Source organism: Clostridium sp. OM05-6BH (genome assembly GCF_003481635.1).
GTDB lineage: Bacteria > Bacillota > Clostridia > Lachnospirales > Lachnospiraceae > Butyribacter.
Genome location: NZ_QULH01000001.1, coordinates 57,672 through 288,357, shown reverse-complemented (window position 1 = coordinate 288,357; position 230,686 = coordinate 57,672). Strand labels below are relative to the sequence as shown.

General features: G+C 41.0%; 216 protein-coding genes, 1 tRNA gene, 4 pseudogenes and 2 riboswitches (2 of these 223 only partly in view). Of the genes and pseudogenes, 197 read left to right on the top strand and 24 right to left on the bottom strand.

Annotation, left to right across the window (positions count from 1 at the left end):
• The 3 genes in view from DXB73_RS01370 to DXB73_RS01360 are tightly spaced (at most 43 nt apart) and all read left to right on the top strand, a layout consistent with a single transcriptional unit that may run on beyond the window.
• A protein-coding gene (locus tag DXB73_RS01370; RefSeq protein WP_118689889.1) for a DNA methylase crosses the window boundary here: on the top strand, nt 1-1,038 show its 3' portion. It extends 480 nt beyond the left edge of the window; only the last 1,038 of its 1,518 coding nucleotides appear in the window; its start codon lies beyond the left edge, outside the window; its stop codon occupies nt 1,036-1,038.
• Entirely contained in the window at nt 1,031-1,507 is a 477-nt protein-coding gene (locus DXB73_RS01365) for a hypothetical protein (RefSeq protein ID WP_243103966.1), read from the top strand. The genes DXB73_RS01370 and DXB73_RS01365 overlap by 8 nt, the downstream gene beginning before the upstream one ends.
• Nucleotides 1,508-1,550: 43 nt before the next feature.
• Nucleotides 1,551-3,254 carry a S8 family peptidase gene (locus DXB73_RS01360; protein ID WP_118689888.1) on the top strand — a complete coding sequence of 568 codons (1,704 nt, stop codon included), beginning with the start codon at nt 1,551-1,553 and terminating at the stop codon, nt 3,252-3,254.
• A 16-nt stretch (nt 3,255-3,270) separates the two neighbouring features.
• Here the strand turns inward: DXB73_RS01360 and DXB73_RS01355 are convergent, their stop codons facing one another.
• Nucleotides 3,271-3,468, bottom strand: a complete 198-nt coding sequence (locus tag DXB73_RS01355) for a ferredoxin-thioredoxin reductase catalytic domain-containing protein (RefSeq protein ID WP_118690040.1) — start codon at nt 3,466-3,468, stop codon at nt 3,271-3,273.
• Between the two features lie 759 nt (nt 3,469-4,227).
• On the opposite strand from DXB73_RS01355, the gene DXB73_RS01345 reads away from it, so the two are divergent.
• The 13 genes from DXB73_RS01345 (at nt 4,228) to DXB73_RS01285 (ending at nt 17,883) form a co-directional block, all read left to right on the top strand.
• On the top strand, nt 4,228-4,431 hold the full coding sequence (locus DXB73_RS01345; protein WP_022024083.1) for a DUF1858 domain-containing protein: 204 nt from the start codon (nt 4,228-4,230) through the stop codon (nt 4,429-4,431).
• A gap of 18 nt (nt 4,432-4,449) precedes the next feature.
• Entirely contained in the window at nt 4,450-4,908 is a 459-nt protein-coding gene (locus DXB73_RS01340; protein WP_118507672.1) for a subtilin biosynthesis sensor protein SpaK, read from the top strand.
• A gap of 36 nt (nt 4,909-4,944) precedes the next feature.
• Nucleotides 4,945-6,324 carry an MATE family efflux transporter gene (locus tag DXB73_RS01335; protein WP_118689886.1) on the top strand — a complete coding sequence of 460 codons (1,380 nt, stop codon included), beginning with the start codon at nt 4,945-4,947 and terminating at the stop codon, nt 6,322-6,324.
• 126 nt (nt 6,325-6,450) lie between these two features.
• Nucleotides 6,451-7,449, top strand: coding sequence for a nucleoside recognition domain-containing protein (locus DXB73_RS01330; RefSeq protein WP_118689885.1), 999 nt, complete (start codon nt 6,451-6,453; stop codon nt 7,447-7,449).
• A gap of 534 nt (nt 7,450-7,983) precedes the next feature.
• Nucleotides 7,984-9,363: an aminopeptidase gene (locus tag DXB73_RS01325; RefSeq protein ID WP_118689884.1), complete on the top strand. Its 1,380-nt coding sequence runs from the start codon at nt 7,984-7,986 to the stop codon at nt 9,361-9,363.
• 93 nt (nt 9,364-9,456) lie between these two features.
• Nucleotides 9,457-10,467, top strand: coding sequence for an ABC transporter substrate-binding protein (locus DXB73_RS01320; RefSeq protein ID WP_118689883.1), 1,011 nt, complete (start codon nt 9,457-9,459; stop codon nt 10,465-10,467).
• Nucleotides 10,468-10,590: 123 nt separating this feature from the next.
• Nucleotides 10,591-11,763, top strand: coding sequence for a hypothetical protein (locus DXB73_RS01315; protein WP_118689882.1), 1,173 nt, complete (start codon nt 10,591-10,593; stop codon nt 11,761-11,763).
• A gap of 36 nt (nt 11,764-11,799) precedes the next feature.
• On the top strand, nt 11,800-13,092 hold the full coding sequence (gene pheA / locus DXB73_RS01310; protein WP_243103965.1) for a prephenate dehydratase: 1,293 nt from the start codon (nt 11,800-11,802) through the stop codon (nt 13,090-13,092).
• A 189-nt stretch (nt 13,093-13,281) separates the two neighbouring features.
• The gene (locus DXB73_RS14755) at nt 13,282-15,102 is read left to right on the top strand and encodes a class I SAM-dependent RNA methyltransferase (protein ID WP_243103964.1); all 1,821 of its coding nucleotides are present in this window, start codon (nt 13,282-13,284) and stop codon (nt 15,100-15,102) included.
• Between the two features lie 31 nt (nt 15,103-15,133).
• Nucleotides 15,134-15,505 (top strand): TnpV protein, encoded by a 372-nt coding sequence (locus tag DXB73_RS01300; protein ID WP_117688326.1) that lies wholly within the window; start codon nt 15,134-15,136, stop codon nt 15,503-15,505.
• A gap of 322 nt (nt 15,506-15,827) precedes the next feature.
• Nucleotides 15,828-16,589 (top strand): helix-turn-helix transcriptional regulator, encoded by a 762-nt coding sequence (locus DXB73_RS01295; RefSeq protein WP_024853912.1) that lies wholly within the window; start codon nt 15,828-15,830, stop codon nt 16,587-16,589.
• 435 nt (nt 16,590-17,024) lie between these two features.
• The gene (locus tag DXB73_RS01290; RefSeq protein WP_005335528.1) at nt 17,025-17,441 is read left to right on the top strand and encodes a YjdF family protein; all 417 of its coding nucleotides are present in this window, start codon (nt 17,025-17,027) and stop codon (nt 17,439-17,441) included.
• Between the two features lie 61 nt (nt 17,442-17,502).
• Complete coding sequence (locus tag DXB73_RS01285; RefSeq protein WP_117688327.1) at nt 17,503-17,883, top strand: DUF4825 domain-containing protein; 381 nt, start codon at nt 17,503-17,505, stop codon at nt 17,881-17,883.
• A gap of 141 nt (nt 17,884-18,024) precedes the next feature.
• Here DXB73_RS01285 and mobQ read toward each other — a convergent pair whose 3' ends face one another.
• The 6 genes from mobQ to DXB73_RS01255 form a co-directional block, all read right to left on the bottom strand.
• Nucleotides 18,025-19,734, bottom strand: a complete 1,710-nt coding sequence (mobQ, locus tag DXB73_RS01280) for a MobQ family relaxase (protein WP_118689881.1) — start codon at nt 19,732-19,734, stop codon at nt 18,025-18,027.
• 136 nt (nt 19,735-19,870) lie between these two features.
• Entirely contained in the window at nt 19,871-20,092 is a 222-nt protein-coding gene (locus tag DXB73_RS01275) for a DUF3847 domain-containing protein (RefSeq protein ID WP_005348485.1), read from the bottom strand.
• Between the two features lie 170 nt (nt 20,093-20,262).
• Complete coding sequence (locus DXB73_RS01270; protein WP_055214936.1) at nt 20,263-21,120, bottom strand: ATP-binding protein; 858 nt, start codon at nt 21,118-21,120, stop codon at nt 20,263-20,265.
• Nucleotides 21,117-21,833, bottom strand: coding sequence for a replication initiator protein A (locus DXB73_RS01265; RefSeq protein WP_005348487.1), 717 nt, complete (start codon nt 21,831-21,833; stop codon nt 21,117-21,119). The genes DXB73_RS01270 and DXB73_RS01265 overlap by 4 nt, the downstream gene beginning before the upstream one ends.
• Before the next feature lie 24 nt (nt 21,834-21,857).
• Nucleotides 21,858-22,241 carry a hypothetical protein gene (locus DXB73_RS01260; protein ID WP_005348488.1) on the bottom strand — a complete coding sequence of 128 codons (384 nt, stop codon included), beginning with the start codon at nt 22,239-22,241 and terminating at the stop codon, nt 21,858-21,860.
• 3 nt (nt 22,242-22,244) lie between these two features.
• Nucleotides 22,245-23,162 (bottom strand): ParM/StbA family protein, encoded by a 918-nt coding sequence (locus tag DXB73_RS01255; protein WP_117688329.1) that lies wholly within the window; start codon nt 23,160-23,162, stop codon nt 22,245-22,247.
• Between the two features lie 220 nt (nt 23,163-23,382).
• Between DXB73_RS01255 and DXB73_RS01250 the strand changes: the two genes are divergently transcribed.
• The 5 genes from DXB73_RS01250 (at nt 23,383) to DXB73_RS01230 (ending at nt 27,939) form a co-directional block, all read left to right on the top strand.
• Nucleotides 23,383-24,057, top strand: coding sequence for a response regulator transcription factor (locus DXB73_RS01250; RefSeq protein ID WP_014080778.1), 675 nt, complete (start codon nt 23,383-23,385; stop codon nt 24,055-24,057).
• Nucleotides 24,045-25,223, top strand: coding sequence for a HAMP domain-containing sensor histidine kinase (locus DXB73_RS01245; protein ID WP_117688331.1), 1,179 nt, complete (start codon nt 24,045-24,047; stop codon nt 25,221-25,223). The genes DXB73_RS01250 and DXB73_RS01245 overlap by 13 nt, the downstream gene beginning before the upstream one ends.
• 116 nt (nt 25,224-25,339) lie before the next feature.
• Complete coding sequence (locus DXB73_RS01240) at nt 25,340-26,410, top strand: ABC transporter permease subunit (protein WP_117688332.1); 1,071 nt, start codon at nt 25,340-25,342, stop codon at nt 26,408-26,410.
• Nucleotides 26,411-26,577: 167 nt separating this feature from the next.
• On the top strand, nt 26,578-27,063 hold the full coding sequence (locus DXB73_RS01235) for a transporter (RefSeq protein WP_118507673.1): 486 nt from the start codon (nt 26,578-26,580) through the stop codon (nt 27,061-27,063).
• 3 nt (nt 27,064-27,066) lie between these two features.
• Complete coding sequence (locus tag DXB73_RS01230; protein ID WP_118689880.1) at nt 27,067-27,939, top strand: ATP-binding cassette domain-containing protein; 873 nt, start codon at nt 27,067-27,069, stop codon at nt 27,937-27,939.
• 37 nt (nt 27,940-27,976) lie between these two features.
• Here the strand turns inward: DXB73_RS01230 and DXB73_RS01225 are convergent, their stop codons facing one another.
• Nucleotides 27,977-30,223: a tetratricopeptide repeat protein gene (locus DXB73_RS01225; protein WP_118689879.1), complete on the bottom strand. Its 2,247-nt coding sequence runs from the start codon at nt 30,221-30,223 to the stop codon at nt 27,977-27,979.
• Nucleotides 30,224-30,473: 250 nt separating this feature from the next.
• Here DXB73_RS01225 and DXB73_RS15035 point away from each other — a divergent pair, with 250 nt between their 5' ends.
• From DXB73_RS15035 to DXB73_RS15115, 14 genes and pseudogenes are all read left to right on the top strand, one after another.
• Nucleotides 30,474-30,599 carry a hypothetical protein gene (locus tag DXB73_RS15035; RefSeq protein ID WP_015540934.1) on the top strand — a complete coding sequence of 42 codons (126 nt, stop codon included), beginning with the start codon at nt 30,474-30,476 and terminating at the stop codon, nt 30,597-30,599.
• Nucleotides 30,600-30,760: 161 nt separating this feature from the next.
• The gene (locus DXB73_RS01220) at nt 30,761-31,702 is read left to right on the top strand and encodes an Abi family protein (RefSeq protein ID WP_015540935.1); all 942 of its coding nucleotides are present in this window, start codon (nt 30,761-30,763) and stop codon (nt 31,700-31,702) included.
• A gap of 173 nt (nt 31,703-31,875) precedes the next feature.
• A pseudogene (locus tag DXB73_RS01215) lies at nt 31,876-33,543 on the top strand (recombinase family protein); the annotation flags it as partial.
• Nucleotides 33,544-33,898: 355 nt separating this feature from the next.
• Nucleotides 33,899-34,792, top strand: coding sequence for an NUDIX domain-containing protein (locus tag DXB73_RS01210; RefSeq protein ID WP_118689877.1), 894 nt, complete (start codon nt 33,899-33,901; stop codon nt 34,790-34,792).
• Nucleotides 34,793-34,829: 37 nt separating this feature from the next.
• Complete coding sequence (locus DXB73_RS01205) at nt 34,830-35,528, top strand: class I SAM-dependent methyltransferase (protein ID WP_118689876.1); 699 nt, start codon at nt 34,830-34,832, stop codon at nt 35,526-35,528.
• A gap of 445 nt (nt 35,529-35,973) precedes the next feature.
• Nucleotides 35,974-36,330, top strand: coding sequence for a hypothetical protein (locus DXB73_RS01200; protein ID WP_118689875.1), 357 nt, complete (start codon nt 35,974-35,976; stop codon nt 36,328-36,330).
• 775 nt (nt 36,331-37,105) lie between these two features.
• Nucleotides 37,106-37,342, top strand: a complete 237-nt coding sequence (locus tag DXB73_RS01190) for a hypothetical protein (RefSeq protein WP_118689874.1) — start codon at nt 37,106-37,108, stop codon at nt 37,340-37,342.
• A gap of 73 nt (nt 37,343-37,415) precedes the next feature.
• Entirely contained in the window at nt 37,416-37,781 is a 366-nt protein-coding gene (locus DXB73_RS01185) for a helix-turn-helix domain-containing protein (protein ID WP_118689873.1), read from the top strand.
• Nucleotides 37,782-37,923: 142 nt separating this feature from the next.
• Nucleotides 37,924-38,937, top strand: a complete 1,014-nt coding sequence (locus DXB73_RS01180) for an ORF6N domain-containing protein (protein ID WP_118689872.1) — start codon at nt 37,924-37,926, stop codon at nt 38,935-38,937.
• A 48-nt stretch (nt 38,938-38,985) separates the two neighbouring features.
• The gene (locus tag DXB73_RS01175) at nt 38,986-40,668 is read left to right on the top strand and encodes a recombinase family protein (RefSeq protein ID WP_118689871.1); all 1,683 of its coding nucleotides are present in this window, start codon (nt 38,986-38,988) and stop codon (nt 40,666-40,668) included.
• 174 nt (nt 40,669-40,842) lie between these two features.
• Nucleotides 40,843-44,073, top strand: coding sequence for a hypothetical protein (locus DXB73_RS01170; RefSeq protein ID WP_147354448.1), 3,231 nt, complete (start codon nt 40,843-40,845; stop codon nt 44,071-44,073).
• Nucleotides 44,070-48,755 (top strand): DEAD/DEAH box helicase, encoded by a 4,686-nt coding sequence (locus DXB73_RS01165; protein ID WP_118689869.1) that lies wholly within the window; start codon nt 44,070-44,072, stop codon nt 48,753-48,755. The genes DXB73_RS01170 and DXB73_RS01165 overlap by 4 nt, the downstream gene beginning before the upstream one ends.
• Before the next feature lie 49 nt (nt 48,756-48,804).
• Nucleotides 48,805-48,954 (top strand): transposase, encoded by a 150-nt coding sequence (locus DXB73_RS15120; protein ID WP_347559503.1) that lies wholly within the window; start codon nt 48,805-48,807, stop codon nt 48,952-48,954.
• A 124-nt stretch (nt 48,955-49,078) separates the two neighbouring features.
• Nucleotides 49,079-49,390 (top strand): IS110 family transposase, encoded by a 312-nt coding sequence (locus DXB73_RS15115; protein ID WP_347559502.1) that lies wholly within the window; start codon nt 49,079-49,081, stop codon nt 49,388-49,390.
• Nucleotides 49,391-49,475: 85 nt separating this feature from the next.
• Here DXB73_RS15115 and DXB73_RS01155 read toward each other — a convergent pair whose 3' ends face one another.
• Genes DXB73_RS01155 through DXB73_RS01130 form a run of 6 tightly spaced genes read right to left on the bottom strand, consistent with a single transcriptional unit; the run spans nt 49,476 to nt 54,399 of the window.
• The gene (locus DXB73_RS01155; RefSeq protein WP_118689868.1) at nt 49,476-49,799 is read right to left on the bottom strand and encodes an NUDIX domain-containing protein; all 324 of its coding nucleotides are present in this window, start codon (nt 49,797-49,799) and stop codon (nt 49,476-49,478) included.
• A 9-nt stretch (nt 49,800-49,808) separates the two neighbouring features.
• On the bottom strand, nt 49,809-50,012 hold the full coding sequence (locus DXB73_RS01150; RefSeq protein WP_118689867.1) for a helix-turn-helix domain-containing protein: 204 nt from the start codon (nt 50,010-50,012) through the stop codon (nt 49,809-49,811).
• Between the two features lie 14 nt (nt 50,013-50,026).
• On the bottom strand, nt 50,027-51,841 hold the full coding sequence (locus tag DXB73_RS01145) for an AAA family ATPase (protein WP_118689866.1): 1,815 nt from the start codon (nt 51,839-51,841) through the stop codon (nt 50,027-50,029).
• Nucleotides 51,838-52,290 (bottom strand): ABC-three component system middle component 2, encoded by a 453-nt coding sequence (locus DXB73_RS01140; protein WP_118689865.1) that lies wholly within the window; start codon nt 52,288-52,290, stop codon nt 51,838-51,840. The genes DXB73_RS01145 and DXB73_RS01140 overlap by 4 nt, the downstream gene beginning before the upstream one ends.
• Nucleotides 52,283-52,984 (bottom strand): ABC-three component system protein, encoded by a 702-nt coding sequence (locus DXB73_RS01135; protein ID WP_118689864.1) that lies wholly within the window; start codon nt 52,982-52,984, stop codon nt 52,283-52,285. The genes DXB73_RS01140 and DXB73_RS01135 overlap by 8 nt, the downstream gene beginning before the upstream one ends.
• Nucleotides 52,985-52,995: 11 nt before the next feature.
• The gene (locus DXB73_RS01130) at nt 52,996-54,399 is read right to left on the bottom strand and encodes a hypothetical protein (RefSeq protein WP_118689863.1); all 1,404 of its coding nucleotides are present in this window, start codon (nt 54,397-54,399) and stop codon (nt 52,996-52,998) included.
• 277 nt (nt 54,400-54,676) lie between these two features.
• Here DXB73_RS01130 and DXB73_RS14430 point away from each other — a divergent pair, with 277 nt between their 5' ends.
• The 38 genes and pseudogenes from DXB73_RS14430 to DXB73_RS00935 all read left to right on the top strand — a co-directional run bounded on the left by DXB73_RS14430 (nt 54,677) and on the right by DXB73_RS00935 (nt 87,211).
• Nucleotides 54,677-54,817, top strand: coding sequence for a hypothetical protein (locus DXB73_RS14430; protein ID WP_182448164.1), 141 nt, complete (start codon nt 54,677-54,679; stop codon nt 54,815-54,817).
• Between the two features lie 284 nt (nt 54,818-55,101).
• The gene (locus DXB73_RS01125; RefSeq protein ID WP_118689862.1) at nt 55,102-55,617 is read left to right on the top strand and encodes a hypothetical protein; all 516 of its coding nucleotides are present in this window, start codon (nt 55,102-55,104) and stop codon (nt 55,615-55,617) included.
• 68 nt (nt 55,618-55,685) lie between these two features.
• Nucleotides 55,686-56,453 carry a phage antirepressor KilAC domain-containing protein gene (locus DXB73_RS01120; protein ID WP_118689861.1) on the top strand — a complete coding sequence of 256 codons (768 nt, stop codon included), beginning with the start codon at nt 55,686-55,688 and terminating at the stop codon, nt 56,451-56,453.
• Nucleotides 56,454-56,457: 4 nt separating this feature from the next.
• Nucleotides 56,458-56,899: pseudogene (locus DXB73_RS01115) on the top strand (DUF4406 domain-containing protein).
• Complete coding sequence (locus tag DXB73_RS14360) at nt 56,892-57,071, top strand: hypothetical protein (protein WP_147354447.1); 180 nt, start codon at nt 56,892-56,894, stop codon at nt 57,069-57,071. Before DXB73_RS01115 ends, DXB73_RS14360 begins: the two are co-directional and overlap by 8 nt.
• Complete coding sequence (locus DXB73_RS01110) at nt 57,065-57,871, top strand: recombinase family protein (RefSeq protein WP_147354446.1); 807 nt, start codon at nt 57,065-57,067, stop codon at nt 57,869-57,871. The genes DXB73_RS14360 and DXB73_RS01110 overlap by 7 nt, the downstream gene beginning before the upstream one ends.
• 313 nt (nt 57,872-58,184) lie before the next feature.
• A complete protein-coding gene (locus tag DXB73_RS01105; protein ID WP_118689859.1) occupies nt 58,185-58,409 on the top strand; it encodes a helix-turn-helix transcriptional regulator in 225 nt (74 codons plus the stop codon).
• 80 nt (nt 58,410-58,489) lie between these two features.
• Nucleotides 58,490-60,136, top strand: coding sequence for a DUF262 domain-containing protein (locus tag DXB73_RS01100; protein WP_279221287.1), 1,647 nt, complete (start codon nt 58,490-58,492; stop codon nt 60,134-60,136).
• Between the two features lie 14 nt (nt 60,137-60,150).
• Nucleotides 60,151-61,371 carry a hypothetical protein gene (locus DXB73_RS01095; protein WP_118689858.1) on the top strand — a complete coding sequence of 407 codons (1,221 nt, stop codon included), beginning with the start codon at nt 60,151-60,153 and terminating at the stop codon, nt 61,369-61,371.
• A complete protein-coding gene (locus DXB73_RS01090) occupies nt 61,362-62,729 on the top strand; it encodes a hypothetical protein (RefSeq protein WP_243103963.1) in 1,368 nt (455 codons plus the stop codon). Before DXB73_RS01095 ends, DXB73_RS01090 begins: the two co-directional genes overlap by 10 nt.
• 385 nt (nt 62,730-63,114) lie before the next feature.
• On the top strand, nt 63,115-63,510 hold the full coding sequence (locus tag DXB73_RS01080) for an arsenate reductase ArsC (RefSeq protein ID WP_118689856.1): 396 nt from the start codon (nt 63,115-63,117) through the stop codon (nt 63,508-63,510).
• Between the two features lie 142 nt (nt 63,511-63,652).
• Nucleotides 63,653-63,877 carry a helix-turn-helix transcriptional regulator gene (locus DXB73_RS01070; protein WP_118689855.1) on the top strand — a complete coding sequence of 75 codons (225 nt, stop codon included), beginning with the start codon at nt 63,653-63,655 and terminating at the stop codon, nt 63,875-63,877.
• 12 nt (nt 63,878-63,889) lie between these two features.
• On the top strand, nt 63,890-64,594 hold the full coding sequence (locus tag DXB73_RS01065) for a hypothetical protein (protein WP_118689854.1): 705 nt from the start codon (nt 63,890-63,892) through the stop codon (nt 64,592-64,594).
• A gap of 18 nt (nt 64,595-64,612) precedes the next feature.
• Nucleotides 64,613-64,879: a hypothetical protein gene (locus DXB73_RS15110; protein ID WP_347559501.1), complete on the top strand. Its 267-nt coding sequence runs from the start codon at nt 64,613-64,615 to the stop codon at nt 64,877-64,879.
• A gap of 183 nt (nt 64,880-65,062) precedes the next feature.
• Nucleotides 65,063-65,251, top strand: coding sequence for an RNA methyltransferase (locus DXB73_RS15105; protein WP_347559500.1), 189 nt, complete (start codon nt 65,063-65,065; stop codon nt 65,249-65,251).
• 15 nt (nt 65,252-65,266) lie between these two features.
• Nucleotides 65,267-65,887 (top strand): hypothetical protein, encoded by a 621-nt coding sequence (locus DXB73_RS01055; protein WP_118689853.1) that lies wholly within the window; start codon nt 65,267-65,269, stop codon nt 65,885-65,887.
• A 272-nt stretch (nt 65,888-66,159) separates the two neighbouring features.
• Nucleotides 66,160-66,312, top strand: coding sequence for a helix-turn-helix domain-containing protein (locus DXB73_RS01045; protein ID WP_243103962.1), 153 nt, complete (start codon nt 66,160-66,162; stop codon nt 66,310-66,312).
• Nucleotides 66,313-66,381: 69 nt separating this feature from the next.
• A complete protein-coding gene (locus DXB73_RS01040) occupies nt 66,382-66,708 on the top strand; it encodes a hypothetical protein (RefSeq protein WP_118689852.1) in 327 nt (108 codons plus the stop codon).
• 87 nt (nt 66,709-66,795) lie between these two features.
• Nucleotides 66,796-67,125 carry a multidrug transporter gene (locus DXB73_RS01035; protein WP_118689851.1) on the top strand — a complete coding sequence of 110 codons (330 nt, stop codon included), beginning with the start codon at nt 66,796-66,798 and terminating at the stop codon, nt 67,123-67,125.
• Between the two features lie 49 nt (nt 67,126-67,174).
• Nucleotides 67,175-67,537 (top strand): VOC family protein, encoded by a 363-nt coding sequence (locus DXB73_RS01030; protein WP_118689850.1) that lies wholly within the window; start codon nt 67,175-67,177, stop codon nt 67,535-67,537.
• 166 nt (nt 67,538-67,703) lie between these two features.
• Nucleotides 67,704-68,753, top strand: coding sequence for a virulence RhuM family protein (locus DXB73_RS01025; RefSeq protein WP_118689849.1), 1,050 nt, complete (start codon nt 67,704-67,706; stop codon nt 68,751-68,753).
• Nucleotides 68,754-68,867: 114 nt separating this feature from the next.
• Entirely contained in the window at nt 68,868-69,683 is an 816-nt protein-coding gene (locus DXB73_RS01020; RefSeq protein WP_118689848.1) for a hypothetical protein, read from the top strand.
• Between the two features lie 213 nt (nt 69,684-69,896).
• Nucleotides 69,897-70,844 carry a hypothetical protein gene (locus DXB73_RS01015; RefSeq protein WP_147354445.1) on the top strand — a complete coding sequence of 316 codons (948 nt, stop codon included), beginning with the start codon at nt 69,897-69,899 and terminating at the stop codon, nt 70,842-70,844.
• Nucleotides 70,845-71,333: 489 nt separating this feature from the next.
• Nucleotides 71,334-72,134 carry a hypothetical protein gene (locus tag DXB73_RS01010; RefSeq protein ID WP_118689846.1) on the top strand — a complete coding sequence of 267 codons (801 nt, stop codon included), beginning with the start codon at nt 71,334-71,336 and terminating at the stop codon, nt 72,132-72,134.
• 314 nt (nt 72,135-72,448) lie between these two features.
• Nucleotides 72,449-72,796, top strand: a complete 348-nt coding sequence (locus DXB73_RS01005) for a type II toxin-antitoxin system RelE/ParE family toxin (protein ID WP_118689845.1) — start codon at nt 72,449-72,451, stop codon at nt 72,794-72,796.
• Nucleotides 72,789-73,895 carry a HigA family addiction module antitoxin gene (locus tag DXB73_RS01000; protein ID WP_118689844.1) on the top strand — a complete coding sequence of 369 codons (1,107 nt, stop codon included), beginning with the start codon at nt 72,789-72,791 and terminating at the stop codon, nt 73,893-73,895. The genes DXB73_RS01005 and DXB73_RS01000 overlap by 8 nt, the downstream gene beginning before the upstream one ends.
• 228 nt (nt 73,896-74,123) lie before the next feature.
• Entirely contained in the window at nt 74,124-75,137 is a 1,014-nt protein-coding gene (locus tag DXB73_RS00995; RefSeq protein ID WP_118689843.1) for a virulence RhuM family protein, read from the top strand.
• Nucleotides 75,138-75,238: 101 nt separating this feature from the next.
• Nucleotides 75,239-75,829, top strand: coding sequence for an RQC-minor-1 family DNA-binding protein (locus DXB73_RS00990; protein ID WP_118689842.1), 591 nt, complete (start codon nt 75,239-75,241; stop codon nt 75,827-75,829).
• Between the two features lie 35 nt (nt 75,830-75,864).
• Complete coding sequence (locus tag DXB73_RS00985; RefSeq protein ID WP_118689841.1) at nt 75,865-77,154, top strand: hypothetical protein; 1,290 nt, start codon at nt 75,865-75,867, stop codon at nt 77,152-77,154.
• A gap of 125 nt (nt 77,155-77,279) precedes the next feature.
• Nucleotides 77,280-77,389: riboswitch (TPP riboswitch) on the top strand.
• A gap of 125 nt (nt 77,390-77,514) precedes the next feature.
• Nucleotides 77,515-77,709, top strand: a complete 195-nt coding sequence (gene thiS, locus DXB73_RS00980) for a sulfur carrier protein ThiS (RefSeq protein ID WP_022024584.1) — start codon at nt 77,515-77,517, stop codon at nt 77,707-77,709.
• Between the two features lie 4 nt (nt 77,710-77,713).
• A complete protein-coding gene (gene thiF / locus DXB73_RS00975; RefSeq protein ID WP_243103961.1) occupies nt 77,714-78,370 on the top strand; it encodes a thiamine biosynthesis protein ThiF in 657 nt (218 codons plus the stop codon).
• Between the two features lie 163 nt (nt 78,371-78,533).
• Nucleotides 78,534-79,304 (top strand): thiazole synthase, encoded by a 771-nt coding sequence (locus DXB73_RS00970; RefSeq protein ID WP_118507501.1) that lies wholly within the window; start codon nt 78,534-78,536, stop codon nt 79,302-79,304.
• A gap of 126 nt (nt 79,305-79,430) precedes the next feature.
• On the top strand, nt 79,431-80,687 hold the full coding sequence (gene thiH / locus DXB73_RS00965; RefSeq protein ID WP_118689840.1) for a 2-iminoacetate synthase ThiH: 1,257 nt from the start codon (nt 79,431-79,433) through the stop codon (nt 80,685-80,687).
• 67 nt (nt 80,688-80,754) lie between these two features.
• Nucleotides 80,755-81,453, top strand: a complete 699-nt coding sequence (thiE, locus tag DXB73_RS00960) for a thiamine phosphate synthase (RefSeq protein ID WP_118689839.1) — start codon at nt 80,755-80,757, stop codon at nt 81,451-81,453.
• Between the two features lie 107 nt (nt 81,454-81,560).
• Nucleotides 81,561-81,998: an Hsp20/alpha crystallin family protein gene (locus tag DXB73_RS00955; RefSeq protein WP_022024589.1), complete on the top strand. Its 438-nt coding sequence runs from the start codon at nt 81,561-81,563 to the stop codon at nt 81,996-81,998.
• Nucleotides 81,999-82,821: 823 nt separating this feature from the next.
• A complete protein-coding gene (locus DXB73_RS00945; RefSeq protein ID WP_118689837.1) occupies nt 82,822-85,416 on the top strand; it encodes a hypothetical protein in 2,595 nt (864 codons plus the stop codon).
• Between the two features lie 149 nt (nt 85,417-85,565).
• Nucleotides 85,566-86,297, top strand: coding sequence for a protein kinase (locus tag DXB73_RS00940; RefSeq protein WP_147354444.1), 732 nt, complete (start codon nt 85,566-85,568; stop codon nt 86,295-86,297).
• A 41-nt stretch (nt 86,298-86,338) separates the two neighbouring features.
• A complete protein-coding gene (locus DXB73_RS00935) occupies nt 86,339-87,211 on the top strand; it encodes a hypothetical protein (protein ID WP_147354443.1) in 873 nt (290 codons plus the stop codon).
• Between the two features lie 79 nt (nt 87,212-87,290).
• Here DXB73_RS00935 and DXB73_RS00930 read toward each other — a convergent pair whose 3' ends face one another.
• A complete protein-coding gene (locus DXB73_RS00930; protein ID WP_118689834.1) occupies nt 87,291-88,715 on the bottom strand; it encodes an alanine/glycine:cation symporter family protein in 1,425 nt (474 codons plus the stop codon).
• Between the two features lie 13 nt (nt 88,716-88,728).
• Nucleotides 88,729-88,825: riboswitch (glycine riboswitch) on the bottom strand.
• A gap of 273 nt (nt 88,826-89,098) precedes the next feature.
• Between DXB73_RS00930 and DXB73_RS00925 the strand changes: the two genes are divergently transcribed.
• From DXB73_RS00925 to DXB73_RS00900, 6 genes are all read left to right on the top strand, one after another.
• The gene (locus DXB73_RS00925) at nt 89,099-89,332 is read left to right on the top strand and encodes a transcriptional repressor (RefSeq protein ID WP_022024653.1); all 234 of its coding nucleotides are present in this window, start codon (nt 89,099-89,101) and stop codon (nt 89,330-89,332) included.
• 429 nt (nt 89,333-89,761) lie between these two features.
• On the top strand, nt 89,762-90,397 hold the full coding sequence (locus DXB73_RS00920) for a DUF3793 family protein (RefSeq protein WP_118507491.1): 636 nt from the start codon (nt 89,762-89,764) through the stop codon (nt 90,395-90,397).
• A 147-nt stretch (nt 90,398-90,544) separates the two neighbouring features.
• Entirely contained in the window at nt 90,545-90,976 is a 432-nt protein-coding gene (locus DXB73_RS00915; RefSeq protein WP_118689833.1) for a flavodoxin, read from the top strand.
• Nucleotides 90,977-91,212: 236 nt separating this feature from the next.
• The gene (locus DXB73_RS00910; RefSeq protein ID WP_118507493.1) at nt 91,213-91,509 is read left to right on the top strand and encodes a DUF6110 family protein; all 297 of its coding nucleotides are present in this window, start codon (nt 91,213-91,215) and stop codon (nt 91,507-91,509) included.
• Between the two features lie 138 nt (nt 91,510-91,647).
• Nucleotides 91,648-93,726: a heavy metal translocating P-type ATPase gene (locus tag DXB73_RS00905; RefSeq protein ID WP_118689832.1), complete on the top strand. Its 2,079-nt coding sequence runs from the start codon at nt 91,648-91,650 to the stop codon at nt 93,724-93,726.
• Between the two features lie 45 nt (nt 93,727-93,771).
• Nucleotides 93,772-95,145: a CPBP family intramembrane glutamic endopeptidase gene (locus tag DXB73_RS00900; RefSeq protein ID WP_118689831.1), complete on the top strand. Its 1,374-nt coding sequence runs from the start codon at nt 93,772-93,774 to the stop codon at nt 95,143-95,145.
• Between the two features lie 131 nt (nt 95,146-95,276).
• On the opposite strand, the gene DXB73_RS00895 is transcribed toward DXB73_RS00900, so the two are convergent.
• Nucleotides 95,277-99,512 carry a 2-hydroxyacyl-CoA dehydratase gene (locus DXB73_RS00895; RefSeq protein WP_243103960.1) on the bottom strand — a complete coding sequence of 1,412 codons (4,236 nt, stop codon included), beginning with the start codon at nt 99,510-99,512 and terminating at the stop codon, nt 95,277-95,279.
• 291 nt (nt 99,513-99,803) lie between these two features.
• Between DXB73_RS00895 and DXB73_RS00890 the strand changes: the two genes are divergently transcribed.
• From DXB73_RS00890 to DXB73_RS00755, 27 genes are all read left to right on the top strand, one after another.
• Complete coding sequence (locus DXB73_RS00890) at nt 99,804-100,256, top strand: LysM domain-containing protein (protein ID WP_243103959.1); 453 nt, start codon at nt 99,804-99,806, stop codon at nt 100,254-100,256.
• 240 nt (nt 100,257-100,496) lie between these two features.
• Entirely contained in the window at nt 100,497-101,444 is a 948-nt protein-coding gene (locus DXB73_RS00885; protein ID WP_118689829.1) for a hypothetical protein, read from the top strand.
• Between the two features lie 21 nt (nt 101,445-101,465).
• Nucleotides 101,466-104,702 carry a phospholipid carrier-dependent glycosyltransferase gene (locus tag DXB73_RS00880; protein ID WP_118689828.1) on the top strand — a complete coding sequence of 1,079 codons (3,237 nt, stop codon included), beginning with the start codon at nt 101,466-101,468 and terminating at the stop codon, nt 104,700-104,702.
• 92 nt (nt 104,703-104,794) lie between these two features.
• Nucleotides 104,795-106,228 carry a hypothetical protein gene (locus tag DXB73_RS00875; protein WP_118689827.1) on the top strand — a complete coding sequence of 478 codons (1,434 nt, stop codon included), beginning with the start codon at nt 104,795-104,797 and terminating at the stop codon, nt 106,226-106,228.
• 142 nt (nt 106,229-106,370) lie between these two features.
• The gene (locus tag DXB73_RS00870; RefSeq protein ID WP_022024431.1) at nt 106,371-106,691 is read left to right on the top strand and encodes a hypothetical protein; all 321 of its coding nucleotides are present in this window, start codon (nt 106,371-106,373) and stop codon (nt 106,689-106,691) included.
• Between the two features lie 11 nt (nt 106,692-106,702).
• Nucleotides 106,703-107,731, top strand: coding sequence for a DUF2953 domain-containing protein (locus DXB73_RS00865; protein WP_118689825.1), 1,029 nt, complete (start codon nt 106,703-106,705; stop codon nt 107,729-107,731).
• Nucleotides 107,732-108,100 (top strand): GerW family sporulation protein, encoded by a 369-nt coding sequence (locus DXB73_RS00860; RefSeq protein WP_118507498.1) that lies wholly within the window; start codon nt 107,732-107,734, stop codon nt 108,098-108,100.
• 118 nt (nt 108,101-108,218) lie between these two features.
• Nucleotides 108,219-108,404 (top strand): 50S ribosomal protein L28, encoded by a 186-nt coding sequence (gene rpmB / locus DXB73_RS00855; RefSeq protein WP_118507499.1) that lies wholly within the window; start codon nt 108,219-108,221, stop codon nt 108,402-108,404.
• Nucleotides 108,405-109,021: 617 nt separating this feature from the next.
• Nucleotides 109,022-109,384 carry an Asp23/Gls24 family envelope stress response protein gene (locus DXB73_RS00845; protein ID WP_022024434.1) on the top strand — a complete coding sequence of 121 codons (363 nt, stop codon included), beginning with the start codon at nt 109,022-109,024 and terminating at the stop codon, nt 109,382-109,384.
• A gap of 35 nt (nt 109,385-109,419) precedes the next feature.
• A complete protein-coding gene (locus DXB73_RS00840; protein WP_118689823.1) occupies nt 109,420-111,087 on the top strand; it encodes a DAK2 domain-containing protein in 1,668 nt (555 codons plus the stop codon).
• Between the two features lie 157 nt (nt 111,088-111,244).
• Nucleotides 111,245-113,284: an ATP-dependent DNA helicase RecG gene (gene recG / locus DXB73_RS00835; RefSeq protein WP_118689822.1), complete on the top strand. Its 2,040-nt coding sequence runs from the start codon at nt 111,245-111,247 to the stop codon at nt 113,282-113,284.
• 73 nt (nt 113,285-113,357) lie between these two features.
• Entirely contained in the window at nt 113,358-114,947 is a 1,590-nt protein-coding gene (locus DXB73_RS00830) for an AAA family ATPase (protein ID WP_118689821.1), read from the top strand.
• Nucleotides 114,948-115,055: 108 nt separating this feature from the next.
• The gene (gene rsmD / locus DXB73_RS00825; protein ID WP_118689820.1) at nt 115,056-115,625 is read left to right on the top strand and encodes a 16S rRNA (guanine(966)-N(2))-methyltransferase RsmD; all 570 of its coding nucleotides are present in this window, start codon (nt 115,056-115,058) and stop codon (nt 115,623-115,625) included.
• A gap of 29 nt (nt 115,626-115,654) precedes the next feature.
• Nucleotides 115,655-116,140, top strand: coding sequence for a pantetheine-phosphate adenylyltransferase (gene coaD, locus DXB73_RS00820; protein WP_118690036.1), 486 nt, complete (start codon nt 115,655-115,657; stop codon nt 116,138-116,140).
• Between the two features lie 33 nt (nt 116,141-116,173).
• Complete coding sequence (locus tag DXB73_RS00815; protein ID WP_022024533.1) at nt 116,174-116,779, top strand: hypothetical protein; 606 nt, start codon at nt 116,174-116,176, stop codon at nt 116,777-116,779.
• Nucleotides 116,772-117,494, top strand: coding sequence for a cell division protein ZapA (gene zapA / locus DXB73_RS00810; RefSeq protein ID WP_182448162.1), 723 nt, complete (start codon nt 116,772-116,774; stop codon nt 117,492-117,494). The genes DXB73_RS00815 and zapA overlap by 8 nt, the downstream gene beginning before the upstream one ends.
• Before the next feature lie 75 nt (nt 117,495-117,569).
• Entirely contained in the window at nt 117,570-119,990 is a 2,421-nt protein-coding gene (locus DXB73_RS00805) for a U32 family peptidase (RefSeq protein ID WP_182448161.1), read from the top strand.
• Between the two features lie 26 nt (nt 119,991-120,016).
• A complete protein-coding gene (locus DXB73_RS00800; protein WP_243103958.1) occupies nt 120,017-121,531 on the top strand; it encodes an FtsW/RodA/SpoVE family cell cycle protein in 1,515 nt (504 codons plus the stop codon).
• Nucleotides 121,443-122,969 carry a penicillin-binding transpeptidase domain-containing protein gene (locus tag DXB73_RS00795; protein ID WP_118689817.1) on the top strand — a complete coding sequence of 509 codons (1,527 nt, stop codon included), beginning with the start codon at nt 121,443-121,445 and terminating at the stop codon, nt 122,967-122,969. The genes DXB73_RS00800 and DXB73_RS00795 overlap by 89 nt, the downstream gene beginning before the upstream one ends.
• 76 nt (nt 122,970-123,045) lie before the next feature.
• Entirely contained in the window at nt 123,046-123,498 is a 453-nt protein-coding gene (locus DXB73_RS00790; protein WP_118689816.1) for an NUDIX domain-containing protein, read from the top strand.
• Nucleotides 123,499-123,665: 167 nt separating this feature from the next.
• The gene (locus DXB73_RS00785) at nt 123,666-124,028 is read left to right on the top strand and encodes a response regulator (protein ID WP_022024552.1); all 363 of its coding nucleotides are present in this window, start codon (nt 123,666-123,668) and stop codon (nt 124,026-124,028) included.
• 112 nt (nt 124,029-124,140) lie between these two features.
• Complete coding sequence (locus DXB73_RS00780; protein ID WP_022024551.1) at nt 124,141-124,662, top strand: peptidylprolyl isomerase; 522 nt, start codon at nt 124,141-124,143, stop codon at nt 124,660-124,662.
• 394 nt (nt 124,663-125,056) lie between these two features.
• Nucleotides 125,057-126,118, top strand: a complete 1,062-nt coding sequence (locus DXB73_RS00775; RefSeq protein ID WP_118689815.1) for an ABC transporter ATP-binding protein — start codon at nt 125,057-125,059, stop codon at nt 126,116-126,118.
• Complete coding sequence (locus tag DXB73_RS00770; protein WP_022024549.1) at nt 126,119-126,985, top strand: ABC transporter permease; 867 nt, start codon at nt 126,119-126,121, stop codon at nt 126,983-126,985. It begins immediately after the preceding gene.
• 17 nt (nt 126,986-127,002) lie between these two features.
• Nucleotides 127,003-128,511 (top strand): GldG family protein, encoded by a 1,509-nt coding sequence (locus DXB73_RS00765; protein WP_182448160.1) that lies wholly within the window; start codon nt 127,003-127,005, stop codon nt 128,509-128,511.
• A gap of 32 nt (nt 128,512-128,543) precedes the next feature.
• Nucleotides 128,544-130,031: a DUF4340 domain-containing protein gene (locus DXB73_RS00760; RefSeq protein ID WP_147354442.1), complete on the top strand. Its 1,488-nt coding sequence runs from the start codon at nt 128,544-128,546 to the stop codon at nt 130,029-130,031.
• Between the two features lie 50 nt (nt 130,032-130,081).
• Complete coding sequence (locus DXB73_RS00755) at nt 130,082-131,569, top strand: SpoIID/LytB domain-containing protein (RefSeq protein ID WP_182448159.1); 1,488 nt, start codon at nt 130,082-130,084, stop codon at nt 131,567-131,569.
• Here DXB73_RS00755 and DXB73_RS00750 read toward each other — a convergent pair.
• The gene (locus DXB73_RS00750; RefSeq protein ID WP_118689811.1) at nt 131,536-132,378 is read right to left on the bottom strand and encodes a YihY/virulence factor BrkB family protein; all 843 of its coding nucleotides are present in this window, start codon (nt 132,376-132,378) and stop codon (nt 131,536-131,538) included. The two genes, DXB73_RS00755 and DXB73_RS00750, sit on opposite strands and share 34 nt — an antisense overlap.
• Nucleotides 132,379-132,593: 215 nt before the next feature.
• Between DXB73_RS00750 and DXB73_RS00745 the strand changes: the two genes are divergently transcribed.
• The 31 genes from DXB73_RS00745 to recN all read left to right on the top strand — a co-directional run bounded on the left by DXB73_RS00745 (nt 132,594) and on the right by recN (nt 164,079).
• The gene (locus DXB73_RS00745) at nt 132,594-133,100 is read left to right on the top strand and encodes a flavin reductase family protein (protein WP_022024544.1); all 507 of its coding nucleotides are present in this window, start codon (nt 132,594-132,596) and stop codon (nt 133,098-133,100) included.
• Between the two features lie 267 nt (nt 133,101-133,367).
• Nucleotides 133,368-133,967: a hypothetical protein gene (locus tag DXB73_RS00740; protein WP_118689810.1), complete on the top strand. Its 600-nt coding sequence runs from the start codon at nt 133,368-133,370 to the stop codon at nt 133,965-133,967.
• A 131-nt stretch (nt 133,968-134,098) separates the two neighbouring features.
• Nucleotides 134,099-135,028, top strand: coding sequence for an RNA polymerase sigma factor region1.1 domain-containing protein (locus tag DXB73_RS00735; RefSeq protein WP_182448158.1), 930 nt, complete (start codon nt 134,099-134,101; stop codon nt 135,026-135,028).
• Nucleotides 135,025-136,056, top strand: coding sequence for an A/G-specific adenine glycosylase (mutY, locus tag DXB73_RS00730; protein WP_243103957.1), 1,032 nt, complete (start codon nt 135,025-135,027; stop codon nt 136,054-136,056). The genes DXB73_RS00735 and mutY overlap by 4 nt, the downstream gene beginning before the upstream one ends.
• Nucleotides 136,057-136,370: 314 nt before the next feature.
• The gene (gene nrdD / locus DXB73_RS00725; RefSeq protein WP_118689808.1) at nt 136,371-138,497 is read left to right on the top strand and encodes an anaerobic ribonucleoside-triphosphate reductase; all 2,127 of its coding nucleotides are present in this window, start codon (nt 136,371-136,373) and stop codon (nt 138,495-138,497) included.
• 112 nt (nt 138,498-138,609) lie between these two features.
• Nucleotides 138,610-139,134, top strand: coding sequence for an anaerobic ribonucleoside-triphosphate reductase activating protein (gene nrdG, locus DXB73_RS00720; protein ID WP_118689807.1), 525 nt, complete (start codon nt 138,610-138,612; stop codon nt 139,132-139,134).
• Between the two features lie 287 nt (nt 139,135-139,421).
• The gene (gene gap, locus DXB73_RS00715) at nt 139,422-140,438 is read left to right on the top strand and encodes a type I glyceraldehyde-3-phosphate dehydrogenase (RefSeq protein ID WP_118689806.1); all 1,017 of its coding nucleotides are present in this window, start codon (nt 139,422-139,424) and stop codon (nt 140,436-140,438) included.
• 235 nt (nt 140,439-140,673) lie between these two features.
• Entirely contained in the window at nt 140,674-141,876 is a 1,203-nt protein-coding gene (locus tag DXB73_RS00710; RefSeq protein WP_118689805.1) for a phosphoglycerate kinase, read from the top strand.
• Between the two features lie 86 nt (nt 141,877-141,962).
• Nucleotides 141,963-142,634: an Ig-like domain-containing protein gene (locus DXB73_RS00705; protein ID WP_118689804.1), complete on the top strand. Its 672-nt coding sequence runs from the start codon at nt 141,963-141,965 to the stop codon at nt 142,632-142,634.
• Between the two features lie 69 nt (nt 142,635-142,703).
• Nucleotides 142,704-143,450, top strand: a complete 747-nt coding sequence (gene tpiA, locus DXB73_RS00700; protein WP_118507919.1) for a triose-phosphate isomerase — start codon at nt 142,704-142,706, stop codon at nt 143,448-143,450.
• An 859-nt stretch (nt 143,451-144,309) separates the two neighbouring features.
• A complete protein-coding gene (spoIIIAA, locus tag DXB73_RS00695; RefSeq protein WP_347559505.1) occupies nt 144,310-145,269 on the top strand; it encodes a stage III sporulation protein AA in 960 nt (319 codons plus the stop codon).
• Between the two features lie 24 nt (nt 145,270-145,293).
• On the top strand, nt 145,294-145,818 hold the full coding sequence (locus DXB73_RS00690) for a stage III sporulation protein AB (RefSeq protein WP_118689803.1): 525 nt from the start codon (nt 145,294-145,296) through the stop codon (nt 145,816-145,818).
• Between the two features lie 24 nt (nt 145,819-145,842).
• Nucleotides 145,843-146,037, top strand: coding sequence for a stage III sporulation protein AC (gene spoIIIAC / locus DXB73_RS00685; protein WP_022024382.1), 195 nt, complete (start codon nt 145,843-145,845; stop codon nt 146,035-146,037).
• Nucleotides 146,038-146,086: 49 nt separating this feature from the next.
• Nucleotides 146,087-146,230: a hypothetical protein gene (locus DXB73_RS14425; protein WP_182448157.1), complete on the top strand. Its 144-nt coding sequence runs from the start codon at nt 146,087-146,089 to the stop codon at nt 146,228-146,230.
• A gap of 7 nt (nt 146,231-146,237) precedes the next feature.
• Nucleotides 146,238-146,618: a SpoIIIAC/SpoIIIAD family protein gene (locus DXB73_RS00680; RefSeq protein ID WP_022024381.1), complete on the top strand. Its 381-nt coding sequence runs from the start codon at nt 146,238-146,240 to the stop codon at nt 146,616-146,618.
• Nucleotides 146,619-146,630: 12 nt separating this feature from the next.
• Nucleotides 146,631-147,686 carry a stage III sporulation protein AE gene (locus tag DXB73_RS00675; RefSeq protein WP_118689802.1) on the top strand — a complete coding sequence of 352 codons (1,056 nt, stop codon included), beginning with the start codon at nt 146,631-146,633 and terminating at the stop codon, nt 147,684-147,686.
• 100 nt (nt 147,687-147,786) lie between these two features.
• Nucleotides 147,787-148,287, top strand: coding sequence for a stage III sporulation protein AF (locus tag DXB73_RS00670; RefSeq protein WP_118689801.1), 501 nt, complete (start codon nt 147,787-147,789; stop codon nt 148,285-148,287).
• Nucleotides 148,278-148,883, top strand: a complete 606-nt coding sequence (locus tag DXB73_RS00665; protein ID WP_022024379.1) for a stage III sporulation protein AG — start codon at nt 148,278-148,280, stop codon at nt 148,881-148,883. Before DXB73_RS00670 ends, DXB73_RS00665 begins: the two co-directional genes overlap by 10 nt.
• Before the next feature lie 61 nt (nt 148,884-148,944).
• On the top strand, nt 148,945-149,673 hold the full coding sequence (locus DXB73_RS00660) for a SpoIIIAH-like family protein (protein WP_118689800.1): 729 nt from the start codon (nt 148,945-148,947) through the stop codon (nt 149,671-149,673).
• Nucleotides 149,674-149,796: 123 nt separating this feature from the next.
• Nucleotides 149,797-150,156: an Asp23/Gls24 family envelope stress response protein gene (locus DXB73_RS00655; protein WP_022024377.1), complete on the top strand. Its 360-nt coding sequence runs from the start codon at nt 149,797-149,799 to the stop codon at nt 150,154-150,156.
• Between the two features lie 17 nt (nt 150,157-150,173).
• A complete protein-coding gene (gene nusB / locus DXB73_RS00650; RefSeq protein ID WP_022024376.1) occupies nt 150,174-150,614 on the top strand; it encodes a transcription antitermination factor NusB in 441 nt (146 codons plus the stop codon).
• Nucleotides 150,598-151,821, top strand: a complete 1,224-nt coding sequence (xseA, locus tag DXB73_RS00645) for an exodeoxyribonuclease VII large subunit (protein WP_118689799.1) — start codon at nt 150,598-150,600, stop codon at nt 151,819-151,821. Before nusB ends, xseA begins: the two co-directional genes overlap by 17 nt.
• A gap of 15 nt (nt 151,822-151,836) precedes the next feature.
• A complete protein-coding gene (gene xseB, locus DXB73_RS00640; protein WP_022024374.1) occupies nt 151,837-152,037 on the top strand; it encodes an exodeoxyribonuclease VII small subunit in 201 nt (66 codons plus the stop codon).
• A gap of 5 nt (nt 152,038-152,042) precedes the next feature.
• Nucleotides 152,043-152,942 carry a polyprenyl synthetase family protein gene (locus DXB73_RS00635; RefSeq protein WP_118690032.1) on the top strand — a complete coding sequence of 300 codons (900 nt, stop codon included), beginning with the start codon at nt 152,043-152,045 and terminating at the stop codon, nt 152,940-152,942.
• An 88-nt stretch (nt 152,943-153,030) separates the two neighbouring features.
• On the top strand, nt 153,031-154,905 hold the full coding sequence (gene dxs / locus DXB73_RS00630) for a 1-deoxy-D-xylulose-5-phosphate synthase (RefSeq protein ID WP_118689798.1): 1,875 nt from the start codon (nt 153,031-153,033) through the stop codon (nt 154,903-154,905).
• A complete protein-coding gene (locus DXB73_RS00625) occupies nt 154,902-155,783 on the top strand; it encodes a TlyA family RNA methyltransferase (RefSeq protein WP_243034666.1) in 882 nt (293 codons plus the stop codon). Before dxs ends, DXB73_RS00625 begins: the two co-directional genes overlap by 4 nt.
• Nucleotides 155,755-156,621 (top strand): NAD(+)/NADH kinase, encoded by an 867-nt coding sequence (locus DXB73_RS00620; protein ID WP_022025173.1) that lies wholly within the window; start codon nt 155,755-155,757, stop codon nt 156,619-156,621. Before DXB73_RS00625 ends, DXB73_RS00620 begins: the two co-directional genes overlap by 29 nt.
• Before the next feature lie 36 nt (nt 156,622-156,657).
• Nucleotides 156,658-157,119: an arginine repressor gene (locus DXB73_RS00615; protein ID WP_118689797.1), complete on the top strand. Its 462-nt coding sequence runs from the start codon at nt 156,658-156,660 to the stop codon at nt 157,117-157,119.
• Nucleotides 157,120-157,244: 125 nt separating this feature from the next.
• Nucleotides 157,245-157,973, top strand: a complete 729-nt coding sequence (locus tag DXB73_RS00610; protein ID WP_022025175.1) for a YebC/PmpR family DNA-binding transcriptional regulator — start codon at nt 157,245-157,247, stop codon at nt 157,971-157,973.
• Between the two features lie 72 nt (nt 157,974-158,045).
• Nucleotides 158,046-162,287 (top strand): Ig-like domain-containing protein, encoded by a 4,242-nt coding sequence (locus tag DXB73_RS00605; protein ID WP_182448156.1) that lies wholly within the window; start codon nt 158,046-158,048, stop codon nt 162,285-162,287.
• Nucleotides 162,288-162,381: 94 nt separating this feature from the next.
• Entirely contained in the window at nt 162,382-164,079 is a 1,698-nt protein-coding gene (gene recN / locus DXB73_RS00600) for a DNA repair protein RecN (protein ID WP_118689795.1), read from the top strand.
• Here recN and spoIVB read toward each other — a convergent pair.
• Nucleotides 164,069-165,352 (bottom strand): SpoIVB peptidase, encoded by a 1,284-nt coding sequence (gene spoIVB, locus DXB73_RS00595; protein WP_118689794.1) that lies wholly within the window; start codon nt 165,350-165,352, stop codon nt 164,069-164,071. The two genes, recN and spoIVB, sit on opposite strands and share 11 nt — an antisense overlap.
• 236 nt (nt 165,353-165,588) lie before the next feature.
• Here spoIVB and spo0A point away from each other — a divergent pair, with 236 nt between their 5' ends.
• The 6 genes from spo0A to DXB73_RS00565 all read left to right on the top strand — a co-directional run bounded on the left by spo0A (nt 165,589) and on the right by DXB73_RS00565 (nt 171,548).
• On the top strand, nt 165,589-166,380 hold the full coding sequence (spo0A, locus tag DXB73_RS00590; RefSeq protein ID WP_118689793.1) for a sporulation transcription factor Spo0A: 792 nt from the start codon (nt 165,589-165,591) through the stop codon (nt 166,378-166,380).
• A 161-nt stretch (nt 166,381-166,541) separates the two neighbouring features.
• A complete protein-coding gene (gene glgA, locus DXB73_RS00585; protein ID WP_118689792.1) occupies nt 166,542-167,978 on the top strand; it encodes a glycogen synthase GlgA in 1,437 nt (478 codons plus the stop codon).
• 128 nt (nt 167,979-168,106) lie between these two features.
• Complete coding sequence (locus DXB73_RS00580) at nt 168,107-168,823, top strand: pseudouridine synthase (RefSeq protein WP_182448155.1); 717 nt, start codon at nt 168,107-168,109, stop codon at nt 168,821-168,823.
• A 375-nt stretch (nt 168,824-169,198) separates the two neighbouring features.
• A tRNA-Thr gene (locus tag DXB73_RS00575) sits at nt 169,199-169,271 on the top strand.
• A gap of 739 nt (nt 169,272-170,010) precedes the next feature.
• Complete coding sequence (locus DXB73_RS00570; RefSeq protein ID WP_118689791.1) at nt 170,011-170,784, top strand: SDR family NAD(P)-dependent oxidoreductase; 774 nt, start codon at nt 170,011-170,013, stop codon at nt 170,782-170,784.
• A gap of 47 nt (nt 170,785-170,831) precedes the next feature.
• Entirely contained in the window at nt 170,832-171,548 is a 717-nt protein-coding gene (locus tag DXB73_RS00565) for a zinc dependent phospholipase C family protein (protein ID WP_118689790.1), read from the top strand.
• A 125-nt stretch (nt 171,549-171,673) separates the two neighbouring features.
• Here DXB73_RS00565 and gdhA read toward each other — a convergent pair whose 3' ends face one another.
• A complete protein-coding gene (gene gdhA / locus DXB73_RS00560) occupies nt 171,674-173,026 on the bottom strand; it encodes an NADP-specific glutamate dehydrogenase (RefSeq protein WP_118689789.1) in 1,353 nt (450 codons plus the stop codon).
• Nucleotides 173,027-173,771: 745 nt separating this feature from the next.
• Between gdhA and DXB73_RS00555 the strand changes: the two genes are divergently transcribed.
• The 7 genes from DXB73_RS00555 to DXB73_RS00525 all read left to right on the top strand — a co-directional run bounded on the left by DXB73_RS00555 (nt 173,772) and on the right by DXB73_RS00525 (nt 182,011).
• Complete coding sequence (locus DXB73_RS00555) at nt 173,772-175,589, top strand: HAD hydrolase-like protein (RefSeq protein ID WP_118689788.1); 1,818 nt, start codon at nt 173,772-173,774, stop codon at nt 175,587-175,589.
• 17 nt (nt 175,590-175,606) lie between these two features.
• Nucleotides 175,607-176,227: a hypothetical protein gene (locus DXB73_RS00550; protein WP_147352613.1), complete on the top strand. Its 621-nt coding sequence runs from the start codon at nt 175,607-175,609 to the stop codon at nt 176,225-176,227.
• A gap of 109 nt (nt 176,228-176,336) precedes the next feature.
• Nucleotides 176,337-177,008, top strand: coding sequence for a response regulator transcription factor (locus tag DXB73_RS00545; protein ID WP_022024593.1), 672 nt, complete (start codon nt 176,337-176,339; stop codon nt 177,006-177,008).
• Nucleotides 177,005-178,588, top strand: coding sequence for a HAMP domain-containing sensor histidine kinase (locus DXB73_RS00540; RefSeq protein WP_118689786.1), 1,584 nt, complete (start codon nt 177,005-177,007; stop codon nt 178,586-178,588). Before DXB73_RS00545 ends, DXB73_RS00540 begins: the two co-directional genes overlap by 4 nt.
• An 85-nt stretch (nt 178,589-178,673) precedes the next feature.
• A complete protein-coding gene (locus DXB73_RS00535) occupies nt 178,674-179,381 on the top strand; it encodes a hypothetical protein (RefSeq protein WP_118689785.1) in 708 nt (235 codons plus the stop codon).
• 11 nt (nt 179,382-179,392) lie between these two features.
• Entirely contained in the window at nt 179,393-180,307 is a 915-nt protein-coding gene (locus DXB73_RS00530; RefSeq protein ID WP_022024596.1) for a chemotaxis protein, read from the top strand.
• A gap of 21 nt (nt 180,308-180,328) precedes the next feature.
• On the top strand, nt 180,329-182,011 hold the full coding sequence (locus tag DXB73_RS00525; protein ID WP_118689784.1) for a hypothetical protein: 1,683 nt from the start codon (nt 180,329-180,331) through the stop codon (nt 182,009-182,011).
• Between the two features lie 110 nt (nt 182,012-182,121).
• Here DXB73_RS00525 and DXB73_RS00520 read toward each other — a convergent pair whose 3' ends face one another.
• On the bottom strand, nt 182,122-183,609 hold the full coding sequence (locus DXB73_RS00520) for a DUF1846 domain-containing protein (protein ID WP_118689783.1): 1,488 nt from the start codon (nt 183,607-183,609) through the stop codon (nt 182,122-182,124).
• 259 nt (nt 183,610-183,868) lie between these two features.
• On the opposite strand from DXB73_RS00520, the gene DXB73_RS00515 reads away from it, so the two are divergent.
• The 19 genes from DXB73_RS00515 (at nt 183,869) to DXB73_RS00420 (ending at nt 202,777) form a co-directional block, all read left to right on the top strand.
• Nucleotides 183,869-185,020 (top strand): hypothetical protein, encoded by a 1,152-nt coding sequence (locus tag DXB73_RS00515; RefSeq protein WP_118689782.1) that lies wholly within the window; start codon nt 183,869-183,871, stop codon nt 185,018-185,020.
• A gap of 425 nt (nt 185,021-185,445) precedes the next feature.
• Nucleotides 185,446-188,490: an SrtB-anchored collagen-binding adhesin gene (locus tag DXB73_RS00510; protein ID WP_009273766.1), complete on the top strand. Its 3,045-nt coding sequence runs from the start codon at nt 185,446-185,448 to the stop codon at nt 188,488-188,490.
• Nucleotides 188,491-188,724: 234 nt separating this feature from the next.
• Complete coding sequence (locus DXB73_RS00500) at nt 188,725-189,051, top strand: YdcP family protein (RefSeq protein WP_004843348.1); 327 nt, start codon at nt 188,725-188,727, stop codon at nt 189,049-189,051.
• A 15-nt stretch (nt 189,052-189,066) separates the two neighbouring features.
• A complete protein-coding gene (locus DXB73_RS00495; protein WP_004843349.1) occupies nt 189,067-189,450 on the top strand; it encodes a YdcP family protein in 384 nt (127 codons plus the stop codon).
• Between the two features lie 86 nt (nt 189,451-189,536).
• Nucleotides 189,537-190,022 (top strand): DUF6560 family protein, encoded by a 486-nt coding sequence (locus DXB73_RS00490; protein ID WP_118689781.1) that lies wholly within the window; start codon nt 189,537-189,539, stop codon nt 190,020-190,022.
• 91 nt (nt 190,023-190,113) lie between these two features.
• Complete coding sequence (locus tag DXB73_RS00485; protein ID WP_004843351.1) at nt 190,114-191,505, top strand: FtsK/SpoIIIE domain-containing protein; 1,392 nt, start codon at nt 190,114-190,116, stop codon at nt 191,503-191,505.
• A gap of 94 nt (nt 191,506-191,599) precedes the next feature.
• Nucleotides 191,600-191,989 (top strand): hypothetical protein, encoded by a 390-nt coding sequence (locus DXB73_RS00480; protein WP_004843352.1) that lies wholly within the window; start codon nt 191,600-191,602, stop codon nt 191,987-191,989.
• A gap of 149 nt (nt 191,990-192,138) precedes the next feature.
• On the top strand, nt 192,139-193,335 hold the full coding sequence (gene mobT / locus DXB73_RS00475; protein ID WP_025489600.1) for a MobT family relaxase: 1,197 nt from the start codon (nt 192,139-192,141) through the stop codon (nt 193,333-193,335).
• Between the two features lie 12 nt (nt 193,336-193,347).
• Complete coding sequence (locus tag DXB73_RS14355) at nt 193,348-193,482, top strand: DUF3789 domain-containing protein (RefSeq protein WP_005340705.1); 135 nt, start codon at nt 193,348-193,350, stop codon at nt 193,480-193,482.
• Nucleotides 193,483-193,704 (top strand): hypothetical protein, encoded by a 222-nt coding sequence (locus DXB73_RS00465; protein WP_002323342.1) that lies wholly within the window; start codon nt 193,483-193,485, stop codon nt 193,702-193,704.
• Nucleotides 193,705-193,774: 70 nt separating this feature from the next.
• The gene (locus tag DXB73_RS00460) at nt 193,775-194,401 is read left to right on the top strand and encodes an alpha/beta hydrolase (protein ID WP_022620533.1); all 627 of its coding nucleotides are present in this window, start codon (nt 193,775-193,777) and stop codon (nt 194,399-194,401) included.
• 88 nt (nt 194,402-194,489) lie between these two features.
• A complete protein-coding gene (locus DXB73_RS00455) occupies nt 194,490-194,786 on the top strand; it encodes a conjugal transfer protein (protein ID WP_074038079.1) in 297 nt (98 codons plus the stop codon).
• Nucleotides 194,705-195,208 (top strand): antirestriction protein ArdA, encoded by a 504-nt coding sequence (locus DXB73_RS00450; protein ID WP_025489601.1) that lies wholly within the window; start codon nt 194,705-194,707, stop codon nt 195,206-195,208. The genes DXB73_RS00455 and DXB73_RS00450 overlap by 82 nt, the downstream gene beginning before the upstream one ends.
• A gap of 17 nt (nt 195,209-195,225) precedes the next feature.
• The gene (locus DXB73_RS00445; RefSeq protein ID WP_002323345.1) at nt 195,226-195,729 is read left to right on the top strand and encodes an antirestriction protein ArdA; all 504 of its coding nucleotides are present in this window, start codon (nt 195,226-195,228) and stop codon (nt 195,727-195,729) included.
• Between the two features lie 108 nt (nt 195,730-195,837).
• A complete protein-coding gene (locus tag DXB73_RS00440; protein WP_003061368.1) occupies nt 195,838-196,236 on the top strand; it encodes a conjugal transfer protein in 399 nt (132 codons plus the stop codon).
• Nucleotides 196,214-198,664, top strand: coding sequence for an ATP-binding protein (locus tag DXB73_RS00435; protein WP_025489602.1), 2,451 nt, complete (start codon nt 196,214-196,216; stop codon nt 198,662-198,664). The genes DXB73_RS00440 and DXB73_RS00435 overlap by 23 nt, the downstream gene beginning before the upstream one ends.
• Nucleotides 198,664-200,853: an MFS transporter gene (locus DXB73_RS00430; protein WP_025489603.1), complete on the top strand. Its 2,190-nt coding sequence runs from the start codon at nt 198,664-198,666 to the stop codon at nt 200,851-200,853. The genes DXB73_RS00435 and DXB73_RS00430 overlap by 1 nt, the downstream gene beginning before the upstream one ends.
• Entirely contained in the window at nt 200,850-201,857 is a 1,008-nt protein-coding gene (locus DXB73_RS00425; protein WP_025489604.1) for a bifunctional lysozyme/C40 family peptidase, read from the top strand. Before DXB73_RS00430 ends, DXB73_RS00425 begins: the two co-directional genes overlap by 4 nt.
• A gap of 17 nt (nt 201,858-201,874) precedes the next feature.
• Nucleotides 201,875-202,777 carry a conjugal transfer protein gene (locus tag DXB73_RS00420; protein ID WP_025489605.1) on the top strand — a complete coding sequence of 301 codons (903 nt, stop codon included), beginning with the start codon at nt 201,875-201,877 and terminating at the stop codon, nt 202,775-202,777.
• 46 nt (nt 202,778-202,823) lie between these two features.
• On the opposite strand, the gene DXB73_RS00415 is transcribed toward DXB73_RS00420, so the two are convergent.
• Complete coding sequence (locus tag DXB73_RS00415; RefSeq protein WP_005946872.1) at nt 202,824-203,381, bottom strand: TetR/AcrR family transcriptional regulator; 558 nt, start codon at nt 203,379-203,381, stop codon at nt 202,824-202,826.
• Nucleotides 203,382-203,560: 179 nt separating this feature from the next.
• Here DXB73_RS00415 and DXB73_RS00410 point away from each other — a divergent pair, with 179 nt between their 5' ends.
• The 7 genes and pseudogenes from DXB73_RS00410 to DXB73_RS00375 all read left to right on the top strand — a co-directional run bounded on the left by DXB73_RS00410 (nt 203,561) and on the right by DXB73_RS00375 (nt 207,673).
• Complete coding sequence (locus DXB73_RS00410; RefSeq protein ID WP_023948524.1) at nt 203,561-203,644, top strand: 23S rRNA methyltransferase attenuation leader peptide; 84 nt, start codon at nt 203,561-203,563, stop codon at nt 203,642-203,644.
• A gap of 124 nt (nt 203,645-203,768) precedes the next feature.
• A complete protein-coding gene (gene erm(B), locus DXB73_RS00405) occupies nt 203,769-204,506 on the top strand; it encodes a 23S rRNA (adenine(2058)-N(6))-methyltransferase Erm(B) (RefSeq protein ID WP_001038792.1) in 738 nt (245 codons plus the stop codon).
• 169 nt (nt 204,507-204,675) lie between these two features.
• A pseudogene (locus tag DXB73_RS00395) lies at nt 204,676-204,936 on the top strand (topoisomerase DNA-binding C4 zinc finger domain-containing protein); the annotation flags it as partial.
• Between the two features lie 151 nt (nt 204,937-205,087).
• The gene (locus DXB73_RS00390; protein ID WP_024407057.1) at nt 205,088-205,366 is read left to right on the top strand and encodes a helix-turn-helix transcriptional regulator; all 279 of its coding nucleotides are present in this window, start codon (nt 205,088-205,090) and stop codon (nt 205,364-205,366) included.
• A gap of 380 nt (nt 205,367-205,746) precedes the next feature.
• Nucleotides 205,747-206,658: a primase C-terminal domain-containing protein gene (locus DXB73_RS00385; protein ID WP_044967241.1), complete on the top strand. Its 912-nt coding sequence runs from the start codon at nt 205,747-205,749 to the stop codon at nt 206,656-206,658.
• 49 nt (nt 206,659-206,707) lie between these two features.
• A complete protein-coding gene (locus DXB73_RS00380; protein WP_009905043.1) occupies nt 206,708-207,403 on the top strand; it encodes a hypothetical protein in 696 nt (231 codons plus the stop codon).
• A 45-nt stretch (nt 207,404-207,448) separates the two neighbouring features.
• Nucleotides 207,449-207,673 (top strand): annotated as a pseudogene (locus DXB73_RS00375) (hypothetical protein).
• Nucleotides 207,674-207,718: 45 nt separating this feature from the next.
• Here DXB73_RS00375 and DXB73_RS00370 read toward each other — a convergent pair.
• Both DXB73_RS00370 and DXB73_RS00365 read right to left on the bottom strand, forming a co-directional pair.
• Nucleotides 207,719-208,849 (bottom strand): HAMP domain-containing sensor histidine kinase, encoded by a 1,131-nt coding sequence (locus DXB73_RS00370; protein ID WP_243104699.1) that lies wholly within the window; start codon nt 208,847-208,849, stop codon nt 207,719-207,721.
• A gap of 155 nt (nt 208,850-209,004) precedes the next feature.
• The gene (locus DXB73_RS00365) at nt 209,005-209,691 is read right to left on the bottom strand and encodes a response regulator transcription factor (RefSeq protein ID WP_025489606.1); all 687 of its coding nucleotides are present in this window, start codon (nt 209,689-209,691) and stop codon (nt 209,005-209,007) included.
• Nucleotides 209,692-209,853: 162 nt separating this feature from the next.
• Between DXB73_RS00365 and DXB73_RS00360 the strand changes: the two genes are divergently transcribed.
• The 11 genes from DXB73_RS00360 to DXB73_RS00305 all read left to right on the top strand — a co-directional run bounded on the left by DXB73_RS00360 (nt 209,854) and on the right by DXB73_RS00305 (nt 219,470).
• Nucleotides 209,854-210,348 (top strand): hypothetical protein, encoded by a 495-nt coding sequence (locus tag DXB73_RS00360; protein WP_025489607.1) that lies wholly within the window; start codon nt 209,854-209,856, stop codon nt 210,346-210,348.
• 11 nt (nt 210,349-210,359) lie between these two features.
• Nucleotides 210,360-211,583 carry an FtsX-like permease family protein gene (locus tag DXB73_RS00355; RefSeq protein ID WP_025489608.1) on the top strand — a complete coding sequence of 408 codons (1,224 nt, stop codon included), beginning with the start codon at nt 210,360-210,362 and terminating at the stop codon, nt 211,581-211,583.
• 3 nt (nt 211,584-211,586) lie between these two features.
• Nucleotides 211,587-213,032: an FtsX-like permease family protein gene (locus DXB73_RS00350; protein ID WP_077710200.1), complete on the top strand. Its 1,446-nt coding sequence runs from the start codon at nt 211,587-211,589 to the stop codon at nt 213,030-213,032.
• Nucleotides 213,033-213,045: 13 nt separating this feature from the next.
• Nucleotides 213,046-213,681 (top strand): ABC transporter ATP-binding protein, encoded by a 636-nt coding sequence (locus DXB73_RS00345; protein WP_003431891.1) that lies wholly within the window; start codon nt 213,046-213,048, stop codon nt 213,679-213,681.
• Between the two features lie 274 nt (nt 213,682-213,955).
• Nucleotides 213,956-214,396, top strand: a complete 441-nt coding sequence (locus DXB73_RS00340) for a hypothetical protein (RefSeq protein ID WP_003431889.1) — start codon at nt 213,956-213,958, stop codon at nt 214,394-214,396.
• Nucleotides 214,381-214,614 (top strand): helix-turn-helix domain-containing protein, encoded by a 234-nt coding sequence (locus tag DXB73_RS00335; RefSeq protein ID WP_003431885.1) that lies wholly within the window; start codon nt 214,381-214,383, stop codon nt 214,612-214,614. Before DXB73_RS00340 ends, DXB73_RS00335 begins: the two co-directional genes overlap by 16 nt.
• Nucleotides 214,615-214,928: 314 nt before the next feature.
• Entirely contained in the window at nt 214,929-215,132 is a 204-nt protein-coding gene (locus DXB73_RS00325) for an excisionase (protein WP_002347229.1), read from the top strand.
• A gap of 77 nt (nt 215,133-215,209) precedes the next feature.
• Nucleotides 215,210-216,400 carry a site-specific integrase gene (locus DXB73_RS00320; protein WP_025489609.1) on the top strand — a complete coding sequence of 397 codons (1,191 nt, stop codon included), beginning with the start codon at nt 215,210-215,212 and terminating at the stop codon, nt 216,398-216,400.
• A 175-nt stretch (nt 216,401-216,575) separates the two neighbouring features.
• Nucleotides 216,576-217,067 carry a DUF2798 domain-containing protein gene (locus DXB73_RS00315; protein WP_118689780.1) on the top strand — a complete coding sequence of 164 codons (492 nt, stop codon included), beginning with the start codon at nt 216,576-216,578 and terminating at the stop codon, nt 217,065-217,067.
• Between the two features lie 195 nt (nt 217,068-217,262).
• Entirely contained in the window at nt 217,263-217,733 is a 471-nt protein-coding gene (locus DXB73_RS00310; RefSeq protein WP_118689779.1) for a flavodoxin, read from the top strand.
• A gap of 66 nt (nt 217,734-217,799) precedes the next feature.
• Nucleotides 217,800-219,470 carry a glycoside hydrolase family 2 TIM barrel-domain containing protein gene (locus tag DXB73_RS00305; protein ID WP_118689778.1) on the top strand — a complete coding sequence of 557 codons (1,671 nt, stop codon included), beginning with the start codon at nt 217,800-217,802 and terminating at the stop codon, nt 219,468-219,470.
• Nucleotides 219,471-219,532: 62 nt separating this feature from the next.
• On the opposite strand, the gene DXB73_RS00300 is transcribed toward DXB73_RS00305, so the two are convergent.
• Nucleotides 219,533-220,900 (bottom strand): MATE family efflux transporter, encoded by a 1,368-nt coding sequence (locus DXB73_RS00300; RefSeq protein ID WP_118689777.1) that lies wholly within the window; start codon nt 220,898-220,900, stop codon nt 219,533-219,535.
• Between the two features lie 152 nt (nt 220,901-221,052).
• Here DXB73_RS00300 and hisH point away from each other — a divergent pair, with 152 nt between their 5' ends.
• The 10 genes from hisH to DXB73_RS00250 all read left to right on the top strand — a co-directional run.
• Entirely contained in the window at nt 221,053-221,658 is a 606-nt protein-coding gene (gene hisH, locus DXB73_RS00295) for an imidazole glycerol phosphate synthase subunit HisH (protein WP_022025956.1), read from the top strand.
• A 21-nt stretch (nt 221,659-221,679) separates the two neighbouring features.
• Entirely contained in the window at nt 221,680-222,438 is a 759-nt protein-coding gene (gene hisF / locus DXB73_RS00290; protein WP_118507067.1) for an imidazole glycerol phosphate synthase subunit HisF, read from the top strand.
• Between the two features lie 25 nt (nt 222,439-222,463).
• The gene (locus DXB73_RS00285; protein WP_022025959.1) at nt 222,464-223,144 is read left to right on the top strand and encodes a uracil-DNA glycosylase; all 681 of its coding nucleotides are present in this window, start codon (nt 222,464-222,466) and stop codon (nt 223,142-223,144) included.
• A gap of 57 nt (nt 223,145-223,201) precedes the next feature.
• On the top strand, nt 223,202-225,379 hold the full coding sequence (locus DXB73_RS00280) for a cell division FtsA domain-containing protein (RefSeq protein WP_118689776.1): 2,178 nt from the start codon (nt 223,202-223,204) through the stop codon (nt 225,377-225,379).
• A 26-nt stretch (nt 225,380-225,405) separates the two neighbouring features.
• Nucleotides 225,406-226,230: an MBL fold metallo-hydrolase gene (locus DXB73_RS00275; protein WP_347559498.1), complete on the top strand. Its 825-nt coding sequence runs from the start codon at nt 225,406-225,408 to the stop codon at nt 226,228-226,230.
• 37 nt (nt 226,231-226,267) lie between these two features.
• Nucleotides 226,268-226,540 (top strand): ACT domain-containing protein, encoded by a 273-nt coding sequence (locus tag DXB73_RS00270; protein ID WP_022025962.1) that lies wholly within the window; start codon nt 226,268-226,270, stop codon nt 226,538-226,540.
• A gap of 20 nt (nt 226,541-226,560) precedes the next feature.
• Nucleotides 226,561-227,925, top strand: a complete 1,365-nt coding sequence (locus DXB73_RS00265; RefSeq protein ID WP_118689775.1) for a PFL family protein — start codon at nt 226,561-226,563, stop codon at nt 227,923-227,925.
• 85 nt (nt 227,926-228,010) lie between these two features.
• Entirely contained in the window at nt 228,011-229,120 is a 1,110-nt protein-coding gene (locus tag DXB73_RS00260) for an LCP family protein (RefSeq protein ID WP_118689774.1), read from the top strand.
• 160 nt (nt 229,121-229,280) lie between these two features.
• Nucleotides 229,281-230,480: a pyridoxal phosphate-dependent aminotransferase gene (locus DXB73_RS00255; RefSeq protein ID WP_118689773.1), complete on the top strand. Its 1,200-nt coding sequence runs from the start codon at nt 229,281-229,283 to the stop codon at nt 230,478-230,480.
• Nucleotides 230,481-230,686 carry the 5' portion of a beta-propeller domain-containing protein gene (locus DXB73_RS00250; protein WP_118689772.1) on the top strand. Its footprint extends 781 nt past the window's final position, so only the first 206 of its 987 coding nucleotides appear in the window; its start codon is at nt 230,481-230,483; its stop codon lies off the right edge, out of view. It abuts the gene before it with no gap.

Genomic DNA, 230,686 nt, shown 5'->3' with positions numbered 1-230,686 from the left:
AGACAGCTTGCACAGCAAATGATCCAAGATGTATTGGAGAACACCGGGATTACAGCAACGGCAGGGATTGGAACGAATATGTATCTGTGCAAGATCGCAATGGATATTTTGGCAAAACATATCATTCCGGATGAGAATGGGGTGCGGATCGCCAGTCTGGATGAAATCTCGTATCGTAAGTTGTTGTGGTCGCATCAGCCGATCACGGATTTTTGGCGCGTCGGCGCCGGTTATGCGAAGAAACTGGCTGCGGAAGGCCTGTATACGATGGGAGATATTGCGAGGTGTTCATTAGGCAAGGGGACAGACTATTATAACGAAGATTTATTATACAAAATGTTTGGAGTCAATGCAGAGCTGTTGATCGATCATGCGTGGGGATATGAACCGTGTACGATCGCACAGGTAAAGGCGTATAAGCCATCGACGAACAGTATCAGTTCGGGACAGGTTTTGCAGGAACCGTATGATTTTGACAAGGCAAAGCTAGTGGTGCGGGAGATGACGGATCTGCTCGTGCTGGAGCTTGTAGATAAGCGTCTGGTGACCGATCAGATGGTATTAACGATAGGATATGATATTGATAATCTGCGTGATCAGAAGATAAAGTACGGCGGTAGTGTGACAACAGATCGATATGGACGCAAAGTGCCCAAACATGCTCATGGCACTGTTAATCTGCCGCAGAAGACTTCTTCAACCCGGGAGATCATGGAGGCTGTGAGCGGTCTGTATGACCGGATCGTAGATCCGAAGCTGCTGGTTCGTCGTATTACGGTCGTTGCAGCAAAGGTAATTGATGAGGCAGATATCCCCAAACAGGAATGCATACAGATGAGTTTGTTTGAGGATTATGAGGCGCAGGAAGTCAAACAGCAGCAGGACTCAGAAGCCAAACAAAAAGAACGTAATATGCAGGAAGCATTGCTTAAGATCAAGAAGAAATATGGCAAGAATGCAGTATTGCGTGGAATGAATTTTGAGGAGGGGGCAACGGCAAAGGACCGAAACCGCCAGATTGGAGGACATCGTGCTTGACCTTTTAGCACAAAATGAATTTTCGCAGGAATTTGCAGCGACGATCGAAGAGCAGGTTATGCAAAAATATGGCGATATTTTGTATCAAGAGCATCCGGTATCTGCCAATCATCTGCCAATGTCGGTCGACAACCGTGCTGCACAGTTTTCGCCGTTTGCCGCATTGACCGGACATGAAGAGGCGATACAGGAAACAGCGCGGCTGACAGACAGACGGCACGAAATGGATGAGGAGAGCACCAGACTGCTCAATGAGCGGTATCACGAGCTGTTAGAACGCTTTGCAGAGCAGCCGTGGATCTCGCTAACGTATTTTGTCCCGGATGACAGAAAAGAAGGCGGCAAATATGTAACCGTACAGAGCACCGTAAAAAAGATAAAAGAATATGAACGACAGCTTGTGCTGGCGGATGAACGCATTATATTGATGTCTGATATTGTTTCAATGCAGTTTTTAGATCGTCCCTAGCGATGCCAACGCACATAAGGTAAGGTAAAGGGAGGAATGGGTTATGCAGACTGTTATCGTACGTTATGAAGGGGCATTGGCGCAAAGCGTAGAACGGGAGATCCCGGGGGCTACAACTGTAGAACTATTTAATGAATATGGCGTGGTTACGATCCCGGATGGACAGCTTGAGACATTACGCGCCCTTCCTGAGGTAGAATATATCGAGCTGCCAAAACGTCTTTATTTTGATCTGGAGCGGGGAAGGAGTGTTTCCTGTCTGTCATCGGCGACATTGCCGGGTCAAAATGTGGAGGGATTGCAGGGAAAAGGTGTGCTGGTCGGTATTATTGATTCAGGAATTGATTATAGCCATCCGGATTTTATTCGTGACGATGGAACGAGCCGGATTGCATTTTGCTGGGATCAATCCGGGGAGCAGGAAGGGCGCGCCCCGGAAGGATTTTCGATCGGAGTAGAATATACAGCCGAGGACTTTGATAAAGCATTGCGGATGCCGGAAGAGAGACGGCGGGAGATCGTGGCTGTTGATGATCGTGTCCTGGGACATGGAACGGCAGTTGCAGGTGTGGCGGCGGGGAATGGAAGAGGCTCTGTCAGTCGGCGGAATCGCGGCATAGCTACAGAAAGTGATTTGATCATCGTAAAACTGGCCGGAAGGGATGATGGATTTCCGAGAACGACAGAAGTGATGGAGGGCTTAGATTATGTTTTGCGTAAGGCGATCAGACTGCAGCAGCCGATCGCAGTCAACTTAAGTTTTGGCAATAATTATGGCCCTCATGACGGTCAGTCTTTGTTTGAAAATTATATTTCTGAATTGAATGGTGTTTGGAAAAATATGATCGTTGTGGCAGCAGGTAATGAGGGAAATGCAAGGCACCACACACAGGTGACGCTGCCCAAGGGGGATTTCCGGATATACGGAAATGGCGGGTTCGATGGCTCAAGAATGAATCCAGATAATTCTACAGAAGTAGAATTTGCTTTAGCAGAAGGAGAGAGAGCACTTACGATTCAATTGTGGAAATCCTATGTCGATCGTTTGGAATTATATGTGGTTTCACCATCCGGGGAGCGGTTCCGGATGCCGGAGGAAGGTACCGGTGTGCGGTATATGTTAGGTGGTGGCAGTACATTATCTATTGTACATGGCACGCCGACACCGTATACGATTTCACAGGAAATATATATGGAATGGACTGCCGGGGAGGGAGTTACCCTGCCTGCCGGTATATGGAGCATTGTTCTGTATCCGCGAGAAATTCGAGAGGGAGTATGTAATTTGTGGATGTCCGGGATAGAGGCAAGCGGCAGTCAGACCGGATTTTTAATGCCAGTCACGAATACCACGTTGACAATTCCTGCAACAGCAGATCGTATTGTTTCTGTGGGGGCGTATCAGACAGATACGATGGCAGTTGCCCCATTTTCGGGGAGAGGATTTACAGCTTCCGGGCAGGCTGCACCGACACTTGTAGCCCCGGGTGTAGATATCCTGACGGCTGCTCCCGGTGGGGGATATGCGAGACGCACGGGTACGTCGATTGCCGCCCCATTCGTGACAGGCGCAGCGGCATTATTAATGGAGTGGGGAATTGTTCGTGGCAATGATGTGGAATTGTATGGCGAAAAGGGAAAGGCTTATCTGATGCGCGGTGCCAAACCGCTGCCGGGGATCACAGATTATCCGGATGTGGCAGCAGGATATGGCCGACTCTGTGTAGAGCAGAGTATACCCAAGTGATATGATATATCCCTTATCAATCTTTGCTTTTGTAATATAACATGCAATGGCAATAGCCTTCGAAATCAGGGTCCGCAATCTGTTCCCGAAATTCTTTGCACATGCATTTGTTATCTTCTGTCATTTCCAGACGACATGGGCAGTAACCATTCTTTTTCTTTAAGCCTTCCTTGATACGTGCAACAACCTCGGTATCTTCATTATATCGAACCATAATTCTACCTTCCCTTCTACTTTCCCTTTTCGGAAAAGTCCAAATCCGCATTACTAAATGCAAACCTTGCACACAACCTAACTGTAGCCATACCGCATATTGTTTATTATGTACGTAACTCAAACTTCCCATACCTCAAATCCTCCACAACCACATATTGCTTATTATGTCAATAACTATATGATATTTTGCAGCCGCCAAAGAACGGTTTCTGCCATCAGAGAACTATAGTAATTGCCTTGCCGCATTTTGTTTTTACAGTGATTTCTAGATTTTGTTGTCTCTGATGATTATTCTACATGCCCTTCGGAAACTCGAAGTCCCGTAAGCAAGGTAATCATCATTTTTGAAAGGGACTTTGCGCTCGTCGTTACTTATGTCTCGTATTTCAGAGACATTAAGTAACGTGACGTAGCGCATCGTAGCGAAAGCGTCCCGTCCAAAAATGGATGATACCTTGCTAAACCGGGACATCTCAGACAATCCTTCGGGCATGTATTCATCAGAGACTTAACAAAATAAGAAATCACGTAAAAAACGTTGCGTTCTGCGGCAATTATCTTAGTTCTCTGATGACAGAACAATTTACTGTATTGGCTGCAAAATATTTTATTTATTGCCGACATAATAAGCAATATGTGGTTTTGCAATAACTTCCGGTATGGGAAGTTTGAATACGTAGCACTTCAGCTGTTTTGCGGTCACTAGAAAAATATGTTATACTATTTTGTCAGCAGATGTCAATAGAGGAGGAAAAGAATGGTTATTACAAAATATTCATTGATCGGGGCAATTCTACAGTCGTATCCTACAGCACAGGAATGTTTTCAGGAAATGGGAATGCATTGTGTATCCTGTCATATGTCCCCAAGAGAAACATTGGAACAGGCATGTCAGGTGCATCAGTGTGATGTGGATGCGTTGATCGAAAAGCTGGATAGACATATTAATGGACCACAGTAGTAGAGGAGGAATTTTGATATGGAACGACGGTTTCAAACGAAAGACGAGCTAGAACATTTTGATTTTGAGGATGCGGTGTTAGAAGAGGTTGAGTGTGCGTGCGGCCGTGTCAAAGTGATGATAGATAACGTAAAGATCCTGCCGGATAACAGCATGAATCGTGATATCCGTACGATGCGGGCGAATCAGATGGAGATTACCTTTGTAGAAGGATCTTTGGCACAACTTGTGGAAGAAGGCTATAAAGTATATGACGCAGATGGCAATCTTCGTCAAACTTATGAAGATCGTGCTATGAGCGAGCAGGAGATACAGGAGGGACTGCGTGAATTAAGCGGGCTGACTGTGTATGAGATCAACAAGGCAGATGGAATGTATTCTATCGTAGTAGAAGGGGAAGATCATTCGTTTCGGTTAGAAATCGCGGCAGATCATGAGATTGCCGGATGGGACAAGTTTTTGACGGTAGAATCTTAGTTTGTACATTGTTTAAGAAAGGCGAGAGTGATTTGTATGGGAATACAGATAGATAATCCGCTTGGAACGCAGAAAGTCAGTTCTTTGCTGCATCGCTTTGCACTGCCCAGCATTGTGGCGATGTTAGTCAGTTCTTTGTATAATATCGTGGATCAGTTTTTTATTGGACACAGCGTAGGAGAACTTGGCAATGCGGCAACCAATATTTCATTTCCACTTTCTATTTCTTGTGTTGCGATCGCGCTGTTATTTGGGATTGGCGGTTCATCCGCCTTTAATATTTCTATGGGATTGGGACAGACGATAGCAGAGGAAAAGAAAAAAGCAGTTTATTTTATGGGAAACGCCTTGTTTATGATGGCGTTTTGCGGGACTGTGTTGTTGGCAGTGACGCAACTGTTTTTGCAACAGTTAATGGTATTCTTTGGATCTTCGCGGGAAGTGTTAGGCTATGCCAGTGTATATACAAGAATTGTCTCTATTGGTTTTCCGTTTGTCATCGTTGCAACCGGAGGGGGACATTTGCTGCGGGCAGATGGCCGACCAAAGCTTACAATGCTGTGCAATCTGGTTGGCGCAGTGATCAATACGGCATTAGATGCATTATTTGTCTTTGGTTTTCAATGGGGCATGGCCGGAGCAGCATGGGCAACGGTCATTGGACAGATGATCTCCGGCGGTTTGGCGGTTTATTTTTTGTGTCATTGCCGTACGGTTACATTGTGTCTTAGCCACTTGAAACCGCATGCAAAATATATAGGGCGGATCACGGCGCTTGGAGCTGCTCCGTGCAGTAATCAATTAGCGATGATGATCGTACAGATCGTTATGAATAAATCGTTGAAATATTATGGTTCGCTTTCTGTGTATGGAGAGTCGATCCCGATTGCCTGCGTAGGAATTATTACGAAAGTCAATCAAGTGTTTATGGCGTTTGTGATTGGAATCTCGCAGGGATTGCAGCCGATCGTCAGCTTCAATTATGGTGCAGGATTATATCGTCGTGTGAAAGCAGCGTATATGCGGGCACTTTCCTACGGAGGCACATTGGCAGTGGCTGCATTCCTGTTATTTCAGTTATTACCACATCAGATCATTGCACTGTTTGGAAAGGGATCACCGGAGTATTTTCAATTTGCACAAAATTATTTTCATATCTTTTTGTTTTTTACGTTTTTGAATTTTTTGCAGCCGATCTCATCCAATTTCTTTACGGCGATCGGCAAACCAACGAGAGGTATGATATTATCTTTGACCAGACAGATTTTGTTTTTACTGCCGCTTATTATTATCTTTCCGTTATTTGTAGGGATTGATGGCATCATGTATGCGGGTCCGGTGGCTGATCTGATGGCGGCCATTGTGGCGATCACTTTGGGATGGAAAGAGCTGCGGCGCCCGGAGTACCAAGGATAGATATGGAAATCGGAGTGTCATTCTCTGGAGCATGGCTAGATACGGAAATCGGAGTGTCATTCTCTGGAGCAAGGCTACATACAGGAATCGGAGTACCGAGAATAGATACGAAAACGGACGCATATCATGTACGGAATGTGGTTCTTAGAAAACGGAGTGGTAGTGTTCGTGAAACAAACAATCATGGCGATGGTGATCGGAAGTATAATTATAGTTTTTTTGCTGTTTCCACAGGCTGTCAGCGATTCTGCCAAAGAAGGATTGCTTATGTGGTTTCAGATCGTACTTCCGTCACTGTTGCCTTTTTCTATTGTTTCTTCTGTGATCATGGGATTGGGACTGACAGAGCGGATCACAGGTGTTGTTGCCCCGGTTTTACAAAGGGTATTTGGCATTACAAGATCCGGTTGTTATGCGGTCGTTGTAGGTATGTTATCCGGATATCCGTTAGGTGCAGCGACTACGGCAGAATTGTACCGGGGACAACGCATTTGCAAAGAAGAAGCACAATATATTTTAACGTTTTGTAACAACGCCAGCCCGATGTTTTTGACAGAATTTATCGGTGTGTCCTGCATGGGGCTGCACAAACCGCTTATCGTATTGATACTGGTCTATATTGCAGGGTGGATCGGGAGCGTGATCAATCGGGGAAGGCACCATATTATGCGCAGTTTGGGGCTGGAAAACAGTTGGTCAGCAGAGTTTGCCGGCCGGAAACAGGAAAAACCATATGCCGGAAATGTCATTAACGTTCTGGATGAGAGCATCTTACATTCGTTTGTGATACTGACGAAAGTAGGCGGTTATATCATTTTGTTTTCTATTTTGGCAGGCATCGTACAGCAAATGTGTCCGTTTGCACCGGAATATAAAGCCGGGATCGTCAGTGCGCTGGAGATCACCACCGGCGCCGTGCTGCTTAGCAGTACGATCCCCGGGATATCTGGGCAGGTGCTTCTGGTTGCATTTTGCGCTTTCGGGGGCTTATCCAGTGTTGCACAAACGGCCAGTGTGATCTCCGAAACGGATCTTTCCACCGGCAAATATGTTATCGCCAAAATACGCCAAGGCATCATTGCAGGAATTTTGTACTGGCTCTGCAGCACTCACCTACCATTCTGAACTCAAACTTCGCACATCCAAAGCTATTTTGTTAAGTCTCTGATGAATACATGCCTGAAGGAATGTCTGAGATGTCCCGGTTTAGCAAGGTATCATCCATTTTTGGACGGGACGCTTTCGCTACGATGCGCTACGTCACGTTACTTAATGTCTCTGCAATACGAGACATAAGTAACGACGAGCGCAAAGTCCCTTTCAAAAATGATGATTTCCTTGCTTCCGGGACGGTTAAGTTTACGTAAGGCATGTAAATCAATCATCAGAGACAACAAAATTTAGAAATCATGCGCAATTATTATGAGATAATGACTCCAAAATCCAGATGCTTCGCATCTGCCGCGCATTGCGCTTTATGATTTTGTCGTTCACAAATTCTGCGCAAGTGAACAAGCTCCCTTGCGTTGCGAATTTGTGAGATAATCAGTTTGAGATTCTGAATTTGTATTTTGTGAAAAATGTTGTATACTAAAGGGTGTATGTTTGGCTGCTATAGAGGTTAGCAGAGTAAAAAAACGGAAAGGCAGGAGAGTTTAGATGGAAAGAAAGAATGCATGGAAAGCGTATAGTGATGAGCAGATTACAGAATTAGAAGAAGTGAATAAATCCTATCGAGAGTTTTTGACGGTTGGCAAGACCGAACGAGAATGTGTGAAAGAGATTATCAAACAGGCAGAAGCGACAGGTTATCAGTCTCTGCAGTCCTTTATGGAACAGGGACGTGCTCTGCAAAAAGGTGATAAAATTTATGCAGTATGCATGAACAAAAGTGTTGCAATGTTTCAGATCGGTGAGCAGCCATTGGAACAGGGCATGAATATTTTAGGAGCGCATATCGATTCACCGCGTTTGGATGTAAAGCAGAATCCATTGTATGAAGACAGCGACATGGCTTATCTGGATACACATTATTATGGTGGGATCAAGAAATATCAGTGGGTGACGCTTCCGTTAGCGATCCACGGTGTGGTTGTAAAGAAAAATGGCGAGACGGTGGATATCTGCATCGGTGAGAAAGAGGATGATCCGGTATTTTGTGTAACAGATCTGTTGATCCACTTGGCCGGAACGCAGATGGAGAAAAAGGCAGCTAAAGTTATCGAGGGAGAGAAATTAGATCTTTTGATCGGAAGTATGCCTTTGAAAGACGAAGAAAAAGATGCCGTCAAAGCAAATGTGCTGAAATTGCTGCAGGATCAGTATGGCATGGAAGAAGAAGATTTTATCTCAGCAGAATTAGAGATCGTACCGGCAGGTGCGGCAAGAGAACTCGGTGTAGACAGAAGCATGATCATGTCTTATGGACAAGATGACAGAGTATGTGCTTATACTTCTTTGGCAGCTATGTTAGAGGCCAAAGATCTGGCTAAGACAGCTTGCTGCCTGCTGGTTGATAAAGAGGAGATCGGCAGTGTTGGAGCAACAGGAATGCAGTCACATTTCTTTGAAAATGTAGTGGCAGAGCTGATCAATCTCGAGGGCACTTATTCAGAGCTTACCTTGAAACGCTGTCTGGCAAACTGCCGCATGCTTTCTTCAGATGTAAATGCAGCTTACGACCCATTATTTGCCGATGCATTTGAAAAGAAAAATGCATCTTATCTTGGCAGAGGCGTTGTATTTAGTAAATTTACCGGAAGCCGTGGCAAGTCCGGTTCCAACGATGCGAACGCAGAATATTTGGCTGAACTTCGCAACATTATGGATAATGCAAATGTTGCTTATCAGACAGCAGAACTTGGTAAAGTAGACATTGGCGGCGGTGGAACGATCGCATATATTTTGTCCTTGTATGGCATGCAGGTTATCGACAGCGGTGTTGCGGTGTTAAATATGCATGCACCTTGGGAGATTACCAGCAAAGCCGATGTGTATGAGGCAAAGAAATGTTATGCAGCATTTTTGAAAGCGGAATAAAGCGAATACAATTTGTGGTGCTGAATCTGTGTCTGTGGCAAAATGCGAAAGCTCACTTAAAGCAACAGGTGCGGAAAGGCATGAGTGATCAGTATGAAAAAAACATTTAGAATGCGTTTGCTTGCGTTATGCCTGGTGGCAAGTATGTCAGTGAATCTTTGCGCTTGTCAAACGAAGAAACAGACGAACAAAAAGGATACAAAAACACAGCTTACGATGGTACTGGATTGGACGCCGAATACGAATCATACCGGGCTGTATGTTGCCGAGCAAAAGGGATATTTTGCGGACGAAGGGCTGGAAGTGGAGATCGTACTGCCGCCGGATGACGGTGCAACCGACATGGTAGTATCCGGTAATGCTGAATTTGGCATTGATGCGCAGGACAATCTGGCGGAAGAGTTTGCCGGAGATCAAAATATTAATGTGACGGCTGTGGCGGCAATTTTGCAGCACAATACGGCAGGATTGATCTCATCGACCGATCAGGGAATTGATTCTCCGGGCAAATTGCAGGATCACACGCTGGCGACCAATGATACGCTGTTTCGCCAAAAAGTCATACAGACCTTAGTGGAATCGGACGGCGGTGATTTTGGGCGTGTGACATTATTATCCAGTTATATTGACGATGTGGTATCGGCACTCCGTTCGGACATTCAATGTGCGTGGATCAATTATGAGTGGGGTGGCATTCAATGTGAACAGGCCGGACTGGTTACGACATTCTTGCCGTTTCGACAGTTAGACGAACGGTTTGATTACTACAGTCCGGTTATCATTGCGAACAATAAATTCCTGACAAAGCATCCGGATGTCGCCAGAAAATTTTTGAAAGCTGTCAAAAAAGGCTATGAGTATGCCATCAAAAAACCGGAGAAGGCAGCAGAAATATTATGCAGCAGCGTGCCGGATCTTGATGAACGTCTGATAAAAGGCAGTCAGGAATATCTAAAGGATTGCTACATCGATGATGCGGCGCAGTTCGGAGTTTTTGATGCAGACCGTTGGAATATGTTTTATCAATGGGTCAATGAGCAGCATTTATACGATCAGGAAATTCCGGAAAATACAGGATTTACGAATGAGTATATTGCAGATTGATCTGTGGAAGTTAAAAAAATGTAAAAAAAGTTAAAAAAAAGTAAAAAAACTATGTGCATTTTTCACAAAATGTATTATACTTATTTTGAAGGATTATTTTAACGTGAAGGGAGACAGGTAGGGATGAACGAAATACAGCAGTTACTTGCTTCGTACAATGAACTTGAAGAGGAAATGATCCGGTTCAGTACGTTAGTGAAGGAAGTGATGGCAAGCATCACGATGCAGGAGTTTGTGCCTGAAAAAGCAAATACAGAAATGATGCAGTGCATCATGGAGTTAAATACCAAACAGAAAGAGTGCTTAAAGCTTTATAAGCAGGCAAATCTTGGTGATGCAGCTCCAAAGAAAATGCATATCATGCGCGATCAGATCGAGAAGCGTATGAATGAAGCACGTAAATTAGAATATCTTGAGGCAGTCAAGAAGAGTTTCCTTAGCTTGCACACAGAGGATGCCGATGTGGAAGAGAAGTTACAGGCATTTAAGGATAAAGTGGTAACGATCAAAGTGGAAAAATATCCATTGGAACAGTGCTTGGTTTATATTAGACCGTTCGCTGTATTTTTGACAATGATCAAGTCCGACGATCCGGTAAAAGCAATCGAGCAGGTTCCGGTTCTGAACGAATACTTTGGTTCAGCACTGGTTGCACATATTACGATCAGTAAAGACATCTTTATTGGTGATGACGCTACGGAGTTCAACTTAGAAGGAGAAGAGGCGTCGGACCTACATAAGGATTCAGCGGTAAAGAAAAAGAATGAGACGGTACAGAGCGCTGGGTCCAAAGAGGATGCTGATACCGCAAAGAACGTGGAGACGAAGCAGGAGCCTGAGACGCAGCCTGTAGAAGAGCAGGCAGCACCACAGGAAGAGGAGCAGGTCGCAGAAGAAGAGACTGTACAGGAAGAAGCTCCGGCAGTGGAAGAGACTTCGGAAGAAGCAGAAGCTGCAGTAATGGAAGAGGCAGAAGAAGAGGCAGCTGCCACGGACTCAGCAGAGGATGCTTCTGCAGAGACGACAGAGGAGGACACGCAGGAAGCTGACGAGCCTGCCGAGGCAGAGCAGAAGGAGGCACCTGTCGCAAAGAGCAAAAGAGTGCATCCGGATCCGAAGAAGCCTTCTAAGCCTAGAAAAGCAAAGAAAGTTGATCTGAAAGCATTGTTGGAGGAGGACAACTTCAAAGAGTCCAAGTTCGATGATGAAGAGCTTCATAGAATGCAGCAGGCAGAGCGAGGCGGAAGAAAAAATAAGGGAGATTCGAAAGCATCTTTCTTGAAAGGTTTTCAGTAGAGTGAATGAACGGGCATCCGGTGATTTGATCACCGGATGTTTTTTTTCGTTCCTTGTGCAGAGGGTAAGGAATATGGTATTCTAATAGCGATAGGGTTATCACATAATATGCCGGATAAAGAAAGCTCGGAAGAAACCGAGAGAAAGGATAAGCTGGTTGACAGATCAGTGAATAAAAATATGGTAATAGATTTAGCAGAAAGCCGCAGAAAAATTGATGAAATTGACAAAGAGATCATTCGTCTCTTTCAGGAAAGAATGGACGTTGCCAACGACGTTGCAGCGTATAAGCGCAGTACCGGAAAGAAGGTATATGATCCACAGCGTGAGAACGAAAAGATCGCAGCAATGCGTAAGATGGCAAATAATGAATTTAACGAGACAGCAGTTGAGGATCTGTTTCGCCAGATCATGTCCATCAGCCGTAAATATCAGTATCAAAAACTTGGTCCCGGAGTAAACCATATTCCATTTCGTGAAGTAGAGAAACTGGATGTCAACGAAGACACCAGAGTTGTCTATTTTGGGGAAAAAGGAGCCTTTACCGAGCAGGCGATGTTGGAATATTTTGGGGATAAGATCACCTCTTTTAACAAAACAACTTTTAAAGAAGTGATGGAAACTGTTGCAAATGGAGAGGCACTGTATGGCGTTGTGCCAATCGAAAACACTTCCACCGGAAGCATTGCAGACATCTATGATCTGATGGTCGATCACGATGTGACTATCGTGGCAGAGCATGTTATCAAGGTCGATCAGGCATTACTGGGACTTCCGGGAGCTTCCATCGATGATCTGAAAGTTGTGTATTCTCATCAACAGGGCTTGCTGCAGTGTGCAGATTTCTTAGAGGAACATCCTGCCATTCGTGGTGTGGAATATGACAGCACGGCAGGCGCTGCTAAGAAAATTGCAGAAGAGGGCGACAGATCACAGGGAGCGATCGCCAGTGTGCGCGCAGCTGAGGAGTTCGGTCTTACCGTGCTGCAGCCAAAGATCAATCAGCACAACCAAAACTATACTCGTTTCATCATTATTTCAAATCAAAAAATATATGTAAAAAATGCCAATAAAGTCAGCATTGCATTTGAAATAAAACATGAGGCTGGTACCCTGTATCATATGTTGGCAAACTTTTATTATAACGATCTGAACTTAACTAAGATCGAGTCCCGACCAATGCACAAAGGCAGTTGGGAATATCGTTTCTTCGTTGACTTTACCGGAAATCTGCAGGACTCCGGTGTGGAAAATGCGATGGCGTCGATCGAAGAATATGCCAGCAACTTAAAGATCATGGGTAACTTTGCGGACAAGCCAAGAGAATAATGGAAAATCTGCCGGTGCAGAAATAAATGAATGGTAAAACTGTTAGTGCAGATTTAGATAAACATAAAAATTGTTGATGCAGAAATGAATAAGCAATAAAACTGTTGATGCAGAAATGAATGAGCATGAAAATTATTGATGCAGAAATAGATAAATATAAAATCTGCAGTTACAGAAATGAGGATAGACATGAAAAAGAAACAGATTTTAACAGGCGTGGTAGAACGCGTTGACTTTCCGAATAAAGCAGTTGTAAAGGCGAAGGTGCCACAGCCTGACGAAAGCGTGGCAACCGAATATGCTGTCGTAAAAGGAGCACTTCCCGGACAGACAGTAGAGTTCTCTGTCAAGAAAGCACGCAAAAATAAATGTGAAGGACGCTTGCGCGCTGTCCTAAAAAAAGGACAGTTAGAAACGCGAGAGGCGAAGTGTCCAAATTTTGGTACATGCGGTGGCTGTAACTATCAGAAAATTCCATATGAACAGCAGCTCACCCTCAAAAAAGAACAAGTGCTTCGCTTGATCGATGCCGTCTACGAAGGAGATGGTTATCAGTACGATGGAATCTTATCAGTACGAAAAGATGGACAGTACAGAGAGTGGGGATACCGTAACAAAATGGAATTTTCCTTTGGAGATGCCGTCAAAGACGGTCCATTGACGCTCGGTCTGCACAAAAAAGGAAGCTTTCATGATATCGTCGATGCGGAGGGCTGTCAGATCGTACATCCTGATTACTCTGCAGTCCTTGCCTGCGTGCGAGAATACGCCAAAGAAAACAACATTCCGTATTACCATAAACGCGATCATCAGGGCGTACTTCGTCATCTGCTCGTTCGCCGTGCCGAAGTGTCCGGTGATATGCTCGTAGCACTCGTCACCTCCACACAGCAGGAAATCGATTATAGCGAGCTTGTCAGCCGCCTGCTTGCCCTCCCTCTTGAGGGACAGATCACAGGTATTCTGCAGATCTGTAACGACAGTCTGGGCGATGTCGTACAAAGCGACGAGACAAAGATCTTATATGGCAAAGATTGGTTTGAAGAGAAAGTCTTAGGACTCACCTTCAAAATCTCCCCATTCTCCTTCTTCCAGACAAATACAAGTGGGGCAGAAGTGCTCTATCGGCGTGCCCGCGAGTATGTGTTAGGTGAGATTAATATTGGAAATGCAGGAGAAACCGGCAACGGAAATATGGCAGAAAATACACCGGGCGAAGAAAATACACCGGGCAGTGATGCGCTTAACGGAAAAGCATCAGGTGGCAATGCCACAGAAACATATGCAATAGATTTGCATGATAAAGTCGTATTTGACCTGTATAGCGGAACAGGCACGATCGCACAGCTCATAGCACCTGTTGCCCGTAAAGTCATCGGTGTCGAGATCGTAGAAGAGGCTGTCGAGGCTGCAAAAGAAAACGCTGCCCTCAACGGTCTGGATAATTGTGAATTCATAGCCGGAGATGTCCTCAAAGTCATTGACGATATCGAGGAAAAACCAGACTACATCATCCTTGATCCACCACGCGACGGCATCCATCCAAAGGCATTGCAAAAGATCATCGACTATGGCGTGAAAAACATCGTGTATATTTCCTGTAAGCCAACAAGCTTTGCAAGGGATCTGGCGGTGTTCCAGGAGCGCGGGTATGAGTTGAAGAGGGTCAGTAATGTGGATTTATTCCCTGAGACTGTGCATGTAGAGACGGTTGTTCTTTTGTCCCAACAAAAACCAGATGACACGATAGAGATCGACTTAGACTTAGATGAGCTGGATGCAACCAGTGCAGAGACGAAAGCGACCTATCAGGAAATCAAAGATTATGTGCTGAAAGAATTTGGCTTGAAGGTTTCAAATTTATATATTTCTCAAATCAAAAGGAAATGTGGAATTGAAGTAGGAGAGAACTATAATCTGCCAAAGACAGAAAATCCAAAAGTGCCACAGTGTCCGAAAGAGAAAGAAGATGCTATCAAGGCTGCCCTGAAATATTTTGCGATGATTTAAGGATATCGCTGATTTCAAGGAGGAATAACACATGAAAAGCACATTTGAAAAAATGGGTGGAACCTACACACTGGGAGCAGACGGAATTTACTATCCGAATCTTGTCAGTACAGATGAAGAACCGCATTATGGAAAATATGGAATAATGCGGAAAACGTATCTGAAAGAGCATTGTCCGGCAATGTATTCACTGTATATGTTGGAAGACAGACTGGTGGAACATCTGAATCTTGTGGATGATGAAGCGCAGGAGAGAATGGAAGTTCTGGTGCATCAGATGATGGAGAGGCAGGGCATTACGGAAGAAATGAAAGCTCGTGACCAGATGGAATGGGTTAGGGCGGTAAATGGTATTCGTAATATGGCAGAAGAGATTGTGTTAAAAGAATTGATTTACAGGTAAATAAAGAGCTGAACAGGTAGGAAGAAAACTCCTATTTGTTCAGCTTCTGCATTTGTAAGGGTTCAAAGAAGAATCAAATTACAATTCCATATCAGGTGACCATTTCTAAGTTCCGGAAGGTTGTTTTTTTCTGCCATGGTTATAAGTTACACAGATTTAATTACTTCATAGTATGGCTTAAAAAATATCCGAATATAACTTCACAGAAATAATTATAATGGGGAGATTATTTGATATATTTGTGCTAATATTCTGCAATTCTACTGCTAGTCGATTGATTTATGCGTACTCCCATTATAATATGTGTGCAGGAGGTGGATGTATGTATCAAATTAGTAATGAAAAATTCGGTTTATTTGTAACCGAATTAAGAAAGAAAAAGAATTTAACTCAAAAGGATTTGGCTGAAAAATTATATGTATCAGATAAAACGGTCAGCAAATGGGAACGTGGTCTTAGTATGCCTAATGTCGTATTACTCATACCAATAGCTGATATATTAGATGTTACCGTTACAGAATTGTTACGTGGAGAAAAAATAGATACACAGAAAAATATTGATACAAAAGAAGTCGAGGAATTGGTAGTAGGCTCTCTCGATATGGCTGTTAGGAATTCTATTCATCAGCATAGAAAAAACTGGATATTAGCATATTTGCTATGCTTTTTAATATCTATTACAGAAATTATTATGTTAGTCGTATCTGGGAATTCAATAGCTGAGATGAAAGATGATATATTGCTGGTTACAGGGTTAATGCTTTTATTTGGTGCATGGTTTTGTTTCTTTGCCAAAGACATATTACCAACATATTATGATGCAAACAAGATAAATTATGTTTCACAAGGAATTTTTAGAATACATCTAGTTGGTTTATCCTTTAACAACGGAAATTGGATGTACATCTGTACAACTTTAAAAATTTGGACACTTGCAACGGTTGTTCTATATCCTCTTGCAGGTATTATAATAATCAATTGTCTCAATATAGCTTTATGGGATATTTTAAGTAAAATTTTCTTAATTATGATATTAGGTGGTATGGTAGTTTCGATTTACATTATCGGGAAAAAATACGAATAATTAAATTACCTGTTATCGTTGTGGATATTACTAATTTACAACATTCTTCATGGGAAATAAGAAATGATGCAGAAGAGATTGTGTTAAGCGAATTAGCATACATTTAGAACGTGGAAAGCTCCTTCGGGAGCTTTTTTCTGGTTTTTGCTGGGTATCAAGAAAGTATATAGAAAATGCATTAATCATATGGTATGATTTGAACAGAAGATAGAATCTTAGGAAGCAAGAAGATTTTTGAGGAATGTAACTTAGAAGTTATAGAATTAAGTTAATCGTGCCATATGGCTTGATTATAAACGCAAAGATAAAAACGCAACGTACATCTTTGATGTGCCAGAGCCGGTAGGTAGCCCGGCCGTCCTATATAAATAGGGTAAGTAACCTGCCCCTCCGGGTTGTCCATTCTTTGTTCAATCAATTTTAGGAGGGATTCTTATGGACAAAGTAAATGGAAAGCTGACAGTATTTTTTGAAGAGCCGTTTTGGGTGGGAATCTTTGAACGCATCGAAGATGGTAAACTATCTGTGGCAAAGGTAACATTTGGTGCAGAGCCAAAAGATTATGAAGTACAGGAATATATTCAAAAGTGCTATTTCAGTTTGAAATTCAGTTCGGTTGTTGAAACTGTTGTAAAGGATATCAAAAGAAATCCGAAACGGATGCAGCGGGAAGTAAAGAAGCAGATGCTGGAAATAGGCATTGGTACAAAATCGCAACAGGCGTTGAAATTACAGCAGGAACAGAACAAGCAGGAACGCAAAGAGAAAAGACGCAAGAAAAAAGAGGCAGAAGAGCAGCGAATGTTTGAACTGAAACAGCGAAAGAAAAGAGAAAAGCATAAGGGACATTAAAGTCCCTTGGCCTTTTACTCAAATCGAAAAGTGTTGAATAAAGCTTTCGGGAGGTGTTTCTATGAAGAAAAAAGTACTTGCAATTATGTTAGTCGCCATGTCAATCATGTTGATTTCAGCGTGCGGAAAAAAAGAAAAATTGTACGAAATTCCTGATTTATCGCAGTATAAGACAGATTATGTAGGAGATTCTTCAAATGTTATAAATATTGTAAGCGGTCAAGAGTATCCAGAGGGATACTCATATGACAGTATAGAGATACAGTCTGAAACAGAGCCTTATGGATTAACAGTTTTTCTAAAAGATGAGCCGTCGGCAGTCAAACTTGAAGATCAATTGCAGGTTAATGCAGATATGACATTTGACTTGATTGGTAATTTGGGAACAATTGATTATAAAACAGCAGATAGCAAAGAAATTATTGCATCATATGAACGGTGATATATTTTTAGTCAACTTTTAGACAATTTGAAGAACGGAATATAAAAAGGCGTATGGAAGTTTTAAATCCATACGCTTTTTTGAAAAAAACTCATTTTTGAACAAGAGATTTGTAAGAACATATTATCTATTCAAAGACGGTTACAATTCCATATCATGTGATTTTTTCTTAGATTGAGCAGGCTGATTTCGCCGTATTTCCCGTTTCCTCTGATATTTCAGTTCCCATGCACGATGGGAGAAGACATCAGGATCTTCCACATTGAGATAATCCACCTCATTGGCTGCAATATCATGACGGTGATAGTCATAATATTTACCGAAAGTACCTTTAAGCTGTTCGATCAGCTTATCCCGAAAATCAGGACGTATCTGGATTCTGGTGTCCAGCAATTCTGTGTATTGTTCTGGATCAGGACGAAATTTTTCTTCCCGGAAAGCAACGGCGTCTTTTTCAAGCTGTTTTTTAAGGGAGATGTCCTGAGAATCAAGAATATCAAGATTGTTATTCATCTGGTCATATTTCTTGGATAGATTCATCATATCTTTATCAGTAGAGCATTGTGCCTGGAAGATTAGCTGCTCTTTCCTTGATTTCAGTTCTTCAATTTCTTCGGTAACAGTTGTAAGCTGCTGATTCAATTTTATATGCTGGATGGGATTCAAAATACTGGTTTTCTCTTTTTCTACATTCAGCTCTTTCCGTTCTGTAACTTTAGCTTTGAGTTTCTTTTTAACGGTGTTGTATTTATTCAGTATTGGATTAAAATGATTCATCCAATCATGAATTACTTCTTTTTGCATCTCATTATGAAGTAAATGATATTGTGTAAAGATCATATGATTTCGGATAGTTTCCATTGTTTCTGCAATTACAGGAATAGAATTTTTGACAGCTTGAGCCAGTTTCTCTACCTGAGCTTTTAATTCCCGGAGCATTTGGTTATCTGCACGAATCTGGCGGTTGATTTCACAGCGGTCAGCTATCATTCCTTTCTTTTCCATGTTTTGAGCAATATAGCCTTCGTGGATGGTCGGCTGTTCGGTGATTCCCTGATCTGCAAAGCTGCGGTGATCAATGGATGCATTTATCTGATTGTGGGCAAGCATTTCATTTACAGTATCTGCCCAGTTTGCTCTCCAGATACAGAGTTGCTCATCACTGTTCCATTGTTCAGAAATGGGATTCTGTCTGCCATAGCGGCTGCTTTTTGGATGCTTGTCGATGCGGTCATAGCCTTTTTCCTGTGCGACAGATGCGGTCATATAAACTTTCTTTTTCCCAACTTTATATCTGTATTGCTTTTCCCAGCCATCTTTTTGAGCAGCTTTGAATTCAGTAGCTGTAAATCCTTTTTCTTCTCCATTTTTTATGCAGAGATATTCTTTTTCTGTTTTATACTGCCATGTTCCGTTTTCGTTCAGTGGACGGACGGTAAGCAGAATGTGTGCATGAGGATTGTGTCCATCCGTATCGTGAATAGCAAAGTCAGCGCACATGCCCATATCTACAAAGTTCTTTTGAATAAAATCTTTTAGAAGAGAAATATTACTGTCCTTATCTAATTCAACGGGAAGTGCGACAACAAATTCCCTTGCCAGTCGGCTGTCTTTTGTTTTTTCTGCAGCTTCCACAGCATTCCAGAGTTGTTCACGGTCTTTCCATTCTGGTGAAGCCATCGGTGGAAGCAATACTTCCTGATAAATGAGTCCATGCTTTCTGGTGTAATCATGCTGGATGCCATCGTAATCATTGTACATCCGGCTGCAGCTCATATAAGCAGAAGCTGCGACAGCGGAACGTCCGGAACCACGGCTGACAACTTTGGCTTGCATATGATAAATTGCCATATCTGGCACCTCCTTTCGATGTTGCCTGCAACAGCGGAAAAGCCCTCGGCAGAGCGCACGAGCCCCGTAGGGGATACCACCGCCCGATTTATCGGGTGGTGAGTAAGTGCGCCCTTCGGGAGTAGAACTTGTGCGTTTACATTCCTCGTAGCCGGATTATCAGCTCCCGTTTCAGGGAATCCAAATCCATTTCTTTAATATGGGGAACAATACTTTCCAAAATGGCTCCTTCCTGGACTAATCGGTGTGTTCTGGCATCACGTTCTTTTTTGCGATTTCTTGCTTCGGCTTCTTCTTGGCGGTGTCTTGCCTGTAAAAGTGCTTTTTCTTCCGGTGTCATGATTTTTTTATCTGCCATATCTGGCACCTCCTTTTTATGCCCGTATCCGGGCAGTATTGGTTTTAAAATCTTATGGTTTGGTACTATAGTTTCGGATAACTGACAGTGGCATGTTTCTGGTGATAAATAAGGAAAGAAAGTAGTACCACTGTCAGTGAAGAATAATTATCGTGTTATGCTTCTTTGCTTCAGTTCTGGTTCGGAGCATGATTGTTTAACAGAATTCTTTTTGCCTGTTTTAAATTAGCTGTTGCATTGTCCTGACGAATATTCCGGTTATTGATACGGACAGGAATACATCTCTCCAGAATACGGTCATAAATTCGTTTGTGTGCGATATCAGCGGCGTTATTCAGCTCTGATAAAGTGAGATTGGTCGTTATGATCAGGGGCTTTTTACTGCGGTAACGACTGTCGATCACATTGAATACCTGTTCCAGTGCAAAGTCAGAGTTCCGCTCAATTCCGAGATCATCAATAATCAGAAGACTGTAGCGGTTTAAGCTGTTGATGAACTGGTTTCTGTCTTCAAAATGCATTCCGGTAAGGGTATTTAGAATTCGGGAAAAGTTGGTCATCAGTACAGGAACGCCTTTTTCCAGAAGGGCATTGGCAATGCAGCCTGCAAAAAAAGATTTTCCAGTACCGACATCACCCCAGATGAGAAGTCCGGAAGCATTTGCTCTCATCTCTTCCCAGTTGCTTACATAATTGTGTGCCAGTTTTATTTCCGGATTGATGCCGTTATCCCTGGCAAAAGTGTAGTCATAGAGTGCTTTGTCCTGTAAGCCGCTGGTTTTAAGATGCTCTATTTCCATTTGTTTTTCATGAAGTTTTCTCTGGGCTTCTTCCTGCTCAAAGATTTCCTGCTGGCATTTACAGCGGATGGAAGGAATAAGAACCTTTCCCTGTAATTCATGCCTGCATTGCCTTGGCGTATTGCATTTGGAACAGTAGATCAGGTGGTCTGTTTCGTTAAAATATTCATCAGACTGAAGCTCTCTGTTTGGGGTTATAGCTGTTGGTTTTTCTATAAATTTTGTCATAATGTTTCGTATTCCTCACTTTCGTAATTTCGTTGTCGGGAAGCAGGATGATCCTGTCTTGCCCAACTGATGATGGTAGCTGCGTGGTTCTGATATTGCTTTCCGGTAGAAGCCATATAACCGGATAAGCGTTCAATATAATCCTTCCAGTCAGGGATTGTCTGCCGGATATCTTCAAGCTCTTTTTCTGACAGAAAAACATTTTGAAATTTTCCATAGGGTGAGAGTGGCTCCTTACTCCCTCTTATTGCTAAATTGTTCTTTTTTATCTCTTTCTTATTACCAGACAGTTTTCTGTCTGTATCAGGGAAAGAATCCTGTCTGTCAATAGGACAGTTTTTTGTCTGTCTTAGGGAAAGAAATCTGTCTGTATAGTGGATGGTTTCTTTTGGGAGTTTTACATAAATCCGATTGGGCTGTCCGGGACCCTGCCGTTTTCGGAAGATAAGCTCCTGTTTTTCCAGTACTGCCAGAGCAGTTTTAACCGTCATCTGGCTTTTGTGGAGAACTTCTGCCAGTGCTTCAATCGTAAAGTAAATGAACACATGACCGTCTGTATCTGACCACCCCTCATTTTTCTGGGAAAGCCTTGCCCGGTCGAGCAGGATAATATAAAGCATTTTGGCAGTTTCGTTTATTTCCATGTCCAGAAGGAAACGGGGAAACATCATATAAGATGGCAGGTTGGTGTCTGCTGTCAGAAAGTCAGTCATGTGTTCACCTCCAATCAAAAGGGTTTATTCCCCAAGAAAATCCCAGTCTACATCACTATCTGGCTGTGAATTTTCAGGTGCTGGAAAGGATGCCCTGATTTGGGGCTCCCTTTGCGCCATGCCTGCAGTCAGTCCGGAAAGAAAAAGTGGCAATGCCTGTTTCAGACTGTTTTCCACTGCATCTACAATCTGTTTCACAAAAAGTTCTTCCCGTTCTCTTGTTTCCAGATAAGGATCAGCCTGTGTGCGGTAGTAGCGGTCAAAATAATCTACCAGTGCAAGAGAGATTACCTGACTGTAAGATTTAAAATCCTGCCTGTCCATCGTCTGTAAATATTCCCAGGCTCTCCGTTGCTGTTCTTTGTCCAGATTAAAGCGCAGGTTTGTGTTGCGGATATTGTTCTGCATGGTTTATCCCCTCCTTTTCAGGCTCATATAAGCCAGAGATTCGTAACCTTTGGCGGTGGCGCAGATGTCATCAATGATGGTGACTCGTAATTTGTCATACGTTCCGAAGTTACGGATCAGACATCCACCGCCGCCAACTACATACAGGCGCATTAGGTCAGGATTGTATTCATATTTGCGGAGTGTGGAAAAAAGTTCTGCCACATACTGTCTGGCAATAGAACTGATACAATCCATATATGGTGCTGAAATGTCAGCTGTTCCAAACCGCAGAATCTGTTCTACTGTAGATTCTTCAATCTTCACTCCAAATTTGTCCAGAACAGCGTTCTTTGCAGCAATCATGCATTGGTTTACACCAAGTTTTTCTGTCCAGCATCGGCTTTCTTGTGCTTTCTTATTGTTGATATACAGAATGTTCATGGTTCCGTTTCCGATATCTGCAAGGAGATTAGTTCCCTTGAAATTTCCAAGGTGGTTTACAATAGCCGGATATCCCTGTGGGTAAAGGCTACATCCCACAAAGCGGAGATGATATTCTTTGCCGTTGAAACGGTAATGGACTTCTGGATTCTGGAGCAGATAGGAACGAAAAGCTTCTCTTTGATTTCTGATCCATGTCAGAGGAAGTCCGGCAGCCAGATGAACATCTGCTTCACGGATGGAAAAGACATTCAGTTCCCTTGCAATAGCCATTAGCGTCAGAAGATAATATTCTTCGTCCATAGCTTTATCCGGGATAAATTCTTTGTGTCCTTCGCCGATCCGGTAGTAAATGCCGTTGTATTCCAGAATATTCCCGGTGAAGATTGGTTCAGTTTCATAGGCTTTGATGCCGGTTGGGGTGACGGTGTTTGCTGTTTTCATATTGCCGTAGCCATGATCTACAGCAATGATTTTGGTGTTTCTGAGTTCTCGCATAAAAAATACCTCCGTTTTCGTATTGATTGATTCAGCAGGTCGTACCGGTGTGGTACTGCTCTGCTGTGGGATAAGCATACGAAAATCGGAGGAAAAAGGCATTGAGGGGAAATTGAGCAGGAATTGAGAAAAAAGATATATTGTGCTTACGTTCTTCATGTACTCTTGTTGTGATTTCATTGTTTTTTATCGTATAATATGGATACTGGAGGTGGTTTGGATGAAATACAAGATTTTAGTTGTCGATGATGATAAAGAATTGGTGAAAATGCTTTGTAGTTATTTTAATATGAAACAATATGAAACCATTACGGCTACAGATGGAATGGAAGCATTAAATAAAATAAAAATGAAACCGGATATTATTTTGTTGGATATCAATATGCCACGCATGGATGGGATTGAAGTATGTCGTCTGATACGCAGTAAAGTGTTATGTCCAATTTTATTTCTGACAGCAAGAGTTGACGAAGATGATAAAATTAATGGGTTGCTTTCAGGTGGGGATGATTATATTACGAAACCATTTAGTCTTCGGGAGTTGGAAGCAAGGATTGTCACAAACATAAAGAGAGAAGAAAGGCATCAACAAAAAACGGAATACCGTTTCATGGATGAAATGCTGATTGATTATTCTGAAAAAATAGTAGCTATAGCTGGACACAGGATGGAGTTCACAAAAATTGAATATCAGATTATTGAATTCTTATCCATGCATCCAGGGCAGGTGTTTGATAAAGAACGTATATATGCACAAGTCTGTGGATATGATGCGGAAGGGGACAGTAGAACGATAACGGAATTAGTACGGCGTATAAGGAAAAAAATAGCGGATTATTCAGAAAAAGAATACATAGAAACTGTATGGGGGATTGGATACCGATGGAAAAAATAAGAAACTTGTCACTGAAAAAAACAATTCTGCTTTATTTTGTGATCAGCTTAACGGCAGCATTTCTGTTATCTGGATTTACAGTTCATTTTGCAGGAAATATGCAGAATAAAATATGGGAAAAATATATTGATTATGCAGATTATACGGACGTGTTTCAGCAATATGGAAAGAAATACGAGATTGAGATATCAAGACCTAATCAATCGCAGATGAATCGTTTGGACTATCATCTTTCGGAAATGTGTGACTTTATGGAAACATATTCGGTACTGATTTTTTCGATTGTTGGGAGTGTTGTTGCGGTATTCTTTTTTTATAAAAATAAGTTAAAGACACCTCTACAGGAACTAAAAGATGCCTCACAAATGATTGCAGATAATGAACTGGATTTTCATGTGTCCTATGAAAATAAAGATGAGATGGGAACTTTGTGTAAAGAATTTGAAATGATGCGAAGTGCTTTAGCAGATAACAACAGAAAGATGTGGCGAATGATTGATGACGAGAAGGCTTTGCGGAATGCAATTGCACATGATATACGTTCTCCACTTTCCATATTGCGAGGGTATCAGGAAATGCTCTTAGAGTTTGTTTCTTCTGAGAGTATAAAAACAGAGGATGTTATTGATATCTTACAAACAGGCATGTATCAGATTGACCGTATAGAGCATTTCACGGAAAACATGAGAAAAATGTCCCATTTAGAACAGAGGGAACTGCAATGCTCAGAGATAGAATTATCGGAACTGGCAAAAAAGATTGAGGCAGAAGCTGCCATGCTGTCCAAGAAGGAAAGTAAATTATGTAAGGTAGAAAGAGTGCAGGAACAAAACATTGTGAAAGTGGATGAGGAACTTGTCATGGAAGTGACAGACAACTTACTGGAAAATGCGGTTCGATATGCACAAAAAAGTATTGCTTTGCAGATAAAGAAAAAGGATGGTTTTCTTATAATTTCTGTTGAAGATGATGGAATAGGGTTTGTGGATACTGAGGAAAAAGTAACAGAACCATTTTATCATAAGAATCCACAAGATGATTTAAAGCATTTTGGCCTTGGTATGTATATTTCTCGTATTTTCTGTGAAAAGCATGGAGGAAATTTGAAAATATATAATGCCAGACAAGGCGGTGCTCATGTAGAAGCTCTTTTCAAAGCTGAATAAAAATACTTTATAAGGCTGAAATCACAAATAAAGTGGTTTTAGTCTTTTTTGTTGTGAATTTATTGAGAATTGATTTGTATGATGTTGTTAAAGAAATAAAGAAAGGAAGAGATACAATGAAAACAATCATAAAAAGAAGTATACTTGATTATTTAAAGAACCCTGTTTTGTGGATTGGCTTGATTATTATAGTTGCCAGTATGTATCAATGTCTGTCATCGTATTTGCAAATTCATTATATCAAACCGAATGAAAAGATCACACAAAATGACGTAGCATTGGAAGATGCTGATGTCATGGATGGGTACATTCCCACATCTGATGATAAAGAAAGAAGAAGGGAGTGGGAAGATACGATCAAAGAGACGTTAATGGACACCTCCAAAAATGGTTTTGGATTTAGCAGGCAGGAAGCAGATCATGTAATGAAAGAAATTCAGAATATGGATGTAAAGACTGCTTCTGAGTTTTTGGAATCCCAATATGGCTATTATAATGCAATATATGCTTATGATGACCTTGAAATTCATAAGGGGACAGCAGAAGAAATCAATCATTATATCGAGCGGAAATTATCCGAACATTCTTTTTCCTGGTACTTTGCCAAAAAATTTACGGATTTTGCAGGATTGCATATGGCTTTTTTTGCAACAGTCTTGCTATCATTTTTATTTATTCAGGATACACGAAAAAGTACCTATGAATTATTACATACAAAGCCTGTTACGGCAGTCCAATATATATGTGGGAAAGTAATAAGCGGATTCATTAGTATGCTGGGAGTATTAGTGATTTTGAATGTTATATTCTTTATGCTGTGTTTGAAAACGTCTTTAGAATCGGGCTTTCCAGTAACACCAATTGATTTTTGCGTGAATTCTCTGATCTATATTATTCCGAATCTTTTGATGATATGTTGTGTCTATACAATTACAGCAGTAATATTTAAAAATCCGCTTCCGGCAGCACCAATCTTGTTTTTACACATTATATATTCAAATATGCTGACCATGAAGAATGATATTTATTATATGAGACCGTTCTCTATTATGGTGCGATTCCCTGGCAGATTTTTTGAAACACATGTAGCCAAAATGTCAAACATAAATCAGATTATTCTTGTAATTTCATCAGTTATATTAGTATGTATTTCTGTTACAATCTGGAAAAGGAGGAGGGTTCATTGAAAACGGAACTAAAAAACTGCCTGTCGTTATATAAGATTTTTTATTCATGTGCATTTATACTGATATTGTGTGCTATTCATCCGATTATATACTATGAAGAAATCGGTTCAGCGATTCAGTCGCCAATAGCATTTTTAACAATTATTTTTTGTAGTGACACATATTTGATGGAAGTAAAAAGTAAGCGTGCCGATGTATTTCATTTGTATGATCAAAAAAAGCAGTTAAAAGTAATATCGCAGAGAGTGGGCGTTCAAATATTATATTTATTAATGCTTTCCTGTGTTGGATATGTTTTGTTTTTCTGGCAAAAACCGGGCAGTGTAAACGAAGGCATTTCGGGTATTCAGATATTTCTTTTATATTTCATTGCAATGTTTGGAACTATCTGGCTTTGGAGTATATGCTCTGTGATTTTGTGTACATTACTTCGAAATATGTGGGCAGGTATTGGATGTTTATTTGGAATTGTCATTGGACTTATATCAAAAGCGGGAAGTTCATTTTTCGGAAATCTGGGATTGTTTTCTTTCAGCTTTTGTGAACCTACTCAATTAATGTCCGAGAGTTGGATTTATGGAACGCTTGTGTCTTTTATAGCGGGGCTGTTTTTATTTGCAGTATTACCAATGACTTTAAAGAAAAGAGGATAGATTATGAGTATTAGAATAAATGATTTAACAGTTAGATTTAAAAATGGTGTAGTTGCAGTAAATAAGGCATCTCTTGAAATACCTAAGGGAATTTACGGACTTTTGGGTGAGAATGGTGCCGGAAAAACCACTTTGATGAGGGTTCTTACAACTGTTTTAAAACAAACGGAAGGAATGGTTTCCCTTGATGGAATTCTGTATAACGAGGGAAATTATGAAAAAATACAGAAAAAGATTGGTTATCTTCCACAGGAAATCGACTTATATCCGAATCTTACGGTGAAAGAATGCCTTGTATATATGGGTGGACTATCAGGAGTATCCACAAATGACCTCAAACAAAGAATTACCTATTATTTGGAAAAGACTTCTCTTACAGAGCATCAGAATAAAAAAATGCGGCAATTATCTGGTGGTATGAAGAGACGTGTCGGACTCATACAGGCACTTCTTAATAATCCGGATTTTTTGATTATTGATGAACCTACCACCGGGTTAGATCCGGAAGAAAGAATCAGGATCCGCAATCTTTTGGTTGATTTTTCAAAGGATAGAACTGTGCTGTTTTCCACTCATGTAGTAGAAGATTTAGCAGCAACCTGTACACAGCTTGCTATTATGAAAAAAGGAAGTTTTTTATATTCCGGAAGCGTGAGTAGGTTGCTGGAAAATGCAAAGGGCTGTGTTTGGAATTGTACGGTACAAAATGCAGAAGAAGCCAGTTTGTTAGAAGCCAATTATTCTATATCATCTAAGCAGTATGTAGAGAATGGAATTCATATGAAAGTATTAAGCAAAGGAAAGCCAAATGAGAATTGTGTCCTGGATAATGATATCACTTTAGAAGATGCATATCTTTATTTGACGAATAGTTGAATATAACGGCGGGCAAGTTGCCCGCCGTAAATTATGCTTATTTTGTTAAAAGACCGGATAGATTTTTTCCAATGCAAAATCCAATCTGTGGATATAACTCCTGAATTTCCTGATATTTTGCTTCAATCATTTCTGGTTCATCAGCCCAGATCTTTTCATATATTTTGAAAGCTCTTTTAAAATGTGTTTTGGCTTGTGAAAGATTGGCGGTCATCAAATAAATGGTTCCAAGGGTTTCCTGAACTTTGGCATAATCCAGACAGTCATCGGAATGGTATTCCTTGATGATGCCGGACAATTTTTGCAATTCGGAGATGCCTCTTTCGGGTTCCTGCTGTTCTGTCAGGAACATTGCATAATTGGCAATCTGAGGTATGCTGTCATTTATATGAAGCAGGTTAAATTGGTCAAGCAGTGAGATACTTTTTTCCATGTGTTCTCTTGCGAGATCGGGATGACCGTTCATGCGGTAAAGTCCACCGAGATTGGCATGAAGGTTGGAAACAAGACGAGCATTGTCAGCAGTGATATTTTCTATCTGGGCAAGTGCATCCTTTTCCAGTTTTATTGCTTTTTCAGGTTTGGTTTCAAGGGTTGCTTGAAAATCCAGTAATAACGCCCGGTCAGAGTTGGTGCCAATGCTTTTTGTCTTTAACAGCACCTTCAGTTCCTGAATGATTCCCTTCATACCTTTGTGATAGTTATAGTTATCCATGTATGGAAATGCATTTTCCAGAAAAAGCAGATACTTTGGCATATCATCTTTTTCAATCAATTCTATGATATTTCCGATTGTTTGAAATAGCTTTTTATAATAATCTACTTCCATTCCATGCATTAAACATATGTGCTGTAAAGAATCCAGCAACGTGTGACAACTACTTACAGATGGTTTTGTCTCTGAAAGGGTGATTTCCTGAATCATCGGATGCAGAGAGATAGTGCGACGTGTTGTTGTCTGAACGAAACCAGTCTCAATTAAATCGTTGATTTCATTTAGTGTGGACAGTTCCAGCCATTTGGCAAATATACGGGCAGAAATACCGGTGGAAGGAAGAAAGCACATATTACACATGATATCCTGCTGTTTAAGAGATAAAGTGTATAAAGAAAACAGCGTATGGATATGACTATAATAGGTGGCTTTGCTGCTTTGTCCATCTTTGATTATTTTAATTTTATCTTCGTTATGGAAAGATGCTTTTTCCACCTGAAGTCTTGTTAATAACTGGTCTGGAGTCGAGATTCCATTTTCCAGAAGTTTTGCTGCCAGTTCCACGGCAAAAGTATGAGAGTGAACAGTTTCGATGATCTTTTCAACTGTTGCCCGGTACGTGTCTGCCTCTGAATAAAATACTGATGCCAGCTGGAAGAGAGCGTTCATATCTGATATTTCTTTTAATGGCAGAGTACAGTATTCATCCAGTTTGCTTCTAGTTGTAAACAAAATCTGGCAGCGATATTTTAATACTACTGACAGAAAGCTGTCTTGTGTAGCAGTGACATTAAAATTATCTATGATAAGCAGAGTATCAGATTTCAGGGAACGCAGAAAACGGTTATGTCTTTGAAACCGTTCCTGTTCACTGATTTCTGGTGGATCATCAATAAAATCCATGTCAGTAATATCCTGATGAAGATTGCCGGTATATTCTACATAAAGGATATTGGTGTAATGCCTCATGTACCGCTTTGCGTAGGCTTTGGCAAGTTCACTTTTTCCGATGCCGGCGATTCCGTAAAGAAAAACATGACGGTTTTCCTCAAGCATGGTATATAATTCTTCCAGTTCTTTATCTCTTCCGATAAAATGACGGCATGGTTTCGGAACCTCACTATCCATAATATAATCCAGCACAATGGGGGATAAAGCCCCTCCGGCGAGTAGCTTCTGATTTTTGGTATTACGTTTGATGAATTGGCGTTCCATGCCAAAAGAAATCAGTTTTGCAAGAAACAGCAGTCTTGAACTGGCTGGTTTGTACAGAGAAGCCAGATTTTTCTTTTTTGCATCTGAGATGCTGTCATCCTGAATGAATAAAGTGTAAATATCTTGTATAGTCATATTACAGTCAGACATCAGTGGAAGAAGATTCTGGTGGATGGTATGGGCTAATTTTTCCTGATTGGATGGCTTGGAATAGTAAGCGGATATTTTAGGACTGATTTTAGCCTGACCAGTCATCCAGCGGCAAACCAGACCGTTGTCCATTGAAAAATCCTGATTTGCCGGATCATCCATAAAATCTTCAAATAATTCGTATAAAAAATCAGGCTGACTCATTTGATTACTTTCGCTGATATGATTTTTTAAGCAAGTGCTAATAGAAGAAAAATCGCATCGATTCAATAGAAATTCCCCTTTCGTAGTTAAGATTGAGTATATCTATCATAACACGAACATATATTCGGTTCAAGAAAATGTGGATATTTTTAAAGTGATTGTGTCAATTTGCAATCAATTTCTATTCAATGTGGTTTTCCGGCAGGTTCTGTAAAATAAGCTCAGATCAAAACAATGACGGGAGGAGCTTATGCAACAGAATATTGAATTTGAGCGGTGCATTGATTTTCTGGTACGGATGATTGATAAGTACGGCGAAGAAGTCCTCCGGGAGTTGGAGGAAGAAAAACAGAATAAGGAAGAAAAAACAGCATAGAATACTTCTGAGCGGGTATGGCTAAGAATGTTTTGGCGTATTGACAGGACATTTAAAATGACGTATACTAAGCTCAGTGATCGTTCTGTAGAAACTTGCGAAGCCTACAGGCGGGGGAGAGCCTGCGGGTCTCTCCCTCTTTTGTTTTAAGGAGAAATGATATGCAGACACCGAAAAAATTCTCTTCTTTTAGTGACCAGGTTTCTTGGATCAGTGATGAAAAGGGAATAAAAATAAAAGACAGAGAATATGCGGAAGAGATGTTACGTCAAATAGGATATTTTCCTCTTATGGGAGGATATAAACATCTTTTTAGAATATCGAATACAAAGAAATATAAAGTAGGAACAAGTTTTGAAGAAATAGTCAGTCTGTATAAGTTTGATGCAGAGCTTAGAGAGTTGTTCTTTAAATATTTACTGCAGATTGAGCGACAGATGCGTTCTTTGATGTCATACTATTTTACTGAAATGTATGGAGCAGAGCAGAAGCAGTACCTGGATGCTAATAATTATAATAATACAAAAAGAAATCATGCAACAATCGTAAAGTTGATAGCGACCTTGAAACGGGCAACAACGACCACAGATTATACATATATCAACTATTACCGCAAGACATATGGTGAAATTCCATTATGGGTTTTGGCAAATGTACTTACGTTTGGAAACTTATCAAAAATGTTTCGAGTATTTCCTCAATCTTTAAAATCAAAAGTATCAAAAAACTTTGAACCTTTGAATCAGCATCAGATGGAGCAGTTTCTATCTGTTCTCACTAAGTATAGGAATGTATGTGCCCATGGGGAACGACTGTTTACATACAGAACAGTAGATGCTATTGCGGATACACCGCTTCATAAAAAACTTTCATTACCACAGAGCGGTAATCAGTATGAAAAAGGAAAACAGGATCTGTTTGCTGTGGTGATTGCTTTTAGATATCTATTACCTGGAAAAGATTTTCTGGAATTTAAAAGAAAGCTTATAAAAGAGATTGACCGAGTAAACAGAGAGGTAGAGCATATAAGCGAAACGGAATTATTGAATAAAATGGGTTTCCCGGAAAACTGGAAAAATATTACCAGATACCATTTAAAGTAAAGAAATATCCTCTAAGAGATAGTGAAATACCTATTGTCTTAGAGGATTTTTTTGTATTAATTATAGGATTGACAAAGAAATGAGTCAATAAGAAAATAAGTATTGAAAATAGTTGGAACAAGTACTAAAATAAAGTTGGGACAATAAAACGGAGTTATACTGCGAGGAAGATTATGAAGAATAAAAAGATTAAATGCGATATATATACCAGAGTATCCACAACCATGCAGGTGGATGGCTACAGTCTGGATGCTCAGAAAGAAAAACTCAAGAGATATGCAGAATTTCAGAATATGGAAATCGTAAATGAGTATTCTGATGAAGGTAAGTCTGGAAAAAGCGTAGAGGGCAGACCGGAATTTCAGAGAATGTTGGATAATATTGAGAATGGAACAGATGAGGTACAGTTTGTACTGGTGTTCAAGCTTTCCAGATTCGGTCGTAATGCGGCAGATGTGTTAAACTCTCTGCAAAGAATGCAGGATTTTGGAGTGAATCTGATCTGTGTAGAAGATGGAATTGACAGTTCAAAAGATAGTGGAAAGCTGATGATTTCTGTTCTGTCTGCGGTGGCAGAGATTGAACGAGAGAATATCCTTGTTCAGACAATGGAGGGACGTAAGCAGAAAGCCAGGGAAGGAAAATGGAACGGTGGATTTGCTCCATATGGCTATGAATTGGTAAATGGAGAATTGCAGATTGCAGAGGATGAAGCGGAAATTATTCGTCTGATCTATGATAAATTTATTCATACCAATATGGGAATCTCTGCGATTGCTGCATGGCTGAACCAGCATGGATATAAAAAGAAAAAACGACAGAATAATACACTGGACGCATTTGCCGCATCATTTATAAAAGGCGTTCTGGATAATCCGGTATACTGTGGAAAGCTGGCTTATGGACGAAGGAAAAACGAGAAAGTTTCTGGTACAAGAAATGAATATCGCATTGTAAAGCAGGAAAATTATATGCTGCACGATGGTATCCATGAAGGGATTATTTCGGAAACAGACTGGGAGCTGGCTCATCAAAAACGGGAAAAAACAGGTGTGAAATATGAAAAGATACATAGTCTCGATCATGAGCATATTTTATCCGGAATATTGAGATGCCCGTTATGTGGAAGTGGTATGTATGGAAACGTGAACCGAAAGAAAAAGAAAGACGGAACTTTATATAAGGATTATTTCTATTATGCCTGCAAACATCGTCGCCTGGTAGATGGTCATAAATGTGGATATCGTAAACAATGGAGTGAGGAGAAGATTAACAATGCAGTGGAAGAAGTTATTCGGAAGCTGGTGAAGAATCCTAAATTTGAAGAAGCAATTCTGAATAAAATCGGTTCAAGAATAGATACAGAAGAAATAGAAAAAGAGATTGAAAGACTGGAAAAACAGCACAGACAGCTGACCGGAGCAAAAGGAAGACTTGGACAGCAGATGGATAGCCTGGATATCATGGATAAATTTTATGAGAAGAAATATCAGGATATGGAGACAAGGTTATACCGTCTGTATGATGAAATTGAAGGTGTGGAGAACAGTATAGAGGAAGTAAAGAATCGCCTGTTGAATATCCAGCAACAGAAAATATCAGAAGAAAACGTCTATCAATTTCTTTTATATTTTGATAAACTATATGATAAGTTCACCTATCTGGAGAAGAAAGAATTTCTTAACAGCTTTGTAGAACGGGTGGACATTTACGAGCAGGAGCAGCCAGATGGCAGATTCCTGAAGCACATAAAGTTCCGTTTTCCGGTGTATTTTGGAGACAGGGAAATACAGGAACTTTGTTGGGACAACGAAAGTACCGTTGAGACGGTATGTCTTTTGTCCAAACTTCATGAGGCGAAGCATCATGTGAATGTGAGACTGGATATGGATGAGTTAGATATTACCTCTGCTGAGAGTAAAGCAACCTATGAGGAAATCAAGTCATATGTGGCAGAGCATAATGAGGGGATGAAAGTATCTAACCTTTATATTGCGCAGGTTAAGGCTAAGTATGGAATTATAGAGCGTGAGAATTACAATAAACCTAAATCTGATGATACCAGACAGCCTAAGTGTCCGAAGGAGAAAGAGGATGCGATTGTTGAGGCATTAGAATTTTTTAAAATGATTTAGAGGAAGGTCTAATAGGCATGTATTTTACAAAATATGTCTATAAAAATGGAGAGTATTGGGAATGAGTGAATTGTGGGATGTATATACAATAGATCGGAAGAAAAATGGAAAAATTTGCGCTCGTGGAGAACAGGAGAATCTTTTGAAAGATGAATTTCATTTATGGGTTATGGTTTGGATTAAGAATCCTAAAACCGGGAAATATTTGGTGTCACAGCGCTCGGCAGATAAGGATACGGATCCATTAAAGTGGGAAACTGTTGCGGGACATTCCATAGCAGGAGATACCAGTTTAGATGCTGCTTTAAGAGAAGTATTTGAGGAAGTAGGAATCACGTTAGAACGTGAAAAAGCAACTGTTCTTGCTACAAAAGTAGCTCTTACTTATGACGGATTTAGACATAACTGGATAAGAGATTCTTATTATTTTGAAACAACAGAAGAACCAGACCTACAAAGAGCAACAACAAATGAAGTGATTCAAACAAGATGGCTCACAGTAGCGGAAATTAGAAAAATGTATGATCATGGTGATTGCTGTCTGAATGTGAAAGATATTTTTGGATTTGAGGACAACCCTGTCCCATCAAACCGATATCAGGATATTATTGGTCAAGTAGTAAGCGGAAAGATAGATCGTCCTAAGGGAAGCTACCACCCACGTCATAAAGAGATGATTTATCCAATCAATTATGGGTATGTTACCGGGATAAAAGGTGGAGACGGAGCAGAGCAGGATATCTATCTTTTTGGAGAGAATTCGGCTGTTGCAGAATATACAGGAAAAGTTATTGCAGTATATCATCGATATGATGATAATGAAACGAAATGGATTGTGGTTCCTTGTGACGAAAAAGGAGTTATACATAGTGATATAGAACTTCCGAGTGATGATGAAATATATGCACAGATTGCATTTCAAGAACAGTTTTTTAGTGGCGTTTTGATAAGATAGAAAATTGGTTTTTGTGTATGGAAAGGACGCGGATAATATGCATAAAATTACAGAACTTCCGGCATGGGAGAGGCTATTCAAGAGAATAGTATGGAAACAGATAGGAGAAATAGAAGGAAAAAGAATACTTGATTTTGGAAGTGGTGAAGGAATCACAGCAAATTATTTCGCAGAAAAGAATGAAGTGATTGCAATAGAACCATCGCAAGAAATGCTGACAAATGCTTGGAAAGATTATCAATATACACAAATAATGGGCGATGTTAAAACTTTATCAGCATTTGCTGATAAAACTTTTGATATTATCATTTGTCACAATGTACTCGAGTATGTTGATAACAAGGAAGAGGTAATAAAGGTTTTGACTAGAGTGCTTAAGCAGAACGGAATTTTATCTATTGTAAAACATAACAGACCGGGACGCGTAATGCAAATGGCAGTTTTGCTTGATGATTTTGAAAAGGCAAATGCAATTCTTGATGGAAAAAACAGCACAGCTTCTAAGTTTGGGACTATAAGATATTATGAAGATAATGATATTACTAAATGGGAGCCACAATTAACTATCTCAGCTAATTTTGGAATAAGAACTTTCTGGGATTTGCAGCAGAATCAACAAAAGCATGGGGATGAAGATTGGCAGGAGAAAATGATGCAGCTTGAGTTAAGAGTATCACAGATACAGGAGTACAGAGATATTGCATTCTTCCACCATCTTTTGCTGAAAAAGATTTAGACTGCATTAAATGAAATATATGGCAATCAGCTGACATATTTAATCGACAGGTAGCTTTTCTTCATTGTAAGTATGACTTGACAAAAACGAACAAATATTCTATATTTAACAGCGGAGATTTTATACCCAAAAGCAGAAAATACGAATGTACAAATGGAGCTCAAACCCTTGTGGTTTGGGCTTTTTCTAATTTTGTAGAAAATCTGAGAACAACTATTTCTAAAAAGTCAATTATCATTTTGTAATGGAAAATGGACAGAATTATTCACAAAACTATTTGTACAATACTAACAATTTTTTGAGCGGATATAGTCTTGTAAAAGTGGCAGCATGGCAATCGAGTAACATCGGTTGCTTTTTTTGTTGCCTATTTTTAGAAAGTCATCAAATGCCCTGATAGAATGATTTCTAAAAAACAAAGTAAAAAGAGTGGAGGAAATGCAAAGTGAAAGAGTATTCAAAAGGTATTTATGTGAAATTTAAACCGGAGGAGGTGGAAATATTGCATGATCGGATGAAGGAAGCCGGAGTTCATAATATGAGTGCGTATATCAGGAAGATGGCGTTAAACGGGTATGTAATAATCTCTGAATGGCCTGATTTGAACCGGGTAATATCTTTGCATACAAGGATTAGTAATGATCTCAATCAGTATGCTAAGAAAGCAAATGAAATGGGTAAGCTGTATGAAGAGGATATTGCAGAAATAAAAAAGATGAATAATGAGCAAACAGAACTTCTGAAAAAGGCACTTGAAGCAGTTATTCATCTATATGAGGAGGATTCAAAGAAGAGAAGGTGAATTGATAAAAAGCGTTAGCGTGGCTCTGCGGTTTATCCGCAGTTCGAGGGGATTGGGGCATTCCCCAACAAGCAAAAATGCGCCGGGTATATACCGGTGCACTGCTTGCCAATTTGTGAAATAGCATTTGGAGAATGATTTGGGAAAGCCGGTGTTCAAATTGAGAAAGCGTTGCATATTTACAAAATGTAAAGAAGGAAGGATTGAGGTTATGGAGAATTGTTTACTTTTTTCAGATTACCAAAATGCTTGGTGAATAATGTGTACTTTGCGGAGTTATCAGCAGATGCAAAGCTATTATATGCATTCTTTTTAGACCGTGTTTCCCTGTCAATAAAAAATGGATGGATTGATGACAAAGGAAGGGTGTTTATCTATTATTCGGTAAAAAGAGTTTGCAAGGATTTGAATTGTGGCACTCAAAAAGCCTGCAAACTATTGGATGAGCTGGAGAAGGCGGGAGCACTTGAACGAAAGAGGCAAGGACCGGGTAAGCCTAACAAGTTGTATCTTAAAAAAGTATTTTGAGGGATATTCACACAGGTAAAAATCAAAAAAGAAGAGGAGTGAAAATCACATCTAGGAATTTTGATTTATGCACCCACAGAGTTTTGATTCTTACGTATTTAGAACTGTAGAAATCAAAGCCTAATAAAACTAATAATAACAATACTAATTTTAATAATATCTATCTTATCCTATCAGGGAATGAAAGGACATCACTATGGATGGGATACGATGGATTTCAATGACAATGTCAGAAAGGATTTTAATTATGGTTAAGAATAAAGTGGTTCTAAAAGAAAGAGATGCCTGGAGTGATTTGGCAAATTTTATCGGAGAAATGGTAGCAAAGTATGCAGAAGCGATGGATTTGGATAGTTTGCCAGATCCGGATCATTATCTTCTCATGAAAAGAATTAAACAGCTGTATGTTGAATTTTATAAACCGAAGAATATAGTAAAATTCAGAAATACAAAAATCTCTATTGAAAGAAAAGCTGTCGCATGATATTATAACCGTAAAGACGGATATTAAAATCGCAAAATACGGATGCACATGAAATGTTGGTGGAGGAAAAATCATGATTATCAGTGAAAGAATTTTTTATATGATGGAGCAGAAGAACATAACGCAGTTGGAACTCTCAAGAAGAACTGGAATTGCAACGAGTAACATCAGTGACTGGAAAAAGAAAAAGACAAATCCAAAAGCGGATTGTTTGCTTTCAATATGTGATGCATTAGATATTACTCCTGAACAGCTTTTAACGGGGAAGGGAATTGACCCGGAATATAAAGATGCAGATATGGATTATGAAGTCACTAGGGCGGATATTAAGATTTTAAAACAGATACATAGTCTAGGTGATGAGCAGTATAAACGACTGATGGCGTATATAAAGGCCTTGCAGAAGTTGGAACAGATGGAGAGTATTGTGGAGGATTGATTAATCTCAAGTTGCGTTAACGTTCAAGGTGAATTAACTGCACCTTGAATCAAAAATCCATGAAGTCACAATTTGTGACTTCATGAAATGGAATTGAAAAATCAATCTGACGGAACTAATAACCGGTTTGGTAGGAGGAAAAATGGAAGATACAAAGGAATTGATTACTACAGATGATATTCGTAGTAAAGTGTATATAATTCGCGGACAGCAGGTAATGCTGGATAAAGATTTAGCAGAAATCTATGGATATGAAGTCAAACGATTAAATGAGCAGGTGAAGCGGAACATTAGTAGATTTCCAGAGGATTTCATGTTTCAACTAAATAGAGAAGAAATACCGGAGGGATTTTCAAAGTCGCAATTTGCGACTTTGAACGAAAAGAGTAATAGACAGGGATCCAATATTAAAAAGATGCCTTTTGCGTTTACAGAGCAAGGAATCTATATGCTTGCTACAGTACTTCGCGGAGAATTAGCAGAGCAACAAAGCATTTTTATTATGCGTACCTTTAGAGAAATGCGACATTATATTAAACAGAACCAGCAATTTGTAACAAGATCTGAAATGGAGTTACTATCATCTAAAGTTACTGAAATATCAGTGCAGACAACTGGGTTAATAGATAAACAGAAACAAACAGACCAAAAGGTTAATTTGATTCAAAAGAATGTTGAACAGCTAAGTGAGAATTTTATTTCGGAAAAAGATGTCAAGAATTTTGTGATTTATAAAGGCCAGAAGTTAGAAGCTGACATTGCATACATAGAAATCTACCAACAGGCAAATAAATCAATCTATGTTGTGGATGATTATATGAATGCAAAATCATTACAACACCTTTCACAGAAAGCAGATGGCGTGGAAGTTGTTTTATTCACAGAGAATGGAAAAGGTGGGAGAGGATTTCTTACGAACTCTTTAGTGACGGATTTTCAAAATGAATATCCAACGATTCGGATTAAGCCGAATCCTGATTGTCACGACAGGTTAATTATACTTGATTATGGGGAAAAGACAGAACTGGTTTATCATTGTGGAGCATCCAGTAAGGATGCAGGGAAGAAACTTTGTGCCATCAATCAGATTACAGAGACAGCAATTATTCATCCGGTAATAGACAGATTACTTTCACTGCCAGATAAACAGGTATAATTAGTAGCTATGCTTTGACTGCGAAAATGACGTTAAGAGGTGATAAGAATGTCTAAAGAAAAGATAAAAGTGTATCTTTACACCCGTGTTTCTACAACAATGCAGATAGACGGATATTCTCTAGATGCACAGAAAACAAAAATGAAAGCCTTTTGTGATTATAATGAGTATGAAACTGCCGGGGAGTATGAGGATGCAGGAAAATCCGGTAAGTCAATAGAGGGAAGAATTGCATTTAATCAGATGATGGACGATATCAAATCAGGAAAAGATGAAGTGTCTTATGTCCTTGTATTTAAGCTTTCCAGATTTGGAAGAAATGCGGCAGATGTTCTTGCAACATTACAAGTGATGCAGGACTTTGGTGTGAATCTGATTTGTGTAGAGGATGGAATAGATTCATCTAAAGATGCCGGGAAACTTATGATATCTGTTCTGTCAGCAGTGGCAGAGATTGAACGTGAGAACATCCGTGTTCAGACAATGGAAGGCAGGATGCAGAAAGCCAGGGAAGGTAAATGGAATGGTGGTTTTGCACCATATGGATATGCTATCATTGATGGAAAATTGGTAGTGAATGAGGAAGAGGCAGTAGCTATCAGAACGATATTTGACCAATATGTGAATACAGATCTGGGAGCGAATGGAATTGCTAAGTATTTAGAAAATCATGGAATCCATAAGATAGCCAGGCAGAATGGCAAAAATCCATTATTTGATGCTGCTCTTATCAGAAGAATTATACAGAATCCGGTTTATAGCGGTAAAATCTCCTATGGTAGAAGACGGACAGAAAAGGTTCATGGTACAAGGAACGAGTACAGACAAGTTAAGAAAGATGATTATCTGTTGGTAGATGGTTTACATGAAGCTCTTGTATCAGAAGAAGTATGGGAGCAGGCGCAGGTCAAGGTGGCGGCACAGGCTAAAAAGTACGAAAAGGTCAATCGTGATAAGAAAGAAAAGATACATCTTTTATCTGGAATTTTAAAATGTCCTGTCTGCGGTGCAGGAATGTATGGCAACAAGGCCATTAAGAAGCGCAAGGATGGAAGCCATTATAAGGACTTTTATTATTATGGCTGTAAACACCGGAATATGACCAGAGGTCATAAATGCGGTTATAAAAAACAGGTGCATGAAGAAATGCTGGATGCTTCTGTTGCAGAGGTGATCAGTAAACTGGTTAGCAATCCTAAATTTTCGGATTTAATACGCAGGAAGATAAATATGGAAGTAGACACAAGCGCATTAGATCAGGAAATAGCAAATTACGAAAAACAATTAAGACAGCTATATCATAACAAAGATACGATCTTGTCAGATATTGATTCTCTTGATTATGAGGATAAACATTATCAGCGAAGAAAAACAGATTTAGAGAACCGTTTGTACAAGACTTATGATAAAATAGATGAAGCAGAGGAATTGCTTATATCTGCAAAAACTAAGAAACGCGCTCTGCTGGCAGACAAGATTACCGGAGACAATATATACAAGGCACTCATTTTCTTTGATAAGCTGTATGCCAAAATGAACGAAGCTGAGAAACGAGAGTTCCTGTCACAGTTGGTGGATAATGTACAGATTTACGAAGAACGCAAAGAGAATGGTCAGTGGCTGAAATCCATAGAATTTAAGTTGCCGATTATAGAAAAAGAGTTTACACTAGGTTTGGATAACAATACACAAAATGAAACGGTATGTTTGATGTCAAAAGTACAGAAGTAAAAGTGTGAAAAAAGCTTGAAAATAAGGGGATTTTGAGTGCTTCTGGATAAATTAACGGAGCCTCAAAAACCAGTGAGTCCTGATAAATGGATACCTTGTTTTGTATTGTAAGTTTAGATTGCAGAAGCTTTTCTGCATTACAGATACTAGATGAAAGGAGAGCTGTGGTAGTTTTTGGAGCAAACACCACACAAGTTGATGATGCGTAACATAAATGAGTTAATAGGAATAATAAACGGCATTAGCTACGACGGTATTATCAATAAGCTAGAGGTAGCCGGATTGTCTTCGTGGGTGAACAAGAACAAGAACTTATCTTACGAGCCTAGGCAAGCTCAATTAATTTCACTGGTAGAACAAGTGCTTGAAGATGGAATCATCACAGATGAAGAACGAGAAATGCTTATAGATAATTGTAGTCAATATACAGCTCTTGAAACTGATTCCTCTGCGAAGATTTATGAACTTAATGGAATCATTGAAGGTGTTATTTGCGACAATGAAATCAACGAAAAAGAAGTGTGTCGCTTGCAAGAATGGATGAGAACTAATGAATCTTTCATTCGTGATCATAAGCCTTCTAAAATCATCTGTGAAAAAATAGATCGGATACTAGAAGATGGGATTGTTACGCATGAGGAACAAGAATCACTTCTAGAAATACTCAAAAAGAAATTAAACGATGCGCAGATAGAAACGAAAATAGGATACTTAAAAACCTGTGTCAAAGAAAGAAAAAATCTCGGTATTGATTTGATTGATTTATTGGATAATGCTGAAGCAATAGATATTATTCATAACCGTGCAGAGAGGGAACTGGGCATTGCGTTAAATTCGTATTCTGGTACCTATGTCCATGATCCTGAAATTGTATTTGTGTCTCTTGTTTTAATTGGCATGCTCTACTATGATGGAGCTTTTTATGAATCCGTAAGAAAAACTTACAAGAACTTGTACCAGCGGTATTCAGAACAAAAGGTAGAAGGGCTTATTCGAACATTATTAAATAATTACAGAATAAAGGATGATGTAACAGGAACAAAGACTCGTATTATCAATGTGGTATTAGCGGGATCTATTGTTCCAAGCTATTATCTGGGAGCATTCTTTGAGTTTATCTACGACATATATAAGTTAAATTTTAATAGCGATTTGCCTGATGATTTATATGGTGAGTTTCGGTTTGTTTATGATGGATTGCAGAATGTAATGCGTTCTGAAAGTGACGAACTTCAAGTTAATGTAACGAAGAAAACATATAAATTGATTAAATCAACAAAGCAGCTGATTACTAATCCTGTATATAACGATGCAGTTATTAAGCTTAGTATCATTATCGTTAGATTGATTGATAAATATATTTGGGACAAGGATAACGTTCTTTACAATCCATATTTGAAAAGAGGATATGAAGAATGGCTTTCAACAATTAATAGAGAAAAAGAGTATGGACATCGAAGCAAATCCGAACAATTAAGATCGCGTTGGGAACCAGAATATGTTTTGAATAGGAATATGGTTTATTTAGTTCCTCCGATTCATCGCGTGAAAGCTATATATGATTATCGAAGTATCAGAATCATTGTTAGGAATGAGGAAAAGGTCATTTATGATGATTATGTAGAAGATATCTGTGAAATCATTGGTGGGTATCAGATTAAGAATCCTGCAATTGAAATTTCTAATCCACTTGGAAGAGTTGTTTACCAGTTGGTAGCAGGAAATGAAGTGATTTATGAGAGCAAAACCAGATTGCATCGTAACTTCATTGTATTTGATGAGAGAGGGCAGGAACAGGCAAATAATAAAGACTATTCCGGGACAGCTGTTTTCTGTACGAAGAGTAAGGTTGATAAGCTGCATTTGTATTTTTCAGGAGAGTCATATTGCCTATCTTCATATAGTGCACACTTGGGAGATGCTGTTCTTGTCGATAATAAAGTTTTCAATTTTTCTGAGATGATCCGTCCTGGTGTGTTTGGTGAAAAATATGATGGATATTTCGTTGCGCAGGCTGATTGCAAGTTTGAAGTATTTAAAGATGAGGTATTCCTTGTTTTTGAAAGTGAGTTTACGGACAGTAGTTTTGAAATCCAAATTAATCAGCGCTCGTATAAAATGGATGCTTTTGAACATTCTACAGTTGAAAGAAAAGGAATCAATAAGTATTCGCTAAAACTTGATTGTTTAGATTCAGGAATTTATCAGCTAAGAGTGAATGCGCTACATTCTGGCAAAAGAATCAGTGTGTTACGTACTCAATTTGCTATAGATAAAAACCTTCATGTTGAACAGGTTGAGAACAACAAGAATTCATATATTGTTTCTGTGGAATCTGATTTGATGTCACAACCAATTTTTGATGAGATATGTATTCAGGATTTTAGAGAAGACTGGATTAAGTTAAATTGGAATAATCAGGAATATATTTATTATGTTCCATTCCGATTTCCGTTATACAGGATTGATAATGGAGATTGGAGACCATTTTCACAAGAAATTTGGATCGGTGATATTACTCAGGAAAGTTCAATTGATCTGTATGGATGCAAATATGACAAAATATGTTTACTAACCAGTGCTGGTCAAATCATTGAAGAAGCACCTGGGCTTAAGAATGAAGGAGTGTTTAGCAGATTCTCTGCAGGCTTCTTACTGTCATATAAGTCGAATTATGATTGCGTGGGAATAGTGTTGGTTGCAGAAGAACGCTTTCATGAGGGAATCTGGTGTTACAACAAATGTATTCTTGATGAGGATAAAACAACAGTTATTTATAGTCATGAAGACAAAGCTCTTGTTGTCACGCCGTGCTTTTACGGACAAGGGAATATTAGGTTTAAGATAATTGATGATGAGGATAATGTCGTATATACAAGTTCTGCTTTGGAAAAAGAAGTTCAAGAGAATGTATATGACTTATCATCTTTTATAAACTATAAAGTGATTTTCTTTGAAAAAGAGAGAGGACTTTCGCTCAAAAAAGAACGCATTTTAAAGGAATTTCCAATCGTCTTTTATGCGAGAGAAGATTTTGTAGGAAAATCCTTCAAAATTAAGGAAGTTTACTTTGATCAGTTTGTCAGAGGAGAGTTTCTAAGAAAGCGACATTACTTTAATACAACATATGTTTGTTTTAAAGAAATGATAAGTGGAAATGAATATATAGGTGAAGTATATGTAAGAACATACAATGGTGCGTTTATGTTGGATAACATAAATCCCGTTGATATTGAAATTTGCAGTGATGTTATAGATGGAATGATAGAATTATCTCTTACTAAGGATGGAGATGGGCTGTTGCTTGATTTCGATCATCATGGAATTATGAATTCGCTGGACGATGGCAAAGCTGTTGATATCTTTTCTTACAATATCGATATGAAGGGAGTTGAATCAGTGTGAGCAAGAGAAATCCTATTGAACGATCTCAATACATAAATAGTCAGTATAAAGAATATCTTAGGTCTTCTTTTGAATTTAAAACTCCAAAGTTACAAAAATTGTTTGAGCAACAATTGGAAGTTGAAGATTTATTTAAGGGGCCTTATGTCGATTTGAATTTGCCATTTAAAAGAGGAATGTCCTTGGATGAAATGATTGCAGATGGTGCAGTATGTAAATCATTTCGTAGATTGGGAGATATGAATTTTGAGAGGCCTTTATATTCTCATCAGGAAGAGAGTATTAGGCGTATTTGCTCTGGTCGAAGCGCAATTATTACAACGGGTACTGGTTCAGGAAAGACAGAGAGTTTCTTGTATCCAATTCTAAATGAACTGATGTCTGATGTTGAAAAAGGTAATATGGAAGTTGGCGTTAGAGCAATATTCTTATATCCAATGAATGCTCTTGTAAACGATCAGATTGATCGAGTAAGAAAAATACTCACACAGTGTCCTGAAATTACGTATGGATTCTTTACAGGGGAAACGGAAGAAAGCGTTCCTAAGAATTATCGTGAGAAATATGGTGCAGAGAATAATACTTTCATCCCTGAGAATGAATTGGTTTCGAGAGAAGAAATTAGAAAGAATCCACCACATTTGCTGTTCACGCATTATTCTATGCTGGAATATTTATTGATCAGGCCAAATGATTATTCAATCTTTACTCCAGAGAGGTTAAATAACTGGAAGTTTGTTGTTCTTGATGAGGCACATTCGTATTATGGCTCATTGGGAATCGAACTATCATTGTTGATGCGTAGATTGACAGGATTGGCTTCAAATAAACCACGCTTTATTCTAACCAGTGCCACGTTGGGTGAGCAAGGCAAATCTGAAAGCGAGATCGTAAATTTTGCTAGAAGCCTTACATCTGCAAGCTTTGATATTCAAGATATTATTTTCTCTAAAAGAATTTTACTATCTAGTTCGAAGTTGAGTTATACGATTGATGCAGGGGATTATTCTGAAATAAAGAAAGCGAAGAATGATATACAGACGGTTAGAACCATTGGAAATAGATACAAAAACGTAGATTCAATGGACTTGAAGAGTTACCTGTATGAATTGTTTGTAGGTGATAGAAACGTTTTCCATCTATATGAAACATTAAAAGATGGAAGTAAGAGCTTTAAAAGTATTCTTGCTAGCTTTAATAATCAAATAACATCTGAACAGTTGATAGATTTGATTGATCTCATCAACATGGCAGAAAAAGACGGGATAGGTATTTTTGATCTGAAATACCATTCTTTTGTGCGCCCATTAGCTGGTGCATACATCACTCTTGGAAACAATCCACAATTAAGCCTTACTAAAACTAATATGCTTGGTGATTTAAAGGCTTTCGAAGCTGGAAACTGTAGATATTGTAATTCACCATACATAATCGGAAAGATTCAGCGTAATGAAGGTGATGGGCTTGACTATCTCTATCAGAACAAGGAAGTTGATATTTATGAAAACTATGGAAATAACAAATTTGTAAGCATTGATTACTTCTTGTTGAGCAATGAATTAAATGAAGAGGAAGTTGACCGCGATATCCTTGAAGAGTATAAGGTTTGTTCAAAGTGTGGTGCGATTCATGTTGCAGGAAATTTAAATGCACGCCGATGTAATTGCGGAGACAGCCTTCAACATTCTATATTTAAAGTTCTCCAATCAAAGAAGGATGGAGAAGAAACGGCGTTCAATAATATAAATCAGTGCCCTTGCTGCGGTCACAAAGCAAGAGCAGGTGTTGTTAAGAGTTTGAATGTAGGAAAAGATGAGGGAACTGCACTGCTTGCTCAGATTTTGTATGAAGCAATTGATGATGGAACGGAGACTAAAAAGAAAACTGGTAAACTATCTTTGAAGAGAAAAGAAAGCATTCAATCAGAACCAGAGACGTCAAATGTAAAGCAATTTTTGGCATTTTCCGATAGTCGTCAACAAGCTAGCTTTTCAGCAGCTTTCTTGGATTCTAACCAGGTTAGAATGCTACAGAAAAGACTGATCTGGAAAGTAATTAAAGATAATCAATATAGAAATATTTCTGTAGATCAGCTTACTGCAACTCTTTCAGGAATGATTAAAGAAGGTAACTTATTTCAAAATGATTTAAGTGCACATAAAAATGCTTGGATTACAACACTTGTTGATCTATTAAAGGTTGATGGTTCGAATGATGCTGAAGGTTTAGGATTGTATTTCTTTGATGTTGATCTAACTGACATCATGTCTCAAGTTGACGAAGAAGACGTTGAAGCTGAATTTGGAGGATATAACATTACAAAGAAGGACCTGGAAACAATTATGCAGGTTGTATTTGGTATATTCAAAGTTGCACCTGCCATAAACTCGATCAAATCAACATTAACTCCAGATGAAAAGATGGAAGCTTTGGAATATAGAAGATTTGATAACTACGTAATGTTCAATTGCCCTAAGACAATAAATGGTGTTAGAAGTTTCTTACCTGTAAAGGGAAAGGGTAATATGGTTGTTCGTTATGTTCAGAAAGTTTGTGACTGTGACGAAGAATCAGCAAAAGCATTGTTGGAGGTTGTTTTTAACAACTTGGCCGTTGCGGGTGAATTGTTTAAGAAGCATGAAACTAAGGAATGCTATCAAATTGAAGCAAGTAAGTATGTAGTTAAGAATTATAAGACATCAAAATACTATATTTGCTCTAAGTGTGGTCGTTTGACTCCATATAATGTCCATAATAAGTGTGTTCAGGATAAATGTGATGGCACATTGAGTGAAGTAGATCCGGATGAGGCGCTTGCAACGAATTATTACAGAAGACAATATAAGACAAAGAAAATCGAAAGCATTGTTGTTAAGGAACATACTGCTCAGCTTGATCGAAAAAAGGCAAAGCAATATCAACAAGACTTTAAAAATAAAAAAATCAATATCTTAAGTTGTTCAACAACTTTTGAGATGGGTATTGATATTGGTAACCTTGAAACAGTATTTATGCGAAATGTACCACCATCACCTGCGAATTATGTACAGCGTGCAGGACGTGCAGGAAGAAGAAAAGATAGTGCAGCATACATTTTGACATACTGTGGGACTGGATCTCATGATTATACATACTTCTGTAGTCCGGAAAAAATGATTTCTGGTGTCATTAAGCCACCATATTTTAATGTAGTAAATCATAAGATAATCGTTCGCCATTTGATGGCTACATGTTTAGGATTCTTCTTTAGAATACACCCAGATTATTTCAGAAGTATTGATGAATTAGTCTTTGGAAAAGCATTAGAGGAATTTAAAAGCTATATTTCGAGTCATCCGAGTGATTTGAATACCTATATCAACGAGAAAATACTCCCTGGGGATGTATATCGAGATTATCACAACTTTAAATGGTTTGACGAAATCGAAGGCAATGATGAAAAGATGGAGCATTTTGTTTCAACAATTAAATCCATTGCAGAAGAGTATGAGAAGGCGAAAAAGGAAGCTGTAACAGAAGAAAACTATAAGGAAGCAGATTATTATCAAAGACAAATTGAGAATTTGCATAAGGAAAAGGTAATTGATTCACTTTCAAAGTACTGTGTCATTCCTAAATATGGCTTCCCGGTTGATGTTGTTGAATTGCAAATATATAAAGAAGGTATTCTGGATAATAGCTATGATTTGAGTCGCGATTTAAAAATTGCGATATCAGAATATGCTCCGGATTCAGAAATCATTGTTGATGGCAAAAAATATACTTCAAAGTATATTTCCTTACCTAAAACAGGAGAATATCCACGAAATTATTTCTGCACTTGTCCTAATTGTAAAAAGATAAATGTGTCTGTAAGTACAAGAACTGGAAATGAGTGCAAGTATTGTGGAGAACCTCTTGGTACAGTGGTACAAGAATTTTATATTGAACCAGTAAACGGATTTAAAACTGGTATCACGAAAGAAAGTACTCGTGCGAAGCCAAAAAGGTCATATGCTGGTGAAGTATCATATCTTGGTGGTGGTATAAAGGATGAGAATGTTGTTTCTTTATCAAATGCTATTACCATTGAGACAAGCACCAATGACGAGCTCCTTGTCATGAACAAGTCATCATTCAATATGTGTCCAGTATGTGGATATAGCGACATGGTAAAAGGAAAAGTAATTACACCTACATCATTAAAGAAACACAAGAATTACAGGCAATTTGATTGCTCTTGTGAAGAACTTACTCAAATTAAGCTTGGACATAGATTCCAAACAGATGTAGCTCGATTTACTATTCCTATGTTAGGATCCTTTACGAAGGAAGATTATGCGATTGCGTTGTCATTTATGTATGCATTTCTTGAAGGAATAAGTATTGGACTTGGGATTGAGAGAAATGACATAGAGGGTGTTCTTGAACTGAACCTAGAGCAGCATAGCTATGATATTTTGATCTATGACAATGTTCCAGGAGGAGCAGGTCATGTTAAGAGACTGGTTGAGAAGAACGCTGTAATAACATCTTTAAATGCAGCATATGCGAAAGTATCACAACAATGTTGCGATGAAAACACTTCTTGCTATAACTGCCTTAGAAACTATTACAACCAAGCAAATCACAGTAAATTAAAACGCAAGTATGCTCGTGATTTCATTGAAAGTCTATTGAGACAAATAGGTGTTAGACCTTAAAACAGTCTTTATAAGTATAAGGGAGAGTGTGTTTTGAAAGATGGCTTGGATGGATGAGATTGCTGAAAGGCATCATAAGAAAAAGGTGATACCGGGCATGGAGCCGACAGGGCATTATTGGTTCAATCTCGGAGCGTTCCTGCAGGAACAGGGGATGCGCGTAGTGTATGTGAATCCGCATCATATGGCGGAATGCTAAGCTGAGAGCAGTAGGATTAAAGAGGGCAAAGCCCCTGGTAAACAAAGCAGAGCATAGCGTTGGCAACCATGAAGCACCGGAAGCGGCAAGAGTAGAATTACGGCTTTTGCTGAACGATTATGAAATGTACAGCAAAAGGATGGATGATCTGATGCAGACGATCGAAGCTGCTCTGGCAGAGATACCATATATTGACACGTTGTTGGAGATCAAAGGAATAGGTATCACTACGGTGTGTGGATTTGTGGCAGAGGTGGGTGACATTGGACGTTTTGACAACCCAAAGCAGTTGCAGAAACTTGCCGGATATGCCATTGTCAGCAATGATTCCGGAAAGCATAACGGAGAAAGCCAGATCAGTTACCGTGGAAGGAAAAGATTGCGATACGTGTTGTACGAAGCAGCAATCTCAGTGATAGGGAAAAATGCTGAATAATCTGCGCCCCAATGAGCTACCTGTCCGGCGTAAGTGAGCCACGATGCCATAGAGGTTTTCCTTTTTTTTACTCATCTATCGGCATTCAAAAGATTTCTCCTTCTGATGAAGATTTGATGCAGCCAACAAATGAAATAGTTTTATAAAGAAATACCATGTAGCGAAATTGATCAAATTCAATCCAATCTTTTATGCCGCAAAATTCTAAGTTGCTGATTGATAAACCTGTTTCTTCGTACATTTCTCTTATCATTGAATCAACAACAGATTCATTGCTTTCTACATGGCCACCAGGAAAGATAAGACCCGTTGATCCGTCCGGTAGATTTTTCTTTTCAACAAGCACATTTCCATTGTTGTCATAAACCATGCACATATTTGTAAGTTCTACTGAAGTTTTTCTGTCCATTGCATCACCTCAATCTTTAACTGTTTCTAATATGTCCTCTATTCGACAATCGAGAGATTCACATATTTTCAATAGAACATCCGTAGTAATATTTGCACCTTTGCCTAACTTGGCAATGGATGCTGCACTGATTCCAGCAGCATCCTTTAAATCGTTTTTATTCATTTCTTTGTCGATTAACATTTTCCATAATTTGTTATAACTGATTCGCATTGTCTAACCTCCATTTAATCCGTTACATCCATAAGGAAACCGTAGCGTCCTGGCTCTAGTCCTTTAGTAAATGTGATAATATTTGTCCCTGTAGATTTGAAATCTATATTAGGTACATCTTTCATATTATCGAGAAGAATAATCTGACCACAGTCCTGATGATTAGTAAAGTATGTGTACAAAGATGCCCTCATGCTTTCTGGGGAAACATCTGAAATACCTTGATCTAGTCCAAGAAGTGGTGTATCAATCACGAGGAATCCAGGGTCGTATACAGCGTTCTCTGATAAGTACTGTCTGAATGACATTGCAATAATACTATTCAGGAAAGATGTGTATCCTTGACCATTGAAATTCTGCTTTTTACGACCATTGATTTCTACATCAAAACTTGACAAATTAAATCTTGCAGTCGTTAAGTTCGGAAAACTGCATTCGGTTAATGAGTCTTTAAGCAACTTATCTATTTTTTCTTGGAACTCCTTATCCAGTAGCTCTTTTGGATGATATTCTGATTCAGATTCTTCTTCGCTAGGAAGTTCTCTTAAATCCGTTTCCCAGCTTGTTGCAAAATCCGCTATTACACTTAATTCGTGCTGAATCTGAATATATACACGATAATCATCGTGCATTTTCTTTAAAGAATCCGCCTGTGGTTGAAGTTCCTCTTGGATGATTTTTTCTATATCGTCACGCTGTGTTTCAAGCTGTTTGAGTTGTGCTGCGATATCTTCTTTTTCGGCAAGAAGCTCTTTTTCTGTTTCAACAAGACCATTCATTTGGCTAGTAATCCTATGTAATTCTGCTTGAGCGGATTTTATATAGGACCTTTTGTTTTTGACAGGAATGGTTCCGTCACAAAATGGGCAGATGGTATTGTGTGCGACATTTTTCCTTTCTACCTCTCCGTTAACGATAAAAGAGAGGCGTTTTATGTCTGAAACATACTGACCTCGAAGGGTAGCATATCTTCCTTGCAGAAGATTGCATTCAGCTGCTTGCTCTTGAAGTTCCAATATCTGTCCAAGTATCTCTTTACTTGTGGAAGTTGCTGCCGATATTTTTTCTTCAGTTGCTTTTATGCTATCGATGATTTCCTGCATTTTTTCTTCTACATCGATACCATCAAAAAGAGCAAGTTGTTCTTCGAGATTTTTTTTCTTTTCTGATATTGCAACTATTTTTTTGTTTACATATTCTTCAACTGCTTTTTTTCTTGCTACACGAATTTCCTTTTTTGTCTTAGAATCTATATTTGCAAACTCTTTACCATATATGAGTAAGAGCAATGATGATAAAAATGCAGTTTTTTCTGTTCCTTGAGTCGGCTCAATTACAGATGTTTCCTTTACTATATCTGTTACATTGAAAAGAAGAAGGGGGAGAATAGTTCTCCAGCTCATTTTCTGTGTGTCAAAATATTTGTTCCTATAAATATATTGTCCATCCTCAATACCTATGGATGCCAATAATAAATCTCCTAATAATGGAGCAGGCTCCTTTTTCTTTGGGTTGAACTTTAAATCATAAGTACAACTATCATATCCGGGAACATTGGTAACAACTTCAACTTTGTTTTTACCAAATGAACGAGTAATCTGAATATTGCCCTTTGGGGTATGCAGGCTTAGTTCAATTGTTGTATATCCTAAACTGTCATCGAAAGGTTTGTTCTTTCCACCGAAGCAGAAGTCTATGCATTTGATGATGCAGGTTTTACCAGTGTTAGAACGGCCCTGGATTAAGTTCAGACCGGGTTGAAGTTCGACAAAGGAGTCGGTTTTGCCACTGCCTTTAGCAAGGACTTTTGTTATATAAAACTTGCTCATGCCTTCCTCCTTAAATCTTTAATTGCTTTGCAATTTATAAGCTTTACGATTTCTTCATCCGAAGATTCTGCAAATTTCTTGTGTACCTCTTTGGCTATTTCGAGGTATTGTGTTGCATAGTCGGATGATAGTGAATCCACATAATTTTTCCCTTTATCATTAAGAAAGTATGTGAATCCTTCTTCTGAGTGCCTTATAGAAATCAAACCACTCAGAACAAATTCTTTTATTCCTTCGTTACAGCTGGCTCTTTTTGATGCCAGTTCACTAAAGTTATAGTTACTATCTCCATGTAGATTTATATGGGATGCACCAAAATCTCTACCATAGATTGTTATGAAATCATACGCTGCAATACGGTCAACCGTTGCAGCTTTGGGTTGGATAGAAGATAGAACTAATAAAACACGAAGACCCGTTTCAAAGGATGAGTTAAATATCTCATTCATCAATATCTACCCACGATTTTATCTTCTCGTCATTTACCAGGATGTGGCAAATGCCTTTCTTTTCAAGATTTCCAATAAGACCAACAACGTTAATTAGGGCAGATTTAGTAAGCGAAATTGTAGTAATCCTATCAAGGACAGCTTTAAGTCTGTCATATCCTGTTGCATGATCTTCGTCATAATATGTATCTTCGATGCCTGCGTAAGCATCTTCTTTTAATGCTGTAAACTGTGAATCTCCATCTGCAAATGTTTCTCTTGCAACGTGCTTTACATATTCTGCTTGGTAGTAAGCTTTCCTTTGTGAGGAATAGTGACGTTGTAAATTTTTAGAAAGGGTAGGAATCATATCAGGAGTAATATCTCCAGCAGCTTTTCCTAGTTTTTCTGCATACACATCGCATAGGGCGTTTACATATGGCAGCTCTTCCGGGTTGAGTAATCCAGGCTGTACCAGTTCAACAGGTATAGATACCTGCTCATTTCCTAAATAAATAATGCTGTTTTGACTATCAAAACGAACATGATTGACAGGAGTATATGGAACGCCATTCTCATCGTATTCAATAGGTGAGTTTTGAACAAGATTGACATTTCCTCCTGGAAGGTTTGTTACATTAACATTATTCTGACCTGTTTGCTGTATCGATGGTGGAGCAGGGCTGTTGATTATTGAATTATTATTTTTATTCATTTGCCATCCTCCTATAATTTGATGTCTATCGTTCCGTTATTGGTCAGATTAATGTTGTTATCTCCGTTTTGAACAACATTTGTCTGTTGCTGAATGATGGTTGTGTTTTCGGCTTTAGTATCTTCCTCTGGAAGAGGATACAAGCGAAGATATAAATCTCTTATTTCACATCGTAGTCTGTACGACTCTGGCTGAAGAACTTTTCTTAGTTGTTCGCCTTCCTCCCATGATTCGTTTCTAAACCACAAGATGTTTCTTCCGGGAATCAAGCGAAGAAATTGATCTGAAAGATAGTAAGTGTATTCACTTAAAATATCCATTGCATCCTTTACTAAAGTTCGAAAGGCATAATCTTCAATTTCTCGATATTCAAATTTCCAACTATTGATAAAATCTGTAATGTTATCTGAAAGGAATAAGTCCGTTGCTTCTGCAGATGGGTCGTTATCAATACAGTATTTGAATAAAGGTTTTGCACCTTTTCTAAATCTTTTTAGAAAAAGGGTGTCATTCTCACTTAATTTATTTATGACAAGCCTTGGTTTTTCGGGTTGATCTGCTTGACCTTTTTCCATATCATCAGCCAAAGTTTCCATTACTTTTCCCCAAGCATCAGCTGCAGCTTTTCCGGAAGCAAGAATCTTATCCTCAATTCTTGCTTTTGGAGTTTTAAGTTTATTTTCAGATTTAATTACTTCAACAACATCATCTGTAGGGGAGGTGTTAGAGGTATTTGCACCTTCAATGGTTGTTTTTACGACAAAACTTCTCTCATTTGTAGTACCAACAGAAGACACAAACTTCCAAGGTGATTTCTTTCCGCTCTGGGTATGCCATTTTTCAAATGTTGCACGGCCTTTTGTGTTATCAGGTCTTTGTGTGATGACAAAGTGCAATACTGAAAGCAAGAATACTGGAAGTTCAACATCTGTAATATTATTCAAATTTTCCTTTGTGACGCTTTTATTTAGAGCAATATCAAAGAGAGTGTTTTTGTCGATTTCGGCATCATTCTGAATTACCTCGATAAGAGATTTTACAAGCCACTCAGAACGCATTTCATTTATAAATCTGTTTATGAACTCTGACATTCTATTTAGAAGGTCAGGGTCTTTTTGTTTTATGGAAGAAGTGTATGAACTTATGACAGAGGGGTCAGTAAAAGGGATATAGGTACTCCCGTAATCTTGGCAGGTCTTAAACTGCGTAGTGCATTTTCCGAAAGTACCACCTTGTGCTGATTCGAAACTATCGCCTGTAACTACCTTGACCAATTCCATCATTACATCAGTGTCTTTCAGTCCGTCAGACCCACTATTAAATTTATCTCTTGCTTTTATTCGTGTTTTTCTCGCCTGAAGAATTAATGAAAATAGTATTCCTCCGCAAAGATAAGGCACCTTTGTTGGGGCCATCCTTACAACCTCCTTTATTTAGTAACCTTAGAAAGCTTAGAAAGACGAAAACAGGGAGTTAGCCTGTTGACGGAAACCTTAGCCACTATAGGTTTATAAGTGAAGATTGAGATAAGACGTGGAAATGTTTAGACCTATCGCATCAACACTTTCTCAATATTATATCAGAAAAATATGAAAAAATCTACACTTCTCAAGTTTTGATATGAGATTGTGAAGAAAATCTCGTAAAACTGATATAAATCTTCAAAACGAAATGAAAGTGAGGTGATTGGCAATGGCTAAGAACTCAAAGCAAACATCCAAGGCAGTTGCTTCGAAAGCAAGCAAAGTTCTTCGTGATGGTCGTTACAGCAAGACATCAAAGTCCGTAGCTGGAAGTGCATTAGCACAAACAAGACCAGTAAAGCGTAAGTAATACTGGCAACAAGGGTGGACAGAGCAGGATTGGATAATCAACCTGTCCATCTCCCTTCGGGGAAATATCAAATATTAAATATCACAAGGCCTGATTAGCTATAAGGGCATTGGGATACAGATATCGGCATCGATCACAGGACAACCTGTGAAAGGTGCGATAGAAGTACCCTTATTTCCTTATGCCCTTTTTCAGGCAATTCATGGGTCGATACTTCTATAAGCACCGGCCCAATTTGTTTCCTATGCCCTTCTGCAAGAACCAGGCAGAAAGGCAGGAACATTATGAAAATCAAGATTCGTTACGAGAACGAGTATCAGACACTTGAGATCGATAACATGGAATTGGAGAAATGGTTAAATATCTCCATTTCAGAAGAAGAAAGTCAGGAAGACTACGAAAAAAGAATCCAGGATGTAATCGAAGAGAGATTCAACAGACCGGATTACAACAGTTGGCACAAGCATGACCGTCATACTGGCAATGCTTATATGAAGAGCAAGGACGGGACAGTTGAGGTCAACACAGAAGAGGCAATCATGTTCAGAGCAGCTGATAAGTCAGCTTTTAGCAGTTCCATTGATGGAGTACATAACCAGTTTGAATACGAAGAGTGCTGTGAAACATTGAGAAGTCTTCTTAAACCTGCAGTAGCACATATGGTCATTGCTATTGCACTTGATGGTTACACCGTTGGTGAGTATGCAGCAGAAATCGGTGAGGATGCCAACACTGTCAGTCATCGTTACAGACGTGCAATCAACAAATTGAAAAAAGTTTTTTCAAAAACGTCCTTTTAACCCTTCTCCCAAGGCTACCAGGTAGGAGGGTGACACCTCCGAGAAATTTATTTAAGGAGGTAATTCGTATGGAATTACAAGTATTTAACAGCACAGAGTTTGGCTCTGTAAGAACAACAACTGTAAACGGTGAGGTTATGTTTGTCAGCAAGGATGTAGCAGACATTCTCGGGTACCAAAACGGTAGTCGAGATATTAACCGTCATGTAGATGAAGAGGACAGACACAAGGTTATGTTCTTTGATGGTAACCAGGATAAGGAAACCATCATTATCAACGAGTCTGGTCTTTACAGTCTTATCCTTTCAAGCAAGATGCCTAATGCGAAGAAGTTCAAACATTGGGTAACGGCAGAGGTTCTTCCGGCTATCCGTAAGCATGGGATGTATGCCATCGATGAAATTTTGGAAAATCCTGATCTTGCGATTGCAGCACTTACACAGCTTAAGGAAGAGCGTGAGAGAAGAAAACAGCTAGAATGTCAGACATTGGTTCAGCGTCAGCAGATTGTAGAGATGCAGCCAAAGGCAAGCTACTATGACCTTATTTTACAGAACAAGAACACAGTTCCTATTACACAGATTGCAAAGGACTACGGTATGAGCGGTCGCAAATTCAATGAACTTCTTCATGAACTGGGGGTTCAGTATAAGTTCAGAAAGACATGGCTTTTATATCAGCAGTATGCAGAATGCGGATACACACAATCACGCACCTATGCAATCGATGAGAATAGAAGTGTGATGCATACTTATTGGACACAGAAGGGCAGAGTTTTCCTTTATGACCTTCTAAAGAGCGAAGGCACCTTACCAGTCATTGAACAGGAGGATTAAAGATATGCGCATTGATAAGTTTAATCATGAGGGTTATTCCGACCCCGACTACATATGAGGCTCTTACCATTTTCCATCGTGAAGAAGTGGCAACTGATAAAAAGGCTGCCTATCTTCCTTTGGTGTATGTGTGCAGTCCATATGCAGGTGATGTTGAAACCAATGTAAAGAATGCAAGACGATACAGCAGATTCGCTGTTGATGAAAATGCTATCCCGGTAACACCTCATCTTTTATATCCGCAGTTCATGGATGACGGTAGTGAGGCTGAAAGAGAGATGGCTATGCATTTCAATTATGTACTTCTTGGCAAATGCACAGAGGTCTGGGTTTTCGGTGGTGTGATTAGCCGAGGCATGGCTCGTGAGATTAGTGTTGCCAAGAAAAGAAGAATGAAGATCAGATGGTTTACCCAGGATTTGAAGGAGGTCGGAGAATATGATTAATTTCACTATATACACAGCAGATTGTGTCGGTAATAGCGGGAACTGTCTGTATCCCAACAAGATGATTGTTACCGACAAGGAATCCTTTATCAAAGCAATCATAATTGGTTCTTGGGATACACAAAAGACGAGAATGGACATCTCATCATTGATGAAGAGCAGGCTGTGGTAGTAAGAAGAATATTTCGAGAATATCTTCAAGGTGCAAGCCTTAAGAATATAGCAGACGGACTTATGGCAGATGGTATTCCAACCGCAACCGGAAATATGAAATGGCGAAGTGATGGAATAAGAAAAATTCTCACAAATGAAAAGTATATGGGAGATGCTCTTTTACAGAAAACCTATACGGTTGATGTTCTTACAAAGAAGAGAGTTGCTAATAATGGAATTGTTCCTCAGTACTATGTTGAAAACAACCATGAAGCAATCATTCCAAGGCAGTTGTTCATGCAGGTCCAGGAAGAACTGCAAAGAAGGGCTCATTTAAGAACAGAAAACGGGAAGACGAAAAGAGTCTACAGCAGCAAATATGCATTATCGAGCATCATATACTGTGGTAAATGTGGGGATCTTTTCAGAAGAGTTGCGTGGAAAGCCAGGGGTGCATCTTATAACAAATGGAGATGTGCCAGCCGAATTGAGAAGGGTCCGAAAAAAGGCTGTGATGCTGAGGCAATCAGCGAATCAGAAATTCAAAAAGCAGTCATGAGAGCCATCAATAAGACCCTTGGAGGAAGAAAAGAATTTTTGGTGCAACTACAGCATAATATCGAAGATGTACTAAATGGTGATTCTACGGCAACGCTTGAGTACATAGACCAAAGAATGGCGGAATTACAGGAAAAGCTTGTGATGTGCGTAAACAAAAATGCTGAGTATGATGTTATAGCAAAGGAAATAGACGCCTTGAGAGAAAAGAAGGCAACAGTTGTAACTAAAGATGTTGAGCAGGAAATGCTAAGAAAATGAATAAATGAAATGCGACATTTTCTTCAAACGCAAACAAGCAGAATCACAGAATATGATGAGCAATTGGCCAGAAGGCTTATTGAAAAATCACAGTTTATGATGATAAACTAATCTTCAAATTTAAATCCGGCATGACTATTGAACTCAAGAGATAATTGAATAAGGACTATTATATCAACACCTTGTAGCAATGCAGGGTGTTTTTGTCATTCATAGAAAATTTACAGAGCGAAACCGTGCCAGGATTGAAATTATCAACCAAATGGTTTATAATATAGTGAGTTGAGGTGTATTTTATACATGGAGGATTAAGATGAAGACATCCGATATGATTAAAGAATTATGTAATAAAAAGAATATAAGCGTTTCGGAACTTGCCAGACGGATAGGTCAGACTCCACAGAACTTTGGTAAGAAACTGAAACGAGATACTGTGACTCTTGAGGAGTTGAAACAGATAGCTGATGTGATGGAGGTTACTTTTGAACAGTCATTTATCTTCTCGGACGGAGAGCAGATAAAAACAAGTAATGAGTGAGGCAAATCATGGCATACGAAAAGAAAAGTATTAGAGCAATAATAGATGATGTAAATAGTAGAAGAGTCTAACTTCCTGCTATTCAAAGAAAATATGTGTGGGGAGATTCACAGATTACAAGATTAATGGATTCTATCATGCTTGGATATCCTATTGGAACTTTTCTTTTTTGGAAAGTTAAGAAGACTATTGTGAACCAAAAAGAGTATTCAATGTATGAATTTATAAAAGATTACCATGACCGAGATATGTATAAGAATCCGGCTGCACCACAGCCGTTCCCGGTTGGTAGTGGAGATGAAACAATCTGGGCAGTTTTGGATGGCCAGCAGAGATTGACTTCTCTATACATAGCTTTGCAAGGAAGTATGAGCAGAAAACTTCCAAACAAAAGATGGAAGAATGATGATGCATTTCCGAAGAAAGAACTGTACTTTGATTTGCACAGTGAAAAAACTGATGATGAGGGCATTTCTTATGAGTTCAGATTTTTAACAGCAGAAGAGGCTGCAAAGAATAAGGACGATAAGCTTTGGTATTTGGTAAAAGATATCCTTAAGTATTCAGCTGAAAATTTATTAACAGAGGTCATCATTCCTAATGGATGGGCAACCGACAAAGTTGCAACAAAGAATATTTCTCTTTTGCATACAAGACTGGTTACTGATGAAATCATCAACTACTTTGAAGTAGAAAAAGATTCGATAGACAGTGTATTGGATATTTTCGTTAGAGTAAATTCTGGTGGAACCATTCTTTCAAAGAGTGACTTGTTATTCTCTACTATTGTTTCTCATTGGGATAAGGCAAGGGATGAAATTGATAAGTTGCTTTTTGAAATAAATAAGAAAGGCGAAGGATTCAAGTTCTCTAATGACTTTATAATGCGTACCTGTTTGTATCTTTTAGATATGTCCGTAGCATTAAAAGTAGAAACATTTAAAAAAGATAGTGTACTAAAAATCAAAGAAAACTGGGACTCAATCCGAAAAGCCATCAAGGATACAGTTGATTTGTTAAATGAGTTCGGATTCAATTCAGAGAACATGATTTCTTATGTGGCTGTTTCTCCTATGGTTTACTACAGATACAAAGGTGGTAATTTCGATTCAAGCAGTAAAGCTGAATTAAGAAAATATATTGTAATCGCACAGGTAAGACAGATTTTTGGTACCGCATCAAACTCTGCACTGACAAGCATAAGAGAGGCATTGAAGGCAGCACCATCTAATTCATTTAGTATGAAAAATCTAAATGGGATTAGATTCACAGGCGACAGAACTCTTAGATATACTGCGGATGAGATTGATGCAATGTTTGATACATATGAGATTGGTGCCTATACATTTATGTTGTTATCTCTTCTGTATCCAAATTTGAAATATAGTCAGAAGGGATTTCATCAAGATCATATGCATCCGTATACAGGATTTGAAGAAGGCAAGATTAAAGACTTAGTGTTGCCGGATGGAACAGTGATTGATGATGATACTAAAGAAGATTGGCGTAGAAGAAGGAATACATTGGCAAACCTTCAATTGTTGGAAGGTAGAGAGAATGAATCCAAGAATGCGATACCACTTGTCGATTGGCTGAAGGTTACTGAAAATAGTGAAAATGCTAAGTACCTTCCTAGTGATGTTTCATACGAACTATCTAATTTTGAAGAGTTTATGGAGAAACGCCAGATATTGATGAGTAAAGCATTAAAAGATATTTTATTGTAGAAGGAGGTACACCAATGGGGGATTCTGTATGGATTTGGCCTTCAGCGGATATGGATTTTTGGAAAATCAATAATGAAGAGACATCCGTAATTATTAAGTGGAGTAGAAATTGTTTTGAAGATTATAAGGCGCTCTCATACCATTTCTATGAGTGTGGATATAAAACATTTGCAGATGTGATTGAAAGTGGGCACGATAACGTTAAATCGGATATGTGGTTTCTAACAGGTATATTTTTGTTACGTCATAGTCTTGAACTTGGCTTGAAATCTTTACTATGTCGAGTATTACCTCGAAAGAGAGATATTCAAGATTCTTTCGAAGACTGCTGTCATGATGTATCTATGTTGTTAAAAAAATACATAGATACAGGTAGAGAAAGCTTTTTGACTAATGAAGAGACAGAATGGTTGACCACTTATTTAGATTCGTTGGAGGAAGTCGATAAAAAATCGGATATGTTCAGATTTCCATTTGAAGATGACTTTCTTTCAAAATACAGAGATAAGTTTTTGGACAATGTGGATGTTGCCAATAATTTGTTACAAGCCTTTGCGTTAGTAAAGAAATGCATTGAGAAAGGAATTGTTTCTGAAGAGGATGAATTTGACCACAACTTAAAACCTGAATTCTTTGCTTTTGCTTCACATGGATTTGGAAATTGCTATTTGTGGCAAAGAATTTCAGATGAAGGTTTCCACGTCAAGGTCACTGGATATACCGAAGTGATTGATTATATCTATAAAAATCATCAGATATCAAACAAAGTTAAATTATATCCGCTTATTTTTATGTTCCGAAATACTATAGAGTTATGTTTGAAGAGATTATTTTATAGTAGGGTAGAGGATGGTGTACCGTTAAAAGTATTCAACTCGAAACGAAAAAGCCATTATATAAAAAAAGATTTATGGAAAAATGTAAAACCGGTAATTGTTAAATATGCGAATGATTCTGGTGAAGATTTGGCAATTGTAGATATCGTTGAGAAGCTACTCGATGAAATAAATTCATTAGATAAAAACGGAGATAATTTCCGATATCCTACATCATACAGTTTGGAGTATCGAATTGATAACAAAAAAATGGATTTGAGTAATGTGTATATGTATCTAAAAGCAATAATAAACTTTCTTGAAGGGTGCGATTCTACGCTTTATGCAATTGCAGATTATGAAAGTGGGATGAAGGCAGAATACGAATCCGAAATGATGGCAAATATGGATTGGTATTAGAATCTTTGATATTCGCGAAAATTACAAAGCCTATTATAGAAACAATAGGAGGTTCAAGATATATGGAATACATAGGAATAGGTATTGTCATATCTGTAGCAATAGCAGCAGGCATTATCATCTATACAAAAGTTAAGAAGCGTGAAAATATTCCATCAGGGGATTTGGTATCAGCGCCATTAGCAGTAACCAGCGGAAAAGATGAGCTTATGGAGATTCTTCATGTAAATGAACTTATTATTCAGATGGAGATGCTTCCTGCAGAGGCAATTGATGATGATACTAAGCTGGTAGAAATTACTGATAGCAAGGTTCTGGCACATGTTAATAATTTGGTTCCGGGGTTAGCTCGGGCCGGTAATGCAGTCAACAATGCTGCACAGGCTGTTCAAGCTGCAAATGGCGAAGTGTTATATCGTGCGGTTATACCTGCAGGTGCTAAACTGACTAATTCTAAAGTGATGGAAGGTGCTGTTCGCGGTATCTATCATGGCGCTGATGGAATTAAAGGTCATGCCAATCTTGTGGCTGTTGAAGCACAAAAAGGAACAGCAGCAGTAGCAAATACCGCCGCTGCAGCTATGGGCGTAGCGTCAATGGTTGTTGGTCAGTATTACATGACACAGATTAATGCTAAGCTAGGTGAAATCAGTGATGGCATTTCTCAGATACAGGATTTTCAGGATAATGAGTATCGCAGCAGAGTATTTTCGCTCGTGGCTCACGTTAAAAAGATTGCTGATTTTCAAGCAGAGATTTTAGAAAACGATGAGTTGCGTCTTTCAAAGATTGCACAACTTGATAGCTTGGAAGAAGAGTGTACACAGCTTCTTGGACAAGCAAATCTCACGCTGGCAGGTTTTGCTAAGAAAACAGGTCTGGATTATGAAGCCTATGAAAAGGCGTTAGGAAATGCGCAGAACTGGTTTATGTATCAGAAGTCATTATTAGATGTGCTTTACAAGATTTCTGATTTACGATATACATTGCATTTGGGTGCTGTTTCAAGAGAACAATGCGTTGCTTTATTACCAACATACACAAAGCAAGTAAGTGATACACAAGAACGACTTACCGCATGGCATGAGGAGATAACACAACGTTTAGGAATAGAGACAGATGAGATTCGAAGAAAGAGAGCAGGATTTGATGGTGTAATTCATTTCATACCGGGCCTTTTTAATGACGATTTCAATTTCCGTTCTATTGAAAAGAAAACTGCTACGATGATTTCAGCACAAGCATCAGGGCATGAAGCATTGCATATAGCAGACACATCGGAACTATATGCAGAGGATGTCCAGCTGATTTCTAAGAATGGGAAGCTTTACTATCTTCCAGAAAACAAAGAAGAATAACAAAATAACCCTCTCAACCGTCATGGCTGGGAGGGGTTCGTGCGTCTATGCTTATCTTTCTACATCGACCTTAAGTCCGGATTTCAATTCAATCGTGCAATGGTCGTCCCATATTGTGATTTGCTTAAGCCAGCGTTTTACAAGGGCTTCATCGAATACTGTAAGGTCGGAAGGCTGGTCTTAATATAATCCTGCAATTCTGTAATTCGCTGTAGCTGCTCATCACGCTGTACAGTGTCCATTGAGGCCTGCTGGCGCTTTTCTCTGAGTGCGAAAATCTGGTCGGCAATCTCGTCATAGGCTTCTTTGTTGTTTGCCTTTTTAACAAGCTCTTGCGCTTGTAAAGGTGGCCAATAGTACAAGAGGATGGTTTAAGAAATGATAGATGGAAGAAAAAAAGGTAGCATTTATCTGTGTTCACAATTCCTGTAGAAGTCAGATTGCCGAGGCACTTGGAAAACATCTTGCATCTGATGTGTTTGAAAGCTATTCTGCCGGGACAGAAACAAAGCCACAAATCAATCAGGATGCTGTTCGTATAATGAAAAAACTTTATGGGATTGATATGGAAACAAATGGTCAATACAGCAAGTTAATTACAGATATTCCAGACGTAGACATCGCAATTTCAATGGGATGTAATGTTGGATGTCCTTTTATCGGCAGACCTTTTGATGATAACTGGAGACTAGATGACCCTACAGGAAAAGATGATATGGATTTTATTAAAGTGATCCGTGAAATTGAAGAAAGAATTGTTAAGTTGAAGAATAGTTTATAATCATTAGCACCTTGCAGCAATGCAGGGTGTTTTTGTCATTCATAGAAAATTTACAGAGTGGAACTGTGGCAGAATTGAATTTATCAACCAAATGGTTTATAATGTAACAAGTTAAGGTGCGTTTTAGACATGGAGGATTAAGATGAAAACATCCGATATGATTAAAAAATTATGTAATAAAAAGAATATAAGCGTTTCGGAACTTGCAAGGCGGATAGGTCAGACTCCACAGAACTTTGGTAAGAAACTGAAACGAGATACAGTTATCCTTGAGGAGTTAAAACAGATAGCTGATGTGATGGAGGTTACCTTTGAACAGTCATTCGTTTTTCCAGATGGAGAACAGATAAGAACGAGTAACGAATAGGCGGTGAGTAGCATGGATACTGTGGATTTGATTATTAAATCATCAACAGAATTTTATAATGATTTGAAGGCTGATGAGAATGGTCGATATCGTTCTTGGGAACACTGCTATTCACATTTTATAAAAGCAAGAGAATCCAAAGAAGTTGATTATGATTATCTGAGTTTACAACTAGCTTTCTATTTAGCAAGTTGGGGAATGTATCGTGGCTCATCATTTTTGCTACAAAAGGATTATAAAGTACATATTCCAGTAGTAAAAGAACTGCTAAATGAAAAATATGATGTTTTAGCTGGAATGGACTGTATCGGTTTCAAAGACGATAGCAACCAAAAGTTACTGCAGGATATAAATTCGTTTTTAGAGCAGTATTACGATAAAATCAGGCACAAAGTAAAAGAACAAGAACTGAAAAATCAGTTATCTTTTACACTCATCACGAAAATACTTATGGGAACACTTGGCTGTGTTCCAGCATATGATAGATATTTTATTGCAGGAATAAAGAATCAGAAGGTTGCCACTGGAAATTACAACATTAGGTCTATAATGCAGCTTGTCAACTTTTATGAGAAAAACGCTGACCGACTCGAACCTGTCAGAGAAAAGATGGAAGTTGAAGGTATGCCATACCCACAAATGAAAATGATAGATATGGGATTTTGGCAGGTTGGTTGGGAGTTGGATACAAATAAGGGGATACAGACAGCTCACTAGGAGGTAAAAACATGGAATATGGAAACTGCTAATAACAGAATAGAAATCAACAAAATCAACTTAGATATGATATCTCTTGAAAAGCAGATTTCAGATGTTGCAGAAGGCTTGAAGGATGTTGTGACAAAATCTGAGTTGGCAGATATGATGAACAGCTTTGTTCCAGACGATGATGACAAGTGGCTCATGTTTAATACAAAATTCAGTAGTGCAGATGAGGCATATGAGTCCATCTATAAGCAGGCAAAGTCATCAATATATGTTGTTGATAATTATATTGATTAAGAACGCTGGTACACCTTAAGAATTCTCCGACCGGAGTAAATATTACTTTGTTCATCGATAATGTTAGAAATAATAAACTTCATAATATAGAATTTACGGATTTTTGCAAAGAATATCCATCCGTAAAAATATCAATGAAAAAGATCGGAGGTATATTTCATGATCGATTTATAGTGTTGGATTATGGAACTGCAGATGAAAGGGTTTTCTTATGTGGTGCTTCGTCAAAGGATGCAGGTCAAGCGGATGTGTGGTCTGGACATGGGCGAGAATTACAATAGATCTAAGAAAGAGAATCCAGAGGTGAAGCAGTGTCCGCAGGAAAAGGTGGAGTATATTAAGGATGCGTTGAGGCATTTTAAGCTGATTTAGCTTTGGGAGGTTGGTATGCAGAGATATTTAGCAACAATGTGTTATGAGCATGAAAATTATGTTAATGATATAGAACGAAAAAAACAGTATAAAAAGGATATTGTGTCGGCAACACATAAAAAAAAGCTTCCTTTTTTTAAGAAACGTAAGGTATTGAAGTTTGTACAATCTTTATGTGATTTACAATTTTTATTAGACGAATCGGAGCAAACAGAGTTAATGTTAAATGAAGAAGTTTGGAGGTCGGATTGTTTAGAATATAATGTAAATCAAGTTTATGAGTTCATAGTGCAGAATTCTATAGAATCACAAAGAGTAGACACGCAAGTAATTTGTGAGTGCTGTCGAGTTGAATCAGATATGGATATAAAGTATATAAAAATGAATGATACTTTACGAAAGAGCAAGGAAGATAATCCTGTCATTGTTTTGGTGAATGATATGTTTGTTCATCCATTTGTGATTAATGGAAATCACAGGATAAAAAAGGCGTTTAGTTCAGGTGTTGATAAAATAGAAGTATATATTCTGGATGCGGATAATGTTAATCATTGTTTAATATCAGAGGACTATAGAACTGCTTATGAGATTTACAAGAAATTGCATCAACTAGTAGGAATGATGTTGAACTGCTAACTTAATAAATTTGAATAGGTTCAAAGTTTGTAAGTATTGACTTAGCCTCACTTATGATGAAAATTAAGGAGAGTTCATCGGCAGTTATAACTTTACCAACTTTGTAATCGTAGCTGTCGGTAAAAGGTTTTACACAGATGGTGGCAGTAGTACAGTAATTCGCCACCTGTTGATGGAAGATATCAATTCCGTGGATATCTTTGAGTGCCTGTGCAGTCTTGCGTAAGGATAAACCTAAGTTTATGCGATAGGTTAAGCATAATGCCAAGTGGATGGCAATCTATAATGATTTTGTTGCAGGTTATGAAAGTGGAATGACTATGATAGAGATTGCAAAGCGTAATAATGTCAGTGAGAGAACAATTTACAGGTATAAAGCGTATTATGACAAGATGAGGAACACAAAGGAGAATGTGTTAGAGTAATTGAAGAAATTAATAGTAAAAAACATATTGCTGGCGTCAGCAATATGTTCATAAGAGAAGGAAATTTGAATGGAAAAGAGAATAATAGAATTGTACAGAAGAAAATTTGATGATATCCGACATGAAGCGGATGGCATTGAGTATTGGTATGCAAGAGAACTAATGAAATTATTGGATTATGTTCAATGGAGAAATTTTGATAATGCAATAAATAAAGCAATGATTTCATGTGTGAATAATGGAAACGTAGCAGAAGATCATTTTTCAAGATTTAACAATACAATTGAAGTTGGAAACGGTGCACTTCGTGAAGTTGAAGATTATATGCTGCTGCATATCTATTACCTTTATCTGGGTCACTGTGGTTTCCGAGTGGTCCGGAGAAACAGAGTATAGAAACATTATTTTTATGGAAAAAAGGTAAGATTGTGCGTATAATGATTTTAAAAATTTTAAGTAAACAATGGATTGGAGGTTGCTTATATGCAAATTTCAAAAAAAGATTGGAAGTTGTTTAGAGCATGTGTTGGTAATTGGCAAGAAACTTATATGGAACGATTGGTTAAGGAATATATGATTTTATTGGATGGAGAGGGAAGTGCTTCAGATAAATTCTGGAAACTGGAGGAACGAATAAAAAAAGACAAAAGACATCCGGGAGTATTGTGTGAAGTAAGTAAAGAAAATATGATTTTTGATATTGTGACATTAATTAATAGTGGTGTTATTAATATTGCTGATTTAGCAGAATTTAGTGATGGATTAAAAGAAAGCGTTGATCTGCTTTTACATAGATTGCAAGCAGATGGTTAGCCTTGCTCGTGGAGCTTGCACGCAGACCGTTTGCAGAATGGAGATTAAAATGAAGTTACGAAATGTGCTTATTGTTGTTAAAGATATAGAACAATCCAAGAAGTATTACCATGACTTATTTGGTTTAGAAATGCTTTTGGATAATGGTGAAAATATGATTCTTTCCGAGGGGCTTGTGCTTCAGGAAGAGGAATGTTGGAAAGATTTTTTGCAGGGGGATGTTCTGCCAAGAAATAATCATAGTGAGCTTTATTTTGAGGAGGCAGAGATAGAAAGATTTGTGGACAAATTGGAACGCTTATATCCCGAAACAGAGTATGTTAATCCGTTGACGACACATAGTTGGGGACAGAAAGTCATTCGTTTTTATGATCTTGATGGGAATTTGATCGAAGTGGGAACACCGGCATAAGGTGATTTGACGGGACTGCGATCAAAAAAGCAATTGGTGGAACAAAACGTCAAATGCAGGCATTGTTGGCAATCTTACAATTAGGACTGCAAATACCATACAGCAAGTGTTAAAATAAAAACATAGTTGATTATTCGACTTAGAATCTTAGAGGAGGGAATCCTATTTGAAAAAGAAAAAAGATGAAATAACTATTCGTTCCAGTGCAGCAGAATACTTAACCTATGTTGCCTCTGGCGGTGATCAGCAGGACAGTATTGAGCTGCGCTACGAGAATGAGAATATATGGCTGACACAGAAGATGATGGCTACACTATATGACATTGGTTTGCCAACGATAAATGAACATATTAAAAAGATTTATGCAGATGGTGAATTAGAAGAGTCTGCAACTATTCGGAATTTCCGAATAGTTCAAACTGAAGGTTCGCGTCAGGTGTCTCGTGATACAAAGCATTATAATCTTCAAATGATCATCGCTGTCGGCTTTAAAGTGAATAATGAGCGTGCAGTGCAGTTTCGTAAATGGGCCAACAGCATCGTCAAGGACTACACCATCAAAGGCTGGGTCCTGGATGATGAGCGTCTGAAAAATGGTGGTTCCGTACTTACAGTAGAATATTTCGACCGTTTGCTTGAGCAGATTCGTGAAATTCGTCTCTCTGAGCGCAGATTTTATCAAAAGATAACAGACATCTATGCGACAGCTCTTGATTATGACCGAACAGCAAAAACAACCAAGCATTTTTTTTCCAAGGTTCAAAACAAGATGCATTATGCAGTTCATGGACATACGGCAGCAGAGTTGATTTATCAGCGAGCAGATGCAGACAAGCCACACATGGGATTAACCACTTGGGCAGCAGCACCGGAAGGCAAAATCGTAAAAAGTGATGTTAATGTTGCAAAGAATTATCTGAGTGAGCAGGAAATGCGCTCACTGGAGCGTATTGTATCTGCTTATCTGGATTTAGCAGAGGATCGTGCAGAACGTCATATTCCGATGACAATGGAGGACTGGGCAAAGCGTCTAGATCTCTTCCTGATGGCGGATGACAGAGAGATTCTTCAGGATGCAGGTAAAATCACTGCGGAGATTGCCAAGGCAAAAGCTGAAACTGAATTTGAAAAATATCGTGTCATCCAGGATAGATTATTTATGTCGGACTTCGATAAATACATGTTGGAACTAGAAGAAAATGCGAAGAAGGAGTAGTTTTGCTCTTAAATTTTTTGGCTTGCCAAGGTTGAGTACATGGAAGTTGTCAAAGAAGAAATTTAAGATGGCGCAGCGTGTTAATTTGTATAAAGAAAGGATTCGAGATGTGCAATGAAGAAAAAGCAGTTAATATGGATTGGTATAGTAGTCGTTTTAATAGCACTAATTTTGGCTTTAGTGGTAAATATACTATTTAAAGTGCATACAGATGGTATTTTTTCTGCCGAGTGGGGTGCTGGAGATGCACTAAATTATACAGCAAGTATATTTGGCGCAGTAGGCACTATTGTATTGGGATATGTAGCATATAAGCAAAATGATCGATTGCAGGAAATGGAAAATAATAATTATATTGCAAATTACAGTAGTATGATACTGATGGACAGTATATGTATAAAGCAAAAAGCAGATAAACCTGTTAATTTGAACATACATTCTGAACAGATAATTAATGATAAGGAATGCATTGAAAGCGCGATAAATGTTGGGTATAAATTTACGTTTAATGGAACAAGTATAGGAAATAGCATACCGGTATTGATACATATACAAGATTGCAATATATTTTGTAGTGATGAAAGTAATCAGAACATGAGTTGCTATTTATTTGGGGAAAATCGCTCGAATCAGTACTCTAGAATTGCAATTCATCAGGATGGGAAGATAAAGTTTGAAATGACATATATTATAGATTCAAAAAAACGTATTGAGTTCGAAAATGCAATAAAGCAGAGTGCATACAAAGTAATTGTAGAAGTAGTATTTGATATTGTTACCGATAAGGGCGTAGTTACTCGATGCAAGTGTATTTCAGATTTTCATGGTCAAAACTGTGCAGATAAAATCACATGGAAGGATCAGGGCCCGAGAGTCTTCTTTTATGGACATAATATAGCCAATATTAATGAATTAGAGATAGTGGGATAGGAAATGTTTCCAAATGCATTTACGAAGACGATTGCAGGTTACGATGATGATGGGAAAAGGTTTGTAGATAGACTTAAATAAGCAGTTTGCAGAAATTGCAGGACAATTCAATGCAATGCATTTAAAGAGGAATACGAGAATGCACTTGTACTGAAGAAAATGATGGACGAGTATAGAACTTATTAGTAAAAAATCAAGAAGGAGATGATGTTATTGAAAAGAAGAGCAGATTTATTAATAGACGGAAAATATAGAAGAATTACGATATGGGATGCATTAGATTGGAAACAAAATCGTCCAGACCTTTGGGAAAAATATAAAAATAACATTTATAGTATTTGTAGAAAACCGGAAAATAAAGTGAGGATGGTTTTTCAAACTGGAAAAAATGGTATACTAAAGAATAGTTATTTTAGATATTATAATGCTGATTTCGAACATAAAGGAGAAGGCAGTGAAGAATCATATAGACATGAATTATTTAAAGAATGTATTTCTAGAATTGAGCGTCTAGAAATAAGGTGGAAGGGTAAAGCTTTAACGATATATCCTGATGAAATATTGCAAGAAGAAAGTATACTTATGGAAGATGGAAGTAGACGAATTGTTGATTTACTTGTAAATTTCACGAAAGCGGATCCAGCAATTTATGTTGAAAAATGGGAAGGTCAACTCGCAATTGAAATAAAAGATACTCATTCGGTAGATAGTAAAAAGATAAGCCAAATGAAACAAAAAGGACTTGCATGTTTAGAATTTACAGTCAGTAAATGGAATGTCAGAGAAAATTTTAACAATGCAGAGGACGAAGAGAAGCAAACTATTGGAATAAAAGAAAAGTTAGATGGGAAAAATGGTGGATATATTTGGGGTGAACTATTAGTAGATCCAATATCTAGGAAGTATTTTTCTACAAAATTGTATGAAGATGAAAAGAGAGAAAAAGAAAGAGTGATAGCTGAATTGAATCAGGTTAAGAAACTATATGGTCAAGTTATTGACACTAATAAACAGTTAAGGGAGCGGATTCAATTACTTGATAGGAATATTAATGTATACAAAAATAAATTATCTGGTTTTGAGGCGAAATTGAAAGTTACAGAGCAGGAGAACACAAAAATAAAATCAAGTTTTTGGTACAAGCTATTTGGTAAAAAGTAAATAAAGGATGATATAAAAATAAGGTTTTCCAAACAGTGGGACATGAAAGTTGATTTTAAATATAGACCATTTTTTATCTGAATTTAAAAATTCTTAGATGCGCAAATGATTCAGGAGAAGAAAAAGAAGCTGGAGACGTTTGAAAATATACAAGAAACAAGGGGATATTTTGTATAGCCAGATAAGGATGAGGAGGTAACGGCAATCAATCTTGGGTGCACAGTGTATTGCAAAAAGCTGTGTATCGTGGTACGGTAAAACAAGATGATAACGTGAGTGGTGTAGTGTAAGGGGGGACAGAAATATGTTTAGCGAAGAATATGAGGTATCCATACAAAAGCTGACGTTTTATTTCGTATACCAAAAAAACTGCTATGTTAGTACTTGACACATCGGAATGCACATAGCTATGGCTTATTCACTGAGATATAAAAGTTTAGAAAACTTGAATTTACAATAAAAAGCACTTGATTATATGAGGAGAAAACTATGACACAAATTAAAATATTTCAACCAGAAACATATTCAATTGAAATCAAAAAGGTGAGAGAGAGTATTTCGAACTTCCCAGAAAATATTAAAAGAGAGCTGATAGAAACAAAATTCTTGAATGATTATGCGTCATCGAAAATGTGGGATATAAATTCTGAATTTGGAAAGATCCATAACAAATTGATGACGCTGTTAGAAGACCATAGTATAATTGCATATCATAATACAAGACTTGCGGATCCGTCCAAAGTTATGTGCAATGGATTGATTTTTTCTGATGAGAGGTACATACAGTCCTTGAGGGAAGATATGCAGCAACAGGAGATTCCACAGGAAATGATAGTTGACATAATTTGTAAGGTTAGGAAGGAGCGTGATCGATGGGAGATCAATGGCAGTAATCGCAGAAAAAATGAAATTTGTTTTATATATGATTTTGATTACTATAAAGATTATGATAAATTTTTGGCTACATATGGCGGTGAGTTTTTGGAATTTGCGTTGGAGAGCATAAAGCGTGATGGAAATCTGAAAAAATATAGGGAAATCATAAAACTGGGGAAACCTTATGTTGTTGAATTTTCCATTCCATTTTCTAAAATAGATAGATTTGAAAAGCAAGATATCGCACGATATATGCTGGAAGAGTGGATTCATTTGGATATAAGAAAAGATGAGGCGGCACATCAATATGATGGAAGAATTGAATTTGAAATTCCAGCCAATAATATTATTAAAGTAGTTGAAGTAGAAGATGAATTTCCTGATTTGGATAGATGGTTATTTGATGAAAATTAGCATGGCGCATGGAAAATAACCACGATAAATGACATATTGCTTGTAGTATAGTATGAATACAATCAATTATAATATAAAAAGATATTCGAGGACAGTGAGTTGTAGGAGGATTCAGTTATTCAAAAATATCGAATAACTGCTTGACACATGATCAATAGTAGTCTATGGTACGATTTGTGACAAACGATGATATTCATAATAAAAAATCAAAATAAAATATTAGAAAGGTATTTACATTACAATTGAATGGTGATAAAATTTCATTACCTAAAAGGTAATAAAAATAAAAAAGGAGGGGATAATTAAGTTTGGGGATGAGGATACTGTATAAGAATGAAACTGCAAAGAAACAGTTTTGTTCTGAATATAAGAAAAGATGGAGATATCCTGAGCAAGTAAAAAAGAAGCTTGAATCTGCAGAAAACTATATACGTAATGCAAAGTCTTTAATGGATATTGCTAATTATATTCCATTTCATTTTGAACATTTAAAAGGGGATAGAAAAGACGAATGGAGTATACGATTAGGTAATACAGGATATAGAGTTACAATGATTCCTTGTGATAACGATGGGAACGAGATTACAGAAGGGGACATTTTAGCTCAATGTAAAATGATTAAAATTGTGAAGGTGACGGAGGTGTCGAACCATTATGAGTAATGTGAAGGAATACAAAGATATAGTGGCATTTCACCCTGGATATTATATTGCAGATATTATCGATGATATGGAAATAAGTCAGAATGAGTTTGCCACAAGGATGGGAACAACAGCAAAGACGTTAAGTAAGTTGCTCAATGGGCAGGCTAATATCTCAAATGACTTAGCAAAGAAGCTTTCTGTAATGCTTGGAACGAGTGTAGAAGTTTGGCAGAATTTACAGAATACTTATGATCAAAAGTTGATTGAGATACAGCAGGTTAGTGATTTTGATGCACAGGCAGAACTTGCACGGGAAATTGATTATAAGTATTTTGTAGATGTTATTGGTCTGCCAATTGCAAGAAATATCAATGATAAAGTGGCAAATCTATGTAAATTTTTCAAGGTTGCTGACTTAAGAATTATGTTACAGCCAGATTTTTTGGTGAATTTCAGATCAAGTTCATCTTGTAATAGTGAGAAGAACATCATTAATTCTAGAGCATGGATTCAAACAGCTATGAATATCTCAAAAAGTATTGAGACGAAGTCTTATAATGCTGAGAGATTAAAAGAGTATTTGCCAGAGCTTAGAAGTATGACTGTTAAGAAACCAGAGGAATTTTTGCCAAAGATGCGTGAAATCTTTGCTGAATGCGGTATCGCTTTTGTTTTATTACCACATTTGAAAAATTCAGGTGTGAATGGTGCTGTCAAGTGGGTATCTGAGGATAGAGTAGTGCTTGCGATGAATAATAGAGGACTGAATGCAGATAAGTTTTGGTTTTCATTATTTCATGAAATTAAGCATGTTTTTCAGCAAAAAATAAAAACAGTGTTTATCAGTAGTACGGTTGAAGAAATGATGGATATTAACAATAATTTGGAACTAGAGGCAGATAAGTTTGCGATGAACTATTTGATTTCACCTGCGGATTATAAAAGATTGGCTCCAACAAGATATATTTCCGATGAAGAGATTGTGGAGTTCGCCAAATCGATAGCAATTCATCCGGGAATTGTGGCGGGAAGATTGCAACGTGAAGGTATCATCGCACAGAACAGATGCTCTAAGCTAAAAGAAAAGTATATGATAGAAATAAAGCATACTGCATAAATAGTAGCATTGAAGAAGAAACAGAGGAATTTTTAGCCTGTTTGCTCATGTGTAAGATGTGGACATTGCTTAAGTACTTTGTTGATTAATTTGGTTAATCCGGATTTGAATCTTGGGAAAAGTTTTGGTTGAACAGAGGTTTGGATGATGATAAGATTTAATTGGGGCAATAGTGAACACATGAGTTCACATTTCATAACTAAGAAGTAATGGATTGGAGAAGTGCTTATGGCAGATAAAATTGGAACCGATGAATATGGGGAAATACTTATATATCAGACTGATGATGGACAGACAAATATAGAAGTTAAAATAGAAGATGATACAGTATGGCTGACACAACAGCAGATGTCAGAATTATTCCAAACTTCTCGAACAAATGTAGTAGAACATATTAAGCATATTTATGAGGAGGGTGAATTAGACGAAATTTCAACCTGTCGGAATTTCCGACAGGTTCGAAAAGAAGGAAATCGTGAGGTGACAAGGCAGATTCCTCATTATAATCTTGATATGATAATATCTCTTGGATACCGTATTAAATCAGTGATTGCAACAAGATTCAGGCAGTGGGCAACAAAGCGGTTAAAAGAATATATGATTAAGGGATTTACGATAGATGACGAGCGTTTGAAAGGAAATGGTGGAGGAAATTACTGGAAAGAGTTACTTGACAGAATCAGGGATATAAGATCCTCAGAAAAGGTCTTGTATCGTCAGGTTCTTGATTTGTATGCTACGAGTGTAGATTACAATCCTCATAGCGAAGAGTCTGTTAGATTCTTTAAAATTGTTCAAAATAAACTTCACTATGCAGCACATGGTCATACTGCGGCAGAGGTTATATATCAGCGGGCAGATGCAGAAAAGCCATTTATGGGGCTTACTTCATTTGCCGGAGAGTTACCAGCATTAAAGGATATAGGAATTGCAAAGAATTATCTTGAAGAAAATGAACTCAAAGTATTAAACAATCTTGTTTCTGGTTATTTTGATCTGGCTGAAATTAATGCAATTGAGCATAAGCCAATGTATATGGATGATTATGTTAAGCAGCTGGATAGCGTGTTGTCATCCGGAAATAGAAAACTTTTAACTGGAGCTGGTTCTGTAAGTCATAAACTGGCATTGGAGAAAGCAAAGTCAGAATACAGAAAATATCAGGAGATTACTTTGACGCCAGTCGAAAAAGCATATCTTGAAAGCATTAAAGAAGTTTCCAAGGAAGTGAAAAGGAGATAACATGAGATTGCATACATATTATGTGTTTTAAATTGGGGAAACAGTGTTTACCAAATTAAACAAGTCAGATTATTACTTGAGGAAGGACAAGAGGATAACAAATGAGCAAAAAAATACGCAGAGTGCCGGTTGTTCTTGATGCAGGAGAAATTAAGGATTTGCCACCGGAAGATATTCGGATGATTTTAAGAGGTGCAGATGAACTGATTTTTACCGGTGGGAGAAACATGCTTGCCAAACTATTAAAAGGTTCAAAGGATAAAAAGATATTGGAATACAAACTGAATGAATGCCCGGCGTATGGATATTATCATAGCCTAAAACTAAATGATATTAGCAAATGTGTTGATTGGATGATTGAGAAAGATTACCTCAGGATTAAGTATGATTATCGACTTCCTTTATTGGTGTTTTCCGAACAAGGATGGGAGATAGAAAAGGAAACATTTGCGGAAGAACTTTACCAAAGATTTTGTTTGGATGTAAAAGAAAAACATGCTCGTGTCATTTTCGAATTAAAAGAAGTAAACAGACAGGTTGTTTTGCGTGTGCTTGACAAAATAGAGGCAGAAGGAACAGATGAATTTCTAGCTTGCTTAGAAGCGTGGAGACGAATGGAAGTGAAAAAAGTTGCAGCACGGATCACAGATGTTGAAACTACGATTAAAAACAGAACAAACCTATCAGAATAGAAAATGAGTTTGATTTTTTAATGGAGGACAGTACAATGGCGAATGAAGAAAAAGAATTATATAAGTTTGTGAACGATCCGAAATATCGAAGCAAAGTGATTGCTAAAATTCACAAGAATAGTGACAATGCCTATAATAAGCGGATCAAGAAGATTGAACATGAGAGAGAGGCACTGTCTAAAAAGAGAACTCGCGAAATTACGCGTATTGCCAATGACAGATGGGAAAGCCTGGCTGGCGGATCAATTGGGGTCAATCGGACAGAAGGAAAAATACAGATCAATAATACAACGGTCTTATTTTCGAGCATTCGGGGTGCGGAAATGAACATGATGACCGGTTGCCGTGTTGTCACCCGGGAGAGTTCCAAAACCAAATCAAAGAAACATGCCTCTTTAGGAGGCGCTGTAGCCGGAGGCATGCTATTTGGACCGCTTGGAGCAGCAGTTGGGGCTGTTGGGCTTGGCGAAATGGATGGAAAGACCATCGGGACTACGGTGTCTGATCAGATACCTACCTGTACTCATCTGGGCGTTATGGTCAATATTGATGGTTTTATGTCAGAGGTGGTATTGCTCTCGAATCAAGTAGACCAAACGAGTGCTGCATTTGTAAATGCCAGAAATGAAGCACAGAGTATTATTGCGCAGCTTGGCAAATTAGCTAAGATGCCTGTTCCATCGCACTTTTTGCAGCCGGAGGAGGAACAGTCTGTGAAAGAGATCGAAGCGCAGATCGCGGCCAAGCAGTCAGAGCTCCAGATCGCCATCAACGACAGACCAACATATGATATTCCGGCTATGTACCGCACTCCAGAGCAGCGGGGAATGTCGGATGAGCAGTATTTGCAGTATTTAAATAATACAGATGCACAAAGAATGTCACAAAGTGCAGCGTATGAGGATGCATTAAAAGGGATACAAGCGGAGCAGAAGGCAGTTTGGCAGACCAAAAGCGAAGCAGAACGAGCTGAAAGAAACGCGCACATAGAGCAGAGAGTGGATAATGCAGGTTATCTGAGTACGCTCAGTTCGGTTGCCACATTGATCTATAATATTATTTTTTGGTTTCTGTCTGTATTCGTGCTGCTTTTCGCTATTGCAGGATTTGCAAATGCAGGTATTGTGAGTGGTATTATTTATTTGATCACAGCGATAATGATCAATCCGCTGGTTGGCGATCATATTCGGGATAAGGGCGCTGCATTTCCCAAATGGGCGGTTATTATTATATTGATAGTTGGATTTCTGGCGGGAGCGTTGACGTTTCCGATCACGGATACGTCCTCTAATAAAACAGCGAGTATAGAAAGAGTAAATTTTTGAAAGATATTCTCATTTATCGTTGCGTTGATTTCTTTTTTGTGTATAATGATAACTGAGGTCGTTCGATATGCATTGTGCCTGTCAGAGGATGACGGGGCCTGATCTTGCATACGAAGGTCATAATATAATAAAAACAGGGGAGCTTGAATATAGCAGGCTGAGAGGAAGTGCTCAAACTTCGACCCTTTAACCTGATGCGGATAATGCCGCCGTAGGAAGTCATGATAAGAAGATTTTTTGCAGGAGGCATCAGATGTCTCCTGTTTTTTTACTTTATAGGAAACTTCTTGTTTTCATTATTGGATTAAAGTGTCAGTGGATTTTGGCACTAGGATCCATTACCAACAGAGGAGGAGAAGCATGGTAAAAGTAAATGGTGAGTTGTTAGATCTTGCAGGAAAGACAATTTCTGAATATCTGACAACAACAGAGTATGATCCAAAGCGAATTGCGGTAGAGCGCAATGGAGAAATTGTTTTTAAATCGCAATATGATGATGTGGTTTTGCAGGATGAAGACAGCATAGAAGTTGTCAGCTTTGTAGGAGGTGGTTGATGAAATGTCGATGAACAGGGAACAGAGCTCTGCTATCTCCACAAAGGAAGAATGGATGGCGGCGCTCACGATGCGCCATGGAGAGGAACGGCAGAAAGCATTTTCGGCTGCAACAGTTGCTGTTTGTGGATTGGGCGGACTTGGCTCGAACATAGCGACCGCATTGGCGCGTGCCGGTATTGGTAAATTGATCTTGATGGATTTTGACTGCGTGGATATTACGAATCTTCACCGTCAGCAGTACAAGATCACGCAGATCGGAATGCCCAAGACAGAGGCGATGGTACAGAATCTGCGGGAGATCAATCCTTATATTGATACGGAGATACATACTGTGCGCATTACAACGGAAAATGCGGTTGCTCTTTTGCAGGAGGCGGACATTGTATGTGAAGCGTTTGACAATCCGGAAGCGAAGGCAATGCTTACGAACCTCGTGTTGGAGCAGTTTCCACAAAAGTATTTTGTGGCGGACTCCGGTATGGCGGGATTTGGGGATCCTAATATGATCCGGACGCGGAAATTGACGGAGCATTTTTATTTGTGCGGTGATGGATGCAGTGATGTTGCGGACGGCGTTGGATTAGTGGCGTCCAGAGTGATGATCTGTGCGGCACATCAGGCACATACGATCCTGCGCATCCTCGCAAAGGAGCAGTAGACAGCAAACTAAAAGGTTGGTTTCACAACGGAAAGAAGCAGCCGGCCAAAAACAGACGCTGGTTTCACAATGGAAAGAAGCAGCCGGCCAAAATCAGACGCTGGTTTCACAACGGAAAGAAGCAGCCAAATAAATGACACATACAACAGAAATGGAGATTATCATGAAAAATGACAAATTAGTAATTGGTGGACACGAGTTCAATTCTCGTTTTATTTTAGGTTCTGGAAAATATTCCATGAAGTTGATCGAGGCGGCAGTAAAAGACGCCGGAGCGGAGATCATTACGCTTGCAGTGCGTCGTGCCAATACGAAAGAGCAGGAAAATATTTTGGATTACATTCCGGAAGGGATAACGTTATTGCCGAATACCAGTGGCGCCAGAACGGCTGAGGAAGCCATTCGTATTGCACGTTTGGCGCGTGAACTGGGCTGTGGCGATTTTGTTAAAGTAGAGATCATGCGCGACTCGAAGTATTTATTGCCGGACAATCAGGAAACGATCCGTGCAACAGAAATTCTTGCGAAAGAAGGATTTGTGGTTATGCCATATATGTATCCGGACCTCAATACGGCTAGGGATCTTGTGAACGCCGGTGCATCTTGCGTGATGCCGTTGGCTTCACCGATTGGATCCAACAAAGGATTGGCTACGAAGGAGTTTATTCAGATATTGATCGATGAGATCGACCTTCCGATCATTGTAGATGCCGGTATTGGAAAACCATCGCAGGCGTGTGAAGCAATGGAAATGGGTGCAGCGGCGATCATGGCAAATACAGCACTTGCAACCGCAGGAGATCTGCCAATGATGGCATCTGCGTTCAAGGCAGCGATCGAGGCCGGAAGAAAAGCATATCTGGCGGGAATTGGAAGGGTATTGACGCGTGGTGCATCTGCTTCCGATCCGTTGACCGGATTTTTGCGCGACTAAGGCGATACAGATTAAGGTGTCAAAAAGTTTGAATAGCTCTATCATAGAAAGGGACTATAGACACCATAATCCTATCATAGAAAGGGACTATTGACACCATAATCCTATATAGGAAAGGAATATAAAATGGAAAATCAATTTTTAGTAGATTCTGAGTATCTTTCCCCGGAGGCTCTTGCGGTAAAGCACCGTCTTGAGACAGATCCTTCTTCCAGAAAAGATCATATGGAATATTTACCGGGAATGGAGATCATTGAGTCAGACGTCTGTGGTAAGGTGATGACTCAGATGAAACAGTATGAGGCAGATCGTTATACGGCAAAAGATGTGCGGGCGGCATTAGAGCATGAGACATGTACAATTGAGGATTTTAAGGCGTTGATCTCTCCGGCAGCAGAACCCTTTTTGGAGCAGATGGCGGAGCGTGCACGAAGAGAAACGAGTAAACATTTCGGTAACACGGTGTATCTTTTTACACCGTTGTATATTGCCAATTATTGTGAAAATTACTGCGTGTATTGTGGCTTTAATTGCTATAATCACATCAACCGCATGAAGCTGACGATGGAGCAGATCGAAAAGGAAATGAAAGTTATTGCGGATTCCGGCATGGAAGAAATTTTGATCCTGACCGGCGAGAGCAGAGGGCAAAGTTCGGTAGAATATATTGGAGAAGCCTGTAAATTAGCGAGAAAATATTTTCGGATGGTTGGACTTGAAATCTATCCGGTCAATACCGATGAATATCGTTATTTGCATGAGTGTGGCGCAGACTATGTAACGGTATTTCAGGAAACCTATGACACGGACAAGTACGAAACGCTGCATTTGATGGGACACAAGCGCGTGTGGCCTTATCGCTTTGATGCGCAGGAGCGAGCACTGCGGGGAGGAATGAGAGGCGTGGCATTTTCGGCGTTGCTTGGTTTGTCCGATTTTCGTAAAGACGCACTTGCCAGCGCACTTCATGTATATTATTTACAGAGAAAGTATCCGCATGCGGAAATGTCTCTTTCCTGTCCGAGACTAAGACCGATCATTAACAATGACAAGATCAATCCGTTGGATGTTCACGAAAAGCAGCTTTGTCAGATCATCTGTGCTTATCGCATTTTTCTGCCATTTGTGGGCATTACGGTATCCTCACGTGAGAGCGCCTCTTTTCGTGATGGCATTGTAAAAATAGCGGCAACGAAAGTATCAGCAGGGGTTTCTACCGGAATCGGGGATCACGACAGTAAGTACAATGGCAAAGAAAACGAAGAACCACAGGGCGATGAGCAGTTTGAGATCAACGACAGCCGCAGTCTGGATAAGATGTATCAGGATATCGCGGAAGAGGGATTGCAGCCGGTCTTGAACGATTATCTTTATATCGGTTAATTGCTCTGTAAATAAGGGGAAACCTTGTCAGAAGTGTCCCTATTAAAAGATGGAAAGGTGGAGGATAATGAGAAATTTTGATCCGAGTTTATATTTTATTACGGACAGTACCGGATTTACGGAAGAGGAGTTTTTGTACCGGGTCGAGCAGGCATTGATCGGAGGAGCAACGATGCTGCAGCTTCGTGAAAAAGAAAAGACGACCAGAGAATATATGGAGCTTGCTATCAAGGTGCATGCGCTCACGCAGAAGTTCAATGTGCCGTTATTGATTGACGATCGTGTGGATGTAGCACTTGCGGTTGATGCAGAGGGTGTACATGTTGGTGCCAGTGACTTGCCGGTTGCGGCAGCCAGACGTTTGATGGGCGATCATAAGATCGTTGGTGCGACGGCAAAGACAGTTCCTTGGGCGCAGGATGTCTATGAGCAGGGGGCCGATTACTTAGGCGTGGGAGCGATTTACCCAACAACAACTAAAGTAAAAACCGTGTTGACTTCGACAGATACACTGCGGGACATCTGTGAGGCAGTGCCTATCCCGGTCAATGCGATCGGCGGCCTGAATAAGGATAACCTGGATATATTGGACGGCATTCCAATCGCAGGGATCTGCGTAGTGTCGGCGATCATGAAAGCGCCAGATCCGGCATTAGCGGCTAAAGAATTACGAGCACAGGCAGAGAAGCAAAAGAGTTCACAGAAAATTCACAAAAAATATCAGCACTCACTCTTGACGAGTGCTAATAATAGTGGTATAACATAATCAGAACGAAGGAAGAGGAAAGAAAAAGAAGTAAGATTCAAATCCCAAGTTCCAAAAATGTAACTTTTACATGTGTGAGCATTAAAAAGTTGAAGGAGGAATGACTTATGTTAATGCCTAGTATTTTTGGAGAAAACTTATTTGATGATTGGATGGATTTTTCATTCCCGGATATTGACAAGGCTTTGTATGGCAAGCATGCAAAGAACGAGATGAAAACAGATGTCCGTGAGACCGAAGATGGTTATGAATTGGATATCGACCTGCCTGGCTTTAAGAAAGATGAAGTCACAGCACAGTTGGATAACGGATATTTGACGATACAGGCATCCAAGGGCCTAGACAAAGAGCAAAAAGATAAGAAAGGCAAATATATCCGCAAGGAGCGTTATGCCGGTTCAATGAGCCGCAGCTTTTATGTTGGTGATGCGATCACGGAGGAAGATGTTCATGCGAAATATGAGGATGGTATCTTGAAACTGTCCGTGCCGAAGAAAGAAGCCAAAGCAGTAGAGCAGACGAAACACATTGCCATTGAAGGATAATGTGAGGTTAGAAAGTTTGTCCCTAACAAATAGATGGAATTGCAAAGGCTTTCGTGACCAGGGGCGTCATACCGTAAGGTATGGCGCCTTTTTGTGCTGTTTGGTACCGCATTTTGCTCAACCTTCCCATACCGAAAGTTTTTGCAAAGCCACATATTGCTTATTATGTCAATGACTATATTGCATTTTGCAGCCACCAAAGAGTGGTTTCTGCCATCTGAGAACTATAGCAATTGCCTTGCCGCATTTTCGTTTTTAGTGATTTCTAGATTTTGTTGTCTCTGATGATTGATTTACATGCCCTTCGGAGAACTCGACGTCCCGGAAGCAAGGTAATCATCATTTTTGAAAGGGACTTTGCGCTCGTCGTTACTTATGTCTCGTATTTCAGAGACATTAAGTAACGTGACGTAGCGCATCGTAGCGAAAGCGTCCCGTCCAAAAATGGATGATACCTTGCTAAACCGGGACATCTCAGACACTCCTTCAGGCATGTATGCATCAGAGACTTAACAAAATAAGAAATCACGTAAAAACGTTGCGTTCTGCGGCAATTATCTTAGTTCTCAGATGGCAGAACAATTTAATGTATTGGCTGCAAAATGTTTTATTTATTGCTGATATAATAAGCAATATGTGGTTGTGGAGAATTTGAGGTATGGCAGGTTTGAGTATTTTATTTCATTGTGAATACCTCTTGATTGTGCTAAAATAAAACAGACTGTGAGAATGAACATTTTGCAGTAGAGGATTAACATATATGACAATAAATTCTTTGTTTGCTACACTGTTATAGCGAATATATAGTGGCAGGAGGTAAGGAATGAGGTACTATAAGAAAGCAATCGCAGCGATCATGGCTGTTGCTGTTTTGGTCGGATTGGAACCATATATAGAGAGGATTAATATTCACGGTGTGCAATATGCCTCTGCACAGACATCAGAAGATACTATAGAGACATCAGCACAACTGTCGGAAAGTGCAACGGGAATCCCTACACAGACACCGGACGTCACACAAGGAGTATCTGCGTGTGATTATTATCAAAATATGTCAACCATTGGAAAAGATACATCGGTTGTCACGATATCCAATGCGGACGATCTTCGTGCTTATATGAAGATTATGCAAAAAGTGACCGGATTTGGGTTGACTTTTGTGCAGACAGCAGACATTGCGCTCAGTGACTACAACTTTCGATATGATAAATCTTTGAAACGTATTGCTGTTTATGATGGTGATGCGTTAAAATGCACCGTTGCATCGGATGGAACTGCGTATCAGCCGGACAATTCCGATCGCAGCGCTTCGTATGCAGCACTTGGTATGTCGGAAGATTTTCTATGGTTACACGGTCACGATTTTCATGGTGTGTATCAGGGAAATCATCATCGGATATCGGGGGCTTTGCTTGGAGGATCGAGTGCGATTTTCGGAAATGCGAGAGGTGCAGTGGTCAATTTGGTTCTGGAAGGATGCGCAGAAATTGCGGCAACTGATTGTGCATTGTTTGCGAAAGAGTTACAGGGCGCGATTGTGAACTGTTGTGCCAGGAACTGCATCATAGTTGATGTGGAGCGTGGGTACTCAGCGTGGGATGTTGGTGCTTTTGCCAGCCGTGTGACGGAAAAAGCAGTTGTAGAACAATGCACCTCTGAGAACAATCAGGTGATTGCAGAAGGTATATGTGGAGAGAACATTAATCTAAATGTTGGTGGAATCGCAGGCAGTAGTTATGGTTCTATTAGAGATTGCCGGGTGCAGGGAGGCGTTGTGCATGGAAGTAATGCCGGTGGAGTGAGCGGTCTAATATCTGCTGGCGAAATTATGGGGTGCTGCAATTCCGCAGATGTTTATGGGATGTGTTATACCGGGGGGATTTGCGGCTGGAATGCAGCCTTGACGTATTTGCAGATGTCTGAGTGTGTGAATGAGGGGACCGTACATGGGTGTTCCGAGACGAGTGGGAGTATGAAGCAATATGCAGGTGGGATTATCGGGTATACATTAAACGGAATTACGATTAACAGATGTCGTAATGCAGGAAATATCAGTTCCGGAGAGCAATCCTGTAATGCGGCACCGGTTAGCGTAGGTGGTATATTGGGCGGTGGCTGGAATGACGGAAGCTGTGACTGGATCATTTCTAATACAGTTAATACCGGAACGTTGATCGAACGGCAGCATTCCATCAGCTATATTGGTGGCGTTGTCGGAGACGGTGCCTATCCTCTGCTAAGGCTTTCTAATATTGCGAACTTCGGAACGCTGCTCTATACAGTACAGGATACGTATGCAGAGGCGGCGATTGGCGGTATATTGGGCAGAGGCTGTGAGGCAGAACAGACAGGATCAACTATTTGGAATTTACTGCAGCAGCATGCCATGACGAACTGTGTAAATTATGGAACGGTGCAATTTGACAGTGATTCGAAAAGTGAAGAACAAATCGACTATCATGCGGTGACTGGTGGCGGACTATCCGGAAATGCTGCTGCGACCGCATGGGAAAATTGTTATGAAGCTTCGGTATCAGCTCTGCCCCTATTTGGAAAAGAGGGGAATGGTACGATCATGGAGGTTCATCAGATCGATCGTGCACAAAGAGCAGGAGAGGCTTCTGCGGCGTTCATTAGTGAGAATGCAGCGTCTTATGCGCACACTTCCTCACTGGCTGAAGCCTTAAATGCATATGTTTCAGCACAGAATGGAGCGAAAGGGGATTATCTGTCTTGGCTGCAGGGAGACGATACGTATCCTACGTTAAATCTCACGATCGATCTGACGAGAAGCGGATATTCGACCGATAGACTGGTGGACGGTGCTTCCTTGTTGCCAAAACCAAGTGCGGCACCCACGAGTTCACCAACGAAAACACCGACAGCGAATCCAAGTGTTACGCCATCTGTGGCGCCGAACATCCGTCCGACAGCTAACCCAAGTGTTACGCCATCTGTGGCACCGAACATCCGTCCGACAGCTAACCCAAGTGTTACGCCATCTGTGGCACCGAACATCCGTCCAACAGCGGTTCCGACGAAACGACCAACGGTTGTACCGACAAAGCGTCCGGCGGCACCGACAAAGCACCCATGGAAACCCACGATAGCACCGAAGAAATATCCTGCACCGCGCGTGAAAGTAGTCCGCAAGAAGACCAAAGCCGGTCAGCGGTATATTCAGGTGTCTCTGCGCAAAAAACAAAATTGTTATTTGCAATTTTACCGTAAAACTGCGAAAGGTTTTCGACAGATCAAACTTATGAACAATTACTTGCAGCGTGGACACCGCAAGATTAACATTGCCTATAGCAGGAAGATGAAAACCGTGACGTACAAGATACGTATCTACAGGAAAGTAAACGGTCGCCGGAAGTACAGCAAATTTACGAAAGTAAAGAAAATGCGGTTATCCTAGCGCATTACTTTTTAAACAGCTGTTGTGTCGGATGGGAAAAAACGGATAAAAAAATAAGAAATTGATAGACAACTATGACATATAATTAAGAAAACAATAGACAAAATCAGTATATCAGCATTGATACACATAAGGGAGTAGTACAGACATTGGAAGACAAAAAGTATTGTATGAATTGTATGCAGCCATTGAGTTGGGATGGAACTTGTCCACATTGCGGTCTGGCAGCAGAGAAGATTTCGGATGCTCCGCATCATATTCCACATGGCAGTAAGTTATTTCACGGCAAATATTTGGTTGGTCGTGTGCTTGGTGAAGGTGGATTTGGTATTACATATATCGGTCTGGATCTGACGCTTTTAATCGCTGTGGCGATCAAAGAATATTTCCCAAATGGTCTGGTTTGGCGAAAATGCGATAAAACCAGATCATCTTATCAGGTTACCCCGTATACTCCGGAATCCAAAGTGTTATTCGAACGTGGCAAGGACGATTTTCTCAAAGAAGCCAGAGTGCTGTCACAGTTTGGCACACAGGAAGGCATTGTCCGTACACGCAGTTTTTTTGAAGAAAATGACAGTGTATATTTGGTTATGGATTATGTGCGTGGAGGCAGCATTAAGGATTATGTGAAACGGAATGGACCATTTTCACCACAAAATTGTTGGAATATATTGCACAATCCGATCCGGGCATTGCTGGACCTGCATCAGAGGGGTCTTGTTCATCAAGATGTCAGCCCGGATAACGTGATCATAAATGCAGAGGGCAATGGCGTATTGATTGATTTTGGCGCAGTCAGACATGCAAATGCCATTGATGACAAGACGCGGACTTCTATATACAAACAGGACAGGAAGCGAGCGAGGACACGGAATTAAAGCAAAAGAGTCATACCAGCCAGCTATGGAATATGTACAGAGTGCAAAAAGACAAAGAACCGGCTGATTTTCTGGAATGGATGTTAGATCATGCTTCGATGTTTAAGGGCTATGGTAAAATGGGACTGAAAGTGTTCCATGAATACCGGGAAAAGATCGTGTATTACGCCAACAAAGAAGTACATGAACGTCTTGTTCGTGCTTTGGAGCAGACGGATTTTAAGGAATGGTCGGCAGAACATGGATACAAGACACCGGATTATGATAGAGGTGTTGTGCAGTATTTGAAAAATAAAAAGCGACGTAAAGATCCGGGCATTGACCAAAATTCATTACGAAGCATACAACGGGATCATTTGCTGTATTATTCCAAAATGGAAAAGAATCTGGTGATGCTGCGCGAACTGTATGCAGCTATTTTGATTCCGCAAGAAGAGCGGGATAGTGGCAGGAGCATCGTTTTTCAGAAACAGCTTAAAAATATGCCGTCGGAATTTCACTTTATGACCGATGATTATGTATCTAAGCTATTGACGGTATCCAAGCAAAAGGAGTGTTTATTCCGATTATCCAGTGAGTATGCCAAGACGAGGGACAAGAAGTGGTCGATCAAGATAAAAAGTCAAAAACAGCGCTGTCGTCAGGTGCAGCGTTCGGATATCCTGCCTATGATCCAGTGGGTTGCAGTACACCGTTATCTGGAGGAAAATGAAAAGCAGGATAGGGAATACGATCAACAGGAAGCGAAAGAGATGTTTGAGCAGATGGCAGAGGAAGCCCTGCAAAAATGCGATATGGCACCATTAAATCCGAGATATCGGTTAGATTTTGTGCTGCTGTCCTGTTTTGGGGACACAGAGATGTCGTACCTGTCAGAAATATTATGTGAATATATTCAACCGGAAGAAGAGTAGAGTGGAAACACTCTACTCTTCTTCCGGTTTTTTCTTGGTTTGTAAGGTCTGCATTGCATTGCCTAGCATTTCGTAGGCATTATTTGATCTCGCCTCGTTTATGTCGTTCAAAGAAATCTTTTGTTTCCTTAGCAACAACACCGCTCAGTGCGAATAATGCGATCATGTTTGGCAATGCCATCAATCCATTGAAGATATCTGCAATCGTCCAAACAGCTTTTACAGTCATATATGGTCCGATGAAGATCGCAAGGATATAAATATATCGGAAGATCTTCACATGCTTCATATTACCTCCGCTTAAGTATTCTAAGCAGCGCTCACTGTAATAATCCCATCCAAGGATCGTTGTGAAGGCGAAGAATACCAGACATAGCATTAACACAAAAGCAGCAAATTCATTCGGGAAAGGTAGTCCTTTCTGGAATGCATAAGTTGTTACCTGAACGCCCTCTAAGCCTGGTACTTTCCAAGCTCCGGTAAGTACAATAGACAGACCGGTCAATGTACAGATTACGATTGTATCAATAAAAGTACCGGTCATGCTGACAAGACCCTGGCGAACAGGCTCATTGGTCTGTGCAGCAGCTGCTGCGATCGGTGCACTACCAAGACCGGCTTCGTTGGAAAAGATACCTCTTGCAACACCTTTCTGCATAGCAACTAACATACTTCCTACGGCTCCGCCGGTGACGGCCTTCGGCGTAAATGCTGCAACAACGATTGTTTTAATTGCTGCCGGTAGTGCTGTAATATTGCAAAGAATTAAGATAATAACAACGACGAAATATAAAATTGCCATAAATGGTACGATAACCTGACTGACGCTTGCGATTCGCTTTACACCACCGATCAATACGGCGGCAACGCAGAACGTTAAGATTAAAGAAGCGATCACAACAGACCAGGAATAATCTGCCAAAAAAGGAATGGATTTTACACGGTGTGTATTATTTGGATCAAAGAAGTTGTTTACGGCACTGGAGATACCATTTACCTGACTAAAGGTACCGATGCCGAATAATCCAACGCATACGCCGAAAAATGCAAATATTTTTGCGAGCCATTTCCAACGCTTGCCCATTCCCTGCTCTATATAATAGAAAGGACCGCCTAAGCTATGTCCATCTTTCGCAACAACACGATATTTTACAGCAAGTAATCCTTCGGAGAATTTTGTAGCCATTCCTAGGAAGGCTGCGACGATCATCCAAAATAAAGCACCGGGACCACCGGCACCTACTGCTGTTGCGACACCGACGATATTGCCGGTACCGATCGTAGCACTTAGTGCTGTACAAAGTGCCGAGAAACTAGAAATTTCACCTTCGCCACCTTCTTCGTTTTTGATCATCCACTTGAGTGCTAACGGAAGTTTGCGAACTTGAAGTAGTTTGATACGGGTTGTTAGAAGAAGTCCACCTGCCATGATCAATATGATCAGAGGGACGCCCCATACTAAATCGTCAACAGTTACGAGAAAATTATTGATTTCTTTCCACATTTTTTTTACCTTTCTTTTGTTTTCTGTCCTTTTACCTGAGAGATTCCAGCCATAGGCTTGTTGCACCTTCGGTATCTGCCAAAACCGCAGAATTCTCCAGAGAGTCGATCCATTTACAGTTACACCGTATTGCACGGCACCTGAGAGTGTTACTCCTTCGGCAGGTGAAACCACCATTTTCCTGTAAACTTCATATCGAAACACACAACATATACTATATAACGTCTCCTATTTTTTTTCAAGAAAAAAGAAAAAAGCATTGACAACTAATAGAAGTTAGATTATACTAACTACCGTGAAATAAAAATTATTTCGCATTATTTTTTGAAGGTGGGTTAGTAAACGCTAACTATAATAAGTTATAGAAAGAAGAGGGTACTGTGATGGCAAAAGAAGTGATTATTCAGAAAATGAAAGACTCCGGCTGCAGAATTACGAAGCAGCGTATGATACTCTTAGATATTATTCTGGAGGAGGATTGTTCTTGTTGCAAAGAAATTTATTTTAAGGCATCCAAGAAAGACTCCAAGATCGGTGTGGCAACCGTATATCGTATGATCAATTCTCTGGAAGAAATCGGAGTGATCAGCCGCAAGAATATGTTTAAGGTAATGTAGTTAATAGATTGTTTTGCAAAAGCATTTTATATAGGGGACAAAAACATATTGTGTGCATTTATGTTTTTATTCCGTATGAATTCTACAAAAAAGGCAGAAACTTATGTTGATGCCTTTTTTTGTTACTTTATAGGAAACTGCTCACTACAGTAACTTCCCATACCGGAAGTTACTGTTCAAATCACATATTGCTTATTATGACGATGGTCTAATTATATTTTGCAGCTATTAGATAGTGAATCCTGCCATCAAAAAAATATAGCAATTACCTTGCTAAACCGGGACATCTCAGGCACTCCTTTAGGTATGTACTCATCAGAGACTGAACAAAATGAGAAAACGTATCAGAAGTATGTATTGACGAATGGAAAGGAGTTAGTTATCATACAGATAAGTTAGCAGAGACTAACTTAAAAGGAGGGAACGGTCATGCGAATAGAAACCTGGGAAATCATGCAGAATGCAGATTTGGATGAGATAGAATTGCAATTGGCGTTTCAGTGTGCACCGCTTATTACCGGTTTGAAGGTGTCTAATCTGTTTCAGATTGACAGCAGACATTATAAAAGATTATGTGAAATATTGGATAAAAGCAATTTTTCATTTTGCGGTTTGGGCGGAAGAAATGGGTCGGTGTCGTTGCTGATCTATCAAAAAGAATGGCTGGAGCAGTTTTTACAGCAAGAGGAGGTGCGGATATTGATGCATCGTTTGGGCTATAGGGATCTGCACTTGGAGCGGGTATTGACCAAGTTTCGCAGCAGATATATCCGATATATGCAAAAAAAACAGCAGTTCCCGCACGAGATGGGAGTACTGCTCGGATATCCGCCGGAGGATGTGGAAGGCTTTATTATATACGAAGGAAAGAACTCTTTGTGTGAGGGGTATTGGAAAGTGTATGCAGAACCGCAAAAGAAGCTTCGGTTGTTTGCACAATATGATAAAGCAAGAGAGTGGCTTTTGGATCTGCTGTATTGTGGCGTTGGGATGGAGGATATTGTAGGGGTAGCTCTTGATGCGGAAAGCAGAGCAATTTCGCAGGATTATCTTTTTGCTTCGTGAGATAGGGGCATGATCCGGGAATGCACTGTGATTCTGTATCGTTACAAATAATATAGGCGAAGAAACTTCGCGGTATAAATATGGTGCCTGATATTCAGCAAAACGAGATTGCAGGATAACGGGAACATAAAAGAATGGAGGATTATTATGAGCAAAGTATCAATTGTGTACTGGACACAAGGTGGCAACACACTGGCTATGGCAGAGGCAATCGGCGAGGGTGTTACGGCAGCCGGTGGTGAGGCGGATGTTGTATTTGTAAGCGATGCTAATATTGCAGATTTAAAAGCAGAGGGTGCATTTGCATTGGGATGCCCGGCGATGGGCGCTGAGGTGCTTGAGGAAATGGAGATGGAACCTTTTGTTCAGGATGTTGAGAGGTTTGCCAATGGCAAAAAGATCGCGTTATTTGGTTCTTATGGATGGGGAGATGGTCAGTGGATGCGCGACTGGGAAGACCGCATGACCGCTGCCGGAGCAACACTGGTTGGCGGTGAAGGCGTGATCTGTCAGGAAGCGCCGGATGAGGCTGCATTACAAAACTGCATCGAGATTGGTAAACAGCTTGTGAACGCATAAGTTTAGGTGTATCATTTCGTGGCAAAAGCATTCTGGGAGCATTTTGTCATGAATTTATTATATGGATTCTTTTGATTTAAGTCTAAAAGCGGTCTTATTGATAAAATATATCAATAAGGCCGCTTTTGGCTGGAAATTCAAAAAATCGTAATGTATAATACTTTTTTGAGAATTCTCTACAATAGATCATAGCAGAAGCGCACGGTTTTGTGATGCTTCGGAAATGGAGGAAGCATATGTTAGATTGTTTAAAAAAAGTGGATGGTAAAAAATTAGGAGTGTTTGCAGCCGGTGTAGCATTTGGTACTGCAGGTATCAAAGTATTATCCAGCAAAGATGCAAAGAAGCTTTATACAAATTGTACAGCAGCCGTTCTTCGTGCTAAGGAGTGTGTATTAAAGACAGCAACGAAAGTGCAGGAGAATGCCGAGGATATTTATGCAGAGGCACAGCAGATCAATGAGGACCGTGCGGAAGCAGAAGAGGTTCTTGGTGAGGAAGAGACTGTAGAAGCGGAAACAACAGAAGAATAATTAACGCTGCACCTGTGGACGGGGTCGCTGTCTACAGGTGTTTTGTCGTTTATTGTCCGGGTGTGCTCTGTGCAGAGATGCCCGGACAGTGTTTTAATTAGAATACCGGTTTCAATGGTTAGAAAGGCATGAATAATTATGAAGTTTGTCATTAAACATGAGATAAGAGGTCGTATTCGAGTACATCTGATCGGAAAAGCAATGAGTTTTGCGCAGGCAGACACGTTGCAATATCAATTTGAGCAGATGAAAGATGTAACGGCGGTCAAGGTACAGGAACGTACTATGGACGTTACGATCTGTTATATAGGAAGCCGTAAACATATTATTACGGCATTAGGACAGTTTTCTTATGATAAGGTGGAAGTGCCGGAGGTGTATCTCAAAAATTCAGGACGGGAAATGAATCGTTTTTATTGGGATAAATTGGTTGATCAGACGGTAGTACATTTTGTAAACAAGATATTTTTGCCGGCACCGTTACGGGCCGGGATCGCTACTGTGAGATCGGTCAAATATATTGTGCAGGGTGTTAAGACTTTGGCTAAAAGAAAAATAGAAGTACCGGTGTTGGATGCAACGGCGATCAGTGTGTCTTTAATACGAGGTGATTATAAGACGGCGGGCGCTGTCATGTTTTTACTTAGTATGGGTGAGATCTTAGAGGAATGGACGCACAAAAAATCAGTCGGAGATCTGGCACGAAGTCTGTCCCTCAATATTGATAAAGTATGGCTTGTTACCGATGATACGGAAGTGCAGGTGTCGGCTGCGCAGATTAAGGAGGGCGACTGGATTCGTGTACATATGGGAGCTGTTATTCCGTTTGATGGCATTGTGATGGAGGGAGAAGCGTTAGTCAATCAGGCGTCGCTTACCGGAGAGTCGCTGCCGGTGCGTAAGGCGGCAGAAAGTCCTGTTTATGCGGGTACCGTTGTTGAAGAAGGAGAGATTACTCTTTTGGTCAAAGAAGGTACCGGATCCAGCAAATACGAAAAGATCATGACGATGATCGAGGATTCCGAGAAGCTTAAGTCGTCCTTGGAAGGCAAAGCGGAGCACTTAGCTGACCGACTGGTACCATATACGTTTTTGGGTACCGGCCTTACGTTGGCATTGACTCGTAATACTGTGAAAGCGTTGTCAGTATTGATGGTTGATTTTTCCTGTGCATTGAAATTGGCAATGCCGTTGTCGGTACTGTCGGCGATCCGTGAATCCAGTGCACATGATATTACTGTGAAAGGCGGTAAATTCTTAGAGGCAGTTGCGGAAGCCGATACGATCGTGTTTGATAAGACAGGAACGCTCACTAAGGCACAGCCTACGGTAGTTGAGGTGATTCCGTTTGACGATAGAAGCCCTGATGAGCTGCTTTGTATTGCAGCCTGTTTAGAAGAGCATTTCCCACATTCTATGGCAACGGCAGTTGTTGTTGAGGCAATGAAACGCGGTCTTGTTCATGAAGAACTGCACACGAAAGTAGAATATATTGTGGCACATGGTATTTCCTCTACGATCAATGACAAGAAGATCATTATCGGAAGTCATCATTTTGTCTTTGAAGATGAGGGCGCTGTCGTTCCGGAGGATAAGAAGGAACAGTTTGAGCAGCTTCCGGAGCAATATTCTCATTTGTACATGGCGATGGATGGTAAGTTGGTTGCCGTGATCTGTATCGAAGATCCACTGCGAGTTGAGACAGCTGAGGTGATCCGTGAATTAAAACATCTTGGTATTCATAAGGTTGTGATGATGACTGGTGACAGTGACCGCATTGCTGCTAATATTGCTCAAAAGGCTGGTGTTGATGCGTATTATTCGGAAGTGCTTCCGGAGGATAAGGCTAATTTTGTGGAGCAGGAAAAGAAAGCAGGACATAAGGTTATCATGGTTGGTGATGGGATTAATGATTCTCCGGCATTGTCGGCGGCTGATGTAGGCATTGCGATCAGTGAGGGCGCGGAAATCGCCAGAGAGATTGCAGATGTTACGATCGCAGCAGATGACTTGCGTGAGATCATTACACTCAAGAAAATCAGCAATGCTTTGATGAAGCGTATTGACAGAAATTATAAAGTTATTGTAGGATTTAATACAGCACTTATTTTGTTCGGCGTTGGTGGTGTACTTCAGCCAACAATGTCGGCATTATTACACAATACGTCGACCATATTGATCAGTCTGAAGAGCATGGAAAACTTGTTGGAAGAGTAAGATATCATCTGAGAGGGGTATTGTAACAAGAATTAGGAGGAGTTTATGAAAGATATCAAGAAACCGGAGTTTATGCTGGAAGCGATGCGAGGACGGAGAGGGTTTATCGCCGTGCTTGAGATATTGATCGCGATTGTAGTCTTTGTGGTCAGTTCGATCGCAATGTCCATTGGTACGATTCCTTTAATGATCGGTTATTTCGTGAGTGATCCGGAGTTTATGAAAACGGCACAGTCTGTCGCGGACGGATCGATGGATTCGCTGCAATATATGCAGAAAATGCAGGACTATGCACTCCATTTGCCGGATTGGATGACCATTGCAACACTTTTATTAGAAATCCTGATGATTGCGGTTGTTTTTGTCTATTGCCGTTTTTTGGAGAAGAGAAAGATCCGTACATTAGGATTTCGTAAGAAGGGAATGGTTCCACAGTATTTGAAGGGTGCTGTGGCTGGAGCACTATTTTTTAGCGTAGCATATTTGATCTGTGTTCTAACAGGAAGTATTCATGTAGAAGGATTGGTGACCAATATGGCACCTCTGGGGATTCTTGGTTACCTTGTTGGATATTTGGTACAGGGCATGGCAGAAGAGGTGCTTTGCCGCGGCTATCTGTTTGTATCGTTGTCGAGAAGACATTCCGTCGTGTATTCGGCAGTGCTCAGTGCACTGTTCTTTGCTATGTTACATGGTGCCAATTCCGGCTTGACGCCACTTGCGGTATTTAACTTATTCCTGTTTGGCATTTTCGCAGCACTGTTGTTGGTAAAATGTGAAAATATCTGGGTTGTTGGTGCGTTCCACAGTTTGTGGAATTTTGCACAGGGGAATATTTATGGCATTCAGGTCAGCGGTAATTCTCTACAGCCGGCAATCTTAAACAGCAGCAACGTGAAGGGACATGGCTTGATCAACGGTGCAGGCTTTGGCTTAGAAGGTGGTCTTGGCGTGACGCTTGTACTTGGTCTTGGTATTGTCTATTTGGTGTACAACTTGAACAAACAGGGCAAGATCGTGGAATGGGAAGGATTCCGGCCGGTCGGAGAGAATTATAATAACGATATGCCGAGCGGACAGAATTATGCAGGTCCACAGTATAACGGAAATCAGCAGGATTATGCAGGTTCACAGTACAACGGAAATGAGCAGAGTTATGCAGGTCCACAGTATGGCAGAGAAGAGCAGGATTACGCCGGTTCGCAATATAATGGAAATGAACAGAGTTACAATGGTTCATCATATAACAGCGATCAGGAAGCTTTTGCCAGACCGCAGGAAGAAGCACAGTTTGATAAGAGTACAGAAGGCTATGAAAATATGGGCGTAGCACCGGGGCAGACACCTTGGCATCCGGAAACGCCAGAGCAGAAAATGTCCGATGAAAAGACATTTAATGCAGACTATTTTAAGGAATAGACGAGTGAAATAAAGCAAAGCCAGTGCTTTGCTTTGCAAGAATTGCTAAAGCAATTCTTGGTAGCATCACACTATAAAGAGGCATGTATGAATTGTATTCATACATGCCTCTTTTGTTACTTTATAGGAAACTACTCTTTCTCAGATTGTTTCAAGTTTTTTGCGGCTGTTGAGAGCATCAATTTGATTCGGTTTAACTGGTTCACTTCGCTGGCACCCGGATCGTAATCAACAGCAACAATATTGGAATCCGGATAGCAGTGACGTAATTCTTTGATAACACCTTTGCCGACAACGTGGTTTGGCAGACAGCCAAAAGGCTGTGTACAAACAATATTTGGAACACCGGAATGGATCAATTCGATCATCTCACCGGTTAAGAACCAGCCCTCACCGGTCTGGTTACCACAGGAAACGATCGGTGAAGCATATTCTGCAAGTTTGGCGATTGGAACCGGTGGGTCAAAGCGTTTACTCTCTGTCAGGGCATCGTGCATCGTCTTGCGATAATGTTCAATAAAACGGATCGCAGCGTTGTTGATCAAAGCACTGGATTTCTTTTTGCCTAAATAATCCGCCTTAAAGTTTGCATTGTAAAGACTGTACATAAAGAAATCGATCAGATCCGGACATACTGCCTCGGCACCTTCAGACTCCAATAATTCGACTAAGAAGTTATTGGCAAGTGGAAGGAATTTAACTAAAATCTCGCCGACAATACCAACACGCGGTTTCTTTACATCCAGCAATGGAAGTTCATCAAATTCTTTCACAATGCCGCGGATATTTTTCTTAAATTCGCTGTGTTTTCCGTTTTGAACGGATTTTTGTGCGATCTTCAACCATTTTTCATGCAATGCATTGGCAGATCCCGGAACTGCCTCATAAGGACGTGTTTTGTAGAGGACACGCATAAATACATCGCCGTAGATCAATGCCTGTAATGCACGGTCAGCCATCTTGTAGTTGATGTCTAATCCCGGATTCTTTTCAATGCCGGCGCTCATGGAAATGACAGGAATCTGCTCCATGCCTGCTTTTTCCAAAGCACGACGGATAAATCCGATATAGTTGGTTGCACGACATCCACCACCGGTCTGCGTAATGATCAACGCTACTTTGTTAAGATCATATTTGCCGGAAAGCAATGCCTGCATAAACTGTCCGACAACGAGCAGGGATGGATAACATGCATCGTTGTTTACATACTTTAATCCGTAATCCAGGCACTCGCCGGTGCTAGGCAATACTTCCAAATTGTATCCGCAGGATGCTAGTGCCGGTTCGAGAATGTCAAAATGGATTGGAGACATCTGTGGAACCAGGATCGTATAATCTTTACGCATTTGTTCTGTAAAGACTACGCGGTGGTGTGCAGTATCTTTTTTGACCGGTTTGATCTGCTTGCGCTCGCGTTCGCGAACAGCGGCGAGCAGAGAGCGGATACGAATACGTGCAGCACCTAAGTTATTAACTTCGTCAATCTTTAATACCGTATAGATCTTATTCTGCAGCGTCAGTATATCGCTGACCTGATCGGTTGTTACCGCATCCAGTCCGCAGCCGAATGAGTTGAGCTGGATCAGATCTAAGTCGGAACGGGTTGCTACATAAGAGGCCGCTTTGTACAGACGGGAATGATACATCCACTGATCCATAACGATCGTAGGACGATCTACGTTGCCGAGTTCGGATACACTGTCTTCAGTCAATACGGCAACACCGAAAGAGGTGATCAGTTCCGGAATACCGTGATTGATCTCCGGATCGGTGTGATATGGTCTACCGGCGAGCACGATACCGTGGCAGCCGTTTTCTTCCATATAAGCGAGTACTTCTCGTCCTTTGGCGGACATATCATCACGTACATGCTGCATTTCTTTCCATCCTGCAGCAGCCGCACGGCGGATTTCCTCTTTGGAAATGCCGTTTTCTTCCGTGAAGTATTCTACCAGACGTTTTGTTAATATTTTTTCACTTTCAAACGACAGGAACGGGTTTTGATATTTGATCTTGCCATCCTGCAGTTCTTCGACATTATTTTTGATGTTTTCACCATAAGAGGTGACGATCGGGCAGTTGTAATGGTTGCCGGCACCCTCTACCTCACAGCGTTCATATGGCACGCAAGGATAGAAAATGTAATCGAGTCCCTGCTTGATCAGCCAAGATACATGCCCATGCGCAAGTTTTGCCGGATAACATTCGGATTCGCTTGGAATGGACTCAATACCCAGTTCATAGATTTTGCGGCTGGACTCCGGAGAGAGTACTACACGATAGCCAAGTTCGGTAAAGAAAGTAAACCAAAACGGATAATTTTCGTACATATTCAGTACACGTGGAATACCGACCGTACCGCGCACGGCGTGCTCTTCATCCAATGGTTTATAGTGAGCGAAGAGTCGTTTGTTCTTGTATTCAAAAAGGTTTGGAATATTCTTCTTGTTTTTCTGACCGCCAATACCACGTTCACAACGGTTGCCGGAAATAAACTGTCTGCCGCCGGTAAAACGATTGATCGTGAGAAGGCAGTGGTTGGTACAGCCCTTGCAGCGAGACATGGACGTTTCGAAACGAAGCTCGTTGATCTGGTCGATCGTGAGCATCGTGCTTTCCTGTCCGGTATAATGATCTCTGGCAATGAGTGCGGCACCAAACGCACCCATGATACCGGCGATATCCGGACGTACGGCTTTGCAGCCGGAAATGCGCTCAAAGCTTCGCAGTACCGCATCGTTATAGAAAGTACCACCTTGAACAACGACTTTTTCACCGAGATCTTTTGGATCAGTCAGCTTGATCACTTTTAACAAAGCATTTTTAATAACGGAATAAGCAAGTCCGGCAGAAATATCTGCAACGCTGGCACCTTCCTTCTGAGCCTGCTTTACTTTGGAATTCATAAATACGGTACAGCGGGATCCAAGATCGATCGGATTCTCGGCAAACAAAGCAACTTTCGCAAAATCAGCGACCTCGTAATTGAGAGATTTTGCAAAGGTTTCGATAAAGGAACCACAGCCGGAGGAACAAGCCTCGTTTAACTGAACTTTATCAACGGAGTGGTTTTTGATCTTGATGCATTTCATATCCTGACCACCGATATCCAAGATACAGTCTACTTCCGGTTCAAAGAACGCAGCAGCATTGTAGTGTGCTACCGTTTCTACTTCACCCTCGTCTAAAAGGAGCGCAGCCTTTAACAGTGCTTCGCCATATCCGGTAGAGCAGGATCGAACAATCTGTGCTCCAGCCGGCATTTTACTGTAAATATCTTTGATCGCCTTGATCGCTGTTTTCAGCGGGCTTCCGTTGTTGTTGCTGTAAAATGAGTACAGCAGGGAACCGTCTTCGCCGATCACAGCTACCTTTGTTGTAGTAGAACCGGCATCGATCCCTAAGAATAAATTGCCTTTATAACTTGCAAAATCGCCTTTCTTTACATCATTTTGCGAATGCTTTTGTAAGAAATCATCGTATTCTGCCTGATCCTTAAAAAGAGGCTCCATACGGGTTACTTCAAATTCCATCTTGATCTCTTGGGAAAGATCGGTGTGTAATTTGCCAAGGCTTGACATATCTTCTTCCTTGGCGTTCATTGCTGCACCGGAGGCTGCAAACAGATGAGAATGTTCCGGAGCGATGATCTGGTCGCCTTCCAGACCGAGAGTACGGATAAATGCCTGCTTTAATTCGGTCAGGAAATGAAGCGGACCGCCTAAGAATGCAACATTACCGCGAATCGGTTTGCCACAGGCAAGACCACTGATCGTCTGATTGACCACTGCCTGAAAAATAGAGGCTGAGAGATCTTCTTTGGTTGCACCTTCGTTGATCAGAGGTTGAATATCCGTTTTGGCAAATACGCCGCATCGAGCTGCGATTGGGTAAATTGCTTTATAATTTTTAGCATATTCATTTAATCCGCTGGCATCCGTCTTCAATAAGGTAGCCATTTGGTCAATAAAGGACCCGGTACCACCGGCGCAGATTCCGTTCATACGCTGGTCGATACCACCGGTAAAATATATGATTTTAGCGTCTTCCCCGCCTAATTCGATGGCGACATCGGTGTGAGGGGCGTAATCTTTGAGTGATGTTGCAACTGCTACTACCTCCTGTACGAAAGGAACGTTCAGATATTTGGACAGCGTCAGTCCACCGGATCCGGTAATGACCGGAGCAACCGGCAGATCACCAAATTCATCATAGGCTTTTTCAATAATAGCAGCAAGAGTTTCCTGGATGTTGGCATAGTGCCGTTGATAATCGGAAAAAATAATCTCGCCATCTTTATTTAATAGCGCAATTTTTACGGTTGTGGAACCGATATCGATTCCCAATGTATTCATGTGTAATTTCATAAATACCCTCCATCTAGTATCTTGTATTACTCTTAGTTTCTAATGGTATGTCAGCAACGATAAATTATGAGTTTGTGCATGCTTTGCGAGGCACAAAAATTCGCCGCATTTTCCTATTATAATGCTATTATGAGAGGAATGCAATAAACATTTTTTGCTTTTGTGGAGTGAGATCCGGATTCGCGGCTGCGAGTAGAGTCACCATTTCACGGAAAGCAGAATATACTGTAGCAAATAAAGGCATAAGGTGAATACACCATGAATCATGAGTATTGTAATGGACATATGCATATGATAAAGAAAGGAGATACACTGTACGCTTTGAGCCGAAGATATCATGTCCCGCTGGAAGTGATGTTACGTGCCAATCCTTATGTAGATGTATATAATCTACAGCCGGGTGATACTGTTTGCATTCCGGGAAAGAAAGCAGATGGATGCAATATAAATCTGATCATGCCGCGGATGGGTAACGAACAGGAGGAGATGACACCGGACGTGCAGGAAAATATCGCAGAGACTTCCGTTGATGCTGACCGTTCCGAAGAAGATCAGGAGAGACAATCCCATGAAATGACGCGGGAGTTTGACACGACAGTTCCCTATGATGACAGGTATGTGACCGAGCAGGGAGATTCCCTGCAGTCTTTCTTACAGAGAATGAACGTTTCGCTGAATGATTTTTTGGAGCAGAATGGGCCAGAGGATGTCATGCTGCTGCCAGGTATTGCATATCGTAAATAGCAGAGATGCAGCCTGTTGTAAATAGTATATTTTGTCGCAGGATACACCCGCTTGCGGACGGGGAATCCAATTGACAAAGAATACGCGTCACACTATAATGAAATGTACTATGGCGTTCTTTTCGATTGCTGTAAAAATACGCTGTAGTACATTTTTGAATTGCATGTAAAATATCCTGTGAACAGATGGGCTTTTGCAGGGAAAATACCTGAAAATATCAGGCATAGAAAGGACAAGTATATGATACAATGGTTAAATAAGATGGAACGCAAATTTGGAAAGTATGCGATCCCTGACTTGACACGTTACGTAGTTGGTGCATATTGTCTCGGTGCTTTGTTAGAGATGCTGACAAATTTTGGGATAATACCGTTTGATATTTATTATAACTGGCTTTGTCTGGATATGAGCAAGGTGGCGCATGGACAAGTCTGGAGATTGTTTACGTATTTGCTGGAACCGTATGGCTTTAGCGGCAGCACGTCCTTTGTACTCAGCGTGTTGTTTTTGGTGATCCAGGTTAATCTGTTTTTCTTGTTTGGACGATCTTTGGAACGGGCCTGGGGAACGTTTCGGTTTAACATGTATTTCTTTAGTGGTTATCTGTTAAATATTATTGCAGCACTGATCCTGTATTTAAGTCCGTTTCATATTGCAATTTATGATTCCGGTTTTCAGTATGTTTACTGGGCGATGTTCTTTGCTTTTGCACTGATCCAGCCGGACACGGAGTTACTTTTGTATTTTGTGCTTCCGATCAAAGTAAAATGGCTTGCGCTATTGGATGCGATTTATATGTGCTATTTGATAGTGGGCAATTTTGTGGCAGGTTTTCGCATGATGGGAATGACAGCCGTGTATGGAGCACAGGCACAGGCGTATGGCTGGATGCATATTAGTCAGGCGTTTGCGGTTATCGTAGCAATGGGGAACTTCTTACTGTTCTTCTTCCTGACGCGGGATTACAAGCGGATGTCATATGGAGAGCAGAGGAGACGAAGAGGTTTTAAGAAGAAGATGAAAGCAGCGGGTGCCGGACAGCGTATTGTGCATCGCTGTGCAATTTGTGGCAGGACTCAGGAGGAATTTCCGGATCTGGAATTTCGTTACTGCTCCAAATGTGAGGGCAATTATGAATATTGTGCGGATCATTTATTTACACATCAGCATGTCAAAAAATACATGTAATTATTTAGGAGGAAGGTTGAAATGACAGCAATTACAGTTATTGCTATTTTGGCTGCGGCCGCAACGATCTATGGCTTTGTTGCAATGGATTCGTGTGAGCGCGTTAAAGTGGCACCAAAAGGAAAGAAGAAGAAATACCAAGTACAGGAGGTTCCGGAGACGGGTATTCTTTTTATGGTGATCATGGCGGTCGCATTGATCGTTCGCTATATTGCGGCAGCAAAATATTTTGGCAATGAAACGGATATGAACTGTTTTATCGCTTGGGGGGACATGGTCTTTAAGGATGGGATTGGTAATTTTTATTCTTCCGATTCTTTTACGGACTATCCACCTGGATATATGTATATTTTGTATATGGTCGGTGCGATCCGTCATGTACTTGGGGTGGCTTGGAATTCTACGCTTAGCGTGATGCTTACTAAGACACCGGCGATCATTGCCGATCTGGCCACGGCTTACCTGCTGTTTCGCATTGCCGGAAAGCGTTGGACGCAGAAGGGTGCGGGAATTTTAACAGCAATCTATCTGTTTGCACCGGCGGTACTGCTCGATGGAGCAATCTGGGGACAGACAGATGCAGTATTTACCTTTTTCGTTGTATTAATGATTTATTTGGTGACAGAGCGTAAGCTGATCCCGTCGTATTTTGTATTTGCGGTTGCAGTATTGGTAAAACCGCAGTCTCTTATTTTTACACCGGTATTGATCTATGGCATTATCGATCAGGTGTTTTTAGACGGCTTTGACTGGAAGAATTTTTGGAAGAATCTGGGGCTTGGTTTGGCTGCGATTGCGATGATTGCCCTGCTGATGCTCCCGTTCGGATTTAAGGATGCGTTATCACAGTATACGGAGACATTGGCATCTTACAAATTTGCCAGTGTAAATGCTTATAATATTTGGACATTGTTTGGACAAAACTGGACCGAACAGACGAAACACTTTATGGGTATCACGTATCAGACTTGGGGAACCATTTTTATTATTTTGATCGTGGCAGCAGCTACCTGGCTTCATTTTCGTGCAAAAAATAATCCGGCACGTTACTATTTTGTCGGGGCATTTATCGTAACAGGAATGTTTTTGCTGTCAGTTCGCATGCATGAGCGTTATGTGTATCCGGCGATCATTATGCTGTTGTTTGCATTTGCGATGCGTCCGAAACGTGAGATTGCCTATTTATTTACCGGGTTATCAGGAATGGCATTTTTCAATATGGCACATGTTGAGTTTGTGTATGATCTGAATAATTTCAACGCCAAGGAACCGGTGACCTTAGCAATTGCAGCCGGTATGGTGATCGTATTTGGCTACATGGTATATGTAGCGTTGACATGCTTTAACGGTTATTTGTCAGAGGGTGAGATCGCGCGTACTTCGACCGGACGGACTGCACAGGCAGGACGTAAGAATACGCGTGCAAATAATGCACGTAACAATGTAAGCAAAAAGGAATCAGAGGGCAAGATCGCCCGTTCTGTAACGCTCAGCAAGATGACGAAAGTTGACTGGATCGCAATGGCAGTGATCACATTGATCTACGCAGTGGTAGCATTTGCGCGTCTGGGGAATATGTCGGCGCCGGAAACAGCATATTCTGCTGTGAAAGAAGGAGCGATCGTTCTTGATTTCGGTGAAACTACCAGCATTTCACAGTTATGGGATTATCTGGGGTATGAAAATAATCCGCACTATAACATTGAATACAGTAACAATAAGGATTCCGGTTATACAACATTTTCGACCGGTGTTACAGATGACAATGGTAATACGCAGAGCTATTGGGATGCAGGTTCTGTATTTTGCTGGAACAGTCTTACATTGAATGTTCAGGCAAGATATGTCAAAATTTCTCCGACGGAGGATAATTACGAGGATAGTCTGTTAGAGCTTGTGTTCTTGGATAGCAATGGCAAAAAATTGGAGCCTGTGAATCGAGATGAGTATAAGACTTTGTTTGATGAGCAGGATGAATTTGAGGGACGTGCCAGTGCAATGAACGGTACGTACTTTGATGAGATCTATCATGGACGTACGGCATACGAGATGATACATAAGCTGTACTGTTATGAAAACACGCATCCGCCACTTGGTAAAATATTCATTGCCTGTGGTGTACTCATGTTTGGAATGAATCCATTCGGATGGCGTTTTATGGGAACCTTATTCGGAGTATTTATGGTTCCGATCATTTATTTGTTTGCCAAACGTTTCTTCAACAAGGAATGGATCAGCATTGTGACAACGTTATTGTTTGCGTTTGACTTTATGCATTTCGTGCAGACAAGAATAGCGACGATCGATGTGTTTGTTACACTGTTTATTATGTTGTCGTATTACTTCATGTACTGCTATCTGCAGAAGAGTTTTTACGACACAAAGCTGCAAAAGACATTCATACCGCTTGGACTTTGCGGTGTTGCAATGGGGCTTAGCTGGGCCAGTAAGTGGACCGGAATTTATTCCTCGGTAGGTCTGTGTATATTGTTCTTCCTGCATATGTATCGCAGATATCGTGAATATGTCATTGCCTGCAAGACACCACGCGGTCAGACGAATGGTATTTCACATGCGTATATTATTGATAATTTTAGCAGTTATTTTTGGAAGACGATTGGATTCTGTTGCGTCTTTTTTGTGGCAGTTCCGGCGATCATTTATATATTGTCTTATATTCCATTTAATGATGGAACAGACCATAACTTATTGACGCGCGTGATCAATGCACAGAAAACGATGTTCGATTATCATTCTGCTTTGAAAGCGGATCATCCGTATTCTTCCAAATGGTATGAGTGGCCGATCATGACAAGACCGATCTGGTATTATTCCGGAACGATTGGCAATCTGCGTGAGGGTATCAGTGCCTTTGGTAATCCACTTGTTTGGTGGGCCGGCATTCCGGCAGCGTTTTATATGCTGTATCTGCTGTGGAAAGATAAAGACCGCAAGGCTGGATTTTTGCTGATCGGGTATCTGTCGCAGTATGCACCTTGGTTCTTGGTAAGCCGTGTGGTATTTATTTATCATTATTTTCCAAGCGTACCTTTCGTTGCCGCTATGGTGGGATACAGTTTCTTTAAGCTGGCTCAATGGAAACCAAAGATCAAACCGGCGATCTATGTCTATGTTGCCTGTGCGATCGGGTTATTTATCCTATTTTATCCGGTGTTGTCCGGGCTTGCGATCGATCCGGCATTTGCAACCAAGTATTTGAAATGGTTTGATAGTTGGGTATTGTTACAGACTTGGTAATTTGATCAGGAACAGGGTGGTAAAAATGTCATAAATTTGATGATCTGACAGAATATGGATGTCAGGTCATCACGGAATAGAAAGGTAAAAATATGAGCAATAAGTTACGAGAGTGTGTCAATAAATTACATAGTAATAAAGAAGTTGGGGATCTGTTACCAGAATATCTGAAGCAGAGCATGATCCTTCATGATGGATATACAAGGATCAAATTGATGATGGAATATTACATGTTTTACGAGGTGGTCACAGAAGATATCAACCCATATATTGCGATGGCAAAGGAAATGATCACTTCTTTGAATGAGACAGTGGGACAGGCGATGTCTGATACATTGGATGATACACAGAGAAAACAGTTGGTCGATCATATTTTAGCAATGCGTACGGAAGTAATCGACCGTATGCAGGTGTTGACCGGATATGTGGACTGCTTTGTCGTATATGAATATATTTTAAACCGTATTCAATATCGGTTTGATGAGAAAGAAGTTTTGCCGGAAGACACTGCATTTGCACAGGAGGTTATGAATTTTATCTTTGGTTCAAATGATAATGTGACGATCAATGATAATTTACGCGTGGTACTGGGACAGCTTCCGATGCGAATGACCCGTTCTCATTATTTTGATCTGATCAAAAACTGCATTTCCGTTTATAAGGGCAGTGAGATAGAATCATTGGAGGGATTTTTGTATATGTTCCGTACCAGTGCCATGTTGTATAAGCATCCTGCACAGGAACAGTATTTTACGGAATTTGCCGGTGTGCTTCAGGAATTGATGGAAGCAGACTACGAGCATATGGATCGCACATTATATGAATTGTATGCAGAAAAAGTACGAGTCAGTGCTTCAAAGCTCAATGATCTATCTGATCTGTATATGCAGATTGGACAGATTATCAATGGTGTGTATACGTTAGTGGTGACAGAACCTTATTGTGTTGATGAAGAGAAAATGACGGTAGTAGATGATGTGATCCGAGGCATCAATGCACTCTTTTTGGAAAAAGAGATTGATCTTTGGCAGAGGGAGGATCTTTTGACAGAAGAGGATCGCTTAAATTGGCTTGCCGAGAAGCTTCCTGCGGTTGAAGGCCAACAGGAAAAGTTATATCAGTCTGTTAATATAGCGGAAGCGGCACTGGATGAACTATTGGAAGGACGAGCAGAGGAAATTGAGGCAGCAGGGCTTAGTGATGCTTTTATCAAACTGCATCATTTGTCACAGCTTAATTCGAGCAGTGTCTTTGCACCATTGGAGAGTCAGGAATCAGCAGGGATCGTGACGGCAGAGATCGCAGAGCAGGAAACAGAAAAACTGCTTAGTGAATTGAAAGAGTTATTTCAAGGACGCAGCCGTATGTTTCGCCGTGCCATCATGGCCGCCACTGTGGAAAAATTACCAACCTTTTTCAAGAGTGCACAGGAGATCGCAGACTACATGATGAACGCACTGAACCAATGTGATGATGAAGCAGAAAAGTATGCATCCAAACAACTGATCCTCGAAATGATCCGGTAATCACACCCAACTTTGCATACCCACTATTGCTTTAGGCTCACATATTGCTGACATAATAAGCAATATGTGGTTCGATAGCGACTATAGGTATGTAAAGTTGGAGGAAGTATGATAAGTAGCAGTGCGGAAAGGCGGAGGTGTTATGATCTGGTGGGATGAGAAGTTGTATACCGATGATAAGGTGGCCAGACATCCGGCTCGATACCGGAAACGGGTCGAGAAAAAGGGGCTGCGTGGATGCTTTTGTGTGGTGCTGGGGCGTAATCCTGCGAACAGCCTGGAAATCTATGCGTCGAGAACGTTATGGTTCCGCTATGAAAAGGAATGCGGTGTACAAGTAGTGGGGTTGGCGGCCTCTTATGACAGTGCTGTGGAGCTGTTGCAGCAAATGATCACGGATGTCTATCGTGATCGAGGGAGCGTTGATTCCGATGCGATCCGTGCTTATTTTACGGGGAGGTGACAGACCGGGCGATGGAAAAGATCATATTATTGGTTTTGGTTACCATAGCAAAAGTGATAGGGATCCTTTTGGCGGTACTTGTTATCGTGGCACTGGCGATATTGTTTGCGGCAGTGCGTTACTGCGGAAAGATCTCGTTCGATGATAAAAAAGCACAGATCAGTATTCAATGGTTAGGTGTTGTGCTTCGTGTGCCCATCCTGATCACTGAAAAGGATCTGCAGTGGAAAGTCCGTGTTTTTGGCGTGCCGATCCTGCGCAGTGACGGCGCACATAAAAAACGCCGTTCTAAAAAGTCTTCTGCCCCAAAAGCACAGAAGCGAAAAGCTGAGAAGGTAGCCGAAACAGTTCAAAAAACACAGGGATCATCGAAACAGGAGAAGAAAGCGCCCTCTGTGAACTTGGAGAAGAGTCCGACAGCACCTGAACAAGAGAAGCGGATAGCACCTAAGCAGGCGGCTGATAAGACAGAAGAGCAGAATGTTCCTAAGAAGCAGTCTGACAAGACAGAAGAGCAGATTGCTTCTAAGCAGACGACTGATCAAAGAGAAGAGAGATCGGCTTTTAGGCAGGCTGATGAAAGAGAGAAAAAGCCGCGGGGGATCCGACAGTTGTTTCTTTGGCTTCAAAATGTAATAAAGATTGTGCGAAAGATTAAGAAAAAAGTACATTCTGTGCAGGATCTGGTTGATATTTTGCGCAGTGATGCGGGAAAAGCATTTATTTGCATCGTTAAAGAGAATGTGATACATTTATGGAAACAAATACATCCGCGGCGTATGCGCGGTAAAGTAATATTTGGAACCGGAGATCCGTGCTCTACCGGTGAGCTGTTGGGAGTGCTCGCACTTTTTTATGCATGGTATGGGAACGGAGTACAGATCATTCCGGATTTTGAGCAGAAACGCATAGAGGGGAATGTTTCATTTCGTGGAAGAATCCGCATGATTACATTAATTTGTATTGCGTGGCGCATAATAAAAAATAAAGATGGCAGAAAGCTTCTACACGAATGGGAGAAGTGGAAGGAGGAAAAGTAAATGGCAGACAATTCTTTTAACGCAAATGTAGGATCCTTATTTCAGGGGATGGAAGGATTTATTACCGGAAAGACCGTTGTGGGTGATGCCGTAAAATTTGATGATGGAACGATCATTTTGCCACTGGTGGACGTTAGCTTTGGTGTGGCTGCAGGTGCTTTCGCAGAGCCGGGCAAGAAAGAAAACAGTGCCGGAGGTATGGGCGGAAAGATCCAACCGAGTGCGATCTTAGTGATCCGCAATGGTGAGACGAAGCTTGTCAATGTAAAAAATCAGGATAGCATTACAAAAGTATTGGATATGGTTCCTGATCTTTTGGACAAATATGTTCCTTCCAAAAAGGAAAAAGCGCAAAAAGCAAAAAATTAAATTTTGTTCTTGCATTTCTGTTTGATTTTTGGTATTATGTTCATGTTGTGCTAATAACACTGACAGAAATGACAGGATAAATGAGACCATCAGGAATAAAGGTAAGGAGGTGCTTACGATGGCAAAGTGTGCAGTATGTGGAAAGAGTGTTCACTTCGGAAACAAGGTGAGTCATTCACATAGAAGAAGCAACAAGATGTGGAAGCCGAACATTAAGTCTGTTCGTGTAAAGGTGAATGGTGGAACCAAGAAAATGCCAGTATGTACAGGATGTTTACGTTCTGGAGCTGTAGAGCGTGCATAATCGCAATCACCTTTTATATGAGAATCCACAGGATCGGGATCATTCCCGGTCCTTTTTCTTGCTTTTCTAGCGAACAGCAAATATTGCTGTTATGTAGTGTGCAGCCAACAAGAATTGCTTTAGCAATTCTTGCAGAAGCAAAGCGCAGGCTTTGCTTTTCTAGCGGACAGCAAATATTGCTGTTATGTAGTGTGCAGCCAACAAGAATTGCTTTAGCAATTCTTGCAGAAGCAAAGCGCAGGCTTTGCTTTTCTAGCGGACAGCAAATATTGCTGTTATGTAGTGTGCAGCCAACAAGAATTGCTTTAGCAATTCTTGCAGAAGCAAAGCGCGGGCTTTGCTTCTATGAACAGAATAAATTATAGCCTAAAACAAGGCAGAGCAGGATGATCAATACGGCAATAACAGCGTTTGAAATAAAAAACATGATTGTCATGCCGATGGCGATCCAAAACAATACAAAACCAATCATATGACGCATAAAACCCCTCGCTTGCACAATTGTGTAGAATAGGATATACTAATACAGTGTATCTTAATGTTAGTATATGACAAAGATTTTAAATCTTGAATAAAACATATTTAAGATGTAACAGCATAGAAATGGAGGAGTATTTATGAAAGGCAAAATGAATGCAAAAATGGGCAACATTATTATTGACCGTGATGTTTTAGCAAAATATGCCGGGGCTGCGACAGCAGAATGTATTGGTATCGTGGGCATGGCGGCCGTTAATGTAAAAGATGGCGTGATCAAGCTCCTAAAGAAAGAGAATGCAGGACGCGGTGTGAATGTATATGTTGTGGACAACCGTATCAAAGTGGAACTTCATATTATTGTAGCATATGGTGTAAGTATCCGCGCAGTTGCTCAAAACGTGCTTGAGCATGTACGCTATAAGATAGAAACTTTTACCGGAATGGAAGTAGAACAGATTAACGTCATCGTTGAAGGTGTTCGTATTGTAGATGAAGATTAATTTACCGATTTGCAAACACAAGGAGGATTAAAGCAGTGAGCGTTCAGACAATTGATGCAAAGATGTTGCAGAAAATGTTTTTGGCAGGAGCAAAGGGTTTAGAGGCGAAGAAGGAATATATTAATGAATTGAATGTATTTCCGGTACCGGATGGAGATACCGGAACGAATATGACGATGACCATAATGGCTGCAGCGAAAGATGTAGCCAATCTTCAGAATCCGACATTGACCGAATTGGGCAAAGCGATTTCCAGTGGTTCACTTAGAGGAGCAAGAGGAAATTCCGGCGTTATCATGTCCCAGATCTTTCGCGGTTTTGTCAAAGAATTAAAGGGATTAGATATTATCGATGTGACAGCGTTAGGAAATGGCGTGCAGCATGCTGCAGAAACGGCATACAAAGCAGTCATGAAACCGAAAGAGGGCACGATCCTTACCGTTGCAAAGGCAGGAGCGGACAAGTCGATGGATCTGTTAGTGAACGGAGATACGGACGATATTATCAAATTCTGCGATGAAGTCGCTGCTGAAATGGAGGAAGCATTGCTGCAGACACCGGAATTGCTGCCGGTACTGAAGCAGGCGGGAGTTGTTGATTCTGGCGGGGAAGGTTTGATGACATTTATTCGCGGTGCGCTCGATGCCTTGAAGGGTAAGGCAACGGATTTCACAGTGAATACAGGTACAGCAACCCGCGTGGTTAATGGATCTGTCGGCGCTTCTGAAGAAGAGGATATCCGCTTTGGTTATTGTACGGAATTTATCATTATGCTGGAGCGCGGCGAAGATGTAGTCGAGAGTCAGCTTAAGGAATATTTGCAGAAGATCGGTGACTGCGTTGTAGTAGTAGCTGATGATGATATTGTAAAGGTACATGTGCACACCAATGATCCGGGTCTGGCGATTCAGAAAGCACTTACGTATGGTTCTTTGACCAGCATGAAGATTGACAATATGCGTGAGGAGCATCAGGAAAAGGTGATACGAGATGCACAGAAAGCGTCCGAGTTGGCAAGCGCACCAAAGAAAGAGGAGCCACGTAAAGAAAATGGTTTTATTGCCGTAGCAGCCGGAGATGGATTGGCAGATATTTTCCGTGATCTTGGAGTGGATTATGTGATCGAAGGCGGACAGACAATGAACCCAAGTACGGATGATGTATTATCTGCAATTGAGCAGGTGAATGCAGATAATATCTTTGTTTTGCCAAATAATGGAAATATTATTTTGGCAGCAAATCAGGCAAAGAATCTGACAGAAGATAAGGAAGTGTACGTCGTTCCGTCCAAAAATATTCCGCAGGGAATTGCTGCAATGATCAGTTTTGTCAGTGGAAGATCTGCTGCAGAAAATGCAGAATCTATGGAAGAAGAGATGCAATTGATCAAATCCGGTCAGGTTACGTATGCGGTTCGTGATACGAATATGGATGGCAAAGATATTAAGCAGGGTGACTTCATGGGCCTTACTGATAAGACGATCGTATCGGTTGGCAGTGATCTGCAAGGTACAGCAAAGGAATTGATCGAGTCTCTGTTAGATGAGGACTCTGAGTTAGTCAGTCTGTATTATGGCAGTGATGCAACGAAGGAACAGGCAGAGCAGCTTGCAGAGGATATTGAGAGCACACATGAAGATGTTGAAGTAGAAGTACAGTACGGTGGTCAGCCGGTATATTCTTACTTTATTTCTGTAGAGTAATAAGCGAGTATTAAGAAACGTTTTCGAGAAAGGGTTGTCATACTGGTCGGACAGAGCAGCGTGATGATCCTTTTTCAATAGAGACTCTAAATCTTCTAAAGCCGGAGTAACTGTAATGTGATGGATGATTTTCGAGCTACGGAGGGAGGAGACATCGTTGAGAGAGAGGGATAGTATACGCAATATAAAAGGGGTGGGACAAAAAGCAGAAAGTTTGTATGCAAAGCTGGGAATTTATACGATCGGAGATCTGCTTACTCATTATCCCAGACAATATGATGTGTATAAGCCGGTACAGCCGGTATCGGAAGCGGTGGACGGAAATGTGATCGTTCTGGATGTAAGCCTGGCAACTAAGCCTAAGATCAGTTATGTGCGTAATCTTAAGATTGTAAGCTGTACGATGAGGGATTCCAGTGGCTCCATTCCAGTGAGTTGGTTTAATATGCCATATTTACTCCGTTCTCTTAAAATGGGAACGCATTATCTTTTGCGAGGAAAAGTTATATCAAAACGGGGACGTCTGATGTTGCAGCAGCCCAAAATGCTGCAATATGAGGAATACCGCAGTATGTTGTACCGCTTGCAGCCGTTGTACCCATTGACAGCGGGACTGACAAACAATGCGATCAAAAAAGCTGTAGATCAAGCACTATCGCAGGCTGAGTTGGATGCAGAGTTCCTTCCGCTGGATATGCGTAAAAAATATAATCTTGTATTGCATAAAAAAGCGTTGCAGGATATTCATTTTCCGTCAAAGGAAGCGGATTTTTTTGCTGCAAGAAACCGTTTGGTTTTTGAGGAGTTCTTTTTATTTACGCTGGCAATGCATCAGATGAAACAAAATCGTCATCAAAAACCATCAGACTATATACTGCATCCGGGGGATAAAGTATTTGCACTGCTAGAGAACCTTCCTTATGAGCTGACAGAGGGACAGAAACAGGCAGTGGACGAGATCGCGGCAGATGTTTCATCAGGATTTGTGATGAATCGATTGATCCAGGGCGATGTTGGATCCGGTAAAACCATTGTTGCACAGATTGCGTTGCTAATAGCTGTGGAGCAGGGACATCAAGGGGCGATCATGGTGCCGACAGAAGTGTTGGCAGAGCAGCATTATGAGACATTTTGCGAAATGTTTGATCCCTTGCAGGTTCGAGTCGGTCTTTTGACCGGTTCTATGACGGCAGCGGAAAAGCGCGATATGCAGGCTCAGATCGCAGCGGGAGAGATTGATATTGTCGTAGGAACGCAGGCACTCATTCAGGATAAGGTAGAGTATAAGGATCTTGCGATGATCGTCACCGATGAACAGCACCGTTTTGGTGTGCGTCAGCGCGAAAGTTTTTATGCAAAAGGGCATACACCACATATGTTGGTTATGAGTGCCACACCGATCCCACGCACGTTAGCGATCATTTTATACGGAGAACTGGATATTTCAGTTATCAAAGGACTTCCTAAGGGTAGACTTCCAATTCAAAACTGTGTTGTGGATACCGGATATCGTCCGCAGTCGTATCGATTCATTGAGAAAGAAGTAGAAAAAGGGCATCAAGCATATGTGATCTGTCCGATGGTGGAGGAAAGCGAGAATATGGAGGCGGAAAATGTCACGGATTATGCTCAGACACTACGGGAAGAGATGTCGACTAAGATACGGATCGAAGTGCTGCATGGCAAGATGAAACCGGCACAAAAAAATGAGATCATGGAGCGATTTGTCTCTGGAGCGATTGATGTTTTGGTATCTACGACGGTGATCGAAGTTGGTATCAATGTGCCAAATGCCACAGTGATGATGGTCGAAAATGCAGAACGGTTTGGTTTGGCGCAGTTACATCAGCTTCGTGGACGTGTCGGAAGAGGTTCGGCGCAGTCTTATTGTATTTTTATGATGGGCAAACCTTCCAAAGAAACGAAGCAGAGACTGCAGGTGCTAGAGCAGTCCAATGATGGATTCCTGGTTGCAGAAGAAGATTTGAAACTGCGCGGTCCCGGGGATCTGTTTGGCATCCGACAGAGTGGAGACTTGAATTTTAAGCTGGCAGATATTTATCAGGATGCAGCAATACTAAAACAGGCAAATGAAGCGGCGGCTGGATTTGAGCGGACGGATATAATAGAAATGTGCAAAAAGTATCGGGGATTGCGTGAAAAAATACAAACCTACACCGACGAGATCTTTTTGTAAGAACATTGCATTTTGAAGGTAAAAATAGTACACTTAATTTAATTGTGTGTTGGAACGGTAAGGGAGGTTGCATATGGTGCAGGCAGGGTATACGACAGATAGATTACTGCAGATTGGGCGGTCAAACTATGACCGGCTATGCCTTTTTTGTGAAAATTTGGAACGCAGCGGTCTCTGGGAGCAGGCAAGACAGGTTATGAAACAGTCCGCTAAAATGATCTTAGATCGTTACGTGCAGTCTGTACTAGTGACTTTTGCAGCGGCAGAGGGCATTGTGACAGAAAGCGATAGAGAGTATATTGCTATTATCACGGATTCCAATCTATTAGCAGTTTCACCGGAGATCCCTGTGACCGGAGAGTTGATTGAGGAGTGCAGACGGTTTTGCGGATTTCCACCGGTGCTTTTACAGCTGTGTGCAGCTTATGACGATGAATATATTCAGCATACCGGAGAGCAGTTTTTGGATTCCTTTGTCAATATCATTTTGTGTATGGCGTATATGGTGGATCGGGAAAGTGTTCTGACGCGCCGGTTTGTACGTGAATTTTATGACAGGGTAAGTGTATTTGTGGATACAAAGGATGCTTGGAATACGGAAGAGTATCTGTTTCACAAATTATATGGGACGGACATTCTAGATGATACAAGATGGCTGCATGTCCCGGTAAAACAGCAGTCTGCAGAAGTGATGGCAGAGTCACCGGCAGCCGCACAGGCGAGCAATGAATGGAATGTAAGGCAGGACAAGCTGGAGGAACAGTTACAGCAGGAAATGGCGCGTAAGCAGTTTCAGGCAGTCAAAAAACGTATTCAGGAACGTGAGGAGGCAGAACGCAAAGAGCAGGAGGAACGTCTGCAATGCCTGTTAGATGAGCTGAATGCGTTGGTTGGTTTGCAGGGGGTAAAGGATGAGATCCAGTCTCTGGTCAACTTGATCCGTATTCGCAAGCTTCGGGAAACGATGGGACTTCCGCAAATGGATATGTCATATCACATGGTATTTACCGGTGCACCGGGAACCGGCAAAACGACGGTGGCGAGATTGGTGGCAAAAATCTATCGGGAGCTTGGGATCTTATCCAAGGGAACCTTTATTGAAACGGACCGATCCGGGCTTGTGGCAGGATATGTCGGCCAGACGGCACTTAAGGTGCACGAATTGGTCGAGCAGGCAGTTGGGGGGATTCTTTTTATTGATGAAGCATATGCCCTGGTCAATCCTGATGTTCCGAATGATTTTGGTATGGAAGCAGTGGATACATTAGTAAAATTGATGGAAGACCACCGCGATGATCTGATCGTCATTGTGGCAGGTTATACAGAAGAAATGCAGTCATTTTTGAAATGCAATACGGGTTTAGTATCGCGATTTAACAAATTTATCGATTTTCCGGATTATTCGAAGGAAGAGCTCATAGCGATCCTAGATGCAATGGCCGATAAGGCTGGACTGCAATTGGAAGAATCTGCCAGAGAGGCGGTGCTTTTGTCGTTGCAGGCAAAAACGGAAGAAGAATGGAATGTATTTGGAAATGCCAGAGGAATTCGTAATCTGTTTGAAAAGATCGTGATCAATCAGGCAAATCGTCTTGTCAGACTGTCTGCACCAAGTCGTGAAGATTTGATGAAAATTCAGCGGGAAGATGTGGAAGTTGTTTGACCACATCGCATGATTATGCTAAAATGGGGTGCAGCAGAGTGACGTTACAAGGTCACTTATTACGATGCACTTTATATATATAATACGAGAAATGAGGATTGGATTAATATGAGAGTAGTGGCTGGTTCCGTGCGAGGCTTTAATTTGATCGTTCCGTCTGGAAAGAATACCAGACCTACTACGAATCGCATTAAGGAGACATTATTTAATATATTGCAATGGGACATTGCAGGATGCCGTTTTTTAGATTTGTTTAGCGGAAGTGGCGGAATAGCGATCGAGGCGCTTAGCCGTGGCGCAAAGGAAGCGGTTATGGTAGAGAAAGATCGGGAAGCGGTCCGCTGCATTAAGCAGAATGTACAGCATACGAAGATGGATGACAGATCACGGGTCATGCCGATGGACGTGATGCAGGCTCTGCGCCGTTTGGAACAGGCAGGACAACCGTTTGATATTATCTTTATGGATCCGCCGTACCATTTGGATCTGGAAGAGCGGATCGTACCATATTTGCTGCAGTCTTCTTTGGTGAAGGCCGGATCTTTGATCATCGTCGAGACAGCGTTAGATACGGATGTAGATTATATGTATGAGCTGGGCTGCGAGGTAGAGCGTATCAAAGAATATAAGACGAATCGTCATGTCTTTTTGCGGGTACCTGGTGAGACAGAGGCGTAGAGAATCAGAAAATGAGGGACAAAAAAACTATGAACAGAGCAGTATTTCCCGGAAGTTTTGATCCGGTGACGGTAGGACATATGGATTTGATCGTGCGTTCTGCCAAAATGTTCGATGAAGTTATTGTTGGTGTGCTTCGCAATGCAGCCAAGCAGCCGCTTTGCACAGTGGCAGAGAGGGTATCTCTACTGCAGGAGTTGACAGCAGAGATTCCGGGCGTGCGCATAGAAGCTTTTGATGGATTGTTGATTGATTTTGTAGATAAGATGGATGCCTGCGCAGTGATCCGCGGTTTGCGTACTGCGGCAGATTTTGAGTATGAATTGCCGTTGGCACAGACAAACCGTCATTTGAATGCACAGGTAGATACGGTATTTTTGGCGACTTCGCCGGAACATTCTTATATTAGTTCCAGTGGTGTTAAAGAAATTATTCAGTTTGGTGGAGACATCACCGGATTGGTGCCGCCTCCTGTACAGCAGTTTTTGTTGGATAGGAACACAGATAACAGATAATATAAACAGGCAATATGCCGCAAGGAGGTACATATGGTAAGCAGTAGAATTGAACAAAAAATCGAAGATATTTATGCATTTGTTGAGAGTTGTAAACCGCAGGCGTTATCACAGTCCAAGGTTGTTGTGCCGAAGAATGATCTGTATGATCTGTTAGATGATCTGCGCCGTGATGTACCGGAGGAGATTACGCGTTATCAGAAAATGCTCAGTCAGCGAGATGCCATTTTGGAGGATGCTGAGGCAAAAGCGGATGCGATCAAGTTGGATGCGCAGGAGCAGTACAAAGCAATGGTAGAGGAACATGCGATCATGCAGGAAGCATATCAGCAGGCAGAAGAGACGGTAGCGCGTGCGAATGCAGAGGCACAGGCGATCATTGATACGGCCAGACGTCAGGCCGAAGAAATTGGCAATGGAGCTATTTACTATACGACAGATATGTTAGAGATGGCAGAAAAAGCGATCGCTAGAGCATGCGAGAGTGCAGTAAGCAATTCCAGAGCACTAGAGACAGCACTTCGCGGTCATTTGGATATTATTCGCCACAATAAGGCGGAACTTACCGGTGTGAATGCAATGGAAGAGGAAGAGCCACAAGAGGCACCGGAAGAAAGGGATGAGGAGATCGATGAATAAAAAGATTGATGTCGAAGTGGTGATCGGCGGTAAGCCATATACGTTAAGTGGTTATGAAAGCAGTGATTATTTACAGCGCATTGCGATGCATATCAATGGCAAGATAGCAGAGTTTCGTGCACAGGAGGGTTATGCAAGACTTGAGACGGAGCTTAAGAATGTCTTGCTAGCTATTAATCTTTCCGATGATTATCAGAAAGCACAGAACACGATCCGGGAGCTTAAGCAGGATAATGAAGATATGGAAAAAGAGCTGTTTGATATGAAACACGAGATGATATCGATGCAGCGGGAACTTCAAGAAGCCAAAGATGCCGTTAAGAAGCTTGAGCAGGAAAAAGAATCCGAAGAACATCGAGCGATTCGCTTGGAGACAGAGTTAGAGCAGCTGCGGAAAGAGATTGCTAAAGAAGTTGTGCAAAAGGAAGAGACAGTAGATGTGGCTGCAGATACTAAACCATCTGCAGTGCTGACAGCTACACAGCAGACTGCTCCGGAAAATGCAGACAAAGAGGAGACCGTTGAGAAACAGGATGCCGCCGAAGATGTGACGCATTCAGAGGATACAGAAGCGGCGGTAACAGTGGAACAGACAGACAATGTTGTTGAGGAGGCCAAAAGTCCGGAAGAAATCGGGCAAGAGATAGCAGCAACAATCGGCAAGAAAGAGCCTGCCAGGAAAACGTCGCGCAGCAGTCGCAAGAAAAGACGGTAATAAATATAACGATAATTGGAGAGGGACTGGGTCTATGCACAACAGTCCCTTCTTTCTTAAAGTATGGAGAACTGGATGATGCAGAATAGAACAAAACGCAGAATAGGAGTGCCTGAGATCCTTGCTCCGGCAGGATCGATGGAGAGCCTTAAAGCGGCAGTAGCCGCAGGCTGTGATGCTGTGTATATGGGAGGGTCCAAGTTTGGTGCCAGAGCATATGCTCAGAATCCGGAAGAGGATGAAATGGTGGCGGCGATACGATATTGCCACTTGTACGGAGTAAAGCTTTATATGACGGTAAACACCCTGTTGAAGGAACAGGAATTGCAGAGCCTTCCTACGTTTTTGCGACCGTATTACGAGGCGGGGCTTGACGCTGTGATCGTGCAGGACATGGGCGTTTTACGAGTGATCCACCAGTGCTTCCCGGATCTGGATATTCATGCAAGTACGCAAATGACCTTGACCTCCGGTATGGGAGTGGATGACCGATTAGCTGCTTACGGTGTAACGCGGATCGTTCCGGCAAGAGAACTGTCGCTGACGGAACTGCAGCAAATGCGGCAGCAGACGAAGATGGAGTTGGAAGTGTTTGTACATGGTGCATTGTGCTATTGCTATTCCGGTCAATGTTTGATGAGCAGTATGCAGGGTGGCCGTAGTGGCAACAGAGGACGCTGCGCACAGCCGTGCAGAATGCAATATGATATAGATGGCAGCAAACGTTATCTGTTAAGCCCAAAGGAGTTGTGCGCACTACCTTTGCTCGGAGAGATGATCGAGGCAGGGATCAATTCGTTCAAGATCGAAGGCAGAATGAAGCGGCCGGAGTATACGGCGTATGTGACAGCTATGTATCGCAAATACCGGGATCTGTATTTGGAACTGGGTTCTGCAAAATATCGGGTCTGGCAGCAGGAGCATGCGGCAGAGTGGGAAGATGATCTACGTAAGCTTGCCGAAATATACAATCGAGAAGGATTTACTGATGGCTATCTCGAGGAAAAGCCGGAGCAGATGTTAGCGGATAAGCGTCCAAAGCATGGAGGCGTTTGTGTGGGAACAGTGCAGGATGTGGATAAACATCAGGTGCGTTATCGATTGGAACGCCCGATATTTGCACAGGATGTGTTAGAATTTCGCGGTGCGGACGGTGTCAGTATCTATGAATACACGACGGGATCTTCATATCATGCGGGTGAGCTTGTGCAGACGCGCTATCAGAAAGGCTGCCGGATTGCGAAGGGTGATCGGGTGTTTCGTACCAGGCATCAGGTATTGTTAGAGGAAATTCGGCAAGATTTCGTAGAGAGCACGCCGAAGCTTACTATAAATGGGCAGATCCGAATTGTTGCCGGAGAGCCAATCCTCCTGCAGTGTGAATATGAAAATGAAATATTTGCGGTAACAGGAATGATTGCGGAGAATGCGGTGAAGCGTGCTGTTGCCAAAGAAGACGTTGTCAGAGTGTTATCCCAGACCGGGGAGACACCGTTTGAATGGGGAAGTCTCGACGTTGATCTGGGAGCGGATGTCTTTGTCCCGATTGGGGAATTTAAAAAACTGCGAAGAAATGCTTTGACGGGTCTGCAGGATCGCTTGGAACGTCTCGGCAGCCGGGAGGTTGACGAAGAGCGGATCAGGCAGATGCAGGCAGAGATCAAGGCAGGCACACAAGAAGATGCCTTGATTTCGGAACTTAGAGACCCAAAGGATGTGCAGCAAAGTGCGGCGGTATCCGATGAGAAACAGTTGTATGCCGTCTTACAGCACGATTGTATACAGGAAGTGATCCTGAGGGAAGAATGGTTTGATAATGCAGTGATCGAGGTGCTGTTGCAGCGGATTAAGGAAAGTAAGAAGCGGGCGGTACTTGCGTTGCCGACGATACTCCGTGCGCAGGCGATCACGGAGTATCGAGCACTATTAAAGAATGTTTCACCGGATGGTTATCTGGTTCGCAGTCAAGAGGGATATCAACTGTTATGTGATATAGGAGTAAAACCGGAGAGGATTCGTCTGGATGCCAATATGTATATTATGAATTCGGAGGCAGCTGTCTGGTGGCGGGAACAGGGAATTACACAGTTTACGGCACCGTGGGAGCTGACAAAGCGTGAACTTTCGGCTGTAACAGACGGAAGGGATATGCAGTGGATCTGCTATGGCAGGATTCCGTTGATGGTATCGGCACAGTGTATTTTCCGCAATATAAAAGCCTGTCTGAAGAACTCTGGTAAGGCGATGGCAAAAGTCTTTGCGGGAGAAAAGGGAAGGCGGTATATTGTACGTAACTGTTGCAAATATTGTTATAATATAATATATCGGGAGGAACCGTTTCAAATACCATGCTCTATGGAGCGGGAATTTTGGGAAAAAGTGCATCAGGTGCGCTTTGAATTTACCACAGAGACGGCAGAAGAGGTACATGCAGTGCTAAAGGATGAAATCATCCGGGATCACTGTCGTGGACATTTCGATGTAGGGATTCAGTAGGGAATACAGTAATAAAAGGCAGACCAGTGTCGGCAGACAGTCGGTCTGCACAGAAATGGAAGGGTATGGTTATCGGTATGGATAAAAAGGAAGCGGCGCAGAAATTAATGAGTATATTTGGTAATGTAGATGCGATCGCGGTACTGCATTCCGTATTAGTGGGAATATCAAAATATATTATCATTGTTGTTTTTGCGGTTTATACATGGCATTGTTTTACAGTATTTATTGGCAAAAACATGGAGCGCAAAGAGGAAATATACAGACGACAGAAAAAGATCATGTTTACGATACATTTTATCTGTTCGCTAGTATTATTTTTGAACAGTCTGTCGATAAAAATTGTTCTTTTCTATGTGGCACAGGTCGTTTTTTTGGTGTTGGTGGACAAGGCGTATTCCTATGTGTATCAGAACCTGTCCAAGTTAGTGATGAACAATATGTTAATGTTGCTTACGATTGGATTTTTGATGATCGAGCGATTGAATATGGATTTTGCAATGCGGCAAATGATCTTTGCGTCGGTGATCTGCGTGGCAGGTCTGTTTATACCGTGGATGATCGAACGGTTTTCTTATTTTGACCGGTTTGGGTGGTGGTATGCTGGAATCGGTCTGGCAATGTTAGCACTTGTTTTTGTGATCGGTGTGGAGCGATATGGTGCAAAAAACTGGATTCAGATCGGAGGTTTTGCGATGCAGCCTTCAGAATTTGTAAAGATTATTTTTGTGTTTTTTGTAGCAGCACTGTTAGCGCACTCTGTGCAGTTTGTTGATGTGGTCAAGGTTTCTGTAGCAGCGGCTGCACATGTGTTGATACTTGTTGTGCAAAAGGATCTTGGTGCAGCGTTGATCTTTTTTATCACCTATGTGATCGTCTTGTATGTGGCAAGTCAAAATTCGTTGTATTTGATCTCAGCATTGGCAGCGGGAACTTTGGCAGCAGTCGTGGCGTGGAGACTCTTTTCACATGTTCAGGTTCGTGTGCTTGCATGGCAGGATCCATGGAGTACGATTGACAATGAGGGATATCAGGTTGCAAGATCACTATTTGCCATAGGCACCGGTGGGTGGTTTGGCATGGGTCTTGGAGAGGGAATGCCGAATTCTATTCCGGTGGCATCCAGTGATTTTATTTTTTCGGCAATCTGCGAGGAGTTGGGTGTTATTTTTGCAATCTGTCTGATATTGGTAGAGATCAGCTGCTTTGTATTGTTTGTAAACATTGCACTCAAGATGAAAAGACGTTTCTATAAGCTGACAGCCCTTGGATTAGCGGTAGAATATATTTTTCAAGTGTTTTTGACGATTGGTGGAGTTACTAAATTTATTCCATCGACAGGAGTTACATTACCGTTGATAAGTTATGGCGGAAGTTCTGTGATGAGCACGATCATACTGTTTTGCATTATACAAGGGATGTATGTGTTGAATTTTGAAGAGGAGGATCAAGATGGGTCGAAGGAGCAATATCAGAAAGAACAGCGTGGACGAAATACATCCGCCAAGAGAAAGTGCCTCAGCCAGACGCAGGTCCGATAAACAGGCACAGAAGCAGCTTCAAAAAGAGCGCAAACGAGGCAATAGACAGATTTTATTTATCACATATGCCTTTGTGACTTTGTTTTTGGCGATGGCGGGATATTTGGCGTATTTTACGGCAGTGGACAGTGAAAAAGTAATTAATAATTCACACAATAAACGCCAGAAGATATTAGCAGAAAAGATTACGAAGGGAAGTATTTATTCACAGGACGGCGAGGTGCTTGCGGAGACTGTGACGGATGATGACGGCAACGAATACCGATCGTATCCGGGAAAAAAGAAATTTTGTCATGTTGTGGGGAGAACGGATAATAGTATGACAGGAATTGAGCTGTCGCAGTGTTATCCGATGCTGACATCACACATGAATCCGTTTACACAGCTTGGCAATACATTGCGCGGTGAAAAAAATATGGGCGATTCGGTCTATACGACGTTGGATGCGGGATTGCAAAGAGTGGCGTACGATGCACTTGGAGATTACCGTGGAGCAGTCGTAGCTTTAGAGCCGGATACAGGCAAGATCTTGGCGATGGTTTCTAAACCGGCTTATGATCCGAACACTGTCTTAAAAAACTGGCAATCGCTGGTTCGGGACGATGAGGAAGAATCTAAATTAGTCAATCGTGCATCGCAGGGACTTTATCCGCCGGGATCTACGTTTAAGATTGTGACAGCGATGGAATATATGATGGAAAATCCGGATAGCTATAAGGAGTATCGTTATCGCTGCAAAGGAACCAAAGTGTTTTCCGGCAGCAGGATCAACTGCTATAGCAGAGAATGGCATGGAAGACTGTCCCTGCCAACTGCATTTGCAAAGTCTTGCAACGGTGCCTTTGCAGACATTGGAACAAGACTCGATCTTAATTCCTACCGTAAGTTTTGTGAAAAGCTTTATTTTAATCAAAAACCATCTGTGGAGTTTGAGGCTAACAAGAGTCGATTTGCGTTGAATGCCAAGTCAGATGCTGCAGAAGTGACGCAGACAGCGATCGGACAGGGTAAGACGTTGATCACGCCATTAGAAAACGCAATGATCACTGCGATGGTTGCAAACGGTGGCGAGATGATGAAACCATATGTGGTAGACCGTGTAGAAAGTGCAGATGGACGTATCGTTAAGCAGTATAAGCCGAAGTCACAGGGAAAACTCGTGGATGAATGGGTTACGGAAGCAATGACCGGAATGATGGAAAAAGTGGTAAATGAAGGAACGGGAACATTGCTAAAGACATCTGCGTATCAGGTGGCAGGAAAGACCGGTTCTGCAGAGGCGGATTCGGATGGTACAACACATGCATGGTTTGTCGGATTTGCACCGAGTAATCATCCAAAATTAGTTGTCAGTATTGTTGTGGAAGGTGCCGGAACCGGTGGAAAATACGCGGTTCCGATTGCGAAAAAGATGTTTCGGGAGTACCTTTCAAAATAATGGTTAGCATTGCATTTATGGTAGAATGATAGTATACTATACGCAAGAAAAGTAACCGCACGAAGGAGGAAATGCAATGATAGAAGCAACCAGTTGTGGCGGTGTGGTGATACACAGAGGCAAGATATTGCTTTTGTACAAGAATTACAGAAATCGTTACGAAGGATGGGTTCTGCCGAAAGGGACTGTGGAACTTGGCGAAGAGTATAAAGAAACGGCACTCCGTGAAGTAAAGGAAGAGAGTGGCGCTGATGCCAGTATCATCAGCTACGTTGGGAAGAGCCAGTATTCGTTTACTGCGGCAGGAGACACTGTTGTCAAAGATGTACATTGGTACTTGATGATGGCAGACAGTTATTACAGTAGACCGCAACAGGAAGAATATTTTGTGGATTCCGGATATTATAAGTTTCACGAGGCTTATCATCTGTTAAAGTTTTCTAATGAAAAGCAGATATTAGACCGGGCGTATAGTGAATATATTGATCTTCGCCGTCGAAATTTATGGGGCAATCCAAAGTATTTTTAACGGCAGGGTAGGAAATTTCATTTCTTGAAAGGATGACTTTCCGGGTCTGTTTTCCTTGACAGATACAGGGAAAGTAGATATAATGAATAGGTAGTTTGTTGAGTAGTGCAGATTTAGATATTCAACATAGAATGAAGTTGATACTATAAATGTAAGGGAGAATGATCATGGGCAATAATATTTTAATCGTAGATGATGCTGCCTTCATGCGTATGATGGTTAAGGATATCTTGACAAAAGGTGGTTATAATGTAGTAGGGGAAGCAGAAAATGGTGTCGTAGCAGTACAGAAGTATGCGGAGTTAAAACCGGATTTGGTTACGCTTGATATCACAATGCCGGAGATGGATGGTATTCAGGCATTGAAGAAGATCAAAGAGGCTGACGCAGGTGCTAATGTTATTATGTGCTCTGCAATGGGACAGCAGGCAATGGTAATTGAAGCAATTCAGAATGGTGCGAAGGACTTTATTGTTAAACCATTTCAGGCAGATCGTGTATTAGAAGCAGTTAAGAAAGTAATTGGCTAAAGGATACATACGTGGAGGCAATGGGTACATTGCCTCTATTTTTTCTACAAAAAATTAAATACTATACTTGACAGTCCGGTATTTATGGATGTCGGGGGAATGGAGAATTATTATGGCAACAAATCCAGTTATTACGATGAAAACGACAGCAGGAACGATCACGGCAGAGTTATATCCGGAGGTTGCTCCGATCACAGTCAACAATTTTATCTCTTTGATCAATAAGGGATTTTACAATGGATTGATCTTCCATCGTGTAATCAATGGCTTTATGATCCAGGGTGGAGATCCGGATGGTATTGGAACCGGTGGACCGGGATACCATATCCGCGGTGAGTTTGCACAGAACGGTTATGAGAATAACCTGAAGCATACAGCAGGAGTGCTTTCCATGGCTCGTTCCATGATGCCAAATTCAGCAGGATCCCAGTTCTTTATCATGCATAAAGATGCACCTCATTTGGACGGTGCCTATGCAGCTTTTGGTAAAGTGACCGAGGGACAGGATGTTGTTGATGCGATCGCTACAGTAGCTACGGATGCTGGCGACAGACCGGTAGAGCCACAGATGATCATCGAAGTGACCGTTGATACTTTCGGCGTGGATTATCCGGAGCCGGAGAAATGCAACTAATAATAGTCGGATAAATGAGAAAGGATTGCTGCAGGCAGTTATGTGATGCAACAGTCCTTTTTTACTTTATAGGATTAGGGTGTCAAAAGGTCTGAATTTCCCTGACGGGCTATTTTCTCGAATCTTTGGCCACAATATCTATCAACGATGCGCCGCATCGCCTCAAGATATTGTAGCGCAAATCTTCAAAAAAATATCTCCGTCATGAAAATGGACTTTTGACACCCTAACCTTTATAGGAAACTTCTCGTTTCCTATAACACAAAAAGGACTGTGAGAATGTTTTCTAATTGTGTTGCGTCTGTTCACAGAATTTTGACATTAATTTGCTATACTATCGCACAAGGAATAAGATACCTTTAGTAAGGTGTCTAAATTGTAGGAGGAAAGAACAGTGATTGAAGTTAAAAATCTGGTCAAGAAATATGGTGATCACGCTGCTGTAGATGATCTTTCGTTTACGGTTGAGACAGGTAAAGTCATCGGTTTTCTGGGACCAAACGGTGCAGGAAAATCAACGACGATGAATATTATTACCGGATATATCGCACCGACATCCGGAGAGGTACTGGTAAATGGTATCGATGTGAATGAGGAACCGGAGAAGGCAAAGAAACATATTGGTTATCTGCCGGAGATACCACCACTTTATCCGGATCTGCGGGTTAGAGAATATTTAACCTTTGTAGCAGAGTTAAAGAAGGTCGAAAGAGCAAAAAGAGATGTAACGGTACACAAAATCATGGGACGTACCGGTACATTGGATGTTTCGGAACGCCTGATCAAGAATCTGTCCAAAGGATATAAACAAAGAGTAGGTCTTGCAGCAGCAATGCTTGGTGATCCGGAAATTTTGATCTTAGATGAGCCAACCGTTGGCCTGGATCCAAAGCAGATCATTGAGATGAGAGAGCTGATCCGAGATCTGAGTCATCACCATACAATTTTGTTGAGTTCACATATCATGCAGGAGATTTCTGCAGTGTGCGATGAGATCATTGTTATTAATGAAGGTCATATGATCGCCAAGGATACACCGGATAATCTTACACGTGAAATGGTCGAAAAGAACGGTATTCATTTGGTGGCAAAAGGAACCAAAGATAAGATTAAGACGGCACTTCGTACTGTTCCGGGCATTCGTGATGTCAAATACGACACCAAGAATGAGGAGGGAACGTTAGGTCTTACCTTGTATATGACTCCGGGTGCAGAAATTAGAGAAGATATCTTCTATGCAATGGTTAAAGCGGATTGCCCAATCTATGAGCTGCATCCTTTGGCTGCATCTTTGGAAGATGCGTTCTTGGCATTGACACGAGGTGGTTCCAGACAGTATGGCGGCAAAAAAACGAAAAAGCAGGCTGCCAAAGCAGAAGAAACTGCACAGGAAGCACAAACGCAGACAGTCGAAAGTGCATCTGTGACACAAGAGCAGCAAAAGGAGGAAGAATAGATGTTTGCCATAATAAAAAAAGAATTAAAACAGTATTTTTATTCAATGGTCGGATTTGTGTTTCTTGCATTCTTTCTGGCTATTGTGGGATTGTATACCTGGGCGGGCAATTTAAGCCAGGGAATTGGTAACTTTGAAATGACTTTGGGAAATATGACATTTATTTTTGTGATCTTAATCCCGATATTGACAATGCGTATTGTTGCGGAAGAAAAGAAACAAAAGACGGATCAGTTATTATATACATCACCGATTTCTTTAACTAAAGTAATCCTTGGAAAATATATTGCGGTTATGATCTTGTTTACGATTGCCATTTTAGTGATCGCACTGTATCCATTATTGATCCATATGTATGGTCAGGATGTCAGACTGTCTTTAGCATACAGCAGTTTGATCGGTTTTTATCTGTTAGGTGCAGCAAACATTGCTGTTGGCTTGTTTATCTCTTCCTTGACAGAAAGTCAGGTGATCGCAGCGGTTGTGTCATTTATTGTATTGCTTCTTAGCAACATGCTTACAAGTATTGCAAGCATGCTTCCTACGGACGCGCTCTCCCAGGCACTGATCTTAACAGTTGCGTGGATCGTGGTTTGTGTTATCGCATATAACATGATGAAAAATATTACGGTTACTGCGATCTTAGCGGTGATCGGTGAAGTAGTTGTATGGGGAATTTATATTGCAAAATCTGCAGTATATGAGAACCTTTTATCTAAGGTTGCAGATGCTTTTGCGATTACGAGCCGTTACTCGGATTTTGAACTGGGTATTTTGAAATATGATGCCATTGTTTATTACATCAGCGTATCATTTTTGTTCGTATTCTTGACCGTACAGATCATCAAAAAGAAGAGATTTAACTAAGAAGGAGGTTTCGAATCGTGAGTATAGAAAATAACGAAAATAAGGAAGCCGCAACAACGGAGACAACAACCCTAAAAGCTCCCAAGAAAAGTGGTAGTATTAAGAAGTCTTTTCAGACGGGACAGTTTAAGTCGGGTGCCTATAGTTCGGTAGTTACAGTATTAGTCATTGCACTTGTGATCGTATTAAATCTGGTTGTTGGAAAGCTGGATCTGTCCACCGATTTAAGCAAGGGCAATCTGTTTACGCTTTCCAAAGAGACGAAAAAGATCTTAAAGAACAGCCGGAAAGATATCACGTTTTATTATATGGTATCCAGTGGCAGTGAAAATGAATATATCGAAAATGTGTTGAAGCAGTACAAAAAAGCTTCCAAGCATATTTCTATTAAGAAAGTTGACCCGGTAGCTAATCCGGCGTTTGCTTCGAAGTATGACATTACAGACGATGTATCTTCCAATGACGTTATTGTCGCAGTAGATGCCGACAAGACAGCTAAATTGGTAAGTGGATCGGAAATGTATTATTCGGAGCAGGATTATTCCGGCTCTTATAGCAGCAGTTCTAATTCGAACTACTATTTAGATGCGGAGGGGCAGCTCACCTCAGCAATTCAGAATGTTTTATCCGGCAGTACAACAAAAATGTATGTCGCAACCGGTCATTCAGAGGTGGCTTTGCCGGATACGTTGACAAAGGCATTTGCCAAGATGAATGTGGAGACGGCAGATTTAGAGTTATTGACTGCCGAAAAGATTCCGGACGACTGTAATATTTTGATGATCAATGGCCCGACATCAGATCTGGCGGATAATGAGAAGAAGATCGTTCTTGATTATCTGAAAGCCGGTGGTAATGCCATTATCAACCTGAGTTATACAACAGAGAAAATGACAAATCTGGAAGAAGTATTAGAGTATTATGGCATTCAGAGCAAGCAGGGGATTATTTGCGAGACCTCCGGTAAGTATTATTACTATCCAAACTTTATTGTACCGGAACTGGGAACAGATGCTTCCGAGATGCTGGGTGATCTGCAGGGATATATTATCATGCCAAATGCGGTAGGTATGAATGTTATGTCTGAGATCCGTAGTTCTTTGACAATGAAACAGTTGCTTAAAACATCAGATAGTTCTTATTTGAAAGTGGATCCGTCTAGTGGAAGCTCCGAGAAGGAAAATGGAGATGTAGCGGGACCATTCTACGCAGGAATTTCTGCAACAGAGAAGTTAGACGATGATAAGGAAACGAAAATTGTGGCATATGCATCTGCCTCTACATTTGATGAGAAATATGCTTCCAGTGGCCAGCTAGAGAATACATCTTTGCTGAAATCAGCAGTTAATTCGATGCTTACTACGAAAGAAGATAAAGTTGCAATTGATGCCAAGAGTCTTGGAGTATCCAGTGTGAGCCTTACTCCTGTAATGCAATTAGTATGGGCTGCTGTATTGATCATATTGCTTCCACTTGCATGCCTGCTTTGTGGTTTTGTAATATGGATGATGCGCCGAAAAAAATAATACGTAAAATATCATAGAAATGAGTGATTATTGTGTCAAAAAAGAAAAAACAAACAATGACCATTGTGATCCTTTGTGTTCTTCTGGTGGCGGCAGGAATTGGGTACTATGGAGCCGGAGTACATCAAAAAAAGAAGGCTGCCAAAGAAGCGGCACAAGAAGATAAAGAGATCACGTTATATTCGTTGAAGGCGGATGATCTGGTAAGTGTGCATGTGGTGTCCGACAAAGCGGACATGACTTATACCAAAGAAAATGGCGTATGGAAAGATGCTAAGGATAACCAATATCCGATCGATCAGGAGAAGATCAACGATATCTTAGATGATGTAGCCGAGGTCAAAGCATCGAAACTGGTAGTTACGGATCCGGAGGATATTTCACAGTATCAGCTGGATAAACCTTCCTATCAGATCGAGCTGAAAGACAGAGCCGGAACGACAAAAACGCTGACGATCGGTATGGAATCGGTTGCTGCAGAAGGATATTATGCATATTGTGGGAATAAAAATAAAATATATGCAATACCATCTAATATAACTGATAGCCTGAGTTATACGAAACAGGAGATGATGGAGTTGCCGGAGCAGCCGGATATCAATGCTTCTTATGTAACTGCGTTTAAGGTTACGCCATCTAAGGGAGAGACTTTCGAGGCAGTTTACAACAAGAATCGTGCGCAGTATAAGGATTACGAAGGCTGGGATATTACACCGGTATATGGTAAGACGATGCCGGGAAGTGTCAGTGCACTTCAGAATCAGTTTAGCGGTTTGGCAAACCTTTCTTGCACAGATGGTGTGACTTATAAAGCGACATCTTCTGACAAGAAAAAATATGGATTGGATAAACCATCATATGTTGTTGATGTGTCCTACTATACTGTAGAGGGTGACTCGACCGATCAAAACAGCACGACGGATGAAAGCAAGCAGAAAAAGATCGATCATGTTTATCAGTTTTCGGTTGGCAAAAAAGACAAAAGCGGCGATAATTATTACGTGAGTATTCATGGAGAAAAAGGTATTTATCGTATGTCTGCTGAGACAATTGATGGAATTGTCGCAGTGACACCAATGAATATGTTGTGTAATACGCCGCATAAAACAAATGTGGATACATTGCAGGAGATCACGTTGACCCAAAATGGAAAGACGCATAAGATCGTAATGACCAAAAAAGAGGTGAAAAATGCGATCTCTGAGGACAATAGCAAAGTATATGATTACTATGTTAAATTAGATGGCAAATCGGTAGATCAGGAAACATTCCGAACAACCTATCAAACCGTCTTTGGAAATCTTGTTTATCGCCGTCCGATTTCCGATAAACAAAAAGTTACCGGGAATAAGTCGGTGGGAACGATCACGCTCAAAACAGATGATCGTACACTGAAACTGGAATTTCTGCCGTACGATGGTGTGAATTTTTATCGGATCAAAGTGGATGGACAATGTCATTTCCTCGTTGATAAAAATGTGGCAGACAAAGTTTTTGAAAAATTGTTAGCTTCAAAGTAATGATCCAAAGCAGCAGATTGCAGCAAAGAAAATTGCAGCATGGGAAGGAAATGGTTATTGCAGTGAAAAAATCATCGAAAAAAGTGATCTTGGCTGTTGTTATTGTGTTAGGAATATTGGTGCTGGATGCTTGGCGTTCCGGTAAGATCAAGTGGTATACGTTAGATGAGCAGGAGATGTCACAGACGGCATCTGACACCAAATCAGTGAAAATAACAAAACAAACTTCTTCCCGGCAGAAAAAACAAAAGAAGGTACGTGTACTGCTGTCCACAACAGGTTTTACGTCACTCTATCACGATAAGGTGTGCGTAAGCGGGACGAAAGGGCTGCAGGTACGTAAAGGAAACCACAAGGTAACCTATTCCGCAAAGGAACAGGTTACCTTTTTGGTGAAAGAAGATGGAAAAGATTCAAGGGATAAGATCACGATCCAGCCAAAAGATGGAGGTAAGATCACAGTGCATTCGATCAAACGACAGAATAGGACACCATCCTATCGTGGAGAGATCACACTGCTGCCGAAAAAAAACGGTTTTCTGGTCAGAAACAGTCTGCCGTTAGAACAATATTTGTATGCGGTGGTGCCAAGTGAATTATCAACTTCGAATGGAATGGAAGCGTTACGTGCACAGGCGGTTTGCGCCAGAACGTATGCCAGCAATCAGATCGCGGCACACCGCTACAAAAAATATCATGCAGATCTAGAGGATAGTACAGCGTGTCAGGTATACAACAATATTCCGGAAGATAAACAATCGAAAAAAGCGGTGGACACGACGAAAGACCAAGTGCTTACCAGTGGTGGAAAGCGTATACAGACATACTATTATTCTACTTCGTGGGGGAAGAGCGCGAGTGGAAAAGAAGTGTGGGAAACTGATCGGGAAGTAGATTATTTACAAAGCTGTATGCAGCAGGATGGTGGAAAGAATAAAACATTGCGGTTGTCTGAGGAAAAACAGTTTCGAGAATTTATTGCGAAAAAAACGGATGCAGCATACGACAAAGATTCAAAATGGTACCGTTGGTGGATACGGATCAATGCAAAACAATTGAGCGCATCGATCGACAATGCATTACAGCAATGCTATGCGACGGATCCGAATAAGATACTTATGCAGAGGCAGGACGGCACCTACCATAGCGCAGCATTATCGTCTGTTGGAACGGTTCGCGGGATCCGCGTAGAAAAGAGAGGGGAAAGTGGAATCGTCACAAAGCTGGTCGTGATCGGTTCAAAATCAGTCGTCTTAGTATGTAGTCAATATAATATTCGCAAGGTGCTTGCAGCCGGACAGCAGATCACTGCACATTTGACAAAAGGAACGGCAAAGCTGTCGCTGCTTCCAAGCGCAGCGTTTTATATAGACACGATAAAAGAAAAGAGTGAAACGATATTTGAATTGCACGGTGGCGGGTTTGGTCACGGGACCGGGATGAGCCAGACCGGTGCAGCGGTAATGGCGCAAAAAGGAAAAAATTACAGGCAGATCCTATCTTTTTATTTTGATGGGTGTGAACTGTCAGCCAAGTGATTCAAAATGCCGCCTAAAAACAGCAAATACATACATGCGTAAAGCCATACCATCAACAGTGCGATCGTGGTCATTGTGCCATAAAAATAACTGTAGTTGGAAAAATGATCTACATAGTAAGAGTAGATATAGGAAAAAATGATCCATCCTGCGGTTGTAAAAAGAGCGCCGGGTATCTGCTTTAGAAGAGACGTTTTGTGATTGGGAACAAAGTAGTACAGGATCACAAAAAATAAAAACACCACGACAAAACCAACAATGGGGCGAATGCTGATGATCGTGAGAAATTTTGATCGCAGCAGAGGAAAAATATGGCAGAGGTGGTAATATAATGTGTTGCCAAATACTAATATTGTTAAGACGGCGACAAAAAGAATGGCAAATAAAAAAGTATAAAAGAAAGCAAGCAGTCTCACCAACAGAAAGGGACGGCTTTCTTTGATCTCATACACATCGTTGATGCCGCGGATCAACACTAAAAAAGATTTGGAACCAAGCCATACAGCTGTGATTGCGGAAAGTGGAAGTAATGTATTGGTATTTGGGTTATAAATCTGGCCGATCAGACTGGAAATGGTTTCGCCAAAGGAAAGCGGAAATAACATTTGAATGATATTTGCAAGATTACTTTCCGTGATCGGAGTGAAGCGAAGCAGAGAAAGCAAAAACATGGTAAACGGGAAAAAGGAGAGCATCATAAAAAATGCGGCAGCTCCTGCGTGAGAGGAAATGCTGGCGTTTCGTGATTTATCAGCAACTCGCTGATAACGGGAATATCCCGGAAGTGCTTTTAATCTGTTTTGGATCATAGGAATCCTCCATTTTCACAATTTTAAGGTGTTTACAGAGTGGTAAATAGTATTATCTCAAACTTCACACATTCGGAGTTTGAGATATTGATCGATACCATCTTATAGTATAATATGCGAGAGTTGTTTTGACTAGTTCTAAAACATCGCTATAGCAGGCAAGAAAAAATTGTGTTACACTGTAGCACAGCATAAAATAAAGGAGGAAATGCACTATGCATACATTTCAAAAAAAAGACAAGACAGTATTAACAATGAATCCGTTTGATAAGATCGGCAAGCAATGGATGCTGATCACATCCGGAGATGAGGATAAGGCCAATACAATGACAGCCTCATGGGGTGGTGTTGGCGTACTGTGGGGAAGTGATGTGGTTTATATTTTTGTTCGTCAGTCACGTTATACCAAAGAATTCATTGACAAAACAGGACACTTTTCTATCAGCTTTTTGGGAGAAGAATACCGCAAGGCATTACAGCATTTGGGAACGGTATCCGGCAGAGATGGGGATAAGATCAGCGAAGCCGGTGTTTCTGTTGCTTATGAGAATGGGATACCATATATTGATGAAGCGGAACTGGTGCTTACCTGTACAGCACTTTCTGCAACAGATATTACTATGGATCAGATGTTGGATGCAGAAATTGAGCCAAAATGGTATGCGGATGGCGATCTTCATACGATGTATGTTGGGAAGATTGAAGAGATATTAGTCCGTTAAGATCGAACGTGATAATTTATATACAGAATGCCATATATTTGCCTTGTATATATAGTATTTAATAATTACCGGAAGTAAAAACAATAAGCCGCCTTACCGATCATGATCCGGTTGTCATTTGCAGAAGTTTAGGGCTTAAAATTACTGGTCAGGAATGGCTCTGAATTGTTGACAAATGAAAAGTCGCGTGCTAGTATTGTTTCTGGTGGCAGGTCCATGATCTGCCGGCAAATTTTATCTTTTATTTTAATGTGAGGAGGACACGTTATGAGATTCACAAAAGTAACAAAGAGAGTATTATCGCTCTCCATGGCAGCAGCAGTAGCAGCAACAACAGTAGCAGTACCGGTTGTATCACAGAAGGCAGATGCAGCAAGCAAGTATTCCGCATATCTTTGCTTCGCATCAAAGAGTTACAATGGTGTTGCAGCTAACCATAATGATGCAAACCGTGCTAAGGGCGTATTTAATGGTGCAAAGGGCAATAAGAAGATTGCCGGTATCAAGGTTAAGAATGCTACATTCAAGAAAGGTAAATTCAAATTTACTGTATCTGTATCCGGTAAGAAATTAAAGAAGTTTGCTAAGGATAAGGGCTGGAATTCAATCTATGTTGATACATCTCTTGCAGGAGCTAAGAAGAAAAAACTTTCTGTTTCTAAGGTTACATTGAAGATGGATGGAAAGACAGTTAAGACAATTAAGAAACCTGCACTTACTCCGGATCCGGGCAAGAAGGATAAGTTCACTCAGATCATGGTTGTAAATACTTGGAACTCTAATGCTAATAAGAAATGTGCAGCAACAAGCATCAAGAAAATGCCTAAGAAGAGCATGACAGTTACTGTAACAGGTAAGCTTAAATAATTCTTATCATTAGGAAATATGAGGCGGTCGATTGATGATCTATCATGGTACGTCTGTAAATGAATGTATGAGAGAACCGGTACCTATTCGTACCGGTTCTTTTCTAAGCAATGAGAAAATATGGGGGACATATGGAAGACTACGGAAAGTTTTTGGAGATGGTCAATGAGATCAAAAATATTGCAGTAACACAGGGTGGGAAATTAACCAAAGAAGAAATTTTGAGTTATTTGGGAGATATGCAGCTTTCCGAGGAACAGTTGCAGGCATTGTACCAGTATCTTGGAGCACATGCTATAGAAATTGAGAATTATGAATATAAGCCGGATAAGGACATGCTTCGCGCTATGACAGAGAATGAGCCTGTAGAACAGCAGGAGGAAGTAATTTCCGGAGAAGATAAAGAAGATCGTTCCGAGAGAAATCGCAGACTCTACCGTGAGGAATTGGATGCTTGGAATGATCACAATGATACAGTTACAGAAGCGGAGATTGTTCGCTTTTTGCAGGGAGAACGTGCGTTACGTGACCGCATTATCGAGAGCAGACTGCACCGGGTGACGGAGATGACGAAAGAGTACCGCAAAAGAGAGGCACCGGTGGAAGAATTGATCGCAGAGGGCAATCTCGGATTGTTAGAAGGAATGCTTGTGATCGAGGAGAATACAGAACGCTATCTGTTGGGAAATGGCAAAGCAGATCTTGCTGCATTTTGGGGGACGTTAGAGTTAGAGGCAAAGTTGGCAATGGAGCGCTATATTGATGAAGAATTGCATAATAAAGATCAGGAAAGTGCGATGCTTGCCAAGACAAATCTTCTGCATGAGGCAACCAAATATCTTGCCGAGGAAAATGGTAAGATCCCGACGGTGCAGGAATTATCCTCATATACGCATATTTTGGAAGAGGAGATACTTCAGATCATGGGATTGTCGGAAGACACTAAGAGAGTGGCTGCGATGCCGGAACCACAGCCGGAACAAATGGATGCAGAGAGTGGTGACGCGATCATTAATAATGATATCGGCCGGATTCTTCGTGGCAGAGGAAGAAATCAGTGAAAGAAATTGTAAAACCGTTAATGCAGTGGTATGCAAAACATGCAAGAACACTGCCATGGCGAAGTGACCCAACACCCTATCATGTATGGTTGTCAGAGATTATGCTGCAGCAGACGAGAGTGGAGGCTGTGATAGGGTATTATGATCGATTCCTTGAGGAATTGCCGGATGTGCAGAGCCTTGCTGCCGTCTCGGAAGAACGTTTGCTTAAATTGTGGGAAGGACTAGGCTACTATAATCGAGCCAGAAATCTCCAAAAAGCTGCGGTGCAGATATGTGAACAGTATCAGGGAAAGTTTCCGGAAAGTTATGAGGAATGGCTTGCGTTGCCGGGAATTGGTGCATATACAGCAGGAGCTGTCACATCGATAGCTTTCGGTAAAAAGGAGGCAGCGGTGGATGGCAATGTGTACCGCATCTACACCAGATTGTATGCAGATGATACAGAGATCAGCAAAACAGCATTTCAACGGAATGTACGGGAAACCATCAAAGAGGCATTGCCGGAGGGGGCAGGACGATTCAATCAGGCGTTAATGGATCTCGGTGCTTTGATCTGTATTCCGAATGGGGAGCCGCATTGTTCTATGTGTCCGGTAGCGGAGTTTTGCAAGGCGAGAAAGCAGGGGACGATGCAATGTTATCCGGTGAAGAAGACCAAGAAAGAACGTAAACTCGAACAACGCACGATTTTTGTGATTGAGTATCAGGGGAAATATATGATCCGTAAACGGCCGGAGAAAGGGCTTCTTGCAGGAATGTGGGAATTACCCGGACAGGAACAGCACATGTCCTTAGAAGAGATTCGGGATTGGACATCAGAGTGGGATCTGAGCGGCGACATTCAACTGTTAGGCAGGGCAAAGCATATTTTTAGTCATGTAGAATGGCACATGCTGGGGTATGGGATCCATTTGCGGGAGATCCCGGATCAGCTTCAAGCGGAGGGGATTTTTTGCGATGTGCAGACGTTGCGGGAACAGTACAGTATCCCAACGGCATTTGCCTATTATCTGCAGTCTCTTTGACATAATAAGCAATATGTGGATTGATAAGCAATTTTCGATATGGGAAGTTTTAGTAAAGTGTTTTCTCAGGAGAAATATGTGCCCCTGTACGCAAATCTGTACACTACAAGAGTAGTGCTTAGAAAAAAGAGAAGTTCCACAATATTTAGTGATTTCTGGGAAATAATCACAATATATTGTGGACTTTTTTGCGCTCTGGTGCTATAATACACAGTGTTGCGCTTACAAAATAACGGTGTCATTTGTGCGGGATAAGCGTTTGCTGACCCGAAATTATAATAGTGGCTTAGAAAATGAAAAAATGGAGGAGAAGGATGAAGGTTACAAAACGAGATGGGCGAGTTGTGGACTATGATAGAAATAAGATCATAGTTGCGATCCAAAAGGCAAATGCAGAGGTTGACCGATACGAACAGGTATCTGAGGAAAAAATTGATGCAATCGTTGCCGGAATTGAAAATAAGCATGTGGATAATCTGCAGGTGGAAGATATTCAGGACATGATCGAGCAGAAGCTTATGAGTGAACATAAATATGCACTTGCCAAGAAGTATATTATTTATCGTTATACACGTGAAATGGTCCGTCGTGCGAATACGACAGATGATTCTATTATGAGTCTGATCCAAAACAGCAACAAAGATGTTATGGAAGAGAACTCTAACAAAAACGCTTATATTGCCTCAACCCAGCGTGATCTGATCGCAGGAGAGGTGTCGAAGGATCTGACCAAGAGAGTGCTGCTTCCGGAGAAGATCGTGAAAGCTCATGAAGATGGTGTATTGCATTTTCATGATATGGACTATTATCTGCAAAGCATTTTTAACTGTTGCCTGATCAATATTGGTGATATGTTTGAACATGGAACGGTGATGAATGGCAAGCTGATCGAGAGTCCGAAGAGCTTTCAGGTGGCTTGTACGGTCATGACGCAGATCATTTCTGCTGTTGCGAGCAGCCAATATGGCGGACAATCTGTCGATGTGCGTCATTTGGGTAAATATTTGCGTATGACGCGTGAAAAGTATGAGAGACATTACGAGGAAAAATATGGAGATAAAGTGCCTGCAGAGGTGCGTAAGGCGTTTGCAGATGATCGAATTGCAGATGAGTTAAGATCCGGTGTGCAGACGATACAATATCAGATCAATACATTGATGACAACGAATGGTCAGTCGCCGTTTGTAACATTGTTTTTGAATTTGGACAAGGATGATCCATACATTGAAGAAAATGCGATGATCATTGAGGAAATCCTGAATCAGCGTATCGAGGGAATCAAAAATGAGAAAGGTGTCTATGTGACACCGGCATTTCCAAAGCTGATCTATGTATTGGATGAGCATAACTGCCTGCGAGGCGGCAAATATGATTATTTGACACGCTTGGCAGTGAAATGTTCTGCAAAGCGTATGTACCCGGATTATATTTCAGCAAAAAAAATGCGTGAAAATTATGAGGGCAATGTTTTTTCCTGCATGGGCTGCCGCAGCTTTTTAACACCTTGGAAAGATGAGAATGGAAATTATAAATTTGAGGGAAGATTTAATCAGGGTGTTGTCAGCTTGAATCTTCCACAGATTGGTATTTTAGCGGAGGGTGATGAAGAAAAATTCTGGTCACTCTTAGAGGAACGTTTGGCACTTTGCTTTGAGGCACTGATGTGTCGTCACCATGCACTGGAGGGGACTTTGTCAAATGTAAGTCCGATCCACTGGCAGTATGGTGCAATCGCAAGATTAAAGCCGGGTGAGACAATCGATAAACTGCTTCATAATGGCTATTCTACGATTTCATTGGGATATATTGGTTTATATGAAGTGACAAAACTTATGACAGGTGTCAGCCACACAGATCCGAAAGGAACGGATTTCGCATTGCGTCTGATGAAACGTTTGCGTTTGGCTTGCGATACTTGGAAGTTAGAAACCGGTATCGGTTTTGGACTGTATGGAACACCGGCAGAAAGTTTGTGTTATCGTTTTGCTGAGATTGATAAGAAACGTTTTGGTGTGATCGCGGATGTTACAGATAAGGGTTATTATACCAACTCTTATCATGTGGATGTGCGCGAGAAAATTGATGCCTTTGAGAAGTTTACTTTTGAAAGTCAATTCCAAAATATTTCTTCCGGTGGTGCGATCTCTTATGTGGAGATTCCAAATATGCGGCATAATCTGGAGGCATTGGAAGATGTGGTTCGCTTTATCTATGATAACATTCAGTATGCGGAGTTCAATACGAAGTCGGATTACTGTCATGTGTGTGGATTTGATGGTGAGATCATCATTAACGATGATCTGGAGTGGGAATGCCCTCAGTGTCACAATAAGGACCGCAACCGTATGAATGTCACAAGAAGAACCTGTGGGTATTTAGGTGAGAACTTTTGGAATGTTGGTAAGACGAAAGAGATCAACGCCCGTGTGCTTCATTTATAAAAGCAACGGTCAGAAATGTATATTGGTGATCGCAATATAGATAAGTGTTGATCGTCAGAAATATATATGAAAGACACAGCGACATTCTATAACAGTAGAAAGGTATAGAATCATGAATTATGCAGACATTAAGCATTGTGATGTGGCGAATGGACCGGGAGTCCGTGTCTCACTGTTTGTGAGCGGATGTACACATCATTGCAAAGAATGTTTTAATCCGGAGACATGGGATTTTGATTATGGAAAACCTTTTACCGATGAAACGATAAAGCAGATCTTAAAATATTTGGCTCCGGAGTATATTAAGGGGTTGACGCTTTTGGGCGGCGAGCCGATGGAAAAGAGCAATCAGGAGGGATTACTTCCGTTAGTGCGTGCAGTACGACAGACGTATCCGGACAAAACAATATGGTGTTTTACCGGATATGACTTTGAAAAAGATATTTTAGGATATATGATGGAGGAGTGGGAGACGACCAAAGAACTGATATCCTATTTTGATGTGATGGTCGATGGTGAATTTCAGATCGAGCATAAGGATCTGGGACTTGCCTTTAAGGGATCATCTAACCAGCGTACTATTATGGTACAAGAATCACTACAAAAGGGAAGATTGTGCATATGGCAGCCGCAATAAATGATATCGGAATCATAAAAGGGATGTGCCTGCCGGCAAACGACATCGCAAATGATACAAAATGCTCAAAAATAATCGAAAAAGACGAAAAATACCAGTAAAATTTGAGAATATATAAAAATATCCTTGAAATTTATAGGTAAATTGAGTACAATAGGGGTTGGAATGCGGGTAACCGTGTTTCAGGTAACCTATGGTAGCTTGCCATGTGGACAAGTGTATGTGCAATGTTGCACGTTACAGACACACATGACAAAATATAATAAAATTTTAGGAGGAATTTTAACATGGCAGTTAAAGTTGCAATCAATGGTTTTGGACGTATCGGACGTCTTGCATTCAGACAGATGTTTGGTGCAGAAGGTTATGAAGTAGTAGCAATCAACGATTTGACAAGCCCTAAGATGCTTGCTCATCTGTTGAAGTATGATTCTTCTCAGGGTAAATATGAGAAGGCTGATACTGTATCCGCTGGTGAGGATTCTATCACAGTTGATGGTAAAGAGATTAAGATTTATGCTGAGGCTGATGCTACAAATTGCCCATGGGGTGATCTTGGCGTTGACGTAGTACTTGAGTGTACAGGTTTCTACACATCTAAAGAGAAAGCTTCTGCTCATATCAAGGCAGGTGCTCGTAAGGTTGTTATCTCTGCACCAGCAGGAAATGATCTTCCTACAATCGTATATAATGTAAACCATGATACATTAAAGGCAGAGGATACTGTAATTTCTGCAGCATCTTGTACAACAAACTGTCTTGCACCTATGGCTGATGCATTAAATAAATATGCTGCAATCCAGTCTGGTATCATGTGCACAATCCATGCATACACAGGTGATCAGATGACACTTGATGGTCCTCAGAGAAAGGGTGACCTCAGAAGATCTCGTGCAGCTGCAGTTAATATTGTTCCTAACAGCACTGGTGCTGCAAAGGCTATTGGTCTTGTAATCCCAGAGTTGAACGGTAAGCTCATTGGTTCTGCACAGCGTGTACCAACCCCTACAGGTTCTACAACAATCCTTACAGCAGTTGTTAAGGGTTCTGATGTAACAGTTGAGGGTATCAACGCAGCAATGAAGGCAGCTCAGACTGAGTCTTTCGGTTATAACGAGGATGAGATCGTATCTTCCGATATCGTTGGAATGAGATATGGTTCTTTATTCGATGCTACTCAGACAATGGTTAGCAAAGTTGCTGATGATTTATACGAGGTACAGGTTGTATCTTGGTATGACAATGAGAATTCTTACACATCTCAGATGGTAAGAACAATCAAATACTTCTCAGAGTTAGCATAATTACTCAAAGTAGTAAGAGATTGTTATTACATTGTCTGCAATGGACAATGTACGGATATGATCCATATACGGGTCCGGTCTTTTGGGACCGGATCCGTTTTTTTCTTTTAGAAAACGAACGTTTCTATAAAGAAAGATCGCCCCATAAGGATGCGTATTATAGAAAACAGATGATAGTTGCGTGCACGAATCATCGTCTGTTAAGAAATGGTCTGTGCACAGAAATGAGGTTAATATGTTAAATAAAAAATCCGTTGATGATATCAATGTAAAAGGCAAAAAAGTATTAGTTCGCTGCGATTTTAACGTACCATTGGATGCTGACTTAAATATCACAGATGAGAACCGTCTTGTTGCAGCACTTCCTACCATCAAAAAACTGATCGCTGATGGCGGAAAGGTAATCCTTTGCTCCCACCTTGGTAAGCCAAAGGGAGAGCCAAAGCCAGAGCTTTCTTTGGCACCGGTTGCTAAGAGATTGACAGAGCTTCTTGGACAGGAAGTTAAATTTGCAGCAGATGCTAACGTTGTTGGTGAGAATGCAAAGGCTGCAGTAGCTGCTATGAACGATGGTGATGTTATCCTTCTTGAGAATACTCGTTATCGTGCAGAAGAGACCAAGAACGGAGAGGCTTTCTCTAAGGAACTCGCTTCTCTTGCTGATGTATTTGTTAACGATGCATTCGGTACAGCTCATAGAGCACACTGCTCTAACGTAGGTGTTACAGAGTTCGTAAAGGGTGACTGCGTAGTAGGTTACCTGATGCAGAAAGAGATTGATTTCCTTGGAAATGCAGTTAACAATCCGGAGAGACCATTCGTAGCAATCCTTGGTGGTGCTAAGGTTTCTTCTAAGATCTCTGTTATTGAGAACCTGTTAGATAAGGTTGACACACTGATCATCGGCGGTGGTATGGCATATACATTCATGGCTGCTCACGGTGAGGAAGTTGGTAAATCTCTTCTTGAGGAAGACTATGAAGAGTATGCATTGAAGATGGAGAAGAAGGCAGAGGAGAAAGGTGTTAAGCTTTTGATCCCTGTTGATACAGTAGTAGCTGATGATTTCTCTAACGATGCAAACTTCAAGGTAGTAGGTCGTGGCGAGATCCCAGCTGACATGGAGGGTCTTGATGTAGGACCTAAGACAGCAGAGCTTTTCGCAGATGCTATAAAGGGTGCTAAGACAGTTGTATGGAACGGACCTATGGGATGTTTCGAGATGCCTAACTTTGCAAAGGGCACAATCGCAGTAGCACAGGCAATGGCTGACTTAGAGGGTGCAACCACAATTATCGGTGGTGGTGACTCTGCAGCTGCATGCAACCAGTTAGGTTTCGGCGACAAGATGACACACATCTCTACAGGTGGTGGAGCATCTCTCGAGTTCTTAGAGGGTAAAGATCTTCCTGGTGTTGTTGCAGCAGACGATAAATAATAATAACTATTAGAGGGGATAGTCCTGCACTTGGTCAAAAGTGCAGGACGTCTCTTATTATTTGTTATAAGAAATGAGGGAAGTGTATGAAGAAAATTATTACCAGGGGCATTGCTGTATGCGTGGCATTGTCCATAGCATTTACAGGTGCATCTTTTGCGCCTGCAAAGGTAGAAGCAGCATCGTTAGCGTCTTCTGCTAAGGGAAGTGAGACGATGATCACGCTCGACAAGTGGTACAAGACCTCTTTGCCGCGTAGCAGTGAGTCTTTCTATTATTTTTCTTTAGCAAAGAAGACTAAAGTTCGTCTGAAGGCAGCCTATAATGCAGGATATTTTGAGATCTTAAATCAAAATTACAAGCTGGTGTATGCCGGCACATCGGATGAAAAGATGAATGGACCGCAAGACTGGACATTAACGAAAGATATTACTCTTAGTAATGGTACATACTATCTGCATTTGTATACGAAAGACCAGTATTCCGGAGATAAGATGAAGTTTATCTTATCGGATCGCACTGCGCCGGTGAAGCCTAAGGTAACGAAGGTGACAAAGCGCAAAGTCGTAAAGGGAAAGACAACGGCGGGAAGTACGGTTTATGTTAAATATCGAAAGAAGATATATTCCAAAAAGACAAATGCAAAAGGAAACTTTACGATTAAGACTAAGAAGATGAAAAAGGGAACCCGTATTACGGTATGGGCGAAGTCTAAGAATGGGATTAAGAGTAAAGTGACAAAGTATAAAGTAAAGTAAATGGGGATTTCTTTATGGATCGTAAAGATGGCACCCATAAGTAAATTGTTGTAGAAAGGAAATAGGATCATGGCAAGAAAGAGAATTATTGCAGGTAACTGGAAAATGAACAAAACTCCTAGTGAGGCAGTTGCTTTAGTAAACGAGTTAAAAGATTTAGTTAAGAACGATGCAGTAGATGTTGTATATTGCGTACCGGCAATCGACATTGTACCGGTTGTAGAGGCTGTTAAGGGCACAAACGTAGCAGTTGGTGCTGAGAATATGTATTTCGAAGAGAGCGGCGCATACACAGGCGAAATCTCTGCAGCAATGTTAGTAGATGCTGGTGTTAAGTATGTGATCATTGGACATTCTGAGCGTCGTGATTACTTCAAAGAGGACGATGTTCTTTTGAATAAGAAAGTAAAGAAGGCATTTGAAGCTGGTTTGACACCGATCCTTTGCTGTGGTGAGTCTTTAGAGCAGCGCGAGATGGGCGTAACAATGGACTGGATCCGTCTTCAGATCAAGTCTGATCTTGCCGGAATCACAGCAGATCAGGTGAAGAGCATGGTAATCGCTTATGAGCCAATCTGGGCAATCGGAACTGGTAAGACAGCTACTTCTGATCAGGCACAGGAAGTTTGCAAGGGCATCCGTGACTGCATCGCTGAGATCTATGATGAAGCTACTGCAGAGGCAGTTCGCATTCAGTATGGTGGATCTATGAATGCCGGCAACGCAGCAGAGCTGCTTGCAAAACCAGACATCGATGGTGGTTTGATCGGTGGCGCATCATTGAAAGCTGAGTTCGGTCAGGTTGTTAATGCGTAATGCGATTTTGGCACTATATTTGTAGATGCGTAATACAACTATGGAATAGCGCTATCTTTGCAAATGCATAATAAGTATGTAACCGTAATATATGGTTGAAATTTATATTAGCAATTCTTAAAAGAAGTTGCTGCATCCACGAGTAAACTCGTGGAGCAGCAACTTTTTTGTTACAACAAAAACATTGTATTCGGTAAGGTCAGCCAAAACAATCTTTGCCAATAGATAACTCAAACTTCCCACACTTCAAATTCGACACAACCACATTTTGCTTATTATGTCAATGACTATATTGTATTTTGCAGCCACTAAAAAGTGGTTTCTGCCATCCGAGAACTATAGTAATTGCCTTGCCGCATTTTGTTTTTATCGTGATTTCTAAATTTTGTTGTCTCTGATGTATGATTTACATGCCTTACGGAGAACTCGAAGTCCCGGAAGCAAGGTATTCATCATTTTTGAAAGGGACTTTGCGCTCGTCGTTACTTATGTCTCGTATTTCAGAGACATTAAGTAACGTAACGTAGCGCATTGTAGCGAAAGCGTCCCGTCCAAAAATGGATGATACCTTGCTAAACCGGGACGTCTCAAACACTCCTTTAGGCATGTATTCATCAGAGACTTAACAAAATAAGAAATCACGTAAAAAACATTGCGTTCTGCGGCAATTATCTTAGTTCTCGGATGGCAGAACAATTTAGTTTGTTGGCTGCAAAATATTCTATTTATTACCGACATAATAAGCAAAATGTGGTTGGAAATTACTTCCGGTATGGGAAGTTTGAGTAAATAATTCATATATTCGGACAGGCCGCATATATTGGAGAGTAAGAAAGGTGATAGGAGGCAGGATGAATTGGTGGAGGATAAAAAACAGGAAATCATGCGCATTTTACCGGGAGAGATTCGGCAAAAGGTACAATCTCTTTCCATTGACTGGGAGGGGCTGCAGGAAATACGTTTGCGTGTCGGTAAACCGGTTATTTTGCGGTATCGGCAAAAAGAATATTTCTTGGCACGGCGTGGCGGCATGGTTCATGAAGCGAGACAAGCGGTGTGTGTGGAACGGGAGCAATTGAAGGAATCCATGGAATATATGAGTAATTATTCTCGTTATGCATACGAACAAGAGATCAAGCAGGGCTTTTTGACAATCCGCGGTGGACATCGCGTAGGACTGGCGGGCAGGATCATACAAGATCAGCAGCACATCAAAGGGATGCAATACATATCCTGTCTGAATATCCGTCTGGCACATGAAGTGATAGGCTGTGCTGATCGTATTTTTCCGTATTTGCAGGGAGGAGATAGTATTCACAATACATTGATCCTGTCTCCGCCGTGTGGTGGTAAAACAACGTTATTGCGGGATATTATCCGTATTTTATCCTCGGGCATAACGAAAGGGGTACGAGGAGAACACTTTGAGGGAGTGACTGTTGGTGTTGTCGATGAACGTTCGGAAATTGGATCGTGTTATCATGGTGTACCACAAAATGATCTTGGTTGTAGGACGGATATTTTGGATGGATGCCCCAAAGTAGAGGGAATGATATTGCTGGTTAGGTCGATGGCTCCACAGGTTATTGCCGTGGACGAAATTGGCTCGATGGAAGATGTGGATGCGATGGAATATGCCGCTAATAGCGGAGTGAAGCTGCTGGCAACGGTACATGGAGCGAGTATGGACGAGATAAAGCGTAAACCGGGAATTGAGCGTTTGATCAAACACCGGTTCTTTGAGCGCTATGTATTGTTAGGGGATGGCATCGGTAATGTGAAAGCGATTTTCGATGACAGAGGTTCTACGATAATGTGACCACAGGGAGGAGAAGCGGAAGAGATGTTAAAGTGGATCGGTTGTATATTAGTTATGACAGGATGTGTCGGCGGAGGAATGATGATGGCTGTGGGGCTTAAAAGACGAATACGTATATTAGAGGAATTGGAGGTGTTATTGCAGCGGTTATACGGGGAAATGGAGTATGCCGGTAATGATATGATTGATATCTTAAAAATCTTACAGGTAGAAAGTATTTATTTTTCGGAATTATGGCAGCGTATCATAGAACGGTTAGAGCGCGGGGATTCTGTGCGGTTATGGGAAGTGTGGAGAGAAGAAACTAAGCGTAAAACCGGTCTTTCACCTATCTGTTTTTTGGGACAGGAAGAACAATATATTTTGCAGGAGGTGGGACGTGCATTAGGGCAGACAGATCGTAAAACGCAGCTGCATATGTTAAAGCTGCACGAACAAAGATTACATAAAGTTGTGAATAAGATTCGCAGTGAATCTCAGACACAGGCACGTGTGTATCGTGTTGTGGGGGTGACGGCAGGATGTTTTCTGGTAATCTTGTTAGTATAGCAAAAGTGGAAAGGCAGGAGTCTTATGACAATCAATTTGATTTTTAAGATAGCTGCAGTGGGGATCTTAGTGTCTGTTTTGGGACAGGTGCTGAAACATTCCGGCCGTGAGGAGCAGGCTTTTTTGGTAAGTCTTGCCGGACTGATCTTAGTATTACTGTGGGTTGTACCTTATATTCAGGAGTTGTTTCAGACGATAGAACAGTTATTTATCGTCTAAAGGAAACCTTGCGGATAGGAAGAGCGAGGAAGGGGGGCAGGGTGGAAGAGTGCTGAAGATCGGTCATGTAGATCAAGCTTTGCAGGTGGGAAAAGAGCTGTGGGATGATCGCGTAGATCAAGCCTTGCAGGTGAGAAAAGAGCTGAGTGATGATCGCGTAGATCAAGCTTTGCAGATGGGGAAAGGAATGTAGGAGTACTATGCTGAAAGTTGCAGTGATCGGAGTGATGGGGGCGTTATTAGCTCTATTGTTAAAAGGGGAAAAGGCAGGACAAAGTCTGTGGGTTGTTTTGGCAGCGTGCCTTTTGATCATGGGAATTTCATTATCTAAGCTTGAGAATATCCTGACAATGATCAGGGAAGTGGAGGAGGCGCTTGGAAGTGGAGCGTTATATCTGCAGGTTTTGCTCAAAATGATAGGGATTTCTTATATTGCAGAATTTGGTGCAGAAATATGTAAAGATGCCGGATTTGGTGCTGTGGCAGGGCAGATTGAATTTTTTGGAAAAATCATGCTGCTGGCGGTTAGCATACCGATCATTCAAAATTTGATCACATTGATCGGGCAAATGGGAATATGAAAGGAGGCACCTATGGCTGAGAATGGGACAGATGTGATCTTAGATGAAATATCCGGAGATGAGATCCAGAGTGTTTTGGATACGTTGATGGGGAACTCTTCTATTTCTTTTATGGATTATGTTGCATCTATCATACAGGGAAAGGTCCCGTTTGATCCTACTGATATGGGAAGACAATTGATTCAGAGTGTTTTCGGGAATATCGGTCAGCAAAAGAGTATGCTGTTGTATGTATTGCTCTTGGCGGTCATTGGAGCAGTTATTGCGAATTTTTCCAAGCTGATGCAGGGAAAACAAGTTGCAACAACAGCATTTTATGGGGTGTATCTGTTACTGTTTTCGGTATTAACAGGTGCATTTATGCAGGCATCAACGCTGGCAGTGCAGACGTTATCCGGATTGTTAGAGTTTATCAAGGTGCTGACACCGGCGTATTTCATCAGTATGAGTTTTGCCAGTGGAGCAGGAGCGGGGGCGGTATACTATGAATTCACATTAGTCATCGTAGCCGTCATTGATCTGGTTTTAGTGAAGATACTGTTACCTGCTATTAATGTATTTTTTTTGCTGCAGCTTGCCAACGAACTATCAGAAGAGGAAATGTTTGGCAAGATGGCAGAGCTGGTGAAAGATCTGGTTACATTGGCGCTGAAGACAATGTTTGGGATCATGATGGGGATCAATGTGATTCAAGGCTTGATCGTTCCGGTGTCAGCAGAACTTCAAAATTCTACATTGATCAAGGCGGGGGGCGCGATACCGGGTGTGGGAAACACGATCAGCACAGTGACAAATACGGTGCTTGTTGCCGCTAAATTGGTAAAAAATGCGGTTGGTGTTGCCGGCGTGCTTGTCGTATTTTTACTCTGTGCAGTGCCATTACTTAAGTTGTTATTTTGGCAGTTTGGCTATCAACTGGTGGCGGCCGTAGTACAGCCGGTGTCAGAACCACGCGTTATACGCTGTTTAGGAGCGATTAAAGAATCTTTAGCATTGCTGGTGCGTGCCGTAGCATTTGGTGCCATGTTGTTTATTGCGTCTATTTTGGTCATCAGCAGCATGACTTGATACAGAAAAATCCGGGTTCGGATTGTTAGTATGATCAGATGAGGGGGAACTTGATTTCAGATTGGCAGAATGATCTGATACAGGAAGGGGAGATTGTCGTATGCAGGAGTGGATCCGACAGATTATCATTTACGTTATTTTGGTAACGGTTCTGCGCGGCTTGATCATGAAACCGCAGTATGAGCAGTATTTTCGCTTTTTTAGTGGGATCGTACTGATCTTGCTGGTAGTCAGTCCGGTGCTACGCGTTATACATCAAGATACGGCTTGGCATGATACGGTGGAGCAATATTTATTTCAAATGGATGTAAATGATATCCAAGAGCAGCTCGCAGTTACGGAGGGCAGGAGACAGGAGGTTATTATGCAGCAATATATGGAGCAGTTAGAAGAGCAGATTAAGAAGCAGGCCGGGCAGCATGCTCTGCCTGCGGATGAGGTAACTGTGAAAGCGGATGCAAAGGGAGTGATTCACAAGATAGAACTGCATCTGAAAACAGAGGAAACCAGCAAGGTCACAAAGGAGCAATTGCGGCAATTTAAGAACCAATTATGCAGTCAATATAAACTGCAGAAAGAGCAGGTAGAAATATGGATCTAAAAAATATATGGGGCTCGGAGGGGAAAGAACCATTGCGGCTTCAAGATATTGGGCTCCCCAAGATCCTTGTGATCGTGGCAGTAGGCATTGTACTGTTGGTGCTCTCTTTGCCGGGGACAGGTGGTTCTCAAAAGAAGATCGGAAAGCAGGAAAACTCATCGGATGTGACATCAGAGGAGGCATCAGAGCAGATTGCGTTAGATGCTATGGAGCAATATAACAAAAAGATAGAAAAGGAACTTTGTGAACTGTTAAGAAAGGTAGATGGAGTGGGTGATGTGCAGGTGATGATCACTCTTGCTTCATCGGAAGAGCGGGTAACGCTGCAAAATGATTCTGCAACAACGGAAAGTACAGGAGAGGATGGAACCGGGTCCAAACGGCAGAAGGAATCGGCGACAACGGAAAGTGTTCTTGTCCGCAAAGATGGACAGGATACGCCATATCTGGTGCAGATATTAACGCCGGAGATTGAAGGCGTGGTAGTCGTGGCGTCGGGGGCCGATAGTGGTCAGACAGACACAGAAATAATTGCAGCGGTGCAGGCATTATTTCCGGTGCAGGCACATAAAATTAGGGTAATGAAGATGAAATAACATATGCAGCGTATGCGGCAAATGAGATAGTTGCTGAAATACGCAGAAAAGAGGGAAGTTTATGAAAAAGCTTGTACACAAAAATCAAATTATCATTACTGCCCTTGCGGTGATGATCGTGGTGGCAGGATATTTGAATTTTACGGGACAGGAGATTGCGACCGGTAATATTCTGCAGAAAGATGCAAAACAGACACAGAGTACGGTGAAGACGGATGGTAAAAAAACGGACAAAAAAGAGAGTAAAACGACGAAGATATCAAAGAAAGGCGCCAAGACAACTGCCAAAAAGGCGGACAGTAAAAAGGATGCGGTGACGAAAGATATATCCGAAGAAGACAGTGCAAAAGTTACGGTCAATGATAACGGAGAGGTCGTAGCGTCACAGGAAAATCCGGGAGAAGCAGTTATGGTATCCAATACGATCGGGACGGATTATTTTTCTTCGGCAAAACTTTCCAGGGAACAGACGCGTGCCAAAAATAAGGAAACTTTGTTAGAGATTGTCAATAATAAGGCGTTAGCCTCTGCGGACAAAAAAGCAGCGGTCAAAGAAGTGGCTGCGATCACTAAATTGTCGGAAAAAGAAAATGCGACGGAGATGATGTTAGAGGCAAAGGGATTTGCAGATGCAATGGTCAGCCTGAGTGACAAGAGTGCGGATGTTGTTGTTAATGCAGAGGAGTTAAGCAGCAAACAGATGGCTCAGATTATTGATATTGTGAAACGTAAGACAGGATTTGCGGCAGAAAATATTGTTATTACACCGGTGCAGATTGAGAAAAATTAGTAATACATTGCAAATCTCCTGTTTTTTGATATAATAAACTGTGAGGTGCTGATGCTTTCCTGAAATATGCATAGCACACAAATGACAGGTTATAATATCAGCGGATAAAAGGAGGTTATTATCGTGGCTAACGAACAGAAAAATAAAAGTATTGGCGAAGTAAAGATTGCAGCCGATGTTGTTGCAGCGATTGCCGGATTGGCGGCAACGGAGGTTGATGGTGTATATGCTATGGCAGGTACACTTACCAATGAACTGGCAGGAATGCTTGGCAAGAAAAAATTAACGAAGGGCGTTAAGGTACAGATGGAGTTAGGTGTTGTGCATGTAGACATGATGATAAGTGTACGATATGGATACAGCATTCCAAAGGTGACCGAGCAGGTACAGGAGAGAGTAAGCCAGCAGATTGAGACGATGACGGGTCTTACGGTTTCAGAGGTTAATGTACGTGTATCCGGAGTAAATCTGGGCAATGAGTAGAGGAGAATTGAACAAGAATGGCTAGGAAATTGACAAGAAAAGAAATGCGGGAACAACTATACCGTATGTTATTTCAGTTGGAGTTTCACAAAGATGCAGAGTTAGATGAACAGTTGGCTCTTTTTATGGATGATCTGCAGGAGATCAGAGAGGCAGATCGTATAGAATTAGCAGATAAATTTCATGGAGTGGCTGCTCATGTAGAGGAGCTGGACTCCATGATCAATGACAAATCTACCGGATGGAAAGTGGGTCGATTGCCAAAGGCGGATCTGACCGTACTTCGTCTGGCAGTTTATGAGATCATGTTTGATGAAAACGTACCGGATAATGTGGCTGTGAATGAGGCTGTAGAGCTTGCAAAACAGTATTGTGGCGATAGTTCACCGCGTTATATTAATGGAGTGTTAGCTGCCGTTGTACGCGAAAGGAGCAATACGGATGCAGAGACGCAGTAGCGGTGTCGAAAAGATATGCTCGGTTTCGCAGATCAACCAGTATATCAAAAATCTGTTTGTCAGAGATTATTTGTTGAGCCGCGTGCAGGTGCAGGGAGAAATATCAAATCTTAAATATCATTCTTCCGGTCATATTTATTTCACGTTAAAAGATGAAGCAGCACAGATTTCCTGCGTGATGTTTGCAAGTTATACAAGAGGTATGACGTTCCGATTGGAAGAGGGACAGAATGTTCTTGTGTATGGGAGCATCAGTGTATATGAAAGAGATGGAAGATATCAGTTGTATGCCCGTGATATTAGTATGCAGGGTGCCGGTAAATTATACGAAGAATATGAAAAACGAAAAAAGCGCCTCCTTGAGGAGGGGCTTTTTGACGAAGAAAATAAAAAGCCACTTCCCAAATATGCGAAGACGATCGGTGTGGTGACAGCTCAGACAGGTGCGGTTATACAGGATATCTGTAATGTAACCCATCGACGTAATCCGTATGTACAGATACGGTTGTATCCTGCCAAGGTACAGGGAGAGGGAGCTGCACAGACAGTGATCCGGGGAATTCGTTATTTTGAAAAGACGGATGTAGATACGATCATTATCGGGCGTGGAGGTGGATCTATCGAGGATCTGTGGGCGTTCAATGAAGAGGAACTGGTTCGAGTGGTGGCTGCGTGTACAAAACCGATCATTTCAGCAGTAGGACATGAAACGGATACAACGCTGACAGACTATGCAGCGGATATGCGAGCACCGACCCCATCGGCGGCCGCAGAATTAGCAGTGTATTCTTACCGGGATCTTATGATGGAACTTAGAGAATCTGCGAGACAATTACAGCAAAGTATCTATCATTTGATCAAGTTGAAGAAAATCTTGCTGACCAGATATGAAATGGCATTATCTCATTCCAGTCCACAGGATCAGATCCGACAGCGCAGGTTATATTTGGCGGACAGTGAGGAACGCTTAAAGCGTTTGCTGGAACAAAAACTTACTTCAGCAAAGCATCAGATGGCGTTGTATGCAGAAGAGTTAAAGGGGCTTTCACCGCTCTATAAATTGCAAGGTGGTTATGCTTATGTGGCAGATGACGCCGGCAATAATATTAAGTCGATCGATCAGTTGAAAAAGGGACAGCGATTGACCCTTACTTTGAAAGATGGACAAGCAGATGTTGTGGTGCAGGATGTAGCATCAAAGCGCTAGAAAGGCAGATAAATTATGGCAAAAAAATTGAGCATAGAGGAATCTTTCGAGCAGTTAGACACGATCATTGGCAGCTTGCAGCAGGGGGATCTGTCGTTGGAGGAGTCCTTTCAAAAATATGAAGAGGGAATGAAACTGATCAAACATTGTAGTGATACAATTGACAAAGTAGAAAAGAAACTGGAGATCATAGAGCAGGAGGAAACAGAGGGGTGACAAGTATGACACAAGAACAATTTCAGGATGCATTAAATGCGCGAGTATCCACAATAGAAAAGGTATTAGTGAGTGCATTGCCAAAGAATATTACGATGCAAAAGACGATTGCAGATGCGATGGAATATAGTCTGATGGCGGGTGGCAAGCGTCTCAGACCGATGCTCATGTTAGAAGCTTATCGGTTGTTTGGCGGCAGTGATGAAGCTGAGATTGAACCGTTTATGGCAGCAATTGAGATGATCCATACGTATTCTCTCGTGCATGATGATCTCCCGGCGATGGATAATGATGAGTATCGTCGTGGCCGCAAAACCACACATATCGTCTATGGTGAAGATATGGGGATCCTTGCCGGGGATGCTTTACTCAATTATGCATATGAAACAGCGGTGGAAGGTGCACTTAAGCTGAAGGATCCGGCAAATGGTTTGAAGGCACTGCAGATTTTAAGCCGCAAAGCCGGAGTATATGGAATGGTAGGAGGTCAGGTGGTCGATGTGGAATTGACCGGCAAGCCGATTTCGGAAGAGCAGCTCGATTTTATATATCGTTATAAGACGAGTGCACTGTTAGAGGCTTCTTTGATGGCCGGGGCTGCTTTAGCCGGCGCCGCTGAAGAAGAGATTGCACAGATAGAGTGTGTCGGCAGATTAGTCGGGTTAGCTTTTCAGATCCAGGATGATATTCTAGACTTGACAAGTACGGCGGAAGAGCTTGGTAAACCGATAGGCAGCGATCTGCGTAATGAAAAGACAACCTATGTATCTTTGCATGGGATGAGAGAAGCAGAGGAAGCAGTCGAAGGGTATTCCAAAGAAGCTGTGGAGATATTAGAAAATCTTTCAGAAGAAAATCAATTTTTAGATCAACTGATCGTGTCGTTGATCCACCGCAAGAAATAAATACTTTTGATGGATAATATTTGCAAAGAAAGAATTATGTCTGCGGATCAGAATCAGCGGATATAGAAAGGAATGACAGACTACTGTAATGTTAGAGCAGATAAAAGAAGCAAATGATATTAAATTGATAGATCCGTCCGAATACCGGGAGTTAGCGCGAGAGATCCGTAGATTTCTTGTGCGCAAGGTCAGCAGAACGGGAGGACATCTCGCCTCCAATCTGGGAGTGGTGGAGTTGACGATGGCAATGCATCTGTGCTGTGATCTGCCGGAAGATAAGATTGTATGGGATGTGGGACATCAGTGCTATACGCATAAGATATTGACCGGGCGACAGGATGCGTTTGACAGCCTTAGACAGTATGGCGGCATGAGTGGTTTTCCAAAACGTGGAGAGAGTGAATGTGATGCGATGGATACCGGGCACAGTTCAACATCGATCAGTGCTGCGCTGGGACTTGCCAAAGCGAGAGATCTACAGGGCAGACATAATAAGATATTTGCAGTGATCGGAGATGGTGCTCTGTCTGGAGGAATGGCGTATGAAGCGTTAAATAATGCAGCCAGACTCAGATCCAATATGATCATCGTATTAAATGATAACCAAATGTCAATTTCCAAAAATGTAGGTGGAATGTCGAACTATTTAGGTAAGATCCGTACCGATACTAATTATACGGAGTTAAAGCAGGATGTGGAGAATGCTTTGGAGAAATTGCCGCATTTTGGAAATCGTTTAACAGAGCGGATACGCGGTGTCAAAGATTTGATCAAACGTATCTTCATTCCGGGAATGTTGTTTGAGGATATGGGAATCACTTATATTGGTCCTATTGATGGCCATGATATAGGACAGATGGTAACGGCATTTAATAGTGCTTCTAAATTAAATGCAGCGGTAATCGTTCATGTGGTCACACAAAAAGGAAAGGGGTATCCGCCTGCACAGAAAGACCCTTCTTCGTTTCACGGTGTGGGACCGTTTCGGGTATCGGATGGTACATTACTTCATAGCAAAAAAGATGTACCGACCTATACCAAGGTGTTTCAAAATGTGATGCTAGAGACAATGGAAGATCGGGAAGATGTCGTGGCCATTTCGGCTGCAATGCCAACCGGTACCGGATTATCTGCTGTTGCTGAGCAATACCCGGATCGCTTTTTTGATGTTGGCATTGCCGAGGAACATGCAGTGACTTTTGCAGCGGGGCTTGCGTTAGGCGGCAGCAGACCGGTCGTGGCATTGTATTCTACTTTTTTGCAGCGTGCCTATGATCAAATACTGCATGACGTCTGCATTGGCAGCCTTCCGGTTGTCTTTGCGGTGGATCGCGCCGGATTGGTCGGAAGTGATGGTGAGACGCATCAGGGAATCTTTGATATTGCCTTTTTGTCACAGATGCCAAATCTGACAGTAATGGCCCCAAAAAATTCGCAGGAATTAGAGGATATGTTCAGTTTTGCGTTTGCACAGGAAGGACCGGTTGCAATCCGGTATAGCAGAGGAGCGGCGTACGATGGGCTGTCGGATCATAGAGAAGCGATCCGAGTGGGAAGGTCTGAATGGATACACACCGGACGGGATATAGCTGTTATTGCTGTGGGAAGTATGGTTGAAGTCGCAGTTCATGTGGTGGAAATGCTTCAGCAAAAGGGATTAGATCCTACGTTGATCAATGCCAGATTTGTCAAGCCGATGGATGAGCAAATGTTAAAGCAGGTGGCAGCACAGCATTCCATTGTTGTGACGATGGAAGACGGTGTGATCACCGGAGGTTTTGGACAGGCAGTTGCAGCATGGTATGCAGCGACAGAGCGGGGTGAAAAGTGTCCGAAGATCGTTAATATCGCATTGCCGGATGCATTTATAGAACACGGAACGGTGCAACAGTTACGAAGTAAATACGGCCAGGATGCGGAGAGCGTGGCGGCTCGTATTGAACAGGTATGGAGGCAGCAGTGAAAGAGAAAAAAAAGAAAGAACGGCTGGATGTTTTACTTGTAAAGCGTGGGTTAGCAGAATCCAGAGAAAAAGCGAAAGCCATTATTATGACAGGTAATGTTTTTGTTGAGGAACAACGCGAAGATAAAGCGGGAAGTACGTTTGCAGAAGATGCGCAGATCCGCATCAAGGGAACGCCGATGAAGTATGTCAGCCGAGGAGGATATAAACTGGAAAAGGCAATGGAACTTTGGCATGTGCCATTACAGGACAAGCTGTGTATGGACGTAGGATCTTCTACCGGTGGTTTTACCGACTGCATGCTGCAAAATGGTGCGGTTAAGGTGTATGCTATTGATGTAGGGACAAACCAACTGGCTTGGAAATTGCGTCAGGATGAGCGGGTAGTATCCATGGAAAAGACGAATATACGATATGTTACGCCGGAAGATATTGCCGACCCGATTGACTTTTCCTCCATAGATGTTGCTTTTATTTCTTTGACCAAGGTATTGATCCCGGTATGGAATCTGTTGAAAAACGGCGGCAGGGTTGTATGTCTTGTGAAACCACAATTTGAAGCAGGCAGAGAGAAGGTTGGCAAAAAAGGTGTGGTCCGGGATAAAAAGGTTCATGAAGAAGTGGTATGTCATATAATGACATATGCACTATCTATGGGATTTGAGATCTTAGGGTTAAGTTATTCACCGATCAAAGGACCGGAGGGTAATATAGAGTATCTGTTGTACATAGAAAAACCGCAAGATGCGCAGGCACTTACGGAAATTGCAGAAGAAGCAGATCAGAAGGCAGAAGAACAGTTCGAACAACAGTATTTGGCACTTGCCAAAGAGACAGTGGAGGCAGCGCATGAGGCATTTTTGTATCATCACGAATAGCGATAAAGGGGCTAATGCACAGATTGCACAGAGGGCAGTGCAATATTTGCGTGCGCACGATGCAGATTGCGTCATATTACCAAATTTTCTGGAAGAAACCGGAGGGATCAGGCATTTTACGGCGGTACAGGATATTCCCAAAGACGCTGAGTGTGCGATCGTGCTTGGTGGAGATGGCACGATGATACAGGCAGCGATCGATCTGGTTCATTGTGATGTGCCGATTTTGGGAGTAAATACGGGAACGCTCGGGTTTTTGACGGAAGTGGAATGCCAAAATCTGGAAGAGGCGCTGGAACGGCTGCTTAAGGATGATTATACGACAGAGAGTCGTATCATGTTAAAAGAAACCGCAAAATTTAAGGGGGAAGACAGCCGCACATCCTGTTATGCATTAAATGATATGGTGATCGCCAAACAGGGTGAATGCCGCTTGATCACGGTGAAAGTATTTCAGGGGGAGGAACTTGTAGATATTTATCGTGCAGACGGACTGATCGTGGCGACACCGACCGGGTCGACCGGATACAATCTGTCGGCAGGAGGACCGGTGTTGGTACCGGGACTGCATGCAACGGTGATCACACCGATATGTGCACACTCTCTTAACAAGCGGAGTCTTTTGTTAGATGCTAAAGAACGTATTGTCCTGGAAATCGGACAGACGAAAGAAGCCGGGGAGGATACGGCAGTGCTGCAGGCAGATGGGCGGACGGTTGGTATGTTGAAAACGGGTGACAGACTTGTACTCGAGGTGCCGCATGCTACGACTGATTTCATCAAATTATCCGGATTGAATTTCTATGAGAAGATGCGGCAGAAATTAAACGGCAACTAATGCTAACGGCAGAAATCGGAGTGAGGTGCGGAATATATGAAACTGGAGCGAAGAGCGAAGATCATAGAGTTGATCGGAAAGTATGAGATCGAGACGCAGGAGGAGTTAGCGGAAAGATTGCAGCAGGCAGGGTATTCTGTGACGCAGGCAACGATATCGCGTGATATTCGTGAGCTAAAGCTGACAAAAGTGTCTGTGGGAGATGGTCCCAGACAAAAATACACGCTGCTTCAGGAAGAGGCTAATTTATATCAAAAGTATGTCCGTGTACTGCAGGATGGTTTGATCTCTTTGGAACAGGCAGAAAACCTGCTGGTGATCAAAACGATTTCCGGTATGGCGATGGCTGTTGCGGCGGCGATCGACAAATTGGAGATTTCCGGTGTGGTCGGGACGATCGCCGGGGATGATACGGTGATGTGCGCGATACGGTCTGTTGGGGAAGTGGCAGCAGTGCAGATGCGGATCGCGGAACTGGTTCATGAGGATAGACAGTAAACTTATTTCGTGATATACTGGAATTTGGCTGGGTGCGTACAAACAGCATTCGCAGGAACGACAGGGCTGAAAGACACAAGGCGGCTTTGTTCGTAGTGTGAAATAAGAGAAAGGAAGTAAAAAAAATGTCAGGACATTCAAAATTTTCAAACATTAAACATAAGAAAGAGAAGAATGATGCAGCAAAAGGTAAGATCTTTACTGTCATCGGAAGAGAGATTGCGGTAGCCGTCAAAGAGGGCGGTCCGGATCCGGACAATAACGGCAAACTTCGTGATGTTATTGCGAAAGCTAAAGCCAATAATATGCCAAATGATACGATCGAGCGTGGTATCAAAAAAGCAGCAGGTAATATTGACGCAGTTAATTACGAAGAGGTAACTTATGAGGGATATGGTCCGAATGGTACGGCGATCATTGTAAAAGCGTTGACAGACAATAAGAACCGTACGGCTAGTAATGTCCGAAACGCCTTCACAAAGGGTAGCGGAAGTGTTGGAACACAGGGCTGTGTATCCTATATGTTTGATGAAAAGGGACAGATCATTATCGACAAGGAAGAGTGCGATATGGAGGCAGATGATCTGATGATGATCGCATTGGATGCAGGAGCTGATGACTTTAATGAAGAGGATGATTCCTTTGAAATTACGACAGCACCGGAAGATTTTAGTGCAGTTAGAGAGGCGTTAGAGGCAGAGAATATTGCGATGGCAAGTGCAGAAGTCACAATGTTGCCACAAACGTATGTTACGTTGAATGATGAAAATGATATTAAACAGTTGCAGCGTACATTGGATCTGTTAGATGAAGATGATGATGTACAGTATGTATATCATAATTGGGATGAGTAGACGGTTAAGACGAGATATAGTTCTGCCGAAATAACTATTAGAACGTTGTAATTGTTGGAAATGAGGAGAATTATGAGCCGACAGAAGAAATGCCTTTATCAAAAAATCATAGCATTAGTTTGTTTATTTGCGGTATGCCTGACAGGGTTTGCCGCTTATTTTGCTATTAAGAATACGGGATCTGTACAGGCAGCAGAATATACATTTACGGATAGTTCCGGTAATCAGGTAGGAGATGGAGGGCGTATTGCAATGCGTCGTTCGAGGGATACTTTTGCTGTGCTTGGAATACAGTCCAATGATGTCTGTACATGGCAGAGTTTGAATCCCAGTCTTGTTGAGATTGAAAATGCAGATGCCGCAGGATTCAAAAAAGGTGGTACCGCCGTATTAGTTGTCAAACAGGTAGATGCGCAGATTCGTGATGTGACGATTCGTGTTACGATCGATCATGCAGATGGTACTTCAGATATTATAACAATGACGTTGGAACTTGCGTTTTCTATCAACGAATATCTGACGGGAGTACAGGGTGTTAAGTTAGAAAAGTTGTATCCGGAAGATTCCAGAAAAGCATTGATCATGAATTACGGAAGCAGCGTAAATATAGGTTCTTCTACCGACGGCAATAATTTTCTGAAGTTAATTTTCGGAAATGGTAAAGAAGCGGATTGGGTATGCAGTAATACAGATGTTATTCGATATAATGCTGTGAACCATGTATTACAGGCTGTAGGAGCAGGTCCTGCAACACTTACGGTGACATGGACGGAAGGTACAGACAGTTACACGGATACGATCAATGTATTTGTCAGGCCGCAGATACTATCGCAAGATGGCAACACAATATTAGCCGGTGGTTCCAGTGATACCGGATCGGTTGTGGTAAGAGACGGTGATATGATCCAACTTACGGTTGAAAGTGATGCAAACCCGCAGATCGCAATCGGTGATAAGATCAGTTGGGTTATTTCCAAAGGAGAAGGAGAACATTCTGTGTTAGTACGCGATTCTCTTGGCAATTTGGGACAAGATTATCAGGATATTGACTTGTATTATTTCCGCAGCAATGGCAAGTCGTACTACCGTGTTGATGCTAAGTCCGGAGAATACAACATTCAGTTTTATGTCAAAGGAACCTACAAAAGTTTTGAGGATAGTAAGTCAGGCAATTGTGCGTGCGGATCTGTAAACTTAAAGACGAGCGTATCGTGTGACTTCACCGATAAGGAAGTTACAGTAAGTCTCGGTGGTACCTATGATCTGTCGACGGCGTTTAACATTCCGAGAGATGTTCTGAAAAAGAAGTTTACGGCAACTGTTTTAGGAGCGACCGGTAATTCGATCATTTCTATTGATGAAGCGGAGATGTTAGTTCGAACAAAGGCACTCGGTAATGCAAAATTATCAGTGAAACTGAACGGATCGGTTTCGACCGATGAGATTCCGGGCTTTCCAACGGGAACAGATACGGTTACTGTGAGCGTGACCGTTGTAAATACATTTTCCTTAAATATATCTGAAACAAGTATGGCAGTCGGCAGTACATTAGATCTGCATGGTGTCATTGGTTCAGATGCCGTAGCAGAGGCATCGCAGTTTGAATGGACCGTAGATGGCGAAGAGTATGTTTCGCTCAGCGATACAAAGGGACAGTATATTACGGTGACTGCTAAGAAAGAAACGCCAGCTAACACACATGCTACGGTTACTTTGAAATGGACAGACAGTGATGGTGTTACTTGGGTCGCTTCTTGTGTGATCACGGTTAATGTAGCCGCGACAGATTTTATGATCACACCGGATCATGCATCGATCGAAGTAGGAGGCAGCGTTACATTACATACCAATATTGATGCGCCGAAAGCGAATATTGAATGGATATCTTCGGATACATCAATGTTAAAAGTTTCCGCCAATGATGGTAATATTTCGGCTGAAGTAACAGCCTTAAATAAAGTCGGAAGTGCTGTTATTACCGCTTTTAATATGGATAATAAAGCGTACGCAACTTGTGTGATCACGGTCACTGCACCGATCACCAGTCTGCGCATTGATAAAGGAACAGAGTATACAACGACACTTGCGTCCGGTTTTGTATTTTTGAAAGCATTGTACGAGCCGGCAAATGCAACGGAAACAGAGCTTGTCTGGACTGCCAGAAATGTGAATTCTAATATTTCTGAGCCGGTTGCCAGTGTTGATAAGAATGGTGTTGTGACATTGTTAACGGAGGGCGAAACGATCATTACAGTTACGCCAAAGTATAATCCGAACCATGTACAGGCACAATGTATTATTACGATCAAAGAAGATCCGATCACGGAGATTACGACAGATGTTACGCATTTGGATATGATCGTAGGGGATATTTACCAGGTAACAACAACGTTTAAGCCGGAAAAACCATCGGATCCTACATTGAACTGGAGTGTGATCAGTGGGGAAGAAGTAGTCTCTGTTGACGAAGAGGGTCGAATTACAGCAATTTCTGCAGGATCAGCAGTTGTAATGGTAGAAGGTAATCCACGTAAGGATGGTAAGAGTCCTGCAAAGACAGCGATTTCTATTACAGTGCGCAATCGATTGCAGTCGATCGAATTTGCAGAAAAATATGTAGAAGTAGAAGAGGGAAGTGATCTGACGCTGGAAGTCTTATTCAATCCTTCGGATTCTGTCAATAAAACACTGCATTTTGCATCTGCCGATGAGGAAGTAGCGACAGTAACTGATGAGGGTGTTGTACATGGTGTAACAGTAGGAGGTCCGGTAGTTGTTACTTGTTGGGCAGAAGATATCGGTAAGCAGGATCCGATCCAATGCTATGTTACAGTTGTAGAAAAGAAAGTTCCGGCGACAGATTTTGCCGTCAGTCCAACGAACAAAACTGTTACGGTAGGTGGTTCGTTCCAGATCAATGCGGTCTTTACGCCGGAGAATGCAACGGATAAGTCCGTGAAGTATGAATCTGGAAACAGCAGTGTGGCAAAGGTTGATGCCAAGGGCAAGGTTACCGGTGTGAAGACAGGAGTTACGGCAATCGTGTGTACGGCAGTGGAAAGCGGTATCACACGTACCTGTACAGTGACCGTAGTACCGGCCGTTAAGTTGAGACTATCACCGGTCAGCAAAAATATTGCGAAAGGACATAGTTTTACGATCCGCAAGATCGTAGCACCGTCAAATGCTAGCACAGCTTCGAATTGGAGAAGCTCGAATTCGAAGATTGCGACGGTCAATGCGAATGGTAAGGTGACCGGTAAGAAGTATGGAAGCTGTACGATAACCTGTACTTTGGTGCAGTCCGGTGTCAAGGCGACTTGCCGTGTTAAGGTGTCCAAGTTAAAAACAAAGATCAAATTAAATAAGACCAATATACGTATTGGTGTTGGACAGTCATATCGTTTGAAAAAGACGATAACAACGAATGGAACGAAAGCTCCTTCTGTTAAATGGCGTTCTTCGAATAAACGAGTGGTCAGCGTAAGCTCCGGCGGTAAAGTGAAAGGAAAGCGGATCGGTGCTGCTAAGGTGACAGTGACGACGAAGGGCAAAATAAAGGCGAAGGCAACTTGTCGTGTAACAGTTATTCGTCGGGTTACAAGTATTACAATGACCAAACAGTATGCTACCTGTTTTGTGGGTCATTCGATCAAGCTGAATGTATCGATCAGACCAAAGAAGGCAAGCATTAAAAAGCTGAAATGGAGATCCTCGGATAACAGCATTGCTACGGTGACCGGAAGTGGTAAAGTGACAGGTCTCAAAGCAGGAGAGGTTACGATCACAGCGCACACTAAGGATGGCAGCAACAAGAAAACGGTATGTCATGTCAAAGTGATGGAGGAAATTCCGGTTTCCAGTATTGTAGTGGCGCAGTCCAGTCTGACGATGAAACGCGGAGATAAGGCAAAACTTGCTTATAGTGTACTGCCAAATAATACATCGGATTCCTTGAAGTTTGCTTCGGACAACAAGCGTGTTGCAAAGGTAAATTCCAATGGCGTGGTTACTGCGGTAGGAACCGGTAATGCAACGATCACCATCATGTCGAGTGGCGGTGTAAGTTCTACCGTAAGTGTAAATGTCGTGGCGATGAATAAGTCATCGTTGTCCATGCGGCAATATGATACAGAAACATTGACGGTATTCGGAACCAGTGATACCGTTACGTGGTATAGTTCTAATGCACGTGTAGCCAGTGTTGCAAATGGTGTCGTGACAGGACGAGGAAAGGGTACGACCTACATTTATGCGTATGTCAATGGATGTAAAGTGGCATGTAAAGTGACGATCGTGTCTGTGAATAAATAATATTGAACCAAAACGTCAGCCGGGATTCCGGTTGACGTTTTGTAAATAAAGCAAAAGAGAGTATGAATGAAGATAGAGTAGAAGGAGGTACCTGGTGTTAGTAAACTTGCATGTGAAAAATTTGGCGATCATTGATGAAGTGGAAGTCGATTTTTCCGAAAATATGAATGTACTCACCGGTGAAACCGGTGCGGGAAAGTCTATCATTATCGGATCGGTCAATTTGGCATTAGGCGGTAAATTTACCGGAGATATGATACGGACCGGAGCGGATCAGGCATTGGTGGAATTATTGTTTACCGTGGACCGCCCAGAGCAGCGAGAAGCACTAGAAGCACTTGGCGTAACGGTAGATGGAGAGGATGTGCTGATCTCTCGTAAATTAATGCAGAAACGCAGTGTATGTCGTGTCAATGGAGAGACAGTAACACAGTCTTTGATCAAGAAGATTGCCGGAATATTGATCGATATTCATGGACAGAATGAGCAGCAGTCGTTGTTGCATATGTCAAAACATATGGAAATTTTGGATCGTTATGGGAAGGAAAAACTTGCACAGGCATTGCAGGAATTTGGGGAACATTATCGCAACTATCGGAATATACAGGCAGAATTGGAAGAGGGACAAATACCGGAAGAAGAGCGTCTGCGGGAAACCTCTTTTTTACAGTATGAACTACAGGAGATCACAGAAGCTAAGCTGCGCGAGGGCGAGGAAGAAGAGCTGGAAGAGAACTATCAAAGACTTTCTCATGCATCTGCGATTGCAGAAGGTTTGGGTGAGGCCTGCCGTTTGACTGCGACAGACAGTGGGGCAGCCAGTGATCAGATTGGAGAAGCACTTCGTCATTTGCACAAGATTGCAGAATATGATGAGTCTGTACAGGGCTTTGCAGATCAGTTATCAGAGATTGACAGCCTGTTAGGGGATTTTAACCGTGATGTTTCCGGTTATATGGAAGATTTTGAGTGCGATCCGCAGGAACAGATGCAAGTGGAAAAAAGACTCGATCAGATCAGATCCCTTCAGGCAAAATATGGCAGTACGGTAGAAGCTGTCGAGGAATATGCGGCAAATGTTGCAGAAAAATTGCAAAAATATGAGGAATATGATACGTATCGGAAGGAATTGCAGGAACAGCTTGCTGTTGAGGAAAAAGAGCTTTCCACGCAGAGTACGGTCATTACGCGATACCGCAAAGAATATGCAGCGGTGCTAGAACAAAAGATCACAGAGGCATTGGTGGAACTGAATTTCTTACAGGTGCAGTTTCATATCGAGGTGCGTCAGACAGCCGATTATTCTGTCAATGGACGAGATGAGGTTGAGTTTATGATCTCGACCAATCCGGGAGAGCCGATGCGTCCGATCGGAACGGCGGCATCCGGTGGTGAATTATCTAGAATTATGTTAGCAGTTAAGGCGGTACTGGCGGAACATGATGAGATCAGTACATTGATCTTTGATGAAATTGATGTAGGGATCAGCGGTCGAACGGCACAAAAAGTCGCAGAAAAAATGGCGCTCATTGGTGGATGTCATCAGGTGATCTGTATATCACACCTTGCGCAGATCGCGGCTATGGCAGATACGCATTATCTGATCGAGAAAAATAATGAAGATGCGCATACGGCCACATCGATCTACGCTTTGGACGAGGAACAGTCTGTGCAGGAGCTTGCAAGAATTTTGGGCGGCGCACAGATCACAGATGCCGTGATGGACAGCGCACGTGAGATGAGAGAACTTGCGATCCATAAAAAGGCAGAGATCCGTCAGTCTATTTCGTGAGCATATCTTCAATAAAAATACCATACCCTTTGCGGGGATTATTGACAAATACATGAGTGACAGCTCCGATCAATTTTCCGTTTTGGAGAATAGGACTGCCACTCATTCCTTGTACGATTCCACCGGTTTTTCGGAGTAATTCCGGGTCAGTAACCCGAAGAACAAGATCTTTGTTATCTTTTGCATTCATCTGAACTTCATCAATCATGATTTCGTAATCTCTTATTTCTTTGCCAAGCTGACAGCGAATGGATGCTTTGCCGGTTTTTATTTCTTGTTTCAGTGCTAACGAGATTCCTTTTTCTTCCTGATATTGGTATGCATGGTCGGATACCTTTCCTGAAATCCCCCAATGATTATTTGTTAATACAGAACCGATCTTATTGTTATTATTCAAATGAACGATTCCGGATAATTCGCCGGGTGTTCCCTTTTTGCCACTTACGATCTTATTGACGGTAGCTTGATATAAGCCGCCATTATTTAATTCGATCAACAGACCGGTATCTACATCTGTAATGCCGTGCCCCAGAGCGGCAAAAGTATTGTTTTCTAATACACAGGTCATCGTTCCAATGCCTTCGGTATCTTCTCTAAGCCAGATTCCCAGACTGTAAGAACCATCTTTTGTGGCAATGGGATTTAGCTTGATCTGAAGATCCTTATTATTGCGTCGGATCTTCAGAGTGACGGTTTTTGAACCGTTTTTCTGTAGGAGGGAAGTAACCTGTTGAATGTTTTGGACGGAAGTTTCATTGATGGCTAACAGGTAATCGCCGGCATTTATGATATTTTTGGCAGGGTGATACATAAAACCATCATTGCCCTGTACATCGGACGTGCCGAGGACCATGATGCCGTCGGATTCCAAATAGATGCCGACAGCGTTCCCGGCAGGCATCACTTTTGTTTCCGGTACAACATCAATCGTCAGAGAACCGCAGGGGATAACACCAAACAGAGACAGACCTGCTTTGTAGCTTCCGATATGGTTGCCAACTGCCTGTATTTTCCGTCCGGAACGTGCATGATTTGTGGATTTAACATCGTTTTGAAAAGAGACGGCTTTGGCATCATCTGACGACAATTTGGCATAAAACGGAAAGCCCAGATTAAAACTTTCGGTGCGATTTTTATATAATATCAATTTCGTCGGTATTTTTTTAGCTGCGGCAGTGTAATAACGACAGGAAATTGCTCCAAATACAATAAGCAGCAGGCAAAGGAGTACACAGCGGTAAATGCGTTTTCTTTTTTGAATATTTGGATTCATAAACTGTCACCACGCCTTTCTGAAAAAACTTGTTGATGGAAAGTATGTACGAAGTCCGGCAAATTTATACATGGCGTCATACGACACAAACTACCAAATAATAACAGTGTTTTTAACATATTATGCCAGTACACGTCGAATAAAAGAATAGGACACTGCTTGAGTTTGCAATTGATCAGAATTTATAATGAAAACAAAGTAACTGCAGTGTTTCTTAGGGAGAATGGAGGCAGAATGTGAAAAAGGTTAGGGTATTAGTAGTAGACGACAATCGGCGAATTGTTAATTTATTGAAAAATGCATTGGAAAAAGAAGAGGAAGTGGAAGTAGTCGGGACAGCATCGGATGGAGAAGAGGCGTTGCAGATTATACATTTGAAACGACCCGATGTTGTATTGTTAGATCTGATCATGCCGAAGATCGATGGTCTGGGGGTGATGGAACGGATGCAGCGGCCGGACTTCCCGGTACATCCACAGGTGATAGTCGTGTCGGCGGTCAGTCAGGAAAGCGTTACAGAGCACGCATTTGCATTGGGAGCGGCTTATTACATTTTAAAACCTTTTGATACACGTGTTATCATAGCGCGCGTCAAGTCAGTAGGAATGACGGGAGAGAAAGGTGATAAAGTAGTTACTACGGTTTTCGAAAATAGAAATCGTTTGCAAAATCATTCAATGGAGGCAGAAATAACACAGACAATTCATGAAATTGGTGTCCCGGCGCACATTAAAGGATATCAGTATTTGAGAGATGCTATTCTGATGTCGGTCAGTGATACGGAAATGCTTGGAGCGATCACCAAACGGTTGTATCCGAATATTGCCAAAAAACATCAGACAACGCCAAGCCGCGTGGAGCGTGCGATCCGTCATGCGATCGAGGTGGCGTGGAGCCGTGGAAAAGTCGATACTATTGAGGAATTATTTGGTTACACGGTCAGCGACCGCAAAGGAAAACCAACGAATTCAGAATTTATTGCACTGCTTGCTGATAAGATTCGATTGGAATACAAGATGAACGCATAATTGATAAAAAATACTTTTCACCATCTTCGATTTAGTTTATAATAAAGGGAGTATGTGTCTGCTAAATATTAGCAAAATATCAGTGGATATGTACACATCAGTAATAGGACTGGTGGGGAGCAAATTAAATTGGGGAATCCGAAAGAAAAAGGAGGTATTCCATGAAAAATGTATTGTTTGTAGCATCAGAATGTGTACCATTTGTAAAAACAGGTGGGTTGGCAGATGTTGTGGGATCATTGCCAAAATACTTCGATAAGAATGAATTTGACGTGCGCGTTATGGTGCCAAAATACGCATGTATTCCAGAAGAATGGAAGAACAAAATGAATTATGTAACACATTTCTATATCGACCTGGCTTGGAGAAAACAGTATGTCGGTATTATGGAAATGGAATATGAAGGCGTAAAATTTTATTTTATTGATAATGAGTTTTATTTTGCCGGTTTTCAACCATATGGCAATATACATGAGGATATAGAAAAGTTTGCCTTTTTCTGCAAAGCATCTTTGTCCGCACTGCCGAGTTTAAATTTCCGTCCGGATATTATTCACTGTCATGACTGGCAGACAGGTTTGATTCCGGTATATCTGAAAGATATGTTTGCGGAAAATCCATTTTATCATGGCATTAAGACAATTATGACAATACATAACTTGAAATTCCAGGGAGTATGGGACTTGCAGAAAGTACAGGATATTACCGGATTGAAGTCATATTTCTTTACTTCTGACAAATTAGAGGCATTTGGGGATGCCAACTATTTGAAGGGCGGTATTGTATATGCAGATATTGTCACGACTGTGAGTGATTCCTATGCGGAAGAGATCAAGATGCCATTTTATGGTGAGCATTTGGATGGTCTAATGCGTGCCAGAAGTAATTCGTTGGTCGGTATTGTCAATGGACTGGATTACAACGAGTATGATCCGGAAAAAGATCCATACATATATCACAACTATAATGTTAAGAATTTCCGCAAAGAAAAGATCAAAAATAAACGCGGTCTGCAGCGAGAGCTCGGATTAGCGGAAGATGATAAGAAATTTATGATCGGTATTGTTTCTCGTTTGACAGATCAGAAAGGTTTTGATCTGATCGACTATGTGATCGAGGAGATCTGTGCAGAAGATACGCAGCTTGTCGTACTCGGTACCGGTGAGGAAAAATATGAGAATCTGTTCCGTCATTTTGAGTGGAAATATCATGACAGAGTATCTGCAAATATTTTCTATTCCAATGAACGTTCACACAAGATTTATGCAGCCTGTGATGCGTTTTTGATGCCATCTCTGTTTGAACCTTGTGGATTGAGTCAGTTGATGAGTCTTCGTTATGGAACCGTGCCGATCGTTCGTGAGACTGGTGGACTGCGTGATACTGTGCAGCCATACAATGAGTATGAAGGTACAGGAACCGGTTTTTCCTTTGCAAATTATAATGCGCATGAAATGTTAAATACCATTCGTTATGCTAAAGATGTGTATTTCAATCGCAAACGTGAATGGAACAAGATCATTGATCGTGGCATGGCAATGGACTTCTCCTGGAACTCATCTGCGCAGAAGTATGCAGATCTGTATAACAGAATGTAATACGAAGAGTCTTTCTGAAGCGACCAAAGTGGTCGCTAAGAAAGACTATGCTTCGCATAGCAAATTTGAGCTGATGCTCAAATTTGTGGCTGTATCGACTTTTATTATGTCTCATGGGAGGAACGTGAGTGTTGCGATTGGATAAATGGCTTGCCGAGATGACGACGGGGAGTCGTGCAGAAGTGAAGAGATGGATTCGTCAGGGGCGAGTCACGGTAAATGGAATGAAAGCACAGCGTCCGGAAATTAAGTTGGATCCGGGCAGAGATCAAGTGACCTTAGACGGTGAGCGGATCATATACGAGCAGTTTTGTTATTATATGCTGAATAAACCTGCCGGCGTTGTTTCTGCAACAACAGATAGAGAGCATAAAACGGTAATAGATCTGTTACAGGAAGCTAATACACAAGATGTTTTTCCTGTGGGCAGGTTGGACATTGATACGGAAGGATTGCTGCTGCTGACGAATGATGGTGCCTTAGCACATGAGCTTCTTTCGCCGCGTAAGCATGTTGATAAAACATATTTTGTGCGGATCGCCGGTAATTTGTCCGATGCAGATGTGAAGCAGCTAGAGCAGGGAATGGATATCGGTGATGAGAAGCTGACGTTGCCGGCGAAAGTATCTTGTTTGGAGCAGTTCCCAGAGGAACAGGAGCAGACGGTTACGATAAAACTTCGTGAAGGCCGTTACCATCAGGTAAAGCGTATGTTTGCTAAAGTAGGTCATCCGGTATTGTACTTACAGAGAGTGAGCATGGGGACGCTTACCTTAGATGACTCTCTGAAGACAGGAGAGTACCGGGAACTGACAGCCGATGAAATTGCAGCATTAAAGCGATGAGGACTATTATCCAAGTAAACAGAATAAGTATTTCATGATAAAAGCGCTGGAACCGGCCGTTGGTCGATCCTAGCGCTTTTTGCTTTGATAGAACATGCCACCATGAATTTTGTCGATTGTTTTTATGGCACTAACCAATCCGCTGCCTCGTTGGTTTGTAGTTAGTGTATGAAGTTTGATTATATTATATAAATGCCTTGTCAAAAATATTTTCAATTCCTCACCCATTATATTTTGGGAAAATCATGGGAAAACTACAATAGAAAACTACAGTGGTGGATCGAAAAAGCTTGATAGAGCATATAAAAAATTACTTGCTTTTTGAGGAAAATTGTGATAACATATACGGCAGTGAGTTTCTTAGGAAACCGCAGTGCTGAAATAGCTCAGTTGGTAGAGCACTTCACTCGTAATGAAGGGGTCGTCGGTTCGAGTCCGATTTTCAGCTTTACATAAATCCTTGAAAATTATATGTATTTTCAAGGATTTTTATATTATTCAAACTTCCCATACCGGAAGTAGTGTCCGAACCACATATTGCTTATTATGTCAGAATACGTGCGCATGATTTCTGCGCATAATGGAGTTTCGAAGAAACTCCTAAGATGAGCACAGTGTGCTCATTATGTCAGCAATAAATATGATATTTTGCAGCCGATAAACTAAATTATTCTGTCATCCGAGAACTAAGATAATTGCCGTAGAACGCAACGTTTTTACGTAATTTCTTATTTTGTTAAGTCTCTGATATATACATGCCTGAAAGAATGTCTGAGATGTCCCGGTTTAGCAAGGTATCATCCATTTTTGGACGGGACGCTTTCGCTACGATGCGCTACGTCACGTTACTTAATGTCTCTGAAATACGAGACATAAGTAACGACGAGCGCAAAGTCCCTTTCAAAAATGATGAATACCTTGCTTCCGGGACTTCGAGTTCTCTGTAAGGCATGTAACTCAATCATCAGAGACAACAAAATTTAGAAATCACTAAAAACCAAAATGCGGCAAGGCAATTACTATAGTTCTCGGATGGCAGAAACCACTTTTTAATGGCTGCAAAATGCAATATAGTCATTGACATAATAAGCAATATGTGGTTATGGAAATTTGCGGTATGGAAAGTTTGAGTATATTATAACCAAACTTTGCGGAGGTTGTGTTATATAACGACAAAGGGGGGCGTCATGGACAAAACGATTGCTATTGTTACGGGAGCGTCAGGAGGTCTTGGCAGAGAATTTGTCAAGCTACTATCCAAAGAAAAGAAACTTTCTGAAATCTGGGTAGTTGCCCGGAATGCGCAGAAATTGCAACAACTGGCTGAAGAATTTGGCACTAAAATACGACCGATTGCCAAGGATCTAAGTGATAATGTTCAGAGGAAAGAGCTCAGTGCAATGATTGCAGAAGAGCGTGCAGCGATACAGTATCTTATAAATAATGCAGGTTATGCAAAATTTTGTTCTTATGATGATCTGAGTGTGGAGGAATCCATTAATATGATCAATCTTAATATTAGTGCGGTGGTTGCGCTGGGACTGTATTGTATTCCGTATATGAAACCGGGTAGCCACATTATTAATATTGCTTCCCAAGCGTCGTTTCAGCCGCTTCCGTATCAAAATATTTACAGTTCTACCAAAGCTTTTGTTCGCAATTATACACGAGCATTGAATGTGGAACTGAAGGACAGACGTATTACGGCAACGGCGGTGTGTCCGGGATGGATCGATACCGGTCTTTATGAGAGAGGATTGATCGGTGCAAAAAAGGCAGCGATCAATTTTGCCGGGATGGTACAGCCGGATGTGGTTGCGGCTAGGGCGATGCGGGATGCACGCCGAGGAAAAGATATTTCCGTATACGGAGCACATGTGAAAGGTGCACATTTTGCCAGTAAGCTGCTTCCACAAAAAGTAATGATGAAATTATGGTTGAAACAGCAGCATTTAAAATAGCAACGAAGCAATACCGGCACAGATAGATGGAAAGCGGGTGATGTGGCATGGCAGGAACGATTGTTCATCTAGCGGTTGCAACACAGTTGGATCAATTATTTGCCAATGAACCGGAGCGGTACTTGGGAAAGATGGCAGATAAATATTGTTCGAACGATTTTTTTGCGGGAAATATATGTCCCGATGGAATTATGGCACGTGAAGGGTACTGTCGAGAGATGAAACTGCATACGCACATGAGAGACGGAATACCGGATGGAACCTTTCAGCAACCGGAACATTTACAGTTATTTCGAAGGCGTTTGTCGGATTTTTTTGCAAAACATAATAACAAAGAAGAACGCTTCAGTTTGTATTTAGGTTATCTGACACATATGCTTACCGATGAGAAATTTATATTAGAAATTCATCCATATGTATTGCAGCGGATCGCCGTGACCGGTTATGATCGAGATAATCCGCAAACCTACGTGAAATTTGGACGTGATGTAGATCAGATCGATTTTCGTCTTGTGAAAGAGTTTCCGGGGATCGATAAGGCATATCAAGCGTTGTGTCAAGTAACACCATATGAAATAGCAGATTATATTACCGAACAGGAATTAACTGCAAGTCGGGAATGGATCAAAAATTATTTTTTCGAAACAGAACATACCATAGAGGATCCGATATTTTTGCCGTATCAGGAGATGTATCAATTTATACCGGAGGCTGTGGCGCAGATCTGTGACAGACTGCCAGAGTATATCACGTCTGGTGTATAAATGTTAGGTCTTAGAAATCGCGTAGAAGATTTACTGATGAGTTTTTTGTTTCATCAAAAAAGAGGGTGCCACACGTTTGTGCGACACCCTCTCTACTTATTTCAAAAGGATAATTCAATTAAGTATTATACACAACCCTGAGCCTTCATTGCCTCTGCAACCTTAAGGAAACCAGCAATGTTAGCACCAGCCATGTAGTTGCCTTCCATACCATATTCTTTGGAAGCCTCATCACAAGACTTGAAGATTTCTTTCATGATCTCATGAAGTTTGTTATCAACCTCTTCGAATGTCCAAGACAATCTCTGAGAGTTCTGTGTCATCTCAAGACCGGATGTAGCAACACCACCTGCGTTAGCAGCCTTAGCCGGACCATAGAGCATGTTGTTTGCGAAGTAAACATCAATTGCTTCTGGAGTAGAAGGCATGTTAGCACCCTCTGCAACTGCATAGCAGCCGTTAGCAGCTAATGCCTTAGCACTTTCTGCATCAATCTCGTTCTGAGTAGCACATGGAAGAGCAATATCACATTTGATTGTCCAGATACCACTGCATCCCTCAGTATAAGTAACATTCTTATGAGATGTTCTGGCAGCGTACTCTTTGATACGTCCACGCTCAACCTCTTTGATCTGTTTTACGAGATCAAGCTCGATTCCATCCGGATCATGAATGTATCCTGAAGAATCAGAAAGAGCAACAACTTTAGCACCAAGCTCTGTAGCTTTCTGAGTAGCATAAATAGCTACGTTACCAGAACCGGAGATTACAACGGTCTGATCCTTGAAGCTCTTACCATTTGCTTTTAACATTTCATTTGTGAAGTAGCAAAGACCATAACCGGTAGCTTCTGTACGAGCAAGAGAACCACCGAAAGTTAATCCCTTACCTGTCAATACACCAGACCACTCATTACGGATTCTCTTGTACTGACCAAACATATAACCAACTTCACGAGCGCCGGTTCCGATATCACCAGCAGGAACATCACAGTCAGGACCGATATGTTTGCAAAGCTCTGTCATGAAACTCTGGCAGAAACGCATAACTTCTCCATCGCTCTTGCCCTTAGGATCGAAGTCAGAACCACCTTTGCCACCACCCATAGGAAGTGTTGTTAAGCTGTTTTTGAAAATCTGCTCAAATCCGAGGAATTTGATGATACCGCTGTATACGGATGGATGAAGACGAAGTCCGCCCTTATATGGTCCGATAGCAGAGTTAAACTGAATACGGAAACCACGGTTTACCTGTGTCTTGCCATTATCATCAACCCAAGGCACACGGAAAATAATCTGTCTCTCAGGCTCAACGATACGCTCGAAAACACCAGCCTCAACGAGGTCAGGTCTTCTTTCAACAACTGGTTCCAAAGAGGTAAATACCTCCATAACTGCCTGAATGAACTCTGGTTCACCGGCGTTTCTCTTTTTTACTGTTTCCAGTAAGTCAATTAAATACTGATTCTTTAACGCCATTGCTAAAAAACCTCCTTATGTTTAGTGTTTGGTATACAAGGATACCAGCCTGACGTGTTTATCACGCTACTACCTTCTTAGTATGGCACAAAAACCGTAGAAATTCAATAAAAAAATGAAAAAATAATTGAAAAATAAATATAGTATACAATTATACAAAATTTTTAAAGGTGAGGTGGTGTTATTCTATGATGATGGATATGGTAGTTTTGATATTTGGATATCATGTTGGTATCAATGCTAACACTAAGAATAGGAATGGCTATTTTAGGGCGAGGAAAACCTTGGTGACATATCTTTGACATGTTAATATAATATTCTCATAAAGAAGGTTGCAAAGGAAATGAAGATTTTCGTAAAAATTTGACTTGCTTAGCACTTAAAGGTCATTTAAAAGAAAAAGAATATTACAAAAACACAGTAGAAAAAGTACAAAAATGATATATACTGTACAAAATGATGAAAAATATGTCGGAAATTAGAAAAAACATTTACGAAACAGACACACTTTGGACACATATGCTCGTTATAATAGGTTTCAGAAAGTGAAAACTTTCTACTCCCACCCTATTATACGCTGGGTAGTGCGAGCTACCCGACAAGAAGAGCCTTCCCGGGCTCTTCTTGTTTTTTAAATAAAATTTCGTTATAATTATATATGTGACGACATGATAATTTTTGATGTGCGAAGCTTGAGTAAATAAGAAAATTTAGAATTTACAGGAAAGGATAGTAATAGAATTTTATGTGGAAATATATTTTATTTGATTTAGATGGAACAATTACGAACTCCGGAGAGGGAATCATGAATTGTATCCGATATGCGTTAGAACAGATGGGGCACGAGATACCGGCAGAACAGACTCTGCGCAAATTTGTCGGACCTCCGTTGGTGGTTGGATTCCGTGAGTATACCGATTTAACGGAAGAAGAGGCGAAGACTGCTACGGCAAAGTACCGGGAGCGTTATCAGTCGGAAGGTCTGTTTGAGGCATATGTGTATGAAGGGTTTGAAGCTGTTTTAAAATATTTGAAAAAAACGCAGGTAAAAATAGCGGTAGCAACTTCAAAACCGGAAGAATATACAGAACGTATTTTGGAACACTTTCATCTTAAAGAATATTTTGATGTGATTGCTGGAGATACGTTGAAAGGGGATCGTGGTTCCAAACAGGCTGTTGTAGAAGAAGCATTGCGTAGATTAAATGTAACTGAGCAGGATAAGGGTACAGTATTAATGGTTGGTGATCGTAAATACGATGTCATTGGAGCAAAATCCTGTGGTATCCGTTCTTTAGGTGTTTATTATGGTTATGCGGAAACCGGAGAATTAGAAGAGGCTGGTGCAGATTATGTAGTACGCACTACGGCAGATATGCTTGAATGGTTTGAACAACAAATTCCGGAAACACCGTGTCAGGCAATGTCAGATGTCGATAATACACAGCAGCCTGCATCAAGTCAAATATCTTCTTATAATAAGAAGATTGGCAAAAAGTGGACGGCAATTGCCGGTGGAATGCTTATTCTTGGGATTGCTTTGGGAGTCGGTGGCACATTACTGGTACAAAAGCAGCCTTGGAGCAAGATAACGCAGGAGAATACCGGGGCTGACTATGATGCAAACAAATGCGTGCGTCTTGGTGATTATAAAGGAATTAAAGTATCTTTAGCGGTTACTGATGACGATGTACAGCAGGAGATCGACGGTCTGATACAGGATAATGTCACGTATGAACAGAAAAAGGGCACCGTACAGGAAGATGACAAAATATACGCTAAATTTAATGGCTATATTGATGGCAAAAAGGTAGATGATACTTGCGGAGAAGAGGTTATAGAGCTTGGATCTGACCAATTTGTAAAAGGGTTTGAAAGTGCTTTTGTAGGAGCCAAGACCGGCAAGCAGATCACTTTTAAGATCAATATTCCAAAGGGAACTTATGGAGATGATACCATTGACGGTAAGGAAGTTACCTTTAAGGCTACGGTAAAATATATCTGTGGAGATGAAATCGTACCGACCTGGAATGATAAATTTGTGCAGTCGATTTCGGATTTTAAGACAGCAAAAGAGTATGAAGCCGATATTCGCACGGAGCTAGCAAAAGAAAATGAGAATAATAAGCAGGATTTTGCATGGACAGAAGTTCTTGAAAATGCAAAAGTAAAAAAATATCCGGAAGAATTATTAGAAGATGCCAAGCAGGAAGTGCTGCAGGGGTATTATGATATGGCGGATATGTACGGTATGAGCCATGACGAAATTTTTCAGTCCTGGGGCAGCGAAAATGAAGAAGACTTTGTCAAAAATGAGTTGGACGAACAGGCGAAGCAGGCTGTCAAAGAAAAATTGGTCGTTGAAGCAATTGCAAAAGCAGAGGGGATCAATTATTCGGACAAGGAATATAAAGACCTGGTGGCAGAGGAATATCAGTATAACACTGAAAAATATGATTCTGAAGCAGAATATGAGAAGAAGAATCGAGAAAGCTTAAAGGATAATGCGTTGAGTAGTGCTGTACAGAAATGGATCACAAAGCATGCAACGTTTTCAAAATAACAGAAATGGGGAATGGTATGAAGAATACGTTATATTGTTTGGACGGATATCAATTCCTGACAAAACGTGAATTTGAACGGGCACACAAGGAGAAAGAAACAATTTCCTATCTCAAGGAAACAATCCGTTCCGGGAAACCAAAGGAACTGCTAAAGGTGTACAATCGATCTGTTGAAAAGCATGCGTTTTGTACAGTTATCGGACTGCAGTTTTTACAGGAACTTCGTACTGAGATCCTGCAGTCAGGTATCGTAGGAGAAGACACACTTGCACCTATTCCGGTTGCAGTGTCAGAACAGGCCGCCTCCGATAAACAACGTAAAGGATCGGGCGCAACGGATTCTGGTGTGACAGGCAAGACAGAAATAGAGCGACAGCTCAAACGATATAAGAAAGCATATGAAGATGCAGTGACTGGTAAAACGATCAAAAACATGGTCATAACCGTTTTGTTGATCATTATTTTGGGAATGTTGTTAGTGACATTTAAGACCAGATATTCTGTGTTTACGTATTTTACAAATTATAAAGAAGAAATGCGGGAAGAATTAGTAGATGAATATGAGCAGTGGCAGGATCAATTGGAACAGAAAGAAAAACAGTTGGATGAGCGGGAAAACGCACTAAAAAATAAGTGATCTTATCACAGATTATTCATAATTATTTTATATACTTATTTTAGAAGTCAATGAGCATATTCATTGACTTCTTATTAAATAGAATAATGAGAAAGGGTTGGTGAAAGCTATGGAACAATTGAAAATCTTAGTGGTGGACGATGAGCAGCGTATGCGTAAACTTGTCAAAGATTTCTTAAATAAACAGGGATTTGTCGTGCTGGAAGCAGAGGATGGTGAACAGGCGGTTGACGTATTTTTTGCGAACAAAGACATTGCGCTGATCATCCTTGATGTGATGATGCCGAAGATGGATGGTTGGGAAGTTTGTCGGGAAATCCGTCAGTATTCACAGGTGCCGATCATTATGTTGACAGCCAAGAGTGATGAGAAAGATGAGTTACTCGGATTTGATCTTGGTGTTGATGAATATATTTCGAAACCGTTTAGCCCGAAGATATTAGTGGCACGTGTAGAGGCAATCTTGCGGAGAACTAATGCACTTGAAGATGATGTGATGGAAGCGGGAGGGATCAGTCTGAATCGGGCTGCACATGAGGTGCGGATCAATGGAGAACTGGTAGAACTCAGCTATAAAGAATTTGAACTGTTGACCTATTTTATGGACAATCAAGGCGTTGCATTATCGAGGGAACGTATATTGAACAATGTGTGGAATTATGATTATTTTGGGGATGCACGAACGATCGATACGCATGTAAAAAAATTGCGCAGTAAATTAGGTGACAAGGGCGAATATATCAAAACAATCTGGGGAATGGGGTATAAATTTGAAGTATGAGAAAGCGTGAAAATTGTAACGTGCGTGGCATGTCGATCCGCACAAAATTAATGATAACGATGCTTTTGATCTTGGGTTTTACATTATGCGCCTTTTGGATGTTAAATTATGCATTGCTTCCGGGATATTACCAGCACAAAAAGGTTTCCATGCTGGTGGATTCGTACAATTCGGTCAACACGATAACGCAGAAGGATCAGCCGCAGCTTAGTAAGAATGGCCAATTGTCCGACAAAAGTGTACGTGAGATTGATATTATGTCTGCAAACCATTCCTATAGCATTTATCTGTTTGAGCTGACTAATTTTTTGGGTAATATTATGTATTCGTTTGATTATCCATCTTCGGATACCATTTCTGAACGGCAGAGCAAGACAGTCGAAGAGAAGACGAGGGAATATGTGCTCGGGCTGGAAAGGGGTGGCAGTGTTGGCGAACGTGGTGATTCCAAAAAAAAGATTACGGAATCCGAAAATTATTCAGTTTATAAGATAATGGATGATCGAATAGGTTCGGAGTATATTGAATTGTTTGGTCAGTTAAAGTCTGGACAGTTTGTCTATATGCGGACGAATTATCAAAGCATGACTGAGAGTGTGGCGATCTTTAATCATTTTCTTGGGTATGTGGCGGTTGGAGCGGTTGTTGTCAGTATGCTGCTGATGATCGTGGTCAGCAATAGTTTTGCAAAACCAATTTTAAAGATTGCAGATATTGCTAATCAGATGGCAAATCTTGATTTTGATGTACGTTATCCGGTACACACAAAAGACGAGATCGGCTTATTAGGGCACAGTATTAATGCTCTTTCGGATAAGTTAGAAAATACCATTTTGGAATTAAAATCAGCGAACAATGAATTACAAAAAGATATTCAAAATAAAATACAGATTGATGAGATGCGTAAGGAGTTTTTGTCGAATGTATCGCATGAATTAAAAACCCCAATCGCATTGATACAAGGATATGCGGAGGGGTTGCAGGACAATATCAACGATGATCAGGAGAGCCGGGAGTTTTATTGCGAAGTCATTATTGATGAAGCAAATAAAATGAATAAAATGGTTAAAAAACTTTTGACACTGAATCAGATCGAGTTCGGCAGTGATCAAGTGCATTTTGAACGTTTTGATATTGTACAGGTACTTCGTTCTTCGGTTAATTCCGCAACTTTGCTGGCAGAACAAAAGGATGCAGAGATTTTATTTTATGAAACGGAACCGGTTTATGTGTGGGCAGATGAGTATATGATCGAAGAGGTTATTACAAACTATATCAGCAATGCAGTTAATCATGTGGATGGTGAAAGGGTTATACGAGTAACTATGGAGCAAAGAGGCGATGTTGAGCGCATTTCTGTATTCAATACCGGTAAGACGATACCGGAGGAAGAACTTGATAAGATATGGGTCAAGTTTTATAAGGTGGATAAGGCGCGTACCAGAGCCTATGGAGGCAACGGAATTGGACTGTCGATTGTCAAAGCGATCATGGATTCTATGAATCAGAAATGTGGGGTGATCAATCATGACAATGGTGTAGAATTTTGGTTTGAACTCGATTGTAAGACGATTGACTGATATAGCGGTAATATGGTAGTATAAAGATATTGAATGTATGGGCAAAATCATATGAAATGCCCGCAATAAAAAGAGGTAGTGCAGGATGAAAAAGAGAATTATAGCAACTGTACTCACTGCCGCGTGTGCATTGACCGGATGCAGCACGAGTGTTCCTGATTTATCAAAGCTGGATGCCGGCAAAGCATCGGAATATATGGCAGGAGAGTTGTTAAAACATGACAGTAAATATGCATATGGTTTGGATTATGACCGTAGTATTTTAAATCCGACGCCAACACCAACGCCGATCGTTACTCCTGCGCCGGCACCGACAGAAACTGCAGCAGTGCAGAGTGCTGAACCGGGGCAGGCTGCGGCCGGAAAGGACGGAGAGGCAGAAGCTACAACAGTTCCTTTAACGAAATTGTATGGAATTCCTGGGGTTTCTGTAGACTTTGTGTCAGCAAAATTGAAATCTTCGCTCGGTGCAGATTACGCGTATTGTAAAGTCGGAAAGGGTAAGAAACTGCTTGTCTTATATTTTCGGATCAAAAATACTGGGAATACGAATGCAAAGGTTGACTTACATAAAAATAAACCGGATTTTTACCTGCGGTCAGAGGGAAAACAGGTGGGACTTCTACAGCATACAGTTGCGAATGGCGAATTGCAATATTTTCAGCAGAAGATCAAGGCTGGAGATAACAGACAGGGAGTTTTGGTGTTTGAGGTGGATCAGGAAATTAACTTGTCAGATGTATCACTGGTAGCTGTACGGGATGACAAACAGGCAGAAATAGCTATCAAATAGGAGGCGCGAGTATGGATACAGGTATTTTATTGGAAAGTGGAACAAATGAATTAGAGATTTTGGAATTTACCGTTGGTGGCAACAGCTATGGAATTAATGTTGCGAAAGTGCGGGAAATTTTGCCATATCAGGTGCCAACACCGGTGCCAAATGCAGATCCCAGAGTAGAGGGGATATTTATGCCGAGAGATGAGATCCTTTCTATTATTGATCTGGCAGTGGTTATGAATCTGCCTAAGAAAGCAGATACGGCGGGAGATATGTATATCGTAACGGGCTTTAATGGGTTGCATACTGCATTTCATGTACACGGAGTTGCAGGAATTCATCGCATTTCCTGGAAAGAAATTTTGAAACCGGATTCTACGGTGAATAGTGGTGATAACAGCATGGCGACAGGCATCGTTAAGATTGATGGTAAGCTGATCATTATACTGGATTTTGAGGAGATTGTTGCCGGAATTAATCCGGAAACCGGATTGAAGGCCTCTTCTGTCGATCATTTGACGGGAAGAAAACGAAACGATACACCGATCTTGATCGCAGAAGATTCTATTTTGCTTAGCAAGATGATCGTCAACTGCTTGTCTGAGGCCGGATATGTAAACGTAACGGCAACGAACAATGGTCAGGAATGTTGGGATCGGTTATGCGACTATTATAAGTCGGGAAATTTGGACGAGAAAGTATCCTGTGTGATCACAGATATTGAGATGCCGCAGATGGATGGACACCATTTGACAAAATTGATCAAAGAGTCTGATCAGTTTTGCCATATTCCAGTTGTCATCTTTTCCTCGTTGATCAACGAAGAGATGCGTCGTAAAGGGGAGTCGCTCGGAGCTGATGCCCAGTTGTCAAAACCGGAGATTGGACAGTTGGTTGCTGCATTAGATAACTTGATCGGAGTAACGGACCATCAATAAGGAAGAAAAGAGGTTGCGGTAATGTCAGGAGAAGACAAAGAATTAGAAGATCTGAATGCGGCTGATTTCGCGGATATGGGTTCCTTGGCGGATTTTGTGGACATAGAAGATTTGGAAAATCTGGAAGGGATAGAGGAGTTTAAGTCAGACGAGCAGTCTGAGGATGCACCGATGCCGGCAGAGGAGGAGGTTTCCGAAGAGATTCCAATGTCGGTAGAGAAGGAAGTTCCTGAAGAGATTCCAATGCCGGTAGAGGAGAAAGTTTCTGAAGAGATTCCAATGCCGGTAGAGGAGGAAGTTTCTGAAGAGATTCCAATGCCGGTAGAGGAGGAAGTTTCTGAAGAGATTCCAATGCCGGTAGAGGAGGAAGTTTCTGAAGAGGTTCCAATGCTGATCGAGGAGGAAGCTTCTGAAGAGATCCCAATACCGGTAGAGGAGGTTTCCGAAGAGATTCCAATGTCGGTTGCGGAAACTCCTGAAGAGATTCCAGCACCGATCGACGACGGAGGTACTGAAGAGATCTTACAGCCGGCTGGTGATAGTGCGACGATTAATACCAGTGAATTATTAGATAATATCAATTTGTATTCTGACGATGTAAGTGGCGGAGATTCAGCAGAGACGGCAGCGTTAATGAATGACGGAAAATCAGAATCTTCGACCGATGATCAGGCATTAAATATGATGTTAGATGGATTGTTGGATGATCTGGATATGACCGGATCGTTGCAGCAGGAGACGGCATCAAAGGATGAACTGGTAGAAGATCAGGATGCTGAGGCTGCAGATATTTTTGATATGCTTGGTGCTGATTCGGAATCACAGGATGTGTCTATTGATGATCTGCTAGATATTGCGGCACCGGAGGAATATCCGGAAGAGGAGCCAACAGATCAGAAAGGATTGTTTCAGCGTGTCTTTGGTAATGTAATCAACGATGAGATTGCCGAGGAAGAACGAAAAGCACAGGAAGAGGAAGAACAAAAAGCTGCGGAAAAAGCGGAGTTGGCGGAACAGAAAAAGGCAGAAAAAGAGCAGGCAAAGGAAGCAAAAAAAGCAGAAAAAGAAGCGAAGAAAGCAGCAAAAGCTGAAGAAAAAGCTGCAAAAAAAGCGGAAAAAGAAGCCAAAAAGGCTGAGCGAAAAGCACAGCAGGAAGAAGAGGCAGAAGCTGAAAAATATGAAGTTACCGGCAAGCTCAATAAAGTTGGTGTTGCGATCATTGCTATCTTGACCGTTACTTTTCTGGTAGTGGAGATTGCTGGCACAAACATACATGGTTACTCCAGTTCAAAGAAGCAGGCCATGAAATACTTTGAGATGGGTAAGTACGAGCAGGCATACCAAGAGGTGTTAGGAACGAAGGTGAAAGAGAAAGATCCGGATACCTATAATAAGATTCGAACAGTGATGCAGGTACAGAGAGCATTGGATTCTTATCAAAATTATGATGCTATGAATTATTATCCAGATGCCTTAAATGCGCTGATCCGTGGTTTGCAGAGATATGATGCGAATTTAGAGACTGCCAAACAGCTTGAGATCGAGGACGAGGTAGATGGCTGCAAAGAACAGATCGTATCTCTGTTACAATCTGAGTATGGCGTCAGTGAGTCGCAGGCAAGGGAACTGCTAAGCTTAGACAAGGCAGAGTATACCAGTAAAGTTGTTGAGATAGCCATGAAAAAGAATACGGGGAATGAATGATCTTCGTGTGATAGAAAACATAAGAAATGAAAAACAGCGTTTTCAAAAAATTTGAAAACGCTGTTTTTTATTTTATAGGGAACTTTTTATTATAGCATGCGGGAATACGATCATTCCGTTTCTGTTGTAGCAGCACCCTCATAAACGGCTTCATTGGTTAATTCAATGCCAAGCTTTTTGAAAGTGTTGATATCGATTGATGACAAGATCGCGGAAACATGAAGCTGACATCCGGACAATTTTGGGAGCTGTTCTAATGCCAGTTTGGCTTTCGGATCCGATACAGCGCACATTGAAAGCGCAATAAGTACTTCATCGGTATGCAGGCGTGGATTCTTGCTGCCAAGATAACCGGTCTTAAGGTGCTGGATCGGTTCAATAAAGGAAGGGGATATCAGATGTTCATTATCATCAATCTTTCCTAATACTTTGATCGCATTTAACAGTACAGCAGACGCCGGACCGAGCAGATCAGAAGTAGAACCGGTTACGATGGTTCCATCCGGCAGTTCCATTGCAGCAGCAGCCGATCCTTTTTGCTTAGCCCGCTCGTTAGCAATCGGAACAACAGCACGATCGTTTACGGATATTTTAGCCTGCTTCATGATGAGTTCCTGTTTGTATATTTCGTCACCCGATGCCTCATCTTTGATATAGCGGTTGAGCGACTGGTAATAGCGGCGAATGATCTCCTGCTTTGACGCCTCCTTACAGACTTCGTCATCAATAATACAGTTGCCTGCCATATTGACGCCCATATCTGTTGGAGACTTGTATGGACAGTATCCATAGATGCGTTCAAACATGGCGGCGAGCACCGGATAAATTTCAATATCGCGGTTATAATTTACCGTAGTTTCACCATATGCTTCCAAATGAAATGGGTCGATCATATTAACATCATTCAGATCAGCAGTTGCGGCCTCATAGGCTAAATTGACCGGATGCTTCAAAGGAATATTCCAAATTGGGAATGTCTCAAACTTTGCATAACCGGCCTTGATACCGTTTTTGTTTTCGTGGTATAGCTGAGAAAGGCAGGTTGCCATCTTGCCGCTTCCCGGTCCCGGTGCAGTAACAATGACAAGCGGTCTGGTTGTTTTAATATAATCGTTTTTGCCATAGCCGTCATCACTTACGATCTTGTCGATATTGTTTGGATAGCCATCGATAGTATAGTGGTGATAAACCTGGATACCGATGGATTCTAATTTTTTTTGAAACAGATTTGCGGATGGCTGTCCGGCGTAACGGGTGATAACTACGCTGCTGACATAAAGTCCTTTCTTTTTGTATACATCGATCAGACGTAATACATCCTGATCGTAGGTAATTCCGAGATCATGTCTGATCTTGTTACGCTCAATATCTGATGCATTGATCGAAATGATCATTTCAGCCTGATCGGCAAGTTGTAAAAGCATTTGTAATTTACTGTCCGGTGCAAAGCCCGGAAGTACGCGTGATGCATGATAATCGTCAAATAATTTGCCGCCAAACTCTAAGTACAGCTTATCGCCAAATTGAGAAATGCGCTCTCTAATATGTGCAGACTGCATGGATAAGTATTTATCATTATCAAAGCCAATTTGTTTCATTGAAAATCTCCTTTTTCTTGTAATAACACGAACGTTCCCATCAACATTCGGTAAAAAATAACCCCACAATAAGGATACCATAAACGGATATAAAATGACAGGGGGAAAGGAAAGATTGTGTTTTATTTTTAATAACAGATATGTTATGCTTGGCCTAGGAGATAAGAGAAGGGGAATACGTAAAATAAGGCATTCAAAGTATTTTACATATGGTAGTTTTAAACCTATGGTGTAAGAATGATAGGTAAAGGACTATCAGATGATTACGGGCTTAGTTGGTGTATGGATCTTGCCAGAGAACGAGACGATGCGTACGAGAAGTATTCGTGTTTCTTCGATTAATCCAAAGTACAGGTCGCAAAATGGTGCGTTATACAATAAGAAAATGACGACACTTATCTGTTATCCGATGAGTAAGAAGGGCAGTACCTTTGTTGTACCGGATACAGTTCGCAAGACGGCACCATTATCCTTCCGAGGTAATTATTATTTAGAAAAGGTTGTTTTACCGAAAAATTTACGAAAACTAGGCAGAGGAAGTATTCTGAAAAGTGCTATTTCGGAGTGGAGATGTGATGGTGGTGTGAAAAAGTATGAGAAGAGTGCTTTTAATTATATTGATGCGGCCGATGGGTATGCGATCGATATGAATACACTCACGAAATTGTATCAAGAGCTGCTTGTACCGATGGGGACGGAAGTTACGTTCAAAAGTGAGATGCAAAAGTGGATTGGCATGTTTTGGCAAAAAGGACAGACTGTCACGAAGAGCAGAGAGGATGTGAAGCCGAAAGGGATTACTGATGCATGTACGGAGTATGATATTGTGTATCATACCGGTGAATTTATGACCAACAAGTACAGCATGGTATGGAAGAAAATGAAATTATATGTGGATGAGTCAGATACGATTCGTGGACGTGTAATAGAGCTCATGGTGGATAATGTCGACTATTCGGTTACGATCGTGCGAAACAATACGAAAAAAGAATATCGCGAAGACATATCTCTGAAAGCGGCAGATTCTTCCGTGACATATACTTTCAAATTATCGTTGACAAAGGATGAGAAATATCCAACCTTAAAAATTGATGTGTTGGCGGGTAAAGACCGGCTGTTTTTAGCGGAGCTATCACAAAAAGCAGTAGCAAAGGATCAGAAACAATCGTTGCAAAAACTGCGAACGACAGGAGAAAAAACGATGGAAGCCGCACAAAAGGACAGAGACAAAATCAATGGTAAAGATGGAATGGAGAAGTATTTTTGGTTATATGGTAATAAGAAGAATACAGATGGCATGACATTGACGCATTATCTTTATGGTGTGGACATATCGGCGTTTTTGAACAAAATAAAAGAAAATTGTGGGGTTGATCTGACTCAATTAGCACAAAAATTTGATTATTATTAATTTTGGGTATTACATATTTAGAGATAATATGTTATAATTTCACAGCATTATATGGTTTTTATTGGAAACGCACAATCCTCCGGGATGATAACGAACAACACATGACAATAGTTATCATTTTAGGAGGATTTTTTTAATCAAAAAACACAATAAAAATCTGATTATCCGCTAAAACACAGTATCTATCAGCATTTTCAAGGAAACAAACACATCAATTTACTACTTATTTACTACTAACGAATGAGCCTTGATACGCAAGTTTTCCTAGATATGCAAAGATATGGTACAACACATCAGTATTGAAACAAGAAAAAATTGAATAACTTATAGACTATGGAACGCCTAACATGACGTTCCTTTTCTATTTCCAGCCGTTCTTATTGGACGGCTATTTTATTACCCAAAATGAAAGGAGCATTAGATTTATGAAAAAGATGTTAAAACGATTGTGTACTGGCTTCTTAGCTCTTGCAACTGTCGTTACTACTTTACCGACGACACCCGTTCATGCAGAAAGCAAGCAATACTGGACGGAGTCAAAAGAGCGTGTCGGTATCGTTGAAAAAGTAATGAATGACGGTTCGATTGGTTCTACTTTTAACGAGGGACATTTGACCGTCGAGGGCGAGGACGCTTACTGTATCGACATTAACACAGATTTTAGGAATGGCTACAAGACCAGAATTGACGCAAGCACCCGTATGAGTGCCGACCAGATAAGCGACGTTGCCTTATCTATCGAATATGTGAAACAGTACACAGACAGCCACAGCGGAATAAGCAACAATCACGCCTACCTTTTAAGACAGCTTGTTGTCTGGCAGAGATTGAGCGTACATCTTGGCTGGCAATGCGACAACGTGAGAGCTTCTTATGATGAAATTCCAAAGGCAACGCAGGACGAAGTTTTCTCTGGTGCAAGAGCCTTTGTCAAAGAAAATAAAGGACGTTATGAATGTGGCGGTTATATCTACTCTGGCGAGGGGCAGGAATTGGGGCAATTCTGGGCGAAGTTAAATATCGGAAATGCGAAACTTAAAAAGGCTACCAGTAATACCAGCATTACAGACGGTAACGGGAATTACTCTATCGCTGGTGCAACATACGGTGTCTTTTCTGATAAGAACTGCACGAAACAGCTTGCCACTCTTACGACTGATGAAAACGGAAATACAGATGTTGTAGAGGTAAAAGCAGGCACAGTCTATATCAAGGAATTATCCGCACCAGCAGGATATAAAGTAGATAAAACTATATATTCCTTAAAGGTTGAAGCTGGAAAAACAGCGACTTTGAAAGTATCTGATACACCAAAAGTAACGGACACGTTGATTGAGCTTTTCAAGATTGATATGGAAACACAGAAAGACAATCCGCAGGGGAACGCTTCTCTAGCAGGTGCGGAATTTACATGGAAGTATTATGCAGGCTTCTATAATAAAGACAATCTCCCTGCCGAAGCTACTCGTACATGGGTTACAAAGACAATCGCTGAAACAGACAGCGACGGGTCAACCCACTACATCACAAAATTTGCGGACGCATACAAAGTATCTGGCGATAGCTTCTATATGCAGGACGGTAAAGCGGTTCTTCCACTTGGAACGCTAACCGTTGAAGAAACAAAAGCTCCAAACGGATACTTGTTAGACGGTGCATATATGCAGGCTGGCGATAAGTCCGAACAGATAAAAGACTTATACCTTACACAGATTACCGAGGACGGCGACCTTGCCGTATTATCTGGAAGTAACCAGTTTTCCGTATCAGATAAGGTTATCCGTGGCGGTGTGAAAATTCAGAAACGAGATTTAGAAACGGGCGATACCAAACCACAAGGAAGTGCAACTTTAAAAGATACTGCCTTTGACATCATTTCCTTAAATGATAATGCAGTATTGGTTGAGGGCAAGCTCTATAAGAAAAATGAAGTGGTAAAGACAATTCGTACCGATATTGAGGGTATCGCTTCTACTTCTGCTGACCTTTTACCTTATGGAAACTTCCGTATCGTTGAGAGCGAAGCACCAGACGGATATTTGACAGACGGTGCAAAACCGATTGATTTTACAATCACAGAAAATGGAAAAATCGTGGACTTAACCGACGAAGCCCATTCTATCTATAATCAGATTAAGCGTGGAGATATTGAGGGTGTAAAAATCGGTGCAGGCACACACAAGCGTCTTGCTGATGTTCCTTTTAGGATCACAAGCAAGACAACGGGCGAAAATCATATAGTTGTAACTGATGATAACGGGCAGTTTTCCACTTCTTCTGAATGGGCTTCGCATAAGCACAATACCAACGCAGGCAAGACCAGCGAGGACGGTGTGTGGTTTGGAACTTCTGAACCAGACGACAGCAAGGGTGCATTACCTTATGATACCTACATCATTGAAGAAATGCGTTGCGACAGTAACAAAGGCTTTGAACTTATCCCACCTTTTGAAATCGTGGTATCAAGAAATAACCTTGTGATTGATTTAGGAACGTTGACTGATGAATACGAAAAAGAAATCTCTATCCATACCACAGCGACCAGCAAGGACGGCGAAAAAACTATCCTTGCAGGAAAAGAGGTAACAATCGTTGATACTGTCAAATTAAACGGGCTTACAAAAGGCACAAAGTATCAGTTGAAAGGTTGGCAGATGTTAAAGGAAGAAAACGCCGAGCTTATCATTGACGGGAAACGTGTAGAAAACGATTATACCTTTGTCGCTGATGATGAAGAAATGAAAGTGGAAATTTCCTATATATTCAATGCGTCTGCTTTAGGTGGCAAGAACCTTGTTACCTTTGAAGAATTGTATGATTTCAGCAATCCAGACGAACCCGTGAAAGTTGCGGAGCATAAAGACATTGAGGACGACGGGCAGACCGTACTTATCACAGAGCGTATCATCAAAATTCATACGACTGCTACCGATAAGGACGGCAACAAAGAGCTTGAAGCTGGAAAAGAGGTAACAATCATTGATACCGTAACCTTAGAGGGCTTAGAAGTCGGTACACAGTACAAACTGGTGGGCTGGCAGATGTTGAAAAAAGAAAATGCCGAGCTTCTTATCAATGGGAAACGTGTGGAAAGTGATTACACTTTTACTGCTGACAGCGAAACTATGAAAGTGGAAGTTGCCTTTACCCTTGACGCTACTTCCCTTGACGGCAAACAGCTTGTAACTTTTGAAGAATTGTACGATTTAAGCAATCCAGACGATCCGAAGAAAGTTACCGAGCATAAGGATATTGAGGATAAGGGACAGACGATTACCTTTAAGGAAAAGCCAAAAGAACCAGAGAAACCCGAAACACCACCGACACCAGAAAAGCCAAACAGACCGAGCGACAGTCCCAAAACGGGCGATAACACAAACCTTTACGGACTGCTTGCACTTCTTTTGACCTCTGGTGCTGGACTGGCAGGTATCTTCTTCTACAAACGCCGTAAAATGAAAAAATCATAAGGCGGTAACGGTATGAGAAAAGAAAAATCACGCTCTCCGCCGAAGTTGTCAAACGGCAGACTTCCGCTTATTCTGGCTTGTCTGCCAACAACCTGCAAGAACACGGATAGTCAAGGGTGCGTAAGCATTGATTTTACCCTTTACTATCTGTGGGATTGCTGGTACTTCCCAAACCGCCAGAATAAGAAATCACAATCAATTTATCAAAAATAGAAAGAAACGAGGTAAAACAATATGGAAATGAAATATGTCGTGCCAGATATGGTACAGTCTTTTGGAACTCTTGAATTTGCAGGCGAAAGTGAGCCAGTCTTTGAAAGAGATAAAAATAACCGCAGGGTCTTAGCAAGACGAAGCTATAACCTTTATTCTGACGTACAGAAAGGCGAAAATGTTGTGGTAGAAATTCCCGTGCAGGCTGGCGAAAAAAAGTTCAAGTATGAACAGAAAGTAAAACTTGTCAATCCGAAGTTATACGGCAGAGGTTATGCAATCGGGGATATGGGACATACCGATTATGTGTTAGTTGCTGATGATATTGTAGCAGTTGAAGAAAAGTAAAGGAGTGAAGAATTTATGAGATTATCAAACGGGTTTGTTATTGACAAAGAGAAAACATTTGGAGAATTAAAATTTACAGCGGTGCGTGATGTGTTCTTACAGAATGAGGACGGGACACCGAGTACCCAGCTTAAAAAGCGTATCTATGATTTGAAGTGCAGTTTGCATGGTGGAATTATCCCCGTGTCTGTACCGCCAGAAGTACCGTTAAGAGAATTTCCGTACAATGCAGTTGTGGAGCTTGTCAATCCAGTAGCCGATACGGTATCAAGAAAGACCTATACGGGTGCAGATGTGGACTGGTATGTAAAGGCAGAGGATATTGTATTGAAGAATAAAGGCAATCAAAACGTAGGCAGTCCACAGAACCATACACCGCAGGGACAGCCGAAAAAATAGGCTTGCTGAATAGATTTTCGTTGTAGCGGATATATAAAACTGTTATAATATGGGTATGAAAAATTTAATTATAAGGAGTGCTGTTTATGATAAGAGCTATTATATTTGCTGTATTCGTTGTCCCTATTATATCTCTCGTATTAGATAAGACACAAAAAGCAACTAAAAAAGAAAAATTCACAAATACTGTTTTTGTATCACACGCCTATCAAACAGTATGTCATATTTGTTCATTGATAATGGTAGGAATTGCAATAGCTTTAGGATTGTTCATGGGATTTGATAATACGGTGGGACACTCTGTTGTTTTTGCTATTTTTGTTCTATTGATTGAATTTTGTGCGTGGGCATTAAAAAGACATAAGGTAGTAATTGACGGAAATAATTTGCGTATTACTCCTGCTGTTGGAAGAACAAGAGAAATTTCATTTAATGATATTTCCCGTTGCACAGAAAAAGAGCAAATAGGATTGAAAATATTTGTAGGAAACAAAAAAAATTGTACAGTTTCTTGCGACTGTGTTGGATATAAAGAATTTCTTGAAATGTTAAAAGAGAAAAATTTACTCTAATACGTTTCGCCCAAATAAACAGTTATATTATTTTAGCAGTTAGTCTTAGGATTGACTGCTTTTTTCATACCCAGAAAGGAGTGATTGATTTATGCAAAAGATTTTTAACAAAGGACACCGTATCAGAGCCAGCGACAAGCACCTTGTCTACCACTTTTCCATAGGAACGCTTCTGTTTGTATTCGTGGCGGTTCTCCTGCTACTGAATATCAAACAGCTCATGCGTACTGATTGGGAACATTTCAGCTTGTTAGAGAACGGCTTGACGCTTTCCCCTTACAACTTCATAACTATACTGATAGCGACTGGTGTTTGTGCATTGGTCGTTTTTCTGTATTACCACTTCTGTTACGATAGTTTCAAGAAGCTCCTGCACCGTCAAAAGCTGGCAAGAATGGTACTGGAAAATAAGTGGTATGAAGCCGATACCGTACAAGACAGCGGTTTTTTTACTGACCTGCAAAGCAGATCAAGGGAAAAAATCGTCTGGTTTCCAAAGATTTATTATCAAATGGAAAAGGGACTGCTTCATATCCGCTGTGAAATTACGCTGGGAAAATATCAAGACCAGCTTTTACGGTTAGAGGATAAATTGGAAAGTGGCTTATATTGTGAGCTGACCGACAAGACCCTGCATGACGGCTATATTGAATATACCCTGCTTTATGATATGATAGCGAACCGCATTACCATTGATGAAGTACGGGCAGAAAACGGCTGTCTGAAACTGATGAAAAATCTTGTCTGGGAATATGACGCACTCCCTCACGCTCTGATTGCTGGTGGAACGGGTGGCGGTAAAACTTATTTTCTGCTGACGCTTATTGAAGCCTTACTGCATACCAACGCTGTCCTTTACATCTTAGACCCGAAGAACGCTGACCTTGCAGACTTAGGGACAGTTATGGGAAATGTGTATCACACCAAAGAAGAAATGATTGATTGTGTCAATGCCTTTTATGAGGGAATGGTACAGCGAAGTGAGGAAATGAAGCAACACCCGAACTATAAGACGGGCGAAAACTACGCCTATCTGGGACTGCCACCCTGCTTTCTTATCTTTGATGAATATGTGGCATTTTTTGAAATGCTGGGGACAAAGGAAAGCGTGGGCTTGCTTAGCCAGTTAAAGAAAATCGTTATGTTAGGACGACAAGCAGGTTATTTCCTTATCGTTGCCTGCCAGCGTCCAGACGCAAAGTATTTCTCTGACGGTATCAGAGATAACTTCAATTTCCGTGTGGGACTTGGGCGTATCAGCGAATTAGGTTACGGTATGCTGTTCGGTTCAGATGTGAAAAAGCAGTTTTTCCAGAAGCGTATCAAGGGGCGTGGCTATTGTGATATGGGAACAAGCGTGATAAGCGAATTTTACACGCCTTTAGTCCCCAAAGGACATGATTTTTTACAAACAATCGGCAGGCTTGCACAAGAAAGACAAGTCATGCCAGAACAACAAGGAAAGGAAGATGTGATTGAATAAGGACACATTAAATGTTTATCACGCACCCACAGAGAAAAACTACCTCTGTTTGTGCTTGAATACAGATATTTTTACAACGGATTGCAGGAAATATATGTTAGATTGTTTTTTAGATTATTCTGTCAATCCAAATCTGCGATTTCATTCAAGGATAGATAAAATCATTGATGATGTTATTCGTGAAAAAATCAACATTCCTCATAAGTTTAGAATGAGGTTGGAAAGTAGACATTGCGTTGAAAGCAGGATAATCTATTTTCGATTTCGAGTTTTAGATAAGGCTTGTCTGCAATGTAATGTATTTCTTAAAGGGCTGTCTGAAGAAATGAAAGAAGCACTTTCAGATGAAAGAATAGATTTTGCGGTTATCTATGAGGGCATACAAGGTTCACAGCAGGACACAGACACGGACGACAAGGACGGGTTTTGCGGTTCTCAACCGCAAGTTCCGTTCTTGGCGGACGGGGCTTGTCCCGTCCGCTGATAAAACCCCTCGGTATCTAACAGAGGGGTACGTTTGCAAATAGACAATAGACAAAAAACATAGGAAACATAAGGCTTCTGGCATGGTTTCCTAGCAAAAATCGGCTGTGAAGTCGCCTAAAAAAACTTCACACTTTACAGATTGGGGGTATGGTTCTGAATGAAGAACAATGGATAAAAGAATTACGGGAGAAACGGATTGCTTACGGTATCTCACAAGGCAGGCTGGCGGTGGCTTCTGGTATCACAAGAGAATATCTCAATAAGATAGAAAGCGGAAAAATGAAGCCGTCAAAGGAGCTTTTGGAAACTCTGCATAAAGAACTGGCAAGGTTCAATCCAGAAGCACCGCTTACCATGCTGTTTGATTATGTGAAAATTCGTTTTCCCACGCTGGATATACAGCATATCATCAAAGACATATTAAAACTGAATATCAACTATATGCTCCATGAAGATTATGGACATTACAGTTATACGGAGCATTACTCTTTAGGGGACATCTTTATCTATACGTCGGCTGACGAAGAAAAAGGTGTCCTTTTAGAGTTAAAGGGGCGTGGTTGCAGGCAGTTTGAAAGTTACCTGCTGGCACAGCAAAGAAGCTGGTATGACTTTCTCATGGACGCACTCGTAGACGGTGGCGTGATGAAGCGTATCGACCTTGCTATCAACGACCATACGGGCATTTTGGATATTCCAGAGCTTGCGGAAAAATGCAGAAAACGGGAATATATCGGAAAGTCCAGAAGTTATAAGTTTTACCAGTCGGGCGAGCTTATCAAGCATAGAGAGGACGACAGAGAATATATGGGACGCACCCTTTATCTTGGTTCGCTGAAATCAGATGTGTATTTTTGTATCTATGAAAAGGACTATGAGCAGTACGTCAAGTTAGGGACACCGCTTGAAGAAGCCGACATTATCAACCGTTTTGAGATACGGCTTAGAAATGAACGTGCCTATTATGCAGTACGAGATTTGCTGACCTATTATGACGCAGAGCAGACCGCCTTTTCTATCATCAACCAGTATGTACGGTTTGTTGATGAAGAACCCGACAAGCGAAAAAATGAATGGAAACTCAATGACCGCTGGGCTTGGTTTATTGGCGATAACAGACAGAGCTTGAAGCTGACGACAAAGCCAGAGCCTTACACCTTAGACCGCACATTGCGTTGGGTACAAAGGCAGGTAGCACCAACCTTGAAAATGCTGAAAAAGATTGATAAAGGAAACGGTACAGACTACATGGAAACAATCGAACAGCAGGCAAAGCTCACAGAAAAGCATAAAATGATAATCAAACAGCAGACGACCCCTGCAAAAGATTTGGTGGAAAGTTAGGAGTGATAAAAAATGTGGGTATTATTAAAAGATTTCCTGCTGGTATCTATGGGAATGGGTATCGGCGTAGTCTTGATGTGTATTTTGAATGTCGGCAAAGAAGCTGACTATGAAATGAAACAATTAGAAGAAAGTGAGGACAATTAAATGAATTTCGGACAAAATTTGTATCAATGGTTTTTATCAAACGCACAGAGCTTAGTGCTTATGGCGATTGTGGTTATCGGTATCTACTTAGGGTTCAAGCGTGAGTTTTCAAAACTTATCGGCTTCTTGGTAGTTGCCTTGATTGCTGTCGGTTTGGTATTCAACGCTGGCGGTGTGAAAGATGTATTGTTAGAGCTGTTCAATAAGATTATCGGTGCATAAAATTTTATTGTGGTGCTGATATGCGAATGTTATAATGTGGATATGAAACACAGTATCTAGGAGTGATGGAATGAAATATATAATGCTTCACGGTTTGGGACAATCTTCTGAAAGTTGGAGTGATACCGTAAAAGTATTCAATGATGATTTTGAAGTTTTATGCCCTAATTTATCAGATTGGCTTTTTGGAAAAATACCATGTTATGATACATTGTATCGGACATTGGAAACATACTGTGAACAGTTTGAAGAACCGCTAAATATTTGTGGACTTTCTTTAGGTGGTATTCTTGCTATGCAGTATGCGATAGAACACCCAGAAAAAATGAACTCATTAGTGTTAATAGGCACACAATATGAAATGCCAAAGTATCTGTTAAAAATGCAAAATCTGATATTCCGTATTATGCCTTGTTCAGCATTTGAAAAAATGGGTTTTCAGAAAACAGATTTTATCAATCTATGCAAATCTATGACAGAACTTAATTTTAAACATGAACTGAAAAAAATATCATGTTCGGTACTTGTTGTCTGTGGCGATAAGGATAAGATAAATAAAAAAGCTTCTTTAGAATTGCAACAACAGATAGAAAACGCAGAAATAGCTATTATTGAAAATGCAGGACATGAAGTAAATACAGATAACCCAACACTACTAGGGCAAAAGTTAAATGTATTTTTCAAACAATATGTCTGATAAACAATTTCATATCCATACACACAAAGCAGTTAGTCTTAGGATTGACTGCTTTTTTCATACCTAAATTTCAGATTGGAGTGATGAAATGAACGATATTTTTAAGGATATGCAGGCAAAAGTCGGCTGTGAATACATTTCCGACCTGCCCTCTTACAAGCGTAAGGTGTGGCATGAAATGAAACGGCTGAACCCTGCCGACTATGAAGAAAGACAGTTAGAAGATTTTTCTAAATATGTGTTTGGTATCTCATACCAGAACTTAAAAGATGTGATGAACCAACAGAAAGGACGTGAGGAACAATGCAGGAAACAAGGGTACTGGTGGAAACGAGAGGAACAACTGACGAAGAAACAATATCATACTGGTTCGACCTGCCGATAGATGTTGCCGAGTTTGAAGAAAAGTTAGGTATCGGTGCAGAAAGTGGGGATTACTGTATTATCGAAAAGGTGTTGCCTTATGCTGATGAAGTTCACGAACATACAAGCGTGTATCAGCTCAACGAATTAGATTTTATGTACCGCCAGCTTTCAAGTGATATGCAGGAAGAATATGTATCACTTCTGACCGTATATGACAATTTAGAAGCACTTTATATTTGCAGGAACGTGATTACGGTTTATCCTGACTGCAAAAGCATGATAGATGTTGCAAGGCAAAAGCTGATGAACGACCCGACATTTAAGCATTTATCCGAGGACTGTCAAGAATATTACTTTGACTTTGAAGCCTATGCTTCTCACTTGCAGGAACACGGGAAATTTTTAGTAACAGAACACGGTATCTTTGAACTGCCAGAGTAGGAAATGAGGTGGTGGTTATGATTGATGATATGGCGGTTTACATTGCTAATCTTGGCAAATACAATGAGGGATATTTAGTCGGTGCTTGGTTCACGTTTCCCATTGATGAGGAAGATGTAAAAGAAAAAATCGGCTTGAATGAACAGTATGAGGAATACGCAATCCATGATACCGACAACTTCCCCATTGCGATTGGCGAGTATGTTTCCATTGAAGAACTCAATGAGATGTATGAAATGATAGAGGAACTTCCCGACTATATCGTAGAGTGTCTGGACGAATTTATCAGCCACTACGGGACGCTGGAAGAAGTCGTGGAACACAAGGACGATATTTATTATTATCCCGACTGTGAAACCATGACAGACGTTGCCTACTACTACATAGACGAATTGCAGGCACTTGGCGACATTCCACCCAGCTTACAGAACTACATTGACTATGAAGCCTACGGGCGAGATTTGGATATGGGCGGTTGCTTTATTGAAACAAGCCGAGGTATGTGCGAGATACCATATTAACGCTGGAAGATCAGCGACAAGCATTGTTGCTACTGACAGCGTATTTCTCTTTTAAGGGACAGTCTGAAAATGGCTGTCCTTTTCTATTTTGAAAGGAGCTGAAAGAACTTGAAAAAGATTAAAAGCTACACGGGTATCTGGAACGTGGAAAAAGTCTTATATGCAATCAATGACTTTAACTTACCCTTTCCCGTTACTTTTACACAGATTACATGGTTTGTGATTACGGAATTTATCATCATTCTGTTTGGGGATATTCCCCCACTTTCCATGATTGAGGGAGCATTTCTCAAATACTTTGGTATTCCCGTTGCTCTCACTTGGTTCATGTCGCAGAAAACCTTTGACGGAAAGAAGCCGTACAGCTTTTTGAAATCACAGATAACCTATGCCCTGCGACCAAAAATCACTTATGCAGGAAAAGCCGTAAAACTGCATAAGCAGATATTAAATGAAACAATCACGGCAGTAAGGAGTGTGAACTATGTTCCCGATAAAATATATTGACAATAACCTTGTCTGGAACAAGGACAATGAAGTGTTTGCCTATTATGAGCTGGTACCATACAACTATTCTTTTCTATCCGCAGAGCAGAAATTTATCGTGCATGACAGTTTCCGACAGCTAATCGCACAGTCCCGTGAGGGTAAAATTCATGCGTTGCAGATTGCCACAGAAAGCTCCATACGAAGTATGCAGGAGCAGTCAAAGAAACTGGTAACGGGAAAATTAAAGGAAGTTGCCTACCAGAAAATAGACGAACAGACCGAAGCGTTAGTATCTATGATTGGAAACAATCAAGTGGACTACCGCTTTTTTCTTGGCTTTAAGCTCATGGTTACGGAAGAACAGCTCAATCTGAAGAACATCAAAAAATCGGCGTGGCTGACATTCAAAGAGTTTCTCCATGAAGTAAACCATACGCTGATGAATGATTTTGTTTCCATGCCGAATGATGAAATCAACCGTTACATGAAAATGGAAAAGTTACTGGAAAATAAAATCTCCCGTCGCTTTAAGGTGCGTCGCTTGGAAATCAATGATTTTGGGTATCTCATGGAACATCTTTACGGCAGGGACGGTATCGCTTATGAAGATTATGCGTACCAGCTACCAAAAAAAAAATTGAACAAAGAAACGCTGATAAAATACTACGACCTTATCCGTCCGACAAGGTGTGTGATTGAAGAAAGCCAGCGGTATTTACGCTTGGAACATGAGGACAAGGAAAGTTATGTGTCCTATTTTACCGTCAATGCGATTGTCGGCGAGCTTGATTTTCCGTCAAGTGAAATCTTCTATTTCCAGCAACAGCAATTCACATTCCCCGTTGATACTTCTATGAATGTAGAAATCGTGGAGAACCGAAAAGCATTAACAACCGTACGCAACAAGAAAAAGGAATTGAAAGACCTTGACAATCACGCTTATCAAGCAGGAGGTGAAACCAGCTCAAATGTGGTGGACGCTTTAGACAGCGTGGACGAGCTGGAAACGGACTTAGACCAGACAAAAGAAAGTATGTATAAGTTAAGCTACGTTATACGGGTGTCTGCACCCGATCTTGACGAGCTGAAACGCCGTTGTGATGAAGTCAAAGACTTTTACGACGACCTCAATGTAAAGCTGGTACGTCCTGCTGGGGATATGCTGGGGCTTCATTCTGAATTTTTACCTGCCAGCAAGCGATATATCAATGACTATGTGCAGTATGTAAAATCAGACTTCTTGGCAGGGCTTGGCTTTGGAGCGACCCAGCAGTTAGGGGAAACTACGGGTATCTATATGGGCTATTCCGTTGATACGGGAAGAAATGTGTACCTGCAACCGTCTTTAGCTTCGCAGGGCGTAAAAGGTACAGTTACCAACGCTTTAGCGTCTGCTTTTGTCGGTTCGCTTGGCGGTGGAAAGTCGTTCTGCAACAATCTTCTGGTGTATTATTCGGTGTTGTTTGGCGGTCAAGCAGTCATTTTAGACCCCAAAGCCGAGCGTGGCAACTGGAGAGAAACACTTCCAGAAATCGCCCATGAAATCAATATCGTAAATCTTACCAGCGATAAAGACAATGCAGGACTTCTTGACCCATTCGTGATTATGAAGAATGTAAAAGACGCTGAAAGTCTGGCAATCGACATCTTGACATTCCTTACGGGTATTTCCTCTAGGGACGGCGAAAAATTCCCCGTGTTACGAAAAGCGGTTCGTTCCGTTACCCAGAGCGACAGTCGGGGCTTGCTCCATGTAATAGACGAGCTACGCCGTGAAGATACGCCCATATCAAGAAATATCGCAGACCATATCGACAGCTTCACGGACTACGACTTTGCACATCTGCTGTTTTCAGACGGTACGGTGGAAAATGCAATCAGCCTTGATAACCAGCTCAATATCATTCAAGTAGCCGACCTTGTACTGCCAGATAAGGACACGACCTTTGAAGAATACACGACTATTGAATTATTGTCGGTATCTATGCTGATTGTGATTAGTACCTTTGCCCTTGATTTTATCCATTCGGACAGAAGTATTTTTAAGATTGTCGATTTGGACGAAGCGTGGGCGTTCTTAAATGTGGCACAAGGAGAAACGCTCTCTAACAAGCTGGTTCGTGCTGGACGAGCTATGCAGGCAGGTGTTTATTTCGTTACACAATCTTCTGGGGACGTGGCAAAGGAAAGTCTGAAAAACAATATCGGCTTAAAATTCGCTTTCCGTTCTACTGACATCAACGAGATAAAACAGACCTTAGAATTTTTCGGTATCGACAAGGACGATGAAAACAACCAGAAACGGCTTCGTGATTTGGAGAACGGACAATGCTTATTGCAGGACTTATACGGGCGTGTCGGTGTGGTACAGATACACCCAGTTTTTGAAGAACTGCTACACGCCTTTGATACCAGACCGCCCGTACAGAGAAATGAGGTGGAGTGATGAAAGAAAGGATAAAAGGTGCGTTCACAAAAAGGAAGATACTTCACTTTCTCAAAATGGCTCTGTTCGTGGTGGCACTCTCCCTTATCCTGCTTTCACTTTTGGGGACGGTGGCTCATGCGACGGGGCTTGTGGACGATACCATAAACGCAGAAAATCTTTACTCAAAATATCCCCTTTCCAACTACCAGCTTGATTTTTATGTGGATAATAGCTGGTCATGGTTGCCGTGGAACTGGCTGGACGGCATTGGAAAATCGGTACAGTACGGGCTTTACTGCATTACCAACTTTGTCTGGACGATAAGCCTTTATTTAAGCAATGCCACGGGCTATGTGGTGCAGGAAGCCTATAAACTTGATTTTATTAACGATATGGCAGACAGTATCGGAAAGAGCATACAGACCCTTGCAGGTGTAACCGAGAACGGCTTTTCTTCTACGGGCTTCTATGTTGGTTTCCTGCTTCTCATTATCTTAGTGGTGGGAATGTATGTTGCTTATACGGGACTTATCAAACGGGAAACCAGCAAGGCACTTCACGCTGTTATCAACTTTGTGGTGGTGTTCGTGCTGTCCGCTTCGTTTATTGCCTACGCTCCCGACTACATCAAGAAGATAAATGAATTTTCATCAGACATCAGTACCGCTTCTTTGGACTTGGGAACAAAAATCATGCTCCCCAACTCCGACAGCGAGGGCAAGGACAGCGTGGACTTGATACGGGACAGCCTATTTTCTATTCAAGTGGAACAGCCGTGGCTACTTCTGCAATTCGGTAACAGCAACACAGAAGAAATCGGGGCAGACCGTGTCGAAGCTCTTGTATCGGCAAGTCCAGAGGACGAGGACGGGAAAACCAGAGAGGAAGTCGTGAAAACAGAAATCGAAGATAACGACAACAACAATCTGACGATACCGCAGGTCGTGAACCGTTTAGGCATGGTGTTCTTCCTACTGTTCTTCAATTTAGGGATAACGATATTTGTATTCTTGCTTACGGGCATGATGTTATTTAGCCAGATACTTTTTATTATCTTTGCAATGTTTTTACCTATCAGCTTTTTACTTTCCATGATACCGAGCTATGAAAGCATGGCGAAGCAGGCAATCGTAAGGGTGTTTAATACCATAATGACACGGGCAGGAATAACGCTCATTGTAACGGTGGCGTTCAGCATTTCCAGTATGTTTTATAACATCTCCACGGACTATCCGTTCTTTATGGTAGCGTTCTTGCAGATAGTATGTTTCGCTGGTATTTATATGAAGCTGGGCGATTTAATGAGTATGTTCTCTTTGAACGCTGGCGACAGTCAAAACATGGGACGCAGGATATTCCGCAGACCATATCTGTTTATGCGACATAGAGCTAGGCGTATGGAAAGACGGCTTGCTGGTGCGGTTACTGCTGGCGGTGTTGCTGGTGCGGTGGCAGGTAGCACGATTTCAAACAGAAAACCGACAAGGAACACAGCCACAAAAGACAGTCGGGGCAATACATCTACTTCCAGTATGGGACAGCGTGCAGGCTCAAAGGTGGGTGCTGTCTTAGATACGAAAAATAAAGTGAAAGACAAGGCAAATGCTGTCAAAGAGAATATCAAGGATATGCCGACACAGACCGCTTATGCGGTGTATTCCGCAAAGGAAAAGGCAAAGTCCAGCGTGTCCGACTTTAAGCGTGGCATGGTGCAGGAACAGCAGTCCAGACAGACGGGACGTTTGGAAAAGCAGGAAAAGCATAGACAGAGTATCGCTGACAAGCGTATGGAGCTTCAAAAGGCACAAGAAGCAAGGCAGGCACAGCGAAAGGCTGACGGATCAGCGACAACGGGAGCTACCCGTCCCCATGAGCGACCAGCCACAGCTTCAAAGCCGAGTGCGGAAAAAATGCAGGAAGTCAAACGTCCTGCCACAGCGACCACTTCAAAAGCAAGTGAGCCAGTCAAGACAAATGTTATCAAAGAGCGTCCGTTATCTTCTGGTGCTTCTGATAAGAAAGCGACCCAGTCGGCACAGCCAGTACATAGGCAGAATGTAGAAAAAGTGGTATCGCAGGAAACACGCCAGAATTACACAAAAGACCGCAGGACAAAGGTTCAGCAGACGCAAACCGTCCAAAAGAACCAGCAGACAACAGAGAAAACTCGTAACCTTGTGATGAAGAAAGGACAGAAGAAAAAATGAAACTGAAACATATCGCTATCATTGGCACTCTGTTTCCTATCCTCTTTTCTCTGGTGCTTTTCTTTGGTGTCTTGATTAGTGCGGACAGCGACGACGAGAACAGCAATTTTTCTTCTGGCATTACGGGTATGAACTTATCCGCAGAAGTCTTGAAACATCAGCCTATGGTAGAAAAGTACGCCAGAGAATACGGTATTTCCGAGTATGTCAATGTGCTATTGGCTATCATTCAAGTAGAAAGTGGCGGTACGGCAGAAGATGTTATGCAGAGTTCGGAAAGTCTTGGTTTACCGCCTAATTCCTTAGATACGGAAAGCTCAATCAAGCAGGGGTGTAAGTATTTTGCGTCCCTGCTTTCTTCCTGCAAAAATCAAGGTATCGACGATTTGAATGTAGCGATACAGTCTTATAACTATGGCGGTGGCTATGTGGGATATGTGGCAGGAAAAGGAAAGAAACACACCTTTAATCTTGCAGAGAGCTTCGCCCGTGAAAAATCGGGTGGAAAGAAAGTAACCTACACCAACCCGATAGCCGTTGCGAAGAACGGGGGCTGGCGGTATCAGTATGGCAATCAATTTTACGTCGAATTAGTCAATCAGTATTTAACTGTTCCGCAGGTATCGGGAGAACTGGCACAAAAAGTAATGAATGAAGCATTGAAGTATCAAGGCTGGAAGTATGTATATGGCGGTAGCAATCCTAACACTTCCTTTGACTGTTCGGGGCTGACGCAATGGTGCTATGGAAAAGCTGGTGTTTCCTTACCGAGAACAGCACAAGCACAGTATGACGCCACCCAACATCTTCCACTCTCGCAGGCAAAGGCTGGGGACTTGGTATTTTTCCATTCTACCTATAACGCTGGAAGTTATGTAACACATGTCGGTATTCTTGTTTCGCCGACGCAGATGTACCACGCAGGAAATCCGATAGGATATGCAGACCTAAATAATAGTTACTGGCAACAGCACTTAATCGGTGCAGGACGAGTAAAACAATAGAAAGTGAGGATAACATTATGTTTAAGAAGAATAAGAAACAGACAGAAAATGTCAAAGAAAAAAAGGTGCGTACTGTCAAGGTAGGCACACATAAGAAAACCGTGATTGCGTTGTGGGTGGTGCTTATCGCAAGCGTGAGCTTTGGGGTGTATAAGAATTTTACGGCTATCGACCAGCACACGACCCATGAAAAAGAAATCATTGAACTTCGTTTGCAGGACACCAACGGGATAGAAAATTTCGTGAAGAACTTTGCGAAGTCTTATTACACATGGAGTAACAGCAAAGAAGCGATTGAAGCAAGGACGCAGGCAATCAGCGGTTATCTGACAAAGGAATTGCAAGACTTGAATGTTGATACAATCAGAACGGATATACCGACCAGCTCCACAGTTACAGATGTGATTGTGTGGCATATCGAGCAATCGGGAACGGACACTTTTTCTGCTACCTACGAAGTAGATCAGCAGATAAAAGAGGGAGAACAGACAAGCAATGTGAAAGCGACTTATACTGTAAAAGTCCATGTAGACGCTGACGGGGATATGGTAATCATTCAGAACCCTACTCTTGCACCAGCAATCGAAAAATCAGACTATGAGCCTAAGACACCAGAAGCAGACGCAAGCGTGGACGCTGATACGGTAAATGACGCTACCGCATTTCTGGAAACATTCTTTAAGCTCTATCCAACAGCCACAGAAAAAGAGCTTGCTTACTATGTATCTGGAAATGTGATTGAGCCTATCGGCAGGGACTACCTTTATTCTGAACTGGTAAACCCTATCTTTACAAAGGACGGGGATAATGTGAAAGTTAAAGTAGCTGTAAAATTCCTTGATAATCAGACAAAGGCGACACAAGTATCACAGTATGAGCTTGTGCTACATAAGGATAGCAACTGGAAGATTGTAGGATAAAAGAAAAAGGCTTGCAGTTCTGTATTGATTTGCAAGCCTAAATATATTATTTATACTTCTGGAAAATCCCGACTAATAAAGTATCTATCGCTTCAGCTAATTCAAATCTAACTTTATCTGAGGCAGAAAAAGCGTTTCCTAATTGCAAAGTTGTATAACCGTGAATTATTCCAGTAAGCATATTTAATATTTCAAGTGTTTTGTCTTTGTTAAGACTGCACGATTGGATAAGAGTAGTTAATAATGAAAGATAGTTGTTAAAAATGGTTGCTGTTTCCTCTGTTCCGTGCCACACAGCCCATTGAATTGTTTCATAAACTCCGGGGTGTTCAATCATATAGTTTAGGTATTCGATAGAAACTAACTTAATTGCTTCTTTCCCTATTTTTCCAACGGCAATTTTCATCATTCTTTCATTCATGTCACGCATACCATTATGAGCAACTTCTAAAAGAAGATTATCTAAACTTTCTATGTGATTATATAAAGATGGTGTACGAATGTTTAATTTTTGAGCAACAGCTTTTAACGAAACGTTATTTAATCCTTTTTCATCTGCTAAGTCTGATGTTGCTTTTATTACTGCTTCTTTAGTGGTTTTCATAGTTATGCACCTCATTCAAAATATCATACAAACACAATTCTAGCTAATTGAATTAGTGTAGTCAATAACACAATTAGAAAATTATGATTATTTATTGACTTTCTTAAAATTTTGTGTATAATAGGAATTGAAGTTAAATTAGATGCTAAAAATTTGTAATTAAGAAGGAGGGATTCGTCATGTTGGTATTCCAAATGCGTAATGTAGATAAAACATCTACTATTTTGAAACAGACTAAAAACAGTGATTACGCAGATAAATAAATACGTTAGATTAATTCCTACCAGTGACTAATCTTATGACTTTTTAAACAGATAACTAAAATTACAAACAAATCGTTTAACTTCTGTATTTATTTACAGATGTAATCACTTCAGGAGTGATTACATGAACAAAAATATAAAATATTCTCAAAACTTTTTAACGAGTGAAAAAGTACTCAACCAAATAATAAAACAATTGAATTTAAAAGAAACCGATACCGTTTACGAAATTGGAACAGGTAAAGGGCATTTAACGACGAAACTGGCTAAAATAAGTAAACAGGTAACGTCTATTGAATTAGACAGTCATCTATTCAACTTATCGTCAGAAAAATTAAAACTGAACATTCGTGTCACTTTAATTCACCAAGATATTCTACAGTTTCAATTCCCTAACAAACAGAGGTATAAAATTGTTGGGAGTATTCCTTACCATTTAAGCACACAAATTATTAAAAAAGTGGTTTTTGAAAGCCATGCGTCTGACATCTATCTGATTGTTGAAGAAGGATTCTACAAGCGTACCTTGGATATTCACCGAACACTAGGGTTGCTCTTGCACACTCAAGTCTCGATTCAGCAATTGCTTAAGCTGCCAGCGGAATGCTTTCATCCTAAACCAAAAGTAAACAGTGTCTTAATAAAACTTACCCGCCATACCACAGATGTTCCAGATAAATATTGGAAGCTATATACGTACTTTGTTTCAAAATGGGTCAATCGAGAATATCGTCAACTGTTTACTAAAAATCAGTTTCATCAAGCAATGAAACACGCCAAAGTAAACAATTTAAGTACCGTTACTTATGAGCAAGTATTGTCTATTTTTAATAGTTATCTATTATTTAACGGGAGGAAATAATTCTATGAGTCGCTTTTTTAAATTTGGAAAGTTACACGTTACTAAAGGGAATGGAGATAAATTATTAGATATACTACTGACAGCTTCCAAGAAGCTAAAGAGGTCCCTAGCGCCTACGGGGAATTTGTATCGATAAGGGGTACAAATTCCCACTAAGCGCTCGGGACCCCTTGTAGGAAAATGTCCTAAGTGTGGCAACAATATTGTATTAAAAAAATCGTTTTATGGTTGTTCAAATTATCCTGAATGTAAGTTTACTTTAGCTGAACATTTTAGAAAGAAAAAACTAACCAAAACGAATGTAAAAGAATTACTGGAGGGAAAAGAAACCCTGGTAAAAGGAATCAAAAACAAAGAGAAAAAGCCCTACAATGCCGTTGTAAAAATTGGGGAAAAGGGATATATTGATTTTATCTCTTTTTCAAAATAAACATAAAAGCCCTTTAAAGAGGGCTTTTATATATTAATCACAAATCACTTATCACAAATCACAAGTGATTAATCACTTGTTTATTAAGATATTAAAAGCTATAATTTAAATAAAGCGTGAATTTTATGACACAAAAAGAGGGGGGAGAAACTTGGAACTAGCATTTAGAGAAAGCTTAAAAAAGATGAGAGGTACCAAATCAAAAGAAAAATTCTCCCAAGAATTAGAAATGAGTAGATCAAATTATTCACGAATAGAATCAGGAAAATCAGATCCAACCATAAAAACACTAGAACAAATTGCAAAGTTAACTAACTCAACGCTAGTAGTGGATTTAATCCCAAATGAGCCAACAGAACCAGAACCAGAAACAGAACAAGTAACATTGGAGTTAGAAATGGAAGAAGAAAAAAGCAATGATTTCGTGTGAATAATGCACGAAATCATTGCTTATTTTTTTAAAAAGCGATATACTAGATATAACGAAACAACGAACTGAATAAAGAATACAAAAAAAGAGCCACGACCAGTTAAAGCCTGAGAAACTTTAACTGCGAGCCTTAATTGATTACCACCAATCAATTAAAGAAGTCGAGACCCAAAATTTGGTAAAGTATTTAATTACTTTATTAATCAGATACTTAAATATCTGTAAACCCATTATATCGGGTTTTTGAGGGGATTTCAAGTCTTTAAGAAGATACCAGGCAATCAATTAAGAAAAACTTAGTTGATTGCCTTTTTTGTTGTGATTCAACTTTGATCGTAGCTTCTAACTAATTAATTTTCGTAAGAAAGGAGAACAGCTGAATGAATATCCCTTTTGTTGTAGAAACTGTGCTTCATGACGGCTTGTTAAAGTACAAATTTAAAAATAGTAAAATTCGCTCAATCACTACCAAGCCAGGTAAAAGTAAAGGGGCTATTTTTGCGTATCGCTCAAAAAAAAGCATGATTGGCGGACGTGGCGTTGTTCTGACTTCCGAAGAAGCGATTCACGAAAATCAAGATACATTTACGCATTGGACACCAAACGTTTATCGTTATGGTACGTATGCAGACGAAAACCGTTCATACACTAAAGGACATTCTGAAAACAATTTAAGACAAATCAATACCTTCTTTATTGATTTTGATATTCACACGGAAAAAGAAACTATTTCAGCAAGCGATATTTTAACAACAGCTATTGATTTAGGTTTTATGCCTACGTTAATTATCAAATCTGATAAAGGTTATCAAGCATATTTTGTTTTAGAAACGCCAGTCTATGTGACTTCAAAATCAGAATTTAAATCTGTCAAAGCAGCCAAAATAATCTCGCAAAATATCCGAGAATATTTTGGAAAGTCTTTGCCAGTTGATCTAACGTGCAATCATTTTGGGATTGCTCGTATACCAAGAACGGACAATGTAGAATTTTTTGATCCCAATTACCGTTATTCTTTCAAAGAATGGCAAGATTGGTCTTTCAAACAAACAGATAATAAGGGCTTTACTCGTTCAAGTCTAACGGTTTTAAGCGGTACAGAAGGCAAAAAACAAGTAGATGAACCCTGGTTTAATCTCTTATTGCACGAAACGAAATTTTCAGGAGAAAAGGGTTTAGTAGGGCGCAATAGCGTTATGTTTACCCTCTCTTTAGCCTACTTTAGTTCAGGCTATTCAATCGAAACGTGCGAATATAATATGTTTGAGTTTAAAAACATTTTAAAATACTAATTAGATTAGTTAAATGACTATTTGAAATAGTATTTTGAGGAGTGATTATATGTGTACAAGATTTGTTTACAATGGTATAGATAAAATTGTTGGTTTTAATTTTGATATTGACCTTTCTGTATGGGATCATACTGTAATTACCGAAGAAAATAGATTTTATATTGGTATTAAAATGCCTGACGGTCTGTATCATTCATTTCATGGGATAAATAAAAATGGTAATGTAGGAACACTTCTTTATGTTCATGGTAATGAAAATGCAAGGTATATAGAAAGCGAGGATTGTATTACAATATCTGAATTAACAGAAAAATTCATTAAGGCAGAGATTTCTTTTGATAAAGCCTTGGACATTGTTAAAAAGAAAAAAATTATTTATGCACCAGATGCTACTATGCAAGCTATGCTTTCTGATAAAAAAGGACGAGTTTTAATTATTGAACCTGGAATTGGGTATAGATATGAACAAGAAAATTTTTCACTTATTACAAATTATTCTATTCTAAAACCAGATATAACAAAGCCGTACATTGTTTCTGGGGATACAAGATACGAAGTGGCTAAAGAGTTATTGGCAGGATATGATAAAGATTTTTCAGTAAATGACGCATTTAAAGTATTAAAATCTGTTTCTCAAAAAGACTTGTGGGCAACTAGGGTTTCATTTGTATATTCTACAGAAAAAAATAAAGTTTATTATGTCTTGAACAATGATTTTAGTAATGTATTTGAATTTCAGTTTTAATACTAATGAATTTATAAATTTGCAATTATGATAAGAAAGGTTATTATGATAGGACTAAAAAAGCGAGATATAAAAAAAGCGTTGAAAGCTGGTGCAAAAGCTGGCGGTGTATCATTGGCTGATGTTCGGGCAGATATTGAAGCGACGATTGATGAAGCTATGAATAGCACCGCCCCAGAAGTGTAGGCAAATTTCAAAAAATATTTTGGTAATAAACGCCCTACCCCAGAAGAATATATTTACAAGATTACCAAAAAGACAAAGATTTGAAAAAAGGCTTGCTCCATACATAGTGTATGATCTGCAAGCCTTAATCTATTTCAGAGGAAATTTAACAGTAAAAGTAGCACCTCCACCAGCAGTATCATTGATAATGATAATACCGTTCAGCATTTGAGTTAATTCTTTGGCGATACTTAGTCCCAGTCCAAAATTCGATTTGTTCGTATGGGACTTGTCGCCACTATAAAATCGGTCAAAGATATACTGCTTATCTTCATCAGAAATGCCTTGCCCGTGGTCTACCACAGAAAAAGCAATATTTTTTTCGGTGGCGATTACTTCTATCTCTATTAAAGAATTATTCTTGGAATGTTGAATGGCATTATCCATAAAGACACACAAGATTTGAAATAATCGGTCTTTGTCGGTAAACATAGCAGGATAACTTTCCTCGGATAAATGCAGTTTTAGTTCTAAATTCTGCTTCATGCAGACGGGTTCGTAGGTTTCATATAACGTAATGAGCAAGGTATCTACATTGATTGTGCTTTTATGCAATGTCCATGTTTTAGCGTCGGAAGAAGCCAAAAGCAACATATCTTTGACTAAACGGGATAACCGCATACATTCAAAATCTATGGTCTGTACGGCTTGCTTTGCCTGCTCGTTTAAGGAAACATTATCAAGAAGCATATCCGTGTTGGAAATCATAACAGCAAGTGGAGATTTTAATTCATGGGACGCTGTTGCAACAAAATCTTTTTGGCTTTGCAGTATTCGTTCCGTTGGAGCAAACGACTTTTTCAGCAGATAACGGGTCAGCACGATAACAACGATACAAGCCAAAAACCAGATAAGAAGATATATAGGCAATGTTTTTTGTAAAATATCCGTCAAACTGGCTGTCTGATAAAGAAAGGTTGCATGATACACGGTATCATTTGCTGTCCTAATTGTAGCAGGAATAACAAAATAAGTATCGTGATGTGTTCCTCTTATTTCCAGAAAACCGCCTTGTGAAGTTGTGCTGTTTTCTATTTGTGATAATGGTTGTGTAGAAATCTGCTTTTCTACATCATGCAACAGATTGTCCGCAGAAGTTGGAAATGGGAAATCACTCTGATAAATGGTATTCCCCCTTGTATCAGTAATTAAAGAAAAAATATGATAACTCTCTTCGTAGGTTTTGAGTGCTTTGTCCATATCCGAAGAAGCACTTTCCACTTGATAAATCAGCAAGGTTGTCAATCTCTGAAATAAGGTGCTTTCGTTGATTTTCTCTGTATGAACTGTGTTCGCAACGACAAAGGAAATCACAAGGGTAATAATCAGCATAACAGAACTTGCAAACAGAATATGAAGTTTTCGGTATAAGTTATTTAACATGTTTCTTTCTCCAGTTTGTACCCTGCACCGTAGACCGTTGTTATTTTACAGGAACTTTTTAATTCTTTTAGGCGTTTTCGCAGAAAAGAAATGTAACTGTCTACATTGCCAGTTTCTACCTCGGAAGAACTGCCCCAGATTTTAAGGATTAGCTGTTCACGGGAAAATAGTGTTTCTGGGTTCTGCATAAATACAAAAGTCAACTCGGTTTCTTTTGAAGTTAATAAAAGAGAATTGACGGGTGTAGATAAGGTTCGGCTGTCTTTATCGAAAGTTAAATCTCCATATTCTAATTTGGAAGATAACTGGATATTGGCAGGGCGTCTTGTTAATGCCCGAACTCTTGCAAGCAATTCTTTGATATGAAATGGTTTTACTAAATAATCATCAGCACCGCCGTCTAAACCCTCAACCCGATTGTCAAGGGTACTCATGGCAGTAATGATAAGGATAGGAATAGAAATTCCTTTTTTACGCATAGATTTTATGATTGTCAAACCGTCAATAATCGGTAACATACGGTCTACAATGGCGAGGTCATAAGCATAGTCTGTATTTAAGGCATACAGCATAGCAGTTTCCCCGTCATTGCAACAATCAACCATATAGTTTTCTTTTTCCAGAGAAATTTTTATATTTTTACATAACTCTAAATCATCTTCCAGAAGAAGTATTTTCATAATGTATCAATCCTTTTCTATATAAATTATAGACAGTATAACAGAAAAGTCTGTAAAAATCCTCTAAAAAATGATGATGATTTTCTTACTTTTTTACAGGATTTTTAGAATGGTTTGCTTTTACAATAGGGGCATATCGAACAAGAAAGGTGGAATACAAAAATGAAAAAAACAAACATCAGTAAATTCATAGCAGTTGGATTATGTATCTGTGCATTGACGGGGTGTGGTGCAAGTCCAAATGAGAAGCCAGATACGTCTAATCCTATTGTCAATTCTAATACGAATGAAGAAAATACAAATGGTTCTTCAGAAAATAAAGGAAACGACATATTAGAGTCTGCTAATTTGAGAGGAAGTGTTTTGGAATTTACAGACAATGGTTGCTTGGTAAATCAAGCAAAAGATATTGAGGGTGGAGCTGGGATAAAAATAGAAGCACCGGGAATGGAAAATAAAGACAATGCTGTTTCTGTAACCTATAACCCAGATTGTGAATTTGTCATTGCCACAGTAAATGCACAGTCTGGTGTTACAAATGTAACAACGGGTTCTATATCCGATGTAAAAAAACAATCTGAAGTATATCTTTATGGAGAATTTGCAGACACACTTCATTTCAATGCAACAAAGGTTGTCATAGCCCGTTGGGAATAGAGGTGTGAAGTATGAAGTTTTATCAACTTGGTTTTCGCTATTTACAGCGAAAAAAAGGAAAAACCATTCTTTTGTTGATTGTTTTGATACTTGTAAACAGTATGATTTTAGGTACAAGCATGATTTTAAGGACTACAAATGAGTCCAAACAAGCCATGCAGGAAAAGACAAATTCTAAGATTGTAGCTGAAATTACAAGTAAGGACAGCAAGATAACAGAGAATGAAGTAAACAAGATTGAAACGCTGGAAGATGTTTCAGCTATCAACCGTATCGGCAGGCAAGATGTATTTCCAGCTAGTTTTGCTCCCGTTACGCTCAATACTTCTACGAATGAGGAAAATTTGAAAATAGCGTTGCTCTCCTATGATGATTTGGAAAAGGACAGCCCTTTTTCAGAAATGCAGTACCGCTTATCTTCTGGCGATTATATCAAACATGAGAAAAAAGGTGCTGTTATCAATGCGAACCTTGCAAATCAAAATGAGCTAAAAGTTGGAGATACGATTGAATTAAGTACAGAAAACGGAACAAAAGTATCTGTTCAAATTATTGGAATTTTCATGTCCGCAGGAAATGTGGAAAAAGACCAGCCAACAGAAACTACCGCAGTCAATCGAATAGAAAATCAAGTCTTTATTGACAACAGCACTTATAAAGAATTGTTCAAAGAAGCTGAATTTGAAAAACTCTGCGTTTATTCAAAAAGACCAGAAAAATTAGATGTGCTGGAAACCAGCTTGCAAAAAATATTCGGAAATGATGTAGAACTTAGCACTTCCGATACCCTTTATCAACAGATGTCTGCTCCATTAGAGCAAATCAGTAAGGTGGCAAATCTTATGCTGGTACTTACATTGGTAACTGGTACTGTTGTTGTTTCCCTGCTGTTATGTATGTGGATGCGGACAAGGCAAAAAGAGGTGGCAATCTTTATGAGCCTCGGCAAGACAAAAAGTGAAATTTTCCTGCAAACTTTATTAGAAGCAGGCAGTGTATTTACACTTTCGGTTTTAGGAGCAACAGCCATTGGTAAATTGTTCTCGGGCGTTTTGCAAAATGTCATTACTGGTTCAGAAACAGTAACAGAAAATCTGAAAGTGGTGTTGCAGATACAAGATATTGGAATGTTGTTCCTTTTAGGTGGTGCAGTTATTCTGGTGGCATTGTGCTGTTCCATTCTTCCGATATTACGAGCAAACCCAAAAGATATATTAGCGAAAATGGAGGGATAGTACATGAATTTTTTTGGATTGGCAAGGCGTTCTGTGTTCAGAAAGCCCATAAAAAGTATTCTCTTATTGTTGATTGTTTTTGCAATCAGTACCCTGCTTCTTGCAGGTGTGGCGAGCAAAAATGCCAGTATTGAGGTGCAGGACAAAACCAGACAAGCCATAGGTGCAGGCTTTCTTTTAGAAAGAAATGCAGAGTACCGAACAAAACGAGTTCGTGAATACTCAGAAAAGATTGGTAATGATAAGGAAGGTAGTTTTGGTGGCTACCATCAGGAAAAAGAGATTATCAATGGTGTGGAGACTTGGTCAGGCTGGACAACAAATGAATTTGAAAGCTTAGATATAAAAGACATTGAGAAACTGGCAAAAACAAAAGGAATTGCTGATTACAATATTACAACAGCAACAACTCCTGTAAACCCTGTAAATTTCAAAAGAATTGAAGATAAAGATGTAGACCAAAGTGTAGATGAGGGAGGTGTAAGCTTAATTGGAAACAAAGATATGAAACTTGACAGAAATGTTTTATCTGGAAACCTGCATATCAAAGAGGGGCGAATGATAACCCCAGAGGATAAAGATATGTGTGTCATTTCAGAGGAACTTGCAAATCAAAATAATCTGAAAATCGGCGATAAGATTTCTTTTAATGATTACCACGATACTGAAAATTCAAAGGTATCAGAAGCTGAGATTGTTGGAATTTATCAAGTGGATCAAAAGATGTCCCCACTTATGCAGGGAGATACTTACCGTTCGGAAAATGTAATATTTACAGATTTGAGATTTCCAGAAAAGGCAGAGGGTGAAACAAGTCCATTATATGAAAGAGCCTATTTCAAAGTAGAAGATGTGGAAGCTTACGACGAAGTAAAAGAAAATCTGCAAAAAGTAGACATCAACTGGGAGCAATATGATTTGATTGACAATAACGGAAATTCCGAAACCATGTCCTCAAACTTCAATGATTTAGCAAAAGTAAGCGAAATGATGATATTGGTAATCTCTGTTGCAAGTTTTGTTATCCTTGTTTTAGTATTTCTGTTCTGGCTGAAAAATCGAGTGCAGGAAGTCGGCATTTTCTTATCTCTCGGTGTTCCGAAATTCAGAATTATCGGGCAGATTTGGAGTGAAGCGATTATGATTGCTGTTCTTTCCCTTATGCTATCCTTTGCTGTCGCTCCTGCCGTTTCCAAAGTAACTGCAAATTATCTGGTATCACAGCAGGTTCAGCAAATGCAGGAAGAAGAAAAAAATAACGAGGGAAAAGTATCCACAGAATATGTTGCACCAAAGCAGGACGTGCAGAATATCAGCGTAGAGGTTACGCCAGAAATGTATCTGTTGGACGGAGCAAGTGTTCTTGTGTTGATAACGGCTTCTGTTCTGGTATCTGGAATTGTAATACTAAAGAGAAACCCGAAAGATATTTTATCGGAAATGAGTTAGGAGGACGACGAAAATGTTAGAAGTAAAGAATGTAAGCTATGCTTACAAAACAAAAAAAGATAAAACCATTTTGAATAATGTATCTGCTACTTTCGAGGAGGGTATTTTTTATACTATTGTCGGTCCGAGTGGTGCAGGAAAAACAACACTCTTATCGTTGTTAGCAGGCTTAGACACAGCGGTAAAAGGGACTGTCCTTTGCAATGGCGAGGACATTACAAAAAAAGGGCTGAATTACCACAGAAAGCATAATATCTCATTGGTATTTCAAAATTATAATCTGATTGATTATTTGACAACGGTTGAAAATGTCAAATTAGGTGGTAGTGGAAATGCTGAAAAATTATTGGAAGAAGTCGGCATTGGAAAAGAATACTGGCAGAGAAATGTATTGCAACTATCTGGCGGACAGCAACAGCGTGTAGCGATTGCAAGAGCATTAGCCAGCGACGCTCATGTACTTTTGGCAGACGAACCGACGGGAAATCTTGACGAAACTACCGCTGATGAAATCATTGCTTTGCTGAAAAAGACTGCACATGAATTAGGAAAATGTGTTGTTGTGGTTACACACAGTAAGCATTTGGCAGAAGAAGCCGACGAAATCTTAGAAATTAAAAACGGTGCAATTTCTTTTCTGTCTGATTAAATTAGAATAGTGCCGTAAAGGAGTTGTCATTATGGAATATTTTAGATATACCTCGACGCAATCAGTTTGAACCTAACGGCATTTTTATAACAACTGAATATAGCACAGTTTTAAAAGCTCGTACAGACTATATGTTTTGTGCGGGCTTTTTTCATGCCAGAAAAAAATTTTTTAAAGTTTTTTCGATTTTGGTTACGCTGTCCCCCACTTTCAACGCGGTATATATGAAAAGGGGCAGACACCTCTTTTCGACTAGCGAAAGGAGGTGAGGAAAATGAAACCGTCAGAACTACAAGAAAAAACCTGTCATCAATTCGATTGTGCTATTAAAACAGTTATACGTCATAGAGCGATTGACTTCTATCGAGCGATACGTCGTTCAGAGAAAAAAGAAATGCCATTCGCCGAAATTATGGACGACCTCTTAAATTCCATAGGTACAGAAGATACATATTCTACGGATTATGTTGCGGTATTTGAAGTCTGTGGAGAAAAAGTATCAATCGAAGATGAACAACTGGCTCGTGCATTGAAAGCTATTGAAGAACGAAAGCGTAATATCGTTTTACAGTATTTTTTCATTGGCGACACGGACACTTACATTGGGAAAATGCTTGACTGTTCCAGAGCGAATGTAACGAAGTGCAGAATACAAGCACTAGACAAGTTAAAGCAACTGATTGAGGAGGAAAAAGAAAAATGCCAAAAGAGCTGACACCGACTTTCACGGTTATTTCCAAAGCCTGCGACGGCGACGAAACAGCAATTTCAAAAATCTTGGAATTTTATGACCCATATATCAATCAGTGCTGTATGCGTCCGTTTTACGACGATAACAACAACTTACGTCTTGCGGTAGATTTGGAAATGAAAGGTTTTATCAAAGAAGCGATTATTCGTAAAATCTTAAACTTTGATATTAAACGCTTCTAATTCATATTGGGATTGATTATGCCCGTCTGGTCTTTGACAACTGAATAAAGCAGACAGATACGTTTGTGAGATAGCAAGCCACGGGGACTGTACGCCATGACCTTTCCAAAAGAAAGCGAGCGACCCACGCAGTGATCCGAGAGCGACTGTTGGAATAGTCGTTTTGCCACGACCTATCCTCACAGAATAATGATACGTCCGCATGGTGCGGTTCTGCCCACAAGAATGGGAATAGTTGAGATACTAACGGAGCTTTCCAAAGCCGTTTGTCTGCTTGTAAAAAAATGACACACAGTAAAGGGGGTGCATAGATTATGAACAATACTGATGTGCCTATCTGGGAAAAATATACGCTGACGATTGAAGAAGCGTCTAAATACTTCCGTATTGGCGAAAAGAAATTGCGTAAATTAGCCGAAGAAAATCTTGACGCTGGCTGGGTTATCGTGAACGGTAATCGTATTCAGATTAAGCGAAAACAATTTGAAAAAATCATAGATACATTGGACGAAATCTAATGTCATTGAGCCGTAGATATGGTATAATATTAGTAGCGTATCACGGCTCATTCCATGACGGAAAGGAGCTTTACACTATGTCTAATGTGAAACGAAAAGACAGTAAAAATCGCAATTTGCGTAATGGAGAGAGCCAGCGAAAAGACGGAAGATACGTTTATAAATATACCGATATATACGGAAAGCCACAATTTATCTATTCTTGGAAACTTGTACCGACAGACAAGACACCTGCTGGAAAGCGTGATGATATATCGTTGAGGGAAAAAGAAGCACAGATAAAAAAAGACCTTAACGACGGTATCGACACAGTCGGCGGTAAAATGACAGTCTGCCAGCTCTACGACAAGAAGAACAGTCAAAGAAAGAACATCAAAAGGGCTACTGAAAAAGGACGACAGTATCTTATGAACGCTTTGAAAAATGACCCATTAGGTATGAGGGCGATTGATACGGTTAAGCAGTCGGACGCTAAAGAATGGGCTATCAGAATGAGCGAAAAAGGATATGCCTATAAAACGATTGATAACTATAAACGTTCCTTGAAAGCGTCATTTTACATGGCAATACAAGACGACTGTATCAGAAAGAACCCATTTGAATTTAAGTTAAGTGATGTTCTGGAAGATGATACCGAACAGAAAGTTATCCTTACACCAGAGCAGGAAGAACACCTGCTTGCCTTTATGGAAAAGGACAAGATTTACAGTAAGTATTATGATGAGGTTGTGCTTCTGCTGGAAACGGGACTTCGTATTTCTGAATTTTGCGGACTGACGACGCATATTGATATGCAGAACAGAATACTCAATATAGACCACCAGTTATTGAAAGATAGCGAAATGGGCTACTATATTGAAACACCAAAGACCAAAAACGGAAAACGGGAACTTCCATTGACAGAACGGGCTTATCAAGCAATCCAAAGAATACTAAAGAACAGAGGAAAGGCACAACCGCTGATTGTAGGTGGTTACAGCAATTTCCTATTCCTAAATCGTGAGGGCTTGCCTAAAGTTGCAGGAAACTATGAGGGCATGGTGCGAGGACTGATTAAGAAGTATAACAAGTATCACACGGACAAGTTACCGAACATCACGCCACATTCATTCAGACATACTTATTGTACGAATATGGCAAACAGAGGAATGAACCCAAACACTCTGCAATATCTCATGGGACACGCTAACATAACCATGACACTTGGCTATTATGCACACGGCACATTTCAATCTGCAAAAGCAGAACTGGAAAGGCTGGCTTGTTAATATCGGAGCTTATATTTACTACTCATTTACTACTTTTGGTTGCATTTTCATGCTGGTAAATGCCAGCTTATGCAAGGTATCTTCCGAAAAGAAAATACCGATAAAGCCCTAAAATACGGGATATATCGGCATTTACCAACTTATGAAAAGATAATCAGAAATTTAGTAAGTTTTTATGCCAAAAAACAAATTTCAAGATGTCGTATTCACAGCCATTATGGCAACGGTCATGGTGTACGGGATGGTCGTTTACAATGTAGCGTTAAACATGGGAAAAGTAACCGGAGAGACTTTTCTTGCAGCAGTTCATGAACTGCCGATCATGGTGCCGGTCGCATTTATCTTAGAATTTTTTATTGTCGGAAAGATTGCGAAAGCACTTGCTTTTACGGTTGTGACACCGGACGACAGACCGCAGATCATCACCTACGCGATCTCTATTTGCATCTGTTGTATCATGTGTCCGCTCATGAGCCTTGTGGCAACTTTGTTGTTTAAGGAAACGAAAACCTTTGGTACTTGGATTCAAACATGGGCAATGAATTTCCTGGTGGCAATCTGTTATCAAATGTTTTATTGCGGACCTTTAGTTCGTTTGATCTTCCGCACCATTTTTGAGAGAAAAGGAAGCAAGGCAACAGAGCAGTCAGATGCCCCAAAAGCATAGATGGTGATACAATATAAGCAATAGACATAATTGGAAATAGAGTATTATAATAAATGTGCAGGAGAAATAAAACTTCCTGCACATTTTTAACTTTATGGGAAACTGCTTATAATGTGGTGCTATGCCACTAAGAATTGTTTTAGCGATTCTTGCAGAACTACATTTGTTTATGTTTAAGAAATGAGGTGTTATTTTATGGCAAAAAAGTTAGTTGCTTATTTTAGCGCAAGCGGAACAACAAAGAAAACAGCAGAAATGATCGCAGAGGCAGGCGATTTTGATCTGTGCGAGATCGCACCAAAGGTTCCATATACGAAAGCGGATCTCAACTGGATGGACAAAAAATCACGAAGCAGTGTAGAGATGGCTGACAAATCAATCAGACCGGAAATCGCAGATTCTAATGTGGATGTATCTGCTTATGATGAGATTATTTTGGGATTCCCGATTTGGTGGTATGTTGCACCAACTATCGTGAATACATTTTTGGAGAAATATGATCTGAGCGGCAAAAAGATTGTATTATTTGCAACATCTGGTGGCAGCGGATTTGGCAACACGGTCAGTGAGTTACAGCCATCGGCTCCTAATGCACAGATCGTGGAAGGAAAACTCTTAAATCGTATGTCTAAACAGGAGATTAGCGAGTGGGTAAAAAGTTTGTAATTGTATTTCAGACGAAGTTTTAGATTATGAAAAATTAATAGATTTGTTAAGGAGAGATGAAGAACGATGATTCGTACATTTAAGACACATGAAGTGCGTATGCAGGAAGAACTGACAGGGAGTTTATGGGAATTTGAGCCATGCGAGGGGGATTATGCAGGAACAAAGTTTCAGATGGCAACACCGGGATGCTTTGAAACAAATCCACTTTTTGCAAATTACCGTGGAGAAGCCTATTTTCGTAAAAAAATTACTGCTGGTGGAAATATCCGTATTGAGTGTAAAGGAGTGAGCCATACAGCGACAGTGCTGTTAGATGGGGAACAGATTGCACAGCATTATAATGCTTATACACCATTTTCTGTTATTAAGAAAGATTTGACAGAGGGAACCCATTTGTTGGAAATTAAGGTGGATAATCGTTTTACGGAGAAGAGTGCATTGCATATTCCGAATGATTATATGTCATATGGTGGAGTATCGCGTCCGGTGGTGTTGGAGAAAATTGGTGCCTTATATTTTGAATATGTACATGTTAAAACATATCATAAAAATGGGAAATGGACAGCCGGCGTGAAAGTCGCGGTCCATATTTTGGATCAAAAGAGGCTTGCTGGCGAGAATGTGGTGATCTCACTTCAAATAGGAGAAGTAATCTATGATTGGCAGTTGCTGTCCGATAAGGGGGACAGACAGATATTGTCTACGGAACTTATATTTGAAGATGTGCAGGAATGGAGTCCGGATTCTCCCAAATTATATGAGGTAAAGCTACAGGCAAAAGTAGGAGAAATTGTGATGGATGACTTAATAGACCGTTTTGGCTTTCGGGAAATTAAGGTGCAGGGAAAAGAAATTTTATTAAATGAAAAGAAATTTCGCATCAAGGGAGTATGCAGACATGAAGATCATCCAGACTATGGATGTGCATTGCCATATGCAGCAATTTGTCATGATCTTATGTTAATTCAACAAATGGGCGCCAATTCGATTCGCACGGTGCACTATCCGAATGATGAGATATTTTTGGACTTGTGTGATGAACTGGGTATTTTGGTTTGGGAAGAGAATCATGCAAGAGGAATAGAGGAATCAGAAATGCGTCATCCTCTTTTTGAGACGCAGGCAGAAAATGTTATCAGGGAAATGATAATGAACCATTATAATCATCCAAGTATCTATATTTGGGGCATACTAAATGAATGTGCTAGCGAAACAGAGTTCGGAAGATCATGCTATCAAAAACAATTTGCACTGATCAGGCAGTTAGATGCTACAAGACCCTGTACTTTTGCAAGCTGCAAATTTTTTCAGGACATTTGTTTTGATCTGCCGGATGTGATCTCATGTAATATATATCCAAGATGGTATGTAGACAAGCCGGTGCAGCAGTATTTGGCGGAAGTTTGTGATTGGATTAAAGAGGATGGAAAAGGAAAAGATAAACCATTTATTGTGTCGGAGATTGGGGCAGGAGCGCTATATGGCTGTCACAATTCTTATCATGGAAAATGGACGGAAGAATATCAGGCAGAAGCTTTGGCGGAGCAATTGACAGCGTGTTTAGAATCTTCAGAGTGTATGGGCGTTTATATTTGGCAGTTTTGTGATGTGCGCGTCAGCTTTGAGTGGTTTGCCGGAAGACCGCGAGAGATGAATAATAAAGGAATCGTAGATGAATATCGAAGACCCAAATTGGCATATGAAAAGGTGAAGGAAATATTTCAAAAATACTAAAAAAGATTCATCAAAAGACCGGGATCACGATCCTGTTTGTGACGCATGATACCGAAGAAGTTTCACTGCACTTGCTCCATTCGCTTTAACTCCGGTAAAACAATAGAGAGCATGGTAATAAAACAGATGCTGCCACCGATAATATTGGAGACAGGTTCTGCAAGAAATACGCCATCTGTTCCCATATGGAAGGCAAATGGCATCAGATAGGTTAATGGCACTACGATAATTACTTTACGAAGCAGGGAGAAAAATATTGCCTGCTTCTTTTTATTCAGTGATTTGAACACAGTCTGTCCCATGTATTGCAGATCCATAAAGATAAAAGCGGCAAAATATTGCTTGAGTGCGGGGATAGAGTCCTGTACTAAATTATGGTCAGAGCTGAACACACGGATCAGTGTCCCAGGAACGAGGATGATGAGACACCACATGACAGCGGTATAACTCAGTATCATGATGCTCATTACCAGTCCTGATTTACGGACACGAGACGGGCGTCTGGCTCCGTAATTGTAGCTTAGGATAGGAGAGGCGCCTTCGTTGATCGCATAGATAGGAGTTTCCACGAGTTGGCGTACGCTGGATATGATCGTCATGACGGAGATGTAAATATCGCCACCTGTGATGGAAAGTACGTGGTTACAGCAGATCGATACAAGGCTGTTGGTAAGCTGCATGATAAAACCTGCCGTGCCGAGGCTGACAATATTTTTGGCGTAACCAAAACAGCCGCGAAATTCGTATTTCCGCAGAAGACGTACTTTTAATTCCGCTTTTCGCATCAAAAAATATAAAACAAATGCGGCAGATAGAAATTGCGAGATCACCGTTGCAATAGCGGCACCCTCGACACCCAGTCCAAGCACAAAAATAAATAGGGGATCGAGCAGCAGGTTAGCGGCAGCGCCGACAGCCACAGAGGACATGCCGATCAGGGCATACCCTTGTGCATTGATAAATGGATTCATTCCGACAGCGATCATGGATGGCAATGTGCCGATCAGATAGATCATTATGTACGGCTGTGCAAAGGGAAGTGTATCCGCAGAAGCACCAAATAACACTAGCAGAGGTCTGGCGGTCAAGAGTCCAACGCTCATGAGGACAATCGCACCAAAACACAGCATGGTAAAGGAAGTATTCATAATCCGACCTGCCTTGTGTTCCTCTTTCTGACCGCGGTAGATCGAGAAGAGAGGGGCACCTCCACCGCCAAACAGATTGGCGAACGCTGTGATGATCGTAATTACCGGGAAACAAAGTCCGACAGCCCCAAGTGCTCTTGTTCCAACGTCCGGGATTCTTGAAATATAAATGCGGTCCACTATGTTGTACAGTAGGTTCAGTATCTGAGCAATCAGCATCGGAAGAGCAGCACCCAGTATGTTTCTTGTAACCGTTCCGTTTTCAAAGTCTATTCGTTTCATATAAATCAGTCCTATACTATGTAAATTTTCGATATTAAGTATAACAACTGCTTGCTCAGATGTAAAATGTTCAATGCCTGGGAGCAAATAATATCGACAACAACCCATGGTTGTGGTACACTTACAAAAACGACTACAGAGGTGAGACGACTATGATTACTATTATTGACTACGATGCGGGCAACCTTCGCAGCGTGGAAAATGCACTGCAATTTTTGGGAGAAGAGGCAAAGATCACACGAGATCCACAGGAAATCCTGAAAGCGGATAAGGTCATTCTTCCGGGTGTAGGTGCGTTTGGCGATGCGATGGAAAAACTACATAAATACAATTTGGTATCTGTGATTCGTGAGGTAAATGAAAAACAGATTCCGTTTCTGGGCATCTGCTTAGGACTGCAGTTGCTTTTTGAGGAAAGCGACGAGACGCCGGGCGTAAAAGGACTTGGTGTATTGCCGGGCAAGATCAAGGCAATTCCGCCGAAAAAAGGCTTCAAGATTCCACATATGGGGTGGAATTCTATTCAGATCAAAGAGGGAGCAAGACTGTTTCAGGGGATCCCACAGGATGCATATGTATATTTTGTTCATTCCTATTATTTACAGGCTGCAAGAGAGGAAGACGTGGCGGCAACAACCGAATATATCGTACCGATCCATGCTTCGGTAGAAAGCGGCAACACATTTGCGTGCCAGTTTCACCCGGAGAAGAGTGGAGATATTGGATTACAGATATTGAAGAACTTTTGCAACCTTTAACAGAATGGAGAGGCGATAATTATGTTTACCAAGAGAATTATTCCATGTTTGGATGTAAATAATGGACGCGTGGTCAAGGGAGTTAATTTTGTGGATCTGAAAGATGCGGGAGATCCGGTTATCGTTGGAGCAGCATACGGACAGGCTGGTGCGGATGAGCTTGTCTTTTTGGATATTACGGCATCCTCGGATGCCAGAGCAACAAAGCTTGATATGGTACGCCGTGTTGCAGAAACCGTCTTTATTCCGTTTACGGTTGGCGGCGGGATCCGTACCGTTGAAGACTTTCGTCAGGTGCTCAGAGAGGGAGCGGATAAGGTGTCGGTCAATTCGGCCGCGATCGCCAATCCAACCTTGATCTCAGAGGCAGCACTAAAGTTTGGCAGCCAGTGCGTGGTTGTGGCAATTGATGCCAAGAGAAGACCGGATGGTGGCTGGAATATTTATAAAAACGGTGGCAGAGTTGATATGGGCATTGATGCGGTAGAATGGGCGATGAAGGCAGACAAGTTAGGTGCCGGAGAGATCCTGCTTACCAGCATGGATTGCGATGGAACGAAAGATGGCTATGATCTGGAGTTGACCAAGATCATTTCGGATAATGTATCAATTCCGGTAATCGCATCGGGCGGTGCGGGCAAGTTAGAGCATTTTCGCGATGCCTTTACGGAAGCGGGAGCAGATGCGGTATTAGCGGCTTCGTTATTCCATTATAAAGAGCTGGAGATCAGAGAAGTGAAGGAATATTTACGAGATCAGGGCATTAGTGTTCGATTGTAGGAAGAGCATAGAATGGAGAGTACCAATGGCAATGATAACCAATGACTGGCTTGATGCGGTAAAGCCGGAATTTAGCAAGGAATATTATAAAGACCTGTTTTGTTTTGTGAAAGACGAATATAGCAAGTGTGTTGTGTATCCGCCTGCAGATGACATTTTTAATGCGTTCCATTTTACGCCTCTTTCCAAAGTGAAAGTTCTAATATTAGGACAGGATCCATATCATAATGTGCACCAGGCACATGGACTTAGTTTTTCGGTGCCACAGGATCAGCGGGAGATACCACCGTCGCTGCAAAATATATATAAAGAATTGCACAATGATCTGGGCTGTGATATCCCGGACAACGGATACTTAAAGAAGTGGGCGGATCAGGGAGTACTATTGTTGAACACAGTGTTGACGGTGCGGGCTCATCAGGCAGGTTCCCATCAGGGCAAAGGCTGGGAACAGTTTACAGATGCAGTCATTCAGGCAGTTAATGCACAGGATCGGCCGATCGTTTATATGCTTTGGGGCAGACCGGCACAGAGCAAGATCCCGATGTTGACCAATCCGAAACATTTAGTACTTAAAGCTCCGCATCCAAGTCCATTGTCTGCATACCGCGGCTTTTTTGGATGCAAACATTTCAGTAAAGCAAATAGTTTCTTAGAGGAGCATGGTATCGCACCAATCGACTGGCAAATTGAAAATTGCCATTGATGTGTGATATAATGAGCGAGAAACATTACTACCAACAGGACGGGAGGTTCTGGGATTATGAATTTAAGTGACGCAGAGAAGAAGGCAGTAGTTTCTGCAGAGGCACAATTACCGGACGATTTTGTGTTTGGTTTAGATATAGGAACGAGAAGTATCGTGGGGACGGTCGGTTATAGACAGCCTGACGGTCATTTTGTCGTTGTGGCACAGGCCGCAGTGCAGCATGAAACAAGGGCAATGTTAGATGGTCAGATCCATGATATTGGTAAAGTAGCAGATACGATCCGATCTGTGAGTGATCAATTGGAACAGTTGACGGGCAAGAAGTTAAATAATGTATGTATTGCTGCTGCCGGTCGTGTATTAAAGACAGTAGAGCAGGAAGCGGAAGTTACCTTTACGACAGAGACTGTTGTGACGACAGAACATGTGTATTCGCTTGACATGCTTGCGGTAGAAAAGGCACATGAGACATTGCGGCAGTCTGATAACAGTGGACTCAAATATTATTGTGTCGGTTACTCGGTCATGCGTTATTATCAGAATGATTATCCGATTACGAATTTGGAGGGGCATAAATGTTCTAAAATACGTACAGAGTTGATCGCAACATTTTTACCGGAAGAAGTTGTGGATGGATTGTATGCAGCCGTGGAACGTGCAGGCTTACATGTCGAAAATCTGACGTTAGAGCCAATTGCTGCGATCAATATTGCAATACCGGAACGTTTTCGCTTGTTGAATATTGCATTGGTTGATGTTGGAGCGGGAACTTCTGATATATCGATCACGAAAGATGGCAGTATTATCGCCTATGGCATGATACCTGCGGCAGGTGACGAATTAACAGAATGTATTGCCAAGCATTATTTGGTAGATTTTCAGGAAGCAGATCGCATGAAGTGCGAGAGTACCGAGCAGGAAGAAGTAGAATTTCAGGATATTATGGGACTGCCGATGACAGTAAAGTCTTCAGATATTGCAGAGGTTGTTCGAGAAAATGTGCAATCGATCACAAAACAGGTTGCAGAGAAGATCATAGAATTAAATGGAGATAAGTCAGTAAGTGCTGTGTTTGTTGTCGGAGGCGGCGGTAAGATCACAGGATTTACGGAATGTCTGGCAGAGTATTTGGGAGTGGCAAAAGAAAGGGTTGCATTGCGTGGTTCGGAAGTGCTTCGTGAGGTTACGTTTCTGCGTCAGGATTTAGAGATAGATTCTCTGCTGGTTACACCGATCGGTATATGTATGAATTATTATGAGCAACGTAATAATTTTGTGTTCGTCTCTGTGAATGGGGAGCGTATTAAGCTTTATGATAAGGGAAATCTTACGGTTATAGATGCTGCGCTTCAAAAAGGGCTTACGAATGATAAGGTATTTCCACAGCGAGGCGATGCAGTTGCCTATTATGTACAGGGAAACTTACGTATGCAGCGGGGAGAGCCGGGAGAATCTGCGGTTATCCGCGTGAATGGAGAGGAAGCTTCCATTGCAACGCCAATTCATCAAAATGATGTGATAGAAATTGAAGTATCGACGAAGGGAAAGCCGGGAAGCATAGAGATACAAGCACTGCCGGAGTACAAGAGTGCGATTTCTTTCTATGTCAATGGCGCCAAGGTCGACTGTCCTTGCTTTGTCTCTGCAAACGGGCAATTGGTATCTGCGTATTATGAAATTCAAAATGAAGATAAGATTGAGATATTGCCATATTACACATTGGAACAGCTGTTAGACTTTATGGATATTGCTGCGGAGGGGGAAGTACTTGTCAATCATGTTCCGGCGAATCTGCAGACAAAGGTATACGAGAATTTCTCGGTAGATTGCCAAATAACGGACAAGTTTCATGAGACGGAAGCTGTGCCGCAGGAATCCATGAGCAGCAGTGATATGGCAGCTATAGACCGATCGCACGAACCGATGCCTGTCAGTGATACAACAGATGAAAGTCAATCGTCAGAAACAGTAAACACAGAGAATATCACAGATGAGCAGAAGAGTCAGAGCTTTGATCCGGAGAAAGATTTTGCGATCACGGTGAACGGCGAACCTTATGCGTTGCGTGGAAAGACACATTATATATTAGTGGATGTGTTAGATATTTACCCGATTGACACCAGTAAGGCGCATGGCGATTATATGGAGATTAAGATAAATGGTATGGATGCAGAATTCAGCCAGCCTTTAGCAGAACACGATGCCGTTATCCTGCGCTGGGTTACCCGTTAGGACTTTAGTAACTCTGGGCGTAAAGTATGCGGTGGAGAAAGGAATGTAGTAATATCATGAAAGTTTGCAGTATAGCCAGCGGAAGCAGTGGAAACTGTATTTATGTCGGCACAGAGAAAACAAACATATTGATAGATGCCGGCATTAGCCGGAAAAGAATTGTGGAGGGACTACACAGTATTGGCGTCGAACCGGAGCAGTTAGACGGCATTTTTGTGACACATGAGCATTCAGATCATATTCAAGGAATACCCATGATGGCAAAGCAATTTGAAGTGCCGATCTATGCAACGGGAGGCACATTAGATCAAATCTGTGAAAAGGATAAAAAAAATGTCATAAAAAGAGAAAATCTATTTCAACTTTATGCAGATCAACCGGTAGGAATGGGTGATATGCAGATCATGCCATACAAAATGTCACATGATGCCGCTGATCCGGTATGTTATACTGTGGAAGCAGACGGGCAAAAGGTCAGCATGGCAACCGATCTGGGGGTGTACGATGACTACATTGTAGATCATTTAGAGGACAGCGATGTGTTGCTGATTGAAGCAAATCACGACATCAGTATGTTGGAGGCAGGACATTATCCGTATCCGCTCAAGCGTCGTATTTTGGGAGAATGGGGACATTTGTCCAATGAGGACTCCGGACGGCTGTTATGCAGTTTGATGGGGGATCATTTGAAATATGCATTTTTGGCACATTTATCCAAAGAGAACAATTATCCGGCATTGGCATATGAAGCAGTACGATGCCAGATATGGGAGGAAATGGGCTCTAAAGAAGTTCCATTTCAGTTACAAGTAGCCGAGAGGGACAAGCCATCACAGCTTGTTACAATATAAAAAGACATACAGATCATGTATGGAAATGGAGGACATCATGAAAAAAACAGTAGTAACCGTAGTAGGTAAAGATAGCGTAGGGATCATTGCAAAGGTATGCACATATCTGGCAAACAACACCATTAATATTTTGGATATCTCACAGACGATCGTGGGTGGCTTTTTTAATATGATGATGATTGTAGATCTGGAAGACTGCGCCAAAGAATTTGGTGTCGTTGTTGATGAGTTAGAGCAGATTGGGGAAGAAATGGGCTGCGTTATCAAGGCACAGCGTGAAGATATTTTTGACAAAATGCATCGTATTTAATGACAGAAATGGAGGATACTATGATTAACATACATGAGGTTTTAGAAACCAATGATATGATAGAAAAAGAAAATCTGGATGTGCGTACAATTACGCTGGGCATTAGCTTGCTTAGCTGCTGCGATAACGATTTGGATCGTTTGATCGACAAGATATACAATCGTATTACAACGGTTGCAAAAGATCTTGTCGAAACAGGAAAGGCAATCGAGAAAGAGTTTGGTATTCCAATTGTAAATAAAAGAATTTCGGTAACTCCGATCGCTTTAGTTGGTGCATCCGCATGTAAAACACCGCAGGATTATGTGCGTATTGCACAGACTCTGGACAAGGCAGCCAAAACGGTAGGTGTCAACTTTATCGGTGGGTACAGTGCCCTGGTGTCTAAAGGAATGACGAAGAGTGATGAACTTTTGATCCAGTCGATCCCAGAGGCTCTTGCAACAACAGATTTTGTCTGCAGTTCCGTGAATTTGGGATCTACAAAGACCGGAATTAATATGGATGCAGTAAAAATGATGGGCGAGATCATTTTGCAGACAGCAGAAGCAACCAAAGAGAAAGACAGCATTGGCTGTGCTAAATTAGTTGTATTTTGTAATGCACCGGATGACAATCCGTTTATGGCGGGTGCTTTCCATGGTGTTACGGAGGCAGATGAGATAATTAACGTTGGTGTCAGTGGACCGGGTGTTATGCGCAAGGCATTGGAGTCCGTTCATGGAACAGATTTTGGAACACTTTGTAATACAGTCAAGAAGACAGCGTTTAAGATTACACGTGTTGGCCAGTTGGTCGCAAGAGAAGCATCAGAGAGACTTGGTATTCCATTTGGAATCATTGATCTTTCTTTGGCTCCGACTCCGGCAATTGGCGACAGCATTGCAGATATTTTCGTGGAAATGGGTCTGGAAAAGGCCGGTGCACCGGGAACGACAGCAGCATTAGCGTTGTTAAACGATCAAGTGAAAAAGGGTGGCGTTATGGCTTCCTCTTATGTAGGTGGATTAAGTGGAGCCTTTATTCCGGTCAGCGAGGATCAGGGAATGATCGATGCAGTGACGGAGGGAGCTTTGACCTTAGAAAAATTAGAGGCAATGACTTGCGTATGTTCTGTAGGTCTGGATATGATCGCTATACCTGGCGATACCAAAGCGACAACGATATCCGGCATCATTGCGGATGAGATGGCGATCGGTATGGTCAACCAGAAGACAACAGCAGTTCGATTGATCCCGGTTATTGGCAAAAAAGTCGGAGAAACAGTTGAATTTGGTGGATTGCTTGGATATGCACCGGTAATGCCGGTGAATGCTTTTGATTGTGAAGAGTTTATTAATCGTGGTGGACGCATCCCGGCACCAATTCACAGCTTTAAAAACTAAGCGGTCAGTGACAAAAAGAATCATGTATATGAATTGTGCCTGATGATTCCGGATTTAGGGATTGTCAGGCACATGGAGGATTAGAGTGAATAATAAAATAAAATCGGCAGATAAAAAAAGACTGCCCTTATGGTCCAAAATATTGATCGGTATTCTGATCGCTGTTATTTTGCTTGGGGGGATCGCATATGGCGCATTTACGTATTATTACCATCAAATGAATATCAAAGGATTAGAAGATAATGATACCCCGGCTGCAAAGGAATATTTTGATACCGATGAAAATACCGGTAATTTGGAAGAGTTGGATCCGAATAGTATTCATTTAGATAGTGCAGAGAGCGTCTCTACCAACAAAGATGTTATCAATATTTTGTTGTGTGGTGAAGAGAGTATTGGTGGTGGAAGAGGTCGCACAGATAGTATTATGATCGCTACGATCAATCAAAAGGACAATCAGCTTAAGTTAACTTCTATTATGCGTGATTCGTATGTGCAGATACCGGGATTTTCGGACAATAAGATCAATGCGGCGTACCATAATGGTGGTATGAAAACTTTGATCAAAACGATCAAGAAAAATTTTGGTATCGCAGTAGATGGTTATGTATTGGTTAATTTTGATTCATTTCAAAAAATTGTGGATGCTGTTGGTGGCATTGATATTACGCTGGACGAACAAGAGGTCAAATACTTAAACAGTACAAATTATATATCAGACACATCTAACCATACGTTGACGGTTGGTAAAAATCATATGAACGGGAATCAAGCCCTTGGTTTTGCACGTGTGCGTTATGTTATGCGTGATGGAGAATGCGGTGATTTTGCAAGAACACTTCGGCATCGTACGGTCATGACAGCACTTTATAAACGTGTGATCGACAAGTCAACACTGGAACTGGTTGCTATGATACCGAAGATCCTGCCGATGCTTACGACCAATATCAAAAAAGAAGATCTGGTCAACTATATTGCGATGGCAGTACAGGTGCGGGATCAGAACAAAAAGATCTATACGCTCAATGTTCCTGTGGAGGGCGGGTATAAGATCACTCGTGCCAGAAAGATGTCGATCATTTTGCCGGATCCGTTGTCTAAGAGTGTCAATAAAATGCAGAAGTTTATTTATGGTAGTACACTCGCAACCAAGGGGGAAAAAGAAGAGGGTGCCAATATTACGGTTGGTCAGTAGAAATGCATGAGAGATGCAGAATGGTCCGGATTGAACAATTGTATACAATTATACATTGACGCAAGTATACTTTTGTGATATGATGTGCCGAGGCGAGCTTGTGCGGATTTGACAAGATCTCACCAAAAGAGTAATGGGAATCAATGAAAGGAGAATGACTATGTCATTAGAATTATCAAAGAAAGCAGCAGCAGTTAAGCCGTCATCCACGTTGGCAATCACTGCTAAGGCAAAGGAATTAAAGGCACAGGGCAAAGATGTAGTAGGATTTGGTGCAGGTGAACCGGATTTTAATACACCGGAAAATATCTGCAATGCTGCTATTGATGCGATTAAGAGTGGCTTTACGAAGTATACGCCTGCTTCTGGAACAAATGAGTTGAAAGAGGCAATTTCTAAGAAATTCAAGAGCTTTAACAATCTGGACTATGCACCGGATCAGATTGTGATCAGCAATGGTGGCAAGCATTCTTTGACAAATATATTTACAGCATTGATCAATCCGGGCGATGAAGTGATCATTCCGGCTCCGTTCTGGTTGAGCTATCCGGAGATCGTAAAGCTTGCAGGAGGTGTTCCGGTTATTGTAAAGACAACCAAGGAGCAGAACTACAAGCTGACCGTAGATGATCTTAAGGCTGCGATCACAGACAAGACCAAAGCTCTTGTATTAAATACACCAAATAACCCAACCGGTATGTTGTATACAGAGGAAGAGCTTCGTGCAATTGCAGAAGTTGTTGTTGCAAACGATTTCTATGTAGTTGCTGATGAGATGTATGAGAATCTCGTTTATGGCGAGCAGAAGCATGTCAGCATTGCATCTCTTGGTAAAGATATTTATGACAGAACAATCACTTGCAGTGGTGTGGCAAAGAGCTATGCGATGACTGGCTGGAGAATCGGTTATACCGGATCTTCCAAAGAAATTGCGAAGATGATGGGTAGTGTACAGAGTCATCAGACTTCTAATCCAAACTCCATTGCACAGAAAGCAACCGTAGAAGCATTAAACGGCCCACAGGACTCTGTTGCAGCAATGCATGATGAATTTGATAAGAGACGCAAATACATGTATGAGAGAATCCAGAAGATGCCGCTTGTCAGCTGCATCGAGCCAATGGGTGCATTTTATGTATTTGTTGATGCCGGTGAAGTATTAGATAAGTCTTACCAGGGTGAGAAAGTCGGTACGGTAGCACGCATGGCAGAGATTTTGATCAATGAGTATAACACCGCAGTTGTACCATGCGCTGACTTTGGTTTTGACGATCATTTGCGCTTGTCCTATGCAATCTCTATTGAGCAGATCGAAAAGGGCCTGGATCGTATCGAAAGTTTCTTAAAAGGTTTGGAATAAATGAAACGAATCAAATACATTATTATTATGGCAGCAGTCCTAGTGACTGCTGTCTGTTTTATGATCATATTTTCAAGAAAGAACCAGGCGGTTAAGCCGGACCAAGTGCCAGAAGCCTCTTTTGTGTTTGCAGATAAAGCAGAATCCGAGGGGGATTATAGCTATATTGTGCAGCAGGATACGTCGGGAGGTGCATTATTCGGTAT

Coding starts and splice junctions, on each gene's coding strand:
- DXB73_RS00355 (WP_025489608.1), top strand. CDS start 210,360: ATGAAGTTTTATCAACTTGGTTTTCGCTATTTACAGCGAAAAAAAGGA.
- hisF (WP_118507067.1), top strand. CDS start 221,680: ATGTTTACCAAGAGAATTATTCCATGTTTGGATGTAAATAATGGACGC.
- DXB73_RS01135 (WP_118689864.1), bottom strand. CDS start 52,984: ATGAATAAAAATAATAATTCAATAATCAACAGCCCTGCTCCACCATCG.
- DXB73_RS01020 (WP_118689848.1), top strand. CDS start 68,868: ATGAAGAAAAAGCAGTTAATATGGATTGGTATAGTAGTCGTTTTAATA.
- DXB73_RS15120 (WP_347559503.1), top strand. CDS start 48,805: ATGGATGAGATTGCTGAAAGGCATCATAAGAAAAAGGTGATACCGGGC.
- DXB73_RS01030 (WP_118689850.1), top strand. CDS start 67,175: ATGAAGTTACGAAATGTGCTTATTGTTGTTAAAGATATAGAACAATCC.
- DXB73_RS01070 (WP_118689855.1), top strand. CDS start 63,653: ATGAAAACATCCGATATGATTAAAAAATTATGTAATAAAAAGAATATA.
- DXB73_RS00705 (WP_118689804.1), top strand. CDS start 141,963: ATGAAGAAAATTATTACCAGGGGCATTGCTGTATGCGTGGCATTGTCC.
- DXB73_RS00930 (WP_118689834.1), bottom strand. CDS start 88,715: ATGTGGAAAGAAATCAATAATTTTCTCGTAACTGTTGACGATTTAGTA.
- spoIIIAC (WP_022024382.1), top strand. CDS start 145,843: ATGACAATCAATTTGATTTTTAAGATAGCTGCAGTGGGGATCTTAGTG.
- gap (WP_118689806.1), top strand. CDS start 139,422: ATGGCAGTTAAAGTTGCAATCAATGGTTTTGGACGTATCGGACGTCTT.
- coaD (WP_118690036.1), top strand. CDS start 115,655: ATGAACAGAGCAGTATTTCCCGGAAGTTTTGATCCGGTGACGGTAGGA.
- DXB73_RS00750 (WP_118689811.1), bottom strand. CDS start 132,378: ATGATCCAAAACAGATTAAAAGCACTTCCGGGATATTCCCGTTATCAG.
- DXB73_RS15105 (WP_347559500.1), top strand. CDS start 65,063: ATGGAACTGCAGATGAAAGGGTTTTCTTATGTGGTGCTTCGTCAAAGG.
- thiE (WP_118689839.1), top strand. CDS start 80,755: ATGAGAAATTTTGATCCGAGTTTATATTTTATTACGGACAGTACCGGA.
- DXB73_RS00325 (WP_002347229.1), top strand. CDS start 214,929: ATGAACAATACTGATGTGCCTATCTGGGAAAAATATACGCTGACGATT.
- DXB73_RS01315 (WP_118689882.1), top strand. CDS start 10,591: ATGAACGAAATACAGCAGTTACTTGCTTCGTACAATGAACTTGAAGAG.
- DXB73_RS01010 (WP_118689846.1), top strand. CDS start 71,334: ATGACACAAATTAAAATATTTCAACCAGAAACATATTCAATTGAAATC.
- DXB73_RS01250 (WP_014080778.1), top strand. CDS start 23,383: ATGAAATACAAGATTTTAGTTGTCGATGATGATAAAGAATTGGTGAAA.
- DXB73_RS01335 (WP_118689886.1), top strand. CDS start 4,945: ATGGGAATACAGATAGATAATCCGCTTGGAACGCAGAAAGTCAGTTCT.
- DXB73_RS01345 (WP_022024083.1), top strand. CDS start 4,228: ATGGTTATTACAAAATATTCATTGATCGGGGCAATTCTACAGTCGTAT.
- DXB73_RS00320 (WP_025489609.1), top strand. CDS start 215,210: ATGTCTAATGTGAAACGAAAAGACAGTAAAAATCGCAATTTGCGTAAT.
- DXB73_RS00620 (WP_022025173.1), top strand. CDS start 155,755: ATGAGGCATTTTTGTATCATCACGAATAGCGATAAAGGGGCTAATGCA.
- DXB73_RS00465 (WP_002323342.1), top strand. CDS start 193,483: ATGAATTTCGGACAAAATTTGTATCAATGGTTTTTATCAAACGCACAG.
- nrdG (WP_118689807.1), top strand. CDS start 138,610: ATGAATTATGCAGACATTAAGCATTGTGATGTGGCGAATGGACCGGGA.
- DXB73_RS00785 (WP_022024552.1), top strand. CDS start 123,666: ATGGGCAATAATATTTTAATCGTAGATGATGCTGCCTTCATGCGTATG.
- DXB73_RS00275 (WP_347559498.1), top strand. CDS start 225,406: ATGCGGTGGAGAAAGGAATGTAGTAATATCATGAAAGTTTGCAGTATA.
- DXB73_RS00925 (WP_022024653.1), top strand. CDS start 89,099: ATGGCAAAAGAAGTGATTATTCAGAAAATGAAAGACTCCGGCTGCAGA.
- DXB73_RS15035 (WP_015540934.1), top strand. CDS start 30,474: ATGCAACAGAATATTGAATTTGAGCGGTGCATTGATTTTCTGGTACGG.
- DXB73_RS01320 (WP_118689883.1), top strand. CDS start 9,457: ATGAAAAAAACATTTAGAATGCGTTTGCTTGCGTTATGCCTGGTGGCA.
- DXB73_RS00310 (WP_118689779.1), top strand. CDS start 217,263: ATGGCAAAAAAGTTAGTTGCTTATTTTAGCGCAAGCGGAACAACAAAG.
- mobT (WP_025489600.1), top strand. CDS start 192,139: ATGGTTCTGAATGAAGAACAATGGATAAAAGAATTACGGGAGAAACGG.
- DXB73_RS14360 (WP_147354447.1), top strand. CDS start 56,892: ATGATTAATTTCACTATATACACAGCAGATTGTGTCGGTAATAGCGGG.
- mobQ (WP_118689881.1), bottom strand. CDS start 19,734: ATGGCAATTTATCATATGCAAGCCAAAGTTGTCAGCCGTGGTTCCGGA.
- DXB73_RS01360 (WP_118689888.1), top strand. CDS start 1,551: ATGCAGACTGTTATCGTACGTTATGAAGGGGCATTGGCGCAAAGCGTA.
- DXB73_RS01245 (WP_117688331.1), top strand. CDS start 24,045: ATGGAAAAAATAAGAAACTTGTCACTGAAAAAAACAATTCTGCTTTAT.
- thiF (WP_243103961.1), top strand. CDS start 77,714: ATGTCGATGAACAGGGAACAGAGCTCTGCTATCTCCACAAAGGAAGAA.
- DXB73_RS01155 (WP_118689868.1), bottom strand. CDS start 49,799: ATGGACAGAAAAACTTCAGTAGAACTTACAAATATGTGCATGGTTTAT.
- DXB73_RS00425 (WP_025489604.1), top strand. CDS start 200,850: ATGAAACTGAAACATATCGCTATCATTGGCACTCTGTTTCCTATCCTC.
- DXB73_RS00610 (WP_022025175.1), top strand. CDS start 157,245: ATGTCAGGACATTCAAAATTTTCAAACATTAAACATAAGAAAGAGAAG.
- DXB73_RS01225 (WP_118689879.1), bottom strand. CDS start 30,223: ATGAGTCAGCCTGATTTTTTATACGAATTATTTGAAGATTTTATGGAT.
- DXB73_RS01340 (WP_118507672.1), top strand. CDS start 4,450: ATGGAACGACGGTTTCAAACGAAAGACGAGCTAGAACATTTTGATTTT.
- DXB73_RS00540 (WP_118689786.1), top strand. CDS start 177,005: ATGAGAAAGCGTGAAAATTGTAACGTGCGTGGCATGTCGATCCGCACA.
- DXB73_RS00680 (WP_022024381.1), top strand. CDS start 146,238: ATGCTGAAAGTTGCAGTGATCGGAGTGATGGGGGCGTTATTAGCTCTA.
- DXB73_RS01145 (WP_118689866.1), bottom strand. CDS start 51,841: ATGAGCAAGTTTTATATAACAAAAGTCCTTGCTAAAGGCAGTGGCAAA.
- xseB (WP_022024374.1), top strand. CDS start 151,837: ATGGCAAAAAAATTGAGCATAGAGGAATCTTTCGAGCAGTTAGACACG.
- DXB73_RS00480 (WP_004843352.1), top strand. CDS start 191,600: ATGTTAGATTGTTTTTTAGATTATTCTGTCAATCCAAATCTGCGATTT.
- DXB73_RS00755 (WP_182448159.1), top strand. CDS start 130,082: ATGGTTATTGCAGTGAAAAAATCATCGAAAAAAGTGATCTTGGCTGTT.
- DXB73_RS00915 (WP_118689833.1), top strand. CDS start 90,545: ATGAGCAAAGTATCAATTGTGTACTGGACACAAGGTGGCAACACACTG.
- glgA (WP_118689792.1), top strand. CDS start 166,542: ATGAAAAATGTATTGTTTGTAGCATCAGAATGTGTACCATTTGTAAAA.
- DXB73_RS01095 (WP_118689858.1), top strand. CDS start 60,151: ATGGGGGATTCTGTATGGATTTGGCCTTCAGCGGATATGGATTTTTGG.
- DXB73_RS00445 (WP_002323345.1), top strand. CDS start 195,226: ATGATTGATGATATGGCGGTTTACATTGCTAATCTTGGCAAATACAAT.
- nusB (WP_022024376.1), top strand. CDS start 150,174: ATGGCTAGGAAATTGACAAGAAAAGAAATGCGGGAACAACTATACCGT.
- thiH (WP_118689840.1), top strand. CDS start 79,431: ATGGAAAATCAATTTTTAGTAGATTCTGAGTATCTTTCCCCGGAGGCT.
- DXB73_RS00890 (WP_243103959.1), top strand. CDS start 99,804: ATGATAAAGAAAGGAGATACACTGTACGCTTTGAGCCGAAGATATCAT.
- DXB73_RS00670 (WP_118689801.1), top strand. CDS start 147,787: ATGCAGGAGTGGATCCGACAGATTATCATTTACGTTATTTTGGTAACG.
- zapA (WP_182448162.1), top strand. CDS start 116,772: ATGAATAAAAAGATTGATGTCGAAGTGGTGATCGGCGGTAAGCCATAT.
- DXB73_RS15110 (WP_347559501.1), top strand. CDS start 64,613: ATGGAAACTGCTAATAACAGAATAGAAATCAACAAAATCAACTTAGAT.
- DXB73_RS01295 (WP_024853912.1), top strand. CDS start 15,828: ATGTATCAAATTAGTAATGAAAAATTCGGTTTATTTGTAACCGAATTA.
- DXB73_RS00780 (WP_022024551.1), top strand. CDS start 124,141: ATGGCAACAAATCCAGTTATTACGATGAAAACGACAGCAGGAACGATC.
- DXB73_RS00350 (WP_077710200.1), top strand. CDS start 211,587: ATGAATTTTTTTGGATTGGCAAGGCGTTCTGTGTTCAGAAAGCCCATA.
- DXB73_RS00450 (WP_025489601.1), top strand. CDS start 194,705: ATGCAGGAAACAAGGGTACTGGTGGAAACGAGAGGAACAACTGACGAA.
- DXB73_RS01065 (WP_118689854.1), top strand. CDS start 63,890: ATGGATACTGTGGATTTGATTATTAAATCATCAACAGAATTTTATAAT.
- nrdD (WP_118689808.1), top strand. CDS start 136,371: ATGAAGGTTACAAAACGAGATGGGCGAGTTGTGGACTATGATAGAAAT.
- DXB73_RS00345 (WP_003431891.1), top strand. CDS start 213,046: ATGTTAGAAGTAAAGAATGTAAGCTATGCTTACAAAACAAAAAAAGAT.
- DXB73_RS00360 (WP_025489607.1), top strand. CDS start 209,854: ATGAAAAAAACAAACATCAGTAAATTCATAGCAGTTGGATTATGTATC.
- DXB73_RS01175 (WP_118689871.1), top strand. CDS start 38,986: ATGTCTAAAGAAAAGATAAAAGTGTATCTTTACACCCGTGTTTCTACA.
- DXB73_RS01055 (WP_118689853.1), top strand. CDS start 65,267: ATGCAGAGATATTTAGCAACAATGTGTTATGAGCATGAAAATTATGTT.
- DXB73_RS01330 (WP_118689885.1), top strand. CDS start 6,451: ATGTACGGAATGTGGTTCTTAGAAAACGGAGTGGTAGTGTTCGTGAAA.
- DXB73_RS00710 (WP_118689805.1), top strand. CDS start 140,674: ATGTTAAATAAAAAATCCGTTGATGATATCAATGTAAAAGGCAAAAAA.
- DXB73_RS00795 (WP_118689817.1), top strand. CDS start 121,443: ATGGGTCGAAGGAGCAATATCAGAAAGAACAGCGTGGACGAAATACAT.
- DXB73_RS15115 (WP_347559502.1), top strand. CDS start 49,079: ATGTACAGCAAAAGGATGGATGATCTGATGCAGACGATCGAAGCTGCT.
- DXB73_RS00500 (WP_004843348.1), top strand. CDS start 188,725: ATGGAAATGAAATATGTCGTGCCAGATATGGTACAGTCTTTTGGAACT.
- DXB73_RS01270 (WP_055214936.1), bottom strand. CDS start 21,120: ATGACAAAATTTATAGAAAAACCAACAGCTATAACCCCAAACAGAGAG.
- DXB73_RS01275 (WP_005348485.1), bottom strand. CDS start 20,092: ATGGCAGATAAAAAAATCATGACACCGGAAGAAAAAGCACTTTTACAG.
- DXB73_RS00520 (WP_118689783.1), bottom strand. CDS start 183,609: ATGAAACAAATTGGCTTTGATAATGATAAATACTTATCCATGCAGTCT.
- DXB73_RS00900 (WP_118689831.1), top strand. CDS start 93,772: ATGAAAGATATCAAGAAACCGGAGTTTATGCTGGAAGCGATGCGAGGA.
- DXB73_RS00510 (WP_009273766.1), top strand. CDS start 185,446: ATGAAAAAGATGTTAAAACGATTGTGTACTGGCTTCTTAGCTCTTGCA.
- DXB73_RS01120 (WP_118689861.1), top strand. CDS start 55,686: ATGGAATTACAAGTATTTAACAGCACAGAGTTTGGCTCTGTAAGAACA.
- DXB73_RS00880 (WP_118689828.1), top strand. CDS start 101,466: ATGACAGCAATTACAGTTATTGCTATTTTGGCTGCGGCCGCAACGATC.
- DXB73_RS00530 (WP_022024596.1), top strand. CDS start 179,393: ATGGATACAGGTATTTTATTGGAAAGTGGAACAAATGAATTAGAGATT.
- DXB73_RS01205 (WP_118689876.1), top strand. CDS start 34,830: ATGCATAAAATTACAGAACTTCCGGCATGGGAGAGGCTATTCAAGAGA.
- DXB73_RS01210 (WP_118689877.1), top strand. CDS start 33,899: ATGAGTGAATTGTGGGATGTATATACAATAGATCGGAAGAAAAATGGA.
- DXB73_RS01185 (WP_118689873.1), top strand. CDS start 37,416: ATGATTATCAGTGAAAGAATTTTTTATATGATGGAGCAGAAGAACATA.
- DXB73_RS00870 (WP_022024431.1), top strand. CDS start 106,371: ATGATCTGGTGGGATGAGAAGTTGTATACCGATGATAAGGTGGCCAGA.
- DXB73_RS00555 (WP_118689788.1), top strand. CDS start 173,772: ATGTGGAAATATATTTTATTTGATTTAGATGGAACAATTACGAACTCC.
- DXB73_RS00735 (WP_182448158.1), top strand. CDS start 134,099: ATGGAAGACTACGGAAAGTTTTTGGAGATGGTCAATGAGATCAAAAAT.
- DXB73_RS00430 (WP_025489603.1), top strand. CDS start 198,664: ATGAAAGAAAGGATAAAAGGTGCGTTCACAAAAAGGAAGATACTTCAC.
- DXB73_RS00285 (WP_022025959.1), top strand. CDS start 222,464: ATGGCAATGATAACCAATGACTGGCTTGATGCGGTAAAGCCGGAATTT.
- DXB73_RS00790 (WP_118689816.1), top strand. CDS start 123,046: ATGATAGAAGCAACCAGTTGTGGCGGTGTGGTGATACACAGAGGCAAG.
- hisH (WP_022025956.1), top strand. CDS start 221,053: ATGATTACTATTATTGACTACGATGCGGGCAACCTTCGCAGCGTGGAA.
- DXB73_RS01230 (WP_118689880.1), top strand. CDS start 27,067: ATGAGTATTAGAATAAATGATTTAACAGTTAGATTTAAAAATGGTGTA.
- DXB73_RS00420 (WP_025489605.1), top strand. CDS start 201,875: ATGTTTAAGAAGAATAAGAAACAGACAGAAAATGTCAAAGAAAAAAAG.
- DXB73_RS14355 (WP_005340705.1), top strand. CDS start 193,348: ATGTGGGTATTATTAAAAGATTTCCTGCTGGTATCTATGGGAATGGGT.
- DXB73_RS01240 (WP_117688332.1), top strand. CDS start 25,340: ATGAAAACAATCATAAAAAGAAGTATACTTGATTATTTAAAGAACCCT.
- DXB73_RS00385 (WP_044967241.1), top strand. CDS start 205,747: ATGAATATCCCTTTTGTTGTAGAAACTGTGCTTCATGACGGCTTGTTA.
- DXB73_RS01080 (WP_118689856.1), top strand. CDS start 63,115: ATGGAAGAAAAAAAGGTAGCATTTATCTGTGTTCACAATTCCTGTAGA.
- tpiA (WP_118507919.1), top strand. CDS start 142,704: ATGGCAAGAAAGAGAATTATTGCAGGTAACTGGAAAATGAACAAAACT.
- DXB73_RS00365 (WP_025489606.1), bottom strand. CDS start 209,691: ATGAAAATACTTCTTCTGGAAGATGATTTAGAGTTATGTAAAAATATA.
- DXB73_RS00990 (WP_118689842.1), top strand. CDS start 75,239: ATGAGCAAAAAAATACGCAGAGTGCCGGTTGTTCTTGATGCAGGAGAA.
- DXB73_RS01140 (WP_118689865.1), bottom strand. CDS start 52,290: ATGAATGAGATATTTAACTCATCCTTTGAAACGGGTCTTCGTGTTTTA.
- DXB73_RS00515 (WP_118689782.1), top strand. CDS start 183,869: ATGATTACGGGCTTAGTTGGTGTATGGATCTTGCCAGAGAACGAGACG.
- DXB73_RS00545 (WP_022024593.1), top strand. CDS start 176,337: ATGGAACAATTGAAAATCTTAGTGGTGGACGATGAGCAGCGTATGCGT.
- DXB73_RS00910 (WP_118507493.1), top strand. CDS start 91,213: ATGTTAGATTGTTTAAAAAAAGTGGATGGTAAAAAATTAGGAGTGTTT.
- DXB73_RS01235 (WP_118507673.1), top strand. CDS start 26,578: ATGGAAGTAAAAAGTAAGCGTGCCGATGTATTTCATTTGTATGATCAA.
- DXB73_RS00525 (WP_118689784.1), top strand. CDS start 180,329: ATGTCAGGAGAAGACAAAGAATTAGAAGATCTGAATGCGGCTGATTTC.
- DXB73_RS01355 (WP_118690040.1), bottom strand. CDS start 3,468: ATGGTTCGATATAATGAAGATACCGAGGTTGTTGCACGTATCAAGGAA.
- DXB73_RS00690 (WP_118689803.1), top strand. CDS start 145,294: ATGTTAAAGTGGATCGGTTGTATATTAGTTATGACAGGATGTGTCGGC.
- DXB73_RS00920 (WP_118507491.1), top strand. CDS start 89,762: ATGCGAATAGAAACCTGGGAAATCATGCAGAATGCAGATTTGGATGAG.
- DXB73_RS01105 (WP_118689859.1), top strand. CDS start 58,185: ATGAAGACATCCGATATGATTAAAGAATTATGTAATAAAAAGAATATA.
- DXB73_RS01190 (WP_118689874.1), top strand. CDS start 37,106: ATGGTTAAGAATAAAGTGGTTCTAAAAGAAAGAGATGCCTGGAGTGAT.
- DXB73_RS00460 (WP_022620533.1), top strand. CDS start 193,775: ATGAAATATATAATGCTTCACGGTTTGGGACAATCTTCTGAAAGTTGG.
- DXB73_RS00745 (WP_022024544.1), top strand. CDS start 132,594: ATGCATACATTTCAAAAAAAAGACAAGACAGTATTAACAATGAATCCG.
- xseA (WP_118689799.1), top strand. CDS start 150,598: ATGCAGAGACGCAGTAGCGGTGTCGAAAAGATATGCTCGGTTTCGCAG.
- dxs (WP_118689798.1), top strand. CDS start 153,031: ATGTTAGAGCAGATAAAAGAAGCAAATGATATTAAATTGATAGATCCG.
- DXB73_RS01125 (WP_118689862.1), top strand. CDS start 55,102: ATGAAAATCAAGATTCGTTACGAGAACGAGTATCAGACACTTGAGATC.
- DXB73_RS00485 (WP_004843351.1), top strand. CDS start 190,114: ATGCAAAAGATTTTTAACAAAGGACACCGTATCAGAGCCAGCGACAAG.
- DXB73_RS00615 (WP_118689797.1), top strand. CDS start 156,658: ATGAAACTGGAGCGAAGAGCGAAGATCATAGAGTTGATCGGAAAGTAT.
- DXB73_RS14430 (WP_182448164.1), top strand. CDS start 54,677: ATGGCTAAGAACTCAAAGCAAACATCCAAGGCAGTTGCTTCGAAAGCA.
- DXB73_RS00885 (WP_118689829.1), top strand. CDS start 100,497: ATGATACAATGGTTAAATAAGATGGAACGCAAATTTGGAAAGTATGCG.
- DXB73_RS00660 (WP_118689800.1), top strand. CDS start 148,945: ATGAAAAAGCTTGTACACAAAAATCAAATTATCATTACTGCCCTTGCG.
- DXB73_RS00675 (WP_118689802.1), top strand. CDS start 146,631: ATGGCTGAGAATGGGACAGATGTGATCTTAGATGAAATATCCGGAGAT.
- DXB73_RS00265 (WP_118689775.1), top strand. CDS start 226,561: ATGATTAACATACATGAGGTTTTAGAAACCAATGATATGATAGAAAAA.
- DXB73_RS01000 (WP_118689844.1), top strand. CDS start 72,789: ATGAGTAATGTGAAGGAATACAAAGATATAGTGGCATTTCACCCTGGA.
- DXB73_RS00550 (WP_147352613.1), top strand. CDS start 175,607: ATGAAGAATACGTTATATTGTTTGGACGGATATCAATTCCTGACAAAA.
- rsmD (WP_118689820.1), top strand. CDS start 115,056: ATGAGAGTAGTGGCTGGTTCCGTGCGAGGCTTTAATTTGATCGTTCCG.
- DXB73_RS00300 (WP_118689777.1), bottom strand. CDS start 220,900: ATGAAACGAATAGACTTTGAAAACGGAACGGTTACAAGAAACATACTG.
- DXB73_RS14755 (WP_243103964.1), top strand. CDS start 13,282: ATGAAAAAGAAACAGATTTTAACAGGCGTGGTAGAACGCGTTGACTTT.
- DXB73_RS00995 (WP_118689843.1), top strand. CDS start 74,124: ATGGCAGATAAAATTGGAACCGATGAATATGGGGAAATACTTATATAT.
- DXB73_RS01255 (WP_117688329.1), bottom strand. CDS start 23,162: ATGCGAGAACTCAGAAACACCAAAATCATTGCTGTAGATCATGGCTAC.
- DXB73_RS00570 (WP_118689791.1), top strand. CDS start 170,011: ATGGACAAAACGATTGCTATTGTTACGGGAGCGTCAGGAGGTCTTGGC.
- DXB73_RS01045 (WP_243103962.1), top strand. CDS start 66,160: ATGGCAATCTATAATGATTTTGTTGCAGGTTATGAAAGTGGAATGACT.
- DXB73_RS00535 (WP_118689785.1), top strand. CDS start 178,674: ATGAAAAAGAGAATTATAGCAACTGTACTCACTGCCGCGTGTGCATTG.
- DXB73_RS00410 (WP_023948524.1), top strand. CDS start 203,561: ATGTTGGTATTCCAAATGCGTAATGTAGATAAAACATCTACTATTTTG.
- thiS (WP_022024584.1), top strand. CDS start 77,515: ATGGTAAAAGTAAATGGTGAGTTGTTAGATCTTGCAGGAAAGACAATT.
- DXB73_RS00490 (WP_118689781.1), top strand. CDS start 189,537: ATGATAAGAGCTATTATATTTGCTGTATTCGTTGTCCCTATTATATCT.
- DXB73_RS01150 (WP_118689867.1), bottom strand. CDS start 50,012: ATGCGAATCAGTTATAACAAATTATGGAAAATGTTAATCGACAAAGAA.
- pheA (WP_243103965.1), top strand. CDS start 11,800: ATGTTTTTTTTCGTTCCTTGTGCAGAGGGTAAGGAATATGGTATTCTA.
- DXB73_RS00665 (WP_022024379.1), top strand. CDS start 148,278: ATGGATCTAAAAAATATATGGGGCTCGGAGGGGAAAGAACCATTGCGG.
- DXB73_RS01300 (WP_117688326.1), top strand. CDS start 15,134: ATGAAAAGCACATTTGAAAAAATGGGTGGAACCTACACACTGGGAGCA.
- DXB73_RS00495 (WP_004843349.1), top strand. CDS start 189,067: ATGAGATTATCAAACGGGTTTGTTATTGACAAAGAGAAAACATTTGGA.
- DXB73_RS01285 (WP_117688327.1), top strand. CDS start 17,503: ATGAAGAAAAAAGTACTTGCAATTATGTTAGTCGCCATGTCAATCATG.
- DXB73_RS00340 (WP_003431889.1), top strand. CDS start 213,956: ATGAAACCGTCAGAACTACAAGAAAAAACCTGTCATCAATTCGATTGT.
- DXB73_RS00305 (WP_118689778.1), top strand. CDS start 217,800: ATGATTCGTACATTTAAGACACATGAAGTGCGTATGCAGGAAGAACTG.
- DXB73_RS01220 (WP_015540935.1), top strand. CDS start 30,761: ATGCAGACACCGAAAAAATTCTCTTCTTTTAGTGACCAGGTTTCTTGG.
- DXB73_RS01005 (WP_118689845.1), top strand. CDS start 72,449: ATGAGGATACTGTATAAGAATGAAACTGCAAAGAAACAGTTTTGTTCT.
- DXB73_RS00255 (WP_118689773.1), top strand. CDS start 229,281: ATGTCATTAGAATTATCAAAGAAAGCAGCAGCAGTTAAGCCGTCATCC.
- DXB73_RS00565 (WP_118689790.1), top strand. CDS start 170,832: ATGGCAGGAACGATTGTTCATCTAGCGGTTGCAACACAGTTGGATCAA.
- DXB73_RS01180 (WP_118689872.1), top strand. CDS start 37,924: ATGGAAGATACAAAGGAATTGATTACTACAGATGATATTCGTAGTAAA.
- DXB73_RS00605 (WP_182448156.1), top strand. CDS start 158,046: ATGAGCCGACAGAAGAAATGCCTTTATCAAAAAATCATAGCATTAGTT.
- DXB73_RS00860 (WP_118507498.1), top strand. CDS start 107,732: ATGGCAGACAATTCTTTTAACGCAAATGTAGGATCCTTATTTCAGGGG.
- DXB73_RS01265 (WP_005348487.1), bottom strand. CDS start 21,833: ATGACTGACTTTCTGACAGCAGACACCAACCTGCCATCTTATATGATG.
- DXB73_RS00635 (WP_118690032.1), top strand. CDS start 152,043: ATGACACAAGAACAATTTCAGGATGCATTAAATGCGCGAGTATCCACA.
- DXB73_RS00380 (WP_009905043.1), top strand. CDS start 206,708: ATGTGTACAAGATTTGTTTACAATGGTATAGATAAAATTGTTGGTTTT.
- DXB73_RS00455 (WP_074038079.1), top strand. CDS start 194,490: ATGAACGATATTTTTAAGGATATGCAGGCAAAAGTCGGCTGTGAATAC.
- DXB73_RS00805 (WP_182448161.1), top strand. CDS start 117,570: ATGATGCAGAATAGAACAAAACGCAGAATAGGAGTGCCTGAGATCCTT.
- DXB73_RS00865 (WP_118689825.1), top strand. CDS start 106,703: ATGGAAAAGATCATATTATTGGTTTTGGTTACCATAGCAAAAGTGATA.
- DXB73_RS01290 (WP_005335528.1), top strand. CDS start 17,025: ATGGACAAAGTAAATGGAAAGCTGACAGTATTTTTTGAAGAGCCGTTT.
- DXB73_RS00905 (WP_118689832.1), top strand. CDS start 91,648: ATGAAGTTTGTCATTAAACATGAGATAAGAGGTCGTATTCGAGTACAT.
- DXB73_RS00955 (WP_022024589.1), top strand. CDS start 81,561: ATGTTAATGCCTAGTATTTTTGGAGAAAACTTATTTGATGATTGGATG.
- DXB73_RS00895 (WP_243103960.1), bottom strand. CDS start 99,512: ATGAAATTACACATGAATACATTGGGAATCGATATCGGTTCCACAACC.
- DXB73_RS01130 (WP_118689863.1), bottom strand. CDS start 54,399: ATGGCCCCAACAAAGGTGCCTTATCTTTGCGGAGGAATACTATTTTCA.
- DXB73_RS00435 (WP_025489602.1), top strand. CDS start 196,214: ATGTTCCCGATAAAATATATTGACAATAACCTTGTCTGGAACAAGGAC.
- rpmB (WP_118507499.1), top strand. CDS start 108,219: ATGGCAAAGTGTGCAGTATGTGGAAAGAGTGTTCACTTCGGAAACAAG.
- DXB73_RS00875 (WP_118689827.1), top strand. CDS start 104,795: ATGAGCAATAAGTTACGAGAGTGTGTCAATAAATTACATAGTAATAAA.
- DXB73_RS01035 (WP_118689851.1), top strand. CDS start 66,796: ATGCAAATTTCAAAAAAAGATTGGAAGTTGTTTAGAGCATGTGTTGGT.
- DXB73_RS00270 (WP_022025962.1), top strand. CDS start 226,268: ATGAAAAAAACAGTAGTAACCGTAGTAGGTAAAGATAGCGTAGGGATC.
- DXB73_RS00985 (WP_118689841.1), top strand. CDS start 75,865: ATGGCGAATGAAGAAAAAGAATTATATAAGTTTGTGAACGATCCGAAA.
- DXB73_RS00280 (WP_118689776.1), top strand. CDS start 223,202: ATGAATTTAAGTGACGCAGAGAAGAAGGCAGTAGTTTCTGCAGAGGCA.
- DXB73_RS01040 (WP_118689852.1), top strand. CDS start 66,382: ATGGAAAAGAGAATAATAGAATTGTACAGAAGAAAATTTGATGATATC.
- DXB73_RS00945 (WP_118689837.1), top strand. CDS start 82,822: ATGAGGTACTATAAGAAAGCAATCGCAGCGATCATGGCTGTTGCTGTT.
- DXB73_RS00845 (WP_022024434.1), top strand. CDS start 109,022: ATGAAAGGCAAAATGAATGCAAAAATGGGCAACATTATTATTGACCGT.
- DXB73_RS00770 (WP_022024549.1), top strand. CDS start 126,119: ATGTTTGCCATAATAAAAAAAGAATTAAAACAGTATTTTTATTCAATG.
- gdhA (WP_118689789.1), bottom strand. CDS start 173,026: ATGGCGTTAAAGAATCAGTATTTAATTGACTTACTGGAAACAGTAAAA.
- DXB73_RS00970 (WP_118507501.1), top strand. CDS start 78,534: ATGAAAAATGACAAATTAGTAATTGGTGGACACGAGTTCAATTCTCGT.
- DXB73_RS01260 (WP_005348488.1), bottom strand. CDS start 22,241: ATGCAGAACAATATCCGCAACACAAACCTGCGCTTTAATCTGGACAAA.
- spoIVB (WP_118689794.1), bottom strand. CDS start 165,352: ATGAATCCAAATATTCAAAAAAGAAAACGCATTTACCGCTGTGTACTC.
- DXB73_RS00830 (WP_118689821.1), top strand. CDS start 113,358: ATGGTGCAGGCAGGGTATACGACAGATAGATTACTGCAGATTGGGCGG.
- DXB73_RS00415 (WP_005946872.1), bottom strand. CDS start 203,381: ATGAAAACCACTAAAGAAGCAGTAATAAAAGCAACATCAGACTTAGCA.
- DXB73_RS00815 (WP_022024533.1), top strand. CDS start 116,174: ATGGTAAGCAGTAGAATTGAACAAAAAATCGAAGATATTTATGCATTT.
- DXB73_RS00335 (WP_003431885.1), top strand. CDS start 214,381: ATGCCAAAAGAGCTGACACCGACTTTCACGGTTATTTCCAAAGCCTGC.
- DXB73_RS00315 (WP_118689780.1), top strand. CDS start 216,576: ATGCCAAAAAACAAATTTCAAGATGTCGTATTCACAGCCATTATGGCA.
- DXB73_RS01325 (WP_118689884.1), top strand. CDS start 7,984: ATGGAAAGAAAGAATGCATGGAAAGCGTATAGTGATGAGCAGATTACA.
- DXB73_RS00740 (WP_118689810.1), top strand. CDS start 133,368: ATGAGATTCACAAAAGTAACAAAGAGAGTATTATCGCTCTCCATGGCA.